Here is a 228,154-nt window from a genome sequence, read left to right as displayed (position 1 = left end):
TAGAGGCGCTGGATGAGGCGCTCCCGGGTGCGCTGGGAGGTCATGCCGATGCCGTGTCTTTGCATATGCTCTTGCCCCTGAGTCATGCCAGCAGCTCCGTCAGTGCCTGCAGGCCGGCGAAACCCTCGCGGAAGGTGCGATCGAACTGCAGTGGCGTCACCGAGACATAGCCTTCCAGCACGGCATGGAAGTCGGTGCCCGGTCCGCCATCCACCGCATCGCCGGAAACCGAGATCCAGTAGCCCGCCTTGCCACGCGGATTGACCTCGCGCACCGGCGGCTTGGCCTGGGCGCGATGACCCAGGCGGGTCAGCTGCAGCCCCTTGATCTGCGCAAGCGGCAGATCCGGGATGTTGACGTTGAGGACGGTGCGCGGCGGCAGATCGAAGCGCTCGTGCAAGGCCACGATGCGGGCGGCGATCTCGGCCGCGACCGCCATATTGTCGGCACTGCGCGACACCAGCGAAAAGGCCAGCGCCGGGCGGTTGAGAAAACGCCCTTCCATGGCCGCGGCCACGGTACCGGAGTAGAGGACGTCGTCGCCAAGATTGGCGCCCAGGTTGATCCCGGCCACCACCATGTCCGGCGTCTCTTCCAACAGACCATTGAGGCCGAGGTGAACGCAATCGGTAGGCGTGCCGTTGACGCCCAGGAAGCCGTTGGGCAGGCGCTGCGGATGCAGGGGGCGGTCCAGCGTCAGGGCACTGCTCACGCCGCTCATGTCATAGAGCGGCGCGACTACCTGGCACTCGTAGTCCGCACGGGCGGAGAGCGCGGCATGCAGCGCGGCGATACCGGGGGCCAGCACCCCATCGTCGTTGGCGATCAGAAGTCGCATGGATGTTCCGTCTGCCCTGCCTCGCCAAGCGTTACCAGCTCGCGAACCACTGCGGTGGCAAAACAGCCGGCCGGCAGGACGAATTCGAGTTGCAGAATGTCAGGAGCGGGATAATGCCACGTCAGGCCGCCGATGGGGAGGCGCAGGATGCGCCGTTCATGCGAGAGGCCGGCACCGGCCAGCCAGGCGGGCAGCTCTCCGGCGGCCCTGGCCACCTCCTGTTCCAGGGCCGCGGCCGGACCCTGCACCAGGGATTCACCGGCGCCCCACAGCGGGCCCGTGGGGTGCAGATCGAGCGCCGCCAGGCGCAGATCCGCCAGATCGGCGGCGGTCGCCGGAAAGTGGCTGCGGCTGTCGGTGAAGGCCAGCAGATCGCCCTCCTGCGCCTGATTCCAGGAGCCGTCGGCGATCCGTCCGGCCAGCACCTGATTGAACAGCCAGCTGCGCGCGGCGGACAGCGTCCGTGAACGCCGGTTGCGCTGTTCGGGCAGACGCTGCTCGCGAGCACACGCCTGGGCGTCGGCCAGATTGCCGCCCTGGTAGCCGAAGCGCTGCGGGCCGAAATAGTTGGGTACGCCGCCGGTGGCGATGGCCTGCAACCGCGCCTCCAGCAGCGCGGCATCGGCCTGAAGCCCGGTCAGGCGCAGGCGGAAGCCATTGGCGGCATGGGCGCCCCGCTGCAGCTTGCGCCGGTGCCGACCCTGCTGCAGGATCACCAGCGTCTCGTCGCAGGCGGCTGCCAGGTCCGGATCGACCTTGCCGGGCAGGTGCAGGCTGAACCACTGGCGGGTCAGGGCCTGGCGATCCTTGAGGCCGGCGTAGCTGATCGCCCGCTGCGGCACCCCGGCGGCACGCGCCAGGCGGCGCACGGCTTCCTCGGTGTTGAGGCCGCGCTTCTCGACCCACAGCCAGAGGTGCTCGCCATCACCGCTCAGCGGGATGTCCAGCACCTCGTCCACCTGGAAGTCCTCGGCACTGGCCTTGAGAATCGCCTGGCCGCAAGGCTCGCCATGGGCGCGCGGCCCGAGCAGCTGGTCTTCGGTCATAGTGGCAGCAGCAGGGCCACGGCGTGCACGGCGATGCCCTCTTCGCGCCCGACGAAACCCAGACGCTCGGTGGTGGTGGCCTTGACGTTGACCTGGCCCAGTTCGACCTGCAGGTCCTCGGCGATGGCCTGGCGCATGGCCTCGATGTACGGCGCCATCTTGGGCGCCTGGGCGGCGATGGTGCCGTCGACGTTGCCGACCTTCCAGCCCTGTTCACGGACCAGCCCGACCACATGGCGCAGGAGCACCCGACTGTCGGCGCCCTTGAAGCGCGGATCGGTATCGGGGAAATGCTTGCCGATGTCGCCCAGGGCGGCCGCCCCCAGCAGGGCATCGGCCAGGGCATGCAGCAGCACGTCGCCATCGGAGTGGGCGACCAGGCCGTGGTGGTGGGGAATACGAATGCCACCGAGGGTAATGAAGTCGCCCTCGCCAAAGGCGTGAACGTCGAAACCGTGACCTATGCGCATGAAGAGAGACGCCCTGGAAAATGACAGGGCGTCGATTCTACCGGCTGTGGACAGGCGCCGTCGCCCTTACGAGGTCGACAGGGCCGCCGCGTGATGCCGCAGGTGGTCGTCGATGAAGCTGGCGACGAAGAAATAGCTGTGGTCATAGCCTGGCTGCAGCCGCAGTTCCAGCGGATGACCCGTGGCTTCCGCCGCCCGCTGCAGGGCCTGGGGCTTGAGCTGTTCGGCGAGGAAGCTGTCCTGCTCACCCTGGTCGACCAGCAGCGGCAGGCGCTCCTCGGCCTTGGCCAGCAGCGCGCAGGCATCCCACTCCGCCCAGCTGCTGCGGTCGTCACCCAGGTAGTGGGAGAACGCCTTGTGCCCCCAGGGACAATCCAGCGGATTGACGATGGGCGAGAAGGCCGACACCGAACGATAGCGACCCGGATGCCGCAGGGCGCAGATCAGGGCCCCGTGGCCGCCCATGGAATGACCGCTGACGCCGCGGCGATCCGAGACCGGGAAGTTGGCCTCGATCAGCGCCGGCAGCTCCTCCACCACATAGTCGTGCATGCGGTAATGCTTGGCCCAGGGCTGCTGGGTGGCATTGATGTAGAAGCCGGCGCCCAGGCCGAAGTCCCAGGCCTTTTCGGGGTCGTCCGGTACGCCTTCGCCGCGCGGACTGGTGTCCGGCGCCACCAGCACCAGGCCCAGCTCGGCCGCCAGGCGCTGGGCGCCAGCTTTCTGCATGAAGTTCTCGTCGGTGCAGGTCAGCCCCGACAGCCAGTAGAGCACTGGCAGGTCGCTGCGGGCTTCCGCCTGCGGGGGCAGGTAGACGGCAAAGGTCATGTCGCAGTCGAGACTGCGCGCGCGATGGCGATAGCGCTTGTGCCAGCCGCCGAAACTCTTGTTGCTGGAGAGCAGTTCGAGACTCATGGTCATCTCCCGTGCAGAGGGCGCCCTAAGAAGCTGTTCACGATCTCGCGAGCTAGAGACAAACAAGGCGCAACGACCAACGGGAGTAACAGCCAATGGCTGGCCCGTAGGGTGAGCGCCAGCGAATCAAATGCCTGAGGAAGCGGATCGGACCCGCGCTCGGGTTTACGAGTGGTAAATGAGCATTCCGAAGGCATTTTCAACGCCGTTTGGCCGACGCGCAGCAGATCGTGAACAGCTTCTAAGGCGCCCTTCTGGTGATCAGTAGTGAACGACGGTGCGGATGCTCTTGCCTTCGTGCATCAGCTCGAAGGCCTCGTTGATCTGCTCCAGGCCCATGGTGTGGGTGATGAAGGTGTCCAGCGGGATCTCGCCGCTCTGCGCCTTGCGCACATAGCCGGGCAGCTCGCTGCGGCCCTTGACGCCACCGAAGGCGCTGCCGCGCCAGACGCGGCCGGTCACCAGCTGGAACGGCCGGGTGCTGATCTCCTGGCCGGCACCGGCCACGCCGATGATCACCGACTCGCCCCAGCCTTTGTGGCAGCACTCCAGTGCCGCACGCATCAGGTTGACGTTGCCGACGCACTCGAAGCTGTAGTCGACGCCGCCGTCGGTCAGCTCGACGATGACCTCCTGGATCGGCTTCTGGTGATCCTTGGGATTGACGAAGTCGGTGGCGCCCAGTTCGCGGGCGATGTCGAACTTCGAGGGATTGATGTCGATTGCGATGATGCGGCTGGCCTTGGCCATCTTGGCGCCGATGATGGCGGCCAGACCGATGCCGCCCAGACCGAAGACCGCAACTGTGGCGCCCTCTTCCACCTTGGCGGTGTTGAGCACGGCGCCGATGCCGGTGGTCACGCCACAGCCCAGCAGGCAGACCTTTTCCAAGGGTGCCTCGGCAGGGATCTTGGCCACCGAGACCTCCGGCAGCACCGTGTACTCGGAGAAGGTCGAGCAGCCCATGTAGTGGTAGATCGGCTCGCCGTTGTAGGAGAAGCGGGTGGTGCCGTCGGGCATCAGGCCCTTGCCCTGGGTCGCGCGCACCGAGCTGCAGAGGTTGGTCTTGCCGGATTTGCAGAATTTGCACTGGCCGCATTCGGCGGTGTACAGCGGAATGACGTGATCGCCCACGGCGACCGAGGTCACGCCCTCGCCCACCGCCTGGACGATGCCACCGCCTTCGTGACCGAGGATGCAGGGAAAGACCCCCTCGGAGTCCTGGCCAGACAGGGTGTAGGCGTCGGTGTGGCAGACGCCGGTGGCGACGATGCGGATCAGCACCTCGCCGGCCTTGGGCGGCTCGACGTCCACTTCGACGATCTTCAGGGGCTCATTGGGCGCGAAGGCTACGGCGGCGCGGGACTTGATCATGCTCGACTCCAGTAGGACGAAAAAACGAGGTGATCAGTTTAGACGCCAGAAATCCTGGAACAATCGGGCATACTGGAATTCATTTTTGCCACAGGGAAACAATGATGGGTTGGGAGGGTATCGATGAGTTCGTCGCGGTGGCGAACACCCTGCACTTTGGTCAAGCCGCCGATCGCCTGGGCACCTCCACGTCCCACGTCAGCCGTCAGGTGGCAAGGCTGGAGGAGCGTCTGCAGGCGCGTCTGCTCTATCGCAGCACCCGCAGCGTCGCCCTCACCGAAGCCGGTCACACCTTTCTCCAGCACTGCCGCCGCCTGCAGGAGGCACGCGACGAAGCCCTGCGCGAGGTCAGCGATCTCTCCAGCCAGCCCAAGGGGCTGATCCGCATGACCTGCGCCGTGACCTATGGCGAACGCTTCGTCGTGCCCCTGGTCAACGATTTTCTCGCCCGCCATCCCGAGGTGAGTCTGGAACTGGACCTGACCAACCGCACCGTCGACCTGTTGCACGAGGGCTACGATCTGGCCATCCGCCTGGGCCGCCTGGCCGACTCGCGTCTGGTAGCGACGCGCCTGGCACCACGGGAGCTCTATCTGTGCGCCGCGCCGAGCTATCTGGAGCGCTTCGGTGCGCCCCATACCCTATCCGAGCTGAGTCGCCATCGTTGCCTGGTGGGTACCAGCGATATCTGGAGCTTTCGCGAAAACGAGCGCGAGGTGCTGCACCGGGTCCAGGGCTCCTGGCGCTGCAACAGCGGCCAGGCGGTGCTCGACGCTGCCCTGCGTGGCTTCGGCCTCTGCCAGCTGCCGGATTACTACGTGCAGCCGCATCTGGCCCGCGGCGAGCTGCGCGCCCTGCTGGACAATCGTCAGCCGCCTAATAGCGCGGTCTGGGCGCTTTATCCGCAGCGGCGCTTTCTCTCGCCGAAGATTCGCCTGCTGGTGGAACACCTCAAGCAGGGCCTGGGCACCCCGCGCCCAGGGGCTCGCCACCCAGTGGATTGAGCGCAGCGAGCGAGTCTTAACAGTGATGGGCCACTGCGGGCCTGGGTCCTAGGCCTCGGCGAAGACCTGTTGCAGCCGCTGCAGGTCTTCGGGGGTGGTGACCTTGATGTTGTCCGCGCGGCCTTCGACCAGGCGCGGCGCATGACCGGCCCATTCCATCGCCGACGCCTCATCGGTGATGGCAGCGCCCGCAGCCAGGCCGGCGCTCAGGGCGTCACGCAGGGCACCGAGGCGAAACATCTGCGGCGTATAGGCCAGCCAGACCTGGCTACGATCCACGGTTTCGCTCACCCGGCCATCGCGGCCAACGCGCTTGAGGGTATCCCGTGCCGGCACGCCCAGGAGGCCACCCACCGGGTCCTGGGCCAGTTCGGCCAGCAGCCGGTCCAGATCCTCGCGACAGAGATTGGGTCGCGCGGCATCGTGCACCAGCACCCAGTCGCCGTCGGTGGCGCCCTGCTCGCTCAGCAGCAGCAGGCCACCGAGTACCGAGTCGGCGCGCTCGCGACCGCCCGGTGCGCGCAGGATGCGGGCATCGCGGGCGCAGGCCAGCGTCGGCCACCAGGGGTCTTCCGGCGCCAGGCTCACCGCCAGGCCACGCAGGCGCGGGTGGTCGAGAAAACAGTCGAGGGTGCGCTCCAGCAGACTGCGGCCGCACAGGTCGAGGTATTGCTTGGGTCGGTCGGCACGCATCCGCGCACCCACGCCCGCGGCGGGGATGACCGCCCAGAAGGAAGGCAGAAGGGACATTATTTGGATTGCAGGAAGAGGGTTTCGCCTTGTTTGACCATGCCGAGTTCGTGGCGGGCACGCTCCTCGACGGTCTCCATGCCTTTCTTGAGCTCGACGACCTCGGCTTCGAGGATCTCGTTGCGCTCCAGCAGGCGCTTGTTCTCACCATTCTGGTCGGCGATCTGCTGCTTGAGTTCGCGCACCTGGGCGAAGCTGCCGTCACCGACCCACAGGCGATACTGAAGACCGCCGAGCAGCAGGAGCAGGAAGGGGAACAGCCAGTAGGGACTTCGCATGGGAGATAACGGATTCGCGGACGGCGGATGCCGCAAAGGCGGCGGCAGAGACGAAAACAGGATAGAAGCCCAGCTCTACGCTTGTAAACTGGGCATCTATCCTGTGGTCCGTCGGACGTGGCGGGAGGCGCTGACCTGAGTCAGCACCTCCCCGGTCGCTCAGCCCTTAGCTGCGGAACTCGGCACGGCCGCGGTAAGGCGCCTTGGCACCCAGCTGCTCTTCGATGCGCAGCAGCTGGTTGTACTTGGAGACGCGATCGGAGCGGCACAGCGAACCGGTCTTGATCTGACCGGCGGCGGTGCCCACGGCCAGATCGGCGATGGTGGAGTCTTCGGTCTCGCCGCTGCGGTGGGAGATCACCGCGGTGTAGCCGGCGGCCTTGGCCATCTGGATGGCTTCCAGGGTCTCGGTCAAGGAGCCGATCTGATTGAACTTGATCAGGATCGAGTTACCGATGCCCTTCTCGATGCCTTCCTTGAGGATCTTGGTGTTGGTGACGAACAGGTCGTCGCCCACCAGCTGCACCTTGCTGCCGATCTTGTCGGTCAGCGCCTTCCAGCCGGCCCAGTCGGACTCGTCCATGCCATCTTCGATGGAGATGATCGGGAATTGCTCGGTCAGCCCGGCCAGGTAGTCGGCGAAACCGTTGGCGTCGAAGGCCTTGCCCTCGCCGGACAGGTCGTACTGGCCGTCCTTGTAGAATTCGCTGGAAGCGCAGTCCAGGGCCAGGGTCACGTCGGTGCCCAGCGCGTAGCCGGCGTTCTTCACCGCTTCGGCGATGGCGGCCAGGGCGTCGGCGTTGGAAGCCAGGTTCGGCGCGAAGCCGCCTTCGTCACCCACGGAGGTGCTCAGGCCCCGGGCCTTGAGCACGGCTTTGAGGTGATGGAAGATCTCGGCACCCACGCGCAGGGCGTCGGCAAAGCTCTTGGCGCCGACCGGCTGGACCATGAATTCCTGGATGTCGACGTTGTTGTCGGCATGCTCGCCGCCATTGATGATGTTCATCATCGGCACCGGCATGGAGTACTGACCGGGGGTACCGTTCAGGTTGGCGATGTGGGCGTAGAGCGGCAGGTCCTGGTCTTCGGCAGCGGCCTTGGCGGCCGCCAGGGACACGGCCAGGATGGCGTTGGCGCCCAGCTTGGCCTTGTTCTCGGTACCGTCCAGCTCGATCATGGCGCGGTCCAGGGCCTTCTGGTCGCTCGGATCCTTGCCCAGCAGTAGGTCACGGATCGGGCCGTTGATGTTGCCCACGGCCTTCAGCACGCCCTTGCCCAAATAACGGCTCTTGTCGCCGTCGCGCAGCTCCAGTGCCTCGCGCGAACCGGTGGACGCGCCGGACGGCGCGGTGGCGCGACCGACGATACCATTGTCCAGGATAACGTCCGCTTCAACGGTAGGGTTGCCGCGGGAATCCAGGACTTCACGTCCCTTGATGTCGACGATGTTAGCCATTTTTGTATCGATCTCCATGTTACCGGTCATTGACGGATCAGCCTTCGGCTGCGCCTGGGCCTTTTGGTTCAGCCGCCGCTTAGGCAGTTTCGATCGGCGTGAACGACTTCACCAGCTCGTCCAGCGCCTTGAGCTGGGCCAGGAAGGGCTCCAGCTTCTCCAGGCGCAGGGCACAGGGGCCGTCGCACTTGGCATGTTCGGGATCCGGATGGGCTTCGAGGAACAGACCGGCCAGGCCCTGGCTCATGCCGGCCTTGGCCAGGTCGGTGACCTGGGCGCGGCGGCCGCCGGCGGAATCGGCGCGACCGCCCGGCATCTGCAGGGCATGGGTCACGTCGAAGAACACCGGGTAGCCGAAGCTCTTCATGACGCCGAAGCCGAGCATGTCGACCACCAGGTTGTTGTAGCCGAAGGAGGAGCCCCGCTCGCAGAGGATCAGCTGGTCGTTGCCGGCTTCTTCGCACTTGGCGAGGATGTGCTTCATCTCCTGGGGCGCGAGGAACTGCGCCTTCTTGATGTTGATCACGGCGTCGGTCTTGGCCATGGCCACCACCAGGTCGGTCTGCCGCGAGAGAAAGGCCGGCAGCTGGATGATGTCGCACACCGCCGCCACCGGAGCCGCCTGGTAGGGCTCGTGGACGTCGGTGATCACCGGCATGCCGAAGGTGGCCTTGAGCTCTTCGAAGATGCGCAGGCCGGCTTCCATGCCCGGACCGCGATAGCTGGTCACCGAGGAGCGGTTGGCCTTGTCGAAGCTGGCCTTGAAGACATAGGGGATGTCCAGCTTCTCGGTCACCTTGACGTATTGCTCGCAGACCTGCATGGCCAGGTCACGGGATTCCAGCACGTTCATGCCGCCGAACAGCACGAAGGGCTTGTCGTTGGCGATCTCGATGTTGCCGACGCGGACGATCTTCTGCACGGTCATGCTCAATCCTTCTTGGCGTAACGCAGGGCGGCGTTGACGAAGCCGCTGAACAGCGGATGGCCATCACGCGGGGTGGAGGTGAACTCCGGGTGGAACTGGCAGGCGACGAACCAGGGATGGTCCGGGGCTTCCACCACCTCCACCAGGGCACCGTCGCCCGAGCGACCGGAGATCTTCAGGCCGGCGGCCTGGATCTGCGGCAGCAGGTTGTTGTTGACCTCGTAGCGGTGACGATGGCGCTCGACGATGACGTCCTGGCCGTAGCAGTCGTGCACCAGGGTGCCTTCGCTCAGCTGGCACTCCTGGGCGCCCAGACGCATGGTGCCACCCAGATCGGAGCCTTCGGTGCGGATCTCGGTGGCGCCAGTGGCGTCCTGCCACTCGGTGATCAGACCGACCACCGGGTGCCCGCTGGCCTTGTCGAATTCGGTGGAGTTGGCGTCTTTCCAGCCCAGCACGTTACGGGCGAATTCGATGACCGCCACCTGCATGCCCAGGCAGATGCCCAGGTAGGGAATCTTGTTCTCGCGAGCGTATTGCACGGTGGCGATCTTGCCTTCCACGCCGCGCAGGCCGAAGCCGCCGGGAACCAGGATGGCGTCCACGCCCTTGAGCAGATGGGTGCCCTGCTGCTCGATGTGCTCGGAATCGATATAGCGCAGGTTGACCTTCGTGCGGCTCTGGATGCCGGCGTGGGTCATGGCCTCGATCAACGACTTGTAGGCGTCGAGCAGTTCCATGTACTTGCCGACCATGGCGATGGTGACTTCCTGCGCGGGGTTGAGCTTGGCGTCCACCACGCGATCCCACTCGGACAGATCGGCCGGCTTGCACTCCAGTCCGAAGCGCTCGACGACGAACTCGTCGAGGCCCTGGGCGTGCAGCACGGAGGGAATGCGGTAGATGGTGTCGACGTCTTCCAGGGAGATGACCGCGCGCTCTTCGACGTTGGTGAAGAGCGCGATCTTGCGACGCGAGGAGCTGTCGACGGTGTGGTCGGAACGGCAGATCAGCACATCGGGCTGCAGGCCGATGGAGCGCAGCTCCTTGACCGAATGCTGGGTCGGCTTGGTCTTGGTCTCGCCGGCGGTGGCGATATAGGGCACCAGGGTCAGGTGCATCAGCATGGCGCGGCGCGCCCCGATCTCCACCCGCAACTGGCGGATGGCTTCGAGGAAGGGCTGCGACTCGATGTCGCCGACGGTACCGCCGATCTCCACCAGGGCCACATCGGCATCGCCGGCGCCCTTGATGATGCGTCTCTTGATCTCGTCGGTGATGTGCGGGATCACCTGCACGGTGGCGCCCAGGTAGTCGCCGCGGCGCTCCTTGCGCAGCACGTCCATGTAGATGCGACCGGTGGTGAAGTTGTTGTTCTGGGTCACGGTGGTGCGGATGAACCGCTCGTAGTGACCCAGGTCCAGGTCGGTCTCGGCGCCGTCATGGGTGACGAACACCTCGCCGTGCTGGAAGGGACTCATGGTGCCGGGATCCACGTTGATGTAGGGATCCAGCTTGAGCATGGTGACCTTCAGCCCTCTCGCTTCCAGAATGGCGCCCAGGGAAGCCGAGGCGATGCCTTTCCCCAAAGAAGAAACAACACCGCCCGTGACGAAAATAAAGCGCGTCATGAAAATTCCTAGAATCTGCGTTGAGGCGGAGAGCCGCCGATGAAAGCGAGAGCGGTCGGCCTGGCGCCGGACCAATGCACACCGTCCACTCGGAGCGAGCGGAAAATGCGGTATAAGACGGGAGCGTAGTCTAGCCTAAAGGTCATCCCAGCTCAAACCCACCCATGCCGTCTGCGGGCTGCCACTCAAGCCGCCCTCCCCCTGGCAGAGCACTCAGGCCGGGCAGATTGGCCACGGCCAGCAGTTCGTCGCCTCGCCAGAGCAGCGGCAAACGGCCGCGCAGGAAAGGCGGGACCTCCCGCTCGTTGAGCAGGCGCTTGAGATCGCGACTGCCGCGACCGGGTACGACCAGTCGCTCGCCGCCCTGGCGATAGCCGATTCGCCAGCCGGCTTCGACGGCCTGCCCGGTAAAGATCAGGCGGCCATTGCCCCTCAGTTCCAGGGTGCCGACCCGAGCGGCGACCGGCTGGGGAGAGGGCATGACCTGCCAGGCGTCCGGCACCCACCAGATCCGCCCGGCCCCACGGCGCACACTGCCGCCTTCGAGGCGCCAGACGGGATCGCTGGCCGTGCCCGCCTCGCGCACCGCCTGCCAGCCGGCCCAATGGGCGCTGTCGGGCTGGCGCGTCAGCGCAGCCAGCCAGGCGCGCAGGGCATTGCGCTGGCGGGCCTCGCTCAAGCGCTGCAAGGGCGCCAGGGCCAGACTGGGCAAGGGAATCCAGGGGAAGGGTTGGGCGACGAGCCGGGCCTGCTGCAGATCCAGACTGGCCAGTTCGCCGAGCAGTTCGTCGGCTTCGGCCAGGTGACGGGCGCTGCGCGCCATGACCTGATCGACCCCTGGCCAGCGCTGGCGCAACCGTGGCAGCACCTTGTGTCTCAGGTAATTGCGATCCAGTCCGGTATCGGCATTGCTGTGGTCTTCGATCCAGTCCAGCCCTTCGGCTTCGGCATAGGCCAGTAGTGCGGCGCGGGGCTCGTCCAGCAACGGGCGCCAGAGGCGACCGGCCGCCAGCGATCGGGTCTCCGGCATGCCGGCGAGGCCCTTCACACCCGCGCCACGTACCAGCCGCTGCAATAGGGTCTCCAGCTGATCGTCACGATGCTGGCCCAGCACCAGGCAGCCATCCTCCGGCAGCACCCGGGCGAAGGCGGCATAGCGCGCTTCGCGGGCGGCCCGTTCGAGACTGGCGGCGCCATCGGTGCGGACGTGCAGGACAGCGAGCGGAATGGCCAGCCCTTGGCAGATCCGGGTGCAATGCGCGACCCAGGCATCCGCCGCGGCCTGCAGGCCGTGGTGCACATGCACCGCCTGCAGGTCGATAAGCAGGCCGCGCGCGTGCAATCGCGCGCAGAGGTGCAGGAGAACGGTGGAGTCGAGTCCGCCGGAGAAGCCCACCCACCAGTGACGGGTAGGCGGCTGCCGCTCCAGGCGGGCGTGCAGCCGGTCCAGCAGACTCATGGCCGCGGTATCAGGAAATGCCGTAGCTCATCAGGCGCTTGTAACGACGATCCAGCAGCGCCGGCAGGTCGTAGCCCTTGAGTTCATCCAGCTGCTCCAGCAGTGCGCTGCGCAGGCTGTTGGCCATGGTCTGGGGATCGCGATGGGCACCGCCCAGAGGCTCGTCGATCACCTGGTCGACGATGTTCAGGCTTTTCAGCCGCTCGGCGGTGATGCCCATGGCCTCGGCGGCATCGGGGGCCTTCTCGGCGGTCTTCCACAGAATGGAGGCGCAGCCTTCCGGCGAGATCACCGAGTAGGTGGAGTGCTGCAGCATGTTCAGCTGGTCGCAGACGCCGATGGCCAGGGCGCCACCGGAACCACCCTCGCCGATCACGGTGGCGATGATGGGGGTCTTCAGGCGCGCCATGACCCGCAGGTTCCAGGCGATGGCCTCGCTCTGGCCGCGCTCTTCGGCGTCGATGCCCGGGTAGGCGCCGGGGGTGTCGATGAAGGTCAGGATCGGCATCTTGAAGCGTTCGGCCATTTCCATCAGGCGGCAGGCCTTGCGATAGCCTTCCGGACGTGGCATGCCGAAGTTGCGGCGGACCTTCTCGCGCACTTCACGGCCCTTCTGGTGACCGATGATCATCACCGGACGGCCTTCCAGGCGGGCGATGCCACCGACGATGGCGGGATCGTCGGCGAAGTGGCGATCACCGTGCAGCTCTTCGAAATCGCTGAACAGGTAGCTGATGTAGTCGAGGGTGTAGGGACGCAGCGGATGCCGGGCCAGACGGGCCACCTGCCAGCTGGACAGGTCGCTGAAGATGCTCTTGGTGAGCGCCTGACTCTTCTCCTGCAACCGGGCGATCTCGTCACTGATGTTCAGCGCATTGTCGTTACCGACCAGTCGAAGTTCTTCGATCTTGGCCTGGAGATCGGCGATAGGCTGTTCGAAATCGAGATAGTTCGGGTTCATGGGCATCCGTTAGTGCAATCTAGAGCCAGGGGCCGGGGCGCCTACCTTAAGGGATCGGACGGGACAGGTCGAGACTCCTGCCACGTCACCGGCACCCGCCGCTGGCGAGGGTTGGGACGGAGCGCACGAGGCGCTCGGACTTAACGATAGTTCAGAAAGACGTTCTCCCTGCCGAACTGGTCACGCAGGGTTTGAATCAGGCCATCGGCCGGGTCGATCCGGTAGTTCTCGCCAAACTGCAGCAGCGCCCGCGCGGTGGGCCCCTGGTAGTCGATGGTGACCGGACAGGCGCCACGATGGCGACCGCACAACTCGCCCAGCCAGCGCAGCCGATCGCCGGCCAGCGCCTCGCTGCGCACGGCGATCCTGAGGCTTTCCGCCAGGGCGGTACGGGCTTCCTCCAGCCCCAGCACCCGCTTGGCGCGCAGGCGCAGGCCACCGGAGAAGTCGTCCTGGCTGACCTCGCCCTCGACGATCACCAGGGCATCGGTCTGCAGCAGCGCCTGGGCGGCGTTGAAGGCTTCGGCGAACAGCGAGGCCTCGATGCGCCCGGAGCGATCGTCCAGGGTGACGAAGCCCATCTTGTCGCCGCGCTTGTTCTTCATCACCCGCAGGTTGACGATCAGCCCGGCCACGGTCTGGGTTTCGCGCGACGGCTTGAGGTCGACGATGCGCTGGCGCGCCAGGCGGCGCACCTCGCCTTCGTATTCCTCGATGGGGTGACCGGTCAGGTACAGCCCCAGGGTCTCCTTCTCGCCGCGCAGGCGCTCCTTGAGATTGAGCTCGCGGGCACGCCGGTGGTTGGCATAGACGTCGGCCTCGGGTTCGGCGAAGACGCCGCCGAAGAGGTCCACGTGACCACTGTTGTGGCTGCGGGCGGTCTGCTCGGCGGAGGCGATGGCCTCTTCCATGGCGGCCAGCAGCACGGCGCGATTCTGGTCGATGGTCGCCTGATAGGCCTTGATCTCGTCATGGTAGTGCGGACCCAGGCGGTCCAGGGCACCGGAGCGGATCAGGGCTTCCAGGGTGCGCTTGTTGATGCGCTTGAGATCCACCCGGGCGCAGAAGTCGAAGAGGTCCTTGAAGGGCCCTTCGGCACGCGCCTCGACGATGGCCTCCACCGGCCCCTCGCCCACGCCCTTGATGGCGCCCAGGCCATAGACGATGCGCCCGCCTTCGTTCACGGTGAACTTGAACTCGGAGATGTTCACGTCCGGCGTGTCGATGCGCAGCTTCATGTGGCGGCATTCCTCGATGAGGATCACCACCTTGTCGGTGTTGTGCATGTCCGCCGACAGCACCGCGGCCATGAAGGGCGCCGGGTAATGGGTCTTCAGCCAGGCGGTCTGGTAGGACACCAGGCCGTAGGCGGCCGAGTGCGACTTGTTGAAGCCGTAACCGGCGAATTTCTCCACCAGGTCGAAGATGTTGCCGGCCAGCTCGCCATCGATGCCGTTGTTGGCGCAGCCCTCGATGAAGCCACCGCGCTGCTTGGCCATCTCCTCGGGCTTCTTCTTGCCCATGGCCCGGCGCAGCATGTCCGCCTGGCCGAGGGTGTAGCCGCCCATGACCTGGGCGATCTGCATCACCTGTTCCTGGTAGAGGATGATGCCGTAGGTGGGCGCCAGCACCGGCTGCAGGCCGTCGTACTGGTAGTCCGGATGCGGATAGGCCAGCTCGGCGCGGCCGTGCTTACGGTTGATGAAGTCGTCCACCATGCCCGACTGCAGCGGACCGGGGCGGAACAGCGCCACCAGGGCGATGAGGTCTTCCAGGCAGTCCGGCTTGAGCTTCTTGATCAGCTCCTTCATGCCGCGGGATTCCAGCTGGAAGACGGCGGTGGTCTCGGCCTTCTGCAGCAGGGCGTAGGTCGGCTTGTCGTCCAGCGGGATGAAGTCGATGTTGATCGGCTCCAGGTCCTGCTTGGCTTGCTCGCGGTTGATCGTCTCCAGCGCCCACTTGATGATGGTCAGGGTACGCAGGCCGAGGAAGTCGAACTTGACCAGACCGGCCTGCTCGACGTCGTCCTTGTCGAACTGGGTCACCAGGCCGTTGCCGTCCTCGTCGCAGGCGATGGGCGAGAAGTCGGTCAGCTTGGTCGGCGCGATCACCACGCCCCCGGCGTGCTTGCCGGTGCCGCGGGTGATGCCCTCGAGCTTGAGGGCCATGTCCCAGATTTCCTTGGCGTCCTCGTCGGTCGCCAGGAAGTCGCGCAGCACCTCTTCCTGCTCGAAGGCCTTCTGCAGGGTCATGCCCACTTCGAAGGGGATCATCTTCGACAGGCGATCGGCCAGGCCATAGGACTTGCCCTGCACCCGCGCCACGTCGCGCACCACCGCCTTGGCGGCCATGGTGCCGAAGGTGATGATCTGGCTCACCGCCTCGCGACCATAGAGATCGGCCACGTATTCGATCACCCGGTCGCGCCCGTCCATGCAGAAGTCGACGTCGAAGTCGGGCATGGAGATCCGTTCGGGGTTGAGGAAGCGCTCGAACAGCAGGTCGTAGGCCAGCGGATCGAGGTCGGTGATCTTGAGTACGTAGGCGACCAGGGAGCCGGCACCCGAGCCCCGGCCGGGGCCGACCGGCACGCCGTTGTTCTTCGCCCACTTGATGAAGTCCATCACGATGAGGAAGTAACCGGGGAAGCCCATCTGGATGATGATGTCGAGTTCGAAGTTGAGTCGGTCGACGTACTCCTGGCGCTTCTCTTCGTAATTCGGCGTGGTCTCCCGCGGCCAGAGCACGGCCAGGCGCTCTTCCAGGCCCTCGAAGGACACATGGCGCAGGTAGTCGTTGATGGTCATCCCGTTGGGAATCGGGAAATTGGGCAGGAAGTACTTGCCCAGCTGGATCTCGATGTTGCAGCGCTTGGCGATCTCGACGGTGTTTTCCAGCGCCTCGGGCAGGTCGCTGAACAGTTCGGCCATCTCGGCCGCCGACTTCAGGTACTGCTGGTCGCTGTACTTGCGTTCGCGACGGGGATCGTCCAGCGGACGGCCCTCGCCGATGCAGACGCGGGTCTCGTGGGCCTCGAAGTCCTCGGCCTTGAGAAAGCGCACGTCGTTGGTCGCCACCAGGGCGCCCCCGCAGCGATCGGCCAGGGCCACGGCGGCATGCAGGTGCTCCTCGTCACCGACTCGCTCGGTGCGCTGCACCTCCAGATAGAAGCGATCCTGGAAGACCTGCTGCCATTCCTCGAACAGCTGATCGGCCAGGGCCAGGTCGCCTTCGAGCAGCGCCAGGCCGATCTCGCCTTCCTTGGAGCCGGACAGGGCGATCAGGCCTTCGCTGGCGGCCTTCACCCAGTCGCGCTGGATGACGATCTGGCCATCCTGCTGACCTTCCTGGAAGCCCCGCGACAGCAGCTCGGTGAGGTTGCGATAACCCTTGGCGTTCATGACCAGCAGGGTCATGCGGCTCAGCGGCGCATCGCCATCGCGACCGGCCAGCCAGATGTCGGCGCCGGCGATGGGCTTGATCCCGGCACCCATGGCGGCCTTGTAGAACTTGACCAGCGAGCAGAGGTTGCCCTGGTCGGTCACCGCCACGGCCGGCATCCCGGCCGCTTCGGCGGCCTTGACCAGCCCCTTCACCCGCACGATCCCGTCGACCAGGGAGTATTCCGTGTGCAGGCGCAGGTGGACGAAGGATGCGGACATGGCAGAGACCCCTTGATGCATGAGGCGCGAGATTGTACTGGATTGTCGACCCGGGGTCAGACCGCCGCGACGGCCGTCAGTAGGTCGCGATGATCTGGGTGGAGGCCTTGGTCTCGAGGGCGTGCCAGGCGTCACGCACCGGCGCGAAGGAACGCCGGTGGATGGGCGTGGGCCCCAGGCGCCTGAGCGCATCCAGGTGCTCGGCAGTGGGATAGCCCTTGTGCCCGGCCAGGCCATAGCCCGGATAGAGGGCATCCAGCACCTGCATCTCGCGATCGCGACTCACCTTGGCCAGGATGGAGGCCGCGGCGATCGCCGGGACCTGGCTGTCGCCCTTCACCACCGGCGAACTGGGCACCGCCAGCTTGGGACAACGATTGCCATCGATCAGGGCCAGCCGCGGCTGCACCTGCAGGCCTTCCACCGCGCGCTGCATGGCCAGCATGGTAGCGTGCAGGATGTTCAACTGGTCGATCTCGGCGACCTCGGCACGGGCCACGCACCAGGCCAGGGCCTTTTCCTGGATCTCGTCGAACAGGGCTTCGCGGCGCGCCAGCGACAGCTTCTTCGAATCGTTCAGCCCGAGGATGGGCTTGCCCGGATCGAGGATCACCGCGGCCGTGACCACGGCGCCGCACAGCGGACCGCGGCCGACTTCATCCACCCCGGCGACCAGTGCCTCGACCAGGTTGAAATCCAGACCCAGCTGCATCAGCTGCATCAGCTGCGCGACCGCAGGAGATCCAGCACGGCAGCGGCCGCCTCTACCGAGGCATCGCGCCTCAGGCTGTGATGGATGGCCGCGAAGCTATCGGTCTGCTGCTGTGGCTGTTCCAGCAACGGCAGGAGCTCGGCCACCAGCCGTTCCGGCGTCGCCTCGTGCTGGATCAGCTCGGGCACCAGCTTGCGCCCGGCCAGCAGGTTCGGCAGCGAAATGTAGGGACTCTTCACCAGCTGCTTGAGAATCAGATAGGTCAGGGGCGCCACTCGATAGGCGACCACCATGGGTCGCTTGAACAGCAGCGTCTCCAGAGTGGCTGTGCCCGAGGCGATCAGCACGCCATCGCAGGCGGCCAGCACCTCATGGGAACGGCCATCGGTCAGCAGCAGCGGCAAGGGCGGCCGCCCTTCCAGCAGCTGCTCCACCTGCGCCCGCCGCGCGGCATTGGCACAGGGCAACACGAAGCGCATGTCGGGTCGCACGGCCAGCAACTGAGCGGCGGCGTCGAGAAACAGCGCACCGAGGCGCCCTACTTCGCCACCGCGACTGCCGGGCAGCAGGGCGACGACCTGACCGTCTTGCGGCAGCCCCAGGGCCTGCCGGGCCGCCAGCCGGTCGCTGTCCAAGGGAATGGTATCGGCCAGCGGATGGCCGACGAAGCGCACCGGCACCTGCTGCTCTTCGTAGAAGCGCGCCTCGAAGGGGAACAGGGTCAGCATCAGGTCGCAGCCATCGCGGATCTTCAATACGCGCTTCTGCCGCCAGGCCCAGACCGAGGGACTGACGTAATGCACGGCGGGAATGCCCGCGCGATGCAGCTGGGCTTCGATCTCGAGGACGAAATCCGGGGCGTCGATACCGATGAAGATATCGGGACGGGCATCGAGCAACTGAGCGATCAGCGCCTTGCGCCGCCCGAGGAGTTCGCGCAGGCGGCCGAGCACCTCGACCAGCCCCATGACCGCCAGGCGTTCCATGGGAAATTCGGACACCAGGCCCTCGGCTTCCATCCGCGGACCGCCCACCCCCATGAAGGAGATATTCGGGTGTTGCTCGCGCAACGCCTGCATCAGGCCGGCGCCCAGCAGATCACCCGACGCCTCCCCGGCCACCAGCGCCACGCGCAGCGGGCGCTGGGCGAACTCAGCGGGTGATGCCACGCGTCGCACTCAGAATGGAATCGCGGAACACCGCCACCTCGGGAAACTGCTGAGCCACCGGCTCCAGCTCGCGCAGGGCGTCATCGACGGTCAGGCCCTGGCGGTAGACCACCTTGTAGGCGCGGCGCAATTCCTTGATGGCTTCGGCCGAGAAACCCCGCCGCCGCATGCCTTCGAAGTTCATGCTGCGGGCTTCGGCCGGATTGCCGAACACCGTGACATAGGCCGGAACATCCTTGCCGATGGCCGTGCCCATGCCGGAAAAGCTGTGGGCGCCGATGCGGCAGAACTGATGCACCAGGGTATAGCCGGACAGGATCGCCCAGTCATCGACGTGCACGTGCCCGGCAAGGGCCGTGTTGTTGACTAGGATGCAGTTATTACCGATCACGCTGTCATGCCCGATGTGCACATAGGCCATCAGCAGATTGTGATCGCCAATGGTCGTCTCTTCCCGATCCTGCACAGTACCGCGATGGATGGTGACCCCTTCGCGAATGGTGTTGTGATCGCCGATCCGCAGCCGGGTCGGTTCGCCCTGATACTTGAGGTCAGGGGTGTCCTCGCCGATCGACGAGAACTGGAAGATACGATTGTGACGCCCGATCACGGTCGGCCCCTTGAGGATGACGTGAGGGCCGACGACGGTCCCCTCGCCAATCTCGACATCGGGCCCGATGATCGACCAGGGGCCGACCTGGACATCGGCAGCGAGCCGTGCCTGGGGGTCGACGATAGCCCTGGGGTCGATCAACGTCATAGCTTGCGTTCCGCACAGATGATTTCAGCCGAGCAGACCGGCTTGTCGTCCACACTGGCGTGGCATTCGAATTTCCAGATACCGCGCTTGGTGCTGATGAAGCGAGCGTCGAGCATCAGCTGATCACCCGGCGTCACCGGCTGGCGAAAACGCAGCTTATCCGATCCGACGAAGTAGTACAGGGTGCCATCGGCCGGCGAGGAATTCATCATCTTGAAGCCGAGCACGCCAGCGGCCTGCGCCATGGCCTCGACGATCAGCACGCCCGGCATGATGGGGTGCTGGGGAAAATGGCCGGTGAAGAACGGTTCGTTGATGCTGACGTTCTTGTAGGCACGAATGCGCTTGGCTTCGATATCCAGCTCCAGCACGCGATCCACCAACAAAAAGGGATAGCGATGCGGGAGATATTCACGGATCTCGTTGATGTCCATCATGGTCGGGGAAGGCCTGTTAAGAAAGGGGGAACATCCGATGCAGAATCAAGCATCAGAAGCAGCGTCATCCCGCGAGGTCACGGTAGCAACGATTTTTTCCAGATGTTGCAGACGGCGGGCCATGTCGTCGAGGTGACGAATCCGCGCGGCACTCTTCTTCCATTCACCGGCCGGCTGCATGGCCGTACCGGAGGAATAGGCGCCGGGCTCGGTAATCGAGCGAGTCACCATGGTCATACCGGTGACGAACACGTGGTCGCACACCTCGATATGACCGACCATGCCCACGCCACCGGCGATGGTGCAGTGTTTGCCGATCTTGGTACTGCCAGAGATGCCGACGCAGGCGGCCATGGCGGTGTGCTCACCGACCTGGACGTTGTGCGCGATCATGATCTGGTTGTCGAGCTTGACGCCATTGCTGATGACCGTGTTCGCCAGCGCGCCGCGGTCGATGGTGGTGTTGGCACCGATCTCGACGTCGTCGCCGATCAGCACGCCACCCAGCTGGGCAATCTTCTGCCACTGGCCGCGCTCATTGGCGAAGCCGAAGCCTTCGGCGCCGATCACGGCACCGGATTGCACTACGGCGCGCGCGCCGATGGTCACGTCGTGATAGAGCGTGACCCGCGGTGCCAGCCAGCTGTCGGCGCCGATGACGCTGCGCGCACCCACCACGCAGTGAGCGCCGAGGCTGACGCCTGCGCCAATGCATGCCTGTGCTTCGATCACCACATAGGGACCGATGGCCGCAGTCGGATCGACCTGGGCATCCGCCGCGACCAGCGCCGTGGGATGGATGCCCGCCGCACTGCGCGGCTTGCGATCGAACAGGTGGGAAAGCCGCGCGTAGGCCAGATAGGGATTCGCCAGGATCAGGGCATCGCCGGCAAACCCGTCGGCGTCCTTTTCCGTCAGCAGCACGGCCCCGGCCTGGGTATCGGCCAGGTAGCGGCGGTACTGCGGATTGGCGAGAAAACTCAACTGGTCGGGGCCGGCCTCGGGCAAGGTAGCCAGACCGGTGACCAGGCGCTCGGGCGAACCGCGTAACTCCACGGTCAACTGGCGGCTGTCCAGCCACTGCGCCAGTTCGCCCAGCGTAAAGGTGCTATGACTCATCAACGACCCGCGTTCATGCGCTCGATGACCTGGCGCGTGATGTCGTATTGCGGCTTCACGTCAACCACGGCGCCACGCTCGAGCACCAGATCGTAATCACCCTTCTTCAGCACCTCTTCCACGGCCTTGTCCAGGCGCGGCTTGAGCAGCTTGAGCATGTCGCGATCCGATGCGGCCTTGGCGTCGTTGAGTTCCTTGGACTGGAACTGGAAGTCACGGGCCTTCTGGCGGAAGTCGTTCTCCAGGCGGGTGCGATCGGCCTGGGCCATCTTGTCACCGCCCTTGTTGAGCTTGTCCTGGATATCCTTGGCGGAGCTTTCCAGACCCTTGAGCTTGTTCAGCTGGGGACCGAACTTCTTCTCGGAATCCACCGCGTACTTCTTGGCGGCATCGGATTCCAGCAGGGCCATCTGGTAGTTCAGGACAGCGATCTTGGTATCGGCGAAAACCGGAGCGGCAACGAGAACGGCAGCGAACAGAGCGTAACGGGTGTACTTGTGCACAGTTGACTCCTGCGTAGAGCGCAAAGGTGTTGCCTGGGTCAGAACGTCTGACCCAGCGAGAACTGGAAGACCTGTGGATCGGAATTGCTCGGCTTCTTGACCGGGACGCCCAGGCTGAAGCTCAGCGGGCCCAGGGCGGTAACCCAGGTCACACCGACGCCGACGGAACTGGCCATGTTGGAGAAGCTGATGTCTCCGCAATTCTTGGTTCCATCCTGACCATCGGGCGTCTTGTAGCAATTGCCCGTCGAGAACACGTTACCCACGTCCCAGAACAACACGGTGCGCAGGGATTTCTGATCCTTCACGAAGGGTAGCGGGAAGAGATACTCCACACCGCCGGTGATGAGCACGTTGCCACCGAAAGCTTCGGACTTGTCACGATCGCGGTAGCCCTGACCCTTTCCACTAAATGTTGGCGGATCCCTAGGCGGGGTAGTACGCGGACCCAAGCTGCTGTCCTCGAAGCCCCGTACCGAGTTGAAACCACCGGCGTAGTAGTTCTCATAGAACGGCAGGCCGTCGGTGCTGCCATAGCTGTCGCCATAGCCCAGCTCGGTATGGAAGCGCAGTGCAGTATTGTCGGTCAGCGGGGTAAACAGCTGGCCGCGATAGTCGAGCTTGTAGAAGCTCAGGTCACTGCCCGGAATGGTGATCTGGCCGGTCATGCTCTGAGAGGCACCACGGGTCGGCAGCACACCACGGTTCAGCGTCGAGCTCGACCAGCCGATGCTGGCCTTGAAGTTGGTGAAATCCTTACCTTCGCGGTCTACGAAATCGTAAATCTCGTCGGCGCTGTAGGTACCGGGATTGATCTCGTCGTTCTGCACGCTCAGACCATAGGTCAAGCGCGAGGTCTCGCTGATCGGATAGCCCAGAGTGACACCGGTACCCAGGCTGTTGATCGAGTAGTAGGAGACATCGCTGTCGTACAGTTTGCTGTAGTCGGTGCTGCGATAGAAGATGTTGTAGCCCAGGCTCACACCATCCGGCGTGAAGTAGGGATCGGTGAAGCTGAAGTTGTAGCGACTCTGGTACTGGGAACGGGTCAGACCGATGCTGACCTGGTTGCCGGTGCCCAGGAAGTTGTTCTGGCTGATGGAACCACCGAGGATCAGACCGGCGCTCTGGGCGAAGCCGATGCTGGCGGTGATGGAGCCCGACGGCTGCTCTTCGACGTTGTAGTTGACGTCGACCATGTCGTCGGTACCAGGTACCTGGGGCGTCTCGACCTTGACTTCCTTGAAGTAGCCCAGGCGCTCGAGGCGGGTCTTGGACTGGTCGATGAGATAGGTGGAAGCCCAACCGCCTTCCATCTGGCGCATCTCGCGACGCAGCACCTCGTCCTCGGTCTTGGTGTTGCCGCGGAAGTTGATGCGATTGACGTAGGCACGCTTGCCCGGATCGACCACATAGGTCAGGGACACGCTGTGGTCGTCGTCATGGGGCTCGGGCAGGCCGTTGACGTTGGCGAAGGTATAGCCTTCGTTGCCCAGTCGGCGAGTGATCAGATCCGAGGTGCTGGTCATGACCTTGCGCGAGAAGACCTGGCCCGGCTGGACCAGCATCAGTTTGCGCAGCTCTTCCTCCGGCACCTTGAGGTCGCCGGACAGCTTGACTTCACGAACGGTGTACTTCTGCCCTTCGTTCACGTTGACCGTGATGTAGACGTGCTTCTTGTCGGGCGTGATGGACACCTGGGTCGAGGTGATGTCCATGTTGATGTAGCCACGATCCAGGTAATAGGAGCGCAGGCGCTCGAGGTCACCTGACAACTTTTCCCGGGAGTACTTGTCATCGTTACGGAAGAACGACAACCAGTTGCTCGGCTTGAGCTCGAACAGCGAAGTCAGGTCGTCCTCGGCGAAGACCGTGTTGCCCACCACGTTGACGTGGGAGATGGTCGCGACCTCGCCCTCGTTGATGGTGATCTTCAGCTGCACCCGGTTACGGGGCTGAGGGACCACTTCGGCATCGATGCTGGCGGAATAACGGCCCTGGGCGACGTACTGGCGCAGCAACTCGTTGCGCACGCCTTCCAGCGTCGCACGCTGGAAGATCTCGCCTTCGGCGAGACCGGCCTGCTTGAGACCCTTCATCAGGTCGTCGCTGGAGATCGCCTTGTTGCCTTCCAGGGTGATGCTGGAAATGGAGGGACGCTCGACCAGGTTCACGACCAGGACGTTACCGTCACGACCCAGCTGGATGTCCTGGAAGAATCCGGTACGGAAGAGCGAGCGCGAGGCTTCGGCCAGCTTGTTGTCGTCGACCGACTCGCCGACGTTGAGCGGCAGGGCACCGAAGACGCTGCCGGACGATACTCGTTGCAGTCCGTTGACGCGGATATCGGAGATGGTGAAGGACTCGGCGTGTACCTCGCCGATCATCAGCGCGGCTATTACCGCAGGTAGCAGCAGGCGTTTCATGAGTCCCTTTTATTCCAACTGGCAAATAAAGAATCTGCCGCACTGGGCGGCAGATTCGGCAATCAGCAGAGTGTCAGAGGCGACCGAGGTCATTGACCAAGGCCAGCAGCATCACACCCACGACGAGGCTAATACCGATCTGCATGCCCCATGTCTGTACACGCTCGGACAAGGGCCGCCCGCGAATCCACTCGACGAAGTAGAAGACCAGATGACCACCGTCGAGCACAGGGATAGGCAACAGATTCAGAACCCCCAGGCTTATGCTCAGGTACGCCAGAAAATTGAGGAAATCCCCCAGGCCTGACTGAGCTGAAGCGCCCGCCACTTTAGCAATGGTTATCGGCCCGCTCAAGTTTTTTACCGACAGCTCTCCCAAGAGCATCTTCTTCAGGGAAACCAGCGTCAGCACGCTCATCTGCCAGGTTCGGCTGATACCTTCGCCCACGGCAGCCACGGCTCCATAGCTGATTTCGCGAACCATTTCCGCTGGCCACTTGACCGGCGCCACACCCGCGCCAAGGTATCCGGTCTCGGTGGAGTCGACGCGCCGCGCGCCCAGGCGCAGGGTCAGGTCCCGCTGCTGGCCCGCGCGTTCATAGGCCAGCCTGACCTGCTGACCGGGGTGCGCCCGCACCCAGTCCACGGCCTGTTGCCAGTCGCCGATGGGGGTATCGTTCAAGGCGATCAGGCGGTCTCCCGCCTGCAGGCCGGCGGCTTTCGCCGGACCGGCCGGATCCAGCTCGGCGAAGATCGCCGGAATCTGCGGCCGCCAGGGCTTCAGGCCCAGAGCCTGGATCGGATCCGGATCTTCCGTGCCGCGCAGCCAGGCATCGAGCCGGATGACGGTGTTCTGCTCGGCGGTGGTGCCTGGCACCCGGTAGCTCAGGCGCAACGGACCGCTTTCACCCAGGCGATCGACCAGACGCAGATTGACCGCCGACCAGCTGTCCACCGCTGCATCATCGACCGCGGTCAACTCCGCGCCGACCGGAATGCCTGCGCTGGCAGCCGGGGTATCGGGCGTGATCGCCCCCACGACCGGGCGCGGCTGCTGGGAGCCAAGCATGGCCAGCAACCAGAAGAACAGGATGGCGAGCAAGAAGTTGGCGATCGGGCCGGCGGCGACGATGGCGATACGCTGGCGGACCGTCTTGCGATTGAAGGCCGCATGCTGCTCTTCGGGCGCCACCGGCGCTTCGCGCTCGTCCAGCATCTTCACATAGCCGCCCAACGGGATCGCGGCCACCACGAATTCGGTGCCGCGGCGATCGTGCCAGCGCAGCAGCGGCTTGCCGAAGCCTACGGAAAAGCGCAGGACCTTGACGCCGCAACGGCGCGCCGTCCAGAAATGGCCATACTCGTGGATGGTCACCAGGACGCCCAGGGCGATCAGGGTTCCCATAATCGTATAAAGGATGGACATTGGCTGCCTCCGCTACCTCAGTGTGCAGATTCTGCGGACTCGCAGGCCAGGTGTCGAGGCGCGGGATCAGCGTCTCGACAGCCACTCACGAGCCAGCTGCCGAGCGGTGCTGTCGGCCGCGAAGACCGCAGCGAGATCAGTGGCCGCACCGGGCTCGACACCCTGGAGTACCGACTCGATCAGCAGGGGTATTTCGGTGAAGCCCAGCCGGCCTTCGAGAAAGGCTTCGACGGCGACCTCGTTGGCCGCATTGAGCGTCGCCGGCATGCAACCACCCGCCTGAGCCGCCTCTCGCGCCAGGCGCAGACAGGGAAAGCGCTCTTCGTCGGGCCGCTCGAAATCGAGTCGGCCGACCTCGAACAGATCCAGCGCCGAAACACCGGAATCGATCCGCTCGGGCCAGGCCAGGGCATGGGCGATCGGGGTGCGCATATCGGGATTGCCCAACTGGGCCAGCACCGAACCATCCACGTAGTCCACCAGCGAATGGATCACGCTCTGCGGATGGATGACCACCTCGACCTGCTCTGGCGTCGCCTCGAACAGCCAGCAGGCCTCGATCAGCTCCAGTCCCTTGTTCATCAGGGTCGCGGAATCCACCGAAATCTTGCGCCCCATCGACCACTTGGGATGGGCACAGGCCTGGTCCGGTGTCACGCCGATCAGCTCTTCGGCCGGTGTCTCACGGAACGGACCGCCCGAGGCCGTGAGCAAGATTCGGCGCACACCCTTACGGGCCAACCCCGGCGTCGCCGGATCGGCCAGGCACTGGAAAATCGCATTGTGCTCGCTGTCGATGGGCAGCAGGGTCGCGCCACTGGCCTGCACCGCCTCGATGAAGAGCGCGCCGCTCATGACCAGGGCTTCCTTGTTGGCCAGCAGCACGCGCTTGCCGGCCTTGACCGCAGCCAACGTCGGCTTCAGACCCGCTGCGCCGACGATCGCCGCCATGACGGTATCGACCTCCGGATGAGCCGCGATAGCCTCCAGGCCACCCTCCCCCACCAGGATCTCGGGGCGCTGCTCGACATCCTGCAGCAGGCCAGCCAACTGCTCGGCGGAGGCCTGGTCAGGCACGGCCGCATAGATCGGCTGGAAACGCCGGCAAAGGTCAGCCAGCTCCTTCAGCCGACGATGTCCGCTGAGGGCGAAGATTCGATAGCGATCGGGATACCGGGCCACGACATCCAGGGTGCTGGCGCCGATGGAGCCGGTCGCACCCAGCACGCAAAGCTGCTGGAGACTCACTGAACACCCCAGCCAGCCCACCAGAGCAGCAGGGCAAACAACGGAACGGCAGCCGTGAGGCTGTCGATGCGATCCAGCACGCCACCGTGTCCGGGCAGCAGCTGACTGCTGTCCTTGAGTCCGGCCTGGCGCTTGAACATGCTCTCGGTGAGATCGCCGACCACGGAGATCAGCACCACGCAGGCGGCGCCGATGAGCGCCTGCAAGAGATCACCCAGCCCCCAGCCACGCACCAGGCCGAGCACCAGGGTCGCCACCAGCGCGGCGGCCAGGCCGCCGTAGAGGCCTTCCCAGCTTTTGCCCGGACTCACGGCCGGCGCCAGCTTGCGCTTGCCGAAGGCCCGCCCGGAGAAATAGGCGAAGATGTCGGCCAGCCACACCAGCATCATCACTTCGAGAATCAGCAGATTGCCACCCGGTGCCGCCTTGAGCAGCATCAGCCCCTGCCAGGCCGGAACCAGCACCACCAGACCGATCAGCAGACGCCGCCAGGAAGCCTGCCAGGCCCGGGCGCTGTCGGGATAGGTAAGCACCAGCACGGTCGCATAGAGCCACCAGGCCAGACTGATGAACAGCAGACCATGAGCACCGCCGGGCAACCACCAGCAGAGCAGCAGCGCCAGCGCGATCACGGCGGCATAGGCGCAACGCAGCGGCCGGGTTTCCAGCCCCGCCAGGCGCGCCCACTCCCAGGCACCCAGGACCACGACCGCACCGATGAACAGGGCGAAGGTCGCCCCTTCCAGCCAGAAAAATCCGGCCAGGGCGATGGGCAGGAGCACCATCGCCGTGATAACTCGCTGCTTCAACATTAGGCGCGTAGCTCCGCTTCCACCTGTTCGCAGGTCCGACCGAACCGCCGCTGGCGGGTGGCGAAGTCGGCCAGCGCGGCACGCATGGCCTCGTGCTTGAAGTCCGGCCAGAACAGGTCGGAGAAATACAGCTCGGCATAGGCGATCTGCCAGAGCAGGAAGTTGCTCACCCGCCGCTCGCCGCCGGTGCGGATGCACAGATCAGGCAGTGGCAGGTCGGCCGTCGCCAGACGGCCTTGCAACAGCTCGGAAGTGATCTCACCCGGCTGCAGCGTGCCCTGCTGAACCTGCAGCGCCAGCTGCTGGGCGGCCTGGGTGATGTCCCACTGCCCCCCGTAGTTCGCGGCAATCTGCAGCACGAACCGGGTGTGATGGGCAGTGAGTGCCTCGACTTCCGCCATGGCTGCCTGCAGTTCCGGATGGAACAGCGAGCGATCGCCGATGATGCGCAGCCGGATGCCGTTCTGGTGCAGCTTCTTGGCCTCCCGCCGCAGGGCGGAAAGGAAGAGCTCCATCAGAGCGCCGACCTCGTCGGCCGGACGCCGCCAGTTCTCGCTGGAGAAGGCGAACAGCGTCAGCACCTCGACGCCCGCATCGCCACACACCTCGATGACCGCGCGCACGGCGTCCACTCCGGCCTTGTGACCGGCGACGCCCGGCAGCAACCGTCGGCGCGCCCAGCGATTGTTCCCATCCATGATGATCGCCACGTGACGCGGCACCACCTTGCCTGGCTTGCTCATGCCCATGTTACATCCCAACCGTTGTCAAACAGCCATCAAGTCGGCTTCCTTGGCCTCCAGAGCCTTGTCCACCTCGGCGACGAATTTATCAGTCAGCTTCTGGACTTCATCCTGAGCGCGACGATCCTCGTCTTCACTGATTTCCTTTTCCTTGAGCAGATCCTTGAGCTGAGCCAGGGCATCGCGGCGGATGTTGCGCACGGAAACGCGCGCCTGCTCGGCCTCGGAGCGCGCCTGCTTGGTGAAGCCCTTGCGGGTCTCTTCGGTCAGCGCCGGCATCGGCACGCGAATGGTGGTACCGGCGGTGGCCGGGTTGAGGCCCAGGTCGGAGGTCATGATGGCCTTCTCGACCGCCTGGATCATGCTCTTGTCGAACACGCTCAGGGCCAGGGTCCGCGAATCCTCGACGGTGACGTTGGCCACCTGACGCAGCGGGGTATCGCTGCCGTAGTAGGACACCATGACGCTATCCAGAATGCTCGGATGAGCGCGTCCGGTACGGATCTTGGCAAAGGCGTGGCCCAGGGCTTCCAGGGTCTTGGTCATGCGCGTCTGCGCATCCTTCTTGATCTCGTTGATCATGCTGCTCCCTCCTCGATCAGGGTGCCCTCACCTCCGCCCACCACGATATTGAGCAGGGCGCCGGGCTTGTTCATGTTGAAAACCCGCAAGGGCATGTTGTGATCACGGCAGAGACAGATGGCCGTGAGATCCATGACACCCAGCTTGCGGTCGAGCACCTCGTCGTAGGTCAGACGCTCGAATTTTTCGGCGTTGGGATCCTTGAAGGGATCTGCCGTGTATACACCATCCACCTTCGTGGCCTTGAGCACCAGATCGGCTTCGACCTCGATGGCCCGCAGGCAGGCGGCGGAATCGGTGGTAAAGAACGGATTGCCGGTACCGGCGGAGAAGATGACGACTTCGCCATCCTTCAACTGACGCAGGGCCTTGCGGCGGTCGTACTGGTCGGTCACGCCGACCATGGAAATGGCGGACATCACCGTGGCAGGAATGTTGGAACGCTCCAAGGCGTCGCGCATGGCCAGGGCGTTCATCACGGTAGCCAGCATGCCCATGTGGTCGCCGGTCACCCGGTCCATACCCACGGCGGACAGCGCCGCACCGCGGAACAGGTTGCCACCGCCAATCACCAGACCGACCTGGACACCGATGCCCACCAGTTGGCCGATCTCCAGCGACATGCGATCCAGCACCTTCGGATCGATCCCGAAGTCTTCACTTCCCATCAGGGCTTCGCCACTGAGCTTCAGCAGAATACGCTTGTAACGGGGTTGGCGACCACTCATCTGCTGTGCCATTCACTCTCTCCTGTGGCGATGAACATGTGCGGGGGATTTTGATCCTGCGATAGGAAAGCGCAACCGCAGTTGCGTTCACTCGAATCGGCAAAAAACTCCTTGGAAGACCAGAAATCAGACCTGCCTTCCAATTTGACAAAGAGGCCGCGCGCTCGAAGCGGGCGGCCTCCTGATCAACGGCGGATGCCGGTCTTACTGCTTGCTGGCAGCCAGCTGGGCAGCGACTTCGGCAGCGAAGTCGACTTCAGCCTTCTCGATGCCTTCGCCTACTTCGTAACGCACGAAGGAAACGATTTCGGCGCCGGCCTTCTTGGCCAGCTCACCGACCTTGACTTCCGGATCCTTGATGAAAGGCTGCTCAACCAGGCTGGCTTCGGCCAGGAACTTGTTTATACGACCCTTGACCATGTTCTCCACGATGTTTTCCGGCTTGCCGGCGATCTTGTCGGCATTCAGCGCCAGGAAAATTTCCTTTTCCTTGGCGACAGCTTCTTCGGAAACCTGGGAGGGATTCAGGAACTGAGGATTGCTCGCCGCGACGTGCATGGCGATTTCCTTGGCCAGTTCGGCGGTGCCACCCTGCAGGGTAACGACCACACCGATGCGGTGACCATGGAGGTAGGCGCCAACGACATCGCCTTCGACACGGGTCAGGCGACGGATGTTGACGTTCTCGCCGCACTTGGCGACCAGCGCTTCACGGGCGCTTTCCTGAGCGGCGATCAGCGGAGCGGCATCGCTCATCTTCTCGGCGAAGGCCTTGTCCAGGCTGGCGGCGACGAAGCCCTTGAAGTCGTCCTGCAGAGCCAGGAAATCGGTCTGGGAATTGACTTCGATGATGACGGCAGCCCTGTGGTCGTCAGCGACCTTGACCGCGATGGAACCTTCGGCAGCCACGTTACCGGCTTTCTTGGCAGCCTTGATGGCGCCAGCGGCACGCATGTCGTCGATGGCTTTCTCGATGTCGCCACCGGCAGCGGTCAGGGCCTTCTTGCAATCCATCATGCCTTGGCCGGTGCGCTCGCGCAGTTCTTTGACCAGGGCTGCAGTGATTTCTGCCATGTTTGAAATCCTCTTGAATCGGTTTCGAGGTCACTCCGCACGCAGGCGGAGCCAATGAAACGCCAGTAGGCAAAAAGGGGGCTAGGCCCCCTTCTCGCACGTCGAACCGCTCGACCCTAGGGTCGAAATGCTCAGCCCTCGACGGCTTCGGCAGCGGGTTCTTCGACGAATTGCTCGTTGGCACCGCCATTGCTGCCGCCACGGATCACGGCATCGGCAACGCTGCTCAGGTACAGAGTAACGGCGCGGAAGGCGTCATCGTTGCCGGGGATGATGTAGTCAACACCTTCCGGGCTGCTGTTGGTATCGACGACGCCGATGACCGGGATGCCCAGCTTGTTGGCTTCGGTGATGGCGATGCGCTCGTGGTCAACGTCGACCACGAACAGGGCATCCGGCAGACCGCCCATGTCCTTGATACCGCCCAGGCTGCGCTCGAGCTTTTCGAGGTCGCGGGTACGCATCAGGGCTTCTTTCTTGGTCAGCTTGTCGAAAGTACCGTCCTGGGACTGGACTTCCAGATCACGCAGACGCTTGATCGAGGCACGGATGGTCTTGTAGTTGGTCAGCATGCCGCCCAACCAGCGATGATCAACGAAGGGCTGACCGCAACGCGCGGCTTCTTCGCGAACGATCTTGCCGGCGGCGCGCTTGGTGCCGACGAACAGGATCTTGTTCTTGCCGGACGCCAGGCGCTCAACGAAGGTCAGGGCCTCGTTGAACATCGGCAGGGTCTTTTCGAGGTTGATGATGTGGATCTTGTTACGTGCGCCGAAGATGTACTTGCCCATCTTCGGGTTCCAGTAACGGGTTTGGTGGCCGAAATGCACGCCGGCTTTCAGCATGTCACGCATGGAGACTTGAGACATTTAGATGTTCCTCGTAGTCGGGTTGGGCCTCCACGCATCCCAATGACCAACTTCCCATCGGGAAGCACCCAGGTCATCGTGTCGATGCGTGTGTGGGGTTAGGAGCGCTGAAGGGCATAGCCCCGAAAAAGCGCGCGACTTTATATCACGCCCTGCCGGATACCACCAGCGGCGATTGCCGCATGCCGGAGGTCCGGGGTACCGCCGGCAGCCACAGCGCGGGCGCCGGCTCTGATAGAATAGCGGATCGAAAGCTGACACCCGGCGTGATACCTAGAGATTTCCGATGACCGTCATCCTCAAGACCCCTGAAGACATCGCCAAGATGCGCATCGCCGGCCAGTTGGCCGCCGAAGTGCTCGAAATGCTGGACGAACACGTGCGTCCCGGCATCACCACCGAAGAACTGGATCGGCTGGCCCACGACTACATCGTCAACGTGCAGCAGGCCATCCCCGCCCCGCTGAACTACAAGGGCTATCCGAAATCCATCTGCACCTCGCTGAACCACGTGGTCTGCCACGGCATTCCCAATGACAAGCCGCTCAAGAGCGGCGACATCATGAACGTGGACATCACCGTCATCAAAGATGGCTACCACGGCGACACCAGCAAGATGTACCTGGTGGGCGACGTGCCCGAGTGGGCCGACCGGCTCTGCCAGGTCACCCAGGAATGCCTCTACAAGGGCATCGACCTGGTGCGCCCCGGCGCGCGGCTGGGCGATATCGGCGAAGTGATCCAGAAGCACGCCGAGAAGAACGGCTTCTCGGTGGTTCGCGAATACTGCGGCCACGGGATCGGCAAGGGCTTCCACGAGGAGCCGCAGGTGGTGCACTACGGCCGTGCCGGCACGGGCCTCGAACTGCAGGCCGGGATGATCTTCACCATCGAGCCGATGATCAACCAGGGCCGCTACGAGACCCGCCTGCTGGGCGATGGCTGGACCGCCATCACCAAGGACCGCAAGTTGTCCGCGCAGTGGGAACACACGGTGCTGGTCACCGAAGAGGGTTACGAGATCCTGACCCTGCGCAAGGACGAAACCTTTCCCCGCGTTTCTGCGTGAGTGAGCGCCCATGCCCCAGGTCGATTCGGAGTTGTTCGACGCCGGTCAGTTCCAGGCTGAGCTTTCGCTGAAAGCCAGCCCTCTCGCGGCCTTCAAGAAATTCATCCGGGCCGCGAACGCCACTCTCGATGCCCGCTTCATGGCGGGCCGCAGCGTGCGCCGGCTGGTCGAGGATCGCGCCTGGTTCATCGACCAGATGCTGATCGCCGCCTGGAATCGCTTCAGTTGGCCGGAGGATGGCATCGCCCTGCTCGCGGTGGGCGGCTATGGCCGCGGTGAGCTGCATCCGCACTCGGACATCGACCTGCTGATCCTGCTGGCCGAGGAGGAACAGGAACGCTTCCGCGAATCCATCGAGGGCTTCCTGACCCTGCTGTGGGACGTGGGCCTGGCCGTGGGGCAGAGCGTCAGATCCCTGCGCGAATGCACCACCGAAGCCCTGGCCGACCTGACGGTGATCACCAACCTGATGGAAAGCCGTACCCTCGCCGGCCCCGAGCACCTGCGCCAGGCGATGCTGGCGGCCACGAGTGTCGAACACCTCTGGCCGGGACGCGCCTTCTATCTGGCCAAGCGCGCCGAGCAGAGTGCGCGGCACGCCAAGTACAACGACACCGAATACAACCTCGAACCCAACGTGAAGGGTTCGCCCGGCGGCTTGCGCGACATCCAGACGCTGCTGTGGATCGCCCGGCGGCAGTTCGGCACCCTCAACCTGCAGGCGCTGGTAGGCCAGGGCTTCCTGACCGAAAGCGAATGCAGCCTGCTGATCTCGGCGCAGGAATACCTGTGGAAGGTCCGCTATGCCCTGCACATGCTGGCCGGGCGCGCCGAGGATCGGCTGCTGTTCGACCACCAGCGGCGCATCGCCAGCCTGCTCGGCTACGAGGACAACGACGCCAAGCTGGCGGTAGAGCGCTTCATGCAGAAGTACTACCGGGTGGTGATGGACGTGTCCCAGCTCAGCGATGTGGTCATGCAGCACTTCGAGGAAGTGAATCTGCGCGACGAGCAGGTACCGGTGGCGGTGACCCCGCTCAACAACAGATTCCAGATCCGCAACGGTTACCTGGAGGTGGTGCACCCCCAGGTATTCCTGCGCACCCCCTTCGCGCTGATGGAGCTGTTCGTGCTGCTGGCGCAGAATCCCGCGATCAAGGGACCTAGTGCCGGCACCATCCGTCTGCTGCGCGACAGCCGTCACCTCATCGACGATGCCTTTCGCCAGGACATCCGCAACACCAGCCTCTTCATCGAACTGCTCAAGAGCGAATCCGGCATCCATCGCAACCTGCGGCGGATGAATCGCTACGGGCTGCTGGGGCTCTACCTGCCCGAATTCGGCCAGATCGTCGGCCAGATGCAGCATGACCTCTTCCACATCTATACGGTGGACGCCCACACCCTCAATCTCATCAAGCATCTGCGCAAGATGAGTTACGACGTCCTGGCGGAGAAGTATCCGCTGGCGACGCGGGTGATCCACAAGCTGCCCAAGCCTGAGCTGATCTACATCGCCGGGCTCTACCACGACATCGCCAAGGGCCGGGGTGGCGATCACTCGGAACTGGGCGCGGCAGACGTCGAAGCCTTCGGCCGGCGTCACCAGCTGCCGGAATGGGATACCCGCCTGGTCAGCTGGCTGGTGCGCAATCACCTGGTGATGTCCACCACCGCCCAGCGCAAGGATCTTTCCGACCCCCAGGTGATCCACGATTTCGCCCTGACGGTCGGAGATCACACTCACCTGGACTATCTGTACGTCCTCACCGTGGCCGACATCACCGCGACCAATCCGTCGCTGTGGAATTCCTGGCGCGCGACCCTGCTGCGCCAGCTCTATACCGAGACCAAGCGCGCCCTGCGGCGCGGCCTGGAAAATCCGGTCAATCGCGAAGAGCAGATCCGCAGCACCCAGCAATCGGCGCTGGACACCCTGATGCGGCGCGGCATCGATGCCGATGACGCCGAGCAGCTCTGGTCGCAGCTGGGCGACACCTATTTCCTGCGGCATACCGCGCTGGACGTCGCCTGGCACACCGAGGCCATCCTCGGCCATGGCGATACCGCCGAGCCGCTGGTGCTGATCCGCGAGACCACCCAGCGCGATTCCGAAGGCGGCACCCAGATCTTCATCTATGCCGCGGACCAGCACGATTTCTTCGCGGTGACCGTGGCGGTGATGGACCAGCTCAACCTGAACATTCAGGACGCGCGCATCATCACCTCCAGCAGCCAGTTCACCCTGGACACCTACATCGTGCTGGATACCGATGGTGGCTCGATCGGCAACAATCCCGCGCGGATTGCCCAGATCCGCGGTGGCCTGATCGAGGCGCTCAAGCATCCCGAGGAATACCCGAGCATCATCAACCGCCGCGTGACCCGCCAGCTCAAGCATTTCGCCTTCTCGCCCCAGGTGAACATCTACACCGACACCACGCGCTCGGCGAGCCTGATCGAACTGACGGCACCGGATCGACCCGGACTGCTGGCGCGGGTGGGGCGGATCTTCCTCGACTTCGACCTGTCCGTGCTCAACGCCAAGATCGCCACCCTCGGCGAACGCGTGGAAGACGTCTTCTACGTCACCGACGCCGAGGGTCGTCCGCTGGCGGATCCCGGCCTCTGCAGCGCCCTGCAGCAGGCCCTGATCAAACAGCTGCGCGAGCCGGACAGCCAGACGCCGCCGCTCAGTCGTATCAGCATCTAGCTCCCTGATCTAACGCCTCGAACGAAGGACCACCCGACGATGAATCCCACCCTCGACCTGCTGCAGCCCTATCCGTTCGAGAAGCTGCGCGCCCTCCTCGCTGGCGTGACCCCGCCGGCGGCGCTCAAGCCGATTCCGTTGTCGATCGGGGAGCCCAAGCACCCGTCACCGGCCTTCGTCGCCGAGGCTCTGACCGCCAACCTGGATCAGCTGGCGGTCTACCCAACCACCCTTGGCATCGCCGAGTTGCGCGAGGCCATCGCCAGCTGGGCCGGCCAGCGCTTCGGCATACCCGCGGGCTGGCTGGATCCGGCGCGTCACGTGCTGCCGGTGACCGGTACCCGGGAGGCGCTGTTCTCCTTTACCCAGGCGGTGGTGGATCGCAGCCAGGCGGGTCTGGTGCTGAGTCCCAACCCCTTCTATCAGATCTACGAAGGCGCGGCCCTGCTCGCCGGCGCCGAGCCCCACTACCTGCCGTGCCTGGCGGACAAGGGCTTCAATCCCGATTTCGACAGTGTGCCGGACGCGGTCTGGCAGCGCTGCCAGCTGCTGTTCCTGTGCTCACCCGGCAATCCCACCGGTGCCCTGCTGCCGGTGGCGACGCTGAAAAAGCTCATCGCCCTCGCCGATCGTCACGACTTCGTGATCGCCGCCGACGAGTGCTACAGCGAACTCTATTTCGACGAAGCCAGCCCGCCGCCCGGCCTGCTTACCGCCTGCGCCGAACTGGGTCGCAGCGACTTCGCCCGCTGCGTGGTCTTCCACAGCCTGTCCAAGCGCTCCAATCTGCCGGGCATGAGATCGGGCTTCGTCGCGGGCGATGCCGCCATTCTCAAGCGCTTCCTGCTCTATCGCACCTACCACGGCTGCGCCATGCCGGTGCAGGTGCAGAAGGCCAGTGCCGTGGCCTGGCGCGACGAGGCCCATGTCCGTGAGAACCGCGAGCTCTATCGGCAGAAATTCGCCGCCGTGCTGGATATCCTGCAGGGCAGCCTGGAAGTGTCGCTGCCGGATGGCGGCTTCTATCTCTGGGCCCGGACACCGGGCGATGACGAAGCCTTCGCCCGCGATCTGTTCGCCCGCGAACACGTGACCGTGGTGCCGGGCTCCTACCTGTCGCGAGACGTCGCGGGCGTCAATCCGGGCGCCGGTCGGATCCGCATGGCGCTGGTCGCGCCCCTGGCCGAGTGCGTGGAGGCGGCGGAGCGCATCCGCCGCTTCTGCCAGGGCTAGCGGTTGCCCTGATCGCGCATCAGCGCGGTCTCCTGGATGTCCAGCTCACGCAGGAATTCGCTGACCACTAGGTCATCGATTACCCCGGCGATACGCAACCGATAGAGTTCGCGGCGCTGGGCGCGGATGGCGAGCAGGCGCAGCTCGCCATCCAGGGTATCCCTCAGCCGCGCCAGGGAACGGGCATCCTCGCTGTCATCGGCGGAACTCAGTTCGTCGCGGAATTCGGCGATGATGCCGGCCTTGATCTCCGCCTGCAGCGCGGCCCGCGCCGGCTCGTCGGCATCGCTCGATGCCACGTCTTCCAGCGCCGCTATGGCGGCTCGGGCGGCATTGATTCGCACCTCGCAACGCTCCCGCTCCAGCAGGTCATTGGACTGCTCCGGCAAGCGCGCCAGTAGCAACGGAATCCCGATGCTCGCCACCACCAGTGACAGCAGGATCACGCCCGCGGCGATGAACACCAGGATGTCACGCAGGGGAAAGGGCGTGCCATCCGAAAGCATCAGCGGCAGCGAGAGCACACCGGCCAGGGTCACGGCACCGCGGACCCCGCTGAGCGAGGCGATGGCGGCGATCAGGCGGGGGTCGCCCGCGATGGTGATGGGCCCGCTGCCAGGCTGGGTCAGGTGCCAGTAGCCGAGGATGACCCCGAAGCGAATGGCCATAATCACCCCGTAGGCACCCAGCACATAGAGCGTCAGCCAGCCCGCGGCCGGCCAGAGCGCCTGGGAGGCCGGCAGCGCGGCCGCCAGGATGTCGGGCAGCTGCAGACCCAGGATCAGGAACACCAGGCCGTTGAAGGCGAACTCCACCAGCCCCCAGACGCTGTGATTGAGCAGGCGGGTAGCGGTCTGGCGGGGCAGCATGTCGACCCGGCTCTGCATCATTCCGGCGGCCACGGCGGACAGGATGCCGGAAACGCCCAGTCGCTCCGCCAGCACATAGGCGGCGAAGGGCAGCAACAGCATGAAGACGACATGGGGCGCGGCGTCGCTCCAGCCGCGCTTCACCACCATCCAGGCGCGCGCTTGGCCGACCAGCCAGCTCAGCACCCCGCCGACCAGTACGCCGCCCACCGCGACGATGACGAATTCCAGACTGGCCTGGCTCAGCGAAAAGGCGCCGGTCAGGGCCGCCGCCACGGCGAACTTGAAGGTCACCAGACCCGAGGCGTCATTGAGCAGGGCCTCGCCCTGGATGACGTGCAGCAGGGCGCTGGGCAGCCGGCCGCGGACGATGCTGGAGACCGCCACGGCATCGGTGGGCGACAGTACCGCCGCCAGGGCGAAGGCCACCGCCCAGGGCAGGTGCAACATCCAGTGCAGGAACCAGCCGGCGCCCAGCACCGTGAGGAACACCAGGCCGAAGGCCAGGACGAAGATCGGTCGGCGCAGGCGCCAGAACTCCCGCTTGGGCATGCGCCAGCCATCGGAGAACAGCAATGCCGGGATGAACAGCAGCAGGAAGAGTTCGGGGTCCAGGGCGACATGCAGCCCCAGGGTGGGCCAGGCGAGCAAGGCGCCGACCACCACCTGGATCAGGGGCAGCGGTATGGGAATGAGATGGACGCTGAGACGGGTGGCACCCACCATCAGCAGGAGGATCAGAGCGGTATAGAGAATCTGCACGGTGGTCTCGTGGTCAGGGTACCGGTCGCGGTACCAGATACAGGAGATGCATCCCGCGGGAGTGGGGACACGTCGACCTCGAGTTGTTGGGACTGATGTCCCCGTATTTGGTTTTACCCAAACTTTACCCGTGTCGATCTAGGCGACTCGCCGCCCTTGCGGTCTGATAGACATACCCGGTTTGATATCCCCGGGTTGCAGGAGAATGATCATGCTACGTCGCATCACTCAAGTCGTGGTGCTTGCCGGTTGCCTCGCCATCGCCGGTCAGGCGTCCGCCCACGGTCGTGGCCCCGGTCCGGCCTTTCTCGGTGCCGTAGTGGGCGCCGTGGTTGGCGGAGCCATCGTCTCCCATTCCTACGCCCGCGAGCCAGTCTATGTCGAAGGGCCACCGCCGCCGCCTCCGCCGCGCGTGGTCTATTACGAACCGGCACCGGTCTACGAATATCGCGTGGTGGAGCCGCGCCCCGTGTACTACGGCCCGCCGCCCGGCGCCTACTATTACGGCCCACCCCCGCGCTGGTAGAGAGCCATGAAAAAACCCGCCGAGAGGCGGGTTTTTTCATGGCTGGACGCCCTAGATCACCTGGCGTCGACGCAGGACGTCGAGGATCTGCTGGACGCCCTCCTCCACCGACAGCTGCTCGGTGTCGAGCACCAGATCGGCGTCTTCCGGGGCATCGTAGGCGAAGGAGATGCCCGGGATATTGTCACCACCGGCCGCATAGAGCCCCTGGGGATCGCGCTCGGCACAGGCCTCGGGCGATGCCTTGACATGCACGGTCAGCAGCCGCTCGGCGCCGATCAGCGCCTGGGCCTGGGCCCGGCCCTCGGCATCGGGTGCAACGAAGGCAGCCAGGGCGATCAGGCCAGCCTCGTTGAACTGGCGGGCCACCTGGGCGGCGCGCAACCAGTTCTCGCGACGACCGGCGCGATCCTGCGGCAGCCCCTTGTTCAGGTCGTGGCGCAGGTTCTGGCCGTCCAGCACGAAGACCGCACGCCCGGCATCGAACAGCCGGCGCTCCAGGGCATAGGCCAGGGTGGTCTTGCCGGCACCGGAAAGACCGGTAAAGAGCACCGTGGTGGGCTGCTGACCGAAACGGGCCGACCGCTCGCTGGTGGCGACGTGCAACTGATGCGCGCCCTGGCCGTGACCCGTAGCGCCCACCGGTTCGGCGATGATCATGCCGGCACCCACGGTGCCGTTGGTCAGGCGGTCGATGACGATGAAGGCGCCGGTGGTGCGGTTGACGCCATAGCCGTCCAGGGCGATGGCGGTATCCAGGGCCACCCTGACCCGGCCGATCTCGTTGAGCTTGAGTTCGCTGGCCGCGCCGTGCTCCAGGGTGTTGACGTCCACCGTGTGCACGATGCTCGGCAGCGAACCCGGCACATAGCTGGTGGCGCGCTTGATGTCGTACTTCTTGCCCGGGCGCATGGGCTCCTCGGCCATCCACACCAGCATGGCCTCGAAGCTGTCGGTCACCTGCGGACGATTGTCGGCATGCACCAGGACATCGCCACGGGAGATGTCGATCTCATCTTCCATGGTCAGGGTAACCGCCTGGCCAGGACCCGCCTGCTCCAGCTCACCTTCGTAGGTAACGATGGACTTGACCCGGCTGCCCTTGCCCGATGGCAGGACCACCACGGCATCGCCCTTGGTGACCACGCCCGAGGCCAGGGTCCCGGCGAACCCGCGGAAGTTGAGGTTGGGCCGGTTGACGTACTGCACCGGGAAGCGCAGGTCGTCGAGGTTGCGATCCGCAGCGATCTCGACGCTTTCGAGGATCTCCATCAGCGGCTTGCCGCTGTACCAAGGCGTCTGCTCGCTGCGATTGACCACGTTGTCGCCCTTGAGCGCCGACATGGGCACGAAATGGATGTCCTTGGCGTTCAGCTCGATGCGCTGGGCGAAGGCCAGGTAGTCGTCCTTGATACGCTCGAACACCGCTTCGTCGAAGCCCAGCAGGTCCATCTTGTTGATGGCGACCACGATGTGCTTGATACCCAGCAGCGAGGCGATGTAGCTGTGCCGGCGGGTCTGGGTCTGGATGCCGTAGCGGGCGTCGACCAGGATAATCGCCAGGTCGCAGGTGGAGGCACCGGTGGCCATGTTGCGGGTGTACTGCTCATGGCCGGGGGTGTCGGCGATGATGAACTTGCGCTTGGCGGTGGAGAAATAGCGATAGGCCACATCGATGGTGATGCCCTGTTCGCGCTCGGCCTGCAGGCCGTCCACCAGCAGCGCCAGGTCGACCTCCTCGCCGGTGGTCCCCACCTTCTTGGAATCGCGGGTGATGGCTTCCAGGTGATCCTCGTAGATCATCTTGGAGTCGTGCAGCAGGCGCCCGATCAGGGTGCTCTTGCCGTCGTCGACATTGCCGCAGGTGAGGAAGCGCAGCAGCTCCTTGCGTTCGTGCTGCGCGAGGTAGGCCAGGATGTCTTGGCCGATCAGATCGGATTGGTGCGACATCTTAGAAATACCCCTGACGTTTCTTCTCTTCCATGGATCCGGCGCCATCGTGGTCGATGACCCGGCCCTGGCGTTCGGAGGTGCGGGTGAGCAGCATCTCCTGGATGATGTCCGTCAGCGTGGTCGCCTGGGACTCCACCGCGCCGGTCAGGGGGTAGCAGCCGAGGGTACGGAAGCGCACCTGGCGCTTGTGGATGCGTGCCTTCTCCTCGGGCGAGAGGTGTTCGAGGATGCGGTCGTCGTCGATCATGAGCAGGGTGCCGTTCTTCTCGATCACCTCGCGCTCGGCGGCGAAGTACAGCGGCACGATCGGGATGCCTTCGAGATAGATGTACTGCCAGATGTCCAGCTCGGTCCAGTTGGACAGCGGAAAGACGCGGATCGACTCGCCCTTGTTGGTCTTGCCGTTGTAGATGTTCCACAGCTCGGGACGCTGGTTCTTGGGATCCCAGCGGTGCTTGCTGTCGCGGAAGGAATAGACGCGCTCCTTGGCGCGAGACTTCTCCTCGTCGCGGCGCGCGCCGCCGAAGGCCGCGTCGAAGCCGTACTTGTCCAGCGCCTGCTTGAGGCCCTGGGTCTTCATGATGTCGGTGTGCTTGGCGCTGCCATGGGTGAAGGGATTGATGCCCTGAGCGACCCCTTCCGGATTCTTATGCACCAGCAGATCGAGACCCATGTCGGCGACCATGCGATCGCGGAATTCGTACATGGCCCGGAATTTCCAGCCGGTGTCCACGTGGAGTACCGGGAACGGCAGCTTGCCGGGAAAGAAGGCCTTGCGGGCCAGGTGCAGCATCACGGCCGAATCCTTGCCGATGGAATACAGCATGACCGGGTTGTCGAACTCGGCGGCCACTTCACGGATGATGTGGATGCTTTCCGCCTCAAGCTGTTTGAGGTGCGTCTGTTTGTCGAGCATGGCTACTCACGATTGCAGAAAGGTGGCCTAGGAGATGTCCGTTGCGGCATCCAGTCGACTGGACACACCGGACAGAGCGGGCCGTGGACGAACCTCAACCTTACCATAGGCAACGGTTATGGCCCGCCAGGCCATCTAGATCCAGAAGTTATATGCTTATGACGCTCAGGCGGGATTGTCGCAGTCGATGAAGCGATGCTCGATGCCCAGCTGCGCGGCCAGAAAGTCGCCCAGCGCCTGCACGCCATAGCGCTCGGTGGCATGGTGGCCGGCGGCAAAGAAACTCACCCCGTTCTCGCGGGCACTGTGCACCGTCTGCTCGGATACCTCACCGGTGAGATAGGCATCCATCCCCGCGGCAATGGCCTGATCGATGTAGCCCTGGGCACCGCCGGTGCACCAGGCCAGGTGCCGGATCGACCGCCCGCCGTCGACTACCAGCGGCTCGCGTTGCAGCACAAGCGCCACCTGCCGAGCGAAGTCCGCGGCGGACCGTGGCTGCGGCAATTCGCCTTGCCAGATCAGCCCCTTGGCATCACCCGGCAGCGGCCGGATATCCTGCAGACCCAGGCGGCGACCCAGCTGGACGTTGTTGCCCACCTCGGGATGGACGTCCAGCGGCAGGTGGTAGGCCAGCAGGCTGATGTCGTGGCTCAGCAGCGTCTTGATCCGCCGATGCTTCATGCCGGTGAGGCGGGCATCCTCGTTTTTCCAGAAATAGCCATGGTGCACCAGGATGGCATCGGCCCCGGCCGCCACGGCGGCGTCCAGCAGCTGCTGGGAGGCGGTGACGCCACTGACCAGCAGACGCACCTGCTCGCGGCCCTGGACCTGCAGGCCATTGGGGCAATAATCCTGGATCCGGGCCGACTCCAGGTAGCGGTCGGCGGTCTCCACCAGTTGATCAAGGGACAGGGTCACGGACGGCTTACCTCCTCGCTGGCGGCGCCACAGCGTGTCTTCGGGTGGCGCCGCTCCTTATAATGCCCACCAGCTTATCCGGCGCACCCCGGGTGGACAAATTCAAGGATGTGATCGATGTACAAGGCTTTGCGTTATCTCGGCTGGCCCGTGCTGTGCGGTCTGCTCGTTGCAGCCCTGATCATGCAGCGCTATCCGCAATGGCTCGGCCTGCCCGCACAGCCGCCGCTGTTCGAGGCGGCCCAGGCGCCCGCGCATTCGCGCCAGCAGGGACCGGTCTCCTATGCCGACGCGGCGAGTCGCGCCGCGCCAGCGGTGGTGTCGCTGCGTTCGACCAAGGCGGCCAAGCCGGGCAAGGCCGGTGACACGGCCAGTGACCGCAAGGGTGTGACCAAACCGGTGGAGGAGCTCAGCCTGGGCTCGGCCGTGCTGATGAGCCATGACGGTTATCTGCTGACCAACAACCACGTGACCCTCGATGCCGAATCCATCGTGGTGGCGCTCGCTGACGGGCGTCAGACCCTGGCCAAGCTGATCGGCAACGATCCGGCCACGGACCTCGCCGTGCTCAAGATCGACCTGCCCAACCTGCCGGCCATTTCGGTGGGCGATTCGACCGCCATCCGCATCGGCGACGTGGTGCTGGCCATCGGCAATCCCTTCGGCGTCGGCCAGACGGTGACCATGGGTATCATCAGCGCCACCGGCCGCAACCAGCTGGGTCTCAATACCTACGAGGACTTCATCCAGACCGATGCGGCGATCAACCTGGGCAATTCGGGCGGAGCGCTGGTGGATGCCAACGGCAATCTGATCGGCATCAACACCGCCATCCTTTCCGGCGGCTCCCAGGGCATCGGCTTCGCCATCCCGATCAAGCTGGCCATGGAGGTCATGCGCTCGATCATCCAGCATGGCCAGGTTATCCGCGGCTGGCTGGGGGTGGCAGTGGAAGTCATCACGCCAGAGCTGGTCAAGACCTACGGCCTCAAGGTCGACCAGGGCATCGTGGTGACCGATATCGATCCGGAAGGACCGGCGCACAAGGGCGGTCTGCGTGCCGGCGACGTGCTGGTCAAGCTGGCCGGCCAACCGATCAGGGACGGCCGGCTGGCGATGAACCAGATCGCCCGCAAGCAACCCGGCGACAGCATCCCCATCGAGGTGCTGCGCCAGGACAAGACCGTGCAGGTCAAGGTTACCGTCGGGCTGCGTCCCCTGATGGAGAAGGCACGCTAGGCTCTATACGTAAAGTGCCTACGCTCGGTGATGCTTCGTTGAAAAGCGCTTCGGAATGCTCATTTACCATTCGTAAACTCCGCTTCCTCAGCGCTTTTCGCCTCGCCTGACCATCGCTCGGCAACTTTTCGAACAGAGCCTAAGCTCAGAGGGTATCGAGGGCCGTGATCAACGCCTGATTCTGCACGGGCGTACCAATGGTGATGCGCAGGAAGTCGGCGATGCGTTCGGGACGGCTGAAGTGGCGCACGATGACGCCATGCTCGCGCAAGCCCGCGGCCAGCACCGCCCCGCCCTTCTGCACATGACGGGCGAAGATGAAGTTGGCGGCCGAGGGCAGGACTTCGAAGCCGCGCTCCAGCAACTGGCCGACCAGGGCTTCGCGACTTTCGACCACCTGCCGGCAGGTCTCGTCGAAATAGGCGCGATCCTCGAAGGCAGCGGTCGCGCCGGCCAGGGCCAGGCGATCCAGCGGATAGGAGTTGAAGCTGTTCTTGATCCGCTCCAGGGCCTCCATCAGCGGCGCCTGACCCATGGCCAGGCCTACCCGCAGACCGGCCAGGGAACGGGACTTGGACAGCGTCTGGGTCACCACCAGATTGGCATGGCGCTCGATCAGGGCAACCGCCGACTCCGCCCCGAAGTCGACATAGGCTTCGTCCACCACCACCACCGAGGTCGGATTGCCGGCGACGATGCGCTCGATGGCGTCCAGCGCCAGGGCGCTGCCGGTAGGCGCATTGGGGTTGGGGAAGATGATGCCGCCATTGGGGCGCAGATAGTCCTCAGGGACGATCTGGAAATCCTCGTCCAGCGCCGGGGTCTCGAAGGCGATGTCGTAGAGGCCGCAATAGACCGGATAGAAGCTGTAGCTGATGTCCGGGAACAGCACGGGTCGGCCATGGCCGAACAGCCCCAGGAAGATGTGCGCCAGCACCTCGTCCGAGCCGTTGCCGACAAACACCTGGTCGCTCTGGATGCCGTAGTAGCGGGCGACGGCGTCCTTCAGCGCCTGGCCGTTGGGGTCGGGATAGAGGCGCAGGTCGTCGGTGGCCGCGGCGCGGATGGCGTCCAGCGCTCGCGGCGACGGACCGTAGGGATTCTCGTTGGTGTTGAGCTTGACCAGGTTGGTCAGCTTGGGCTGCTCACCGGGTACATAGGGCACCAGATTCTTGACGAAGGGACTCCAGAGTTCGCTCATGCCTGCTCCTCCTGAATGCGGTATTCGGCGCTGCGGGCGTGGGCGGTCAGGGACTCGCCACGCGCCAGGACCGAGGCGACCCGGCCCAGCGCGGAAGCGCCAGCGGCCGAACAGTGGATGATCGAGGAACGCTTCTGGAAGTCGTATACGCCCAGGGGCGAGGAGAAGCGCGCGGTGCCCGACGTCGGCAGCACATGGTTGGGACCGGCGCAGTAGTCGCCCAGGGCCTCGGCGGTGTAGCGCCCCATGAAGATGGCGCCGGCGTGGCGGATCTTGGGCAGCCATTGCTCGGGCTCGGCGACGGACAGTTCCAGGTGTTCGGGGGCGATGCGGTTGGCCACCTCGATGGCCTGGGCCATGTCGGTAACCTGGATCAGGGCACCCCGCCCTTCCAGGGAGGCGCGGATGATGTCGGCGCGCTCCATCTCCGGCAACAGGCGGGCAATGCTGGCCGCCACGGCGTCGAGGAAGGCGGCGTCCGGACTGACCAGGATGGCCTGGGCGTCCTCGTCGTGCTCGGCCTGGGAGAACAGGTCCATGGCGATCCAGTCGGGATCGGTCTGGCCGTCGCAGACCACCAGAATCTCCGACGGGCCGGCGATCATGTCGATGCCGACCTTGCCGAACACGTGGCGCTTGGCGGTGGCGACATAGATGTTGCCGGGACCGACGATCTTGTCCACCGGCGGCACGCTTTCGGTGCCATAGGCCAGGGCGGCCACGGCCTGGGCGCCGCCAATGGTGAAGACGCGATCGACACCGGCCAGGGCCGCAGCGGCCAGCACCAGTTCGTTGACCTCGCCGCGGGGCGTCGGCACCACCATGACCACCTCGCGCACGCCGGCGACCTTGGCGGGAATGGCGTTCATCAGCACCGAGGACGGATAGGAGGCCTTGCCCCCCGGCACATAGAGACCGGCACGGTCCAGCGGGGTGACCTGCTGGCCAAGCACGGTGCCATCGGCCTCCTGGTACTGCCAGGAATCCTGGCGCTGCTTTTCATGATAACGACGGACGCGCTCGGCGGCGGCTTCCAGGGCGGTGCGCTGCTCCGGCGTGATCCGGGTCAGGGCTTCTTCCAGACGCGCACGCGGCAGGATGAGATCGCTCATCGAGGTCGTTTCGACACCGTCGAAGCGCCGGGTGTATTCCAGCAGGGCCTGATCGCCCTGATGACGGACGTCGGCGATGATCGCCAGGACCCGCTGGTTGATGTCGGCGTCGGACACCCCTTCCCAGCTCAGCAGATGATCCAGATGCTCGGCGAAATCCGGAGCGGCAGCGGCGAGTCGGCGGATGGCGAGCGGAGCGGTCATGGCGGATCCTCTTCAGGAGAGCGAAAGGGGCGCCCGAGAGTAACAGCCGGCTCCGTGTGGGCGCCCGACAATTTGGCTATGGCACGGATAGGCGAAGCTGGAGGGATGGAAGCGGTCCGGGCCGGCATTAACCTGCCGGCCCGGACCCAGAGCCTGTTCAAAGTCTCGCGAGCTAGAGACAAACAAGGCGAAAATGGCTGAGGAAGCGGAGTTTACGAGTGGTCAATGAGCATTCCGAAGCCATTTTCAACGCAGTTTGGCCAACGCGCAGCAGGCTTTGAACAGGTTCTCAGGCGCCGCGCGCCTCGACGGCGTGGCGCAGGGTCTCGATGAGCGCCTGGATACGACCGTGCTGCATCTTCATCGAGGCCTTGTTGACGATCAAGCGCGAGCTGATGTGGGCGATCAGCTCCTGGGGTTCGAGACCGTTGGCCTTGAGGGTATTGCCGGTGTCGACCACGTCGATGATCTTGTCGGCCAACCCCACCAGCGGTGCCAGCTCCATGGAGCCGTACAGCTTGATGATGTCGACCTGGCGGCCCTGCTCGGCATAGTAGCGCTTGGCGACATTGACGAACTTGGTCGCCACCCGCAGCCGGCCACGCGGCGCCGGAGCGCCCACGGCGCCCACGGCGCCCGCGGTCATCAGCTTGCAGCGGGCGATGCGCAGGTCCAGCGGCTCATAGAGGCCATCGCCGCCGTATTCCATCAGCACGTCCTTGCCGGCCACGCCCAGGTCCGCGGCGCCATGCTCCACGTAGGTGGGCACGTCGGTGGCGCGGACGATGAGCAGGCGCACATCGTCCTGGGTGGTCGGGATGATGAGCTTGCGGCTCTTGTCCGGATTCTCGGTCGGCGCGATCCCCGCCGCTGCCAGCAGCGGCAGGGTGTCGTCGAGGATACGGCCCTTGGACAGGGCGATGGTCAGCATCGGAGGTCCTTACTTGGGCGTACGACGGATCTTGGCACCGAGCAGCTGGAATTTCTCCTCGATGCATTCGTAGCCGCGGTCGATGTGGTAGATGCGATCGATCAGGGTATCGCCTTCGGCCACCAGGGCCGCGATGACCAGGCTCGCCGAGGCGCGCAGGTCGGTCGCCATGACCGGGGCGGCCTTGAGGCGCTGGACGCCGGTGACGATGGCGGCATTGCCTTCGATGGCGATGTTGGCGCCCATGCGCACCATCTCGTGAACGTGCATGAAGCGGTTCTCGAAGATGGTCTCGACCACGGTACCGGTGCCTTCGGCGACGGCGTTCATGGAGATGAACTGGGCCTGCATGTCGGTGGGGAACGCCGGGTAGGGCGCCGTGCGGATGTTGACCGCGCGGGGGCGATTGCCCTTCATGTCCAGTTCGATCCAGTTGCTGCCGGTCGAGATGTGAGCACCGGCCTCTTCCAGCTTGGCCAGCACGGCCTCGAGGATGGTCGGATCGGTGTCCTTGAGCTTGACACAGCCGCGGGTGGCAGCGGCGGCGACCAGATAGCTGCCGGTCTCGATGCGGTCCGGCAGCACCGAATAGGTGGCGCCCCCGAGGCGCTCGACGCCTTCCACGGTGATGGTGTCGGTACCGGCGCCCTGGATGTTGGCACCCATGGCGATCAGGCAGTTGGCCAGATCGACGACCTCGGGCTCGCGAGCGGCGTTCTGGATGACGCTGCGACCCTTGGCCAGGGTGGCGGCCATCAGCACGTTCTCGGTACCGGTCACGCTGACGGTATCGAAATAGTAGTGGGCACCGCGCAGGCCACCGGCCGGCGCCTTGGCCTTGATGTAGCCGCCCTCGACGGTGATCTTGGCACCCATGGCCTCCAGGCCGCGCAGGTGCAGATCGACCGGACGCGAGCCGATGGCGCAACCGCCGGGCAGGGCGACTTCCGCTTCGCCGAAGCGCGCGACCATCGGACCCAGCACCAGGATCGAGGCGCGCATGGTCTTGACCAGTTCATAGGGCGCGACCAGGGTCTTGATGCTGGACGCATCCACCTCGACATTGAGCTTTTCACCGATCACCGGCTGGACGCCCATTCGGCCGAACAGCTCGATCATGGTGGTAATGTCGTGCAGGTGCGGCAGGTTGGCGATGGTCACCGGGGTGTCGGCGAGCAGGGTCGCGGCGAGGATCGGCAGGGCGGAGTTCTTGGCCCCGGAAATGCGAATTTCACCGTTCAGGCAGTTGCCGCCGGTAATGATCAGTTTGTCCATAGCGAGTTCTCGGCGCTGCGAATCAGGCGCGTTCGGCCCAGGCAGCACGGGTGAAGAATTTCATGGTGACAGCATGGATGCTGCCATCGGCGATCTGCGGCTGGAGATGGGAGTAGACCTGCTGCTGACGCTTGACCGGGCTGAGTGCCTGGAGCTCGTCGCTGATCAGGTAGAGCTGGAAATTGCAGCCCTCACCTTCCACTTCGACCTGGGTATCGACCAGTTTTGCCTCAAGGAGGCTTTTGACTTCTTGGGCCTGCATGGCGGCACCTCGGCAATCTAGTTCAGCCGGCGATCATACAAAAAAACCGGCTGTACGGCGACTGTGATGACCGTTACCCGTGAGCGTCGTCCGCCAGGGGCAGCAGTTCGAGGGCATCCGAGACCTCGGCGATCTGCCGCAACTCGGAGGGCAGGCCAGCGATGGCCAGCGAACACCCTGCGGCCTGGGCATCGCGCGACCAGGCCAGCAACAGCGCCAGTCCGGCGCTGTTGGAGTGTTCAACGCCAGCGCAGTCCAGCACCAGCGGACCGCTGCCCTGGGCGATCAGGGTACGACCTTGTTCGCGCAGGGACGGCACACTGGCGTGATCGAGTACGCCCGACAGCTGCAGCCGGGCGCCCTCGCGGGTGATGGCGGCGCGACTCACGAACCGACCTTGGCCTTCTGGGCCTCGGGAGAATCCTTGGCCTTGGCCACGGTGCCCGCCCAGTTGTTGATGGTCTTGTCCAGGTCGTTGCCGTTTTCCTGCATCGCCTGGGCGAACTGGTCGCGGAACAGCTTGCCGAGGTTCAGACCATTGATGATGACGTTGCGCACCTTCCAGTCATTGCCCTGCTTGACCATGCTGTACTGCACCGGGTAGACGGCACCGTTGTTGCCCTTGACCTCCATGCCCACGCTGGTGCGATCGGGACCATCGGACGGACCTTCGGGCAGTACCCGGATACCCTGGTTGTTGTACTCCAGCAGCGCGTTGCCATAGAACTGCATCAGGCTGCGCTTGAAGTTTTCCTGGAAGCGCGTCATCTGCTCGGGCGAGGCGCTGCGGCTATAGCGCACGGTCATGATGCTGCGCGAGATGCCTTCGGCATCCACCACCGGGCCGAGGATGTTGTTGAGCGACTCGTAGAAGGCTTCCGGACTGCTGCGATACTTGTCGCGATTGGCCTCGAGATCGCTGAGCAGCGTGCTGGTGGTCTGCTGGATCACGTCGTGGGCCGAGGGTGCCGCCTGGGACACCAGGGGCAGCAGGGCCAGGATCGCGATCACTCCGTGACGAAGTAGCTTGAGCATGGAGAAGCCTCTCATCATTTATTGGCGGAAGAGTCTTTATTGACCGAATTGAGCAGGAATTTGCCGATCAGGTCTTCGAGAACCAGGGAGGATTGTGTATCTCGAATGGTCGAGCCTTCCTTGAGCACCTGTTCGTCCCCGCCCACGCTGATGCCGATGTATTTCTCGCCGAGCAGGCCGGCAGTCAGGATCGAGGCGATGGAGTCGGTCGGCAGGTTGTCCACCTGCTTGTCGATCTGCATGGTGACCCGACCACGGTAGCTGTTGCGGTCGAGATCGATGGCGGTGACCTTGCCGATGGTCACGCCCGACATGGTCACCCGCGATCTCACTGTGAGACCGGCGATGTTGTCGAAGTAGGCATAGACCTTGTAGGTATCGTGATGGTCGCTCATCGTCAGACCGCTTACCCGCAGCGCCAGCAGCAGCAATGCGAGCACGCCGGCCAGCAGGAAGAGTCCGACACCGATTTCCTGGGTGCGGGTTTGCATCAGAGATCTCCAAACATCAGGGCGGTAAGAATGAAGTCGAGGCCGAGCACGGCAAGCGACGCATAGACGACGGTACGGGTGGTGGCGCGACCGATGCCTTCGGAGGTCGGCTCGCAGTCATACCCCTGGAAGACGGCGACCCAGGTCACCACGAAGGCGAACACCAGGCTCTTGATCACGCCATTGAGCACGTCACTGAGCATCACGCTGTTCTGCATGGTGGCCCAGAAGGAACCGTCGTAGACGCCGAGCCAGTCGATGGCGACCATGGCCGCGCCCCAGATACCCACCACATTGAACATGGCGGCCAGCAAGGGCATGGAAATGAAGCCGGCCCAGAAACGCGGCGCGACGATGTACTTGAGCGGATCCACGCCGATCATTTCCAGGCTGGACAGCTGCTCGGTGGATTTCATGTTGCCGATTTCGGCGGTCAGGGCGGAACCGGCCCGACCGGCGAACAGCAAGGCCGTCACCACCGGGCCCAATTCGCGCAGCAGCGTCAGGGCGACCATCTGCCCCACGGCCTGCTCGGAGCCATACTTGACCAGGATGTTGTAGCCCTGCAGGGCGATCACCATGCCAATGAAGAAGCCCGACACCACGATGATGGGCAGTGACATCACGCCCACCGAATAGAGTTGCTTGCCCAGCAGCTGCAGGCCGCTGCCCACGCCACCACGACCGAACACAGCCAGGAGCAGGACGATGACGGAGCGGCCAATGGCCGCCACGACGTCCAGCCCGGCCTTGCCCAGCCGACGAATCCGCTCCACGGCGGAGACCTTACGCATCAGTGTTTCCCCAGCAAGGCATCGCGCAGATCAGGCGCGGCGTAGTGGAAGGGTACCGGGCCATCGGGGATGCCCTGCATGAACTGGCGAACCCGCGGATCGGGCGATTCGCGCAGCTCCTTCGGCGTGCCCTGCCCGAGCACCTTGGTATCGCCGACCACATAGAGGTAGTCGGCGATGCTGGCCGTCTCGGCCAGGTCGTGGGAGACCACGATGCTGGTCAGCCCGAGCGCCTGGTTGAGCAGGCGGATGAGCCGTACCAGCACGCCCATGGCAATGGGGTCCTGGCCGACGAAGGGCTCGTCGTACATGAGGATCTGCGGATCCAGGGCGATGGCCCGCGCCAGGGCGACCCGGCGCTTCATGCCGCCGGACAGCTCGTCCGGCATCAGCTCGACGGCACCGCGCAGGCCCACCGCCTGCAGCTTGAGCAGGACGATGTCGCGGATCATCTCTTCGGGCAGCTTGGTGTGCACCCGCAGTGGAAAGGCCACGTTCTCGAACACATCGAGATCGGTGAACAGCGCGCCGCTCTGGAACAGCACGCCCATCTGCCGGCGCATGTCGAACAGCTCACCCCGGGACAACTGCGGCAGGTTGGCGCCATTGACCCAGATCTCGCCACTGCTCGGTCGCAACTGGGCGGCGATGAGGCGCAACAGGGTGGTCTTGCCACTGCCGGACGGTCCCATGATCCCGGTGACCTTGCCCCGCGGGATGCGGATATCGACCCGGTCGTAGATGAGACGCGTGCCGCGCTTGAAGGAAACGCCCTTTAGCTCCACGGCGTACGGGCTATCGACGGTCATCGAGACTCCTAAGGTTCAACTCTGTGCAGGGAGACGCCGCTCCGCCGCTTCAGGGCACGCGGCTCTCGCGTTCGGCGACCCCGGCAAAAGGGCGGCACTATAGCATTCGTTGCCGATGTGACTCCTGAACTGCGGGCGGCGTTGCTGAGTGTCGCGGCTTTGCGCATATAATTTCCGATTGTCCCGTCACCTGCCTTCTGACCCATGCCCGACTCAATAGATTTCATCGCTTCCGCCAAGCGCACCATAGATGTAGAGCGAGCGGCCGTGGCCGCCCTGGGCGAACGCATCGACGAAAGCTTTGCCGCCGCCTGTCGCCACCTGCTCGCCTGCCGTGGGCGCATCGTGGTCCTGGGCATGGGCAAATCCGGGCATGTCGGCAACAAGATCGCCGCGACCCTGGCCAGCACCGGCAGTCCGGCCTTCTTCGTACACCCGGCCGAAGCCAGCCATGGCGACATGGGCATGATCACCCGCGATGACGTCATCATCGCCATCTCCCAGTCGGGCACCTCCAGCGAGATCCTGACCCTGCTGCCGCTGATCAAGCGCCTCGGCGTCCCGCTGATCAGCTTCGCCGGCAATCCCGCCTCGCCGCTGGCAAAAGCTGCGGACGTCAACCTGGATACCAGCGTCGCCACCGAGGCCTGCCCGCTCAATCTGGCACCCACCTCCTCCACCACCGTAGCCCTGGTGCTGGGCGACGCCCTGGCCATCGCCCTGCTCGAGGCCCGTGGCTTCACCGCCGAGGATTTCGCCTTTTCCCATCCGGGCGGCGCCCTGGGTCGGCGCCTGCTGCTGAAGGTGGAAAACGTCATGCATGCCGGCGTCGACCTGCCGCAGGTCAGCGAAGACACCCTGGTTTCCGATGCCCTGCTGGAGATGTCGCGCAAGGGACTGGGCATGACCAGCGTGCTCGGCACCGATGGTCGTCTGGCCGGCATCTTCACCGACGGCGATCTGCGTCGCGCCCTGGATCGCGGCATCGACGTGCGCACCACGGCGATCGCAACCGTGATGACCCGCGGAGGTCGAACCGCCAGGGCGCAGATGCTCGCCGCCGAGGCGCTGAAGATCATGGAAGAGCACAAGATCAACGCGCTGGTGGTGATCGATGACGAGCACCGGCCGATCGGCGCCCTCAACATGGGTGACCTGCTACGCGCCGGGGTGCTGTAGGCCGGGTTATACTGCCCGACTAATACGCCGCAATCTCGTGTTCAACCCGCCGCCCCTGGTGCGGCCCACCACAGGTACCCTCATGTTTCGCAGCTTGCGCCGCCCCGTGCTGTTGGTCCTGATCGCCGCCGCGCTCATCGCGATCGGCTACTGGAACATCCTGCCGCAGCGCTTCGTCGATGCTCCGGCCTCGTCGACCCCGCAAGACAGCGCCATCGACGGCTATGCCCTCAATACCCGGACGATCCAGTATCGCCTGGACGGCAAGATCCAGTACGAACTCAAGGCGGAGCGCAGCGAACACGTCAAGGCGACCGACGTCACCCTGGTGACCCGGCCCGACATGCTGGCCTTTCGCGGCACCGACTATCCCTGGCACATTCGCAGTGCCCGCGCCGAGGTCGCCCCCGGTGGCAGTCAGGCGGAGCTGATCGATGACGTGCGCGTCGAGCGTACCGATGAAAAAGGCCGCCCGGTGGTGTTGACCACCACCCGCATGACCGTCTTTCCTGACAAACAATATGCGCAAACCGAGCAAGCCGTTAGAATCGAGGCCGCCAATGGGGTGACCACGGCCAATGGCATGAAAGCGTATCTAGAAGACGGCAGAATGCTCCTGCTGTCCAACGTAAGAGGCCAGCATGAGGTTCGTTAAAACCCTCCCCTTCCTGTTCACCCTCGGCGCCACCTTTGGCAGTGCCGCGGCTTGGGCCCTGCCGACCGATCGCACCCAGCCGATCCGCGTGCAGGCCGACAGCGCCGAGCTCGACGACAAGCAGGGCGTGGCCGTGTACCGCGGAGACGTGGTCATCACCCAGGGCAGCATGAAGATCACCGGCAACACGGTGACCTTGACCCAGGACAATCAGGGCAACATCAAGGTCGCCACCGCAGTGGGCAAACCGGCCTACTACGAGCAGAAGCCTTCGGCGGACAAGGACATCGTCAAGGCCTATGGTCTGACGATCCAGTATTTCGCCCAGGAAAATCGCATCATCCTGATCGACCAGGCCAAGGTGGTCCAACAGGGCAACACCTTCGAAGGCGAGAAGATCGTCTATGATACCCAGCGCCAGATCGTCAACGCCGGGCGCGCCAACGGTAGCAAGGTCACCACGCCGCGGCCGCGCATCGACATGGTCATCCAGCCCAAGGATCAGCAGCAGTCGGGGCAGGGACAATGACGGTCACGCTCAAAGCCCAGCATCTGGCCAAGAGCTACAAGGGTCGTCAGGTCGTTCGCGACGTCAGCGTCAGCATCGACAGCGGCCAGATCGTCGGCCTGCTCGGTCCGAACGGCGCCGGCAAGACCACCTGTTTCTACATGATCGTCGGCCTGGTCAAGGCCGATCAGGGTCGCGTGCTGATCGACGATCAGGATGTCACCGCCCTGCCCATGCATGGCCGGGCCCGCGCCGGGATCGGCTACCTGCCGCAGGAAGCCTCGATCTTTCGCAAGCTGACCGTGGCCGACAACATCCTCGGCATCCTGGAAACCCGCAAGGATCTGGACAAGGCCGGTCGCCTGCGCGAACTGGAAAGCCTGCTGCAGGAATTCCACATCACCCATATCCGCGACAATCGCGGCATGAGCCTGTCGGGTGGCGAAAGACGTCGCGTCGAGATCGCTCGCGCCCTGGCCACCGCACCCAAGTTCATCCTGCTGGACGAACCCTTCGCTGGCGTGGACCCCATCTCGGTGGGCGACATCAAGCAGATCATTCGCCACCTCAAGGCCAAGGGCATCGGTGTGCTCATCACCGACCACAATGTCCGGGAAACCCTGACCATCTGCGAAACGGCCTACATCGTCAACGACGGCCAGCTCATCGCCGAGGGTACCGCCGAGGAAGTCCTCGCCAACGATCTGGTCAAGGAAGTCTATCTGGGCCACGAATTCCGCCTCTAGGCAAACCCGGGGAAACAAGGCATATAATTTGCTAACGCTCGCAGGGTTCGCGAGGTTCGGTGGCGCTGTTCGCGTCGGTAGACAAGGTGTATTTCCGCAGCCATGAAACCATCGCTAGTCCTCAAGATGGGCCAGCAGCTGACGATGACGCCGCAGCTGCAACAAGCCATACGTCTGCTTCAGCTCTCGACGCTCGACTTGCAGCAGGAAATCCAGGAAGCCCTGGAATCCAATCCGATGCTGGAACGCCAGGAAGAAGGTGAAGACTTCGACCAGAGCGAAGCCTCGAGCGAAGGCGATGAGAGCTCGGGCGCGGGCAACCTGGAAACCACCTTCAAGGAAACCTCGGTCGCCGTCAACGAGATGGCCGACGACTCCGAATGGAGCGAGCGTATTCCCAGCGACAGCGAGCTGCCGGTCGATACCGCCTGGGAAGACATCTACCAGACCAGCGCCAGCAGCCTGCCCAGCAATGACGACGACGAGTGGGACTTCACCACCCGCACCTCGGCGGGCGAGAGCCTGCAGACCCACCTGCTCTGGCAACTCAACCTGGCGCCCATGTCGGATCTCGATCGCCTGATCGCCGTGGCGATCATCGACGGCATCGACACCGACGGCTATCTGCAGGAAAGCCTCGAAGACATCCATGCCTCGCTGGATCCCGAGCTGGAAGTCGATCTCGATGAAGTCGAGGTGGTGCTCAGACGCGTCCAGCAATTCGAGCCGGCCGGCGTCGCCGCCCGCAATCTGCGCGAATGCCTGCTGATCCAGCTGGCCCAGCTACCGGCCAATCTCCCCCTGCTCGGCGAGGCCAGGCGCCTGGTCAGTGACTATCTCGATCTGCTCGGCAGCCGCGACTATGCGCAGCTGATGCGGCGCATGAAGATCAAGGAAGACGAGCTCAAGCCCGTCATCGAACTGATCCAGACCCTGCATCCGCGCCCCGGCTCGCAGATCGAATCCGGCGAAGCCGAATACGTGGTGCCGGACGTCATCGTCCGCAAGCACAACGAGCGCTGGCTGGTGGAGCTCAATCAGGAAGCCGTGCCGCGTCTGCGGGTCAATCCCCAGTACGCCGGCTTCGTCAAGCGCGCCGACAGCAGCGCCGACAACACCTACATGCGCAACCAGCTGCAGGAAGCGCGCTGGTTCATCAAGAGCCTGCAGAGCCGCAACGAGACCCTGATGAAGGTGGCGACCCAGATCGTCGAGCACCAGCGCGGTTTTCTCGAATACGGTGAAGAGGCGATGAAGCCGCTGGTCCTGCATGACATCGCCGAGGCGGTGGGCATGCATGAGTCGACCATCTCCCGGGTGACCACCCAGAAGTTCATGCACACCCCGCGTGGCATCTACGAACTCAAGTATTTCTTCTCCAGCCACGTCAGCACCGCCGAGGGGGGCGAATGCTCCTCCACCGCGATCCGCGCGATCATCAAGAAATTGGTGGCGGCGGAAAACGCGAAAAAGCCGTTGAGTGACAGCAAGATCGCTGGTTTACTGGAATCGCAAGGTATACAAGTCGCTCGTCGCACGGTGGCTAAGTATCGGGAATCCCTGGGTATCGCTCCGTCCAGCGAACGCAAGCGTCTCATCTGACGCGTCCTGATGTGTGACCGTGCTTCGTTCGATCCTTGTCATGTCGGCGAGCAGCTTCGCCGATCGCAGCCCGGCAATAAGGAGAAGCGGTATGCAAGTCAACATCAGTGGCCATCAGCTTGAAGTGACAGAAGCCCTGCGTGACTACATCGGCGAGAAACTCGCCCGCCTCGAACGGCACTTCGACCGTATCACCAACGTCCAGGTCATCCTGGAAGTGGACAAGCTCAAGCAGAAAGCCGAAGCCACCCTGCACGTCGCCGGCGCCGCGGTGGTTGCCAATGCCGAGCACGACGACATGTATGCCGCCATCGATCTCCTGGCCGACAAGCTCGACCGTCAACTGATTAAACACAAGGAAAAATCGATCGAACGCCAGCAGGGCGTCGGCGTCCGCTGAGGTTTCGATCGCCGCTTTATGATCAGACTCGAAAACATCCTGACCCCCGGCCGCACCCAGACGGGTGCGCCGGGTGGCAGCAAAGCCGCTGTACTGGAACGCATTGCCGAACTGGCCGCGCAGGAACTGCCCGGCCACGACGCGGCGCACATCCATGAATGCCTGATGGCGCGCGAGCGCCTGGGCTCGACCGGTTTCGGCAATGGCATTGCCATTCCCCACTGCCGCCTGGCGGGTCTGCAACAACCGCTGTGCGTGCTCTTCCACCTGCAGCAACCGGTGGACTTCGATTCCCTGGACGGCGCTCCGGTAGACCTGGTGTTCGTCCTGCTGGTCCCAGAAGCCGCCACCGAGCAGCACCTCACCCTGCTGCGCCAGATCGCCGGCATCCTCGATCGCGCCGACATCCGCGAGCGGCTGCGCAAGGCCAGGGATAGCCAGGCGCTCTATCAGATCGTCGTCGAGGCCCAGAGCGGACACTGACATGCACCTCATCATCGTGAGCGGACGTTCCGGGTCGGGCAAGAGTACGGCGCTCAACGTGCTTGAGGACAATGGCTTCTATTGCATCGACAACCTGCCGGCCAGTCTGCTGCCCGATCTGGCCCAGCATGCGCTGACCGACATGGAGCGCCCCCAGCCCAAGGTCGCCCTATCCATCGATGCGCGCAACCTGCCCAGTCAGTTGCAACGCTTTCCCGAATTGCTCGAACAGGTGCGCAGTCGCAACATCCGATGCGACGTCCTCTACCTGGATGCCGATGACCAGGCGCTGCTCAAGCGCTTTTCCGAGACGCGCCGCCGGCATCCGCTGTCGAACCAGGAAAGGTCCCTGGCCGAAGCTATCCATGACGAGCAGGTGCTGCTGTCGCCCATCGCCGACCTGTCCGACCTGAAGATCGACACCACCCACCTGAATCTCTATCAGCTGCGTGACATCCTCAAGTTGCGCCTGCTGAACGCGCCGGAGCCCGGTACCGCCTACCTGGTGGAATCCTTTGGCTTCAAGCGCGGGCTGCCGGTGGACGCGGACATGGTGTTCGATGTGCGCTTCCTGCCCAATCCCTACTGGAAACCGGACCTGCGCGACTTTTCCGGACTGGATGCGCCGGTACGCGACTATCTCGAGCAACAGCCCGAGGTAGAGACCCTGTACAATGACATCCGCGATTACCTGGTGAAGTGGCTGCCGCGTTTTGCCGCCAACAACAGGTCCTATGTGACCGTGGCCATTGGCTGTACCGGTGGTCACCACCGTTCGGTCTATCTGGCCGATCGCCTGGGTCGCGAACTCAAAGACCTGCTCAAGAACGTCCAGATTCGTCACCGCGATCTCTGACGCCCGTTTTGTTTCGACAAGGACAGACTCAATGCCTGCCCAACAGATCACCATCATCAACAAGCTGGGCCTGCACGCCCGTGCGGCTGCCAAGTTCGTCGGCGTGGCCGGCCGCTATCCTGCCAGCATTCGTGTCGGCCGCAGTGGCGAGCCGCCCGTGGATGGCAAGAGCATCATGGCGGTCATGATGCTGGCCGCTGGCAAGGGCACGGTGCTGCAACTGGAAACCGAGGGTGAACAGAGCGACGAGGCCATGCGCGCCCTGGTCGAGCTGATCAACAACTACTTCGACGAAGGTGAGTGATCGGCCCTCCTCCAGCATCGCCCAATAAAAAAGCCGCCCGAGGGCGGCTTTTTTATTGGGCGTCGACTCAGGCGTTCAGCGCCGCTTCGTAGCGACGGGTCACTTCCGGCCAGTTGATGACGTTGAAGAAGGCGCCAATGTACTCGGGACGGCGGTTCTGGTAGCGCAGGTAGTAGGCGTGCTCCCAGACGTCCAGGCCGAGGATCGGGGTGTTGCCGGTCATCAGCGGGCTGTCCTGGTTACCGGTGCTCTCGACCACCAGCTTCTTCTCGGGGGTGACGCTCAGCCAGGCCCAGCCACTGCCGAAGCGGGTCAGGGCAGCCTTGGTGAAGGCTTCCTTGAAGGCATCGAAGCCGCCCAGCTGGGACTCGATGGCTTCGGCCAGGGCGCCTTCGGGCTTGCCACCGGCGTTGGGGGCCATCACGGTCCAGAACAGGCTGTGGTTGGCATGGCCGCCACCGTTGTTCTGCACGGCGCCGCGCTTGTCCTGGGGCAGCTTGTCCAGCTGGCGAACCACGTCTTCGGCCGACAGGTTGGCGAACTCGGTGCCTTCCAGCGCCGCGTTCAGGTTGTTGATGTAGGTCTGGTGATGCTTGGTATGGTGGATTTCCATGGTCTGGGCATCGACGTGCGGTTCCAGCGCGTCGTAGGCGTAGGGCAGCTGAGGCAGAGTATGCGGCATGCGGATTGTCTCCATGGTGGCTTTGGTAAGGACCCATTGCCCTTGGGCGATGGGGTGTACGGCTGGTGCGCCACGGCGCACCGTCTGAAGCCTGGGCCGTCCGGTCAGCAGATTCGACCGCACGGCTATGTCCTAGTGCATTGCTAGGATACTAACGAGTAACGGGGTAGGCTGTCTCCCGTTCGACAGGATTTTCCTTTCCACGACGTCTGCGGTGACCTGCACTAGCTGCCCGCCAGGGTCATGCCATCGATCAACACCGAGCCGGTGCGCAGACTGCCGCGGCGTTCCACGTCGCTGCCCACCGCCAGGATCTGGCGGAACATGTCGCCCAGCCGCCCGGCGATGGTGACCTCCTGGACCGGAAACTGGATCTCGCCATTCTCGACCCAGAAGCCGCCTGCGCCACGGGAATAGTCGCCGGTGACCAGGTTGGTGCCCTGCCCCATCATTTCCGTGACCAGGAAGCCGGTGCCCATCTGCCGGATCAGTTCGGCCTGGTCCGCCGTGCCGTGGCTGACATGGAGGTTGTGCACGCCGCCGGCATTGGCCGTGCTCTGCATGCCCAGCTTGCGCGCGGAATAGCTGCCGAGCACATAGGAGACCAGGCGGCCATTCTCGACGAAGGGCTTGGCGTAGGTGGCCAGGCCCTCGCCGTCGAAGGCGGCACTGCCCAGGGCGCGCGGCAGGTGCGGCCGCTCGTCCAGGGTCAGCCAGTCGGGAAACACCTGCTGGCCCAGGGCGCCTTCGAGGAAGGACGACTTGCGATAGAGATTGCCGCCGGAGATGGCGGCGAGAAAGGTGCCGAACAGACCGGCCGCCATTTCCGGGGAAAACAGCACCGGGACCTTGGCGGTGGGCACCGGCCGCGCGCCCAGGCGGCTCACGGCGCGCTCGGCAGCGCGGCGGCCGATTTCCTCGGCACTCATCAACTCGCTGCCGATCCGGTTGACGTCGTAGTAGTAGTCGCGCTGCATGGCCTCGCCACTGCCGGCGATCATCACGCAGCTCAGGCTGTGGCGGGTGCTGGCATAGCCGCCGACGAAGCCGTGGCTGTTGCCGTACACCCGACAGCCCTGGTGGGTATTGAGGGTGGTGCCGTCGGCGTTGCCGATGCGACTGTCGGCGGCATAGGCCGCCGCCTCACAGGCCAGGGCCTGCTCGATGGCCTGCTCGGGGGTGATGTCCCAGGGATGATAGAGATCGAGATCGGGCAACTCGCCGCGCGCCATCAGCTCGGCGTCGGCCAGGCCCGCACAGGGATCCTCGGAGGTGTGCTTGGCGATGGCCAGGGCCGCAGCCACGGTTTCGCGGATCGCCTCGGGACCGGTAGCGGAGGTACTGGCCGAGCCCTTCCGCTGACCGGCATAGAGGGTGATGCCAAAGCCCTGGTCGCGATTGAATTCGACCGTTTCCACCTCGCCCTTGCGGACCGAGGTGGACAGGCCCTGGTCGACCGATACGGCCACTTCACCGGCACTGGCGCCCTGGCGCCGGGCCTCGGCCAGGATGGCCTCGACCTGTTCGCGCAATTCGGGGAGCGCAGCGGGACCCACGGCGGCGTTGCGATTCATGACGTTCTCCTTACGGACGGCGCCGGCCAGGCCGGACAACCGTGCGGCAACTCGTTATGATGGCGCCCATTCTTAGCTGGACCCCATAGTTCATGGTTGATTCTTACGACGACGACGCGCCGCTGGGCGAAAAGAGCAAGACACAGGTCAAGCGCGAGCTGCATGCGCTGCAGGATCTGGGCGAACGCCTGGCCGGTCTGCCGGCCGAGCAGCTGGACCGCCTGCCGCTGACCGATCCGTTGCGCAAGGCCCTGGCCGAGGCGCCCAAGCACAAGACGCACATCGCGCGCAAAAGGCATGTCCAGTACCTGGGCAAGCTGATGCGCGACCAGGACCTGGAAGCCATCCTGGCACTGGCCGACCAGATGGACACCTCGACGCGGCAGTACAACGAGCGCTTCCATGCCCTGGAGCGCTGGCGCGACCGCCTGATCGCCGAGGGCGACCAGGCCCTGGAAGCCTTCGTGGCGCTCTATCCGGAAACCGACCGCCAGCACCTGCGCGGCCTGGTGCGGCATGCCCAGCACGAGGCCGCGCACAACAAGCCGCCCGCGGCGGCGCGCAAGGTGTTCAAGTACATCCGCACCCTCGACGAGAGCCAGCGCGGTCTGCGCTAGGTCTCTGTCCGCGATGGCCACGGCCGGCGCCCGCATCAGGCGCCGGTGCCGCCCACGGTGATGGCATCGATCTTCAGGGTCGGCTGGCCCACGCCCACCGGCAGTGACTGGCCGTCCTTGCCGCAGGTCCCTACCCCCGCATCCAGCGCCAGGTCGTTGCCGACCATGGACACCCGGTTCATGACCTCGGGGCCGTTGCCGATCAGGGTGGCGCCCTTCACCGGGCGACCGAGCTTGCCGTTCTCGATCAGATAGGCCTCGTTGGTGGTGAAGACGAACTTGCCGCTGGTGATGTCCACCTGACCGCCACCCAGGCTGGCGCAATAGATGCCCTTCTCCACCGAGGCGATGATCTCGGCCGGATCGCTCTGGCCGGCCAGCATGTAGGTGTTGGTCATGCGCGGCATGGGCAGGTGCGCATAGGATTCGCGGCGACCGTTGCCGGTGGGCGCCACGCCCATCAGCCGGGCGTTGAGCTTGTCCTGCATGTAGCCCTTAAGGATGCCGTTCTCGATCAGCACGTTGTAGCCGCTGGGCGTGCCCTCGTCGTCGATGGACAGGGAGCCGCGACGATCCGGCAGGGTACCGTCGTCGACGATGGTGCACAGCGAGGACGCCACCTGGCGACCGAGCTGGCCGCTGTAGTTGGAGCTGCCCTTGCGATTGAAGTCGCCTTCCAGGCCATGGCCGACCGCCTCGTGCAGCAGCACGCCGGACCAGCCGGCCCCCAGCACCACCGGCAGGGTGCCCGCCGGGGCCGCGGTGGCTTCGAGATTGACCAGCGCCTGGCGCACCGCTTCGCGGGCATAGCCCAGGGCGCGGTCGTCACGCTGGAAATAGCGGTAGTCGCAGCGACCGCCGCCGCCGCTGTTGCCGCGCTCGCGGCGGCCGTTCTGCTCGACGATGACACTGACGCCCAGGCGGACCAGCGGGCGTACGTCGGCCGCCAGGGTGCCGTCGACCGCGGCCACTAGGGTGCGCTCCCAGACCCCGGCCAGGCTGATGGTGACCTGCTGGATGCGCGGATCCAGGGCGCGGGTCGTCTCGTCCAGCTGCTTCAGGAAGGTGACCTTGGTGGCGCGATCCAGCACTTCGAGGGGATTGTCCTGGCCATAGAGCCGCTGCGCCGGCTCTACCGCGCGAAACGCCTGGACCTGGCCTTCGGCACCGCTGCGGGAGATGGAACGCGCGGCCTGGGCGGCCAGATCCAGGGCCTCGCCGGTAATGGCGTTGCTGTAGGCGAAACCGGTCTTCTCGCCGGACAGCGCCCGCACCCCGACGCCCTGGTCGAGGTGGAAGCCGCCTTCCTTGACGATGCCGTCTTCCAGCAGCCAGGACTCGGAGACGATGCTCTGGAAATACAGGTCGGCGGCGTCGATGCCGGGTCCGGCCAGACGCTGCAGCACGGGTTGCAGATCGTCCACCGCGAGTCCGCCGGGGCCCAGCAGGGCCGAGCCGACGCTATTCAGGTAATCACTCATGGAAACTCCAGACGACGCCACCGGGGGCGTCGGAACGATGAAAGGGTCGCGAGGTGACCTTTAGCCTACTCGCGGAAGTGACTGATCCCTGATGCAAAAGACCAATGGCCGTCATTGCCGTTCGGCCAGGCGCGCCGGCAGGAAGCGGCGGTGCTGGGTCACGGGCATCCGCTGCCGCAACGCCGCCTGGCGCTCGGCATCGCGCTCGATGAGCAGCACGGCCTCGCCGCTGGCCTGGACGGCAAGCACCTCGCCCCAGGGATCCACGGCCATGGCGTGGCCCCAAGTCGTGCGGCCATTGGCGTGGACACCGCCCTGGGCAGCGCCCAGCAGGTAGCTCTGGGTCTCCACCGCCCGGGCGCGCAGCAGCAGCTCCCAGTGGGCCTGGCCGGTGGGCACGGTAAAGGCCGAGGGGGCGCTGATCAGCTCCGCACCGGCAGCGCGCAGGGCGCTGTAGAGTTCGGGAAAGCGCAGGTCGTAGCAGACGGTCAGGCCCAGGCGGCCGACCGGGGTATCCACCACCGTGAGGGTCTCACCGGCGGCATAGTGGTCGGATTCCCGATAGCTGCCCTGGCTGTCGCTGACGTCGGCATCGAAGAGGTGCAGCTTGTCATAGCGGGCGACGCGGCGACCTTGGTCGTCGAACAGCAGCGAACAGGCACAGGGCTTGCCCTCGGTGGCACCGTCGGGCAGCAGCGGCAGGGTACCGGCGAGCAACCAGAGCCCCAGTTCGCGCGCCCGACTGGAGAACCAGGGCAGGATCTCGCCCTGCCCCAGCGCCTCGGCCCGCGCCAGTTCGGCAGGGGCTGGATGGCCAATGGCGACGAAGTTTTCCGGCAGCACCGCCAGGCGCGCGCCCGCTCCGGCAGCGCGTTCGAGCAGTCGCTCGGCGGCGCGCAGATTGGCCGCCACCGCGGGGCCGCTGACCATCTGCAGGATGGCTATGGACATGCAGGCACTCCAGAAGGGAGCGTCCATCCTAAGCAGCGGTGCGGCCGCAGGGCAATGCTCAATCGCGCTTGCCCGTGGTCATGGTCGGATTCTGCCAGGGGCCTTCGATGTGGTAGTTGATGCTGGCCATGCGCGTGATGCGATCGCCGATCAGTCGATCGACGATGAACAGCGCGCCACCGATGGCCGGTGCCCCGGCGATCAGCGCGGCCAGCGGCAGGGAGTTGCTGACCGGCAGCCCTACCTTGAGGTTGGCATCGACCCGGTTGCTGGCCATGTCCAGCAGGCCCTGCAGACTCATCTCGGCACCCGGCCCGCTGAGGCTGATGGGCTTGCGGGTGCGGAAGGCCCCCTGCTGGGCGTCGAGCACCCCGGTGATGCTGTCGTAGCTCAGGCCCTTGCCGAACAGATCGGAGAAATCCAGCCGCAGGCGGCGGCGGATGGATTCGAAATTGAGCAGACCGAAGATGCGCAGCGCCGAGGCCGTGCCTTCCACCTGGCGCAACTGGCCGTCATTGAAGCGGGCATCGAGGCTGCCATTGAGGCGGGCCAGGGCGACATAGGCTGGCGAGCCGGGCCAGTCGACCCGGGCATCCAGGCGGAAATCGCGACTGGTGACGCTGGAGGCGAAATTCCAGCCCAGCAGGATATCGGCGATGTTGCCGCCGGCGAGGCGGCCCTGATAGTAGCTGTGGGTCGCGCCCGGCGCACCTTCCCAGCGTAGCGCGCCCTGCACCTTGAGGCCCCGCAGGTCGAGATCCAGGGCGTTGAAATTGGCGCCTGAGGGCGAAGGCCTGAGCTGCAGGCGCTGGGCACCCACCAGACGGCCGCCCAGCTCCAGGCGATCGATGACCAGATTCAGCGCCGGCAGGCTGCGCGGATCGACGTCGGCCAGCGGATCGGGGCGCGGCGCCTCGCTTTCCACCGAGGGGTCCGCCGGCGTCTGGGGGATGCGCAGGTGCTGCAGGTTGATGTCGATCGGCTGGCCGGTCTGGCGCGGGATGCGCACCTGGCCGGCGATGGTCTGGCTGGCCAGGCCGAGTTGCCAGGCGCTGCCCTGGGGTTCATAGGTGAGGCGCAGGTTGTCGATCTGTTGCCCGAAGGCCAGGAAGCGCCCGAAGTTGAGATCGCCCCGCCCGAGGCTGGAGACGTCCAGGGTGTTGCCACCGCCCTGCCCTGCACTGCCGCCGCTCCCCGCCTTGCCATAGCGCTGGTAGATGTCCTGCCAGGCGGCCAGGTCGAATTCCGCCAGTTGCCCGCGCAGGTCGTAGCCGGCGGCGGTGGGCAGATTGGCGGTGCCGCCGCCCAGCACGATCTCGCCGCGGCCCTTGGCGATAGCCTTGGGATCGAGCAGCAGCACGGCATCGGCGAGGCCCTTGTAGGTCGCCTCCACCCGCCGCTCGCCGTCGTTGAGCGCCAGGCTGAAGAAGCCGTCACGCGCCTCGTCGGCGTTCTTGCCGAAGGGCGCCGGCAGATCGATGGCCACCCCGCGCAGATCCGAGGTGACCGCCAGTTCGCTGTGCTCGGCCAGGGTCAGGCCGAGGCGATAGCCGAGCAGGCCACGCGCCGGGATGGGTCGTCCTTCGCTGCCCAGCCAGCGCGCCAGCTGGTCGACGTCGACCCGGCCGTCCACCACCAGCCGGGTGCGCGGATCGTCGGGTTTGCCCTCGGCCAGCGCCTGACCGCGAATGGGCTGGTCGAAGACCCGCGCCTGGATGTCGGGGGCACTGAGGCCGCTGCGGGTGTCGTAGCGGAAGGTGCCGCGCAGCTCGGTGAGGGTCAGCGGGGGATCGGCCAGTTCCAGGCGCGCCTTGTCCGGCGTCAGCTCGACCACCACCACCGGTGGCTGCCCCTTGGCCAGGGGGATATCCAGGTTCAGGCTGCTGTTGGCGAGCGCGCCCTCGCCCTTCCAGCCGGCAAAGACCTTGGCGGTCGGCAGCGGCGTTTCCTGGAGGATCTTCAGTCCATCGCGCACGCTGCTGTCGAGTCGCGCGCTGAGCCGCAGGTGCGGCGCGCTGCCATCGTGCAGCAGCGGAATGCGCGCCTCGACGTCCCTGACCCGGGTGTCGAGGATGCGTCCTTCGGGGACCTGCACCTTGACCCCATCGCTTTCGATGAAGACATCGCCGCGCGCCTCGCGCAGGGCGGGCCAGCCAGGCTGATAGGCCAACTGGGCGTCGTGCACCCGGAAGAACAGACTCATGGTGCGCGAGTGCGCCGGCGAGCCGTGGCGCAGCGATCCCTGGTACTGGTAGATGCCTTCGTCGATGCGGCCGCCGACGATGGCGGTGCTCAGCCACTGGGCCAGCTCCGGGCTGAAATCCGTGGCCGGCAGTTTGGTCGGCAGGTACTTGCGGGTGTAGCTGGCGTCGCCATCCTTGAGGCCGACGCGCAGGTCCATGTAGCTGTCCACCTCGGGATGCAAGCCGAGCTGGATATGCATGTCGCCACTGGCAGCGCCTTCCGGGCCGGTGACCTGCATCAGGGCACTGCCCAGGGTGAAGCGCTGGTCGTCGAGACTCCAGGTCAGCCGCGCCCTGGCGGTGCGATAGCGCCAGGGTTCGGGAAAGAGATCGCTCAGGTGCAGCATGAAGTCGGTGGTATCCAGACGCAATTCGCCACCGCCCAGGCTACCGCTCAGGCTGCCGGTGACGCCCTCGGCGGCCGGGGCACCGTGATAAGCGGCAAAGCCCACGCGATCCAGGTTGGCTGCATAGGAAAGGCGCTCGCGCAGCGGCTTCTGCGGATAGAAGTCGGCATTGAGGTTGCGCAGCTGGCCATGGGGCGCCAGGGCCTGGAGCGCCTGGGCAACCGGTGCCGGCAGGGGCGCCAGGTCCCGCGCCAGCCTGGCGGCCTGCCTGAGATCCAGCTGGTCGCCGCGCACCTGCAGGTGCTGGGCGGTGCTGTCATAGCCAAGGCCATAGCGGGCCTCCAGCGGCTTGCCGTCGAGCTGGGCCTTGAACGCCAGGGCCCCACGGTACTGGCTGGCGTCGCCGGCCTGCTGGTCGGCGTCCAGGGTCAGGGCCTGCAGGCGCACCGGCGGATGATCGGCGTAGGCGAGCGTCAATTCATCCGCTTTCAGCCGCAGGTGGGAGCGCTCCAGTCGACCTTCGGCCCAGGCGAACCAGAGCTCGCCTGCCGCCTGGGCACGCCGCAGCTGCCACTGCCGGGTCAGGGCCGCCGGCACCCAGCGGGACCAGTCGCTGGCGGGCAGGCTGAGATAGCCTTCGACGGTGCTGGCACGCCAGTCTTCGGGACGCGGCATGGCGGTGAAGTGCGCCGCTACCGTGCCACCGTCGGGCAGCCGGAAACGGGTCGCCAGTTCCAGGGCGCCACTGAGCTGCCGGGACAGACTGGCCTCGGCGTACCTCAGGGTCACCGGCGAACCCTGCTGGGGAATCAGGCTGAGCTGGCTGTCCAGCAGACTGGCATGCCCCAGACGTGCCAGGCCATCGAGCAGCGGACCCGGATCGAAGGGCTTGGCATCCGGCGCTCGCGGCGGCAGGCCGCGCAATTGCCAGTGCCCCTGGGCGTCCTCCTGCAGGACCAGATGGACGCCATCGACCTGTACGGACTTGAGTCGTAGTTGGCGATGCCAGAGGCTGCCGAAGACATCCGGCACCACCTGGAGATGATCCAGCTGCACCATGCCCTCGCCGCGTCCCAGGGACAGATCGCGCAGGATCAGCACCGGATTCCAGCGGGCCCAGCGTCCTTCGAGTCGGCCCAGGCGCACCGGCTCGCCGAGCGCCGCCGCAGCGCGCGACTCGACTTCGTTGCGGTATTCGCCGACCCAGGGCATGAGCAACCGCCCCAGGCCGAGGTAGAGCGTCAACAGGACGAGCACCAGCAGCGCCAGACCCAGCGCGCCGCGTTTGAGCAGGGACATCAAGACCCGGACCTAGAGCAGCACGACATCGTACTGCTCCTGGGAATACATGGTCTCGACCTGGAATTTGACGGTGCGGCCGATGAAGGCCTCGAGATCGGCGACGTTGCCCGATTCCTCGTCCAGCAGCCGATCCACCACCTTCTGGTTGGCCAGCACTAGGTAGGAATTGGCCTGGTAGGCCCGCGCCTCGCGCAGGATCTCGCGGAAGATCTCGTAGCAGATCGTCTCGGCGGTGCGCAGGATGCCGCGCCCCTGGCAGTTGGCGCAGGGCTCGCAGAGCACCTGGGACAGGCTCTCGCGGGTGCGCTTGCGGGTCATCTGCAAGAGGCCCAGTTCGGTGATGCCGATGATGTTGGTCTTGGCATGGTCGCGTTCGAGCTGCTTTTCCAGGGTACGGATCACCTGGCGCTGGTGCTCTTCGTCTTCCATGTCGATGAAGTCGATGATGATGATGCCGCCGAGATTGCGCAGCCGCAGCTGGCGGGCGATGGCGGTGGCCGCCTCCAGGTTGGTCTTGAAGATGGTCTCTTCCAGATTGCGATGGCCGACGAAGGCGCCGGTGTTGACGTCGATGGTGGTCATGGCCTCGGTGGGGTCGATCACCAGATAGCCACCGGACTTGAGCAGCACCTTGCGCTCCAGGGCCTTCTGGATCTCGTCTTCCACGCCATAGAGGTCGAAGATCGGCCGCTCGCCCGGATAGTGCTCCAGCCGCGTCGCCACCTCGGGCATCAGCTCCTCGACGAACTGGCCGATGCGCTGGAAATTCTCGCGACTGTCGACGCGGATCTTTTCCGTGCGCGGCCCGACCAGATCGCGCAGGGCGCGCAGGGCCAGGGTCAGGTCTTCGTAGATGGGCACCGGCGTCGGTCCCTGGAGGTTGCCGGAGATCTGCTGCCAGAGCCGTCGCAGGTAGCGGATGTCGGCGAGGATGTCTTCTTCGCGCGCCGCCTCGGCGGCGGTGCGCAGGATGAAGCCGCCCTCGTGCTCGATGCCCTCGCTCTCCACGCAGCGCGCCATGATCGCCTTGAGCCGCTCGCGCTCGGCTTCGTCCTCGATCTTCAGCGAGATGCCGACGTGGGAGGTACGCGGCATGTAGACCAGGTAGCGTGAGGGAATCGACAGGTGGGTGGTGAGGCGGGCGCCCTTGGTGCCTATGGGGTCCTTGGTGACCTGCACCACCAGCGTCTGGCCCTCGCGTACCAAGGCGTTGATGCTTTCCACCGCCGCCCCCTCGCGTTGGGAGATCTCGGCGGCATGGATGAAGGCCGCCCGCGCCAGGCCGATGTCGATGAAGGCCGCCTGCATGCCCGGCAGCACCCGCACCACCCGCCCGCGATAGATGTTGCCGACGATGCCGCGTCTCAGGGTGCGCTCGACGTGCACCTCCTGCAGCACACCGTTTTCCACGACGGCGACACGGGACTCCATGGGAGTGATGTTGATGAGGATCTCTTCGCTCATGGAGGACTCTTGGACAACGTGGAAGGGCAGAAAGGGGACCGTGGCGCCAGGCGCCTCAGCACGGGATATTCGGCCGTCAGACAGACCGCCAACAAGGGATGGCGAAAGCGCTCAGCAGTTCCGCGGTCTCGCACAGCGGCAGCCCTACCACGGCGCTGTAACTACCCGTCAGGCCGCGCACGAAGACCGCGCCGGCGCCCTGGATGGCGTAGCTGCCGGCCTTGTCGGCCGGCTCGCCGGTGTCCCAGTAGCGTTCGGCCTCGCCGGGCGCCAGGGGGCGGAATTCCACCTCGGCGGACACCACGCGACTCAGGCAGCGCTCGCCATCGAAGACGGCGACGCCGGTCACCACCCGGTGCCGGCGTCCGCTGAGGGCGGCGAGCATGGCCAGGGCGTCGGCGCGATCCCGGGGTTTGCCGAGCAGCTGGTCATCGAGCACCACACAGGTATCGGCGCCCAGCACGCAGCCGGCGGAGGCACTGCCCAGCACCTGTCGGCCCATGGCTGCCTTGGCCCGCGCCAGGCGTTCGACATAGGCGTCCGCCGCCTCCCCCGGATGCGGGGTTTCGTCCACCGTTGCGACGACCTTCTGGAAGGCCACGCCGATCTGTTCGAGCAGTTCGGCGCGGCGGGGCGAAGCGGAGGCGAGGTAGAGCTGGGACATCGACAACAACCAGACGGCAGGGGGATGACGGGAGAATGCCAGCCTGTTGCAGGTGAAACCAGCTTAGTTGACGCCGAATCTGAGGCGCAGCCCGCGGAGCAGCAGGTAGATCCACGGCCAGAGCAGCGCGCTGACCAGCGAGGGGGTGAGAAACACCAGGGTCGGTGGCCGGCTGCCAGCCAGGGCGTTGAGCCACAGCGCCAGCAACTGGGCGATGCCGTAGACCACCAGCAGCACGAAGCTCTGCTGCCAGATGGGAAAGGCCCGCAGTCGCTGCGCCAGGGAGCGCACCAGAAAGACCACCAGGCTCAGCACCAGGGCGGTCTGGCCCAGCAGGTTGCCGTAGAGCACGTCTTCGGCGATGCCCATCGTCCAGGCGGTGAACAGGCCGACACGGTGCGGCAGGGTCAGGGTCCAGAAGGTCAGCAGCATCGCCAGCCACAGCGGCCGGCCGATCTCCATGAACTCGGGCATGGGCACGACGGACAGCAGCAACCCGACCAACAGGGTGAGCCAGATCACCCACCCGTTGTGGCCGATGCGCAGCGCCATCAACGATCACCCTCGTCCGGCAGTTCCGGCGCGGGTTGCTGGACCCGGCGCTGCGGTTGAGCGGCGTTAGCGGCCGGATGGCTCGGCGTGGCGGTCGCGCCCTGCGCCGGCGGCTTGGCCGGTGTCGCCGGATGCGCCGCGCTGCCGCTCGCGTTCGCGGGTGGCTTGGTCGGCGTGGCGGGATGGGCCGAGCTGCTGCCCTGGCCCGCGGGCGGCTTGGACGGCGTCGCGCTGCGACTACCGGTGCCGGTGCCGGGCGCCGGCGTGACATTGGCGGCCGCCGGCTGCGCAGCCGAGGCGCCGGCCGGCGGCGGATTCGCCGGCGCGGCCGGGCGCTGGGCCGCGTGGCGATCGGCGGCCTCCTGGGCCTCGGCGGCGTCGTTGGCGCGCTGCTCGGGCGTGCGGGTATCGCTGAACACCAGCAGCATGTAACGACTGCGATTGAGCTTGGCGGTGGGAATGGCGCGCACCACGGCGAAGGGTTGCCCCGAGTCGTGGATCACCTTGGAGACGGTGGCCACCGGATAGCCCGCCGGGAAGCGCTGGCCCAGGCCGGAACTCACCAGCAGGTCGCCTTCCTTAATGTCGGCGGTGTCGGCCACATAGCGCAGTTCCAGCCGCTCGGGATTGCCGGTGCCGACGGCGATGGCGCGCAGGCCGTTGCGATTGACCTGCACCGGAATGCTGTGGGTCACGTCGGTGAGCAGCAGCACCCGCGCCGAATAGGGCATCACCTCCACCACCTGGCCCATCAGGCCGCTGGCGTCGAGCACCGGCTGGCCGACGAAGACGCCGTCCTTCGCGCCCTTGTCGATGATGATGCGGTGGGTATAGGGATTGGGGTCGACGCCGATCAGTTCGCCGACCAGAACCTTGTCGTCCACCAGGGCGGCGGAATTGAGCAGCTCGCGCAGGCGCACGTTCTGCTCGGTGAGGGCGGCGAGTTTCTGCAGGCGGCGCTGCAGCAGTAGTTGCTCGGCCTTGAGCCGCTCGTTTTCCGCCATCAGTTCGGTGCGGCTGGAAAACTGGTCGCTGACGCCTTCCCAGGCGCGCAGAGGAAAGCCCGCCACCTCATAGAGGGGCGAGAGGACCAGCGCCAGTTCGCTGCGTACCGGTTTCAGGTAGTCGAAGCGCGCGTCGGTGACCATGACACCCACCGAAAGGGCGGCCAGGATCAGCAGACGAATGCCCAGCGCCGGGCTTTTGCTGAAAATCGGCTTGATGGTGAGTTCCTCGCAGAACGCGCCCGGCGCTCCGGCCGCCAGGGGCGGCCGGAGCGGGGCCTGTAGCCTGGAACTGCCTTATTCGGTGGACAGCAGGTCCATGGCGTGGCGATCCATCATGTCCAGCGCCTTGCCGCCGCCACGGGCCACGCAGGTCAGCGGGTCTTCGGCGACGATCACCGGCAGGCCGGTTTCCAGCGACAGCAGCTTGTCCAGGTCGCGCAGCAGGGCGCCACCACCGGTCAGCACCAGGCCACGCTCGGCGATGTCGGAGGCCAGCTCCGGCGGCGACTGCTCCAGGCAGCTCTTGACCGCCTGGACGATGGTCGCCAGGGATTCCTGCATGGCTTCGAGCACCTCGGTGGAATTGAGGGTGAAGCTGCGCGGTACGCCTTCGGCCAGGTTGCGGCCACGGACGTCGATCTCGCGGACCTCGCCGCCCGGGTAGGCGGTACCGATTTCCTGCTTGATGCGCTCGGCGGTGGATTCGCCGATCAGGCTGCCGTAGTTGCGACGCACGTAGGTGACGATGGCTTCGTCGAAGCGATCGCCGCCGACGCGGACGGATTCGGCATAGACCACGCCGTTCAGCGAGATCAGGGCGATCTCGGTGGTGCCGCCACCGATGTCGACGACCATGGAGCCATGGGCTTCCTCGACCGGCAGACCGGCGCCAATGGCCGCGGCCATCGGCTCCTCGATCAGGAACACCTCACGGGCACCCGCGCCCAGCGCGGATTCGCGAATGGCGCGGCGCTCGACCTGGGTCGACTTGCAGGGCACGCAGATCAGCACCCGCGGACTGGGCTGCAGGAAGCTGTTCTCGTGCACCTTGTTGATGAAGTATTGCAACATCTTTTCGCAGACGCTGAAGTCGGCGATGACGCCGTCCTTCATCGGGCGGATGGCGGCAATGTTGCCCGGCGTCCGACCGAGCATGCGCTTGGCGTCGGTACCGACGGCGACGACGCTCTTCTGGTTGCCATGGGTACGGATGGCGACGACCGACGGCTCGTTGAGCACGATGCCACGCTCGCGGACATAAATCAGGGTGTTGGCGGTTCCCAGGTCGATCGACAGATCGCTGGAGAACATGCCACGCAATTTCTTGAACATGAGGTGACCCTAGGCGGTGACAAGCAGGCACGCGACAGGACAAACGTGCGGGTAAAAAAGTGCGGCAGACTCTAACAATCGCAGGGATTTAGGGCAAGGCGCCGATATGCTAGATTGAGAGCTTTTCCGGGCCGTTAAGCCCCTGTTCAACGCGGCGCCCGACCCGCCTAGCCCGTCTCCAGCATACGCGGCCGCCAACCGGGTCACGCCGCCTTCCTGCTTGGAGAAGCCGATGGCGCTCGAACGCACCGACGTCGAAAAGATCGCTCACCTGGCCCGCCTGGGTCTCGATGAGGCGGATCTCGCCGCTACCACCGCCACCCTCAACGACATCCTCGGCCTCGTCGACCAGATGCAGGCCGTGGATACCACGGGTATCGCCCCCCTCGCCCACCCGCTGGAAGCCACCCAGCGCCTGCGACCCGACCAGGCCACCGAAGGCGACCGGCGCGAGGCCTACCAGGCCATCGCCCCGGCCGTGGAAGCCGGCCTGTACCTGGTTCCCAAGGTGATCGAGTGAGACACGACATGCATCAGCTGACCCTGACCGAAATCGCTGCCGCCCTGGCCGCCAAGGATTTTTCCGCCGAGGAGCTGACCCGCAGCCTGCTGCAGCGGATCGAGCAGCTCGACCCCCGGCTCAACAGCTTCATCACCGTGACCACCGACCAGGCGCTGGCCCAGGCGCGGGCTGCCGACGCGCGGCGCGCCGCCGGCGAAAACGGCGCCCTGCTCGGTGCACCTCTCGCCCACAAGGATCTGTTCTGCACCCAGGGGGTGCTGACCAGCTGCGGCTCGAAGATCCTCACCGGCTTCAAGGCGCCCTATGACGCCACCGTGGTGGAGCGACTGGCCGCAGCGGGCGCCGTCTCCCTCGGCAAGCTGAACATGGACGAATTCGCCATGGGTTCGGCCAACGAGTCCAGTCACTACGGCCCGGTGAAGAATCCCTGGGACGTCACCCGGGTACCGGGCGGCTCTTCCGGTGGCTCGGCCGCGGCCGTGGCCGCGCGCCTGCTGCCGGCCGCCACCGGCACCGACACCGGTGGCTCGATTCGCCAGCCGGCGGCCCTCACCAACCTCACCGGCATCAAGCCCACCTACGGCCGCGTCTCGCGCTGGGGCATGATCGCCTACGCCTCCAGCCTCGATCAGGGCGGCCCGCTGGCGCGCACTGCCGAGGATTGCGCCCTGCTGCTGCAGGCCATGGCCGGTTTCGACCCCAAGGACTCCACCAGCGTCGACCAGCCGGTGGACGACTACCAGGCGGCCCTGCAGCAGCCGCTGAGCGGCCTGCGCATCGGTCTGCCGCGGGAATACTTCGGTGCCGGCTTGGACGCCCGCATCGGCGAGAAGGTGCTGGCCGTGGTCGAGGCGCTCAAGAAGCTCGGCGCCACCATCAAGGACATCTCGCTGCCCACCCTGCAGCACGCGATTCCGGCCTACTACGTCATCGCCCCGGCCGAAGCCAGTTCCAACCTGTCACGCTTCGACGGAGTGCGCTTTGGCTATCGCTGCGAGAATCCGGTCAATCTGGAAGATCTCTACAAGAGATCCCGTGGCGAAGGCTTCGGCGCCGAGGTGAAGCGCCGCATCATGGTCGGTACCTATGCCCTGTCGGCCGGTTATTACGACGCCTACTACCTCAAGGCCCAGCGCATCCGCCGGCTGATCAAGAACGACTTCGTCGCGGCCTTCGCCGAGGTCGACGTCATCCTCGGCCCGACCACGCCGAACCTGGCCTGGAAACTCGGCGAGAAGAGCAACGACCCGGTCTCCGCCTATCTCGAAGACCTCTACACCATCGCCGCCAACCTCGCCGGCATTCCCGGCCTGTCGATGCCGGCCGGCTTCGTCGACGGCCTGCCGGTGGGCGTGCAACTGCTCGGCAACTATTTCCAGGAAGGCCGTCTGCTCAACGTCGCCCACCAGTACCAGCAGGTCAGCGACTGGCATCGCCAGGCGCCGAGCGGCTTCTGAGGAAGGATAGAGACATGCAATGGGAAACCGTGATCGGGCTTGAGATCCACGCTCAGCTCAGCACTCAATCGAAGATTTTCTCCGGCAGCGCCACCAGCTTCGGCGCCGAGCCCAACGCCCACGCCAGCCTGGTCGACCTCGGCATGCCCGGCACCCTGCCGGTGCTCAACGCCGAGGCCGTGCGCATGGCCTGCAAGTTCGGCCTGGCCATCGATGCCGAGATCGCCGAGCGCAACGTCTTCGCGCGCAAGAACTACTTCTACCCGGACCTGCCCAAGGGCTACCAGACCAGCCAGATGGATCATCCCATCGTCGGCAAGGGGCACCTGGACATCACCCTGGAAGACGGCACCGTCAAGCGCATCGGCATCACCCGCGCGCACTTGGAAGAAGACGCCGGCAAGAGCCTGCACGAAGACTTCCACGGCATGAGCGGCATCGACCTGAACCGCGCCGGCACGCCGCTGCTGGAGATCGTCTCCGAGCCGGACATCCGCAGCGCCAAGGAAGCCGTGGCCTACGTCAAGGCCATCCATGCCCTGGTGCGCTACCTGGGCATCTGCGACGGCAACATGGCCGAGGGTTCGCTGCGTTGCGACTGCAACGTCTCGGTGCGCCCCAAGGGCCAGGAGGCCTTCGGTACCCGCGCCGAGATCAAGAACGTCAACTCCTTCCGCTTCATCGAGAAGGCCATCAACCACGAGGTTCAGCGCCAGATCGAACTCCTCGAGGACGGCGGCAAGGTGGTGCAGGAAACCCGCCTGTACGATCCCAACAAGGACGAGACCCGCTCCATGCGGAGCAAGGAAGAAGCCAACGACTACCGCTACTTCCCCTGCCCCGACCTCTTGCCGGTGGTGATCGAGCCGGCCTTCCTGGCCGAGGTGCGCAGTCAGCTGCCCGAGCTGCCGACCGAGAAGCGCGATCGCTTCCAGAGCGAGTACGGCCTGTCGGTCTATGACGCCAGCGTGCTGTCCGCCAGCCGCGAACTGGCCGACTACTTCGAGGAAGTCCAGCAGGTCAGCGGTGATGCCAAGCTGGCGGCCAACTGGGTGATGGGCGAATTGTCGAGCCTGCTCAACAAGCAGGACCTGGACATCGCCCAGGCGCCGGTGAGCGCGGCCCAGCTGGGCGGCCTGATCCTGCGCATCAAGGACGACACCATCTCCGGCAAGATCGCCAAGATGGTGTTCGAGGCGCTGGCCGCCGGCGAAGGCGCGAGCGCCGATGCCATCATCGAAGCCAAGGGTCTCAAGCAGGTCACCGACAGCGGTGCCATCGAGGCGATGCTGGACGAGGTCCTGGCGGCCAATGCCGCCCAAGTCGAGCAATACCGCGCCAGCGACGAAGCCAAGCGCGGCAAGATGTTCGGCTTCTTTGTCGGCCAGGCGATGAAGGCTTCCAAGGGCAAGGCCAACCCCGGCCAGGTCAACCAGCTGCTCAAGCAGAAACTGGAAGGCTGACGGCAGTCGTACGGGGTTACGGACCGGGGCTGACAGCCTCGGTGCGAGCCCTTAAGCTGCTGCCGGTCGTTTTGCCAGGAGGCATCGAGATGCATAGGATCCACCGTGCCGGACTGCTGTCGCTGGTCCTGCTGTTCGCCGGGTGCGCCAGTCAGGAAAGCTTCCCGCCCACGCTGTCCCCTACCGCTCCCCATGACTATCAGGACACCGGCATGGCGTCCTTCTACTCCAAGTGGCACGCCGGTCGCCGTACCGCCAGCGGTGAAAAATACGACCCTGGCGCCCTGACCGCCGCCCACCGCACCCTGCCCTTCGGCACCCGCGTCCAGGTCACCAACCTGGCCAACGGCCGCAGCGTGGTGGTGCGCATCAACGATCGCGGCCCGACGGTTCGTCGACGCCTGATCGACCTGTCGCGCAGCGCGGCCGATCGGCTCGACATGGTGGCCGACGGCACCTCCCGGGTCAGCATCCGCAGCCTGGACTGATAGGGGCGCTAGCCCTGACAGGCCGGGGCATAGGCCCACAGCATCCGCGGCGGTGCCGCAGCGAGCTGGCGGGCGATGGACGCATAGCGCGGATCGAGCAGACTGGCCGACCAGTACAGGTTTCTGGCGCCCTGGGGCTGCCAGGTGCCTGCATAGCCGGGCAGCCCGGCCTGGGCACGCTGCACATCGAAGCGTACCGTCGTATTGCGGAACTCCTCGTGGCTGCGCTGACCTTGCGCATAGGGCAGCAGCCAGTCGAGCGCCCTGGCCAGGGTCTGGCCTTCAGCGCCCGGCACGTGCAGCCAGTCCTCGCCGCGCCCCTGGGCCACCGCCGCCGCCAGCACCAGGGGTTCGAGGTCGTAGACGACATAGTGCAGGGCATCGCGCTCGCCGAAGTCCAGCACCTCGCCATCGGGCTTGAGATTGACCGACAGCTGCGCCACGAAGGCCGCCCGCGCCCGGGCGAACAGCGCCGGATCGTCCAGCGCGCCGGCGGCCAGGGTCGCCAGCTTGATCCTGTGACTCTGCCAGTTGTTGCTCCAGACTCCGTGGGCATCCCCCCGATGCGCCGCCATCTGCTGCAGATAACCCTCGGCCAGGGTCTTGATGAAGGCGCGGGAACGCCGGGCCGTCGCGGCGGGCAGGTCTGCCGCGGTCAGCTGATAGGCGACGATGAGATTGCTCAGATTGGTCTCGTCGATGGGCTGGAAGCTGGGCCGATACCCTGGCAGCCAGGCATCGAGATAGCTGGCCAGGCGCGCCAGGGCCGCGGCATCGCGACTGTCCCGCCAGGCCAGCGCCAGATCGAGCATGTAGCCGAAATCCCGTACCGCCGCGGCGGACTGGTCGTGCATGCCGGTATGCGGCAGCGTCCCTGCGGTGTGGATGACCGGCAGCGCCTGGGGTCCGGCCGCGGGAGGATGACTGACCGCCTGCGCCAGCGCCGCGGCCGAGGGCGGTCTTGCCGCCAGGCAGGTCGTGTGTCCGGGGGCTGCAGCCAGGGCGAGATACAGCAGGGCGGCGCTCATGGCGGGGACCTCCAAGCGAAGCGTTGCTCAGGAAAGGGCTGGAGCGCCACCCTGCCCGGCTTCACGCTCAGGCGCGCTGGTCTGCTCAGACTCGCACCCGGTCCTTAGCAATAGCTTAAGCCGATCGCCTTTCGCCGCGTGCTGCCGAAGGTCTGCCAACCCCGGCGAGCGGGCAAAAAAAAGCCCGCGACCAAGCGACTGGCCGCGGGTTGTGCAACGGGAGGAGAGATGCCGGAGCACCTCCCGGGTAGCAAACCTTACTGCGGACCGAGCTTGTCCATCAGCGCGGCCAGCTGCTCGTATTCGTCCCGCTTGAGATCGGTCAGCGGGGTCCGCACGGGACCGGCGTCGTAGCCGGCGATCTTGGCGCCCGCCTTGACGATGCTGACGGCGTAGCCGGCGCAACGGTTGCGGATTTCCAGGTACGGCAGGAAGAAGTCGTCAATCAGCTTGCCGACCGCCTCGTGATCGTCACGGGCGATGGCCTCGTAGAATTGCACGGCGGTCTTGGGCACGAAGTTGAACACGGCCGAGGAATAGACCGGTACGCCCAGCGCCTTGTAGGCGGCGGCATAGACTTCGGCGGTGGGCAGGCCGCCCAGGTAGCTGAAGCGATCGCCCAGGCGACGGCGGATGGCGACCATCAGCTCGATGTCACCCAGGCCGTCCTTGTAGCCGATCAGGTTCGGGCAGCGCTCGGCCAGTTGCTCCAGGTGATGGGGCTGCAGGCGGCAGACGTTGCGATTGTAGACCACCACGCCGATCTTGACCGACTTGCAGACGGCTTCGACATGGGCGGCCACGCCGTCCTGGCTGGCTTCGGTCAGGTAGTGCGGCAGCAGCAGCAGGCCCTTGGCGCCCAGCCGTTCGGCTTCCTGGGCATAGGCGATGGCCTGGCGGGTAGAGCCACCGACACCGGCGAGGATCGGCACGCTGCCCTGGCAGGTGTCCACCGCGGTCTTGATGACGCCGCTGTATTCGCTGGCTTCCAGCGAGAAGAATTCACCGGTGCCGCCGGCGGCGAACAGCGCGGTCGCGCCATAGGGAGCCAGCCACTCCAGGCGCTTGGCATAGGTATCGGGGCGGAAGTCGCCGTTGGCATCGAAGTCGGTCAGCGGGAAGGACAGCAGACCGGAAGAGAGGACGTGTTTGAGTTCTTGTGGAGTCATCTTGAGTGCCTCGGCATAGGTTGGACTGAGGTGCGGCAGGTCCGCTACCTGTTGTAAGTCATCGTACAACCTCTTTTATGGAAGGGGCAAGCCCCAACCAGAAAAATGCTCTTCAGCGCGCTGGAGCCCCGTTTCAGACCTCTTCCGCCTGGCGCTCCATTTCTTCGTGAGCGCGTCTCAGGCGCTCGCGGCTGTTGCTCAGGTGCAGACGCATGGCGGCGCGAGCCGCTTCTAGGTTGCCGTCTTCGATGGCCTGGAGGATGGCTTCGTGCTCGGCATCCAGACGACGCTGATAGAGCTGCTGGTCATCGTGGGCGAGATAGGCGGAATTGAGGCGGGTCCGGGGAATCAGCACCGTGCCCAGGTAGCTCATGATGTCGCTGAAATAGCGATTGCCGGTCGAGCTGGCGATCAGCAGATGCAGCTCCAGGTCGGCGCTCACCGCACGATCGGGCTGCTCGACGCCGGTACGCATGGCTTCCAGCAACGCCCACATGGCCTGCAGTTGCTCGGCCGAGCGGCGCTGGGCTGCCAGGCCGGCGGCCTCGACTTCCAGGCTGATACGCAACTCGAGCATCGCCAGCACGTCCTTGAGGGTGGTGATGGTGGCCGGATCGATCGGCAGCGGCGACTCGGGGCGCCGCTCCAGCACGAAGGTGCCGATGCCGTGGCGAGTCTCCACATAGCCACCGGCCTGCAGTCGGGAAATGGCCTCGCGCACCACGGTGCGGCTCACGCCCTGGGCCTGCATGATGGCCGACTCGGTGGGAAGCTTGTCGCCGGGCTGGAACTGGCCGTCGCCGATCTGCTGAATCAGCACCCCGACGACCTCTTCTGCCAGGCTACGGGGTCTTTTTCGGGGGCGGGATACGGTGGGTGCTGACATGGATTCTCGTACCGATTGAAGGGACTCTGGAATCATAGCACCCCCCTCTTCCCAAACGCCCGATTTAGACCGCTTAGTCCATATCAGGATGCCTCGCCGACCGCTCTAGGACGCAACTCTTGCCCCTCCAGCAGCAGGTGGCGACGGTGGTAGGCGCGCAGACTCGGACGATGGCCGACGCTGACCAGGGTCAGGCCGGGGTTCTCTGCCAGCAGGCGCTCATAGAGCGCGCGCTCGTCCGCTTCGCTCAGCGCCGAACTGGCTTCGTCGAGAAACAGCCAGTCGGGGGCATAGAGCAGCGCCCGGGCCAGGGCGACGCGCTGCTGCTCGCCCGGCGACAGGGTACGTTCCCAATGACGGCTTTCGTCGAGGTGCTCCACCAGCTGGTCCAGACGACAGTGCCGCAGGACTTCGGTCAGGCGCTCGTCGCTGTAGGCCGCCACGGGTTGCGGATAGGCCAGGGCTTCGCGCAGGGTGCCAATGGGCAGATAGGGTTGCTGCGGCAGGAACAGCTGGCGACCCGGCGGTACGGCGATACCACCCTGCCCTTGCCGCCAGAGTCCGGCGAGGGCGCGCAACAGGGTGCTCTTGCCACTGCCCGAGGCACCTTCGATCAGCAGGTGTTCGCCACGGGCGATGCGCAGATCGGTGGGATGCAGCAGCAAGCGACCGGCGGCACCCAGGGAAAGCCCTTCCAGGATCAGGTCGTTGTCGCTGGCATGGGGCACCAGGATATCGGTCTCCTGGCTGAATTCGGCCATGGTCTCGCGAAAGGTCAGCAGACGGTCGGAGACGGCGCGCCAGCCGGCCAGGCTGACATAGGCGTCGACGAACCAGCTGAGACTCTCCTGGACGTTGCCGAAGGCCGAGTTGATCTGCATCAGGTCGCCCAGCTGGATCTTGCCGGAGAAATAGCGCGGCGCCGCCAGCACGAAGCCGGCGATGATGGCGATCTGGCTGTAGCCGGCGGTGAAGAAGGTCAGCCGCTTGGTGTAGTTCATCACCAGGTGATAATTGCCCCAGACGTAGCCGAAGCGGTCCAGCAGGCGCCGGTGCTCGTTGGCTTCGCCGCGGAACAGCGCCACGCTCTCGGCCTTCTCGCGCACACGGATCAGGCCGAAGCGCAGGTCGGCCTCATAGCGTTGCTGCTGGTTGTAGAGACCGATCAGCCGCCGGCCGATCAGATGGGTCAGCCAGGTGCCGATGGTGGCGTAGATCAGCGCCGCCCAGAACATATAGGCCGGGATGGTGATGCCGAACAGCGTGATGTCGCCGGAGATACCGAACAGGATGACGCTGAAGGACACCAGGCTGACCACCGTACGGATGAAGCCCAGCCCCAGGCTCAGGGTGGTGTCGGCGAAGTCGCGGATGTCTTCGGTGAGGCGCTGGTCGGGGTTGTCGGCGCCGCCTTCGCGTTCCAGCTGGTAGTAGTTGCGATCGGACAGCCAGAGGCCGAAGTGCTTTTCGGTCAGCCAGCGCCGCCAGTTGATGGTCAGCGCCTGGGTCAGATAGAGGCGGTACACCGCCAGCAGGATGGCGGTGGCGGCCAGCCCGCAGAAATACAGCATCAGCCGGATGAAGGCGGCCAGATCGCGATTCTGCAGGGCATCGTAGAAGTAGCGGTACCAGGTGTTCAGGGCCACCGACAGGCCGACCCCGGCCAGGGACAGGGCGATGACCACGGACAGCAGGAGCCAGGCCTTGCCTTTCTCTTCGCTGCGCCAGTAGGGGGTGATCAGGGCCCAGACGCGGGCCAGGAAATGTCCACGGGAAGCCCCGTAGACGGAGGGCACGGGTACGGCGGATTCGGACATGCTCGGACTCTCAGGGACTGCTCAAGGAGACGCCTGCACAGCCTATGCCGGAAAGCCTGAACGAATTCTGACTGAAACAATGTAACAGTTTGTCGCCCACGAAGGTCGTGGGCGATGGCGAGCAGAAAGAGCCTGTTCAAAGTTGCGCGAGCTAAAGCGAAACAAGGCAAAAAGACCTGAGGAAGCGGATCGGACCCGCGCTCGGGTTTACGAGTGGTAAATGAGCATTCCGAAGGTCTTTTCAACGCTGATTGGCCGATGCGCAGCCGACTTTGAATAGGTTCTCAGCGGCGGACCGGACGCTTCTGCAACTTGCGCTGCAGGGTGCGGCGATGCATGCCCAGGGCGCGTGCGGTCGCCGAGATGTTGCCTTCGTGCTCGGACAGCACCCGCTGGATGTGCTCCCACTGCAGGCGGTCCACCGACATGGGATTGTCCGGCACCAGGGTATCCAGATCGGCGTGCTGGGCGAGCAGGCCGGCCAGGACGTCGTCGGCATCGGCCGGCTTGCACAGGTAGTTGGTGGCGCCGCGCTTGATGGCTTCCACCGCGGTGGCGATGCTGGAATAGCCGGTGAGGATCACCACGCGCATCTCCGGATGCAGCTCCAGCAGCTGGGGCAGCAGCACCAGCCCCGAATCGCCTTCCATCTTCAGGTCGAGCACGGCGTAGTCCGGCAGGTCTTCCTTGGCCAGTTGCAGGCCTTCCTCGGCGCTGTCGGCGATGGACACGCGCAGACCGCGGCGGTCCATGGCGCGGGCCATCACCCGGGTAAAGGTGGGATCGTCGTCGACCAGCAGGATGTGGGGCTGGTCGTCGAAACCGCTGTTGAGGTCGTCAGTCATAGAATTCTCCAGGCATTCACGCCAGGGCGTAGTGCCGCGGCAGGCGCAGTTCGGTCAGGGTGCCGCCTTCTTCGTGATTGTAGAGCTTCACCGTGCCGCCGGCGCGGGTGACGCTGGCCTGGCTGAGAAACAGGCCCAGGCCGAAGCCCTTGCCCTTGGTGGTGAAGAAGGGCTTGCCGAGCTGCTCGGCGATGGCCAGGGGCACTCCGGCGCCATGATCGCGGATCGACAGGCACAGTTCGCGAGCATCCCAGTGCAGACGGATGGCCAGGTTTTCCGGGCAGGCGTCGGCGGCGTTGTTGAGTAGATTCAGCAGTGCCTGGGTAAGTTCTACCGGCGGCGTCAGGCGCGGCGGTGTGCCCAGACTGACCACCTCGAAGCTGTAGGTGGCTTCCGGGCGCATCAGGTGCCAGCGATCCATGGTCGCTTCCAGCCACTCCACGGCGGTCTGCTCCTGCACCGTCTGGCGGCGGTCGGCTTCGGCGGCGCGCACCAGTTGCTGCAGGGTCTGCTTGCACTGGCCGACCTGGGCCTGCAACAGCGCGAGGTCTTCGCTCAAGGTCGCCTGATTACCGTATTCCTGCTGCAGCTCCTTGAGCAGCACGCTCATGGTGGACAGCGGCGTGCTCAATTCGTGGGCGGCACCGGCGGCCTGGGTGGCCACGGCCAGCAGTTGCTGGTCGCGCATGGCCTGTTCGCGGCGCTGGGCCTGCAGATTCTCCTGTTCGCGCAGGGCGGTGGCCATGCGCGCGACGAACAGGGTGATGACGGCGGCGGACAGGGCGAAGCTCAGCCACATGCCGTAGCTGAGCACCGCGCCATCGTTGGCCACCAGCAGGTGCAGCGGCTCGTAGGACAGCAGCATCAGCGAGAAGACCGCCAGGGTCAGGGCCGCCAGCACCAGGGTATAGAGCCAGGGCAGCGTGGCCGCGGCGATGGTCAGGGGCACCAGGTAATAGGAGGCGAAGGGGTTGGTGGGTCCGCCGGCGAAATACAGCAGCGCGCTGTGAATGGCCAGGTCGCAACCCAGGTGCGCGGCGTACTCCTGCTCGGTGACCGGCCAGGGGCGGGTCAGCCGCAGGGCGGCGAACAGGCAGAGCACCGCCGAGACGCCCAGGGTGATGGCCAGGGCCGTCCAGGGCAGCTGGACGATGCCCGACAGCCGGGCGATACCCACCGAGCCGGCCTGGGCGGCCAGCACCAGCACGCGGATAAGGACCAGGCGCCCGAGATTCTGGCGATTGGCAGACAACCATTGAACGGGCAAGGAGAACATGCGAGGTTCCAGGCGCAAGAAACGATCGAGACGGCAGCCCCGAGGGACCTGCCGGTCAGAGCAGACTTGGCATTATAGCGATGGGTATCCGCCCGCAGCCGCCGACGCGGCAAAGCGACGCACCATCCGCCAGGTCCGCGGTCACACCGCTGTCGTACTGCCAATCAGGAGAACACCATGACCCCTTCCCTACGCCCGCTCGTGCTGGGCGCCGCCCTGTTCAGCGCCCTGCTCGCCACCGGCGCCCAGGCTGACGAAGCGCGCTACAACCAGATCAGCCTGAGGGCCGAGGTCAGTCGTGAGGTGCCGCGCGACCGCATGCAGGTCATGCTCTACACCGAAAGCCAGGGCCAGGATCCGGCGGCCCTGGCCAGCGACACCACCAAGACCCTCAACGCCGCCCTGGAACAGGCGCGCAAGGTCGCCGGCGTGGACGTTTCCCTGGGCAATCGCAACACCTACCCGGTCTACGAAGACCAGGGCCGCGCCATCAATGCCTGGCGCGAGCGCGGCGAACTGCGTCTGGAAAGCGCCGACTTCGCTGCCCTGTCCAAGCTGACCGGCGAGTTGCTGGGCAACCTGAAGATGGGCAACCTGCAATTCACCATTGCCGATGGCACCCGCAAGCAGCAGGAGGATGCCCTGTTCAAGGACGCCGTGGCCGCCTTCAAGGCGCGTGCCCAGCTGGCCACCGAAGCCCTGGGTGGCTCGGGCTATCGCATCGTCAACCTGGACCTGGGCACCAGTGGCGTACCCCAGCCGCTGCCGATGCTGCGCATGTCGGCGATGAAAGCCGCCAGCGATGCCGTGACTCCGGACGTTGCCCCCGGTACCACCACCGTCGAAGTGACTGCGGGCGGTACCATCGAGGTACAGATGCCCTGATCTAGGGCAGAAAAGTAACAACGCTGTTTCGGTGCGCACTTTTGGTGCGCACTGCCTTCCCGTCGTGATACCTCGTCTTACATCTTTGCGACATCTGTTTCCTGTTTGGGTCGCTCAGGGTCAATAGCTCGCCTGAGCTATGGACATGGGCATAAGCTGTGCATGTGGGCTCATCTGTCCACAAGACATCGGCATTCTGTTTCGCAACGCCACATCGTGTTGCGCCGTCCCCGACATGAGGTCTCCATGCACAAGAACGTACTCGCTGCCCTCTTCGCTTCCGGTCTGCTGGCCGGCGCACCCCTGGCCCAGGCAACCAACCTGGTGTTCTGCTCCGAAGGCAGCCCGGCCGGTTTCGATCCGGCGCAATACACCACTGGCACCGATTTCGATGCGTCGGCGGAAACCATCTTCAACAAGCTGACCCAGTTCGAGCGCGGCGGTACCCAGGTCAAGCCGGGTCTGGCAGAGAGCTGGGACATCAGCGAAGACGGCAAGGTGTACACCTTCCACCTACGCAAGGGCGTGAAATTCCACACCACGGACTACTTCAAGCCGACCCGCGACTTCGATGCCGATGACGTCCTCTTCACCTTCCAGCGCATGCTGGACAAGGACAATCCGTTCCGTAAGGCCTACCCCACCGAATTCCCCTACTTCACCGACATGGGCCTCGACCAGAACATCGCCAAGGTGGAAAAGGTCGACGACTACACGGTGCGCATGACCCTCAACGAAGTGGACGCCGCCTTCCTGCAGAACCTGGCGATGCCCTTCCCGTCGATCCAGTCGGCCGAATACGCCGACAAGCTGCTCAAGGCCGGCAAGGCTGCCGAGATCAACCAGAAGCCGATCGGCACCGGTCCCTTCGTCTTCAGCCGCTACCAGAAGGATGCGGTGATCCGCTACAAGGCCAACCCGGACTACTGGGACAAGGTCGATGGGCCCAAGGTGGACAACCTGATCTTCTCCATCAACACCGATCCTTCGGTACGGATGCAGAAGCTCAAGGCCAACGAGTGCCAGATCACCGTCTATCCGCGTCCGGCGGACCTGGACGGCCTGAAGAAGGACCCGAATCTCAAGCTGCCGTCGCAGCCGGGCTTCAACCTGGGCTACATCTCCTACAACGTCGAACATGGCGATCTGGCGAAGCTCAAGGTGCGCCAGGCGATGGACATGGCCGTCAACAAGGAGGCCATCATCAACGCCGTCTACCAAGGCGCCGGCCAGGTGGCGGTCAACGCCATGCCGCCGACCCAGTGGTCCTACGACAAGTCCATCAAGGACGCGCCCTACGATCCGGAAAAGGCCAAGGCCCTGCTCAAGGAAGCCGGCTTCAAGGAAGGCACCGAACTTACCCTCTGGGCCATGCCGGTGCAGCGTCCCTATAATCCCAATGCGCGCCTGATGGCAGAGATGCTGCAGCAGGACTGGGCCAAGATTGGCGTCAAGACCAAGATCGTCAGCTACGAATGGGGCGAGTACATCAAGCGCTCCAAGAGCGGCGAGCAGGACATCATGCTGATCGGCTGGAGCGGAGACAACGGCGACCCGGACAACTGGCTGGCGACCCTCTTCGGCTGCAAGGCCATCGGTGGCAACAACTTCTCCCGCTGGTGCTACCAGCCGTTCGAGGACCTGGTGGTCAAGGCCAAGCGCGTGACCGACCAGGGCGAGCGCACCAAGCTCTACGAACAGGCCCAGCAGGTGCTCAAGCAGCAGGTACCCATGACGCCCATCGCGCATTCCACGGTCTACATGCCGATGCGCAAGGAAGTCCAGGACTACAAGATCAGCCCCTTCGGGTTGAACGAGTTCTACGGCGTCAGCGTCAGCAAGTGAAGCCTCTTGGCCAGGGTCGGGAGCCAGACTCCCGGCCCTGGCCGTTCATTTGACTGATGGAGTGAGACCCATGCGCCTTCCCTACGCCTACTCGTTGCTGGCGGCGAGCCTGCTCGCCTGTGCTCCGCTCGCCCAGGCGGCGAGCAATCTCGTCTATTGCTCGGAAGCCAGCCCGGCCGGTTTCGATCCGGCGCAATACACCTCGGGCACCGAATTCGATGCCTCGGCCGAAACGGTCTTCAACCGCTTGGTGCAGTTCCAGCGTGGCGGTACCACCCTGGAGCCGGGCCTGGCTACCAAATGGGACGTGAGCGCGGATGGCAAGACCTATACCTTCCACCTGCGCCAGGGCGTGAAATTCCATACCACCGACTACTTCAAGCCCACCCGCGACTTCACTGCCGACGACGTGGTCTTCACCTTCCAGCGCATGCTCGACAAGGAGCAGCCGTTCCGTAAGGCCTACCCCACGGAATTCCCCTACTTCACCGACATGGGGCTGGACCAGAACATCGCCAAGGTGGCCAAGGTCGACGACCACACCGTGGTCTTCACCCTGAACAAGGTCGATGCCGCCTTCGCCGCCGACCTGGCCATGAGCTTCGCCTCCATCCAGTCGGCGGAGTACGCCGCGCAGTTGCTCAAGGAGGGTAAGCCCGAACTGCTCAACCAGCAGCCCATCGGCACCGGCCCCTTCGTCTTCAGCCGCTACCAGAAGGATGCGGTGATCCGCTTCAAGGGCAATCCGGACTACTGGAAGCCCGAGGACGTCAAGCTCGACAACCTGATCTTCGCCATCACCCCCGACGCCGCCACCCGCCTGCAGAAGCTCAAGGCCAACGAGTGCCAGGTCAGCGGCTATGCGCGTCCGGCGGACCTAGTGGAGATGAAGCAGGATGCCAACCTCAAGGTCCTGCAGCAGCCGGGCTTCAACGTCGGCTTTCTCGCCTACAACGTCCAGCACCCGCCGCTGGACAAGCCCGAGGTGCGGCGTGCCCTGGACATGGCCATCAACAAGCAGGCCATCGTCGACACCGTGTTCCAGGGCGCCGGTCAGGTCGCGCAGAACGTGATCCCGCCGAACCAGTGGTCCTACGACAAGAATATCAAGGGCGCGCCCTATGATCCGACCAAGGCCCGCGCGCTGCTCAAGCAGGCGGGAATCAAGGACGGCACCGAGATCGCGCTCTGGGCCATGACGGTGCAGCGCGCCTCCAATCCCAACGCCCGCCAGTCGGCGCAGATGATCCAGCAGGATTGGGCCAAGGTCGGCATCAAGGCCAAGATCGTCAGCTACGAATGGGGCGAGTACATCAAGCGCGCCAAGGCGGGCGAACACGATGTGCTGACCTATGGCTGGACCGGCGACAACGGCGATCCGGACAACTGGCTGGGCGTGCTCTACGGCTGCAGCGCCATCGGCGGCAGCAACTATGCGCGCTGGTGCGACAAGGACTACGACGCCCTTATCCAGAAGGCCAAGACCAGCAACGATCGCGCCGAACGCACCCGGCTCTACGAGGAGGCGCAGCAGCTCATCCGTCAACAGATGCCGGTGAGCCCCATGGCCCACTCGGTGGTGTCCCAGCCCATGCGCAAAGAAGTGCAGGGCTTCAAGATCAATCCCTTTGGCGTCACCGGTTTCTATGGCGTAAGCCTCGACCGCTGATTCTGTCCGGCCCGCCCTGCGGGCCTTCACGAGGAGCCTTCCGTGTCCAAACCGCTATTCTCGCTGTCTCTCGCCGCCCTCCTCTGCCTGACGGCCAATGCCGCCCTGGCCCGGCCCCTGGTGGTCTGCACCGAGGCCAATCCGGAAGGCTTCGATCCGGGTCGCTACACCTCCGGCTATACCTTCAACGCCTCGGCCACGCCGCTGTACAACCGCCTGGTGGAATTCAAACAGGGCACCGCCGAGCTGGAGCCGGGCCTGGCCGAAAGCTGGGAGGTCTCCCCCGATGGCCTGCAGTACACCTTCACCCTGCGCCAGGGGGTGAAATTCCACACCACCGACTACTTCAAGCCGACGCGTGATTTCAACGCCGACGACGTGGTGTTCAGCTTCGAGCGCATGCTCGACAAGAACAATCCCTGGTACAACCTCTCCCCCAGCGGCTATCCCTATGCGGCGGCCATGGAGATGGGCACCCTGATCAAGTCCATTGACAAGGTGGACGACAGCCACGTGCGCTTCACCCTCAACCAGCCCGAGGCGCCCTTCCTCGCCGACCTGGCGATGGCCTTCGGTTCGATCCTGTCCAAGGAATACGCCGACAGCCTGCTGGCCAGCAAGAAGACCGACGACATCAACCAGAAGCCCATCGGCACCGGTCCCTTCGTCTTCCAGCGCTATGCCAAGGATTCCAACACCCGCTACAAGGTCAATCCGGACTACTTCGGCAAGAAGCCGCAGATGGATGGCCTGGTGCTGGCGGTGACCCTGGACCCCAATGTGCGCATCCAGCGGGTACGCAACAACGAATGCCAGATCGGCCTGACGGTGAAACCGCAGGACGTGCCGATGCTCAAGCAGGACAAGAGCCTCAAGCTGGCCCAGGTGGAAAGCCAGACCACCTCCTACCTGGCGATGAACACCAAGCACAAGGCGCTGAGCGACGTGCGGGTGCGCCAGGCCATCGCCATGGCCTTCGATCAGCAGAACTACCTGAAGACGGTGTTCGGCGAAGGCGGCGCCAAGGCGGCGATCAATCCCTATCCCTCTTCGCTGCTGGGCTACGCCAAGGACATCAAGCCCTGGCCCCATGACTTGGAAAAGGCCAAGGCGCTGCTCAAGGAAGCCGGCTACGCCGATGGCTTCACCCTCAAGTACTACATCAGCACCGGTACCGGCCCCGGCGGCAGTCCGGCCCTGGTGGCCCAGCTGATCCAGGGCGACCTGGCCAAGATCGGCATCAAGGCCGAGATCACCCAGTTCGAGTGGGGCGAGTTCGTCAAGCGCACCAAGGCCGGCGAGCACGACCTGATGATGATGAGCTGGACCGGCGACAACGGGGATCCGGACAACTTCCTCACCAACAACCTGAGCTGCGCCGCGGTACAGGGCGGCGAGAACCGCGCCTTCTGGTGCGACAAGGCCTTCAACGACGCCATCGAAAAGGCCAAGCGCATCAACGACCCGGCCCAGCGTACCGCGCTCTATGAGCAGGCCCAGCAGATCTTCCACCAGCAGATGCCCTGGATTCCGCTGGCGCACCCGCTGTTCACCGATGTCCTGCAACCCAAGGTGCAGGGCTATGTGCAGAGTCCGCTGGGGGTCTACGACTTCTCCACGGTGACCCTCGACTGATCGGCAACTGATGCCGTAAGCGACCGGGCCCGGGCGGCCCGTCCCCTCGACCTTTCCCGCCTCGCGCCGTGTTTCGGCGCGACGGGTTCGGCCGTGCCGGAAAACGCCCAGATAACAGAAAAAACGACCGCTTTGGAGCACACCTGATGACCAACGTCCACCGGGGAGGCCTCGCCCTCTCCCTGCTCACCCTGGCCCTGACCGCCCACGCCCAGTCCCCGGCGCCGGAAGATCCCAGCTACGCCAACGAGGTCCAGACCCTGCCCAACGTGCAGAAGCCGGTGAAGGGCCAGGCAGGCGCCAAGGGCTTTTTCGCCGATGACAGCCTGACCCTGACCACGCGCAACTTCTTTGCCCGCGAGACCAGCTCCGATCCGATCTTCAGCTACAGCAAGAACGGCACCCGGGTGCGCACCCACTCGCGCAATACCTGGGTCCAGGCCACGGCGCTCAAGTACAGCTCCGGCTACACCCAGGGCCCGGTGGGCTTCGGTATCGACGTGGCCGGCTATCAGGCCACCAACCTGGAGCGGGGCAAGGGTCAGATCGGTGGCGGCGGCAACCGCACCCTGGCCAACGCCGAGGGCGAGGGCCATGCCGAGTGGTCCAAGCTGGGCATCGCCGATGCGCGCTTCCGCGTCTCCAACACCGAGCTCAAGATCGGCCGCTTCATGCTCGACACCCCGGTGATCAGCTACAACGACAACCGGCCCTTCCCCTCCGGTTTCGACGGCTTCGCCCTGACCAGCGACGAATGGGACAACCTCTCGCTGCAGGGTGGCAGCTTCACCCGCGTCAGTCCGCGGACCGGTGCCGGCGACGAGAAGTGGACCACCGAGTACGGTACCCGCGAGGTCACCGCCGACCGCCTGAGCTTTCTCGGCGGCAACTACAAGCTGCCCCAGGGCTGGGAAGTCAGCGTCTATGGCGCCAACTTCGAGGACGTCTGGAATCAGTACTTCCTGAGCGTCACCCAGGCCGGCGGTTCTCTTGATACCTTCGCCTGGAAGGCGGTGGCCAACGCCTATCGCACCGTTGACGCCGGCAGCGCCAAGGCTGGTGACATCGACAACACCGCCTGGAGCCTGGCGTTCACCGGCAGCCACCAGGCCCACAGCCTGACCCTGGCCTACCAGCAGATCGACGGCAACGAGTACTTCGACTACGCCCACGAGACCGCGGCCATCTACCTGGCCAACTCCCTGGTCTCGGACTACAACGGCCCCAACGAGAAGTCGCTGCAGATCCGCTACGAGACCGACTGGAGCTACTTCGGCGTGCCCGGCCTGAGCACCGGCGTCTGGTACGCCAAGGGCTGGGACATCGACGGCACCCACTACGATGCCGGCTCCGGCAAGTACGCCAACTATGCCGAGGTCCTGCAGCAGGATGGCGAGAAGCACCATGAGATCGGCCTGGTCACCACCTACAAGGTGCAGCAGGGCGCGTTCAAGGACAGTCGCTTCCGCCTGCTGCTGACCGATCACCGCGCCAGCCAGAACCAGGTCGACGGCAACGTCAAGGAATTGCGCCTGGTCTCCACCCTGCCGTTCAACCTGCTGTAATGGCGGGACTCGGCGGCTTCCACGCAGTGTCGGGCATCTGGCCGGGATCGCGCTGCGAACACCGGCGAAGCCCGGGCCGTGTCGAGGATATCGACGCCCGTGGCAACGTGGTAGTCTGCCGGGTTTGGAGCCTTGCTCCAGAGCGCTCTTCGAACCTATTCGTAGGACCGAACGAGCCTGCTGTCCGCAGGTGTCGTTCGTTACGGACCAGGATGGTCTCGTCAGGGATGAATCCGGACCCACAAGGTCTGAGAGTCAGATCAAAAGCTCATTAGCTTTTGAGCAGGCTCTCACTTAAAAACGCGGCCGGGCATGTACTCGCGCCGTCTTGATCAGCCTCAAGAGGAGATACCCCCTCCGATGCTCGCCTTCATCGCCCGTCGCTTCGGGCTGCTGATACCGACGTTCTTTGGCGTCACCCTGCTGACCTTCGCCCTGATCCGCCTCATCCCCGGCGATCCGGTGGAGGTCATGATGGGCGAACGCCGCGTCGATCCGCAGATGCACGCCGAAGCCATGCACCGCCTGGGCCTCGACAAGCCCCTGTACCAGCAGTATTTCGACTACATCGGCAACCTTGCCCAGGGCAACCTCGGCGAATCCCTGCGCAGTCGCGTCGGGGTCTGGGACGAATTCCTGACCCTGTTCCCGGCCACCCTGGAACTCTCGGTGGCGGCCATGCTGTTCGCCACGGTCTTCGGTGTGCTGGCCGGCATCATCGCCGCCCTCAGGCGCGGCACCACGGTGGACCACGGGGTGATGGGCGTGGCCCTGACCGGCTATTCCATGCCGATCTTCTGGTGGGGCCTGCTGCTGATCATGCTGTTCTCCGTGCAGCTCGGCTGGACCCCGGTTTCCGGTCGCCTGGACCTGCTCTACGACATCCCGCCGCGCACCGGCTTCATGCTCATCGACACCCTGCTCTCCGACGAGCCCGGCGCCTTCGTCGATGCCCTCAAGCACCTGATCCTGCCGGCCATCGTGGTGGGCACCATCCCCCTGGCGGTGATCGCCCGCATGACCCGCTCGGCCATGCTCGAGGTGCTGCGCGAGGACTATGTGCGCACCGCTCGCGCCAAGGGCCTGTCGCCGGGGCGGGTGGTCTTCGTCCACGCCCTGCGCAACGCCCTGATCCCGGTGCTGACGGTGCTCGGCCTGCAGGTCGGCAGCCTGCTCTCCGGTGCGGTGCTCACCGAGACCATCTTTTCCTGGCCCGGCATCGGCAAGTGGCTGATCGAGGCCATCGGCGCCCGGGACTATCCGGTGGTGCAGAACGGCATCCTGCTGATCGCCACCCTGGTCATCCTGGTCAATTTCGTCGTGGACATCCTCTACGGCCTGGTCAATCCGCGCATCCGCCACCAGCGTTGATGCGCCCATACGGACAGAGCCTATGACAACGGCAAACACCCCGGCCGCTCAAGACCCGAGCGCCCTCTATCCCTCTCCCTTCAAGGAGTTCTGGCAAGCCTTCGCCCGCAACAAGGGCGCCCTCGGCGGGCTGATCTTCATGGTCATCGTGGTGTTCTGCGCGCTCTTCGCGCCCTGGGTCGCACCCCATGCGCCCAGCGAGCAGTTCCGCGACTTCATGCTCACCCCGCCGCTGTGGCTGGACGGTGGCAACAGCCAGTTCCCCCTGGGCACCGACGAGCTGGGACGTGACCTCCTCAGCCGGCTGATCCATGGCGCCCGGCTGTCGCTGCTGATCGGCCTGGCCTCGGTGGTCTTCTCGCTGATCCCCGGCATCCTGCTCGGGCTGGTCGCCGGCTTCTCGCCCAACCGCGCCGGTCCGGTGATCATGCGCCTGATGGACATCATGCTGGCGCTGCCCTCGCTGCTGCTGGCCGTGGCCATCGTCGCCATTCTCGGCCCAGGCCTGATCAACACCGTGGTGGCCATCGCCATCGTCTCGCTGCCCTCCTATGTCCGCCTGACCCGCGCCGCGGTGATGGGCGAACTGCATCGCGACTACGTCACCGCCTCGCGGCTGGCCGGCGCCGGTACCCTGCGGCTGATGTTCGTCAGCGTGCTGCCCAACTGCATGGCGCCGCTGATCGTCCAGGCCACCCTGAGCTTTTCCTCGGCGATCCTCGATGCCGCCGCCCTGGGCTTCCTCGGCCTCGGCGTGCAGCCGCCCACCCCCGAGTGGGGCACCATGCTGGCCTCGGCCCGCGACTACATCGAGCGCGCCTGGTGGGTGGTGACCCTGCCGGGTCTCGCCATCCTCTTCACCGTGCTGGCCATCAACCTGATGGGCGACGGCCTGCGCGATGCCCTCGATCCGCGTCTGAAGGTGCAGTCATGAGCCTCCTCGAAATCCAGAACCTCTCGGTGCGCTTCGGTGGCACCGACGCCCCGCCGGTGGTGGAAGGCCTCGATCTCACCGTGGATCAGGGCGAGATCGTCGCCATCGTCGGCGAATCCGGCTCCGGCAAGTCGGTGACCATGATGGCCGTGATGGGCCTGATCGATCACCCCGGCCGCATCACCGCCGACCGCCTGGCCTTCGACGGCCAGGACCTGCTCAGCCTCAAGGGCCGCCGCCGGCGGCACCTGATCGGCAAGGAGCTGTCGATGGTCTTCCAGGACCCGATGACGGCGCTCAACCCCAGCTACACCGTGGGCTTCCAGCTGGAAGAGGTGATCCGCCAGCACCTGGGCCTCAAGGGTCGCGCCGCTCGCCAGCGCGCCCTGGAATTGCTGGAAAAGGTCGAGATCCCGGCCGCGGCCAGTCGCCTCGGCGCCTATCCGCACCAGCTGTCCGGGGGCATGAGCCAGCGCGTCGCCATCGCCATGGCCATCGCCGCCGAACCGCGCCTGCTGATCGCCGACGAACCCACCACCGCCCTGGACGTGACCATCCAGGCGCAGATCATGGAGCTGCTGGTCAATCTGCAGCGCGACGAGGGCATGGGCCTGATCCTCATCACCCACGACCTCGCCGTGGTGGCCGAGACCGCCCAGCGCGTGGTGGTGATGTACGCCGGCCAGGCGGTGGAGAAAGGCGTGGTGCCGACCCTGTTCGACGCCCCCGCCCACCCCTATACCGAAGCCCTGCTGGCGGCCATTCCCGAGCACAGCCAGACGGACCGCCTGCACACCCTGCCCGGCATCGTTCCCGGTCGCTACGACCGGCCCGCCGGCTGCCTGCTGAGCCCGCGCTGCCCCTATGTGCAGCCGCGCTGCCAGGAGCGCCCGGCGCTGGAGCCCTACGACCGTGGTGCGGTGCGCTGCTTCTTCCCGCGCAACGTCGCCCCGGGCGAGGCGCCTGCGGTGCTGCCCGAACATCAACGTCCCAGCCAGTTGCCGGAGGATCGCCATGGCGCCGTCTGAAGCCACCGTCCTCGCCCGCTCCACCACCCCGGAGCAGGCGCCCGAGCACCTCGTGCTCGAAGCCAAGGGCCTGACCCAGCACTATCAAATCTCCCGCGGCCTGTTCAAGGACAACGCCACGGTCAAGGCGCTCAACGGCGTCTCCTTCGACCTTCAGGCCGGGCGCACCCTAGCCGTGGTGGGTGAGTCCGGTTGTGGCAAGTCGACCTGGCCCGCGCCCTGACCCTGATCGAGCAGCCCACCGCCGGCAGCCTGGTCATCGGCGGTCAGGACGTGGCCAACGCCGACGCCGCCCGCCGCAAGGAACTGCGCCGCGAGGTGCAGATGGTGTTCCAGAATCCCTATGCTTCGCTCAATCCACGGCGCAAGATCGGCGACCAGCTGGCCGAGCCGCTGCAGATCAACACCAGCCTCTCCCGCACCGAAAGGCGCGAGAAGGTACAGGCGATGATGCAACAGGTGGGTTTGCGGCCGGAGCACTACCAGCGCTATCCGCACATGTTCTCCGGTGGCCAGCGCCAGCGCATCGCCGTGGCCCGCGCCATGATGCTGCAGCCCAAGGTGCTGGTGGCGGACGAGCCGACCTCGGCGCTGGACGTGTCCATCCAGGCGCAGGTGCTCAACCTGTTCATGGATCTGCAGCAGCAGTACCGGACCGCCTATGTGTTCATCTCCCACAATCTCTCGGTGGTGCGCCACATCGCCGATGAAGTGATGGTGATGTACCTGGGTTGCATCGTTGAAAAGACCAGCCGCGACCTGCTGTTCGAGCGGCCCCTGCATCCCTATACCCAGATGCTGCTGTCGGCCACCCCGAGTCTGCACCCGGACCCGAGCAAGCCGCGCATCCGCATCCAGGGCGAACTGCCCAACCCGCTGGATCCGCCACCCGGTTGCGTCTTCCACCGTCGCTGCCCCTATGCGACGGAGAAGTGCAAGACCGAGGTCCCGGCGTTGCGCAACGTGGAAGCCCGCCAGGTGGCCTGCCACTATGCGGAGAACTTTCTCTAGCTGGAAAAGCTGATCGCGGCCATGGGCCGCTCCTACAGGGTGTACCGTAACCTGTAGGAGCGGTCGCTACGGCGCACCGCCATGGCCGCGATGGAGATCCCGCCCCATGCACATCCGCCCCTTCCAGTCCGCTGACACCGAGGCCGTGATCAATCTGTGGCAGGCCTGCGGACTGACTCGCCCCTGGAACGATCCCTACCGCGACATCCAGCGCAAGCTCGCCGAACAACCCGAGTTGTTCCTGGTGGGCGAAGTGGACGGCACCCTCATGGCCAGCGCCATGGTCGGCACCGACGGTCATCGCGGCTGGCTCTACTACCTCGCAGTGGCCCCGGAGCATCAGCGCCGCGGCCATGCCCGGCGGCTGGTGGCGACCGCCGAACAGCTTCTGAGCGATCGCGGCTGCCCCAAGCTGCAGCTGATGGTGCGCCGGGACAATGCGGCGATCCTCGGCTTCTATGCGGCCCTGGGCTATGCCGAGGCCGAGGTCATCACCCTGGGCAAGCGGCTGATCGCCGACGACTAGGGTGGAAGGCGGCGAAGCCCTGTCCGCTGCCGATACTCAACGTCCAATGGAGAACCCCCTGCGGTTTTCCACGCTACGGGCTCACGGCTGATCGTAGGGTGGGTAACGGCGCAGCCTTACCCCGCGGAGCCGAACCTGCTGTGGAAATCCCTGGACGGTTTTCACCGCGTGTAGCCGGTGTAGAGTGGATGGACAGGGAAGACCCTGTGAGGAGACGGGCTTCCGCTCTTCCCTGTCAGCGAGGCCGTCAGGTCCCTGTCACCTCGCTGTCAGGCTGCTGTCGGGTTGTCGTCGTGTCGGACAGAGGGCCTTGCGGCTAGGCTTTTGCTCGTCCACCACCGCTGGAGAAACCGAGATGCAACTGCCCAACAAAATCAAGGAACACCGCCTGGCCCGAGCGTGGTCGCAAGAGCAGCTCGCTGAACTCGCGGGCATCAGCACCCGTACGGTGCAACGCATCGAAAATGGCGAGCAGGCCAGTCTGGAGACCCTGAGCGCCCTGGCTGCCGTTCTGGAAATCAGCGTTGCCGACCTGACAGGTCAAGCCACTCAAGCAGTGGGATCCGCTGCAGACGAGCGAATCGCGAATGCCCGTGAACAGGTCGCCGCCGAGATCGGCTTCTATTGGCAGGTGCTGCGCGGCATGGTCATCTGTGTCTTTCTCTATGTGCTCAATCGCGCGACCTCGCCTGAGAGCCACTGGTCCCTGTGGGTCGCCGCCATCTGGGGAATCCTGTTGCTGGGTCGTGGCATCCAGACCTTCTTCCTGCGCGACAGGATCGCCCTCTGGCAGCACGCCCGGCTGCAAAAGCTCTTGCGGAAGTAGGAAAAGCCACCGATCGGCACCAGCGTTAGGCGCAGCTGAACCGCCTAGCTGGTCATGGCGCTGCTACTGGGCAGCCAGACCTTCGAGGCAGGCGGCGCTGTTGGGCTTCGCTGCGCTCAGCGCCAACCTACGTCAGCGGGGCAGGAGGTCCACCAGCGGCCCCGGATGCTTGCGGACTTCGGCGTAGGGCACCAGGGTGCCGCCGGGTTCGTCGCAGCTGCGGGCGGCGCGGAAGAAGGTCGGGCCGAGATAGAGGCCCTTGGGCGTCAGGTACCAGGGCGCGAATTGCCAGACGTCGGCGCTACGATAGTCGCAGCCGTCGCCGTCGGCGGGCGCCTGCATCAGTTGCGGATACAGGCGGGTGAACAGCCGGATCACCCAGGGCGCCAGGGTCTGTTGCCTATAGTCTGCCAGGGCCTGGGAATAGCGATCCTCCGGCTGCGGACGAATCGGCTGGCCGTGGCCCAACCAGAGAAAATCCTCCAGCGCCAGCTCCTCGCCGGTCTGCAGATCCAGGGTCAGGGGCGCGCTGCCGAAATCCGGGTGAGCCGCGCCGCTGCAGCTGTACTGGCTGAACAGATTGACGCTGAGCACCCGCTCGCTGAGCAGCTGCGGGGTCACCTCCAGGCTGTGCTCGCCGTCAGCGCCGATGCAGCTCAGGTGGGCATCGACCTCCGCCCAGAGGCGTTCGCGCAGTACGGCATTGGCTGCCTCGCTGGCACCCTCCACGGTGAACAGCCGCATGCCCGAGACCGGCTCGCGCCACCAGCGCAGGCCCCGGCCCATGAAGGTCTGGCGCTCGCCCTGTTCCAGCCTGAGTCCCTGCAGGCGGCGATACTCATAGGGATCGTCCTGGCGCAATTTCTGCCGATAGCGATCCGCTGCCGCGGAATGCCCCGGTTGCAGCGGCGCCAGGGCGAGCGGCAGGGTCTTGCCGGCACCGCTCCAGGTGCCGGTCCAGGAACCATCCTTGCCGCGCGTCAGTGACCAGCTGGCCTTGGGACCGTCCTGCCAGGGCGCACCCTCCTCCAGCTTGAGCCGGTCGCCCGATTGCGCCGGACCGCTCAGGCGCAGGTCGCGGCGATAGCGGTCGTAGAAGTAGCGGCCATAGGCTTCGTCGTTGGCGGTGGAATCGACCTCCACCACCACTCGGGCCTGGCCCAGGGTGCCCTCCAAGAGCAGCTTTTCGGCATGGGCGACGCCAGTGGTCAACAGCAGGGCCAAGCCCAGTCCGGTCAGGCAAGATTTCATCAGGGCTCCAGCAACCAGGGTGTCGGTGATGGGCCCCAGGGTAGAACAGCGGCGTCAGGCTGTCGCGCAGGCCGGCGGACGACAGCCGTCTCGCCATGGGAGAATGGCGTTTTGTCGACCCTCGGACACCCATGGACCTCCCTGCCCTGCTCACCCGCCTGCACGCGATCCGCGATGCCAACGCCTGGCGCCGCTATCACAATCCCAAGAACCTGGCGATGGCCGCCAGCGTCGAGATGGCCGAGCTGGTGGAGATCTTCCAGTGGAAGAGCGATGCCGAGGCCCGCGCCTTGAGCACCGCCGAGCGCGAGCACGCCGGCCAGGAAATCGCCGACGTGCTGCTCTATCTGCTGCAACTGGGCAGCGAGCTGGAGCTGGACGTGGAGCAGGCGGTGCTGGCCAAGCTGGCCGACAACGAAAGGCGCTTCCTGCCGTGAGCGATACCTTTTTCGACGACCGCGCCACCCGTTTCGCCGCCAACATCTATGGCGGCACCAAGGGCGCCATCCGCCTGGCGGTGCTGCAGGCGGATCTCGCCGAAGTGCTGCCGCAACGCCCGCTGCGGGTGCTGGACATCGGCGCCGGGCTCGGCCACATGAGTCTCTGGCTGGCGCAGCAGGGCCATGCCGTGACCCTGGCCGAGCCCTCGGCGCCCATGCTGGCCGGGGCCCAGGAGGCGTTCGCCGCCGCCGGACTCGACGCCGACTGGCTGGCGCTGCCCTGGCAGGAGTTGCCCGCCTTCGCCGAGCCCTTCGACCTGGTGCTCTGCCACGCGGTGCTGGAATGGCTGGAGACGCCCCCGGCGATCCTGCCTACGCTGCAACGCTGCCTGGCCCCGGACGGCTGGCTGTCGCTGGCCTTCTACAACCGCGACGCCCTGATCTATCGCAACCTGCTCAAGGGGCATTTTCGCAAACTCCGGCAGGGTGACTACGCTGGCGCGGGCCAACGCGGCCTGACGCCGCAACGGCCGCTCGATCCGCGCGAGGTCGAGGCCTGGCTGGCGGCAGACTGGCAGGTTCGGGCGCGCAGTGGCGTCCGGGTCTTTCACGACTACATGCCGCCGGAATTCCAGACCCGTGCCGACGGCGAGGAGCTGGTGGCCATGGAACTGGCCCACCGACGGCACCCGGCTTTCGCGGGCCTGGGGCGCTATCTGCATTGGCTCTGCCAAGCTAAGGCAGGATGACGTAGGGCGCGGTATGCTCTGGCCAGCATTCCTCCGAGGAACCGGTCATGCGTCGCCCCCTGCTCTGCCTGTCGCTCGCGCTGCTCGCCCTGGCCGGTTGCCAGACGCCCAATCCCTATGTCGCCAGCAGCCTGCCAGAGGCGTCGCTCCCGGTATTGCCGCAGCAGGATCCGGCGGCCTATCCGCCGGCACCTCGTGACTGGAGTCGCTATCGCACCTGGAGCTGGGCACCGGGCGCCGCGGTGGTCAGCGGCGGCCTGGATGGCCAGACCGTGCAGCAGGCGGTGGCCGATGGTCTCGACCAGCGCGGCTTGCGGCCCGCCATCGGCGGTGCCCGCGCCGATCTGCAGGTACGCGCCCGCCTGACCCAGCAGCAGCGCAGCGAGCAATACACCGACTACTACGACACCAGCTACGGCTACGGCGGCTACGGGCCCTATGGCTACGGTCCCGGCTATGGCGCCACGGTCGGCCAGGCGCGGACCCGCACCCGGACCTTCCTGGTCGACGTGCTGGAGGTGGAATTGCTCGATCCCGCCACCGGCCAGGTGCTCTGGCACTCGGCCGCCGAGCAGGCCAGCAACGGCAACAGCGGCGAACGCGCGCGCACCCTGCGCGAGACCACCCGCCGCCTGCTGGCCAACTATCCGCCGAGCTGAAGGGATAAGTGGCCCTTAAGCCAGTCCAAGCAGACTAGCGCGCTCACCTCAGAGGATCGCCCATGAAACGTTGTCTCCTGCTGCTTGCGGTCCTCTTGCTGGCAGCCTGCGCAGAGCGCGGCCCGCGCAATCTGGACTATGACGCCAGCCGTGATTTCGCCGCCTATCGCAGCTGGGGCTGGGCGGACCCGGCCATCGAGTACCGCCCCAACGATCCGCGGGTGCGCAGCGATCTCACCGAGCAGCGCCTGCGCGATTCGGTGAGCAGCGGCCTCGACCAGCGCGGGCTGCGCCCCGCGGCGGCGGGCACGCGCCCGGATCTGAAGCTCAAGCTCTATGTGATCCTCGACCAGCGCCAGCAGAGCTACAGCTATGCCGATCCCTACTGGGGTCCGGGCTGGGGCGGTCCCTGGGGCTCCGCCTGGGGTCCCGGCCCCTGGGGACCGAGCTATGTGCGCACCCAGACCGTCACCTACCCGGTGATGACGGTCCAGCTCGACATGCTCGATGGCCGTGACGGCAAGCTGGTCTGGCGCGCCAGCGAAGAGCGCCTGCTGGACGACCAGAACGCCACGCCCAGCCAACGCAGCGCCGCCTTCAGCCGTCTGATCAACGAGCTGCTGGTCAGCTATCCACCGCGGCCTTGAACGGTCGACCGTCCGGGCAGCTCAGCGCTGCCCCTGGTCAGGCCGCGAGCAGACGGCTGGGTGATGGTGGCGGATAATGGCCGCTGGCCAGGCACCCCTCGCGCCGTCCTTGGCCACCTCGCAGGAATCCTGACCGTCGTCCAGCACCGCCCAGGTTCACCATGCCGTCCACGCCCATCGCCACCCGCCGCAGCCACAACCTGCTGCTGCGCCTCTTTCCGGTCATCTGCGCCCTGCCGATCCTGCTCGGCCTCGGCTGCTACCTGCTGATCAGGACCGCCACCAGCCAGGACGCCGACGTCCAGCAACGCGCCCGCACCTACATCGACCGCACCCTGGTGCAGGTCGAAAACGAGATCGGCCACAACATCATCAACTACGCCAAGTGGGGCGAGGCCTACAAGCACCTGCACCTGGCGGTCGACCTCTTCTGGGCCAACGACGAGCGCAACGTCGGCGACATCCCCTATGAACTCTATGGCTACAACGGGGTCTTCGTGCTGGATCCGCAGGATCGTACCGTCTATGCGGTGATCGATGGCCGGCCGACGGAGCGCGCGGCGGCGCAATGGCTCGAAGGCGATCTGGCCGGCCTGCTGGCGGCCACCCGCCAGCGCCCTGGCGAGACCGAGAGTCTGGTACGGGTGCTGAGCGTGGGTGGTGTCCCGGCGCTGGTCGCCGCGGCCACCATCACGCCCGGCGCGAGCTACAGCGTGGCACCAGGTCCCGGGGCCCCCTCGGTGATGCTGTTCGTCAACGTGCTCGATCCGGACACCCTGGCCCATCTCAGCGATACCTATGGCTTGCCGCGACTCGAGGCGTCGCGGGTGCCCCTGGTCGATCATGAAACGCTGCGCTTGCTGGATTCACCGCTGCTGCTCAACTGGCAACCGCCGCAACCCGGCGCCCAGCTCCTGCACCGCACCCTGCCGGTCTTTCTGGCCGGGGTGCTGCTGCTCGGGCTGGTGCTGGCCCTGCTGATCCGCCATGCGCTGAATTCGGCGCGGCAGCTCGACCAACAGTTCGATGCCCTGATCGCCAGCCAGGCCGAACTGAGTCGCAGCGAAAGGCGCTTTCGCGAACTCGCCGAGGCCGCCTCCGACTGGCTGTGGGAAAGCGATGCCGCGGGCCGCATCACCTATCTGTCCGAACGCTTCGCCCGCATCACCGGGCATACGCCCGGCAGTTGGCTCGGGCGGCCGCTGGCGGAGCTGTTCAGCAGCGAGACGACCCCGCTGGCTGCCTGGCTCCAGGGCAATGCTCGCCAGCTCGACGAGCGCCAGGTGCTGCGCTGCCATTATCGCGACCGCCTGGGTCACTCCCGGGTCTGCGAGATCACCGCTCGACCGCTGCCCAAGGACGCTGGCTTTCGCGGCACCGCCAGTGACATCACCGCCGCGGTCAATGCCCAGGCGAAAATCGAACACCTGTCGCAACACGACAGCCTGACCGGCCTGGCCAATCGCCTGCAATTGCAGCACTACCTGGCGCGCAAGTTGACGCAAGCCAGGACCCCGCTGACGCTGCTCAGCCTGGACCTGGATCGTTTCAAGCCGGTCAACGACAGCCTCGGCCACGCCGCCGGCGATCGGGTGCTGCAGGAAATCGCCCGGCGTCTGCAGGCCAGTCTGAGACCTGGCGGCCTGGTGGCGCGCCTGGGCGGCGACGAATTCATCGTGGTGCTGCTCGGTCACCTGGATGTGGCAACCGTCGACCAGATCTGTGCGCGGCTGGTGAATGCCATCGGCCGACCCATCCTGCTGGAGGAACAGTCGGTCAGCGTTGGCACCAGCATCGGCATCGCCCAGGCGCCGGAGCAGGCCAGCCAGGTCGAGGACCTGCTGCGCCTGGCGGATATCGCGCTGTACCAGGCCAAGGCCGCGGGCCGCAACGGCTGGTGCTTCCATGCCCCGGCGATGGACGCCCAGCTCAGCCAGCGGCGTGACCTGGAACAGGAGCTGCGCCAGGCGCTGGCGCTCGACCAGCTGCGCCTAGGGTACCTGCCCCGGCGGAGCGCCGCCGAGGGCCGGCTGAGCGCCATCGAGGTCCGGCTGCACTGGGCCCACCCGCAGCGCGGCCTGCTACCGCCGGAGGTCCTCCTGCCCCTGGCCGAAGAGACCGGACTCAGCGTTCCCCTGGAATTCTGGTTGCTGGACAACGCCTGTCACGCTGCCGCGACCTGGCCCGCGCCACTGCGGCTGATCATCAATCTGTCCGCGCGTCCGTGCGCCGATGGCGAGGCCCTGGTGGCGGCGGTCGCCCGCGCCTTGCAGACGAGCGGCCTGGCAGCGGAACGCCTGGAGCTGCAACTGCCCGAGGCGCTGTTGCAGGCAGACAGCGCCCCGATGTTGATGCCGCTCAAGGCGCTGGGCGTGCGCCTGAGTCTGGCCGACTTCGGCCGAGGTTCAAGCGCCCTGGAGGCGCTGCGCCACCCCGTACTGGATGGCATCAGCCTGGATAACCGACTGGTCGCGCACCTGGAAGATCAGCAGGTCGATGCCGCCATCGTCCAGGCTCTGACTGGCCTGGGACGAACCCTGGGCCTCAGGGTGACGGCGACGGGCGTGGAGACGCCCGGCCAGTTGGCCTGGCTGCGGGCGCAGCACTGCGATGAGGTCCAGGGGGCCCTGTTCGGTCCCTCTTTGACTGACCGCGAGCTGGCAGCGCTGCTGGCAACCGACCTGCAGGCGGGTTGACGACCTAGAGACGCTCTAGCCACCCCAGATCGCCGCCTCGGGCCGGAACCGGATAGCAGCCATAGGGTGCATATCCGTGGGTACAGACCGGATCGGCGCGCAGGGTGAGTTCGCCCACCGGTTGCGCGCGCCAGCCCTCCAACAGGGCGATAGCGGCCAGGGCCGAGAGCAGGGCGATGAACAGCGCGGAGCGAATTGTTCTTGTCAGGCGCATGGTGACCTCCGGCGGGACGATGACCAGGATCGGCAGACAGCGTCCCCGTTCCTTGAGTATCGTCCCCAGGCAGTCATTTCGCCGCCCGGCGCAGGTCCCGATTGCGCAAAGCTGCACTGCGGCAGCTGCAACAATGGGGATAGCGGTATTCGGCGGGGAACCCGGACAAGGCGGCGCCGTTGTCCAGGCTAGGCGCTGTACGGGTTACGCACGAAGCCCCGCCCCACTCCGGACCGCTCCCCTCTCCCTCCGGAGGGTTGGGGTGAGGGCCAAGCCGCCTCAGGCGATCTCCACTCGCTCGCCATTCAACCGCACCGTCCAGGTGGGCAGGACCTGCTCGGGATACTCCAGGCAGCCGCCGTCCGCCAGCCGGAAGTGCTGCTTGTACAGCGGCGAGGCGATCACCAGATCCGCGCCCAGTTGGCCGACGATGCCGCGGCCGATGACGTTGGCGCCGGACTTGGGATCGCGATTGCCCACGGCAAAGACCTTCTGCGCGGTCTCCGGCAGGTAGAACAGCGCTACCTGCTCACCCTCGTGCAGGGCCACCACACCGGACTGGGGCACCAGGTCGGCCAGGCTGCACAGGGGTTGCCAGCGGGGCTCCAGGGCGCGGGCGGTATTGGTCTGGGTCATGGTCAAGCCTCCTCGGTAACGGCGATGAGCTGAAGTTCGTGGTGACGCGCCGGCCGGCGCTGGCCGCGTTCCTTGACGAAGTGGATGTCCGGGTCGTTGCCGCGCTGGTTGACGAAGGTACGGAAGCGCTTGAGCTTGTCGGGATCGTTCAGGGCGTTGGCCCATTCGCATTCGTAGCGATCCACCACCAGCTGCATCTGGGCTTCCAGTTCGGCGCCCAGGCCCAGGCTGTCCTCGATGATCACCTGCTTGAGGTAGTCCAGCCCGCCCTCCAGCGACTCGCGCCACACCGAGGTGCGCTGCAGACGGTCGGCGGTGCGGATGTAGAACATCAGCAGGCGGTCGATGTAGCGGATCAGGGTCTCGTCATCCAGGTCGGTGGCGAACAGCTCGGCATGGCGCGGGCGCATGCCGCCGTTGCCGCAGACATAGAGATTCCAGCCGTTCTCGGTGGCGATCACGCCAATGTCCTTGCTTTGCGCCTCGGCGCACTCGCGAGTGCAGCCGCTGACGGCGAACTTGAGCTTGTGGGGCGCGCGCAGGCCCTTGTAGCGGTGCTCGATGTCCAGCGCCATCTTGACGCTGTCCTGCACTCCATAGCGGCACCAGGTACTGCCCACGCAGCTCTTCACCGTGCGGGTGGACTTGCCGTAGGCATGACCGGTCTCGAAGCCGGCGGCGATCAGCTCGCCCCAGATGTCCGGCAGCTCGTGCAACTGGGCGCCAAAGAGGTCGATGCGCTGGCCGCCGGTGATCTTGGTGTAGAGATCGTATTTCTTCGCCACCTGGCCGATGGCGATCAGGCCTTCCGGGCTGATCTCGCCGCCCGGGATGCGCGGTACCACCGAATAGGTACCGTTCTTCTGCATGTTGGCCATGAAGGTGTCGTTGGTGTCCTGCAGCGGCACCAGGTGCGGATCGGTAATGGGGGCGTTCCAGCAGGAAGCCAGGACGTTGGCTACCGCCGGCTTGCAGATGTCGCAACCATGCTGGCCGCGGCCGTGGCGCGCCAGGAGCTCGTCGAAACTCTGGATGCCTGCCACCCGCACCAGGTGATAGAGCTCCTGGCGGGTGTGGGCGAAGTGTTCGCAGAGACTCTTGTCGACCTCGACGCCGCGGGCGATCAGCTCGTGCTCGAACACCTGCTTGACCAGTGCCGCGCAGCCGCCGCAACCGGTGGCGGCCTTGGTGCAGCTCTTGATGCCGGCGAGGTCGGTGCAGCCGGCGTCGATGGCGGCGCAGACCGCGCCCTTGGTGACGTTGTGGCAGGAGCAGAGGGTCGCTGTGGCCGGCAGGGCATCGGCGCCCAGGGTCGGGGCGCCCTCGCCCACCGGCATGATCAGGCTGGCCGGATCCTGGGGCAGCGGGATGCCGTTCTGGGCGTATTGCAGCAGGGTGTCGTAGTAGCTGTTGTCGCCCACCAGCACGGCGCCGAGGACGTGCTTGCCGTCGGCGGAGACCACCAGGCGGCGGTAGCTGGCGCTGGCTTCGTCGATGTAGCGATAGCTGCGCGCGCCGGGGGTGGCGCCGTGGGCATCGCCGATGGAGCCCACGTCCACGCCCAGCAGCTTGAGCTTGGTGGACATGTCGGCGCCGGTGAAGGGCGTGGCCTGGCCATGGCAGAGGGTGGCGGCCACCAGGCGCGCCATCTGGTAGCCCGGGGCGACCAAGCCGAAGATGCTGCCGTTCCAGGCGGCGCATTCGCCGATGGCATGGATGAAGGGATCGCTGGTCAGGCAGCCGTTGTCCACCGCCACCCCGCCGCGGGCGCCGAGTTCCAGGCCGCAGTTGCGGGCCAGGGCGTCCTGGGGCCGGATGCCGGCGGAAAACAGGATCAGGTCGGTCTCGAGGAAATCCTCCCCGGCGAAGTTCATGCGGTAGCGATACTCGCTGCCGGCGGTGATGTTCTGGGTGGCCTTGGACAGATGCACGCCCACGCCCAGGTCCTCGATGCGCTGCCTGAGCGCGGCGCCACCGAGGTCATCCAGCTGCACCGGCATCAGCCGCGGGGCGAATTCCACCACATGGGCCTCCAGACCCAGGGATTTCAGCGCATTGGCCGCTTCCAGGCCGAGCAGGCCGCCGCCCACCACCACGCCGCGGCGCGCCCTGGCGGCGGCCAGGCGGATGGTGTCCAGGTCGTCCAGGGTGCGATAGACCAGGCGCGAGTCGCCTTCGGCGCCCTCGATGGGCGGCACGAAGGGATAGGAGCCGGTGGCCAGTACCAGGCGGTCGTAGCCAAAGGCACCCTCGGGCGTCAGTACCTCGCGCTGCTCGCGGTCGATGGCGGTCACCGCGCAGCCCAGGTGCAGCACCAGGCCGGGCACGGCATAGAGGCCGGCTTCGCTCATGGCCAGGGATTCGGCGTCGCGACCGGCGAAGTACTCGGAGAGATGGACCCGGTCATAGGCGCGCTGACGCTCTTCGCCGAAGACATGGATCTCGTAGTGGTCCAGGGCGCCGGCCGCCAGCAGCTGCTCGACGAGGTGATGACCGACCATGCCGTTGCCGACGACGATCAGGCGTTCTTTGCGGGTCACGATGCTGTTCATGGAGGCTATCCCCCGGCCGAGGCCAATCAGGTTGATTCGCGGCAAATAAAAAGGCGCCTGAAACCTTGCGGTCTCAGGCGCCTTTGCCTGTTCTGGTAGGGAGGAGCCCTTGGCTCTGCTCCGTGCCCGTCGCCTGCGGTGGCTGTCGATCGCCGTTGATCGACCGGGCGACCCGAGTGTGCGGGTCTGTCAGGGCTTTTGCATCGGCTGTGCCAGTTCCGCCTGATCGCCCGAAGATCCGCCGCTGGCGCGGGCTGCGGCCTGCCGAGTGGCTTGCCGGAGGCTGTCCGAACGCCCGCCGAGCAGAACCACAACGGTGCAAGACCGGGCCGGCCTGCCCCGTCACGGCGCATCGCGACCCCCACCGCCGTGGCCTCGGCCAGCGCCACCGGCACCCCGCCAGAGCAGTAGGAATGCGCCCCCCGCGCGCGCCGGGCCAAGCTGGCGCGAGCCTTGCTAAATCCTCAGCATGGAGCGGTCAACGCCGATCGCTTCCTTTCACGACAAAGGCGCCGTGTTCGCCTCCCTCCGGGGAGCGCGACCGGCGCCTTTTCGCTTTCTGGTTCTCGAAGGATCCTTGCCATGGCCACTACCCACATCAAGAGCGTCTGCCCCTACTGCGGCGTCGGCTGCGGGATCGTCATGCAGGTGGAAGACGGCCGGATCACCAAGGTCAGCGGCGATCGCGACCACCCCGCCAATCGCGGTCGGCTCTGCACCAAGGGCAGCACCAGCCACCAGGCGCTGGTGGACAGCGGACGCATGGAGCAGGCCTATGTCCGCCACGACCGTTCCCACGAACCGGTGCAGACCGGGCTGGACCAGGCCATCGCCGCCACCGCCGAACGCCTGCGCGCCATCCTCGACCGCGACGGACCCGACGCCATCGCCTTCTATGTGTCCGGGCAGCTGTCGCTGGAAGCCCAGTACCTGGCGAGCAAGCTGGCGCGGGGTTTCATCGGCACCAACCAGCTCGAATCCAATTCCCGCCTGTGCATGGCCAGTGCCGGCACCGGTTACAAGCTGTCCCTCGGCGCCGACGGTCCGCCCGGCTCCTATGACGACCTCGATCACGCCGACCTCTTCCTGGTCAGCGGCGCCAACATGGCCGACTGTCATCCCATTCTCTTTCTGCGGCTGCTGGATCGGGTCAAGCGCGGCGCCAAGCTGGTCGTGATAGATCCGCGGCGCACCGCCACCGCCGAGAAGGCCGATCTCTTCCTGCAACTGCGTCCGGGCACCGATCTGCTGCTGCTCAACGGCCTGCTGCATCTGCTGCACGCCGAAGGCCATGTAGACGAAGCCTTTATCGCCGCCCATACCGAAGGTTGGGCGGCCATGCCCGAGTTTCTTGCCGACTACACCCCGGCACGGGTGGCCGCGGGGACCGGGCTGACCGAGGCGGACATCCGCACCGCCGCGCGCTGGATCGGCGAGGCCGGCGAATGGACCAGCCTCTGGACCATGGGCCTGAACCAGAGCACCCACGGCACCTGGAGCACCAATGCCCTGTGCAACCTGCACCTGGCCACCGGCAAGATCTGCCGCCCCGGCAGCGGTCCCTTTTCCCTGACCGGCCAGCCCAATGCCATGGGCGGGCGCGAGATGGGCTACATGGGGCCCGGCCTGCCCGGCCAGCGCAGCCTGCTGTCCGCCGCCGACCGCACCTTCGTCGAGCGGGCCTGGGGCATCCCCGAAGGCACCCTGCATACCCGCCTGGGCCAGGGCACCGTCGCCCTGTTCGAGGACCTGGCCGCCGGCACCGTCAAGGCCTGCTGGATCATCTGCACCAACCCGGTGGCCAGCGTGGCCAATCGCGAAACGGTCATCCGCGGGTTGCAGGCCGCCGAACTGGTGATCACCCAGGACGCCTTTCTCGACACCGAGACCAACAGCTACGCCGACATCCTCCTGCCCGCCGCGCTCTGGGCGGAGGCCGACGGGGTCATGATCAATTCCGAGCGCAACCTGACCCTGGCACCCCAGGCCGTCACCCCGCCCGGCGCGGCCCGCGCCGACTGGCGGATCATCGCCGACGTGGCCTGCGCCCTGGGCTATGGCGAACACTTCAGCTACGCCTCGGCCGCCGAGGTGTTCGACGAGATCCGGCAATTCCACAACCCCCAGACCGGCTACGACATCCGCGGCGCCAGCCATGCCCGGCTGCGCGAGACGCCGCTGCAATGGCCCTGCCCCGGCGCAGAGAGCGATCCGCGCCAGCCGATCCGCTATCGCAACGACGGCCGCAGCCAGACCCTGCGCCTGGACGAAACCGGCGAACCGACCGCGCTCAACTTCGCCACACCCAGCGGCAAGGCGCAATTCTTCGCCCGCCCGCACCTGGACCCGGCCGAGCTGCCCGATGCCGACTACCCCTTCGTGCTCAACACCGGGCGTCTGCAGCACCAGTGGCATACGCTCACCAAGACCGGCAAGATCGCCGCCCTGAACCGCCTCAATCCGGCGCCCTTCGTAGAAGTGCATCCCCAGGACGCCCAGGCCCTGGGCCTGGCGGAGGGCGACCGCCTGGAGATCACCTCACGCCGCGGCCGCGCGGTGCTGCCGGTGACCGTCAGCGACCGGGTCCAGCCCGGCAACTGCTTCGCGCCCTTTCACTGGGCCGACGTCCAGGGCAGCGACCTGGCCATCAACGCCGTCACCAGCGACGCCGTCGATCCGCTCTCGCTGCAACCGGAACTCAAGGTCTGCGCGGTGCGCCTGACCCGCGTCGCCACCATTCCCCATCGCCAGCTGCCGGCCGACGAGCCTTTCACGGGGAGCGCCCGGCTGCCTGCCCTGGCGCGGCTGGCCGAGCTCACCGGGGTCGCGACTGCGGTACGGCCCCAGCTCAGCGCGGCCGAACGCACCTACCTGGCCGGCTTCATGGACGGTCTGCGCGACGGCGCGACCCAGGGCGTGCCCTGCCTGCCGGCCCAGGCGCCGCTGGCCGCCGACACCCGCCTCTGGCTCGACGGCCTGCTCGCCGGGTTGTTCAGCCGCCTGCCGGAAAGCCAGCCCGCCGGCCTGGCCATGGCCCCCACCGCGCCGGCCGATCTGGTGGTGCTCTGGGCCTCCCAGACCGGTAACGCCGAAGCCCTGGCCGAGCACTGCGTCGCCCGCCTGTGCCAGGCAGGTCTCAGCGTGGAACTGCACGACATGGCCGCCTATGCCGTGGAACGCCTGACCGGTGCCCGCCGCGTCCTGCTGGTGAGCAGCACCTTTGGCGATGGCGAAGCGCCGGACAATGGCCAGGCCTTCTGGCAGGGCCTCAATCGCCTCGACGCCTCCCTGGCCGAACTGGACTACGCCGTGCTGGCCCTGGGCGATTCCACCTACGAGCAATTCTGCGGCCATGGCCAGCGCCTCGACGCCCGCCTGGCCGACCTCGGCGCCCGGCGCCTCTGCCCGCGCCTGGACTGCGACGCCGATGGCCTCGACGGCGCCGACGCCTGGCTGACCGCCCTGCAAGGGCAGCTGGCACCTCAGGCCGAGCACGTGCCCATCGCCAGTTCTGCCACGACCAGCCGCCCGACGGCGGTGCCCGCGCGGCTGGTCATCAACCAGAGACTCAACAGTGCCGGGTCCAACAAGGAGGTGCGTCTATTCGGTTTCGAGTCCGAGCAACCACTGGCCTACCAGGCTGGCGACGCCCTGAGCGTGAGGGCGCGCAACTGCCCGGAGCTGGTCGAGGAGGTCCTCGTCCTCGCCGGGCTGGACGGCGAACAGCCGGTCGCCGTGGCCAAGGTCGGCGAGCTGTCGCTGCGCCAGGCGCTGAGCGAACACTACGAGATCGCCCGCCCCAACCCCGAGACCCTGGCGCTGATCGCCGAGCGCAGCGGCAGTGCCGATTGCCGCGCCCTGCTGGGCGACCGCGACGAACTCAAGCGCTGGCTCTGGGGCCGGCAACTGGCCGATGTGCTGGCCCGCTTTCCCGCCCGCCACGACGCCCGCGAGTTGCTCGGCAGCCTCAAGCGCCTGCAGCCGCGCCTCTACTCCATCGCCTCCAGCCCCCTGGCCCATGCCGGCCAGGTGCACCTCACCGTCTCGGCGGTGCGCTACGGTAAGCGCAAGGGCGTGGCCTCCAGCTTTCTCGCCGACCGCCTGGGCGAGGCCGCCACCGAGGTGCATATCCAGCCTTCGCGCCATTTCCGCCTGCCGGACCAGGGCGACGTCCCGCTGATCATGATCGGCCCCGGCACCGGCATCGCGCCCTTCCGCGGCTTTCTCCATGAGCGTCGCGCCCGGGGCGACGGGGGCCGCAACTGGCTGTTCTTCGGCGAGCAGCACGCCGCCCATGACTTCTACTACCGCGACGAACTGGAAGCCTTCCAGCGCGATGGCCTGCTAAACGAACTGAGCCTGGCCTTCTCCCGCGACCAGGCCGAAAAGATCTATGTGCAGGATCGGCTGCGTGAACGCGGTGCCGACGTCTGGCGCTGGCTGCAGGACGGCGCCCGCGTCTATGTCTGCGGCGACGCCAGCCGCATGGCCAAGGACGTCGACCAGGCCCTGCGCCAGGTGGTGGCGACCCATGGCCACCTCAGCGACGAGGCCGCCAGCGAGTACCTGCGCGGGATGAGCGAACAGAAGCGCTATCTGAAGGACGTCTACTAGCGCCGCCGGCTACAGCACCGCGCGCACCAGGCGGGTGAAGGCCTCGATGGCCTCGCGCTCGCCCAGCGCCCCGCGCACCACGGCCGCGGCCAGGGCCTCGCCGGCGCCGACCAGACCAATGCAGCACACCTGCAACTCCGCGGCGGGTCTTTTGCTGTGCGGCGTGAGCACCGCCGCCACCATCTGGGTGCCATGTTCCAGCAACTCCTGGTACACCGCGGTCTTTTCCTCACTCCCCGCCAGCGCCGCCGCCACTAGGCCGACTTCACCCTGCATGTCGGTCACGCAGCGGATGTAGCCCTCGGCCAGCGCCGCGGTGGCTTCTTCGGCGCCCTGCTGCCGGGCGGTCATGGCCTGGCGAAAGGCATCCATCTGCGCCAGATCGAGCCAGCGATAGAGCTCGATGAGCAGCCCCGAGCGAGTACCGAAATGCTCGTAGACGACCGGTTTGGAGACGCCCGCCTGCACGGCGAGATAGCCCAGGGTCAGGCGATCCGCGCCTTCTTCCCGAACGATGACCCGCGCCGTGTCCAGCAATTGCTGACGCCGGGCTGCCTTTGAGAGACGCCGTCCGGTCCCTTCGGAGACCGGTTTTTCAGGGATGGATCGCGCTGCCATTGGTCACGTCTTCTTGCAAACCTACTAAAGGTAGGTTAATCCTGAACTGGAACCTACTCCTGGTAGGTTAATGCGGAGAACAGCCCGTGGCAATCGGCTGTGCGGTCTCCGGAACCTCAGCACTGCAACGAAGAGGACAGCATCATGCCATTGCAACCCATACTCTTTGCCGGCGGTTCGGGCACGGTAGGCCGCCAGGCCGTCCACTGGTTCCGCCAGCGCCAGCCTGACTGGCCGCTGCTGGTCGGCGGCCGCAACCTCGCCACGGCCGAGGACGTCGCCCAGGCCGCCGGCCAGGCCCGGGCGGTGCGCCTGGATCTCGACCAGCCGGGGCTGGGACTGGATCCCGCGCACACCCCGGCAGCCATGATCATGCTGGCACCGGATCAGGCCCTGCATGGCTTGCGCCTCGCCCAGCACCTGGGCATCCCCTATCTCAATGCCAACACCGGTGTCACCGAACTGGGGCCGGAGGTCGCCCAGTTCATGCACCGCCCCGGCGCCCATGCCCTGGTGCTGTCCAGCCACTGGGCTTCGGGTGCCGCCCTGGCGCTGGCACTCGATCTCGCCCGTCGCTTCACCCGGGTCGCGGCCATCGGTATAGAGGTCTTGCTGGATGAGGCGGACCCGGCCGGTCCCCTGGCCTGGGAGGACATGGAGCGGGTGCACAGCACGGCGCCCGCTGCCCTGGCATTCCATCATGGACGCCGTGCCTGGCTGAGCGGTGCCGACCTGCAGGGCAGCGTCACGGTGCTGGACGGTCGCACGCTGGCCGCCACGGCCTTCGGCTCCATCGATCTGCTCAGTCTCCGGGCCGCCACCGCCGCCCCGGAGCTCCGCTTCGACATCGCCATGGGCGAGTCCTCCAGCCGGCGGCGGGGCGCGGAAACGGCGGCCGAGATCGCGGTCAGGGTGAGCGGTGAAAGGGACGGCCAGACCACCGGCGCACGCGCCGTGCTGGAATTCAACCAGGGGCAGGCCTCGCTGACCGCCCTCGGGCTGGTGCTGTCGCTGGAGCGGGTGCTGGGCCTGGCGGGCGGTGAACCCCTGCCGGCGGGTCTCTATATGCCCGAACACCTCTGGGCGGCCGAGTGGTTTCTGCAGGAGTTGCAACGGGAGGGCGCGGTGATCCATCACCAGACGGATGGGCACTGACGGCGGGAAATGGCGGAAGGCAGTGGGAGTCGAACCCACCCGGGAACGGCTGCCGTCCCCAACCGGGTTTGAAGCCCGGCCACGCCACCGGGCGTGATTGCCTTCCTCTGTTGCGCTAGCCCTCGGCCGCGCGGGCCCAGGCGCTGTCCGGGCGGACCCGGCGCTCGTCGCCAAAGCGACGGGTGAAACCGATGCGATCCAGGCATTCGAGGATCTGGATGCTGCGCTTGCGACCGATGCCGAGGGCATCGCGAAAGGCCGCGGCGCGAATGATCCCCGCTTCGCGCTCCAGGCGCAATGCCTCGCCGGCCGCGGCTTCCAGACTCGCCTGGGGATAGAAGAGATCCCTGACCACCTGGGTCAGTTCCCCCAGCCGGGCCAGCTTGCGCAGCAGCAGCCGCACCTCGGCCTCGGGCTGATCCAGACTCCTGGCCAGATCACGAGTCCAGGGCGGATCGAAGCGTTGGGCCTCCAGCAGCGGCCAGAGGCGGGTCTTGAGCCCCTCCTCCGCCTCGGTGAGGCGAACCCGGTGATCGGGCAGGTGCAGCCAGGGACCGCTGCTCTGCAATCGCCCCTCGGCCAGGGCCGTCTCCAGCAGGGCCAAATAGACCGCCCGCTCCAGTTCCGGCGCGGCGATGCGGCGGAGGCGATCCCGATCGGGACCCAGCTCGTCGGGTTGTTCCTGGTGAAAGGTCGCCAGCGCCGCGCCCAGGCGCTCGAGCGCCGCCTGCCACAGCGCCGCCGCGAACAGCCGCGGGCCGACCCGCGTCTCCACCCTCAGGGTGTCGGCGGGCAATTGCCAGTCGCCTTCGGGCCGGTTGAACTGCCGCGCCAGCAGCCGTGGATCGAGACCGCCGTCGGCCTGGGCCAGGAGTTCAGGCAGCGCTTCTTCCAGACCGCCCCGACGCAGGGCCTGGAGTTGGGCCAGGCGCCGGGGCGTGCGGCGATGGCGCGCCGGGGCGAAGGGATCGAGCAATCGGGCGCCGCCCAGGGTGCGCTGGGCGGACTGGTCGCGCAGCACCAGGCGATCGCCATGCACCCCGTGCAGCGGCGCATTGAGCACCAGCTGCGCCAGGGTCGTGGCGCCCGGGGCGAGGCTGTCGCCTTCCAGCAGGGCGACGCGACCGGTGAGATCCTGGGCGCCCAGGTGCACGTGCACCGGCGTCCAGTGCGCCAGGTTGCGCGCCTCGCCGGGCAGCAGTCGTAGCTCCACGTCGATACGGGTGGTGGGCGCATGCAGCGCCTCGGCCACCAGCCAGTCACCGCGGGCGAGGCTGTCGGTGCTCAGCCGCTCACCGGCGAGATTGAGAGACACCCGCTGGCCGGCCTGGGCGGTTTCCGCCGCGCGGTTCTGGGCATGCAGCCCCCGCACCCGCAGGCGCTGGCCGCGCGGGGTGAGAATGAGTTCGTCGCCGACGGCCACCTGGCCGGCAAAGGCGGTACCGGTGACCACTACCCCGGCCCCGGCGACGCTGAACACCCGGTCCACCGCCAGGCGAAAGCCGCCGCGGGCGTTGCGCTGGCGCACCTGGCCCAGGGCCGCGAGCAAGGCGGCGCGCAATTCGGGGATGCCCACGCCGCTGGGGCTGGCCACCGGATACAGCGGCGCTCCGGCAAAGGGGCCGGCGGCCAGCAGCGCACTGACGTCCTGACGCACCTGGGCCAGTCGCTCGGCATCCACCCGATCGGCCTTGGTCAGGGCCACCTGCAGCCGGAGAATGCCGAGCAATTCGAGGATCGCCAGGTGCTCGCGGGTCTGCGGCATGACGCCGTCGTCGGCCGCCACCACCAGCAGGGCCAGATCCAGGCCGCTGGCGCCCGCCAGCATGTTGTGCACGAAGCGCTCGTGACCGGGGACGTCGATGAAACCGGTGAGACCGCCGTCGCCCAGATCGGCATAGACATAGCCCAGGTCGATGGTGATGCCGCGCGCCTGCTCCTCGCGGCGGCGGTCACCGGCGACCCCGGTGAGGGCCTGGATCAGGGCGGTCTTGCCATGGTCGATGTGACCGGCGGTGCCGATGATCATGGGCACGGTACCAGGCGGATGAACAGGGACGTCATGGCGGCTCCAGGCGGCGGACTGGCGCTCAGGGTAGCGGCGCCCCGCGCGCTCGCCTAGCCGTGACGCTCGCGCAAGAAGGCCACGAAGGCCCGCAGCGGGGCCGGCAGCTGGCGGCGATCCGCATAGTAGAGCCGCGGACCGGGAAAGGACGTGGACCAGTCCGCCAGCACTTCCACCAGGCGACCGTCGGCCAGGGGCTCGGCCAGATAGTCGGCGAAGGAATAGATCAGGCCGACGCCGTCGAGGGCGGCTTGCAGCTCCAGGTCGAGCGCAGAGGCCAGCAGGCGACTGCCCGGCGTGACGTTGCTGACCTCGCTGCCGCGCTCGAAGCTCCACTGCGCCACCAGGCCGCTGGCGAAGCGATGCCCGATGCAGGAATGCCGGACCAGGTCGGCGGGGTGTGTTGGTACGCCGTGCCGTTCCAGGTAGGCAGGGGTTCCGGCCACGGCGAATCTCTGGGTGACTGGGCCCAGTCGCACGCTGATCATGTCCGCCTCCAGGTGCTCGTCGTAGCGCACCCCGGCATCGAAACCCGCGGCGAGTACGTCGATCAGCCGATCCTCGGCCACCACCTCCAGGCGAATGCCCGGATGCAGGGCCAGGAAGGGGCCGATCAGCGGCGGCAGCAGCACGCGGGCGACGATGGTGGGGACATTGAGTCTCAGGCTCCCCACCGGACTCTCGCCCTCGGCATTGATGGCGTCCAGCGCGCCGCGCACCTCGCGCAGCGCGGGGGTGAGGCGTTCCAGCAGACGCTGGCCGGCCGCGGTGGGCGTCACGCTGCGGGTGGTGCGGTGCAGCAGCCGGACATCCAGTTCCCGCTCCAGCCGCCGCACGGCATCACTCAGGGAAGAGGCCGCCACGCCGCGCACATAGGCGGCGCCACGAAAGCTGCGGGCCTCGGCCACGGCGGCGAAGGCCGCCAGGTCATCCAGATTCAAGGCGCCTCCATTGTACGGCTGAGCGAACAGGTCGTTGTGTCGAGACCGGATTATCGCACAGCGTCATCCTGGCTAGAGTGAAGCCTCATCTACCTGACGAGGAATCCCTCATGCAACAGCGTCGCTTGGGCCAGCAGGGCCCCCTGGTATCGAGCCTTGGTCTGGGCTGCATGGGCATGTCCGATCTCTATGGCAGCGCCGACCGTGGCGAGGCCATCGCCACCGTCCAGGCCGCCCTCGAACGCGGCGTCACCCTGTTCGACACCGGTGATTTCTATGGCATGGGCCACAACGAACTGCTCTTGGGCGAAGCCCTGCGCGGTCGGCGCGACCAGGCGCTGATCAGCGTCAAGTTCGGCGCCCTGCGCGGTCCGGGCGGCGATTGGCTGGGCTACGACACCCGGCCGGCGGCGATCAAGAATTTCGTCGCCTACAGCCTCAAGCGCCTGGGTGTGGACCACATCGACATCTATCGCCCGGCACGGCTGGATCGCCAGGTGCCCATCGAGGACACCATGGGCGCCCTCGCCGAGCTGGTGCAGGCCGGCTACATACGCCATATCGGCCTTTCGGAGGTGGGCGCCCAGACCCTGCGGCGGGCCGCCGCGGTGCATCCGGTCTGCGACCTGCAGATCGAGTATTCGCTGGTCTCGCGCGGCATCGAGGCGGAGATCCTGCCAACCTGCCGCGACCTGGGCATCGGCATCACCGCCTATGGCGTGCTCTCCCGTGGCCTGCTCAGCGGTCACTGGCGCCAACCCACGGGCAGCGGCGACTTCCGCGCTCATAGTCCGCGCTTCCAGCCGGGCAACGTGGAGAAAAACCTGGCGCTGGTGGAAGGCCTGAAGCAGTTCGCCGAACACCGGGGCACCACCCCGGCCCGGCTGGCGGTGGCCTGGGTCGCCGCCCAGGGCGACGACATCGTGCCGCTGGTCGGTGCCCGCCGCCGCGGTCAGCTCGACGAATCCCTCGGGGCGCTGGAGGTGACGCTGAGCGCTGCGGATCGCGCCGAACTGGAACGCTTGCTGCCACCGGACGCCGTGGCTGGCGATCGCTACGGCGAACACCAGCTGCGCGATCTCGACAGCGAACACTGAGCCACCCCGTCAACAACGGCCCGCCTTGCGCGGGCCCTTGCGTTTCAGCGTTCGGCCGGACGCTCCTGCATCAGCACCCAGGGCGCCACTACCACCGCCCACAGCGCCACCTCGGGCGCCTCCAGCCGGCGCCGCGCGCGGTCTTCGTCGACCTTGGCCAGCTGGCCCTGCTGCAGCCACAGACCCACCCGGGCGGCATCGTCCTGGGTCACGGCGATGGCCGCTTCGATCAGGTCCAGCTCGGGCGCCACTTCCAGCAGCACGCCCCGCGCAAAATGCGGTTGCAATTCTTCCCAGCCGATGGCGGCGGTCTGCCCGAGCAGGGTGGCGTAGCGCGTTGCGTGATCGGTCATGGTGCGGGCCTCGCGAAAAGGGCGGATTCTACCGTTGCCCTCCCCGCTTGCCGAGCGCCCGGACGCACGGGCCACAGATCCGACAACTTGTCGTCGCCAGCTTTCCAAGACGAACAGACGGTGATTAAACTGCGCGGCGCGTCATAAAGAACAAAATCGGCACATTTTCGCTTCCAACTGCCTCATTAATAAAAGCATTCCGAGTGGAGCACTCATGAAAAAGGCAACTCTGCGTTTCTCCCGCCTGGTCGCGGCCCTGGCCCTGGCCGGCATGGCCAGCCACACCCTGGCAGCCGACACCCTGAAGATCGGTCTGGCCGGCCCCAAGACCGGTCCGGTCGCCCAGTACGGTGACATGGAGTTCATTGGTGCCCAGATGGCCATCGAGCAGATCAACAAGGCCGGCGGCGTCAAGGGCAAGCAGCTCGAAGGCGTGATCTACGACGACGCCTGCGATCCCAAGCAGGCCGTGGCGGTTGCCAACAAGATCGTCAACGATGGCGTCAAGTTCGTCGTCGGCCACCTCTGCTCCAGCTCCACCCAGCCCGCCTCCGACATCTATGAGGACGAAGGCATCCTGATGGTGACCCCGGCGGCCACCAGCCCCGACATCACCAACCGTGGCTACAAGCTGATCTTCCGCACCATCGGCCTGGACAACATGCAGGGCCCGACCGCCGGCAAGTTCATCGTCGAGCACGTCAAGCCGAAGATCGTCGCGGTCATCCACGACAAGCAGCAGTACGGCGAAGGTATCGCCACCGCGGTCAAGCAGACCCTGGACAAGGCCGGCGTCAAGGTCGCCGTGTTCGAGGGCATCAACTCCGGCGACAAGGATTTCTCCTCGCTGATCGCCAAGCTCAAGCAGGCCAACGTGGACTTCGTCTACTACGGCGGCTACCACCCCGAGCTGGGCCTGATCCTGCGTCAGGCGGCCGAGAAGGGCCTGACCGCCAAGTTCATGGGTCCGGAAGGCGTGGGCAACAGCTCCATCTCCGCCATCGCCGGCAAGGCCTCCGAAGGCCTGCTGGTCACCCTGCCGCGCTCCTTCGACCAGGATCCCAAGAACCAGGCCCTGGTGCAGGCGTTCAAGGACAAGAAGCAGGATGCGAGCGGTCCCTTCGTGTTCCCCTCCTACGCCGCCGTGCAGGTCATCGCCGAAGGCATCGAGAAGGCGGGCGACGAGAAGCCCGAGGACGTGGCCAAGGCACTGCGCAGCAACACCTTCAACACCCCCACCGGTGAGTTGGCGTTCGACGAGAAAGGCGACCTGAAGAACTTCGAGTTCGTGGTCTACGAATGGCACGCCGACGGCACCAAGACTGAAGCCAAGTAAGCCCTGCCTGTAACACCGGAGCCCACCGCCAACGGCGGTGGGCTTCGTTTATCCGCCTCCATCCGAGGCCTGGGACCCGCACCAGAAGTGCACCAAGGTCCCCTGGAGACACCCATGCCCGAGTTCTACCACTACCTGCAACAGCTGGTGAACGGCCTCACGGTCGGCAGCACCTATGCGCTGATCGCCATCGGCTACACCATGGTCTACGGCATCATCGGCATGATCAACTTCGCCCATGGCGAGGTGTACATGATCGGCTCCTACGTGGCCTTCATCGCCATCGCCGGCCTGGCCATGCTGGGTATCCACAGCCTGCCCATCGTCATGCTCGCCGCCTTTGGCGCCAGCATCATCATCGCCAGTGCCTACGGCTACAGCATCGAACGCATCGCCTATCGCCCCTTGCGTGGCGGTAACCGGCTGATCCCGCTGATCTCGGCGATCGGCATGTCAATCTTCCTGCAGAACTGGGTACTGCTGGCCCAGGATTCCAAGGACAAGTCGATCCCCAACCTGCTGCCGGGCAACTTCATCATCGGCACCGACGCCATGAACGGCGTGGTGATCTCCTATGTGCAGGTGCTGATCTTCATCGTCACCCTGCTCACCATGTTCGGCCTCACCTGGTTCATCTCCCGCTCCCGCCTGGGCCGCGCCTGCCGCGCCTGCGCCGAGGACATCAAGATGGCCAACCTGCTGGGCATCAACACCAACGGCATCATCGCCCTGACCTTCGTCATCGGTGCCACCCTCGCCGCCGTGGCCGCGGTGCTGCTGGGCATCCAGTACGGCGTGATCAATCCGAGTCTGGGTTTCCTGGCCGGTATCAAGGCCTTCACCGCCGCCGTGCTCGGCGGCATCGGCAGCATCCCCGGCGCCATGCTCGGCGGCCTGGTGCTGGGCGTGGCCGAGGCCTTTGGCGCCGACGTCTTCGGTGACCAGTACAAGGACGTGGTGGCCTTCAGTCTGCTGGTGCTGGTGCTGCTGTTCCGCCCCACCGGCATCCTCGGTCGCCCGGAGGTGGAAAAGGTATGAGTGCCCGTCTGCGAACCGCCTTCTTCAGCGCCCTGCTGGTGCTGGCCGTCGCCTATCCCATCCTCGGCCTCAAGCTGGAGACGGTAGGCGTCAACCTGGAAGTGCACGGCGCCCCGCCGCGCACCCTCTGGATCGTGGCCCTGGCCGCGGTGCTGATGTTCGTCTGGCAACTGGTGCGTGACCCGCTCACCGCCGGCTGGCACCGCAATGGCGGCCTGCAGCTGCCGGCCACCGGCCTGGGCACCAAGCTCACCGAACCCAAGACCCAGCGCTGGGTGATCCTCGGCCTGGTGCTGATCGCCCTGGTGTGGCCCTTCTACGGCTCGCGTGGCGCGGTGGATATCGCCACCCTGATCCTCATCTACGTGATGCTCGGCCTCGGCCTGAACATCGTGGTGGGGTTGGCCGGTCTGCTCGACCTGGGCTACGTCGGCTTCTATGCCGTCGGCGCCTACACCTACGCCATGCTCTCCCACTACTACGGCCTGGGCTTCTGGGTCTGCCTGCCGCTGGCGGGGCTGATGGCGGCGCTGTTCGGCTTCCTGCTCGGTTTCCCGGTGCTGCGCCTGCGCGGCGACTACCTGGCCATCGTCACCCTGGGCTTCGGCGAGATCATCCGCATCCTCTTGCGCAACCTCACCCAGTGGACCGGCGGCCCCAACGGCATCAGCGGCATCGAAAAACCGACCCTGTTCGGCCTGACCTTCGAACGCCGGGCCCCGGAGGGCATGACGCCCTTCCACGAGTATTTCGGCATTCCCTACAACTCCGAATACAAGGTGATCTTCCTCTACCTGATCGCCCTGTTGCTGGTGCTGCTGACCCTGTTCGTGATCAACCGCCTCCTGCGCATGCCCATCGGCCGCGCCTGGGAAGCCCTGCGCGAAGACGAGATCGCCTGCCGCGCCCTGGGCCTGAACCCCACGCTGATCAAGCTCTCGGCCTTTACGCTGGGCGCCTGCTTCGCCGGTTTCGCCGGCAGCTTCTTCGCCGCGCGCCAGGGCCTGGTGTCGCCGGAATCCTTCACCTTCATCGAATCGGCCATCATCCTGGCCATCGTGGTGCTGGGCGGCATGGGCTCCCAGCTCGGCGTGATCCTCGCGGCCATCGTGATGATCCTGCTGCCGGAGCTGATGCGCGAATTCAGCGAATACCGCATGTTGATGTTCGGCCTGCTGATGGTCGTGATGATGATCTGGCGTCCGCAAGGCCTGCTCCCGATGCAACGCCCGCACCTGGAGTTGCGCAAATGAGCCAAGCCCTTCTCGATGTCTCCGGCCTGTCCATGAGGTTCGGCGGTCTGCTGGCCGTCAACGGCGTCAACATCCGCGTGGAACAGGGCCAGGTGGTCTCGCTGATCGGCCCCAATGGCGCCGGTAAGACCACGGTGTTCAACTGCCTGACCGGCTTCTATCGGCCCAGCGGCGGCGAGATCCTGCTCAATGGCGAAGCCATCCAGGGACTGCCCGGGCACAAGATCGCCCGCAAGGGCGTGGTGCGCACCTTCCAGAACGTCCGCTTGTTCAAGGAAATGACCGCGGTGGAGAACCTGCTGGTGGCCCAGCACCGCCACCTCAACACCGGCTTCCTGGCCGGGCTGTTCAAGACCCCGGCCTTTCGCAAGAGCGAAGCCGAGGCCATGGACTATGCGCGCTTCTGGCTGGAGCAGGTCAACCTCACCGAATTCGCCAACCGCAACGCCGGCAACCTCGCCTACGGCCAGCAGCGCCGCCTGGAAATCGCCCGCTGCATGATGACCCGCCCGCAGATCCTCATGCTCGACGAGCCGGCCGCCGGTCTCAACCCGCGCGAAACCGAGGACCTCAAGGCGCTCATCGCCCTGCTGCGCGCCGAGCACGGCGTGACCGTGCTCCTGATCGAGCACGACATGCACCTGGTGATGAGCATTTCCGACCACATCGTGGTGATCAACCAGGGCACCCCCCTGGCCGACGGGACGCCGGAGCAGATCCGCAACAATCCCGACGTGATCAAGGCCTACCTGGGCGAATCCTGATGGAGACCACCATGCTGCAGTTCGACAACGTCTCCACCTTCTACGGCAAGATCCAGGCGCTGCATGGCGTCAGCGTGCAGGTGAACCGGGGCGAGATCGTCACCCTGATCGGTGCCAACGGGGCCGGCAAGTCCACCCTGCTGATGACCCTCTGCGGTACCCCGCGGGCCCACGGCGGCAGCATCCGCTACGAAGGCGAGGAGCTGGTCGGTCAGGAAACCGCGCAGATCATGCGCAAGGGCATCGCCGTGGTGCCCGAGGGTCGCCGGGTATTCGCCCGCCTGACCGTGGAGGAGAACCTGGCCATGGGCGGCTTCTTCACCGACAAGCACGCCTACGACCGCCAGCTGGAGAAGGTCCTCGGCCTCTTCCCGCGCCTCAAGGAGCGCTATGCCCAGCGCGCCGGCACCATGTCCGGCGGCGAGCAGCAGATGCTCGCCATCGGCCGGGCGATGATGAGCGAGCCGCGCCTGCTGCTGCTCGACGAGCCGTCGCTGGGCCTGGCGCCCATCATCATCCAGCAGATCTTCGAGATCATCGAACAGCTTCGCCAGGATGGGGTGACGGTGTTCCTGGTCGAGCAGAACGCCAACCAGGCGCTCAAGCTGGCCGACCGCGGCTACGTGCTGGAGAACGGCCGCATCGTCATGCAGGACAGCGGCGCCGAACTGCTGGCCAACCCGGACGTGCGCAAGGCCTATCTGGGCGGTTGAGTCACCCCGTCGCCACCCCACATGCCTCGACCAACAGCACCGTAGCGTGGAAAACGGCGCAGCCTTTTCCACCGGGGCTTCCTGACGAAGGGTGCCCTCACCCCAGCCCTTTCCCGCAGGGAGAGGGGGCTATCTGTGCGCCACGTAGGTTGGCTCCATCGTCGAAGCCCAACAGCACCGTAGCGTGGAAAACGGCGCAGCCTTTGCCACCGAGGCTTCCTGGCGAAGGGTGCCCTCACCCCAGCCCTCTCCCGCAGGGAGAGGGGGTTATCTGTGCGCCACGTAGGTTGGCTCCATCGTCGAAGCCCAACAGCACCGTAGCGTGGAAAACGGCGCAGCCTTTTCCACCGGGGCTTCCTGGCGAAGAGTGCCCTCACCCAAGCCCTCTCCCGCGGGGAGAGGGAGCTATCCGCACCAGCGTTCAGCTCATCGGCTCCGCTACCCCAAGGCCTCCAGGCGCTGCCGACTGCGCTCGAACCAGTCGCTCAGGGCCTCCGCCACCACCCGTGTTCGCTTGGGCAGGCCACCCTGGTAGGGATGCACCAGAAACAGCGGCTGGCTGGGGGTGCGCCAGTCCCTGAGCAGCCAGACCAGGGCGCCGCTGGCCAGCTCTTCGTGCACCATGAATGAGGGCAGCCGGGCGATACCCTGCCCGGCCAGGGCGGCCTGCTTGAGCAGGCTGTAGTGATTGCAGGCCAGGCTGGGGATTACCTGCACGCGGTCGAGTCGGTGCTCGCGGTGATAGAGCCAGACCTCTCCCTTGGCATAGTGGCTGTTGACCAGGCAGCGGTGGCCGAGCAGCTCCTCGGGCGCCTGGGGGACCTCGCGCCCGGCCAGATAGGCGGGTGCCGCGCAGGTCACCTCCTGCATGGCGAACAGCGGTCGCGCGACCAGACGTTCGTCCGGGTCCAGCCGGGCGCGAATCGCAAGGTCGAAACCCTCGGCCACCAGGTCGCGATAGCCGTTGTCCAGCACCAGGTCCAGCTGGATGGCGGGATGGGTGGCGCGACAGGCCAGCAGCACCTCGAAAAAGGTGTAGCCCAGGGACACCGGAACGGTCAGGCGTACCGGCCCGGCTGCCTCCTCCTGCAGGCGGGCCACGCTCTGCAGGGCCCGCTCGCGCTGGCGCACCAGGGCCTGCGCCTCGGGCAGCAGGGCGCGTCCGGCAGGGGTGGGATCGAGACGTCGGGTGGTACGGTGCAGCAGGCGGGTCTCCAGGCGTACCTCCAGCGCCCGGATGCGCTTCGACAGTTGCCCCTTGCTGCAGCCCAGGCGCTCGGCGGCGCAGGTGAAGCTGCCGCTTTCACAGAGGATGGCGAAGGCGGCGAGATCGGCGAAATCGTCCTGCATCGTTTCCTCCGGGAAACACTGGATTGCCATTCAGGTGATTTATCAGAGCAATGCGCCATTCTAGGCTGGAGACTCCTTCCCTTCACGGAGTCGCCTTATGAAAATCATCCTCGTCGGTGCCAGCGGTACCCTGGGCAGCGCCATCTCCGAACGCCTGGGCAGCCGCCACGAGCTGATCCGCGTTGGCCGCCAATCCGGCGATCTGCAGGTCGACATCACCCAAGCGGATTCCATCCGCGCCCTGTTCGCCCAGGTCGGGCGCTTCGACGCCCTGGTCAGCGCGGTGGGGTCGGTGACCTTCGCCCCCTTCACCGAGATGACGCCCGAGGCCTATCAGAAGGGCCTGCAGGACAAGCTGATGGGCCAGGTCAATCTGGTGCTGCTGGGCCAGACCCAGGCGGCCGAGGGTGCCTCCTTTACCCTGACCACCGGCATCCTCAGCGAACAGCCCATCGCTCAGGGCAGCTCGGCGGCCATGGTCAATGCCGCCCTGGAGGGCTTCGTCCGCGGCGCGGCCATCGAGCTGCCGCGGGGTCAGCGGATCAATGCCGTGAGTCCGACGGTGTTGGAGGAATCGCTGGGGCACTACGGCGATTTCTTCCGCGGCTTCAAGGCGGTATCGGGGGCCGCGGCGGCCCTGGCCTACGAACGCAGCGTGGAAGGGCGGGAAACCGGCAAGACTTATCGCGTCTGGTAAGTCCTTGAGCTCGCGGCGCTGTCTGAGTAACGTGTGCCCACCTCAGTCGGAGTCCTGCGATGCCTGCGCCGCGTGCCATCTTTCCCCTTGCCCTGCTCGGCCTCCTCGGCGGCTGCAGCCTGTTCCAGAGCGACGACACCCCGCGTGCACCGGGCGGCGAGCGCCTGCAGGGCGATCTGCGCTGGAACGGTGACCAGCTGCTGTTCCGCCCCTGCCAGGAACAGCGCTTCTTCGACGTCACCGACGCCAACAACACCGCCATCCTGCGCGATGCCCACGAACTGGCCGCCGACAGCGGTGCCGCTTCGCTGTTCGCCGATCTGCGCGGCAAGCTCAAGTCCGGCGGTCGCGATGGCGCCCAGGGCGTGTTCGCCGTCACCGACGTCTACCGCGTGCAGTACAGCGGTCCGGGCTGCAGCGATCCCAACTTCAAGCGTACCGCCATGAATGCCGGTGGCCATGGACCGGACTGGAGCGTCCAGGTCAGCAACCAGGGCATGCTGGTCAGTACCGCCGGCCAACAGCGCCGCGCCCTGCCCTTCGTGCAGGAAGAATTGCCCGGCGGCATGCGCGCCCTGTCCACCGAGGCCAATGGCGAGAAGGTCGAGCTGTGGATCAATCCCCGGCGCTGCGTGGATGGCCGGACCGGCACCGTGCAGTCACTGCAGGCCGAATTGCGCATCAATGGCCAGACCTGGCAGGGCTGTGCCTTCTACGGTGGTGCCGGCAACCCCACCTAAGTCGGGCGTTCGCGCGATGCTTAGCGCGATCCCCTTGGCATCTTCCGCTTTACGTTTAGCGTCGTGCGCCCCCAGGGGCTAGTCTAGCGACGGCAAGGCTTCATCCGCTTCGCTTGGCCACCTCCGGGTCGCGCCGGGCGAAGCCACAGGAACGCTCATCCAGCCAGGGTCCAGGCATGCCAACATCTCCCGCGTCCCGCAGCGCCTTACCGCGTCGGCGGGGCCATACCGTCCTCCTGCGGCTGTTCCCGGCGCTCTGCGTACTGCTCCTCGGCCTTATCGGCCTGGGTTGCTATCTGCTGGTCGACAATGCCGTGCGCCAGGATGCCACCGTCGCCCAGCACACCGAGCGCGCGATCGGTCGCACCTTTACCCGCCTCGACGAAGAGGTCGCCCGCAACCTGATCGACTACAGCAAATGGGACGAGGCCTATCGCCGCCTGCATCAGGAACTGGACCCCGACTGGGCCTACGACCAGGGCAACCTTGGCGAATCGCTGTACCGCGTCTATGGCTACGAAGGGGTGCTGGTATTCGACGGCCAGGACCGCCCCCGCTATCGCCTGCTCGATGGCCAACTGGCCGATCCCGCTACGCCCTGGCTGCAGGGCGACATCGCCGGCCTGCTGGCAGCGGCACGTAGCGCCGACGCCCGCGCCGGCAGCGTGTCCGGTGTGCTGACCGTGGCCGGGATGCCGGCGCTGGTGGCCGCCGCCGCCATCACCCCGGGCGATCATGCCGGCGTCCGCCCCCAGGAGGCGCCGGCCTCGGTACTGGTCTTCGTCAATGTGCTGAGTCCCGCCCGGCTGGCCGCCCTGAGCGAAGCCAACAACCTGCCGCCGCTGAGCATCACCACCGACCCGGCTGGCGGCCGTGCCGGCTGGCAACTGCCCGGCTCCGGCTATCAGCTGACCTGGCGCCCGCCGCGACCGGGATTGTGGCTGATGCAGCAGACCCTGCCGCTGTTCGGCGGTGGGGTGCTGATCCTGCTGCTGGGGCTGATCTGGCTGTTTCGCCAGGCGCTGCTGTCGATGCGCCAGCTGGATGCCCAGTACGATGACCTGCTGGCCAGTCGTAGCGAACTGGCCATCGGTGAGCGGCGCTTCCGCGACATCGCCGAGGCCACCTCGGACTGGCTGTGGGAGGTCGACGCCACCCTGCGCCTGGTCTATGTCTCGGATCGCTTCGCCGAAGTCACCGGGGAAGCCACCAATCGCTGGCTGGGGCGGCCGCTCAACGAACTCCTGACGCCCCATGCCGATACCCTGGCGCACTGGCTCGCCGGCCAGGCGCACGACCGCAAGCCGCGACCGCCGCTGGTCTGTCACTACCTGGACGGCAACGGCCGCGAACGCACCTGTCGGGTCGCCGCCCGGGCCATTCCCGAGGGTGGCTATCGCGGCACCGTCACCGATCTCACCGACGAGATCGAGGCCCTGGCCCAGGTCCAGCACCTGTCCTGGCACGACCCCCTGACCGGCCTGCCCAACCGCCATCGCCTGCACCAGTTTCTCGCCACACACCTGGAAGGACCGGAGCCGCGGCCCCTGGCGCTGATCAGCCTGGATCTGGATAGATTCAAGACGGTCAACGACGCCCTCGGCCATGCCGCCGGCGATCAGGTCCTGCAGGAAGCGGCGCAGCGTCTGCGGCAGAACGTGACCGCCACCGATCTGGTGGCGCGCCTGGGCGGCGATGAATTCTGCGTGGTGCTCAGCGGCGATCGCGACCCGGGCGCCATCGCCGACCTCTGTCGACGGCTGGTGGAGCAGTTGCGCCAACCCTTCCGCCTCGGCCAGCAGCGGGTCTTCATCGGCAGCAGCCTGGGCGTGGCCCTGGCGCCGCGGGATACCGGCATCCCGGCGGAACTGCTGCGCCTGGCCGATATCGCCCTCTACCAGGCCAAGGCCGCTGGCCGCGGCACCTGGCGCTTCCACGAGCCGGCCATGAACGAGCAGGTGCTGTTGCGCCGGCAGCTGGAGCAGGACCTGCGCCAGGCCCTGCGCGATGACCGCCTCAGCCTCTACTACCAGCCGCGGCGTTGTCTGGCCGATGGCAGCCTGCGTGGCTTCGAGGCGCTGGTGCGCTGGGAGCATCCTACCCAGGGGCTGCTGGAGCCGCTGGACTTCCTGACCCTGGCCGAGGACGCCGGCCTCGGCCAGCGCCTGGGACGCTGGGTGCTGGAGACCGCCTGCCACGATGCCCAGGGCTGGCCGGAACGACTTTCGGTGTCGGTCAATCTGTCGCCGCAGCAATTCCACGCCAACGAAGATCCGGTGCAGACCGTGGCCGAGGCGCTCTACCAGAGCGGCCTGGCGGCGTCGCGCCTGGAGCTGGAACTCACCGAACGCACCCTGCTGGATCCGGCCGCAGACGTGGCCAACACCCTGGGCGCGCTCAAGGGCCTGGGCGTACGCCTGTGCCTGGACGACTTCGGTTCCGGCCTCTGCTCCCTGGCCTATCTGCGCCGCTATCCGCTGGACGGCATCCGCCTGGATCGCAGCCTCATCGCCCGCCACCATCAGGCGCCGGAAGACAGCGCCCTGGTGCGGGCCATGATCGATCTCGGCCGCTCGCTGGGGCTAAGGGTGACCCTCAAGGGGGTGGAAGACGCCGAGCACCTGCGCCAGCTGCAGCACCTGCCGGCGGACGAGATCCAGGGCTTCCATTGCGGCGCGCCCCTGCCGGCCGACCAGCTGGGCGCCTGGCTGGACGAACTGGCGACCGAGTCGCTGAGCTGAATCGGCAGGGGCTCGGCGCCTAGCGCTCGGCCACCATGCTGCCCTCGCCCGCCGCGCCACGCCGCTGGTTGCGGTCGTCGCGGGGGGTGACGCCAAAGAAGTTGCGATAGGCGCTGGAGAAATGCGGCCCCGACGAGAAGCCGCAGGACAGGCCGATCTGGATGATCGACTTGCTGGTCTGGGTGAGCATCTTGCGCGCCCGGTTCAGCCGCAACTCCAGGTAGTACTGGCTGGGTACACGGGCCAGGTATTGCTTGAAGATCCGCTCCAGCTGCCGGCGGGAGACGCAGACGTGCTGGGCGATCTCGTCGGTGGTGAGGGGCTCTTCGATGTTGGCCTCCATCAGCATCACCGCCTGGGTCAGCTTGGGATGACTCGACCCCAGCCGATTCTTCAGCGGAATGCGCTGTCGCTCGCTGCCTTCGCGCAGCCGCTCGACGATCAGCTCCTCGGCGATGGTGCCGGCCTGCTCGGCGTCGCGGTCACGGCCGATCATGGCCAGCAGCAGATCGAGGATGGCCAGGCCGCCACAGGCGGTCAGGCGATCGCGGTCCCACTCGTAGAGGTGGTGGGTGGCGATGACCTTGGGAAATTGCTCGCTGAATTCCTCCAGCCAGCGCCAATGCACGGCGGCGCGATGACCGTCGAGCAGCCCGAGCTGGGCGAGGATGTGCACGCCAGCGGAAAAACCGCCCATCACCACACCGGCCCGGGCGGTCTGGCGCAGGGCCGCGACCAGCGGTGGCGGCAGCGGCGGCGAGGGTTCGTCGGCCAGCACGAAGAGCCGATCCAGGCGTTCCAGCTGCCCTTCCCAGTGGCCACCCGGCAGTCGCGGCTGCAACTCGCTGCCGGCCTGCAGAAAGCGCACCTCGTAGGGCGTATCGCTCGAATGGCGCGAGGCGAGTTCCAGCGCTTCCTCGACCAGGCCCACGGTCAGCGGACGAACGTCGGGCCACAGCAGAAAGGCGATGCGGATGGTCATCTAACGTCTGGCTTCCTGTCGAGAGCGGCGGGGGCGACCGATCCGGGGCCCGCGCGCCATGAAACCCTTGTGGGGTGGCACGCATGGTACGCCGGAGCGCCGCCCCTGTCCCCGCCTTTGCCCCGGGTAGCGGACCGGAGTGCCCTGCGGCCCGCCGGCTGGCGCGATTCTAGCGCCAGCGCAACGGCGGCGGCTTCTACCCTGGCGACACGTCCTTACAGGACCGCCAAAAAAGAAACCGCCCGCTACCTGGACGATAGCGGGCGGTCGCTGAGGCCGCTGGATCAGGCGACGGCCTGGCTCATCTGCTGGTGGGTCCCGACCAGATGCTGCACCACGCCCGGGTCGGCCAGGGTGGAGATGTCGCCGAGCGAGTCGTATTCACCCACGGCGATCTTGCGCAGGATCCGCCGCATGATCTTGCCGGAGCGGGTCTTGGGCAGACCCGGCGCCCATTGGATGACATCGGGGGTGGCGATGGGGCCGATTTCCTTGCGCACCCACTGCTTGAGTTCCTGGCGCAGGGCTTCGTTGCCCTCCTCGCCCTGGTTGAGGGTGACGTAGACATAGATACCCTGGCCCTTGAGGTCGTGGGGCATGCCCACCACCGCGGCCTCGGCCACCTTGGGATGGGCCACCAGGGCGCTCTCGATTTCGGCGGTGCCCATGCGGTGGCCGGAGACGTTGAGCACGTCGTCGACGCGACCGGTGATCCAGTAGTAGCCGTCCTCGTCGCGGCGGGCGCCGTCTCCGGTGAAGTACATGCCCTTGAAGGTCTTGAAGTAGGTGTCGACGAAGCGGTCGTGATCGCCATAGATGGAGCGCGACTGGCCCGGCCAGGAATCGAGAATCACCAGGTTGCCTTCCACGGCGCCGTCGAGCAGGTTGCCTTCGTTGTCCACCAGCGCCGGCTGGATGCCGAAGAAGGGACGGGTCGCCGAACCGGGCTTCTGGCCGATGGCGCCCGGCAGCGGGCTGATGAGGATGCCGCCGGTCTCGGTCTGCCACCAGGTGTCGACGATGGGGCAGCGCTCCTGGCCCACGGTCTTGTAGTACCAGTGCCAGGCCTCGGGGTTGATGGGCTCGCCCACCGAACCGAGCAGGCGCAGGCTGCTGCCGTCGACGCCGCGCATGGCCGCATCGCCCTGGGCCATCATGGCGCGGATGGCGGTGGGGGCGGTGTAGAGGACGTTGACCTGGTGCTTGTCCACCACCTGGCCCATGCGGGTGACGTCCGGGTAATTGGGCACGCCCTCGAACAGCAGGGTGGTGGCGCCATTGGCCAGCGGGCCGTAGACGATGTAGCTGTGGCCGGTGATCCAGCCGACGTCGGCGGTGCACCAGTAGACCTCGCCGGGGCGATAGTCGAAGACCCGCTCGTGGGTCAGGGCGGCATAGGTCAGGTAGCCGCCGGTGGTGTGCAGGATGCCCTTGGGCTTGCCGGTGGAACCGGAGGTATAGAGGATGAACAGCGGCGCCTCGGCGGACATCTCCTTGGGCTCGCAATGTTCCGGCGCCACCGAGGTGATGTCCTCGTACCAGACGTCGCGGTGGCGGTGCCAGGCGATGTCGGCGCCGGTGCGCTTGCAGACGATCACCTTGCGCACCGAATAGGTGGCCGGATTGGTCAGGGCCTCGTCGACGTTGGCCTTGAGCGGGATCTTGCGACCGCCGCGCACGCCTTCGTCGGCGGTGATGACCAGCTTGGACTGGCAGTCGCTGATGCGGCCGGCCAGGGATTCGGGGGAGAAGCCGCCGAATACCACCGAGTGCACCGCGCCGATGCGGGCGCAGGCCAGCATGGCCACCACGGCCTCGGGAATCATCGGCATGTAGATGGTCACCACGTCGCCGCGATGGATGTCCTGGCCGCGCAGGGCGTTGGCCAGCTGGCAGACCTCTCGATGCAGTTCGCGGTAGGTGATGTGGCGGCTGTCGGCGGGATCGTCGCCTTCCCAGATGATGGCGGTCTGGTCACCGCGGGTTTCCAGGTGGCGATCCAGGCAATTGTAGGAGGCGTTCAGGGTGCCATCGGCGAACCACTGGATGTCGACGCGATGATCGTCGAAGGAGGTCTGCTTGACCCGGCTGAAGGGCTTGATCCAGTCCAGGCGCTGGGCCTGCTCGCGCCAGAAGCCATCGGGGTTGAGGATGGACTGCTGGTACAGCCGGCGATAGGTGACTTCATCGGTCAGGGTCCGGGAAGCGACTTCCGCGCGGACCGGGTAGAAGGCGGCACTCATGGGACGATCTCCTCGGCGGGAAACTGTTGTTCTTGTTGCCTTCCGTTGTACGGCGCGCACCGGCTTCGGACCATTCGACCATGGTCGGACGGGGCGCCGGGAGCTGACCGGCGGGTCTGTTACCCTTGCCCTTTCGTGACTTTCTTTCCCCAAGGAGCGCCCCATGGCCGATCTCGCCCACTCCCATTGCGTCCCCTGCCGCTCCAGCGAGCCGGCCCTGAGCGCGGCCGCCAGCAGCGAATTGCTCAAGGCCGTCCCCGGCTGGACGCTGGTGGAACGCGCGGGGATTGCGCGGCTGGAACGCCGCTATGCCTTCGGCAACTTCCTCGAGGCCCTGGACTTCACCAACCGCGTCGGCCGCGAGGCCCAGGACGAGGACCATCACCCGGCCCTGCTCACCGAATGGGGCGCGGTGACGGTGAGCTGGTGGACGCACAACATCGGCGGCCTGCACCGCAACGACTTCATCATGGCCGCCCGTACCGACGCAGTCGCCCTGGCGGCCAACGTCTGACCATCGGATCGCCGGACCACACGCTAGTCGCAGGCGGCGGCCAATCCCTCGGCGTGGACGAAACACAGCTTGTTGCCCTCCGGGTCCCGGCAATAGGCGGCATAGAAGTCCGGTCCGTAGCCCGGTCGGATGCCCGGCGCACCCTCGTCGCTGCCGCCCAGTTGCAGGGCGCGATGCCAGGCCGCCTCCACGGCCGCGGGACTAGGCGCGGCAAAGCTCACCTGGACGCCATTGCCCCAGGAGGCCGGCAGGCCGTTGAACGGCAGCTGCACATAGAATTGCGGCCACTCCCGCCCCGGCCGCTGCCAGCCACACCCGGGCGGGCCACCGTCGTCTTCCGCCGGCATGCGCACCAGCCCGAGTTCGTGCAAGACGCTGTCGTAGAATTCGATCAGGCGCTCCAGATCGCGCGCACCTAGCTGTACATGGCTGAACATGGACGCTCTCCCGCTGCAGGGGTCATCAAGCCACGTTAGACCAGTCCGTCGCGCCTGCCTATCGGCTCGACAAGCCCGGCGCGGACGGTTAGCGTGGCGGCCTTCGCCTCTGACGATATGCCCATGAATCTGCGCAACCTCCCCCGCCTGACCAAGATCGGCCTGGTCTTCTTCATCCTTGGCCTGCTGGGCGTGGCCTTCTCCCTCTATGGCCTCTACCAGGGTCCGCGTCCCACCAAACCCGGTGCCATGCGCAGCCTGCTGTTCGCAGCGGGATTGCAGCTGACCGGCTACGTGCTGCTCAACCGCAACCGCTTCCGGATGCTGTCCGGCCGCCGCAAGGACTGACCATGACCATCCAGTGGAGCTGCCGCGCCGCGCCAGCGCTGACCACCGCCGAGCTCTATGCCGCCCTGGTGCTGCGCGCCCGGGTGTTCGTGGTGGAGCAGCAGTGCATCTATCCCGACGCCGATGGCCTGGATCTGGCAGCGGATGTCTGGCACCTGTTCGGCTGGCGTGACGACCAGTTGCACGCCTACCTGCGCCTGCTCGGGGCAGTACGCGAGGACGTGGTGATCGGCCGGGTGATCGTCGCCCCCGAGGGCCGCGGCAGCGGGCTGGGGCACCTGCTGCTGGCGGAAGCCCTGCGCGTCTGTGCCGAGCGCTGGCCCGGGCGCTCGCTGTTTCTCTCCGCCCAGGCTCATCTGCAGGCCTACTATGGCCGCTATGGCTTCACGCCCTGCTCAGCGGTGTACGACGAGGACGGAATTCCCCATATCGACATGCGTCGCCTGGCGGACTAGCGCCGGCGGCGCAGCGGATCGAGCAGCGGCTTGAGGCCGTTGTGGTTGATCTCCTGCATCAGCGCCAATAACCGGCCCAGCTCGCCAGGTGGAAAGCCGCTGCGGGCGAACCAGTTGAGGTAGTGGCCCGGCAGGTCGGCCAGCAGGCGGCCGGCGTACTTGCCATAGGGCATGGTCCAAGTCACCAGGGCGTCCAGATCCGCGGGTTGCATCGCTTGTCTCCTCTACACGGCCTGGCGATTATGCCATGCCGTCAGGGGTCAACCGTCGGCCGCGGGGAGCACCAGCTCTCCGCGACGATCCCAGCTACACCAGGTCTGCAGAGGATTTCAGCATGAGCAATGTTACCCGGCCACTGGCCGCCGTTACCGGTGCCTCCAGCGGCATCGGCTTCGAACTGGCCAAGCAGCTGGCCCGCCATGGCCATGATCTGCTGCTGGTTTCCCGCGGCGACGGCCTTGACGCCGCCGAGCGTGAATTGCGCGCCCTGGGAGTCAAGGTCTGGAGTCATGCGGCTGACCTGCGCACCGCCGTGGGCGTGGAAGAGACCTATAGATTCCTGCGCCGCCAGGGGCGGCCGCTGGACGTCGTGGTACTCAACGCCGGGGTCGGCCTGGGCGGCGCCTTCGTCGGCCAGACGCGGCTGGAGGACGAGATGGCGCTGATCCAGCTCAATGTCATGTCCACCGTGCACCTGGCCAAGCTGGTGTTGCCGGAGATGGTCGCCGTCGGCCGTGGCCGGGTGCTCTTCACGTCGTCCATCTCGGCCACGGCGCCGATTCCCTTCGAGGCCGTCTACGGTGCCTCCAAGGCCTTCATCAACTCCTTCGCCTTCGCCCTGCGCAACGAACTCAAGGACAGTGGCGTGACCCTCACGGTACTCATGCCCGGCCAGACCGACACCAACTTCTTCCACCGCGCCGGCGAAGACGACACCAGCGTCGGCGCCGGGCCCAAGAACGATCCGGTGCAGGTGGCCGCGCAAGGCTACGCCGCGCTGATGCAGGGCCTCGACCATGTCTATGGCGGCGGCCCCGAAGTCCAGCACGAGGGCGAAGTGCTCAATCGGGTGGAAAGCGAAGCGCAGAAGGCCGAGCGCCATCGCGCCTGGTCGGAGCCGGGGTCGGCGGAAAAGGACTAGCGGCCCTTGCGCCGGGGCGCTGGCAGGCGCAGGTGGCGACGTCAGGCGAGGCGTCATGACCAAGACCCTGCCTGACGTCCGGCTGGCCGCCTCTAGTTGACCGGTGTGGCCCCGGGCGTACCGCACTTGGCGAACTTGCCCTTGGCATCCTTGCATTGCGCGGCCTTGGTCTTGGTGGTGTCGCATTTGACGAACTTGCCGTGGGCATCCCGGCAGGGTGCCGCCTGGACGCTGGCGGCTGCGAAGAGGGTCAGGGCTACCGCGGCGAACAGAGCTTTGAGCATGACGATCACCTCCAAGGGCCGGGAGTGGCCTCTCGAAGCGTAGCTTGCGCACGTGGGGTGTGCCATGGGCACTGATGACATCAGGGCTCGTATCCAGGCGCTGGAGCGGACGATGTCAGCCATGTTCGACGGCTGTCGAGGCCACCTCCTCCAGGCTCGTCGACGTCAGCGGCAGACCGCCTCACCTACCGTGGGATCCGCTGTACAAGGACGTCTTGCCGGCCTTAATTAATGTACATACAATAAATCATGGACATAAGCTTCGATCCGGCCAAGAACATCGCCGACATCGCCGCTCGTGGACTGAGCTTCGAAGGGGTTGCCAACTTCGACTTCGAAACGGCGCTGATCTGGGTCGATGACCGGAGGATCTATCCGGAAGTACGGTATTCGGCCCTGGGCCTGATTGCGCGCCGGGTGCACGCCGTGGTGTTCACCGAAACCGCCACTGGCATCCGGGTCATCAGCTTCCGCAAGGCAAACAATCGCGAGGTAAAACGCTATGAGCAAGCCACTCAATCCTGAATTGATCGACGTGGAAAACCCGGAGTGGACCGACGAAAAAGTCGAGCAATCGGTGCGCATCGGTGCATTGCCGGTGACCTTGCAAGCCAAGCTGCGTCGTGGCCGACCCCAAGCCAGCGTCACCAAGGAGCGCATCACCATTCGGCTTTCCCCGCACGTTGTCGACGCCTTCCGCGCGACGGGTTCAGGCTGGCAGACCCGCATGGATGCCGCGCTCAAGGATTGGCTGAAAACACATTCGCCATCCTGAGCGCGCGCCACCTTGCCATGACCCTGGGCGTTCATCCTCTGCCTGGACGAACCAGGAGTCGGGCGCTCCCTATCTGCTTTTCCTGACCTGCCGTTCAAGGCCTCGGGTCAGCATCCGCCACAGCTCCATCGGGAAACCACCCGCCGATCCCCTCGACTTTTTTGCGGCTTACCAGGCCGCTCACTGTACTGCTCGATCTCCGGCCTACTGATCCTCACGCACCGCTTAAACAGACGCCAAGATGCCTGTTCGCCAATCACCATGAGAACGACCATGCGCACCCTGGGCCTGCTGGGCGGCATGAGCTGGGAAAGCTCGGCGCACTACTATCGCATCCTCAACGAAGAGGTCCGGCGCCGGCTGGGCGGCAGTCATTCGGCAGCCTGCCTGCTGCTGTCGGTGGATTTCACCGAGATCGCCGCGCTGCAGCATGCCGGCGACTGGACGGCGCTGGGTCAGCGCCTGCAGGGCCATGCGCGGCAACTGGCCGCCGGTGGTGCCGAGGCGCTGGTGCTCTGTACCAACACCATGCACTGCCTGGCGGCGGAGATCGAGGCGGCCACGACCTTGCCGCTGCTGCACATCGCCGACCCCACGGGTGCGGCGATCCGCGCCCGGGGCCTGCGGACCGTCGGCCTGCTGGGCACCGCCTTCACCATGGAGCAGGCTTTCTATCGCGAGCGGCTGACCGAGCGCTTCGGCCTGGAAGTGGTGGTGCCTGACGCGGCCGCGCGCCAGATCGTGCACCGCATCATCTATGACGAGCTGGTACGTGGCGAGGTGCGCCCCGAATCGCGGGCAGCCTATCGCGCGATCATCGCCGAGCTGGTCGCCCAGGGTGCCGAGGGCATCGTGCTCGGCTGCACCGAGATCATGCTGCTGGTGGACCAGGGCGACAGCGCGGTGCCGCTGTTCGACACCACGCGACTGCACGCCCTGGCCGCCGTGGACTGGGCGCTGGACGAGACCCAGGGCTAGCCGTGCAGCCGCTGCGCCACCTCGGCCAGCAGCGGACGCGCATCGAGCGGGGGCTGCTGGCACTGCGCGGCCAGGGCCGCCAGCGCCGGATCCACGGGCTCGCTGCAACGCGTCAGCCACTCCTCCAGCAGGATACCGAAGGCGCGACTTTCGAAGCGTTGCAGCCGCGCGGCCTGCGTCCGGTCCTCGGGCAGCAGCGAGGCGCCGCCGAAGTCGCCCAGCAGGCAGCGCGCGCCACCGTCCCAGAGGATGTTGTGGGCATAGAAGTCGCCGTGGACCAGGCCATGCCCGTGCAGGTGCGCCAGGGCGCTGGCCATGCCGCCCGCCATGCTGCGCACGGCGCGGGCGGTGAAGCGGGTGTCTTCCGGATAGACGTCACGGCTGCAGGTGGTGAAGCTGGGCGGACCGGCCAGGTTGCCGAAGGCCGGCTCCACCAGCTCCAGCACCAGGCCACTGCGCTGCTCGGGATGCTCGGCCAGATCACCGAGGGCGCCGATCAGCCAGGGATGGGTGCCGGCACTGAGGCTGGCGGCGCTTTCGCTTTCCGGGGTTCCATCGCTGGTCATGCTGCCCTTGAACAGCTTGACGGCGACCTCGCGCGGCCCCGTGGGCGACTGCCAGCGCGCCTGATGGATGATGCCGGAGGCGCCCTCCCCCAGCCGCTCGCCCAGCACCAGGTCGCTCCAGGCGATGCGTTGTTGCCGCGCCGCCTGGGTGCGCACCGCGCGCTCGCGCTCGGCCCCCAGGGGATTGTCGCCATAGGCCAGCCAGGTCAGCCGCGGCAGGTCGAGGATGGCCGGAGGCAGCGCCGCGAAGCGATTCGCCGACAGCCGCAGCAGTTCCAGCTGGTGCAGGTCGGCCATGGACGGCGGCAGGCTCTGCAGATGGTTGCCGGCCAGCATCAGCTTTTGCAGGGCGGGCCGCTCGCCCAGGGCGGCAGGCAATTCGGCGATGCGGTTGTCGGTGAGGATCAGCCAGCGCAGGCGCGGCGGCAGGGCCGCAGCGTTCACCCGCTCCAGCTGGCAGGCCTTGAAGCCGATCATTTCCAGCCTGGGTAGCGTGCCGAGCACCTCGGGCAATTCGGTGAATGGATTGCTCGAGCAGAAGAGGATGCGTAAGCGGTGCAACCGGCCCAGGTCGGCGGGCAGGCGGGTCAGCCGATTGCCCGACAGGTCGAGGATTTCCAGGCTGTCGGCCAGGCTGAAGATCTCTTCGGGGAATTCGGTCAGGTCGGCACGCAGGGTCAGGCGCGTGGCCCCGGCCAGTTCGCCGGCGCGCAGCCGGGCAAGGGTATCCGTCATGGGAAAGCGACTCTCACTGTCTTGAAAACCCGGCACCCGCCGGTGATGGCGCGGACGTTAGCACGCCGGGCCGCTAGCTGCGGCCCTCGTGCGCCAGAATGCGCGCCACTGCCTCTTGCAGCGTGCCGCCGGTCACCGCGGGCGGCGCCAGGGGGTTGGCCACCTGCTCGGCCTGCCGCTGCAGCAGGGCACCTTTGAAACCGGCCGCCTGGGCGCCGGCGATGTCCCAGGCATGGACGGCGACCAGCCACAGCTGTTCGGCCGGCTGATCCAGGCTGGCGGCGGCCTGGCGATAGGCCGCCGTGGCGGGCTTGCTGGCACCGGCGTCCTCGGCCGAGAGGATGCCGGCAAAGGCATCGCTCAGGCCGGCGTAGGCCAGTTGCGCCTGGGTGGCGGCGCGCGCGTTGTTGGAAAAGGCGATGCAACGCACCCCCTGCGCCCGGGCGAAATCGAGCCCGGCTCGGACATCGACGTGGGCGGGCAGCGCCTGCAGGGCCTTGGCCACACGCTGTCTGTCAGCGGCCGTCAGCGTCCGTCCGAGTCGTGCGCCGATCATCTCCAGCGCCGCCTGGCCCTGGGCCTCGAAGGGCGCGTGCCGGCCACAGAGCTCGGCGGTCATGGCGTTCTGCAGGGTCTGGGCGAACCACAGCGTGCGACTCTGGGGGTCACCGAACAGCTCGGTGAACAGGCCATCCAGCGCGGACAGGTCGAGCACGGTTTCGTTGATGTCGAACAGGCAGGTCAGGGTCATGGTCGCTACTCGGCAGGGATACCTCTTCGACCAGGGCTCGCACCCGACGTGCAGCCGCGCTAAGGTTCCAGACTGGCAGGCGAGACGAAACGGCTAAAGTCTTACGATTTCTTGCCGATACCTCCACAGACCTGCCTCTCGTTTGCTGCACCCGCCTGGCTCGGGTGGCAGCAGTTCTTCCAGGATGTGCTTGTTGCTCGCACAAGGCTCATCGACATTCCCGAGATAGCCTGATGGCCGATTCACTGAAGTACGAAGATGACCGCCTCAACGCCCTGCACGCCCTGGAGCTGCTGGATTCGGCGCCGGCGGAGGAATTTGATCGACTCTGCGAGCTGGTCGCCAGCAGCTTCAATGTGCCGACCGCGCTGATCAGTCTGGTGGACCGCGACCGTCAGTGGTTCAAGGCCCGCGTTGGCTTCGACCTGGCGCAGATGCCCATCGAGGATGCCTTCTGCGCCCACACCATCCGGGCCGAGAATGGCCGGATGGAGATCAACGATGCCTGCTGCGATACCCGCTTCAGCCATAACCCCCTGGTGGTCCGCGCACCCCATGTGCGCTTCTATGCCGGCTCGACCCTGGTCACCGAGGGCGGTTATGCCATCGGCAGTCTGTGCATCCTCGACAGCCAGCCGCGCGAACTGACGGTCGCGGAACGCAAGCGCCTGGACGATTTCGCCGCCCAGGTGATGAGGCTCATCGCCCTGCGCCAGCACCTGCGCCGTCGCGATCCGGTCAGCGGCCTGCCCAATCGTCAGCAGTTCCAGGCCGATGTCGCTCAGTTGGCCGAATTCCAGCCCGACGAGGGGCGCCTGCTGGTGCTGGTGGATCCGCTGGAGACCCACTGGAAGGAGCAGCTGATCCTGGCCCAGGGCATGTGGCCCTTCGAGACCTTCCTGCGCAGCCTGGCCCTGCGGCTGTGCGACGCCCTGAAGGACCGGGCCAAGGTCTATCACGTGGACACCAAGAGATTCGCCTTCCTGTTGCCGGAGGACTGCGATTACCCGCCGCTGCTCGATGCGCTCATCGCCCAGCTACGGATGCCGGTCCAGGCCGACCGCATTCCCATCGACCCGCCGGTCAAGGCCGGTGTGGTGCCCTTCCTGCTCGACTCGGGCGAAGTCCGTGACCTGTTGCGCAAGGCCATGGTGGCGGTAAATCAGGCGACGCTGAGCAGTCGTCACTGGGTCGTCTACGAGCGTCCGCAGGACGAGGCCTTCCAGCGCATCTTCCAGCTGGTCCGGCAGATTCCCGAAGCCTTGGAGCGCGGCGACTTCAGCCTGGCCTTCCAGCCACGCCTGGCCCTGCCCGGACGCCGACTGCGCAGCGCCGAAGCCCTGTTACGCTGGACCCATCCGCAACTCGGCCCCATCGCGCCCGGCGACTTCATTCCGGCGATCGAGAAGACCGCCCTGATCCACAGCGTCACCCGCTGGGTGATCCGTACCGCCGTCAGCCAGCTGGCGCACTGGGACAATCGCTATCAGGGGCGACTGTCGCTCAACCTGTCGCCACGGGATTTCGACGAGGGCGACTTGGTCGAACTGCTGCGCGAGACCTGCCGGCGCGAGGGCGTCGATCCCCGCCGGCTGGAGGTGGAGATCACCGAAGGCGAATGGCTCAGACGCAATCCGGAGGCCATCGCCCAGCTGCATGCCCTGCGCGAGCTGGGTGTGGAGATCGCCATCGACGACTTCGGCAGTGGCTACAGCAACTTCGCCTATCTCTACGAATTGCCGGTCACCAGCGTCAAGCTCGACCGCTCGCTGATCCACGACCTGCCCCAGGATCCGCGCAAGCAGGAGGTGGTCAGGGCGCTGCTGGCGCTGATCGGCAAACTCGGCTATCGCAGCGTTGCCGAGGGGATAGAGACGCCAGAGGTATTGGCCTTCCTGCAGGAAGCCGGCTGCGACGAGGTTCAGGGCTACCTGCTGGCCCGCCCCATGGCCCTGCCCGTCTTCGAGGCCTGGTACGCCGAACAGGGTTGAGCCGAACGGATGAGGTCATTTGACTGACAAATTCATTCCAGGCTCTACACTGGTTCAGGTCGTAGTTTCCCGGGAGTGAGGACATGAGGGAATCAGGTACCGAGTTGTTGGACGTGGTTGGCCTGGATACCGGCAACCTGAGCAGCCAGGGCTGTATCGACAAGGTGCTGCACGCGCTGCGTACCCATCTGGACATGGACGTGGCCTTCCTGGCCGAATTTCGCCAGCAGGACCGGGTCTTTCGCAATGTCGATGCCGTGCCCGATGCGCCGATCAAGGCCGGCGATGCCCTGCCGCTCAGCCAGGGCTATTGCCAGCAGGTGGTCACCGGCCATCTCCCCGAACTCATCCCCGACACCCGGGCCGTCGGCGCCACCCGGCTGATTCCGGAGACCCGCGCCGTGCCCATCGGCGCGCACCTGAGCGTGCCCGTGCGACTCAACGACGGCGAGCTCTATGGCACCTTCTGCTGCTTCAAGTACCAGCCCGATCCAACCCTCAGTCCCCGAGACCTGGAACTGGTGCGGACCTTCGCCGAGCTGGTGGCCGATCGCCTCAGCCTGGACGTCTCCAGCCGCCGCGGCCAGGTGGAGATGCGCGAGCGCATCCAGGGGGCGGTGGCCGCCCACCAACCTAGCATCGTCTACCAGCCGATCTATCATCTCGCCGATCTGCGTATCGCTGGCTGGGAATCCCTGTCGCGCTTCCATTGCCCGCCGCAGCGCAGCCCGGATCTATGGTTTTCCGAGGCCACGGCGGTCGGCCTGGGCGACGAACTCGAAGAAAGCGCCATGCGCTATGCACTGCAAGGGTTGCAGAGCCTGCCGGACGATACCTACCTGACCATGAACTGTTCACCGCAGACCATCCTGGCCGGCCGCCTGCCCGCGCTGCTGGCTGGCAATCCGCCGGGCCGGCTGGTGCTGGAAATCACCGAGCACGCCGAGGTCGACGACTACGCCGCCCTCCATGCCCAGCTGCAACCGCTACGGGCCCAGGGCGTGCGCCTGGCCATCGACGATGCCGGCGCCGGCTATTCGAGCCTGAGGCACATCCTCAGGCTGCGGCCGGACATGATCAAGCTGGACATGAGTCTCGTCCGTGACATCGACAGCGACGCCGAACGCCGGGCGCTGGCTTCGGCGATCATTGCCTTCGCCCGCGAGACACGCAAGGAGGTGATCGCCGAGGGCGTGGAAACCCTCGCCGAACTGGCGACGCTCAAGGCACTGCAGGTGGACAAGGTACAGGGCAACCTGCTGAGCCGTCCGCTGCCGCGCGACGACGCCCTGCGCCTGCCCCGGCAGCGCCCCCAGGAAGGCCTGCCGGACAGCTGAAACGCAAAGGATCGGCGACCATTCAAGTCGCCGATCCTTTGGCCGATACGCCTAGGCGAATGATCGCTTCATCTGACGCCAGGCCGGCTCTCGGCCGATCCTTGTCCTGCAGGAGTTACCGGTGCGCTCCATCCTGGTCATCGAAGACAGCCCCATGGTCCTCAAGATTCTGGCGCACCTCTTTCGTCAGCAGCGCGACTTCGAGCCGGTATTCTGTGCCACCCTGGCCGAAGCCGAGCTGATGCTGGAAACCTCGGCCAATCTGTTCTTTGCCGCCCTGGTGGACCTCAACCTGCCCGATGCGCCCAATGGCGAAAGCGTCGATCTGGTGCTGCGCTATCGCCTGCCCTGCATCGTCCTCAGCGGCTCCTACGACGAACGCCGGCGCGATGACCTGCTGACCAAGGGCGTGGTCGACTATGTGCTCAAGGAAAGCCAGTACTCCTACGAATTCGCCTTCCGGCTGCTGCGCCGGCTGGACAGCAATACCGCGGTCAAGATCCTCATCGCCGAGGACTCCGACGCCACCCGCAACTACATCCGCCACGTGCTGACGCCCCACCGCTACCAGTTGCTGGACGCCTGCGACGGCAACGAGGCGCTGCGCCTGCTGCAGGAGCAGCCGGACATCGACCTGCTGGTGGTGGACCACAGCATGCCTGGTCTCAGCGGCTTCGAACTGGTGCAGTTGCTGCGGCAGAAGCTGCGCCGCCACGACCTCAGCATCATCGGCCTGTCGGCCGACGAAAAGGGCTCGCTCAGCGCCAAGTTCATCAAGCAGGGCGCCGACGACTTCCTGCGCAAGCCCTTCTGCCCCGAGGAGCTCAACTGCCGGGTGGTCTCGACCCTGGAGCGGCGGGACCTCATGCGCGCCCTCACCCACGCCGCCCAGTACGATTCCCTCACCGGACTGCGCAATCGCCGCGCCTTCCAGGACCAGGCCCAGGAGTGGTTTCGCCAGGCCGAACGCGAAGGTCACTCGCTGAGCGTGGCCATGCTCGACCTGGATCACTTCAAGCGCATCAACGACGAGCACGGCCATGCCAGCGGTGACAGCGCCCTGGTGGTCTTCGCCCAGGCGCTGGCCCGCACCCTGCCCCAGGACCTCACCGGCCGCCTCGGCGGCGAGGAATTCGCCCTGGTCAGCCGCATGCCCCCGGAGCAGTTGCTGCAGGCGCTGGACCTGCTGCGGCGCTACTGCCACGCCCAGACCTATGCCCCGGGCGCCCCGCCACTGTCGTTCAGCGCCGGGGTCTTCAGCGGCGTCGCCAATGACCTCGAAGGCTTCCTCCACGAAGCCGATCGCCGCCTCTATCAGGCCAAGCGCCAGGGCCGTGCCCGCACCTGCCTGGTCCTGGACGCCGAGTAGCGCGGATCCCGGGTTGGCGCCCTGCGTCACAAGACATATGATGTCAGACGATTGGCCTGCTGCCGCAGGTCCATCCGCATAGCCTCGTCTGAACAATAACAATCAAGGACCTGCACCATGCATGACTCTTCCCCGGGGCTCGCCCGGCCGCTGTCGCGTCGTCGTCTGCTTCAGGGCGGCCTCATCTGCAGCGCGGCCCTCGCGCTACCCACCCTCGCCCGCGCCGCCGAACCCCTGAGCCAACGCTATCCCGATCCGCTGATCGAGATCCTCGACGACCGCTTCCTGGAATTGCGCCTGTTCAACGCCAGCGTCGAGCGCCTGGCCACCGGTCTGCGCTGGGCCGAAGGGCCGGTATGGATCGGCGACGGCAACTACCTGCTGATGAGCGACATCCCCAACAACCGCATCGTGCGCTGGGATGAGGTCAGCGGCCGGCTGGACACCTATCGCGCCCAGTCGAATTTCGCCAACGGCCTGACCCGCGACCGTCAGGGTCGGCTGATCGCCTGTGAAGGCTCGACCACCCACGGTCTCGGCCGGCGGGTCACCCGCACCGAGCACGACGGGCGCCTGACGGTGCTGGCCGATAACTTCGAAGGCAAGCCCTTCAACTCACCCAACGACGTGGTGGTCAAGGGTGACGGGGCCATCTGGTTCAGCGATCCGCCGTTCCAGGCCAACAGCGACTACGAGGGCCATCGGGTCAAGACCGAGCAGCCCGACGGGGTCTATCGCATCGACGGCGAGAGTCTGGCGGTGACCCGGGTGATCGGCGATCTCAACGGTCCCAATGGCCTGGCCTTCTCGCAGGACGAGAAGCTGCTCTATGTGGTCGAGGGCCGCGCCAAGCCCAATCGCCTGGTGTGGGCCTATACGGTCAAGGACGACGGCAGCCTGGGCGAGCGCCGCAAGCACATCGAGGCGCTGGAATACGGCGCCCTGGATGGCATCAAGTGCGACGTGGCGGGCAATCTCTGGTGCGGCTGGGGCAGCAGTGGCGCGCCAGCGGCCAAGCCCGAAGCCCTCGATGGCGTGCGGGTGTTCGATCCCAGCGGCAAGGCGCTGGGTCACATCCACCTGCCGGAACGCTGCCCCAACCTGTGCTTTGGCGGCCCGGAAGGCAACCGGCTGTTCATGGCCGGCTCCCACTCGCTCTATAGCCTCTACGTCAACATCCGCGGTGCCGGCCTCTAGCGGCTAGCGGGACTCCGGCGGCGATTGCTCGACCAGGACGTTCAGGGAGTCGAGCACGCTGTCCAGGGCGTAGGCCGCTTCGAAGCGCGCCAGATTCTGAGTGAGATCGGCCAGGCTGGTGGTGATCCCCAGCCAGTTGCCCAGGCCGATCTGGCGCGCCGCTTCCGGCAGCGAGCAGCCGCCATCGCGGCGCTCCAGCCAGGCCAGCACCAGTTCCGGCGGGGTATCGGCTTCGAGGCCCAGGGTGCGCAGCAGGCGCAGGGCCTTGGCCTGTTCGCGGGGCGGCAGCCGATGGCGGGCCGTGGGGGTGGACTGGTCGACGATCAGCGTCAACCGGGAGCCGGGGATATCGGTCATCTGGACCTCTAGGGACTACACCAGAACCGCACGGCGCGAGGCCGCTTCATCTCCCCATGGTAGGCGAATAGTCTGGCCAATTGCCATCCCCGGGCCCGACCCTCGTCACCTGGAAAACGCCGTTCGGCCCCCTGCCCGCTCAGCGCGAGGCACGGCCCCGGCAGCGCTGCCACCGTTCCTCCACCCGCTGGGCAAACCAGGCGGTGGTCAGGGTCCGGGTGATCTTGGGGCTTTCCAGGGTGATGCCCGGCAGCATGGCGCGCGGCAGGCTGCGACCGGCCTTGCGCTCGGCCAGGGCATAGACCTTGGCATAGAGATCGGTCTTGGCGAAGTCCTCGGACTCACCCGCCTCCAGGTCATGGCGGATGGCGATGTCGCTCATGCCCAGGGCCGGCGCCAGGCGATTGACCGCGCGCTCGGTCTCGCCCTGGGTGCGCGAGCCGGGCACCACCAGATCGCCATCCAGCGCCAGCGTCAGCCCCGTAGCCCGGCTCACCGCGCTCTGGAAGGCGGCATTGCGACTGGCGTACCAGCCGGCGTTGAAATCGGCGAAGCGATACAGCGGCGTGGAATAGTCCGCCGGATAGCCGAGCAGGTGCGCGGTGCCAAAATAGAGACCACCCCGGCGGCTGAACACCTCGTGGCGGATGGACCCGTCGCGGTCATAGGGATAGCCGCGGGCATGGGCCTCGGCGAAGTCGATGCTGACCTGCATGGGTCCGCCGGTGCGTACCGGATTGAAGCGCCCGAACAGCTGGCCGCCCTGGGGCACCATGGCGATGAAGTCCTCGAAGATCAGACTCAGCTCGCGCTCGGTACGGGCACTGTCTAGGCGCTGGGCGTAGGTCTTGCCGCTGGGCGACTTGAGGTTGAGCGCGGTGCGCACCAGCAGTTGGGGGACATAGGCCCGCGCCGCGCGTCTATCGATCTCCTCCTGGGCGATCCGCCCCAGCCCCGGCACCGGCGGATCGACCTGGTAGGTGGATTCCTGCTCCGCCACCGCCAGCACCGCGCAGAGGTTGTCCGTCGAGGGCTCGAGACCCTGGGAGCTGAAGGCGGTCTGGATATCGCTGGCCCAGCCCTGCCGATCCGCCACGCTGGCGGGCAACAACCGCAGCAACTCGGCGCGCACCTCGGCCGGCGAGCGCGTGGGCCCCTGGGAGGTCGGCGTCAGGCTGCAACCGGCCAGGACCAGTGCAGCGACGAGGGCAGTCCAGCCGCGCAGCCGCGACAGGGTGGGCAAAGCGGAAGCGGACAGGGCGACAGCAGCGGACACGGTAACTCCGGAAGATTCCTTTGGCCGCTTTGACCACAACGCCGAGCAAATGGCTGTACTGCCCGGCCAATAACTTCTGGTTATATCGATGTAACCTTTTCATTCAACCAGCAGCGGATGTCCGCTGGGATTCCCGAACAAGTCCCACTAAAATAGTCGGACTTTAGTTCGAAGCTACCGGAACCATGATGCAGCAGACCTCTACGCTCTCCTCTCCTCGCCTGCCCTGGGCGGCCCTGTGGGCGACCTGCCTGCTGGCCGTGGGCATGGTCTTTCTCAACCAGGCCGTGGGCGGTCGTCAGGCCCTGCTGCTACTGCTCGGCGGCGCCCTGGGCCTGACCCTCTACCACGCCGCCTTCGGCTTCACTTCGGCCTGGCGGGTGTTCATCCTCGACCGTCGCGGTGCCGGCCTGCGCGCTCAGATGGTGATGCTGGCCCTGGCGGTGCTGCTGTTCTTTCCCGCCCTCGGCGCCGGCAGTCTGTTCGGCGAGGCGGTGCGCGGCAATGTCTCGCCGCTGTCCACCTCGGTGATGATCGGCGCCTTCCTGTTCGGCATCGGCATGCAACTGGGCGGTGGCTGCGCCTCCGGCACCCTGTTCACCGCCGGCGGCGGCAATGCGCGGATGCTGGTGACCCTGCTGTTCTTCGTCATCGGTTCGCTGATCGCCACCCAGCACCTGGGCTGGTGGTTCGCCCTGCCCAGCCTGCCGCCCACCTCCCTGGTGACCAGCCTGGGCGTGCTGCCCGGCATCCTGGTCAGCCTGGCGGCCTTCGCCCTGATCGCCTGGATCTCGGTGGTGCTGGAGCGCCGTCGCCACGGCAGACTGGAAGCCACAGTCCCCGGCGAACACCAGGGCGCGGCGCGCCTGCTGCGCGGCAACTGGCCGCTGGTCTGGGGCGCCATCGCCCTGGCGATACTGAACTTCGTCACCCTGGCCCTGGCCGGTCGCCCCTGGGGCGTCACTTCGGCCTTCGCCCTCTGGGGCGCCAAGGGTGCCGGTCTGCTCGGGCTGGACGTCTCCGCCTGGGCCTTCTGGCAACAACCGGCCAATGCGCGGGCGCTGGCCGAGCCCTTCTGGTTCGACGTCACCAGCGTGATGAACCTTGGCATCATGCTGGGCGCCCTGGCCGCCGCGGGTCTTGCCGGGCGCTTCGCCCCCAGCCTGCGCATCCCCGCGCGGTCACTGGTGGCGGCGGTGCTCGGCGGCCTGCTGCTGGGCTACGGCGCGCGGCTGGCCTATGGCTGCAACATCGGCGCCTACTTCAGCGGCATCGCCTCGGGCAGCCTGCATGGCTGGCTGTGGCTGGTGGCCGCCTTCTTCGGCAACAGCCTGGGCGTGCGCCTGCGCCCCTTCTTCTTTCCCGGCGAACGCCGCGTCGAACGCCTGACCGGCTGCTAGACCGGCAAGACCTGGCGACCGGGCGGCAGCGCCCCCGGTCGCTCCGGCAGGGTCACCACCCCGTACTGGGGCGCGCCGTGGTAGGTCTTCAGCGCCTGCATGACAAAGAGCAGGGCCGCGGTGCCCTGGTATTCGAACAGTCCCTGCAGCGGCCAGATGGTCATGAAGGCGAGAAACACCGCCAGGGTGAATTCAAGGTCGCGGCTCAGCTTGCGCGCCACCAGGTAGTGGACCGCCAGGCCGATGGGAATCACCAGGATCGACAGGAAGCCGAAGCGGAACACGGTGCCGAAGATGCCGACATCGGAGAGGAAGAAATAGTCGCCGAAGATCGGCTTGAAGCCGTCGTTCCACATCAGGCTGAGGCTGCCGCTGGGCAGGCCGTTGTACAGCTGCAGGTGGTTGATGATCTGGGAAATGGTGGTTTCCCGGACGTTGTCGGTGGGGCCTTCCTGCACCGAGCGCGCATAGAAATCCAGGTTGAAGCCGAGGGTTTCCAGCAGGTGTGGATAGAGGATCAGCGGCGCGATGATGATGGCGCCGAACAGCGCCGGTCCGACCAGGCGCGCGCGCAGGGCGAGGATGGTGAACACCAGGCAGACCACGATCAGCTGGCGGGTCTGCAACACCACCACGATGGTCGCCAGGAAGAACAGCGCCAGCAGGCCGTGCCTCAGCTTGGGCCGCAACTGCCCGTCGATGAAGGAACGCCCGCGACCGGCGAAGTAGATGCAGATGAAGTAGCCGAAGAAGATGGCGCCCGCCCCCGTGGAGGCCCGTCCGGGGCGGCTGAGGTCCTTCACCTCGTCGCGCAGGTCCGGCAGCATCTTGAAGTAGGACAGCCAGCACAGCAGTGCCGAGAGCAGTCCGACCAGGATGATCAGATTCTCGAACTGCACGGCATTCAGTCGCTTGGCCAGGTACAGGACCAGGAAGGCGCTGAAGCAGTAGAGCACGCGCCGCTCCTCGATGAGGCCGTAGACCAGCGGCTGGCCCCAGAACAGCTGGGCGAACACCGCCGGCAGGCCGACGAACATCGCCGTGGAAAACAGGCAGAAGCCCATCAGCAGCCGGTAGTCGCGCTGCGGCCGATGCCAGGTGCTCAGGGTGAAGAGCGCGAAGAAACCCAGGCAGATCGCCAGGTACAGCTCGCCCACGTAGCGGATGCCCACCGGGTTGGTCGGGCTCTGTTCGAAGACGCCGAACTGCAGGACCATCAGGCCACCCAGGGCCAGAAAACTCAGTCGATTGATCAGCGTACCCGGCATGCCCGGTTTCCTCGCAGCGTGTTCATGGATAAGGCGTTCATTGCAGGCGCCAGTCACCCTCGACCTTGGCGTAGGTCAGCTGGCGGCCGTCCGCCAGACTCAGGCGGGCGCGGGTGTATTCCGGCAGGTCGACGCGGAATTCCCGGCCTTCCAGATAGAGCCCGCCACAGGCCCCCGGCTCGCCGTGGTAGTCCAGCGGCTGGCGCTGCAATTCGTGGATGCTGCGGTGGAACAGCAGGTTGGCGTAGCCGCGCACCGTCATGTCGGTGGAGATGAGGGTGCAGTCCAGCGCGACCTGGCCTTTCACCAGCCCCACCAGCGCGTGGTTCTGCCGGTCGATGGCGCCCCAGCCGGCATAGCCGGCGAGGTCCTGGCGATAGGTTTGGCCGTTCTGCAGGGCCGCGGCCACCAGCACCACGGCGAGCACCGCACGCCCTGGGGTCTTCAGCGCCAGGAAGGCCAGGCCGAGCAGCAGCGCGGCGGGAAAGATGAACTTGAGGCGATCGAAGGAAAATTGGGTGGCGTGCTGCAGCAGCAGCAAATTCTCCAGCAGCGGCACGCTGGCGGCGACCAGCAGCAGCGCGGTGCTGCGCGGCCAGTTCAGCGACTTGCGCTTCCAGAGCAGCACCCCCAGGGCGATGGCCACCGCGGCCAGGAACAGGCCGAAGGACAGCCCGTAGCCGGTGAAGAAGTCGGTCAGGTGGGCATTGTTCGGGCTGCGGGCGAGAAAGCGTCGGGCAAAGGCCTTGAGCGTCGGCAACAGACCCGCCGCCAGGCTGTAGTGCAACAGCACCAGCAGGCCAGCCAGCGCCGTGGCGAAGGCCAGGCGCCAGGCCATCCGCCGGCCTTCCGGCAGGTGCCGGTGCTGCAGCCAGAACAGCGCGACCAGTCCACCGCCAAAGACGTAGCCGGTCCATTCGGTCAGGGCGCCGAAGCAGACCAGGCCGGCCAGCAGCCAGCCCAGGCGGTTGCGCTGGCCAGCCGGCGCCCGCAGGTAGTGGAAGAAGGTCAGCAGACTGGCCAGCAGCAGCACCTGGTAGAAACTCTGCACCCAGTAGAGCAGGCCCTGGGAGAGCAGCGCCTCGCGGCTGAAGATCGCGATCAGGCAGCCCAGCACCGCGCTCGTGGCGGCCAGGCCGCGGCTGGCGCCATGGCTGCGCAGCACCAGGTAGAGCAGGCGAAACAACAATAGCGCGGTCAGGGCGCCAAGGGCGGCGTTGAACAGCGCGAGGCTGTGCAGCGAAGGCGTCAGACCCGCGGCCTTGAGACCGAAATAGGGCGCGAGGAAGCCGTAGCTGCTGAAGCTGGTGTAGACATAGTCGCCGCTGTGGGTGGGAATGGTCGCGCCCCAGGACACCGGCTTGTCGTGACTGCCACCCAGGGTCACGGTGGGCAACCACCAGTGCCGGGCCACGCCGGACTCGTCCAGGGCATTGAGGCTGAGCAGGACGTGATAGCTGGCTTCGAGATTCTGCGCCCCGGTGCCGTCGCGGAAATCCGGCAGGCGCCACAGCAGGGCCAGCAATAACAGCAGGCCGACCGCCAGACCGCCCAGCCAGAACGGCCACCGTCCCACCCGGACCCCGGGATGGGTAACGTCAGATACCACGCTCATTGTCCTGTCTCCTGACAGCCATGCAGTCGAGAACGCCGTCCAGGGCAGTGAAGAACCAGGCGCCATCTTCCGCAGGCCTGGTACAGCCGGTGCAAGACCGCCCACGCAGGCCAAGCGGCGCATGGGCCGGTAACCGGGCTTCAACCGCTGACTACATTCAAGAAGCCGTCAGGAACACGCCGTTGCCGGGAGGCAGCGGCGTTTGCATCTGATACCCGGGTGCGCCCGCCAGCCTCGGCAGGGCACCAGCGGCTCCGGAAAACCCGGCGCGAGCCAGGGCTTGTCGTCCGGAGACACGACAGGTCGCGAAGAAGACTGCCTTAGCACCTTGAGACTGCCAAGCGGGCATCTGTCACGTTCTGCATGGAGTGTCACATTTTTGGCTTTTGCTTTCGCTTAGAGTCGACGCAGCACTCCAGCCGACAAGGTGCGGATCCCTGATCCAGCGCCTGGTGTTCCAAGCTGTGCCCTGCCTGGCGTGACGATTTCGCCCCCGGTTCGCCGCGCGGTGTCTCCTCGACAGCGCGCGGCCGCGACGGCTGTCCTCCTCCGTACCTGCCCAAGGCCCGCTCCTGCATGGACCAGTCGCATCACTCGCTACCCGCTGCCACCCAGGCGGCGGACATCGGCTTCGCCCGCTACTGCGCCGCACTCTGGCGCCATCGCCGCAGCCTGCTCGTCTGCATCGCCCTCTGCACCCTGCTGGGCGTGGCCTATACCCAGCTGGCCGCGCCGCGCTATCAGGCGGTGGCGACGGTGCAGATCGAATACCAGCGCGGCATCGTGCGTCTGGACGAATCCGACAATGGCCGGCCCATGCCACCGCCGGAAGCCATCACCGAAATGCAGCTGCTCACCTCGCGGCGGGTGGTCGGCGAGGTCGTGGACGCCGAGGGCCTGGACCTGAGCGTCACCCCGCGGCGCCTGCCGCTGCTGGGCGACTGGCTGGCCCGGCGTCACGAGCGAGCCGGTGAGGCCGTCGCCCCGCCGCTGTTCGGCCTCAAGCAGTTCGGCTGGGGCGGCGAGCAGCTGACCATCGCCAGCCTGAGCGTGCCCGATGCCCTCTATGGCCAGCCACTCACCCTCACCGCCGAGGCCCCGGATCGCTTCCTGCTGAGCGATGCCCAGGGCAAGCGGCTGCTGGAGGGTCGGCTGGGCGAGCCGGCCAGCGCCGGCGAGCTGCGCCTGGACATCGCCCAGCTGCACGCCTATCCGGGCACCGAATTCATCCTGGTCAAGCAGCGTCGTGGCGTGACCATCCAGGCGCTGCAGGAACGACTCATGGTCAGCGAGCGCGGCAAGCGCTCGGGCATCCTCTCGATCCAGCTGCAGGACACCGATCCGCTCAGGGCGCAACGCATCCTGCGCGGCATCACCGAGGCCTATGTGCGCCAGGACGTGACCCGCAACGCCGATGAATCCACCCAGCAGCTGGCCTTCCTGCGCCAGGAATTGCCGCAGGTGAACCAGCGCCTGACTGCAGGTCGCCAGGCCCTGGACCGCTACCAGCGGCAACGGGGTTCCATCGCCATCGGCGCGGAGGGACGCAGCCTGCTGAGCCAGGCGGTGGAGCTCGACGCCCAGCTATCGGCGCTGGAAATGGAGCGCCTGGGCCTGGCCCTGCGCTTCACTCCCACCCATCCGCTCTACCAGGGCCTGCTGGCGCGCCGCCAGGTGCTCAACGGCGAGCGTCAGGCCCTGCAGCAGCGCCTGGCCAAGTTGCCGCAGACCCAGCAGGAGGTGCTGCGCCTGCAGCGCGACGTGGAGGCGGCGGACAAGGTCTATGCGCTGATCAGCAAGCGCATCCAGGAATTGTCGGTGGTGCGCGCCGGCACGGTGAGCGATGTGCGCATCATCGACAGCGCCTACACCCAGATCGCTCCGGTCTATCCCAAGAAGCCCCTGCTGATCCTCAGCGCCCTGCTCTTCGGCTGCCTGGCCGGCGCCGCCTGGGTCTATCTGCGCGCCAGTCTCGAGCGCGGTATCGAAGACGCCGAGGGCCTGGAAGACCTCGGCCTGCCGGTGCTGGCGCAACTGCCGCTGGCACCGAGTCGCCAGGTCGGCGGGCCGCTGCAGACCTCGCTCGACAGCGGCTACCAGGAAGCCCTGCGGATTCTGCGGACCAGCCTGGCCTTCGCCCGCACCGAGGCGCGCAACGATCTGCTGCTGATCACCAGTGCCAGCCCTGCCGCCGGCAAGTCGTCGGTGGCCGTGCAACTGGCGCGGGTATTGGCCGAAGGCGGAATGCGGGTGCTGCTGGTGGATGCCGACCTGCGGCGCGGGCGCCTGCACCGGCGCCTGCAGCTGGCCCGCCGCCCGGGCCTCGCCGAGGTGCTGGCGGGACTGGCGACGCCCGAGCAGGCGATCCAGCCCTCGGCGATACCCGGTCTGGACTGCCTGGTGGGGGGCATCCGTCCGCCGAATCCGGCCGAATTGCTGATGAGTGCGCGCTGTACCGAACTGCTGCGCGGTCTGCAGCAGGACTACGAGTTGGTCATCCTCGACACCCCGCCGGTGCTGGCGGTGACCGATGCCGTACTGCTGGCCGCCCAGGCCGGCACCTGCCTGCTGGTGTCGCGCTACGGTTGCAACACCGCCAAGGAAATCGAGGCGACCCAGCGCCAGTTCGCCCACAGCGGTCTGCTGCTGCAAGGGGCGGTGCTCAACGCCGTGCCACCCCCGCCCTTCACCCGCGCCGCTCTGGGCATCCTGACCGGCTGACGCAGCCCCCCTGCCCAGACGCCACTCCGTGCTGGCGCCTGGCCAGCTTCTGTCATCAAAGCTCAATACGGAGCCCCTAGGCTGCATCGACCTTCCGATAACGGATTCGTATCGATGTCGTCCGCTCCCCTGTCCTCCTCGCGTACCTCCTCCCGTCCCAGCCAGGGCTGCGCCCTCGACCTCTGCACCCAGTGGCCCGCGGTCGAGGCCGAGCACACCAACGCCATGGTCATGGACCTGTTCAACGCACGCCGCGAGATCACCAGTCTCGCGGTGATCGAGCACGACCGTCCGATCGGGCTGGTCAACCGCGACATCTTTCTCTCGCAGATGAGCAAGCCGTATCACCGCGAAGTCTACGATCGCAAGAGCTGCATCGCCTTCATGGACAAGGAGCCGCTGGTGGTGGACGCCGCCCTGTCCATCGAGGAGCTGACCCGGCGCACCGTCGAGGTGGGCGAAAAGGCCCTGGCCGACGGCTTTATCGTCACCCGCGAGGGTCGCTTCGTCGGACTCGGCCTGGGTGTGCAGCTGATGCGCATGGTCGCGGACCTGCAGGCCGAGAAGAATCGCCAGATCATGCACAGCATCGAATACGCCAGCGTCATCCAGCGCGCCATGCTGCGCAGCTCGCGCGAGGCCCTGGCGGTGATGGAGCAGGACGCCACCCTGGTCTGGCAGCCGCGCGACGTGGTCGGCGGCGACTTCTATCACTTCGCCCAGCACGAGGACGGCTGGTTCGGCGCCATCGCCGACTGCACCGGCCACGGCGTGCCCGGCGCCTTCATGACCCTGATCGCCTCGGCGTCCCTGACCCAGGCCCTGCAACAGCTGGGACCGCGCGATCCCTCGGCGCTGCTGGCGGCGATCAACGGCAGCGTCAAGGCGATGCTGGGGCAGTCCGGCGGCATCTCCGAATCCAACGACGGCCTGGACCTGGCCTGTTTCTGGGTGGATAGACACAGCCACAGCCTGACCTACGCCGGCGCCCGCATGCCCCTCCACCTCCTGGCGCCCGACGCCGCGGAGGTCCTGACCCTGGCGCCGCTGCGCCTGGGCATCGGCTACGCCGACAGCCCGCTCGACCAGTGCTGGCCGGCCACCACCCTGCCGCTGCAACCGGGCAGCCTGCTGTTCGCCACCACCGATGGGCTGATCGACCAGATCGGCGGCCCGCGGCGCACCTCCTTCGGCAAGCGCCGCGCCCTGGCCCGGCTGAGCGAGTCGCGCACGGCGCCCACCGCGGCCTTCTGCGCACAGCTCAGCGCGGACCTCGCCCGCTGGCAGGGCGACGAACTGCGTCGCGATGACCTCACCTTTCTCTGCATCCGCGTGGCCTGACCAACATGACCGCTTCCTTTCCCACGAACGGCGCCTTTCTCGAAATCGCCCAGCAGCAGCACGTGATCTTCTATCACCGCGGCTATTTCTCCCATGACATCGTCGCCGCCATGGCCGAGGTGGTGAAGCTGCAACTGGAATTCGAAGGGATCAGCAGCGCCACCCGGCGCAAGCTGTTTTCCTCCTTCATCGAACTGTCACAGAACGTCCTGCACTATTCCGCCGATGCCCTGCCCCCGGACGCCCTGGCGGACGCCAAGCTGGGTCAGGGTTCGGTCTGTATCACCCGTCAGGACGGCAACTACCAGATGCTCTGTGCCAACCCCATCGTCAGCGACAAGGTCGACGCCCTGCGCGCACGGCTCGAGCCGCTGTGCAGCATGTCCCTGGAGCAGATCAAGCAGGCCTATCGCGAATCCCTGCGCGCCGAGACCCCGGCTGACAGCAAGGGCGCCGGCCTCGGCTTCCTGACCATGGCGCGCGATGCCAGCGCACCCCTGGAATTCGCCTTCCACCCCTCCACGCAGACGCCGGGCACCACCCTGTTCTGCCTGAAAGCCATCATCTGACATGGGACTCCGACCTCGTATGGACACCGTGTTCATCGCGCCCACCGCCACCTCTCCGGAAGTGGACTTCCGTTTCGCCGAGGCCGAGCTCTGGCTCAAGGGCGAATCCTTTCCGGAAAACGCCGCGGCCTTCTACCTGCCGGTGATCGAGTCGCTACGGGCCTATCTCGACCAGTGCCAGGACGCCAACATCCGGGTGCACGTAGCCCTGGCCTACTTCAACAGCTCCAGCACCAAGATGCTGTTCACCCTGTTCGACGCCCTGGACCAGGCGGCCCAGGCCGGCAACCAGGTGGAGTTGCACTGGTACTACGATGCCGAGGACGAGACCATCCAGGAATTCGGCGAAGAGCTGCGACTGGACTTCCAGGCGCTGACGTTCGTCGAGCATCCCGAGCTGCCGGCATGACCGCCAGCGTCAGGCGCTGCAGCCCGGTCGAAGCGGGCCCCGACCTGTTCGAACAGGAAGCCGGGGTGCTGCAGGCGGCGCGCGCCCTCTATGTGGCCGACGACGCCGATGCCGAACGCTACCGCGCCGCCCTGGGCGACCTGACGCTGCATTTCGAACGCCTGATGCGCGAGACCCGCCGGCTGATTGCCCGCAGCGATCGCGCCGAACGCGAGATGAACGCCCTCAACCAGCAGTTGCAGACCCTCAGCCAGCAGCTGGAATACCGCGCCACCCACGACGCCCTCACCGGGATGCTCAATCGCGGCGCGGTGATCGACCAGGCCGGCCAGGCGCTGCGACAGCGGGGCGGCGCCATGATCGTGCTGGACATCGATCACTTCAAACGCATCAACGACGACTTCGGCCATCCCGCCGGCGATCGAGTGATCCAGGCCATCGCCCGCTGCCTGCAGGAGCTGGTCCAGGCGCCGGCCATCGTCGGTCGGGTGGGCGGCGAGGAATTCACCGTGCTGCTGCCGACCCTGGCACGGGACGAGGCCCTGGCCATGACCGAATGCCTGCGCCTGCGCATCGCCCGGGAGGCGACCGGCACGGCGCCGGTGACGGCCAGCTTCGGCCTCAGCATCAACCAGCCGGGCACCGACTTCGAGCTCGCCTACGGCCTGGCCGATGCGGCCCTCTACCGGGCCAAGCGCGCAGGGCGCAACCAGGTGGTACTGGCCGACTGATCACCGCGACCTGTCAGGCTCTGCGCCCTTGCTCCGGGCATAAAAAAGCCGCTGTGCCGGAGAGGCACAGCGGCTTTTTCCCAGCCGTCGCTTAGGACTGCTTCCAGTCCGGATAACGGCGCTGGTCGGCGGCCGGCGGGAAGTACTGGTACAGCCAGGTTTCGCTCAGGGCGCGGTCCTGGGTGCGGATGAAGGCGCGCATCTGCACCGGATCGGCCTTGTCGCTGGTGGGGTACCAGTCGAAGATCACCCGGTAGCCGCCGATCTCGTCGATCTTGAGCACGTGGAAATCCTGCACCTTGCCGTCGGTGACGGTCACCACCGGCTCGATGCCGGTACCCTCGGGCAGGAACGACAGGCCGCCGCCGTTGAAATCGATGGCGAAGCGCCGCGCCCAGACCTTGGGCCAGTGCTCACCGGGCGCCCAGCCCTCGGGGAAGCCGCCGATCCCGGAGCGGGTGGCATTGACCCGCGCCAGCGGCGTGCTTACCGGCGGCAGCGCACTCCAGTGCAGCTTGTAGCCATAGTGCAGCGACTTGCCGGCGGTGATGGTTTCGGCCGGCGCCCAGAAGGCCACGATGTTGTCCAGGGTCTCGCCGGTGGTGGGGATCTCCAGCAGCTGGATGGCACCCTCGCCCCAGGCGGAGGTGGGCTCGACCCACAGACTCGGCCGGCGATCGTAGCGGACCATGACGTCCTGGTAGCTTTCGAATTCGTGATCGGTCTGCACCAGGCCGAAGCCCTTGGGACTGTCGTCCTTGAAGGCGTTGAATTGCAGCTTGGGCGGATTGTTAAGCGGGCGGCAGATCCACTCGCCGTTGCCCTTCCACATGGCCAGGCGGTCGGAGTCGTGGATCTGCGGATGGTAGGTATTGCAGGTCTGGCGCTCGTGGGTGCCGCAGCCGAACATGCTGGTCATGGGCGCGATGCCCAGCTGCTTGATGTCGCGGCGGGCGTTGACGTTGGCGTCCACGTCCATCACCACCCGGTCGTTCAGGCAGTCGATGTCGAAGCGATAGGCCCCGGTGGCGCTGGGCGAATCCAGCAGCGCATAGACCACGAAACGGGTGCTGTTCTTGTTCGGGGTGACGAACCAGAACTTGGTGAAGTCGGGGAATTCCTCGGGCCGATCGGCATAGGTGTCGATGGCCAGGCCGCGGGCCGAGAGGCCGTACTGGCGGGTCTTGTCCACGGCGCGGAAGTAGCTGGCGCCGAGAAAGGAGACGATGTCGTACTGGGCCAGGTGCGGCGCCTTGAACAGCTTGAAGCCGGCAAAGCCCAGGTCGCCCTTGAGCTGGCTCTTGTCGACGCCGCTGTCGTTGTAGTTGAACAACTCGGGGCGGAAGTGGACTTCCTTGGCCTCGCTGGTCTTGGGGTCCACCGAATACATCCGTACCGGCGTCTTGAAGCCCATGCCGACATGGAAGAACTGTATGTCCAGCTGGCCCTTGAGGTCGTGCCAGAGCGAATGCTGGGCATCGTAGCCGATGGCATTGAACTGCTGGGGCGTCATGTTCGCCAGGGTGTCGGGCAGTTTCTGGGCGGTGGGCTGGTAGGCCTGGCCGGCCAGCTCCTTGGCGTGCTGCTTGAGCCAGTCGAAATCGAAGGCCTGGCCATCGCCATTGGCCGGATTGGCAAAGGCCTGGAGGGCGAACAGCCCGGTGGAGGGAATGCCGGTGTAGGCCGCCAGGGCCAGGGACGCTTTGAGCAGGTGTCTACGCTGCATGGATCAACCTTGGTCACAAAGGATGAAAGATTCGGTCCAGCCGAACCGCCAGAAAGGAAAAGAATGCACGATACCCGGATAGGTTCGCCATCGCACCGGTGAACTGCCGCCTAGCGCACGCTCTGGCCTGCCAGAGCGGTTACCAAAGCTTTCCGGATCACACTTCGGGTTGCCGGACGCGGTGGAATGGGCATCATCGACATTCCTCTCGCGCCCCTGGAGACCGCTCATGGCCAATGCCGCCATCACCTTCGGGCAACCCAGCCCCATCCTGCGCATCTTCGATGACGAAAAGGCGCGTGAATTCTACTGCCACTTCCTGGGTTTCCGCCTGGTCTGGGAGCATCGCTTCGAGCCGGGATTGCCGCTCTACGCCGAAGTCGAGCGCGCCGGCCTGCGCCTGCACCTGTCCGGTCACCACGGCGACGCCTGCCCGGGCTCGACGGTCTTCGTCCGAATGACCGGCATCCGCGCCTTCCAGGCCGAGTTGCTGGCCAGGAACTATGGCTTCGCCCGCCCGGGCATCGAGGCCTTGCCCTGGGGCCTGGTGATGGAGATCGCCGATCCCTTTGGCAACAGATTGAGGTTTTGCGAGGAGACGCCGGAGGCCTAAGCAACGGCTGTACGGTGATCGCGGCCATGGGCCGCTCCTACAGGCCCGATGATGGAGATGACCGCCTGCGTGGATGGCTCCCTCTCCCCTCGGGAGAGGGTTGGGGTGAGGGCGCCCTCGCCACGAAGTCCCCAGTGGAAAAGGCTGCGCCGGTTTCCACGCTACGGCTCTACAACTTGTGCACCCCTATAACGGCTAAGGCAGTTGCTCCTACAGGCTCGATGTAATCGTAGGAGCGGCCCATGGCCGCGATCAACAAAACACCGGAGTGCCATAGGATCAGTTGCATCGGCGGGCGGCCATGACCACGGTAGCCTTCAAGCGGGCGCAGGTTCGCCCGTGGGCACCGCGCCCTCCTCCACCTGCCACCAGGTCGGCAGCAGCGCCCTGACCTCGGGCTGGGTGAATCGGTCGTCGATGAGGTAGAGGCAGCCGCGGTCCTGCACGGTGCGGATCACCCGGCCGGCGGCCTGGATGACCTTTTGCAGGCCCGGATAGAGGTAGGCGTAGCGATAGCCGTCGCCGAAGCGCCACTGCAGGCGCTGGCGCAGCTGTTCGTTGACCGGATTGAGCTGGGGCAGGCCCAGGGTGGCGACGAAGGCGCCGATCAGGCGGTCGCCGGGCAGGTCGATACCCTCGCCAAAGCTGCCACCGAGCACGGCGAAGCCGATGCCGCGGCCGTCGGCCTGGAAACGCTCGAGAAAGGCCTGGCGGGCGGCCTCGTCCATGCCGCGGGACTGGCGCCACTGGGGCACGTCGGGCGCCAGTTCGGCGAGGGCCTCGGCCACCTGGTCGAGGTAGTCGAAGCTGCTGAAGAAGGCCAGGTAGTTGCCCGGTCGCTGGCGATAGCGACTGGCGATCAGGGCGGCGATGGGTGCGCGGGAGGCGGCGCGGTCGGCGTAGCGGGTGGAGAGCCGCACCAGGCGCACCTCCAGCTGCTCGGCGGCGAAGGGAGAGGCGACATCGACCCAGGCACTGCCGGCCGGGACCCCGAGCAGGTCGCGGTGAAAATGCTGGGGAATCAGGGTGGCCGAGAACAGGGTGCAGCTGTGCGCCGCCGCCAGCCGCGGACCGACGAAGGGCGCCGGCACCAGGTTGCGCAGATTGAGTTGCGACTGCGCCTTGCCGCGGCCCTTGAGCAGGGTGACGTCGAACAGCGAGTGATCGCCAAAGGTCTCGCCCAGGCGCATGAACTGCAGCAGGTCGAAGAACAGCGTCTGCAGCTCCGGCGCCGGTGGCTGCCCGGATTCGCCGAAATGCTCGGTGAGCAGACCCACCACCCGTTGCAGGGCGGTCAGGAAGGCAGCGGGCAATTCCGCCTGCACCTGGTAGTCGACCTGCTGTTCCTTGTGCAGGCGATTCCATTCGCGATTGAGCGTCTGCAGGCCCTTGGCGATGGCCGGCGGCGCCACCGCCTTGCCAGACGCCAGGCGACGCTGGTCGAGACTGGCGCTGTACATGCCACGGGCGCGGTCGAGCAGGTTGTGGGCTTCGTCCACCAGCACCCCGACCCGCCACTCCTGGGTCTGGGCCAGGGCATGAAGCATGGCGCTGCCGTCGAAATAGTAGTTGTAGTCGCCCACCACCACGTCGCTCCAGCGCGCCAGTTCCTGGGCCAGGTAGTAGGGGCAGACCTGATGGGCCAGGGCCGTCTCCCGCACCCGTGCCCGGGTCAGTTGCGTGGGTTCGGCCAGGGCCGCGGCGCGCGCGGCCGGCAGCCGGTCATAGAAGCCACGGGCCAGCGGACAGGACTCGCCATGACAGGCCAGCTCCGGGTGCTCGCAGGCCTTGTCCCGCGCCACCAGCTCCAGCACCCGCACCGGCGCGTCCAGGGTATCGAGACCGTGCAGGGCCAGGGCGCGGCCAGGGGTCTTGGCGGCCAGGAAGAACAGCCGGTCCAGGTTCTGCCGCGGCATGGCCTTGAGCAGCGGGAACAGGGTGCCCACCGTCTTGCCGATGCCGGTGGGCGCCTGGGCCAGTAGGCAGCAGCCAACGCTGGCGGCCTTGTAGACGGCCTCCGCCAGGGGCCGCTGGCCGTGGCGAAAGTCGGGATGGGGAAAGGCCAGGGTCGCCAGCGCCGTGTCGCGCGCGGCGCGATGGGCCAGTTCCTGGCGCGCCCAGGCGAGAAAGCGCGAACACTGCAGCTCGAAATGCGCGGCCAGGTCCGCGGCCGTCCACTGCTCGGTGAAGACGGTCTCGGCGCCCGTGCCGATATCGAAATAGACCAGCGCCAGGGTCAGCTCCGCCAGCGCGCGGCTCTGGCAGAGCAGATGCCCATAGACCTTGGCCTGGGCCAAGTGCAGGTGGCGATGGTTGCCCGGCTGGCGTTCCAGGCTGCCCCTGTGGGTCTTGATCTCTTCCAGGCGATTGGCGGCGGCATCGAAGCCGTCGGCGCGACCACGCACCTGCAGATCCTCGAAATCGCCCTGCAGGCTGACCTCGCACTCATAGCCGGGACCGCGCCGCGCCGCCACCCGCTGGTGGCCCTCGATGCCTTCCAGGGCGGTGGGCGACGGGGTGAACCTGAGATCCAGGTCGCCGGCCTTGGCGGTGAATTCGCAGAGGGCGCGAACGGCGATGCGATAGCTCATGCGGAGGTCGCGGCCACCTGCCACTGCACGTGGCAGACGCTGACCGGGATGTCATGGGCGGCGAAGAAGTCCAGCCAGCGGCGCTGGTTGTCCTGCAGGCGATCGCCGGGGCCCTTGACCTCGATCATCCGGTAGCGGCCGTCCGCCGGCCAGAACTGGATCAGGTCGGGCAAGCCGGTACGATTGTTTTCCGGATCCTCCAGCAGCCGTTCGAAGCACAGCCGCAGGTGTCGCGCCGGCAGGCAGGCCAGGGCCTGGTCGAGCAGTTCGCTGCCGAGGATGCCCCAGGCGACGAAGGGCGAGGCCAGGCCGCGCTTGCTGGCGAAGCGCTCGCGGATCACCGCTGGATAGGAGCCGTCGTCCAGCCGCGCCAGGCAGGCGGCGAAGGCCTCGGCCCGTCGCTCGCGAAAGCCCGGCAGGCGCAGATCGGCGGGCTCGCGCTGATAGGGGTGGAAGAAGGCGCCGGGGATGGCGAGGAAGATGGCGTCCCAGCACAGCAGCCCGAACAGGCTGGTGAGCAGGGTGTTTTCCACATAGTGCACCGGCGCCTCGTCGCGGCCCAGGTGCTCGCGCACCAGCCACTCGACCCGGCGCAGGCCGTCGTTGACCAGTTCGAAATCGAGCCGCTCCACCGGACTGGCCGGGCGGCGCCTGTTGGGCGGCCCACCCTGCTTGCGCACCAGCCGCGGCAGGATGCGCGCCACCTGCTGGCGCTCGGCGTCATGGGCCGGCGCGGCGACGATGGCTTCCGCCAGCGCCTGGGCGGCGGACCAGTCCTCCAGCCGTTCGAGCATGCGCAGGGCGCGGATGCGCGACTCGGGATGCGCCGAGGCGGCGTAGAGCGCCTGCGCCTGGGCCAGTTCGCCGAGGCGTTCGTGGTGCTGCGCCAGTTCGTGGAGCAGCTTGCCGCGACGCAACTCCAGCCAGGTGTTGGCGAAGCGCTCGGCGGGCAGCAACGGCAGCAGCTCGGCGGCCGGCAGCCCGTCGCGTAGCGCCTGCCGGCAGCGCTGGATGTGCAGATAGGCATCCACCTCCTGGCGCTGGCCGAAGGCGCGGGATTCGGCGCTGAAGGCCACCGTCTCGTACTGGAAGATCCCCAGGTCGGCCAGCACGAAGTCGGTCCAGTCCTGGTGCAGGTTGCCAAAGAACAGCAGACGCAAGCGATCGCAGAGATCCATCAGCGTCAGCCGCCAGACGCCCTCCTCCACCAGCTCGGGCACGGTGCCGGCCCAGCCGCTGAAGGCCAGGGGCGTGGCCTGCTCGGCTTCCAGGCGCGCCAGCCAGTCTTCCTTGCGGCCGGCCTTGGGCAGGCGGGCGCCGAAACAGCCGAGCAGTTCTTCCTTGCGCAGCAGGGCGAAGAGTTCGATCAGGTGCAATTCCGGATCGGCCAGCAGCCAGCCGAGCCCCACCAGGGGGGTCGCCGCGGCGCGGGGGCAGCCGATCTCGCCATAGACCAGCTTGCTGGCGCGGAACACCTCGCCCTTGCGCATCACCAGCCGCACCAGCAGGGCCCGCGAAGGCTGCGGCAGGTCGGCGAAGGCGGCGATGAAGGCCTGCTCGCGGTCGTCGAGCAGGTCGGGATAGCGCAGGGCGACCCAGTCCAGTACCCGCTGGAAGTTGTGCAGATAGTAGAAGGGATCTTCGAGCGGAGCTTTCATGCGAAACGGACGAATGAGGTGGCGGCTGGCTATTTATCCAGCCCCGACCGGAGCGGGCAACCCCGATGCGATATGCGGTCATGCCATCAGGACCTTGGCACTTCTTTCGGTTGAAGATCCCGACCGCTAGTCATACGATGACTGACAAAGACCACCACAATGACAAGTCCAGGAGTCTGAGCGTGAAGATCAAACGGATCACCGTCACCCCCATCGCCTTTCGCGATGCCCCGCTGCTCAACGCCAGCGGCATCCACGAACCCTATGCGCTGAGATCCATCATTGAGGTGGAGAGCGACAACGGCCACATCGGTCTCGGCGAGAGCTATGGCGACGCCCCGGTGCTGGCGGTACTCAAGGCCATGGAAAGCAGCCTGGTCGGCCTCTCCGCCTGGGACCTCAATGGTCTGCGTGCGCGGGTGGTGACGACCGCCGCCAGCCTCGCCGGTGGCGTGGTGGCCGGTGCCGAGCTGGCACCCGGCTCCCATCCGAGCAAGCAGGTGGCCAACGCCTATTCCGCCTTCGAAGTGGCCTTCCTCGATCTGCAGGCACGCTCCCTGGGCATTCCCCTGGTCGAGCTGCTGGGCGGTGCGGTCCGCCGCGAGGTACCCTTCAGCGCCTACCTGTTCCTCAAGTACGCCGAGCATATCGATGCGCCCTACAAGCCCGATCGCTGGGGCGAAGCCATCAGCCCCGAGCAGGTGGTGGCCCAGGCGGCGCGGGTGATCGAGGAGAACGGCTTCCAGAGCATCAAGCTCAAGGCCGGCACTCTGCTTGGCCCGGATCACGAAGCGGCCTGCATCAAGGCGCTGCGCCAGGCCTTTCCCGAGGCACCGTTGCGTATCGACCCCAACGGCAACTGGTCGCTGGAAACGTCCCTGCGCATCGCCGAGGTGCTGAAGGACGACCTGCAGTACTACGAGGATCCGACCCCGGGCCTCGACGGCATGGCCGAATTGCACCGGCGCACCGGCATCCCCCTGGCCACCAACATGGTGGTCACCGACTTCGACGAATTCCGCCGCAGCGTGGCCCAGAACAGCGTGCAGATCGTGCTCGCCGACCACCACTACTGGGGCGGCCTCAGGGACACCCAGATCCTCGCGCGGATGTGCGACACCTTCGGCCTGGGCGTCTCCATGCACTCCAACTCGCACCTGGGCATCAGCCTCATGGCCATGACCCACGTGGCCGCCGCGGTACCCAACCTGGCCTATGCCTGCGACACCCACTATCCCTGGCAGGAAGAGGACGAAGAGGTCATCCAGGGCGGCAAGCTGCCGATCCGCAATGGCTGCGTGGCGATCAGCGACGCCCCCGGCCTGGGTGTGGAGCTGGATCAGGACCAACTCGCCAAGCTGCACGAGCAATTCCTCGCCATCGACATCCGCAGCCGCGACGACGTGCGCCAGATGCGCAAGTACCAGCCGGACTGGGAAACCCGCAAGCCGCGTTTCTAGCTCTTCGCCCCCCGCTCCCACGCCCCTGACGACCGGCCTTGCCGCCGGCCGTCAACGGCTCCGCTTCCCGGCGTCGCGGCTGTACAATCCCCTCGGCACAAGGGTGCTCAAGAACAACGAGAAAGTACGCACAGGGAATTGGGGACGATGTTGAACGCACCACGCCTCACCGCACTCATGCTCGGCCTGGGACTGGCGGTCAGCGCCACCCTCGCCCCGGCGCAGAACCAGGATCCGGCGCGCGCCTATGTCGACGCCCTGCTGGCGAAGATGACCCTGGAGGAAAAGATCGGCCAGCTCAACCTGGTGAGCGTCGGGCCGGACTATCCCAAGGAAGCCATCATGGCGGACATCCGCGCCGGCAAGGTGGGCGCCATGTTCAACACCGTGACCCGCCCCGACATCCGCCAGATGCAGGACCAGGTCGTGCACAGCCGGCTGAAGATTCCGCTGTTCTATGCCTATGACGTCATCCACGGCATGCGCACCATCTTCCCCATCAACCTGGGCCTGGCCAGCACCTGGAATCTCGACGCCATCGCCACCAGCGGGCGCATCTCCGCCCTGGAAGCGGCAGCCGATGGCCTCGACCTGACCTTTTCCCCCACCGTCGACGTCACCCGCGAACCGCGCTGGGGCCGTGCCTCGGAAACCTTCGGCGAAGACACCTGGCTGACCTCGCGCATCGGCGCCACCCTGGTGCACGCCTACCAGGGCGACGACCTGCGCGCCCCCGACAGCCTGATGGCCAGCATCAAGCACTTCGGCGGCTATGGCGCCGTGGAAGCCGGACGTGACTACAGCAACGTCGACATGAGTCCGCAGCGGCTCATGCAGGACTACCTGCCGCCCTATCGCGCCGCCGCCGAGGCCGGAGCCGGCGCGGTGATGGTGGCGCTGAACAGCATCAATGGCGTGCCGGCCACGGCCAATCGCTGGCTGCTGCAGGACCTCTTGCGCAAGGACTGGAACTACCAGGGCCTGTTGATCAGCGATCACGGCGCCATCAACGAACTGGTGCTGCACGGCGTGGCCAGGGATACCCGCGACGCCGCCGAACAGGCGCTCAAGGCCGGCGTCGAGCTGAACATGCACGACGACGTCTATGGCAAGCAGCTGCCCGCCCTGCTGGCCGCCGGCAAGGTGACCCAGGCCGAGATCGATCAGGCCGTGCGCGACATGCTGCTGACCAAGTACCGCCTGGGCCTGTTCGACGATCCCTATCGCCGCCTGCAGGGCCAGGATCCGGTCGACACCAACGCCGAATCGCGCCTGCACCGCGCCGAGGCGCGCCAGGTGGCCCGCGAGAGCCTGGTGCTGCTGAAGAACGAAAAGGCCGTGCTGCCGCTGCGCAAGGGCGCCACCCTGGCGGTGGTCGGTCCGCTGGCCGACAGTCCACGCGACGTCATGGGCAACTGGTCCGCCGCCGGCGTGGCCGCCCAGGCCGTCTCCATCCGCCGCGGCCTGGAAAACGCCGTGGCCGGTCAGGGCAAGGTGCTCTATGCCAAGGGCGCCAACCTGCTGGACGACCGCGATGTGCTGGCCTATCTGAACTCCTATGAACCGGCGGTCGCGGTGGATCCGCGTAGCGCCAGCGAGCTGATCGCCGAAGCCGTGGCCACCGCGCGCCAGGCCGAGGTGGTGGTGGCCGTGGTCGGCGAATCCCAGGGCATGGCCCACGAGGCCTCCAGCCGCGCCCGCATCAGCGTGCCCGACACCCAGCGCGAGCTGATCAAGGCGCTCAAGGCCACCGGCAAGCCGCTGGTGCTGGTGCTGATGAACGGCCGCCCGCTGGCGCTGGAATGGGAACAGGAGCAGGCCAGTGCGCTGCTGGAAGCCTGGTTCCCCGGCACCGAGGGCGGCAACGCCGTGGCCGATGTGCTGTTTGGCGACCACAACCCCTCCGGCAAGCTGACCATGACCTTTCCCCGCGAGGTGGGCCAGGTGCCGCTGTACTACAACCACCTGAGCAGCGGTCGGCCCTTCGACGCGGCCAAGCCGAACAAGTACACCTCGCGCTACTTCGACATCGTCAACGGTCCGCTCTACCCCTTCGGTTACGGCCTGAGCTACACCACCTTCGACGTCTCGGCGCCGCAGCTGTCCAGCGCCACCCTGAAGAAGGGCGATACCCTGACCGCCAAGGTCACGGTCGAGAACACCGGCACCCGCGCCGGCGCCACCGTCGTGCAGCTCTACCTGCACGACGTGACCGCCTCCCTGGCGCGACCGGTCAAGGAGCTCAAGGGCTTTCAGAAGGTGATGCTGCAACCGGGCGAAAGCCGCGAGCTGGACTTCCCCATCACCGAGGCGGACCTGCGCTTCTACAACAACGACCTCAAGCTGGTCTCGGAACCGGGCGAATTCAAGGTGATGGTCGGCCTGGATTCGGAGCGGGTGCGCGAGGGGAGTTTTACACTGCTCTAATGGGGATCATCCCTCACCCCAACCCTCTCCCAAAGGGAGAGGGGGTAGAAGCGTGCCCCCTGATACCGTCCTGCCTCCCTGCGCTCCTTGAACGCTAACCTCTCCCTTCGGGAGGGTAAAAGCGTGCCTCTCAGTGTCGCTGCCTCTCTTCGCACCTTTGCCGCCCCCTCTCCCTCCGGGAGAGGGTTGGGGTGAGGGACCGGATGCGTGCCTTGACGCCGGTCCGTTGGGCTTCGCTGGCGCTCAACCCAACCTACACAGCCCCGTAGGTTGGGTTGAGGCGGTTCTATCGCCGAAGCCCAACGAATCGAGCCAGGCCTCGTACCCGCTGTTTATTGTTGAGGATGTGATCGCAGCCACTGCGGTATAACGTTCAGTCAATGAAAAATCTCGCCAGCCTCAACACCATCATGTCGCGCCTGCACGCCAAGCAGCTGCGCCTGCTCATCGCCCTGGCGGAAAAGGGTTCACTGCTCAACGCCGCGGAAGGCCTGGGGCTCACGCAGCCAGGCGCCAGCAAGGCGCTCAAGGAGCTGGAATCCACCCTGGGAGTGGAATTGTTCCTGCGCACCAACCGCGGCCTGCTGCCGACCCCGGCGGGTACCTGCGCCATTCGCTTCGCCCGGCTGATCCAGGCCGACCTGGACAATCTGCGCCATGAGCTGCACGCCATCGCCAGCGGCTCGGGCGGCAAGCTGGCCATCGGCACCATCATGGGCGCCGTGCCCCTGCTCACCCATGCCATCTCGCGGCTGCTGGAATTGCAGCCGCGGCTGTCGATCGAGGTGGTGGAGGACACCAGCACGACCCTGCTCGGTCTGATCGACCAGGGACGGCTGGACGCGGCCATCTGTCGCCTGTCGGTGAGCGAGCGGCCGGAAAGCTACGATACCCTGGTCATCAAGGACGAGTCCCTCGCGGTCATCGCCCACGCCTCCCATCCGGCCGCCCGGCGCGAGCGGGTCGAGCTGCAGGATCTATCGGACAGTCGCTGGGTGGTCTATCGGGCCAACATGCCCATGCGCCGCACCTTGGAGCACGAGTTCTTCGAAGCCCAGCTGCCGTTTCCGCTGCACCTGATCGAGACCACCTCGGCGCTGACCACCCTGTCGCTGCTGAGCCGCAATCCTCGGCTGGTGGCCCTGGTCTCGGTCGAGGTGGCGGACTATGTCTGCCAGCATGGCCTGGTCAGTCGCCTGCCGCTGCAGCTCAGGTCCCCTAGCGAACCCTATGAGCTGGTCTCGCGGCGCAGCGCTCAGCAGAACCCGGCGTTCGCGCTGCTGGTGGAATCGCTCTACGCGATCCAGCAGGAAAACTGAGCCGCCCGGCACTCCCGTTCAGGACGTGCGACTCGTCTCCGCAGGCGCCGCTCGGGCCGCCTTCGCCGCCGCGGCGATGGCGTCGCTGGAGTGCTCCGCGCAGCAGTCCTCCTGCCAGCGATGGCGCCGCGTCAGCTGCCCGATGCCGGGATTGAAGGCGTTGGTCGGATCGAGCTGGCGATAGTGCCGCTCCAGTTCCGGCGCCGCGGCGTAGAGGTGGCCGACATTGTGCTCGGCCGGATAGCGGGCGCCGCGGGCATCCAGCAGGGCCAGCAGGCGCCGCTTGAGCGCCGCGCAGTCGTGCCCCTTCTTCACCAGGTACTCCTGGTGCAGCACGTGGCAGAAGAAGTGCCCGCAATACATGGTCACCTCGATCTGCTCCGCCAGCTCCGGCGGCAGGGTCTCGAACCAGTCCTGGGTGTTGCGCGGCAGGGCGATATCCAGGGCGAGGATGTCTTCCACGCTGTCCCGGTGCACCGCGCGGTAGCGGTTGATGGCATTGCCGACCGCGAAGCGATTGAGGAAGGCGGCGTTGCCCTCCTCCGCATCGCACTCGATGAAGTCCGCGTCCGCGCTGGGCAGCCAGGCCTGCAGATAGGCGCGCGCCTCGTCGATGCCCTCTTCGCCCATCTTGAGCAGCAGGTGATGCTCGAAGCGCTCGGCGAACGCGTTGAGCCGCGCTGGCAGATGCTCGGGCAGCGGCGCGGCGAGGCGTTGCAGAAGTCGGTCGCCGAGCTGGGCGCCCAGGCCCAGGCGTTCGCTCAGGGCATCGAAGCGGGTCTTCCAGGCAAAGGCCTGGGGTACCCGCTGCGCACCGCAACGCTGGATGAACAGGAACAGATCCTTGCCGTAGGTGCGACTGAGCTCATAGGCCGTGCGGTGCATGTACTCGCCGGCAATCGGCAGAGAGGCGAAATTGACCAGGATGTGCCGGCGGATGGCTTCCAGGTCAGCCGCTCGATTGGAACCGATGTAGAACACCCGGGTATTGCGATCGGCGGCAAAGGTATCCAGGCGCAGGGCGAACACGGCGAGCTTGCCCGCCGAGCCCGAGGCCTCGTACAGCCGCCGCGGATCGGCGTTGTAGCGGGCCGGGGTGGCCGAGGTCACGTCGCGGACATGGCGGGCGTATTCGCGATCGGAGGCCATGGCCCCGACCGGGTCCTGCACGGCGCTGTCGTCGAAGCGGCCCTCGTCGAGCCGGGTAAGGATCTCCTCGGGGGTGTCGCCCAGCGCCAGGCCCAGATGGTTGACCAGTTGCAGTTGCCCGGCCTCGTCGATGCGGGCGAACAGCGACAGCTGGGTAAAGGCCGGTCCGCGACGGATCAGCGAGCCGCCGGAATTGTTGCAGACGCCACCGGTGACGGAGGCGCCGATGCAGGTCGAGCCGATCACCGAATGGGGCTCGCGCCCCAGGGGTTTCAGCGTCGTCTCCAACTGGCTCAGGGTCACGCCTGGCTGGGACAGCACCTGCTCGCCCTGGCGCAGCAGAGCCAGGCGGGTCAGGCGCAGGGTGTTGATCAGCACCACCGGCCGGTCGTAGCCCTCGGCCACCGGAGTGGAGCCGCCGGTCAGACCGGTGTTGGCCGCCTGACAGATGATGATGGTCCCGGCGCCGTGGCAACGCTGCAGCACCTGCCACATCTCCAGCAGGGTGCCGGGCTGGACCACGGTGAGCACCGCTCCGCCGCCATAGCGGATTCCCAGGCGGAAGCGCCGGGTCGCGGCGTCGCCCTGCAGGACATGGCGCCGCCCGACGATGGTTTGCAACTCGCTGACCAGATCCATGACGTCCTCTTCACTGACAAGGAAAGCGGAAGCGAACGGCGGTCGCTTCCGCTCGAAAACGCGCGGCTATCCCGGCGTGGCTACTCGGCCAGCAGCCCGGTGGTCGACTGACCGGGGCGTCGGGTCACCCACAGCATCAGCGCCGCGCACACCAGCAGGCAACCCCCGAGCAGCATCAGCCCCCCTTGCGCCGAGCCGAACAGGGTGGTCAGCAGGCCCAGCAGATAGGGGCCAGCGAAGCCGCACAGGTTGCCGAAGGAGTTGATGACGGCGATGCCGGCCGCGGCCGCGGCGCCCTGCAGGAAGGCGCCGGGCAGCCCCCAGAACAGCGCGATGGCGCTCAGGCTGCCACCCACGGCGAAGGCGACCCCCAGGATCATCAGCAGGAGGTGCTGGGGAAAGGCCGCGCAGAGGATCAGGCCGATACCGGCCAGCACCGACATCAGGGCGCCATAGGCGCGCTGGTTACCCGTGCGCTGGGCCTGACGGGTGATCCAGACCATGGTCAGCGCGCCGAACACATAGGGGATGGCGGTGATGAGGCCGATGTCCAGGACCGAGGCCACCCCGGCGTTCCTGATGATGGTCGGCACCCAGAAATTGATGCCGTAGTTGCCGAGCATCAGCAGGACGTAGATGCCGGTCAGCAGCCAGATGATGGGCAGGGCATACAGGCGCTTCAGGGCGATGCGGGGCTTTTCCGCGGCCTCTACGGCGAGGCGCCGGGTGAGCTCGGCCTTTTCCTGCACGTTCAGCCACTTGGCATCCTGGATGCCGTTGTCCAGCAGGCAGAGCACCACCACCCCGACCACCACGGCCGGTACGGCCTCGATGACGAACATCCACTGCCAGCCGGCCAGCAGGCTGCTGCCGCCCATGTAGTACATGATGGCGCCGCTGAGCGGACCACCGAAGATGAAGGACACCGGGTTGCCGAGGATGACGATGGCCATCATGCGGCTGTGCAGCGCCGAGGGAAACCAGTAGGTCAGGTAGAGGATGACCCCGGGGAAGAAGCCCGCCTCGCAGACGCCGAGCAGGAACCTCAGGCCGTAGAAGGTCAGCTCATGGCTGATGCCCAGCCACTGGGCGATGGGCCCGGTGAAGGCCATCAGCGACGAGACCAGGCCCCAGGTGATCATGATGCGCGCGATCCACAGCTTGGCGCCGACGCGATGCAGCATCAGGTTGCTGGGGACTTCGAAGATGAAGTAGCCGATGAAGAAGATGCCGGCGCCCAGGCCATAGGCCGCGTCGGACAGGCCGAGGTCGCTGAGCATGGCGAGCTTGGCGAAGCCGACATTGACCCGATCGAGATAGGCGATGATGTAGCCGAGCAGCAGCAGGGGCAACACGCGCCAGGCGACCTTGCGATAGAGCGGATCGAACGGCACCGGGGATGCGCTGGTACTGGGATGGGCCATGATGTTTCGCGTCCTTTAATTGTTGTGATTGTCGCGAGGGTGTTGCAGGGCAGTCGTCGGTCATCCGCAGCCCATTGCCCGCCCGGCACGAGTCGGGGCGCAAGGCAGGACGGCGGACGACGCTGCAGCGGAAGGGCTTTCCGCTACGGACGACAGGGCTTCAGAGCGAGGCCCTGATCAGTTGGGCATAGTCCTCCGCCGAGGCTTCCCGGGGATTGGTCTTGTGGCTGTGATCGGCCAGGGCGCCGCTGACGATGCGCGGGATGAGTCCCGGGTCGACGCCCATCTGCGCCAGACCCGTCGGCAGCCGCAGGGCTTCGGCCTTGTGCGCCAGCGCCTGCTCCACCGACAGCTGCGCCGGCAGTTGCATGGCCTGGGCCAGGCGTTCGAGTTTCTCGTCGCGGATCACCGATTCCGCGCTCCGGTTGAAGGCCACCACGGCCGGCAGCAGGACCGCGTTGAGGGTGCCATGGTGCAGCCGCGGATCGATGCCACCCAGCGAGTGACTCAGGCTGTGCACGCAGCCCAGCCCCTTCTGGAAGGCCAGCGCCCCCTGCAGCGAGGCGCTGAGCATCTGGGTACGGGCTTCCAGATTGTCTGGTTCGTTGAACGCCAGTTCCAGATGGCGCCAGGCCCGCCGCAGGCCGTCCAAGGCGATGCCCTCGGCCGGCGGATTGAAGCCGGGCGCGAGAAAGGTCTCGATACAGTGGGCCACCGCGTCCATGCCCGTGGCGGCGGTCAGGTGCGGCGGCAGGCTGAGCGTCAGCAGGGGGTCGCAGATGGCCACCCGCGGGATGACATGGGGCGAGAGGATGCCGACCTTGCGGCCATCATCGAGAATGATGATGGCCCCACGTCCCACCTCGCTGCCGGTGCCGGCGGTGGTCGGAATGGCCACGATGGGCACCGTCGCCGCGGTAATGCGCGCCAGGCCGCCCTCGATGACGGCGAACTGTTTCAGCGGTCCCGGATGACGCGCGGACACGGCGATGGCCTTGGCCAGGTCGATGGGCGACCCGCCGCCGACGGCGATGATGCCGTCGCATTCCGCGTCGCGGAAACAGGCGACGCCCTCGCGGGTGGCGGCCTCGGTGGGATTGGCCGGGGTGGCGTCGAACACCTGGTAGGCGGCCAGGGGGTTGAGCGCCATCAGCTGCTCGATGAGACCGGCTGCCACCACGCCCCGATCGGTGACGATCAGCGGTCGCTGGAAGCCCAGCCGCGCGTTGACCTCGGCCAGTTCGGCCGCACAGCCGGCGCCGAAGCGGATCTCCGTTACATAGTTGATTATCGCCATGACCCGTCCTGTTATTCTTGAAATTGATAGACGGCCCGACTATAGCGAGGCGCTTCCGCGCCAAATACTGAGAGGTAGCGATAGCGGTATAACCGGGAGGCAACCCAGCGTATTCAGGTAGCGCGGAGGTATCGTGCCCCCTAGCTGGACGCCCCAACACCCGCGGTGGACGGGCCCGGATCGCCCGGTCGCTGCCGCTTGCTCTGGAGTCTCGATGCCCACCCTTACCCTGGCCGCCGCCCAGTCCGTTTCGATCGCCGGCGATCTCGCCGCCAATCTGCGCTGCCATCTCGACTTCATCGCCGCGGCGGCCGACGCCGGGGTGGAGCTCCTGCTGTTTCCGGAACTGTCCCTGACCGGCTATGAACCGACCCTGGCAGCGGCGCTGACGCTGGACGGTGCCGATGCGCGCCTGCGGCCCCTGCGCGAGGCCTGCCGCGTGGCCGGGCTCACGGCCGTGGTCGGGGCGCCGATCCAGGGTCCGACGGGGCTGCAGATCGGTGCGCTGATCCTCGGCGCCGATGGCCGCTGTCGCGTCCACACCAAGCAATACCTGCATCCGGGCGAGACACCGCCCTTCGTCCCCGGTAACGGCGGGGACTTGCTGGAGGTGCGGGACGTAAAGGCCGCCCTGGCCATCTGCGCCGACAGCAATCACCCGGCCCATGCCGATGCCGCCCGCGCCCGTGGCGCCGATCTCTACCTGGCCTCGGCGGTGATAGGTCCGACCGGCTATCCCGCCGACAGCGCCCAACTGGCCGACCATGCCCGGCGGCTGAACATGGCCGTGCTCATGGCCAACCACGGCGCGCCCACCGGCGGCTATGCCTGCGTGGGTCGCAGTGCCTTCTGGCAGGCCGATGGCCAGTGCCTGGTCGCGGCGCCAGGAGACGGCCCCTGCCTGGTGATCGTCCGCCGGCACGCAGGCGTCTGGCAGGGCGAAATACGCTTTTGCGATCCTGATCGCTGCACGGCGCAATCCTCTGACTAAAAAGCGGCTAGCAGGTCACGCCACGACCGGAATGGCGATTTGATATCTCGACCCCTCTGCGACTAAAGGTCACACATCGCACGCCGATAAGGCTCTGACATCCCTGTTCAGAACACCGCCAAGGATGCCTTTCGCAGCGTGAAAGACGCTGTAACCGCAGGAGCGACACCATGGCCTTGAACACCATTCGGACCCGCTACACCCTGATCTTCCTGGGCTTCATCGGCGCGACCCTCGCGGCCACCGTCATCGGCATCCGCCTGTGGGTGACCCCGGACCTGGTCGCCGCCGGTGAATCCGCCGTGCTGACCCGCGTCAACGAGGTGGGCACCCGCATCTATCGCGAACTCAACCAGATCCAGGCGCAGCAGCGCTCCATCACCCAGACCGTGCCGCTGCTGGACAGCGCCGCCATCGACCGGGTACTGCCCGGCCTGGTGGACCAGTACGGCGATGCCAAGGTGTTCGGCGGCGGCATCTGGCCGCTGCCCAACCAGCGCGAGCAGGGGCGCGACAAGTTCAGCACCTTCTATCACCGCGATGCCGGCGGCAAGCTGATCGTCAACACCCACTGGAACTCCCCCGAGTCGCTCAACTACTGGGAGCAGCCCTGGTTCCAGGCCGGCCTCAAGGGGCCCGCCGGCCAGTGCGTCTGGGCCGCCGCCTACAAGGACGCCGCCAGCGCCGAGCCGCGCACCAACTGCGCCATGGCCATCCAGCGCGACGGCAAGGCCTTTGGCGTCTCGACCATCGACCTCACCCTGGGCTTCTTCAATCCCCTGGTGGACAGCCTGCGCAAGGAACTCGACGACACCGACATGATGATCGTCGAGGCCGACGGCAAGATCCTCAGCAACCTCAGCGAACTCGGCGATTCGCAGATCCTGAACAACGTCTCGGCCTATGCCGCCCGTTCGCCCTTCGTCGCCGCCATCCAGCAGAACCTCGGCAAGCTCAAGGGTGAGGCCGTGGTGCGCGACACCTATGTCGACGAGCACGGCACGCCGCACACCTTCTTCCTGCGCCCGCTGGCCGGCACGCCCTGGCTGCTGGCCACGGCGCTGCCCACCTCGCTCATCGCGGCGACCAACACCGGCATCCTCAAGACCCTGGCGGCGATCCAGCTGCCGCTGGTCCTGCTGCTGGTGAGCATCATGGTGCTGGCGCTCGGCAAGCTGATGGGTCGCCTGGGTCTGCTGCAACGCAACATCGAATCGCTCTCGGCAGGCGATGCCGACCTGACCCGACGCATCCCGGTGCACGGCAAGGACGAGGTGGATGCAGTGGCCGGCGCGGTCAACGGCTTCATCGGCTATCTGCAGCGTCTGATCGGCGAGGTGGGCGACGCCACCGACCGCATCGACACCGGCCTCAAGCAACTGCACGGCCAGGCCCAGCAGAACGGTGCCATTCTGGCCCGCCATGCCAGCGAAACCGACCAGGCGGTGACGGCCATCACCGAGATGAGTGCCACCTCCGACTCCGTGGCCCGCAGTGCCAGCGATACCGCCTCCCTCACCCAGGCCGCCAACGGCCAGGCCGAGCGCTCGCGCGCCGTGGTTCAACAGGCCTCCGCCAGCGTGTTCGCCCTGGTCGACCAGGTGGAAGACGCCACCCTCAAGGTGCAGGCCATGCAGAGCGATGCCCAGCGCATCAACGATGTCCTTGGGGTGATCGGCGAGATCGCCGGCCAGACCAACCTGCTGGCGCTCAACGCCGCCATCGAGGCGGCCCGGGCCGGCGAGCAAGGGCGTGGCTTCGCGGTAGTGGCTGACGAGGTGCGCGCCCTGGCCGGACGCACCCAGCAGAGCACCGCCGAGATCAACGAGATGCTCAGCCGCTTGCAGCAGGGCGTGAGTTCCGCGGTCGCGGCCATGGAAGTGACCAAGACCAGTTGCCAGAGCACCGCCGAGAAGACCCGTGAGGTCACCGACGGCCTGGACGAGATGAGCGGTTCAGTGGTGCGCATCAGCGACCTGTCGACCCAGATCGCCGCGGCCGCCGAGGAGCAGAGCGCGGTGGCCGGTGAGATCAACCAGAACATGGTCGCCGTACGCCATATCGTCGACGATCTGGTCACCAGCGGGCAGCGCACCGCCGAGAGCACCGCGGCGGTGCAGTCGTCCAACGAGCAGCTGATCGCGGTGGTCCGGCGCTTCCGGGTGAAGTGACCCAAACGCCGCACCATGAAAAAGCCGGGCACTGCGCCCGGCTTTTTCGTTTCAGAACCTGTTCACGATCTCGCGAGCTAGAGACAAACAAGGCGAAAATGCCTGAGGAAGCGGAGTTTACGAGTGGTAAATGAGCATTCCGAAGGCATTTTCAACGCAGTTTGGCCGACGCGCAGCAGATTGTGGACAGGTTCTCAGCCCACCAGATGCAGGAAATGCATGTGGCGTTCGTACTGGTCGAGGATGTCGCCGATGACGTCCTCGCGCGACCAGCCCATGACGTCATGGTCTTGCCCCCCCTCGCGCAGATAGACCTGGGCGCGGAAGTACTTGCGCTCCTCCCCCGGCTCGCTGCCCATGACGAAACTGGGCATGGCGTAGGCGTGGGGTCTTACCTGGTAGACGAACTGGGGCTGCTCGGCCGGACCGACATACAGCCGCACCCCGCCATCCTCGCGGTCTTCCACGCCGCAGACATAGCCCTGCTTGCGCCATTCCTCGGCCACCGCCAAGCAGGCCGGCTTGGCCACCTCGCCGATGAAGCGCACCACGTGACTACGCCGCGGAAACATCGCCAGGCCGCGCAGCCGGCGCTGCCAACCCCCCGGCGTGCGACTGGTCGGTGGGGTGAGGCTCAGCGACTGATGGCGCAGGCCGCGTTTGGTGGCGTCCAGCTTCAAGGCCTTGAGCAGGCCATGCATGCTGAACAGCAGGGCGATGGTGAACGGCAGGGCACTGGCGATGGTGGCGGTCTGCAGCGCCTTGAGGCCGTCCGCGAGAAGCAGCGCGATGGCCACCAGGCCCATGCTGGCGCCCCAGAACACCCGTTGCCAGACCGGCGTCTGGTCCTGGCCGCCGGAGGCCAGCATGTCCACCACCATGGCGCCCGAGTCGGCCGAGGTGACGAAGAACACCACCACCATGACGATGGCGATCAGCGAGATCACGCTGGCGAAGGGGAAGTGCTCCAGGAAGGCGAACAGCGCCAGGGAGCTGTCCTGGGATACGGCGGCGGCCAGGTCGGTGATGCCCTCGGTGAGGATCATGTGAATGGCGGTGTTGCCGAACACGGTCATCCACAGCAGGGTGAAGCCGGCCGGCACCAGCAGCACGCCGGAGACGAATTCGCGGATGGTCCGGCCGCGCGAGATGCGCGCGATGAACAGCCCGACGAAGGGCGACCAGGCCAGCCACCAACCCCAGTAGAACAGCGTCCAACCGCCGATCCAGTCGGTGGGTCGATAGGCGTTGAGATTGAGGGTGCGGCTGACGATCTCGCTGAGATAGCCGCCGGTGTTCTCGACGAAGGTCTGCAGGATCAGCACGGTGGGGCCGAGGATGATCACGGTGAGCATCAACAGCACCGCCAGGCCCAGGTTGAGCTCCGACAGCCGCCGCACGCCCTTGTCCAGCCCCGAGACCACCGAGAGGGTGGCCAGCGCCGTGGTGATGACGATCAGGCCGATCTGCACCGGGGTGGACACCGGCACGCCGAACAGCACATTGAGCCCGGTGTTGATCTGCGACACGCCGAAACCCAGGGAGGTGGCGACGCCCAGCACCGTGCCGATGATGGCGAAGATGTCCACCGCATGGCCGATGGGTCCGTAGATGCGCTCGCCGATCAGCGGATAGAGTGCCGATCTCAGGGTCAGCGGCAGGCCGTGGCGGTAGCTGAAATAGGCCAGGATCAGAGCGACGATGGCATAGATCGACCAGGCGTGCAGGCCCCAGTGGAAGAAGGTGATGCGCATGGCCTGGCGCGCGGCGTCCACCGTCTGGCCATCGGCATAGGGCGGATTGAGAAAGTGCATCACCGGCTCGGCGACGCCGAAGAACATCAGGCCGATGCCCATGCCAGCGGAAAACAGCATGGCGAACCAGGTGGTGTTGGCATAGTCCGGTTCGCTGTGGTCCGGGCCGAGCTTGATGTCGCCATAGCGACTCATGCCGAGAAACACCACGGTGCCGAGGATGATGGCCACGGCGAGGATGTAGAACCAGCTCAGGTTGGTGATGATCCAGCCCTGAATGGCGGCGAACAGCCACTGGGCATTCGCCTGGAACAGGCTGGCATAGAGCACCAGCGCGAGTAGCAGCAGGGTCGAGGTCCAGAAGACCGGAGGACTGAAGGTGGGACGAGCGGCAGATTCTCCCTGGCCGGTCATAAAAGGGCTCCTGTTTATGAAGTGCGCACAGGTTGACTGCCCTCGCCGGGGATCGTTTCGCTGGCGGCGCTCATTGAACGACGCATGCCGCAGGGCGAAACCCGCCTGACCGTTGCGGCGCTAAGGGCCGGGTGCGCTAGCCGTGGCAGACACGGCGGGCGGTCTGGCCAGCCCACGAAACCAGCGGGCTGGAGCCATGCCGAAGGCCTGGCGGAAATGTTTCGTCATGTGACTCTGGTCGTAGAAGCCCGCCGCCACGGCCGCGTCGGCCAGCCCCAGCCCCAGGCGCACGTGCAGCCGTACCTGGTCGAGGCGGCGCAGGGTCAGGTAGCGATGCGGACTGGTACCGAAGTAGGCACGAAAATCCCGGGTCAGACTCCAGCGATCACGGCCGGCGCAACGGGCCAGGTCGTCCAGGGTGACGGCCTGGTCGAGGTTGTCCTCCAGGTATTCGCGGGCGCGCAGCGCCGCGGCGAAATCGACCCGACCGCGACTTGGCCAGGTCTGGCAAACCTCGGCCAGGGTAGCGACCAGGCCATAGAGGGCATCGTCGCGCCCCAGGGCATCGGGGTGCTCGTCAAGGGTGGCGAACACCGCATCGGTGGCCCGTGCCAGGCGTGGATCCAGCGAAACACCCTCCCGATGGAAGGGCAAGGGCCGCCCGCCAAGGATGTCCTGCACCAGGGCCGGCGGCACATAGAGCATCCGATAGCGAAAGCCGCAGGCGGCGCCGGCGCGACCGTCGTGGACCTCGTCCGGGTGGAAGACCATGGTCTCGCCCGGCAGGCTGCTGGCCTTGGCGCCACGATAGGAAAAGCTCTGCACCCCGGCCAGGGTACGACCGATGGCATAGGTCGCATGACGATGGGGATCGAAGGCATGGCCGCTGAAAAAGGCCTCGATGGATTCCAGCCGGTCATCCAGCGGAGCATGGCGTACCCAGTCGGCGGGGTTGGGCAGCTCGGTCGTGGTGCGCATGGCGTCTCCTGTCGTCCTTCAGCCTAGCAGACCGTGCCAGGCGTCGTGGAACAGCAGCAGGGCACACGCGATCAGACTCAGCCCCAGCACCCGATTCACCGCGCGCAAGCCGCGTCCCCGGACTAGGTAACGCCCGAGCAGCGCGCCAAGCAAGGCGTAGCTGGCCGGGGCGCCGCCCGCCGACAGGGCTAGCGGCAGCGACCAGAGGGCGATCTTGCTACCGGTCACCTGAGCCGCCGGGAACATCACCGTGGTGATGGGCAGCACCGCCAGCCAGCCCTTGGGATTGAGCCCCTGGATCAGGAAGCCGCGGGCGAAGGTCAGCCGCGTTGCGGCGCACTCCTCCTTTCCCGCCGCCGTCGGCGGCGCGGCTCGGGCAATGAGATAGCCGAGGTACAGGCAATAGCCACCGCCCAGGAGCGCCAGCCACGGCAGCAGCGCCCCCGAGACCAGGACCGCACCGGCATAGCCCAGGGCCAGAAACAGGATCAGCATGGCGCAGCCCACCCCGGCATAGAAACCCAGCGCCCGCCGGGCCTGGCCGCGCAGACCGGCGTTCAGCCCCAGGGCGTTGACCGGGCCGGGGCTGTACATGACGCTCAGGGCATAGAGGACGATTTCCAAGAGACACCTGTCAGGCTTCGAGAAGGAGACCCAGGCTAGCCAGCACGTCCGGTGCTGGCTTGTACGTCTGTGGCTCGTTCACCTTGAGAGTCATCGTATGACTCGGCAGAATCGGGCATTCCCTCTCCTGTCGCGGAGTCGCTCTTGTCCGGTGATCGCAACGCCCCGTCCTGGCCTGGTCGTTCCACTGGCAAGCCACCGACCCTAAAGGACGTGGCCCGCCTGGCCGGGGTCTCGCCGATCACCGTTTCGCGCACCCTCAACCAGCCGGAGATCGTCCGGCCGGCGCTGCGCGAAAAGGTCTTTCGCGCGGTGCGCGAGAGCGGCTACCAGCCGGCCATGCTTACCACCGGCAGCGCGCCCCTGGAGAGTCGGCTGATCGCCATCCTGGTGCCCACCATCGTCAATTCCATCTTCGCCGACACCGTGCAGGCGCTCATGCAGACCCTGACCGAGGCCGGCCACCAGACCCTGCTGGGCCTGACCGACTATTCCGCCGAACGCGAGGAGCGGCTGCTGGACGCCTTGCTGCGCCGCCGCCCCGACGCCATGGTGCTGACCGGCACCTTGCATACGGCCGCCAGCCGACTGCGCCTGTCACAGGCCGGCATTCCGCTGGTGGAGTGCTGGGACCAGGGTGAGCGACCGCTGGACATGCTGGTGGGCTTTTCCCATGTCGCGGTGGGCCAGGCCGTCGCCCGGGAGCTGCTGGCGCGCGGCTATCGCCACTTCGCCAGCCTGACCCTGGACGATCCCCGCGGACGGCTGCGCCGCGATGCCTTCCGTGACGAACTGGCCATCCACGGACTGGCCGCGCCAGCCGATGTCAGCCTGCCGCCGCCGGCCACCCCGGCACTGGGTCGCCAGGGCCTGGCCCGCCTGCTCGAGGCTGGAATTCGTCCTGAGGTGGTGGTCTGCAGCTCCGACACCCTCGCCCACGGGGTGCTGGCCGAAGCCCATGCCCGCGGCTTGCAAATACCGGAAAAGCTGGCCGTGATGGGCTTCGGCAACCTGGCCAGCGCCGCCCATCTGATCCCGGCACTGAGCACCGTGGACGTGCGCGGCGCCGCGATGGGCACCCATGCCGCCACGGCCCTGCTCGCCCGTCTGGCGGGCGCCGAGGCGCCGCGGCAACGGGATACCGGCTTCGAACTGGTCATGCGCGAGAGTACGCGCTGACGATTGAATGATTGCGTAATCAGCTTAGCGTCCTCCTGCAGGTGCCGGCCTCGCCGCCGGCTTTGCCCGCTGAAAAGGACAATAACAATGCGCACTTCCCCTGAGCCGTCGCGGCGCACTCGCGTCCGCTATCTCGTCCTGGCGATGATCTTTCTGGTGACGGTATTCAACTACGTCGACCGCGCCACCCTCTCCATCGCCGCACCGGCCCTGCGTCACGACCTCGGTTTCGACGCCGTGGCCATGGGGCTCGCCTTCTCGGCCTTCGGCTGGGCCTACACCGCCATGCAGATTCCCGGCGGCATCGTGCTCGATCGCTTCGGCTCGCGGCTGGTGCTGGGCGCCAGCCTGATTCTCTGGTCGGTACTGACCTTCCTGCAGGGCTACGTCGAATTCTTCTCCTCGGCGCTGCTGGCGCTGTTCGTGCTGCGCTTTCTCATGGGCGTGGCCGAGTCGCCGGCCTTTCCGGCCAACAACCGCCTCACGGTGATGTGGTTCCCGCGCCAGGAACGCGGCCTGGCCACCGCCATCTTCCAGTCGGCGCAGTACTTCGCCCTGGCGGTGTTCACGCCACTGATGGTGATCCTGCTCAACCAGTTCGGCTGGGAGCACGTGTTCTTCTGGACCGGCGGCGCCGGCATCCTCATCGGCCTGCTGTGGTTCGCCACCGTGCAGGAGCCCCGGCACGACAGGCGCGTCAGCCAGAGCGAGCTGGACCATATCGAAGCCGGTGGCGGCCTGCCCGATCTGGGCGACACCCGGGCGCCCGTCAGCTGGCGCACCTTCAAGGCCATCAGCGGCAATCGCATGATGCTGGGCATCTACCTGGGACAATTCTGCCTGACCACCATCACCTGGTTCTTTCTCACCTGGTTTCCCACCTACCTGGTCGAGGCCAAGGGGCTGACGATGCTCAAGGTCGGCCTGATCGCCACCATCCCGCCGGTGGCCGGCTGCCTGGGCGGCGTTCTCGGCGGACTCTGGTCGGACGGCATGCTGCGCCGCGGCTACAGCCTCACCGCCGCGCGCAAGACGCCGATCATCGTCGGCCTGCTGCTTTCCAGCAGCATCGTGGTGGCCAACTACACCCAGTCCATCGTCCTGGTCACCCTGGTGATGTCCATCGCCTTCTTCGCCAAGGGCGTGGGCAACCTCGGCTGGTGCATCGTCGGTGATGTCTCGCCCAAGCGCGCCATGGGCGTGAGCGGCGCCCTTTTCAACTTCTGCGGCAACATCGCCAGCATCATCACCCCGCTGGCCATCGGCCTGATGATCAACCAGCTCGGCTCCTTCGACGTGGCCCTTACCTACGTCGCCGCCATGGGCCTGCTCGGCGCCTTCTCCTACCTGGTCATCGTCGGCCCGCTCAGGCGCCTGGACCTCGGCGAACTCAATGACGAGCCAGCCGCCACCGCCGACGCCCTGCCTGCCACCCGTCCCTGATTCCTCACCCTGGAGCATCCCCATGTCCGATAACGCCTACAGCGCCGACCAGGACCGCATCGTCTGGGTCCGCCTGGCTTCCGTGTTCCTGCCGCTGGCCACCCCCATCAGCGACGCCAAGGTGCTCACCGGCCGGCAGAAGCCGATGACCGAGATCGCCATCCTCTTCGTCGAGATCGAAACCCGCGACGGCCAGCGCGGCCTGGGCTTCAGCTATTCCAAGCGCGCCGGTGGCCCCGGCCAGTTCGCCCACGCCCATGAAATTGCCCCGGTGCTGCTCGACGAGAATCCCAGCGACATCCAGAAGCTCTGGACCAAGCTCTGCTGGGCCGGCGCCTCGGTAGGTCGCAGCGGCCTCGCTACCCAGGCCATCGGCGCCTTCGACGTGGCCCTCTGGGACCTCAAGGCCCGTCGCGCCAACCTCTCCCTGGCACGCCTGCTGGGTGCCCAGCGCGACTCGGTGCGCTGCTACAACACCTCCGGCGGCTTCCTGCATACGCCGCTGGAGCAGTTGTTGGTGAACACGGACCTCTCCCGGGAAAAAGGCATCGGCGGCATCAAGCTCAAGGTCGGCCAGCCCGACTGCGCCCTGGACCTTGAGCGCGTCGCCCGCGTGCGCCGCCACCTGGGCGACAGCTTCCCGCTGATGGTCGACGCCAACCAGCAATGGGACCGACCCACCGCCCAGCGTATGTGCCGGCGCTTCGAGGAATTCAACCTGATCTGGATCGAAGAGCCGCTGGACTGCTACGACGCCGAGGGCCACGCCGCCCTGGCCGCGGCCTTCGACACCCCCATCGCCACTGGCGAGATGCTGACCAGCATCGCCGAGCACCAGGAATTCATCCGCCTGCGCGGTGCCGACTTCCTGATGCCCGACGCGCCACGGGTTGGCGGCATCACGCCCTTCCTCAAGGTGGCCGCCCTGGCCGAGCAGGCTGGCGTGATGCTGGCACCGCACTTCGCCATGGAATTGCACGTGCACCTGGCCGCCACCTATCCCACCGAGCCCTGGGTGGAACACTTCGAATGGCTGGAGCCGCTGTTCAACGAACGCCTGGAAACCCGTGACGGGCGGATGCAGGTACCGACCCGTCCGGGTCTCGGGCTGTCCCTGAGCGAGCGGGTACCCGGCTGGACGGCGCAGGAAGCGGAATTCGGCCGGCGCGCCTGACCCCCGCGCTGGCACTCGAACTCCGCCGGGGTGTGGCACTCTATCCAGGCCAAGGCCTGGAAGAGAACGCCCATGTTCGGATCGCTGCGCAGTCGTCTGATTGCCCTGCTGCTGATGCTCGGCGGCATGGCCGTCGGGGTCGGCTGGCTGATGATCCTGCTGCTGCGCCAATCGGAAAGCGCCCAGCTCGGCCAGGCCACGGTGGAAGCCGAGCAGGCCTGCCAGGCCATCGCCAGCAGCTATCGTTTCTACAGCAACGGCTGGTCCGGCCCTACCGCTGGCCTCGCCGATCCGGCCCTGCAGCGCAGTCTCGCCGGCGTGGCCAGTGTCGCCTTGCTGCGTTATCGCGGCATGGCCGGCGGTCTCTGGCAGGAGCAGGCGGGGCTCCTGGCCGATGCCAGTCCCTTCTCCCTGACCGCCGCCGAACGCCAGCACCTGGCCGATCTCTCCGCCGCGACCCTGGCCGAGGCGCGCAGCCTGAGCGACAGCTTCAGCGCGGACGGCGCCACGGTGCTGGTCGCCGCCTGCCCGCTGTCCGGCCCCATCCCCGATCTCGCCGCCTGGACCCTGACCCGCCTGACCTTCGCCGAGGGCAGCGGTCAGCGCCAGCTGAAACTGGGCCTGGGCCTGCTGCTGCTGGCCATGCTCGCCGCTACCCTGCTGCTCGGTCGACTCACCTGGCAGTGGTCGCGGCATGTGGCGCGGGTCGAGCGCGATCTGGGCGCCAGCGCCAGCCACGACCTGCCCACCCTCGCCCTCACCGGCGAACGCGAGCTGGATCGGGTGCTGGCGGCGCTCAACCAGGCCGGGCAGCGCCTGACCCAGGCACGGGACGAGGCCCAGCGGCTGACCACCCAGGTCCACGCAAGTGAACGGCTGGCCGCCCTTGGTCGGGTGGCCGCCGGGGTCGCCCACGAGATCCGCAATCCGCTGGCCGCCATGCGCCTCAAGGCCGAGAACGCCCTGGCCGGCGACAGCGGCCGTCAGCAGCGCGCGCTGGACGCCATCCTGCTGCAGGTCACCCGCCTCGACCGCCTGCTGCGCCGCCTGCTCGACCTCACCCAGCCGCTGCACCTGCAACCGACCGCCATCGAACTGCCGGTCTTCTGCCGCGAGGTGCTGGCCGGTCACGAAGACCAGGCCGCCCAGCGCGGCATCCGCCTGACCGCCAGGGTGGCCGTCGAGCAGGGCTATTTCGATCGCGACGCCCTGGCCCGCGCCCTGGACAACCTGCTGCTCAACGCCCTGCAGGCCGCCCCGGCCGCCAGCGAGATCCGTCTCGACGCCAGCCGCCGTGGCGACTGGCTGGTGCTGGCGGTGGAAGACGCAGGCCAGGGACCACCTGCCGAGTTGCGCGGCCAGCTCTTCGAGCCCTTCGTCACCGGTCGCCCCGAAGGCACCGGCCTGGGCCTGGCCCTGGTCCGCGAGACCGCCCGCGCCCACGGCGGCGAGGCGCGCCTGATCGAACCCTCCATCCCCACTCGCTTCGAGATCCTCCTGCCATGCCAACCCTGCTGATCATCGATGACGACGCCGGTCTGCGCGACGCCCTGGCGGAAACCGCCGCGGACCAGGGCTACCGGGTGCTGCAGGCCGACGGGGGCGAAGCGGGCCTGCAGCGCCTGGCGCAGGAATCGGTGGACGCCGTGCTGCTCGACCTGCGCATGCCCGGGCTGGATGGCCTGGAGGTGCTGGCGCGCATTCGCGCCCGCCCCGAGCCGCCGGCGGTCACGGTGCTGACCGCCTTCGCCAGCGCCGGCAACACCATCGAGGCCATGCGCCTGGGCGCCTTCGACCACCTCACCAAACCCATCGGCCGCGAAGAACTGATCCGGGTGCTGGCCGGGATGACCGCCCAGCGCGGCCCGGCCAGCGCGCCGCCGGCTGCGGTCGAAGGCCATACGCTGGTGGGCGGCAGCGACGCCCTGCGCCAGGTGCAGAAGACCATCGGCCGCCTGGTGGACAGCGAGGCCACGGTGCTGGTCACCGGCGAGACCGGCACCGGCAAGGAACTGGTGGCCCGCGCCATCCACGAGCACGGCAAGCGACGCGGGGCGCCCTTCGTGGCGGTCAACTGCGCGGCCATCCCGCCGGACCTGCTGGAAAGCGAACTCTTCGGCCATGTGCGCGGCGCCTTCAGCGGGGCCACCACCAATCGCCTCGGTGCCTTTCGCAAAGCCCAGGGCGGCACCCTCTTTCTCGACGAGATCGGCGACATGCCGCTGCCGATGCAGGCCAAGATCCTCCGCGCCCTGCAGGAACGCGAGGTGACGCCGGTGGGTGGCGCACCGGTACGGCTGGACGTACGGCTGGTAGCGGCCACCCACCGCGACCTGGCCCAGCGCGTCGCCAGTGGCGACTTCCGCGAGGACCTCTTCTATCGCCTGCACGTGGTGCCCATCCACCTGCCGGCCCTGCGCGAGCGGCGGGCCGACATCCTGCCGCTGGCCGAGCACTTCCTCGCCGCCAGCGGTCGCGTGCTGGCGGACGATGCCGCCGCCCTTCTGCTGCGCCACTCCTGGCCCGGCAACGTGCGGGAATTGCGCAACGCCATCCAGCGCGCCGCGACCCTGGCCCAGGGCGAGCGCATCGTCGCCGCCGACCTTGCCTTCCTGCAGGGCGAGACGCCGGATGAGTTAGCCATCGACGCCAGCTGGCCGGAGGAGACCCTGGCCGAGGCCACCGCACGCCTGGAACGCCTGCTGATCGAGCGCGCCCTGCAGCGCAGCAATGGCAATCGCGCCGAAGCGGCCCGCCGCCTGGGTATCCATCGCCAGCTGCTCTATACCAAGCTGAGTCGGCTGGGCCTGGGTGTCGGTGCAGACGACAGCACGGCCTAGGCTGTCCGCTTTGCCGACAGGTATGTCCGCCAGCCGGACGCAATGCCTGGCCCGGATGGCCACTGAAATTAGCAAGCTATTGATTTTTATACAAAATAAAAGTTGGCACAGGCCCTGCAATAGCCTGATCGTCAACCACCGCAGGAGTCATCCATGCCTACCAAGACCCAAACCCTCGTGATCGGGACCTTCGCCCTGCTGTCCGTCAGCGGCCTCGTCCTGGCACAGACCGCACCCGCCGGCAGCACCGCCACCACCACCGCGGCCAGCGCCCAGATTCCCACCCAGCAGGGCCAGCTCAAGCAGTTCCTGCTCAATCCCCGGGGCGATATCGATGGCCTGATCCTGGCCGACGGTACCGAGGTCAACACCCCGCCGCACCTGTCCGAGCAACTGGCCGCCACCTTCAAGCCGGGTGACAGCATCAACGTCGCCGGCCTGCGCGCCGCCAGCCTGCCACTGATCCAGGCGGTCTCCCTGACCAATGTCCAGACCGGCAAGACGGTCACCGATGAAGGCCCGGATCGCGTGGGCGGTCGCCGTCCGCCGGCACCCCCGGCACCTGGCGCCGAGCGCGATGGTGACAGCCTCCAGGGCCAGATCGTCCAGCTGCTGCACGGTCCCCGTGGCGACGTGAACGGCGCCCTGCTGCAGGACGGTACCGCCCTGCGCCTGCCGCCCCATGAGGCCCTGCGCCTGCAGGCGCTGCTCAAGCCGGGTCAGAACGTGGCGGTGCGCGGCGAGCTGGTGGCCAACGCCCAGGGGCGTGCCTTCCGGGTCAGCGCCCTGGGCGCCGACGCCAACTCGCTGCAGACCCTGGACACCCCGCCGGCACCCCGCGGTCCCGGTCGTCTGCCGCCACCCCCGCCCCCCGGCGTCCAGCCGGTAGCCCCGGGTGCCCAACCGCCGGCCGGCTGATCAGGCCAGCAGCCGCCGGGTCGCTTCGGCGATCCGGCGGCAGGCTTCCTCCAGCACCTCGTGCGAGGTGGCGTAGGAAACCCGGAAGTAAGGCGCCAGGCCAAAGGCCGAGCCTGGAACCACCGCCACCCCGCCCTCATCCATGAGGTAGCGGGCAAAGGCCGTATCGCTGTCGATCACCTCCCCGCCCGGCGTCCGCCGACCCAATATCCCCGCGCAACTGGCATAGACATAGAAGGCCCCCTCGGGCCGCCGCGCCGACAGACCCGGCACCGCATTCAAGGCATCCACCACCAGATCCCGCCGCTCGCGGAACAGCTCGCAGCGCTCGCGCACGATGTCCTGCGGCCCATCCAGGGCGGCGATGGCCGCGGCCTGGCTGACCGAGCAGGGGCAGGAGGTCACCTGGCTCTGCACACTGGCCATGGCCTGGATCAGCGCCTTAGGTCCACCGGCATAGCCCAGGCGCCAACCGGTCATGGCATAGGCCTTGGAGACGCCGTTGATGGTCAGGGTCCGCTCGCGCAGCCGTGGCTCCAGCGCCGCCGGGGTGACGAAGCGAAAGCCGTCGTAGAGGATGTGCTCGTACATGTCGTCGACCATCAGCCAGACCTGCGGATGGCGCAGCAGCACCTCCAGCAGCGGGCGATAGTGTTCCTCGCCATAGGCCGCCCCCGAGGGGTTGGACGGCGAGTTGAGCATCACCCAGCGGGTGCGCGGGGTGATGGCCGCCTCCAGGGCCGCGGCAGTCAGGCGGAAGCCATCCTCCTCACGGCACGGCAGCACCACCGGCGTGCCGCCGAGAATGGTGACGATGTCGGCATAGGTCACCCAGAAGGGCGCGGGGATGATCACCTCGTCACCCGCGTCCAGGGTCGCCATCATGGCGTTGAAGATCACCTGCTTGGCACCGGCCGAGGCGGTCACCTCGTCCTGAGCGAACACCAGGTCGTTCTCCCGCGCGAATTTGCGGCGGATGGCCTCCTTGAGCGCCGGGCTGCCGTCGAGCACCGTGTACTTGGTCTGGCCGGCGCGGATGGCCTGGATCGCCGCTTCCTTGATGTGCTCCGGGGTATCGAAATCCGGTTCGCCCGCACCCAGCACCAGCAGATCGGCGCCCTGGCGGCGCAGGGCGTTGGCCCGCTCGGTGATCTTGAGGATCTCGGAGACGCCCACGGAGGCGAGGCAGTGGGCGAGGTGCAGGGTGGAATCGGCGGCCATGACGGGGCTCCAGGCAGAGATGAAAGCGGGTGCCGGCGGCGTCCGGCAGGGTCGTCTCGCACTATCGAACCGCCGCGGCCGGCCTTCAAACGCTATAAAGGACTCACGTCATTCCGCCGGGGCATGGTCTGCTGCCAGCACGGGCGCTAGAGTGGCGGCCATGTCCAATGCCTTTCCCCCCCTCGCCGCCTACCGCCGGGCCCTGGCCCAGGGCGACCGCCTGCCCGATGTCGCCCAGGAAGCCGCTGCGCGCCAGCTGGAAGCCTGTCACGCCGACCTGCTGGCCGGGCGTCCGGCACGCGGTCTCTATCTCTGGGGCCCGGTCGGGCGTGGCAAGACCTGGCTGCTGGACCTGTTCCACGCCAGCCTGCCGGTGCCCGCCCGCCGCCAGCACTTCCATCACTTCATGCGCTGGGTGCACCAGCGGCAGTTCCAGCTCAGCGGCACCCGCGATCCCCTGCAGGTGCTGGCCCGCGAACTGGCTGCCGAGGTGCGGGTGCTGTGCTTCGACGAACTCTTCGTCAGCGACATCGGCGACGCCATCCTGGTGGGCGGCCTGTTGCGCGCCCTGCTGGACCAGGGCCTGGTGCTGGTGGTCACCTCCAACCAGCCGCCCGAGCAGCTCTATGCCGGCGGCTTCAATCGCGAGCGCCTCCTGCCCGCCATCGCCGCGCTGCAGGCGCGACTGGAGGTGCTGGAGGTGGACGGCGGCCAGGACCACCGCCTGCACGAAGGCCAAGCCGAACCGCGCTTCTGGGTGGACGATCCCACCGCCCTCGCCACGACCTTTGCCCGCCTCACCCCGGGGGAAGCCGTGACGACCGCGCCCCTGATCCTCGGCGAGCGCCCCCTGCCCGTGGTGCAGCGGGCCTCCAGCGCGATCTGGCTGGACTTCGCCGTGCTCTGCCAGGGCGCCTGGGCCACCACCGACTACATCGATCTCTGTACCCGCTTCCCTGCCCTGTTGCTGGGCAACGTCCCCTGCCTGTCCGGCGATCCCCGCGCGAGCCGGATCGCCCGCGGCACCGAAGACGGCGCGACGCGGGTCCTCGCCGGCGACCGCGAACTGCCCCGCCTGGCCCCCCAGGATGACGCCGTGCGCCGCTTCATCGCCCTGGTCGACGAAGCCTACGACCGCCGCCGCCCGCTCTATCTCGATGCCGCCGTACCCCTGGAACAGCTGTACACCCGCGGCTTTCTGGAATTCCCCTTCCGCCGCACCCTGAGTCGCCTGAGGGAGATGCAGCAGGCGCGCTACTAGACCGGATCGGTCCTGCGGCGACGAGGCACGCCGCGGAGCGGCGGAGCCCCGTGTTAAGGTGGGACATCCCATCTCTTCACGAGGCCCGGTCATGACTCCGCGCATCGAACCCTTCTTCGACGCCACCACGTCCACCTTCACCTATGTGATCTACGAGGCACCCGGCAGCCGCTGCGCCATCGTCGACTCGGTGCTGGACTACGATCCGCATTCGGGCCGCACCGCCACCCTGTCGGCGGATCGCGTCGCCCGCTTCGTGCGCGACCAGGGGCTGACCGTAGAGTGGCTGCTGGAGACCCATGCCCACGCCGACCACCTCTCCGCCGCGCCCTATCTGCGCCGGCAGCTGGGTGGCCGCATCGCCATCGGCGAAGGCATCCGCCGCGTCCAGGGCGCCTTCAAGGACGTCTTCAACCTGGAAGCGGAATTCCGCCTCGACGGCTCCCAGTTCGATCACCTGTTCCAGCCCGACGAGGTCTTCCACATCGGTGCCCTGAGCGCCCGCGCCCTGCACGTGCCCGGCCACACCCCGGCCGACATGGCCTACCAGGTGGAGGAAGACCATGTCTTCGTCGGCGACACCCTGTTCATGCCCGATGTCGGCTCGGCGCGTTGCGACTTCCCCGGTGGCAGCGCCCGCGATCTCTATCGTTCGATCCGCCGGCTGCTGACCCTGCCCGAGGCCACGCGCCTCTATCTGTGCCACGACTATCCGCCCGCCGGCCGCGAAGCGCGCCATGAGACCACCGTGGGTGAAGAGCGCGCCCTCAATGTCCACGTCCGCGATGGCGTGGACGAAGACGCCTTCGTCGCCCTGCGTACCCGCCGCGACGCCACCCTGTCCATGCCGACGCTGATCCTGCCGGCGATCCAGGTGAATATCCGCGCCGGCACCCTGCCGCCGGCCGAGGCCAATGGCCGCCGTTACCTGAAGATTCCCATCGACGGTTTCTAGGCAGTGGGCGGCAGGGCCACCCTCGCCCAGCCCTCGTCGTCCGGTCCAGCGATCATCCCTGAATCCGCGCTGACACGGCCCCTGCTGGGGCCTTCGGCTGAGTACAGGCGTCAGGGACAGCTACCGAAAATCGTCCCCACGACTGTTTCGCCCTACCCTGGGGCATACTGCGCGCCCCCTTTCACCTGGAGTCCTGTCGATGCCCGTCTGGTGGCTGCTCGTCCTGCCCTTCATCGCCGGTGCCTGCCTGCCGCTACAGGCCGGCATCAACGGCCAACTGGCCCGGCACCTCGGCAGCGTCTTCGCCGCGGCGTCCATTTCCTTCATGGTCGGCCTGCTCGCCCTGCTGGGCCTGACCCTCTGGCAGCGTGGCGTCCCCACCCTGGGTGCCCTGCGCGAATTGCACTGGTGGCACTGGTGCGGCGGCCTGCTGGGGATGTTCTTTATCGCCATGGCCGCCTTCGCCGGTCCGCGCATCGGCGCCACCCTGTTCATGGCGCTGGTGATCGCCGGGCAGCTGGCCATGTCGCTGAGCCTGGATCACTTCGGCTGGGCCGGCTTTCGCCAGGACCCGGTGACCCTCGGCAAGCTGGCCGGCGTGGTGCTGATCGGTGCCGGCGTCTGGTGCATCGCCCGCGCCTAGGTCCAGGCCTAATAGAGATCGCGGCGGTAGCGGTCTTCATCGATCAGGCGCTGGACCTCGGCCTCGCCAAGCAGCGCCTGCAGCGTGGCCTGGACGCCGCGCCCCAGGCCCGGCAGGCTGCCGCAGACCATGATCACGGCATCGGCCGCCAACCAGTCCAGTAGCAGCTCGCGCTGCGCCCGCAGGCGGTCCTGCACATAGCCGTCGCCGTCCCGCGAGAACACCCGGTCCAGCCGGGCCAGTTCGCCCCGTGCCTGCCAGGCCTGCAATTCAGTGCCGTAGAAATCATCGTGCGCTGCCGTGCGTTCGCCAAACAGCAGCCAGTTGCGCCTGTGCCCGGCGGCGATACGTGCCGCCAGCAGCGGGCGCACCCCGGCCAGCCCGGTACCGGCGGCGATCAGGATCAGCGGCCGTTCGTCCAGCGGTGGTCGGAAGCCGGGATGGACGCGGAGCCGCGCCTCCACGACGTCACCCGGCTGCAGCGCCGTGGTCAGCCAACCGGAGGCGATGCCCAGGCGGCCATCCGCCTTGCGCGCCTGGCGCACCAGCAGCCGCAACGGCCCTTCGCCGGGCAGCGAGGCGATCGAGTAATGGCGCACGGCGAGGGGCTTCAGGGCGTCGAGCAGGGCCTGGGCGTCCAGACCCCGCAGCGCGGTCTGGTCTTCCGGCAGCAGCAGGGTTTCCAGGGCCACGGCCAGGGTCTGGGTGATGCCGTCGCGCGCCACCACGCTGTCCGCGGCCAGCCCCAGGGACGACAGCCAGGCCGCCACCCGTTCGGCACGCTGGCGTGGCGCGATCTCGAGGATATCGCCGGGTGCCCAGCTGCTCCCGGGCGGTGGCAACAGCCGCAGCTCGAAGACCGCTCCACCGGGGCTGCCGGCATTGAGCCGCTGCACCGACGCCAGTTGCCAGGACTGCAGCGGACGCTCGGGCGGTGCCTCGGCACGCGCGGCGCCCAGGGCCTGGAGCTGAGCCTGCCAAAGCGCAAGCGCCTGGGCGTCGCCATTGTCCACCTCCACCGGGGCGAACAGCGGCCGGGCGCCCTGCCCACCCAGCCAGGCATCCAGCCGTTGGGCGAAGGCGCAGTAGGCCGGATAGCGCCGGTCGCCCAGGGCCAGCAGCCCATAGTTCAGGCTTGGCAGCGCGGCTGCCCGGGTCAGCAGGCGTCGCTCGAAGCCGCGCGCGGCATCCGGGGCCTCGCCGTCGCCGTGGGTGGCGACCACGAACAGCGCCCGGGTGGCCCGCTGCAGTCGCTCGACCGAGAGCCGCCCCAGCGCGACCACCTCGGCGCTCAGTCCCGCCGCCTGCAACTGGCTGGCGGCCTGCCAGGCCAGCGCCTCGCCCTGGCCACTCTGGCTGGCGTAGCCGATCAGCCAGTCGGCGGCGCCCGCCGCGGCGGGTGTCAGCCCGCTTTGCGCCTGGCGCGCCTGCCGGCGTTTGCGCCGGCGATCCAGATAGAGCCAGAGCCCGGTCACCATGAACAGCGGCATGGCCAGGCTGGCGAGCAGCAGGGCCACCCGCCCCGCCAGGCCGGAGTATTCGCCCGAATGCAGGGCATAGACACTGAGCAGCAACCGAGCGCCCAGCGGCTGCTCGCGGTAGCGGCGATGATCGAGCACCCGCCCCGCGCCGTCGAAGACGATGCGATTGAGGGCACGGACATGCTCGGCATCGTCGGGCAGATACCAGAGAGTGGGATGGCTGACCTCGCGCGCCGGATTGGGCAGCAGCAGGCCGTAGCCTTCCACCCGTCCGCCGGTCTCCTGCCGAAAGCTCCGCCAGAGCGCGTCCAGGTCCACGTCCTGGCGCGCCACCACCCCCGAGATCCGGGGCTCCGGGACGGCGCCCAGCAGGCGCTCGCCGGCCTCACGGTACCAGCCGTACGACCAGTAGAGGCCGGTCAGCGCCGCCAGCAGATAGAGCAGCAGGCACCAGGTGCCGGCCACGGCGTGCAGGTCCCAATGGAAACTGCGCCCCTGACGGCCCCAGTCCAGGGTCAGCCAGGTGCGCCAGCGCCGAACCTGCCGCGGCCAGCGCAGGTAGAGGCCAGACAGGCAGAGCACCAGCAGGATCAGGGTGGCGGCGCCGGTCAGAGCCTTGCCCACCGGTCCCAGGGCCAGGGAGCGGTGCAGGTCCAGGATCAGGCGAAAGAACCCCTGGCCGCGGGGCGCCGTCAGTACCTCGCCCGTGTAGCGATCGAACAGCTGCACCTCGGGACGCCCCTGACCCTTCGCCGGTGCCAGGCCGAGCAGACCGTAGCCTTCCCCCGCCATGCTGGAAACGAAGCTCAACTCCCGGTCCGGCGGCACGAGGCGCTGCCGCACTTCCGGCAGCGTCAGCGGACGCCGATCCGGCGTCGCGGCGGTCGGCGGCGGATTGAGCAGCTCCAGCAATTCCAGCTGGAAGCTGTAGAGCGCCCCCGTCACGCCCAGCACCACCAGCACCAGACCTGCGGCCAGGCCCAGCAGGCTGTGCAGCTGGAAGAGGCCCCTGCGGATCAGGGCTGAGCCCATTGGCGCAGGAGGTTGTGATAGACGCCGGTCAGCTGCAGGCAGGCCTCATGGCCCTGCCCCAGCTCGGCGGCCGCCCGCTGGATACCCTGGTCGAGTTCGAACAGCTGGCTGCGCTGACCGGCATCGCGCACCAGGCTCTGGATCCAGAAGAAGGAACACAGCCGCGCGCCTCGGGTGACCGGCAGCACCCGGTGCAGGCTGCTGGCCGGATAGAGGATCAGATCGCCGGCCGCCAGCTTGACGCTGTGGGCGCCATAGGTGTCTTCCACCACCAGTTCGCCCCCGTCGTATTCGTCCGGCTCGCAGAAGAACAGCGTGGCCGACAGATCGGTGCGCAGGTAGCCGCTGCCATCCGGCAGCGGCCGCAGGGCATTGTCCACGTGCAGGCCAAAGGACTGGCCGCCCTGGTAGCGATTGAACAGCGGCGGAAACACCCGCGCCGGCAGCGCCGCGGCGACGAACAGCGGATGCCGCGCCAGCGCCTGCTGGATCAGCTCGCCCACTGCGCGCGCCGCCGGCTCGTCCGCCGGCAGCTGCAGATTGTCCTTGGCCATGGCCGACTGGAAACCGGCCGTGTGCCGGCCATCGGCCCAGGCCGCCGCGTCCAGCCGCTGGCGGCACTCCCCTACCTGCTCGGGCGTCAGCACGCCCGGAACGCTGATCATCATGGTGATTCCCTCTAACGCCGAAAGCCCTGCGCAGGCAGGGCTTCGGTTGCTGCAGGCGACCTCAGAAGCTGTAGGTCGCGGTCAGGATGGCGGAACGGGCATCGCCGTATTCGATGGCCGACGATCTCGTGCTCACGCCCAGTTGCGAGCGCACCCGCTCCACATAGTCCTTGTCGAAGACGTTGTTGACGTTGAGTTGCAGGTCGACGTTGCGATTGACGCGATAGCCGACCATGGCGTTGTGCAGCCAGTAGTCGTCGAGCTTGGCGCCGTCGTTGCTGGAGGTGACGTTGCGCACGCTGACATAGCGGGCGCCATAGCCCACCCGCCAACCGGCCGGCAGCTCATAGGTGGTCCAGAGATTGAGCGAACGCGGCGGGGTGTTGGCCAGGGCCTGGCCTTCGCGATTGCGCCCGTCCAGGGTGTCGGCGGCCTTGAGCGTCTCGCTGTCGAGGAAGGTGAAGTTGGCGTAGACATTCCACTGCGGGGTGATCCGCCCGGTGGCGCCCAGTTCGATGCCCTGCACGCGCTGCTTGCCGGCCAGGGCGGTGCTGCCATCGGCCAGGGTCTCCCGGGCATTGCTCTTCTCGACGCGGAACAGGGCGCCGTCCAGCTCCAGGCGCTTGTCGAGGAATTCCCACTTGGTGCCCAGTTCCCAGGTCTTGTTCTTTTCCGGACCCAGATCCTGGTTGGCCGCGCTCAGGCCGGCGCCGGTGGAGGTCAGGCTTTCCGCCGAGGGATTGAAGGAGGTGCCATAGGCCACGTAGACCCGGCCGTTCGGCGCCGGCTTGAACACCAGGCCGGCGCGCCCGCTCAGCTTGGCGTCATCGGCACTCAGGCGGGTCTTGCTGCCGCGCACGCCGTTGGCGACCGGGGTGGTATCGCTGTCGCCGTCGAACCAGTCGTAGCGCAGACCCAGGTTCACGTCCCAGTAGTCGTTGAGGGCGATGGTGTCGAAGGCATAGAGCGCCTTGTCGATCAGCACGTTGTTGGCGATGGCCGAGGTCTGCTTGTCGGTGGCGCCGTCATAGCGCTCCGGCGGCGCGGCCAGGGAGTAGCCGGCAGCGGGGAAGGTCAGGCCATAGCTGTAGGTGTCGCGGTCGTAGTCCTCGCGGGAGAACTCGGCGCCCAGCACGAAGGAATGCCCCAGGCCGAAGGTGTCGACGTTACCGGTCAGGTTGGTCTGGTTGATCCACATCTCCGAGGTCACGTCGCGGCCATAGCCCTGGGGACCGGCCGGGCGATAGCGGCCCGCGGCGACGCCACCCAGGTTGACGTGGGACGCCGAGATCACCACGTCGCGCTCGATGCGGCTGTAGCGGGTCAGGTTCTGCAGACTCAGGTTGTCGTTGAAGCGATGCTCCAGCTCCACGGTGAAGACATTGTTGTTGATGTCTTCCTTGTCGATGTTCTTGAAGCCGAAATAGGCATCGCGATCCACCCCGCCCAGGCGCTTGCCGTTGAGCGCCGGCACCCCGTAGTCGGGCTGGTTGTTGTCGGTCTGGTGGAAGTAGCTCAGGGTCAGGCGGGTATCGTCCGACAGGCCCAGGGCCAGCGACGGCGCGATGCCCCAGCGCTCGCGATCGATCTGGTCGCGGCCGGGCACATCGTTCTCGTGGGCCATCAGGTTCAGCCGGAAGGCGCTGTCGGTGCCCACGCCCTGGAGCGGCTGGTTGGTGTCCAGGGTCAGGCGGCGATAGCTGTCGGTGCCGAGGCCCGCACCGATGCGGGTGAACTGGCGCTCCTGGGGCTTCTTGCTGATCAGGTTGATGGAGCCACCGGTGGTGCCGGCGCCGCCGAACACTGAATTGGGGCCCTTGATGACCTCGACCGATTCCAGGTTGAAGGTGTCGGTGCGGTTGGTCTGGGTGCTGTCGCGCAGGCCATCGATCTGGATGTTCGAGTTGGCGCTGAAGCCGCGGATATTGATGCTGTCGCCGGAGCCGCCACCGCCCTCGCCGGCGTTGAAGGTGATGCCGGACACGTTGGACAGCACCGATCTCAGACTCAGGGCCTGCTGATCCTGGATGACCTGCGCCGGCACCACCGTCACGGTCTGCGGGGTGTCCAGCAGGGGCGCGGTGTACTTGCGCGAGGCGGACTGCTCGGCCTTGAAGCCTTCCTGCTGCGCCTGACCTTCGATGGTCAGACTTTCCAGGCGGGTCACCGGCTCCTTGGCGTCCTGGGCCTGCGCCCCGAGGGACAGCGAAGCGACGGCGACACTGAAGGTAGAAACCAGCAGACGACGCTGGGACAGCGAGGACATTTCCTTGGACATGATGGCGAGCCGCCTCCTTATGTGAATGCGGCGCGATTCTATTTGCAAACGATTATCAAATCCATAGCGAATGTAAATTATTCTTAACAATTCGGAAAAGCGCCTGACACAGCGCTTTTCACCAGGCATGAAAAAGCCCGCGTCCCTGGCGGGACGCGGGCTCGATCGACGCGGAAAGCCCTTAGAGGTAGAAGGCCTTCAGCGGCGGGAAGCCGTTGAATTCCACCGCGCTGTAGCTGGTGGTGTAGGCGCCGGTGGACAGCCAGTACAGGCGGTCACCGCTGGCCAGGTTCAGCGGCAGGCCGTACTTGTAGTGCTCGTACATGATGTCGGCGCTGTCGCAGGTCGGCCCGGCGATGACGACTTCTTCCATCTCGCCCTTCTTCTCGGTCCAGATCGGAAACTTGATGGATTCGTCCATGGTTTCGATCAGGCCGGAGAACTTGCCCACGTCGGTATAGACCCAGCGCTCGACGGCGGTACGCGACTTGCGCGCCACCAGCACCACTTCGCTGACCAGGATGCCGGCGTTGGAGATCAGCGAGCGGCCCGGTTCCAGGATGATTTCCGGCAGCTCGTCGCCGAAGTCTTCCTTGAGGAAGCGGATGATCTCCTCGGCATAAGTCTCCAGGCTGTTGGTGCGATGGATGTAGTTGGCCGGGAAGCCACCGCCCATGTTGATCATCTTCAGGGTGATGCCGTCTTCTTCCTTGAGGCGCTCGAAGATCACCTTGACCTTGGCGATGGCGGCGTCCCAGACGTCGATGTCGCGCTGCTGGCTGCCGACGTGGAAGGAGATGCCATAGGGCTCCAGGCCCAGCTGACGGGCCAGGATCAGCAGATCCAGGGCCATGTCGGGCTGGCAGCCGAACTTGCGCGACAGCGGCCAGTCGGCCGAGTTGGAGCCTTCGGTGAGGATCCGCACATAGATGCGCGAGCCCGGGGCGGCCTTGGCGATGTTGCGCAGGTCGGCCTCGGAGTCGGTGGCGAACATGCGCACGCCCTTCTCGTAGAAGTAGCGGATGTCCTTGGATTTCTTGATGGTGTTGCCGTAGCTGATGCGCTCCGGCTCGACCCCGGTGGACAGCACCTTGTCCAGCTCGTAGATGGAGGCGATGTCGAAGTTCGAGCCCTTGTCGCGCAGCAACTCGGTGATCTCGATGGCCGGGTTGGCCTTGACCGCGTAATAGATCTTGGCGAACGGGAAGTTGCGAACGAGATCGTCATAGGCCCGGCCGATGGTGGCGGTGTCGATGACGACGAAGGGGGTTTCCTGCTGGTCGGCGAAGGCCTTCATCTTCTGGAAGGTTTCGCGAGAATAGTAATCTTCGACCTTGATGGACATGCGTCGGACTCCCGATGGGCAGAACAAATTGAAGGAGGGGGTGTTCTGAACGCCTAATCCGTTTCCCCACTTTGGTTCGCCTACTTCCCAAGGCACATCGCCGAAAGCAAAAAGGTCAACGCGTACTGGCGTTGACCTCGCTGTCTCGTCGTCGGTACTTGAGCCGGATGGATCGTTTCCAGCATGGACGTTCGGGCGCGAACTTTAGGGCCAGACGCCCTGAAGATCAATGTTAAATCCATGATCTTTACCGAACGGTGACGCGTGCGGACTCACCCCTCTCCTGCAACCGACCGGAGCGGGCGCCGAGATGTTCCTGGAGGGCGATGACAGGGGGTTGCCGAGCGGTCTACGCGCGGTCTCGCCCCTCTTCATTACCCTGGCCGGAAACGGCCGGTCTCGCCGCCGCTGTTCTCCCATACTCGCCGCAGGTATTCAGCGAACGGGAGCAAGAGAAATGGGCAAAGGAGATGGACTGCGGCTTGCACTGCTGGCGGCGATCTGGGGCGCGAGTTTTCTCTTCATGCGGATCGCGGTACCGGCCTTCGGTGCCTTGAATACAGCCTTCCTGCGTGTGCTGCTCGGCGCCCTGGGGCTGGCCGCTCTATCACTGCTGCTGAAATCCGCCTGGCGCTTCGATGGCAAATTCCGGCGGGTGGCTCTGCTCGGCATCGTCAATTCAGGGCTGCCGTTCCTGCTGTACTGCCTCGCGGCACGTCATCTTCCCGCTGGCTATTCGGCACTGCTCAACGCCACCACGCCGCTGATGGGCGCCCTGATCGGCTTCGCCTGCTTCGGCGAGGCCCTGAGTAGACGCCAATGGCTGGGCGTAACCATCGGGTTCCTGGGCGTGGCGCTGATCCTGCCCCGAGGCGAGCTGGATACGAGCGCGGCCATGTTGGTCGGCATCGGCGCCTGCCTGGTGGCAACGGCCTGCTACGGCATGGCTGGCTACCTGGCGCGCCGCTGGATCAGCGAGCGTGGAGGCCTCGATGCCACCCTGGTCGTCCTTGGCAGCCAGCTGGGCGCGACCCTGTTCCTCTTGCCGTTTAGTCTGGCGGCCTTGGTCATGAACCCTCTCCCCGCCATGCCTCCCGTAAGTGCCTGGCTCAGCGTCCTGGCGGTGGGCCTGCTGTGTACGGCGCTGGCCTACATCCTGTACTTCCGGCTGTTGGCCGATCTGGGGCCGCTACGCACCCTCAGCGTGACCTTCCTGGTTCCTCCGTTCGGCGTGCTCTGGGGCTATCTGGTACTGGGAGAAACCCTGGCACCCAACGCCTTGCTGGGCGCCGTTGTGATAGGTCTGGCGGTCTGGCTGGTGTTACGCGGCGAAGTGAAGACGCGGGCCTAGGCCATCGCGACCGCTGTTATGGAATTGCGGTGTTCTGCTGATCGCGGCCATGGGCCGCTCCTACACAAAGACCTTAGTTGAGGACTGCCCTTGTAGGAGCAGCCAATGGCCGCGATCGGCTCCTTGGCACCCTGGCGTACAAAACGGCGCAGCCTTTTCCACTGGGGCGTTCGGTGCCTAAGTACGCCCTCACCCCAACCCTCTCCCAGGGGGAGAGGGAGTCATCCGAGCGATGCCAGGCCACCTTCGATTCAGGCGCCTCGCCGTAGGTTGGGTTGAGCGCAACGAAGCCCAACACGCCCAACCCCAACCCCAGCGCCTTAGCGGAACGGCGGCTCGTCGAAGCTGCGCAGCTTGCGCGAGTGCAGGGAGTCGAGCTGGGTGCGCAGCTGGTCCAGGGCAGCGATGCCGATGGCCAGGTGCTGGCTCACCGCGCGGGCATAGAAGGCGTTGGCCGAGCCCGGCAGCTTGATCTCGCTGTGCAGGGGCTTGTCGGACACGCACAGCAGGGTGCCGTAGGGTACCCGCAGGCGATAGCCCTGGGCGGCGATGGTGCCGCTTTCCATGTCCACCGCCACCGCGCGCGCCAGGTTGATCAGCGGGCGTTCCTGGGCCCAGCGCAGCTCCCAGTTGCGGTCGTCGTAGGTCAGTACCGTACCGGTGCGCAGGCGACGCTTGAGCGCCTCCCCGCGTTCGCCGGTGACGCTGGCGGCGGCTTCCTGCAGCGCCACCTGCACCTCGGCCAGCGCCGGGATGGGGATGTGCGGTGGCACCACACGGTCGAGGATGCCGTCGCGTCTCATGTAGGCGTGGGCCAGCACGTAGTCGCCGATGGTCTGCGACTGCCGCAGGCCGCCACAGTGGCCGATCATCAGCCAGCAGTGCGGACGCAGCACCGCCAGGTGATCGGTGATGTTCTTGGCGTTGGACGGGCCGACGCCGATGTTGACCAGGGTGACGCCATGGCCGTCACCGGCGATCAGGTGGTAGGCCGGCATCTGGAAGCGGTGCCAGGCGATGGCGGCGATGACCGCCTGGGCCTCGGTGGGGTCCATGTCGCGTTCGATGATGACGTTGCCCGGCAGCACCAGGCGCTCGAAGCGCGGATCGCTGCGCAGTTGCTCCAGGCCGTGCTGGATGAACTGGTCGACGTAGCGATGGTAGTTGGTCAGCAGGATCCAGGGCTGCACGTGGCGCCAGTCGCTGCCGGTGTAGTGGACGATGCGTCTCAGCGAGAAGTCGGTGCGGGCGGCATCGAACAGGGCCAGCGGCAGCGGATCGATGCGCTCCCAGTCGTAGTGGCCGTCGGCGATGTCGTCGTGGGCGGCGGAGAGATCGGTGCTGGGAAAGACCCGCGCCAGCTCAGCGGCGGTCACGCCGCTGCCGGCCAGTTCGTCGCCCTGCTCCACCACATAGGGGTAGGGAATGTCCTGGCGACTGCGACCGATCTCGACCTGGAGGTCGTAGTCGCGCATCAGCGGCTCGAGCTGCTCCAGCAGATAGCCGCGAAAGGCCGCCGGATGGGTCACGGTGGCCACATAGGTGCCGGGCAGCTGGATCTTGGCGTAGGCGCGGGTGGTGGCCGGCGGCACGCCGGGAGCACGATAGCGAATGCGGATCTCGGGATAGCGGAACAGCTCGCGCTCGGCGGCGCTGGGTTCGAAGCGATCCTTGAGATAGCGCTTGAGGGCGGCACCCAGGGCCTGGGTGGCCTCGTCGTGCAGAGCCGCAAGACGGTCGACCGCCTCGCTGGCGGTGGCAACGGCGGTGAAATCCTCGGATACGGAGGTCATGCAGGTTTCCTTGTTGGGGCGCTGGCTATAGCTGACACCCTAACACCCCTGGTTGACAACGGCTGTGACGGCTCATAGGGGTTTGTCACCCTGGGCATGCTGTTCCCACAGCCGGCGATAATGGCCGTCGGGCCGCTGCAGCAAGGCCTCGTGACTGCCCTCCTCCACCTTGCGGCCATCACGCAGCACCAGGATGCGATCGGCATGGCGGATGGTGGACAACCGGTGCGCCACCACGATCAGGGTGACCTGGCCACGCAACTCGTCCAGCGCCCCCTGCAGCCGCGCCTCGGTGGCGCTGTCGATGCTGGCGGTGGCCTCGTCGAGCAAGAGCACCTTGGGTTCGCGCAGCAGCGCCCGGGCCAGCGCCAGCAGTTGCCGCTCGCCGGTGGACAGGGTGAAGCCACGCTCGCCCAGCAGGGTATCCAGGCCTTCCGGCAACCGCGCCACCAGGTCGTCCATATGGGCGGCAGCCAGGGCCTCGCGCAGCCGCGCATCCGACACCTGGCTGCCCAGCAGCAGGTTGTCCCTGAGACTGGTGGAACGGATGAAGGGCTCCTGGGGCACGCTGGCCAGGGCGGCGCCCAGCACTTCCGGGGTCAGCGTGCCCAGTTCGCGACCGTCCAGGCAGAGGTGGCCGCCGGTGACCGGTTGCAGTCCGGCGAGCAGGTCGAGCAGCGTCGACTTGCCGCTGCCGGTGGGGCCGACGATACCGAGAAAGGTGCCCGGAGCGATGTCCAGGTCGATGCCGTGCAGGGTGTCGTGACCCGCGCCGGCATGGCGAAAACGCACCGCGTCGAGGTGGAAGTGCGCGGTCGCGATGGGCCGGTCATCTTCGCCACTCAATGCCGGCTTCTCTTCCAGCAGGTGCAGCAGCCGGGTGCCGGCCACCGTGGCCTGCTGGAACAGGTTGAATCTCTGGGTGATGTCCATCAGCGGCTCGGTCACCCGCCCCAGGTAGGTGACGAAGGCATAGAGCACACCGATCTCGGCGCCGCCCTGCAGATGGCCCATCCCGTAGACCAGCAGCAGCACCGCCAGCACCGCCACGCTGACCAGATCCAGCGCCGAGCGCAGCAGCAACCCGGAGACGCGGATGGTGCGCATGCGGGCACCGTACTGGGCCTGGTTGAGGCGCTGGAAATCCTGGCGGAAGCGCTCGGTCTGGTTGAAGGCCTGCAGAAGACCCATGCCGCCGATGGCCTCGCCCAGGCGGGCGCTCTGCTCGGCGCGCAGCATCCGCACCTCCATGGCCGCCGCGCCGCTGTATCGCTGGTAGGCCCAGACGATCAGCACCGCGGCCGGGATCAGCAGCACGGCGATGGCCATCAGGCGTACGTCGAGCAGCGCCATAGCCACCAGGATGCCGATCAGCAGCACGATGTTGCCGACCATGTTGCCGAGGAAGGCCACATAGAGTTCGCGCAGGGCATCGGTGTCGTTGGTGACCCGCGCCACCAGTTCGCCGGTGGCGGTACGATCGTGGAAGCTCTGCGGCAGGCTCAGCACATGGCGGAACAGCCGGCGCCGCTGCAGGAGCACCACGTCCATGGCGATCTCGGCGAATCTCAGCGATTGCAGATAGCGGCCATAAGCGGCCAGGCCCTGGGAAACCACATAGGCGGCGACCAGGCCCAACAGCGGCCAGAGGCGCAGGTCGTGGGGCACCAGGTAGTTGTCCAGGTAGTGCTTGGTCAGCCAGGGCCCCAGCACGTCGAACAGCGTGGCCACGACCAGGATCGCCAGGGTGCCGGCCAGCTTGCGCGGATTGGCCAGTACCGGCTTGAGCAGCAGCGAGAGCACGCGCGTCCTGGTCATTGGCTGGCCTCCTCCGCCTGCTGCAGATTCCACAGTCGGGCATAGAGCCCCCCGGCGGCGAGCAGCTCGCCATGGCGACCCCGCTCGACCAGGCTGCCCTGGTCGAGCACGATGATCTCGTCGGCGTGCTGCACGGCCGAGAGACGGTGGCTGACGATCAGGGTGGTACGTCCCTGCAGCCCGGCCAGCGTCTTGAGCAAGCGGGCTTCGGTGGCCGTATCCACCGCCGAGAGGGTGTCGTCCAGCAGCAGGATGGGCGCGGGCGAGAGCAGCGCCCGCGCCAGGGCCACCCGCTGGCGTTGGCCGCCGGAGAGGGTCAGGCCGCGCTCGCCCACCGGCGTATCCAGCCCGTGCGGCAGCGCCGCCAGATCGGTGGCGAAGGCGGCGGCGTCCAGGGCTTCGCGGATCTCCCCGGCGGTGGCATCGGGCCGACTGAGGGCGACGTTCTCACCCAGGGTGCGAGCGAACAGGAAGGGATCCTGGGGCACATAGGCGAACTGGGCGCGCAGGTCGCCCAGCCGATACTCCTCCAGCGGCACCCCGCCCAGGCGGATGCTGCCCTGCTCCAGCGGAAACTGGCGCAGCAGCAGGCGCAGCAGGGTGCTCTTGCCGCTGCCGGTGGCACCGACGATGCCCAGGGTATCGCCGGCGGGCAGGTCGATGACCACGTCCTGCAAGGCCGGCTGACGCGCCTGGGGATAGGTGAAGGCCGGAATATAGACCGACAAATCGGCCTGGTCCGGCGGCGTCCGGGTGCCCTCGTCGCGAATGCGCTCGGTGACGGCGAACACCTCTTCCAGCCGGCGGGCCCCGGCCTCGCCGCGCTGCAGCAGGTTGAAGCACCAGCCGATGGCGAACATCGGCCAGATCAGCTGCACCAGATAGAGGCTGAAGCTGGTCAGCTGGCCAAGGGTGATGTGGCCGTCGAGATAGCGCCAGCTGCCCATGACCAGGGTCAGCAGGGTGGCAAGACTCAGGGCGACGAAGATGATCGGCTCGTAGCGCGCCTCGGTGCGCTGCACCTGGTAGTCGGCCTTGGCCACGCTGCGGGCGCGGGCGTCGAAGTCGTCCAGCTCGGCTTCGATCAAGGCATGCTGGCGCAGCATGCGCAGGCCGCTCAAGGCTTCCTGGGTGCGGTCGTTGAGGGCGGAAAAGCCGGCCAGCGCCAGGCCGAAGCGCTGCTGCACCCGCCGCGCCACGCGATAGAAACCCCAGGCCATGAAGGGAAAGGGCAACAGCGCCAGGGCGGCCAGGGGCGCGTCGATGCCGATGAACATGGCCAGCAGCACCAGCAGCAGGGTCAGCATGCCATCGAAACTGGCCAGCACCCCTTCGCCGGCCGCGGTCTCCACGGCGTCGATGTCCTGGGTGGCGCGGGCCAGCAGGTCACCGGTGCGACTGGACTGGAAGAAGCCGGGGTCCAGCCGCGCCAGCTTGGCGAAGAAGGCGTCGCGCAGCTCCACGCCGACCTGGTAGGAGGTGCCGAACAGGCGCACCCGCCACTGATAGCGGAGCACATAGAGGCCACAGCCGACCGCCACGATCAGGGCGACGCGCCAGAGCAGGCCGGTCTGATCCAGCTCGCCGGCGCGCAGGGCGTCGATGGCCTTGCCGATCCACCAGGGCAGCGTCAGGTTGAGCAGGCCGACGCCCAGCAGGCAGAGGATGGCAGTCCCGTAGGCACGCCGTTGGCGCAGGAAGAAATCACGCAACAACCGCCACAACGCCATAGAACCGCCTTACCCGAGCAAAGGTGCAGTATATCGGCTACCCAACCGGCCGCGGAGTTCCTTCGTCCCGACCCGGGTCCCATGTCAACGGGTGGCGCAGGGCGCAAGGTCGTTGTAGGGTGCCACTCCCTGCGGCACCCGGCCGCTGCGCCCCTTTTTCCCTTTGCTAGGCTGACGCCCATGACCCTCGAACCCCAACGTCCTGTCGTCCTCTGCCTGTCCGGCCACGATCCGAGTGGCGGCGCCGGGCTGCAGGCCGACATCGAAGCCCTGCTCGCCCAGGGCTGCCATGCCGCCCCGGCGGTCACTGCCCTGACCGTGCAGGACACCGTCGACGTGCATGACTTCCGGGTGCTGGATCGCGAGTGGGTGCTGGCCCAGGCCCGGGCGATCATCGCCGACCTGCCGGTGGCGGCGGTCAAGCTGGGCATGCTCGGTTCGGTGGAGATGGTCGAGACGGTGCTGGAGATCATGGAGTCCCTGCCCGGCGTTCCCCTGGTCTGCGATCCGGTGCTGCGCGCCGGTGGCGGCGGCGCCCTGGGCAAGGACGAGGTCGGCTACGCCATCCGCGAGCGGCTGCTGCCGCGCGCCACCATCGCCACCCCCAACCTGCCCGAGGCGCGCATCCTCGCCGAGTTGCCCGAAGGCACCCCGGAGCAGTGCGCCGAGCGCCTGCTGCCCTTCTGCGGCCACCTGCTGATCACCGGCGGTCATGGCGAGGAACACGAGGTGCACAACCGCCTCTATGACCGTGCCGGTGGCTGCGAGACCCACGTCTGCCAGCGCCTGCCCGGCAGCTACCACGGCTCCGGCTGCACCCTGGCCAGCACCCTGGCCGGGCGCCTGGCGCTGGGCGAAGCCCTGCCCAGCGCGGTGCGCAGCGCCCTGGACTACACCTGGCGCACCCTGAGAGACGCCGAGCGCCCCGGGCGCGGCCAGTACGTGCCACGCCGCCTGCCGCTGGATTTCTGCTCATGAGCCCACTGCGCGGCCTCTATGCCATCACCGACAGCGCCCTGCTCGCCGAGGGTCGCCTGCTGCCCTATGTCGAAGCCGCGCTGCAGGGCGGAGCCCGGCTGGTGCAGTACCGCGACAAGTCAGGCGACGCCAGCCGCCGCCAGGACGAAGCCGCCGCCCTGGCCGAGCTCTGCCAGCAGCATGGCGCCAACCTGATCATCAATGACGATCTACCCCTGGCCCGCCAGCTGGGCGTCGGCCTGCACCTGGGCCAGCAAGACGGCTCCCTGGTCGCGGCCCGCGCCGAACTGGGGGCGGAGGCGATTCTCGGCGGCACCTGTCACGCCAGCCTGCAACTGGCCGAGGCTGCAGTCCAGGCCGGTGTCAGCTACCTGGCCTTCGGCCGATTCTTCGCCTCCAGCACCAAGCCGGATGCCCCGCCGGCGCCCCTGGAATTGCTCGACCAGGCCCGCCGCCACTTCGCCCTGCCCGTCTGCGCCATCGGCGGTGTCACCCTGGACAACGCCCCGCACCTGCTCGCCCACGGCGTCGATCTGCTCGCCGTCGTCCACAGTTTGTTTGCCGCCGCCAACACGGGCGAGGTGGAGCGCCGCGCGCGCGCCTTCGCCCGGCTGTTCGCGGCCTGATCCCGTTCAAGGAGACCTCTATGTCCCGCTCCGCGCAACTCTTCGACCAAGCCCAGCGCCACATCCCCGGTGGCGTCAACTCGCCGGTCCGCGCCTTCAAGAGCGTCGGCGGCACGCCGCTGTTCTTCAAGCACGCCCAGGGCGCCTACATCGTCGACGAGGATGACAAGCGCTATGTCGACTACGTCGGTTCCTGGGGTCCGATGATCCTCGGCCACAGCCATCCGGACGTGCTCGACGCCGTGCGCCGCCAGCTGGAACACGGCCTCTCCTATGGCGCGCCGACCGCCCTGGAAACCACCATGGCCGACCTCATCTGCGAGATCGTGCCGTCCATGGAAATGGTGCGCATGGTCAGCTCCGGCACCGAGGCCACCATGAGCGCCATCCGCCTGGCGCGCGGCTACACCGGGCGCGACACCATCATCAAGTTCGAGGGCTGCTACCACGGCCACTCCGACAGCCTGCTGGTCAAGGCCGGCTCCGGCGCCCTGACCCTGGGCGTGCCCAGCTCCCCCGGCGTCCCGGCGGCCTTCGCGCAGCACACCCTGACCCTGGCCTACAACGACCTGGGCGAAGTGGAAGAAACCCTGGCGAACGTCGGCGACCAGATCGCCTGCATCATCGTCGAGCCGGTGGCCGGCAACATGAACTGCGTACCGCCCGCGCCAGGCTTCCTGGAAGGGCTGCGCCACCTCTGCGACCGCTACGGCGTGGTGCTGATCTTCGACGAGGTCATGACCGGCTTCCGCGTCGCGCTGGGCGGCGCCCAGGCGCACTACGGCATCCGTCCGGACCTGACCACCTTCGGCAAGATCGTCGGCGGCGGCATGCCGGTGGGCTGCTTTGGCGGCAAACGCGAGATCATGGAAAAGATCGCCCCGCTCGGCCCGGTCTACCAGGCCGGCACCCTGTCGGGCAATCCGCTGGCGATGGCCGCCGGCCTCACCACCCTGCAACTGATCCGCCGTCCCGGCTTCCACGCCGAGCTGACCGACTACACCACGCGGATGCTGCAGGGCCTGCAGGACCGCGCCGATGCCGCCGGTGTGCCCTTCGTCACCACCCAGGCGGGCGGGATGTTCGGCCTCTACTTCAGCGGCGCCGAAGACATCGTCACCTTCAGCGATGTCATGGCCAGCGACAGCGAGAGGTTCAAGCGCTTCTTCCACCTGATGCTGGACGGTGGCGTCTACCTGGCGCCCAGCGCCTTCGAAGCCGGCTTCACCTCCATCGCCCACGGCGACGAGGAATTGCGCATCACCCTGGACGCCGCCGAGCGCGCCTTCGCCACCTTCAAGGACTAGGGCTTTGGCTGAAAAGTCGCCGAGCGAAGGTCAGGCAAGGCAAAAATTCGTGAGGAAGCGGAGTTTACGAGTGGTAAATGAGCATTCCGAACGAATTTTAACGAAGCCTGGGCGAGCACAGGCCTTTTCAGGCAAAGCCTAGGTGTCATTCGTCCCGCTTGCGGAACCTCTCTGCCCTGCCGGCCTCACACCTAGTTGAGTGGCCGGCGTCACAGGTAAGAAAGTTCCGCCGTTGCGCGTAAAGGTTTTGAAAGCGTGCGTCGGCTTGACCCATAATGAGATGTCGGCGCGTTTCGCCGACCGGGTTCTCCGAACCTGCCTCGCTTGTGGAGGCGCTTCATGCACCGCGCTGGTCGTACCCTGTGCGCAGCCCTGATTCTGATGCCCCTGGTCGCCCTGGCCGGAGGCAATTCGCTGCTCGTCCCCAGCACCAGCCGTTGCAACCTGAATCTGGCCAACGAAGCCCTGGCGCAGGCGATCGCCCGCTGCCAGCAGATCGCCCACGACGGCGATTCCCAGGCGCAGTACGAACTCGGCGACTTCTACTACGAAGGCAAGCAGACGCCCAAGGATCTCAACCAGGCGCGCCAGTGGTTCGAGCAGGCCTCGCTCAAGGGCAATGCCGATGCGCAGAATCGCCTCGGCAACATGTTCTTTCGCGGCGAGGGCGTACCGCCCAACAACATCCAGGCCTACATCGTGCTGAAGATGGCCGCCATCAATGGCAACGACGAAGCCATGGACACCGCCGACCTGGTCAGCGCCCAGATGCGCCGGGACGAGCTGGAGATGGCCACCCAGGTGCTGGGCCAGATCTTTCGCGACTATCTACAGGACATGCAGACCGCGGGCAACCTCAATCCCTTCCAGCCGCCGCAGAACTGACGGCGAGCCCGGTCAGGGCTTGTCGGGCATGGGCATGGGAAACGGCATGACGTTGGTGCCGCCCTTGGCTTCGCTGATCTTGGGCTGGCCCAGGCGCTCCACCTCGTCGATGCGGATGATCGAGTGCATGGGCACGAAGCTGCGCACCACGCCTTCGAATTGCGCCTTGAGCTTTTCCTCGCTCGGATCCACCACCACCTGGGTGCGCTCGCCGAACACCAGTTCCTCGATTTCCAGGAAGCCCCAGAGATCGCTCTGGAAGATCTGCTTGGCGTAGATCTCGAAGACCTGGCCCTGGTTGACGAAGATGACCTTGTAGATGGCCGGCTTGCTGGGGGATGAGCTCATGGTGGACGCGGGTTTCGCCGAGGAAAAAGGGGGCAGCGAGCATAGCACGCTGGCCCCGGCAGCCGTCAGCGTTCGCCAGGGGTTTCCAGCCAGGCCCGCTCGGCGACCAGCGCGCTCACCCAGTCGATGAAGACCCGCAACTTGGCGCTGACGTGACGGTTGGGCGCGAAGGCCAGATACAGCGGCATGGGCGCCACCTGCCAGTCCGCGAACAGCCTGACCAGTTCGCCACGGGCGATGGCCGCCGCCGCCAGGTAGTGCGGCAGGCAGACCACCCCGAGGCCGGCCTGCGCCGCCGCCAGGCAGGCATTGCCGTCGTCCACCTCCAAGCTGTGCCGGCTCTGCAGCTCCAGACGCTCGGCACCTCGTTGCAGGGCATAGGGAAAGCCCTTGCCCGCCCCCCAGAGAAACCGCACCACCCGGTGTGGCGCCTCGGCCAGCTCGGCGGGATGAACCAGCGTGCCCTGGGTGGCAAGGTAGGCCGGCGCGGCATAGCAACCCAGCCGCAGCGCGCCGAGCGGCCGGGCCACCAGATACTGCTCGCGGATGCGCCCGCCGCGGACCACGCAATCGACGTTGTCGCCGATCAGATCCACCTGGCGATCGCTGACGCCCAGCTCCAGCTGGATGTCCGGATAGCGCTGGAAGAAGTCCGGCAGGGCCGGGATCAGGATCAGCCGCGCCAGCGGACTGGGCACGTCCACCCGCAGGCGGCCACGGGGCGTGCGGGTGGCCACCGAAAGCCCCGTCTCGGCATCGTCCACCGCCGCCAGCACGCCCAGGCAGCGGTCGTAATAGGCCGCTCCGTCGGCGGTGACCTGCACCTGCCGGGTGGTGCGATTGAGCAGGCGCACCTGCAGGTGCGCCTCCAGCTGCTGCACCTGCTGGGTGACGCGGGTGCGACTATGGCCGAGGGTCTCGGCCGCGCGGGTGAAGCTGCCGGCTTCCACCACCCGCACGAAGGTCTGCATCGCGGCGAACAGATCCATGCCGATTCCTGAACAGGGGATTGTTTGGATTGTACAAACAATGCTGACCGCCTGGCCGGGTTTATCCCCTGGCGGACGCCGCCTAAGGTGGCTCCAGCGATCCCTACCGGAGCCCCATCATGACCCGCGACGTCGTCTTTCCCGCCCAGCGCCACGCCCTCTACGAACAGCACCGCTATTCGCCGGCCATCCGTTCCAACGGCTTTCTCTTCGTCTCGGGGCAGGTCGGCAGCCGCGCCGACGGTTCGCCCGAGCCGGAGCTGGAAGAGCAGGTCCGCCTGGCCTTCGCCAACCTCGACGCCGTCCTTGCCGCGGCCGGCGCCGCCTTTGCCGACGTGGTGGACGTCACCCTGTTCATGGTCGATGCCGAAGCCAGCTTCGCACGGATCTGGCCGGTGCTGCTGGAGCACTGGGGCACGGCGCCCTACCCGACGGTGACCGCGGTCGGCGCCACCTGGCTGGCCGGCTTTCGCTTCGAGATCAAGGTCATCGCCCGGCTGCCGGAGGGCGCTGCCCAGGCCTAAGCCGACCGCCTTCCGGGCGGCTCTTCCCCGTGCGGAAGGCCATCATTATAATGCGCGGTCCACTCGCCACCGACTCCCTGCCGCGCATGTCCAAGAAGCTCTATATCGAAACCCATGGCTGCCAGATGAACGAATACGATTCGTCGCGCATGGTCGACCTGCTCGGCGAACGGGAGCCGCTGGAAGTCACCCAGAATCCGGCCGAGGCCGATGTCATCCTGCTCAACACCTGCTCGATCCGCGAGAAGGCGCAGGAAAAGGTGTTTTCCCAGCTCGGTCGCTGGCGCGAACTCAAGCTGGAGAATCCCGACCTGGTGATTGGCGTCGGCGGCTGCGTGGCCAGCCAGGAAGGCGCTGCCATCCGTGACCGCGCCCCCTATGTCGACGTGGTCTTCGGGCCCCAGACCCTGCATCGCCTGCCGGAGATGATCGACGCCGCGCGCACCACCCGGGCGCCCCAGGTGGACATCTCCTTCCCCGAGATCGAGAAGTTCGACCGCCTGCCCGAGCCGCGCATCGACGGACCCAGCGCCTTCGTCTCCATCATGGAAGGCTGCAGCAAGTACTGCACCTTCTGCGTGGTGCCCTATACCCGCGGCGAAGAGGTCAGCCGGCCGCTGGACGACGTCCTCGCCGAGATCATCCACCTCGCCGAGCACGGCGTGCGCGAGGTGACCCTGCTGGGCCAGAACGTCAACGGCTATCGTGGCGCCACTGGCGACGGGCGCATCGCCGACTTCGCCGAGCTGCTCTATGTGGTGGCGGCGGTGGACGGCATCGACCGCATCCGCTACACCACCTCGCACCCGCTGGAATTCTCCGACGCTCTGATCCAGGCCCACGCCGAGATCCCGGAGCTGGTGAAATTCGTCCACCTGCCGGTGCAGGCCGGTTCGGATCGCATCCTGGCGGCCATGAAGCGCAACCACACGGCGCTGGAATACAAGTCGCGCATCCGCCGGCTCAAGGCGGCGGTACCCGACATCTGCATCAGCTCGGACTTCATCGTCGGCTTCCCCGGCGAGACCGAGAAGGACTTCGAACAGACCATGAAGCTGATCGAGGACGTCGGTTTCGACTTCTCCTTCTCCTTCATCTACAGCGCCCGCCCCGGCACCCCGGCGGCCGATCTGGTCGACGACACCCCCGACGAGCTCAAGAAGCAGCGCCTGCAGATCCTGCAGACGCGCATCCACCAGCAGGGCTTCGAGATCAGCCGGCGCATGGCCGGCAGCGTCCAGACGATCCTGGTCAGCGATTTCTCCAAGCGCGATCCCGGCATGCTGCAGGGCCGCACCGAGAACAACCGCATCGTCAACTTCCGCTGCAGCGATGCCAGCCTGATCGGCCAGTTCGTCCAGGTGCACATCGACGAGGCCCTGCCGCACTCCCTGCGCGGCACCCTGCTGGCCCCCGTCGCCAGCGGTGCGCGCCCGCCCGTCGCCGTCGCGCTGGCCTGATGGATGGTCGCACGCGCCCTTTGCCAAGGGCGCGACGCAGGTTACTCTCAAGCTACGTCAAGATTTCGTAAAGCCAATCCAAAGGGTTTCCCAGCACACCTTGAATACCCCCCAGACGCTCCAGCATTTCACCCTCGAACCCTTCGATGCCGACCGTTTCGCCAACCTGTGCGGCCAGCTCGATGAAAATCTGCGCCAGCTCGAACGCCGCCTCGGCATCGAGATCCGCAATCGCGGCAACCAGTTCGAACTGGTCGGCGATCCCGAGCGCACCCGCGCGGCCCAGAACCTCCTGCAGCGCCTCTATCGCGAGACCGCCAGCGGCACCGCGGTGGCCCCGGAACTGGTCCACCTCTATCTGCAGGAATCCGGCCTGGAAGCCCTCCAGGAAGAGCACCGCAGCGGTGGCGACACCAGTGTGGCCCTGCGCACCAAGAAGGGCATGATCCGCCCGCGTGGCGCCAACCAGCAGCGCTACGTCAAGTCGATCCTCGATCACGACATCAATTTCGGCATAGGCCCGGCCGGTACCGGCAAGACCTATCTGGCCGTGGCCTGCGCCGTGGACGCCCTGGAGCGCGAGCAGATCCGTCGCATCCTGCTGGTGCGCCCGGCGGTAGAAGCCGGCGAGAAGCTCGGCTTCCTGCCCGGCGACCTGGCGCAGAAGATCGACCCCTACCTGCGCCCGCTGTACGACGCCCTCTACGAGATGCTCGGCTTCGAGCAGGTGGCCAAGCTCATCGAGCGCCAGGTCATCGAGGTCGCGCCGCTGGCCTACATGCGCGGCCGCACCCTCAACAATAGCTTCATCATTCTCGACGAAAGTCAGAACACCACCCTCGAGCAGATGAAGATGTTCCTGACCCGGATCGGTTTCGGCTCCACCGCGGTGATCACCGGTGACGTCACCCAGGTCGACCTGCCGCGTGGTACCAAGTCGGGCCTCAAGCACGTCATCGAGGTCCTCCGCGACGTGCCCGGCATCGGCTTCACCCACTTCGAATCCAAGGACGTGGTGCGCCACCCGCTGGTGCAGCGTATCGTCGAGGCCTACGACCGCTTCGAGGCGCTGCAGGACAAGCCGCGTGCTCAGGGAGAGGATCGCCATGGCGATTGAGCTGGACGTCCAGGTCGCCAGCGAGGCGGCCGACCTCCCCGAGGAGCCGGACTTACGCCGCTGGTGTGAACTGGCCCTGCGCGCCGGCCAGGGCGACTCGGAACTCACCATCCGCCTGGTGGACGAAGACGAAGGCCGCGAGCTGAATCGCACCTGGCGGCACAAGGACTACGCCACCAACGTGCTGTCCTTTCCGGCCGACGTGCCGGACGAATTCCTCGATATCCCCCTGCTCGGCGATCTGGTGATCTGCGCCCCCGTGGTTGCGCGCGAGGCCGCCGAGCAAGGTAAGCCCGCCGCGGCGCACTGGGCGCACCTGGTCATCCACGGCTGCCTGCACCTGCTCGGCTACGATCATCTGGACGATGACGAAGCCGAGGAGATGGAAGAACTGGAACGCCAATTGCTCGCTGAACTGGGCTACCCCGATCCCTACGGTGAATGACAGACACATGAACGAAGATCGATCAGGCACTGGGCATCGTTCCTGGCTGGAACGCATCGTCCAGGCCTTTGCCCATGAACCCAAGAGTCGCCAGGAACTGCTGGAACTGCTGCGCGAGGCGCATGAGAACAAGGTGCTCGACAGCGAAGTGCTGTCCATCGTCGAGGGCGCCATCTCGGTGGCCGACCTGCAGGTGCGCGACATCATGGTGCCGCGCTCGCAGATCATCAGCATCCGCGCCCAGCAGACCCCGGCGGAATTCCTGCCGGCGGTGATCGAGGCGGCGCATTCCCGCTATCCGGTGATCGGCGACGGCCCCGACGACGTGCTCGGCCTGCTGCTGGCCAAGGACCTGCTGCCGCTGCTGCTGGACCAGGCGCGGGTCTTCGACTTCAAGACGGCCTTGCGCCCGGCCACCTTCGTGCCCGAATCCAAGCGCCTCAACGTGCTGCTGCGGGAATTTCGCTCGACCCACAGCCACATGGCCATCGTTGTGGACGAATACGGCGGCGTCGCCGGCCTGGTGACCATCGAGGACGTGCTGGAACAGATCGTCGGCGAGATCGAGGACGAGCACGACGTGGAGGAAGAGAGCTTCATCAAGTCGTTGCCCAACGGCGACTTCGTGGTCAAGGCGCTCACCCCCATAGAGACGCTCAACGAGACCCTGGAGACCCGTTTCGCCGATGCCGAGGCCGACACCGCCGGTGGCTTGGTGATGAATCGCCTGGGTCACCTGCCCAAGCGCAACGAGGAAACGGTGATCGACGACTTCCGCTTCCGCGTGCTCAACGCCGACGGCCGCCGCATCCACCTGCTGCGCGTCACCCCGGTCAACCGCTAGCCGCTCTTGCCCCCTCTCCCTCCGGAAGAGAGCTGGGGTGAGGGTCGGTCTCAACCTACGGCCCTCCGTAGGTTGGGTTGAGCGCAGCGAAGCCCAACAGGCCTTGCTTCGAGGTCGATACTGTTGGGCTTCGACGAGGGAGCCGTCTCAACCCAACCTACGGGACGCTCGCGCCGCGACAAGCTCCACCCCTCTCTCCAACTGCGATCCAGCTCGCTCCCCCGCACGCGCCTTTGGCACTCCCTCGCGGCGACGAGTAAGCTTGCGCAGCCTCGATCGGACCAAGGATTTTCGATGCGCTGGATCTCTCAACCCGGCTGGAAGGGCAACCTTCTGGCGCTCTTCGCCGGTGCCCTTACGCCCCTGGCGCTGGCCCCCTTCAACATCTGGCCGCTGGCACTGCTGTCCGCCGGCCTCTTCTACCTGGGCCTCAAGGGGCTCGGTGCCTGGCGCGCCCTGCTGCGCGGCTGGTGCTACGGCTTCGGCGCCTTTCTCGCCGGCACCAGCTGGATCTACGTCAGCATCCACACCTACGGTGCCGCGCCGGTGCCCCTGGCGCTGTTTCTCACCGTGGGCTTCTGCGCCGGCATCGCCCTGTTCTTCGCCCTGCCCGCGGGACTCTGGGCACTGTGCCTGAGACGCAACCAGGCGCCCCTGGGCGACGCCCTGACCTTTGCCGGCCTGTGGTTCGCCCTGGAGCTGTTCCGCAGCTGGGCGCTCACCGGCTTTCCCTGGCTGCTGCTGGGTTACAGCCAGCTCAGCGGCCCCCTGCAGGGCCTGGCACCGCTGGGCGGCGTCTGGCTGATCTCGGCCGCGCTGGCCTTTACCGCGGCGCTGCTGGTCAACGCCCCACGCCTGATCATGCGGCCGCTCGCCCTGGTCGCGAGCCTGGTGCTGGTGGCCCTGCCCTGGGTCGCCGGCGATGTCTTCAAGGGCCAGGTCTGGACCCAACCCGCGGGTGCGCCGCTCAAGGTCGCCGGGGTCCAGGGCAACATCGCCCAGGAACTCAAGTGGAATCCCGACCACGCCCGCGCCACCCTGGCGCTCTATCGCGACCGCACCGCCGAGCAGACCGACGCCGACCTGGTGGTCTGGCCGGAAAACGCCATTCCCGTGCTGCGCGAATACGTCAGTGACTTCCTTGCCGCCGAAGGTGCCCAGGTGGCGGCCCATGGCGGCGCCCTGGTGACCGGCCTGCCCGCCCGCGAACGCGACGCCGACGGCGATTCGCGTTACTTCAACAGCATCACCGCGGTCGGCAACGGCTCGGGCACCTACTACAAGCAGAAGCTGGTGCCCTTCGGCGAATACGTACCGCTGCAGGAATACCTGCGCGGGCTGATCGGCTTCTTCGATCTGCCCATGTCCGACTTCGTCCGCGGTCCCGAGCAGCAGGAACCGCTGCTGGTGAAGGGCTACCGCGTGGCGCCCTACATCTGCTACGAGGTGGTCTATCCGGAATTCGTCGCCAGCATGGCGGCCCAGAGTCAGCTGCTGCTCACCATCAGCAACGACACCTGGTTCGGCAAGTCCATCGGTCCGCAGCAGCACCTGCAGATGGCGCAGATGCGCGCGTTGGAAAGCGGTCGCTGGCTGGTGCGGGTCACCAACGATGGCATCACCGCCCTGGTCGACCCCTTCGGTCGCATCAGCCGGCAGATCCCGGCCTTCCAGGTCGGCGTGCTACAGGGCAGCGTGGTACCCATGGATGGCCTGACGCCCTATCTGCACTACCGCCTCTGGCCGCTGGCGATCTTTTCTGCCCTGGTGCTGCTGTGGGGCCTGCTGCTGCGTCGGCAGGATCGTCCGGAAGAGGCGCCGCTGGTGGTGACTCAGCGATAGGCGAGCGGATAGAGCAGCAGCCCGGCGGCCTCGTTGAGCAACTGGGCGGTCTGCTCGACCGCCTTGGCTTCCGGCAGCCAGCCACCGAAGGGCCGGGCATTGGCGACACCGATGAAGCCCATGGGCGCGGCCACCACCTGCAGGCCCTGCCGTTCGAAACACCAGCGCGAACGGGCCATGTGATAGGCCTGGGTCACCAGCACCACCCGTTTCACCCCGGCCTCGCGCAGCAGCGGCGCACTCAGGGTGGCGTTTTCCCAGGTGGTGCGACTGGCGCCTTCCTGCCAGCGCACCGGCACCCCCAGGTCGCGCTCCATCACCTCGGTCATCAGCGCCGCCTCGCTCAGTGGGCGGTCATGGGGCGAGCCCCCGGTGATCAGCACCGGCAGGCCGCTGGCCTTGGCCAGCCGCGCCGCATAGCGCAGTCGTTCCACGGCCAGATGGCTGGCGGTATCGCCCGCCCAGCCCGGATCGTCCACTTCGCGACCGGCACCCAGCACCACGATGGCGTCGGCCTGCTGGGCAAGCGTCGCCCAGCGCGCCTCGGGCAGCGCGGCATCGCGCTCCAGCAGGCGCCCACCCGTCTCCACCACGACCGGCAGGGTGCTGGCCCAGAGGCCCAGCAGGCCACCCAGGAAACAGGCCAGGCCCAGGCGCGGATAACGCCGGCGCAACCACCAGCCCAGTAGCAGGAGCAGCAGCAGGCCGCCCGGTGGCAGCAGCAGTTGCTTGAAGAAATAGCGCAGACCCATGGTCCCTCCGGTCGGGGGCGACCTCCGGGTCGCGGCGGCGCCTAGTGTAGGGGAGCGCCAACCGGGGCAGAAGAACCCTCGACCAACAGTTGTCGACCCTGACACTGGGTACAGAAGGCCCCCGCCGGCTGGACCCGGCCACAGCCCAGGCAACAGGCCAGGGCGGCATCGGCTGCCTGATGGCGCGCCAGCCAGCGCTTGACCAGGGCATATTCGGCCGGACTCAGGCCCTGCACCTCGACTTCCCCGTTGGCACTGTCATAGAGGCGTTCCTGGGTCACCGCCTCATCCAGCGCCAGCGCCAGGCGCCGTTGCAGGCGCACGTCGACGGGCAGCTTTTCGGACTCGCGTCGAAACTTTCCCATGATGGCGATCATCCTCCCGGGTAATTGAACGGACGTTTGAACAGCCTAGTACGGCCCTTCCAACCCTGCCTCCCCCAGAGTGCGAAACAAGCGGCGGACCGGGACATTTCCCCGCGCTCGGGGGGTCATGTATGCTTGGCGGCTCGATCAAACGCCTCTGCAGCCCTCGACACGCCCATGCACGAACACTATCAGCCCCGCGAAATAGAAGCCGCCGCCCAGTCCTTCTGGGACCAGAATCTGTCCTTCAAGGCCACCATGCGCCCGGGCCAGGAGAAGTTCTACTGCCTGTCGATGTTCCCCTACCCCAGCGGCAAGCTGCACATGGGGCACGTGCGCAACTACACCATCGGTGACGTCATCGCCCGCTACCAGCGGATGCTGGGCAAGAACGTCCTGCAGCCCATGGGCTGGGACGCCTTCGGCATGCCCGCGGAAAACGCCGCCATGAAGAACGGCGTGGCCCCGGCCAAGTGGACCTACGAGAACATCGCCTACATGAAGTCCCAGCTGCAGAGCCTGGGCCTGGCGATCGACTGGTCCCGCGAGGTCACCACCTGCAAGCCCGACTACTATCGCTGGGAGCAGTGGCTGTTCATCCAGCTGTTCGAGAAGGGCATCATCTACCGCAAGAACGGTACGGTGAACTGGGACCCGGTGGACCAGACCGTACTGGCCAACGAGCAGGTCATCGACGGCCGCGGCTGGCGCAGCGGTGCGCTGATCGAAAAGCGCGAGATCCCCATGTACTACTTCCGCATCACCGACTATGCGGAAGAGTTGCTGACCTCCCTCGACGGCCTGCCTGGCTGGCCCGAGCAGGTCAAGACCATGCAGCGCAACTGGATCGGCAAGTCCCGCGGCATGGAGGTGCAATTCCCCTATGACCAGGACAGCATCGGCGCCGAAGGCACCCTGAAGGTCTTCACCACCCGCCCCGACACCCTGCTCGGCGCCACCTATGTCGCCGTGGCCGCCGAACACCCGCTGGCCACTCAGGCCGCCCAGGGCAACGCCGAGCTGCTGGCCTTCATCGACGAGTGCAAGCGCGGCGGCGTCGCCGAAGCCGACATCGCCACCCAGGAGAAGAAGGGCCTGGATACCGGCCTGTTCGTCCGCCATCCGCTGACCAACGTGCGCCTGCCGGTGTGGGTCGCCAACTATGTGCTGATGCACTACGGCGACGGCGCGGTCATGGCCGTGCCCGGTCACGATGAGCGTGACTTCGAATTCGCCAACAAGTACCAGTTGCCCATCGTCCAGGTGGTGGATACCGCAGAGGCCATCCGCGTGCTGGCCAATCCGGACGACTTCAGCCCCGCGGAATACGAGCGCTACCAGTTCGACCCGGTGCAGTGGAAGGACTGGTACGGCAGCAAGGAAGGCTTCCTGATCAATTCCGGCGCCTATGACAACCTCGCCTACGACGCCGCCTTCGACGCCATCGGCGCCGATCTGCAGGCCAAGGGCCTGGGTCAGCCGCGCACCCAGTTCCGCCTGCGCGACTGGGGCATCAGCCGCCAGCGCTACTGGGGCTGCCCGATCCCGATCATCCATGGTGACGACGGCATCGACATTCCGGTCCCGGCCGACCTGCTGCCGGTGGTGCTGCCCGAGGACGTGGTGCCGGACGGCGCCGGCTCGCCCCTGGCGCGCATGCCGGAATTCTACGAGACCGTCGATCCGCGCAACGGCCAGCCGGCCCGTCGCGAGACCGACACCATGGACACCTTCGTCGAAAGCTCCTGGTACTTCGCCCGCTATGCCTCGCCGAATTTCACCGGCGGCATGCTGGACAAGGAAGAGGCCAACTACTGGCTGCCCGTCGACCAGTACATCGGCGGCATCGAGCACGCCATCCTGCACCTGCTCTATTCGCGCTTCTTCCACAAGCTGATGCGCGACCAGGGCCTGATCGATTCCGACGAACCCTTCGAGAATCTGCTGACCCAGGGCATGGTGGTGGCCGAGACCTACTACCGCACCCTGCCCAACGGCAGCAAGGACTGGTTCAACCCGGCCGATGTCGAGGTGGAGCGCGATGCCAAGGCCAAGGTGATCGGCGCGCGCCTGAAGAGCGACGGCCAGCCGGTGGAAATCGGCGGCGTCGAGAAGATGTCCAAGTCGAAGAACAACGGCGTCGATCCCCAGGCGATGATCGACCAGTACGGCGCCGACACCTGCCGGCTGTTCATGATGTTCGCCTCGCCGCCGGACATGAGTCTGGAATGGTCCGATTCCGGCGTCGAGGGCGCGAGCCGCTTCCTACGCCGCGTCTGGCGTCTGGCCCAGGCCCACGTCACCCAGGGCCTGCCGAGCGCCGGCGCCCTCGGCGAGCTGTCGCCGGCCCAGAAGGAGGTGCGTCGCGCCATCCACCTGGCCATCCGCCAGGCCAGCCAGGATATCGGTCAGCACCACAAGTTCAACACCGCCATCGCCGCGGTCATGACCCTGATGAACGTGCTGGAAAAGGCCGCCCAGGACAGCGACACCGATCGCCGTCTGCTGCAGGAGGGCCTGGAGGCCGTCACCCTGCTGCTGGCCCCCATCACCCCGCACATCGCCCACGGTCTCTGGCAGCAGCTGGGCCACAGCGATGCGGTCATCGACGCCCGCTGGCCGCAGGTGGACGAAAGCGCCCTGGTGCAGGACAGTCTGCAGATCGTCATCCAGGTGAACGGCAAGCTGCGCGGCCAGATCGAAGTACCGGCCGATGCCAGCCGCGAGGCCATCGAGGCCGCCGCCCGCGCCAACGAGAACGTGGCACGTTTCACCGAGGGCCTGACCATCCGCAAGGTGGTCGTGGTCCCGGGTAAACTGGTCAACATCGTCGCCAACTAAGACACGCGAACGGAGCAGACAACAGATGAAGAAACGGATTCTCCCCGGCCTTGCGGTAGTTGGCCTGGCGACCCTGCTGACCGCCTGCGGCTTCCAGCTGCGTGGCACCGGCGAAACCCGCCTGACCGTGAACGAGCTGAACCTGACGGCGCGCGACGCCTATGGCCAGACCGTCAAGGACGTGCGCGACATGCTCGAGGACGCCCATGTGCGGATCAGCTCGGGCGCGCCCTACACCCTGGATCTGGGCGGCGAAGCCCAGAGCGAGCGCACCGCCAGCTACACCAGCGGCGCCCGCAGTGCCGAGGTCGAGCTGACCACCCGTCAGCCCTATACCATCGTCGGCAAGAACCAGGCGGTGCTGGTCAGCGACTACCTGGAAACCCAGCGCTACTATGTGACCGACCAGAACAACATCGTCGGTTCCGAGCAGCAGAAGGACCAGCTGCGTCGCGAGATGCGCCGCGAACTGGTGCAGCAGCTGGCCGCCCGCCTGCAGGCCCTGACACCGGAGCGCCTGGAGAAGCTGCAGCGCGACGCCGATGCCCGTGCCGCCGCCAAGGCCGACGCCGACCGCCGTGCCCGCGAGTCCGCCCCGCCGCAGCAGTCGCCGATCGACATCCCCACCCCCGCGCGCTAAGCGCCGCACCCGGAGCCGCAAGGCTCCGGTTTGCCATTCCGGTTCAGCATGAAACTCAACGCCAATCAGCTGGGCAAGCAGCTCCAGGGCTCGCTGTCCGCCGTCTATGCGGTCAGTGGCGATGAGCCCCTGCTCTGCCAGGAAGCCAGCGACGCCATTCGCGGCGCGGCTCGCGCCCAGGCTTTCGACGAGCGCGAGGTCTTCGACGTCGATGCCGGCTTCGACTGGGGCCGCCTCTACGAGGCCGGCGCCAGCCTTTCCCTATTTGCCCAGAAACGCATCCTCGAATTGCGCCTGCCCACCGGCAAGCCCGGCGACAAGGGCTCCGCCGCCCTGCTCGACTACCTCGCCCGCCCGGCCGAGGACACCCTGCTGCTGATCAGCCTGCCGCGCCTCGATGCCGCCGCGCAGAAGACCAAATGGGCCAAGGCCCTGCTGGAGCACCCGCAGGTGCAATTCGTGCAGATCTGGCCGGTGGAACTGGCGCAACTGCCACAGTGGATCAACCAGCGCCTGTCGCGCCTGGGGCTGGCCGCCACCCCCGAAGCCGTCGAGCTGATCGCCGAGCGGGTGGAAGGCAACCTGCTGGCCGCCGCCCAGGAGATCGAAAAGCTCCGCCTGCTCATCGAAGGCTCCCAGGTGGACGCCGAGACCGTGCGTGCCTCGGTGGCCGACAGCGCCCGCTACGACGTCTTCGGCCTGCTGGATGCCGCCCTGGCCGGCGATGCGGAGCACGCCCTGCGCATCCTCGAAGGCCTGCGCGGCGAAGGCGTGGAAGCGGCCGTGGTGCTCTGGGCGCTGGCCCGGGAACTGCGCCTGCTGGCCAACCTGGCCCATCTGCAGGAAAGCGGTACGCCGCTGGACCGTGCCTTCACCCAGGTCAAGCCGCCGGTATGGGACAAGCGGCGCCCGCTGGTCGGCCGCGCCCTGCAGCGCCAGGGTGCCCGCCGGCTGGAAGCCCTGCTGCGCGAGGCCCAGGTCGCCGACGAACAGATCAAGGGCCAGGCGCCCGGCGAGGTCTGGCTGACCCTGGCCAGCCTGGCGCTGACGCTCGCCGGGAAGCGACTGACCCTGCCCAGGTCCTAGCGCTGGCGGGCCTGGTAATTCACGGCCCTTGCAATAGACTGGCGCGTCCCCATCAAGGGGGAACCCCCATCACTCGGAGCCCGCACCATGGCCAAGAAATACAGCCGCGGCCCCAACAAGGCCAAGGTCCTCGTCAGCGATCCCCGTTATCGCGCCCGCCAGGAAAAGCCCGCCAAGGGCAAAGGCAGCTACCGCCGCGAAGCCTTCTCGTTGCAAGACGAGAAGGCTTCGGTCTTTCTGGCCGCCTGAAAGCCGCGTGCAGACGCCTGACAGACGTCGGGACCCGGGCCGTGCTAAGGTGAGCCTTCCTGCCTAGACGTCCGGTGGAGACAGATGCAATTCGGGAAAACCCGCGGATTCAAGACCGGCGGCCTCCTCGCCGGAACCCTGGTCACCCTGCTGACCGCCGCCCTGGCCGCCTGCGCCCAGACTCCGACGACGCCCACCGCGGCGCCCTCTTCGCCCTCCTCGTCCAAACCCGCACCCGCGGCGAACGCCCCCGCTTCGGCGGCCGAGGCTATGCCGCAACCGGAGGAAAGCTTCGATCAGTGGCGTAGCCGTTTCCGCGCCCTGGCCCTAGGCCGGGGCATATCCGCCGCCACCTTCGACCAGGCCTTCATTGGCGTGCAACCCGACCCGGCGGTGATCGCCGCCGATCGCAGCCAGCCAGAATTCACCAAGCCGGTCTGGGAATACCTGGAATCCGCCGTCTCGCCTCTGCGGGTGCGCAATGGCAAGAGTCTGCTGATCCAGCAGGCCGGGCTGCTGGCCTCCCTGGAAGCCCGCTACGGCATCGAGCCGGCGCGCCTGGTCGCCTTCTGGGGCATGGAGAGCAACTACGGCAACAACATGGGCAACAAGGGCGTCATCCGCTCCCTGGCCACCCTCGCCTACGAAGGTCGCCGCCCGGACTTCGCCCAGGACCAGCTCATCGCCGCCCTCGGCATCCTGCAGCACGGTGACGTCACCGCCGACCGCATGATCGGCTCCTGGGCCGGCGCCATGGGCCAGACCCAGTTCATCCCCACCACCTACGACCAGTACGCGGTGGACTTCGACGGCGACGGTCGCCGCGACATCTGGGGCTCCACCGCCGATGCCCTGGCCTCCACCGCCAATTACCTCAAGGCCTCCGGCTGGCAGGACGGCAAGCCCTGGGGCTACGAGGTCCGGGTGCCAGCCAACTTCGACTACAGTCTGGCCGACATGGGCGTACGCAAGAGCCTGGCCGAGTGGAACGCCCTGGGCATCCAGGGCCTCGGCCTGCCGCAACCGGCCGCCCAGCCGAGCGACAGCGCTTCGCTGCTGCTGCCCGCCGGCCATCGCGGCCCGGCCTTCCTAGTGTTCAACAATTTCCGCACCATCCTCAAGTACAACAACTCCAGCTCCTATGCCCTGGGCGTGGCGCTACTCTCGGAGCGCTATCGCGACGCCGGCCAGATCGCCGGCAGCTGGCCCACCGACGATCTGCCGCTGAGCCGCAGCGAGCGCGTCGAACTGCAGCAGCGCCTGGCCGCGCTGGGCCTGGATCCGGGCAGCGCCGACGGCATCATCGGCGCCAATACCCGCAAGGCCATCCGCGCCTACCAGCAGTCCCAGGGCTGGCCGGCCGACGGCTATCCCAATCATCAGCTGCTGGACAAACTGCGCGGCTGACGCCTGCCGGCGATCCGTGTCTCAACCGAGACCGGGTCGCTGATCAGCCTGCGTCGACACCCTCCCTTCCGGTCTCCACCAGCACCTCCAGCAAGGCTGCCGCCGCCGGCGACAGCTCGTTGCAGTCCCGGCAGCCCACCACCAGTTCGCGACGCGCCCAGGCATCGCGCAGCGGGTGGCTGGCCAGCGCCACGCCCGGTCCTGCCCGGACCAGACTGGCGGCCGGCAGGATCGCCAGGCCCAGGCCGCGGGCGACCAGAGCGCAGGCCTGGATCGGACTCGGTACCCGAATGCGGATCGCCAGCTCCCGGCCCCACTGCGCCGCCTGGGCTTCCACATGGAGCTGCAGGGCATTGCCGCGAGACAGGCCGACGAAGGGCTGCTCGAGCAGTCGCGCGAAATCGACCGACGCGCCATCCGGCAAAGGCAGGCTACCCGGCGCAGCGACCAGCACCAGGGGATCATCGCGAAAGGGTTGGATCTGCAGATCCTCCAAACCCGGCGCCGCCACGAAGATTCCCAGGTCGGCGCGACCTTCGCGGAGCGCCAGCACTATGCGTGAGCTGGGCAGCTCCTCGACTTCCACGTCCACCCTGGGCTGCGCCTGGAGGAAAGCGGCCAGGGGTTCATCCAGATGCTCCATCACCGCGGCGCCGTTGCCCAACAGCCGCACCCGTGTACGGCTGTCCGCCACCGCGCCAGCAAGGTCCTGGTCCATTTCCTCCAGCCGCAACAGGATCGCCCGGGCATGGCGCTCCAGGGTCACGCCAGCCGGCGTGGGGCGTACGCCACGCGCGTGGCGGATCAGCAGCGGCGTTCCCAGGCTGTCTTCCAGGGTCTTGATGCGGGCACTGGCGGAAGGCAGTGCCAGGTGGCTCCGTTCGGCGCCCAGGGTGATGCTGCGCGCTGCCACGACGTGGAGAAACAGGCGCAGGTCGAGCAGGTCGTAGCGCATCGCCGAAGAGTCTCTGTGCCGACCGTAGGCAGCCTTCGCCAATCCCGGCTTCTCACCTGCGGTCCTGAAATCCATGGTAACGCCTCCATCCGAGGAGGCGACCATGACCCTGCTGTTCTGTACCCTGATTTTCGTGCTCGCCGGTCTGACCAAGGGCGTACTGGGCCTGGGCCTGCCCACCGTCGCCATGAGTCTGCTGGCACTGCTGATGACGCCAGCCGAAGCCGCCGCCCTGCTGCTGATCCCCTCTCTGCTCACCAATGTCTGGTAATTCTGCGCCGGTCCCTCGCCCCGGCAGACGTTCAAACGCCTGTTGCCGCTGCAACTGGCCCTGGTGCCGGGCACCCTGCTCAGCATCCCGCTGCTGACCGGGAGCGATGGCGCCAGACTCGCCGCCGCGCTCGGTGCGGTGCTGGTCGCCTACGGCCTGATCGGCTGGACGGGCTGGCGCCTGCCCGCGCCCGGTCGTCATGAAGGGAAGGTCGCTCCGCTGGTGGGTTTCGTCACGGGTCTGATCACCGGCATGACCGGCGTCTTCGTGCTGCCGGCGGTGCCCTATCTGCAGAGTCTGGCGCTGGACAAGGAACAGCTGATCGAGGCCCTGGGGCTGAGCTTTACCGTCGCCACCCTGGCCCTGCTGGTGGGCCTCTGGTGGCAGAACGGACTGGCGGTCGAGCGCCTGGGTACTTCCAGCCTGTTGCTGCTCCCGGCCCTCCTGGGCATGGGACTGGGCCAGCGCGTGCGTCAGCGTCTCGATGAGCGCCTGTTCCGCCGGCTGTTCTTTGCTGGATTGCTGCTACTGGGAGCCTACGCCGTCCTGCATTATCTGCTGCGCCTGGGCTATCTTGGCTGAGTCCGTCACAGTGCTGTCAGGTCCAGCCGGTGTAGGCTGCACCTTCGACGGGCAGCAGGGTCTATGGGCGTAATTGAAGGGTCGCCGTGCCACAGCGCCTCTTCGACCCGGCCTTGTGCCTGACCGCTGCCTCTTTCCGACGTATACAGGACGCTTTCATGACGCTCGCTCCCAACGCAGGACGCCTCCCCGACGAGAATACCCTGACCCACCTGCCGCGCCTGGTGGCACGCTACTACAGCGATCGCCCCGATCCCAGCGATCCGGGTCAGCAGGTCGCCTTTGGCACCTCCGGGCACCGCGGTTCCTCGCTCAAGGGCAGCTTCAACGAATGGCACATCCTCGCCATCACCCAGGCCATCTGCGAATACCGTAAGGCCCAGGGCGTCGACGGCCCGCTGTTCATGGGCATGGACACCCATGCCCTGTCCGAGCCGGCCTTCATCTCCGCCCTGGAAGTGCTCGCCGCCAACGGCGTGGAAGTGCGCATCGACGCCGGCTGCGCCGAGACCAACGGCGAGCCGGGCTATACGCCCACCCCGGCGCTGTCCAACGCCATCCTCGAATACAACGCCGGCCGCAGCTCGGGCCTGGCCGATGGCATCGTCATCACCCCGTCGCACAATCCGCCGGCCGACGGCGGCTTCAAGTACAACCCCACCAATGGCGGCCCGGCCGACACCAACGTCACCAAGAGTATTCAGGACCGCGCCAATGCCCTGCTGGTGGCCGGTCTCGACGGCGTCAGGCGGATGGATTACCGCCAGGCACTCAAGGCGGCCACCACCCATAAGTTCGACTTCCTCGACAGCTATGTCGGCGGCCTGGGCCAGGTCATCGACCTGGATGCCATCCGCGGCTCCGGGCTGACCTTTGGCGTCGATCCCCTCGGCGGCGCCGGGGTGCACTACTGGCCGCGCATCGCCGAGCGCTATGGCCTGCCGCTGGAGGTGCTGTCCACCCGCGTCGACCAGACCTTCCGCTTCATGCGCCTGGACTGGGACGGCAAGATCCGCATGGACTGCAGCTCGCCCCACGCCATGGCCGGCCTGATCGAGAACAAGGACAGATTCGACGTCTCCTTCGCCTGCGACACCGACCATGACCGTCACGGCATCGTCGCCCGCTCGGTGGGCCTGCTCAATCCCAACCACTACCTGGCGGTGGCCATCGAATACCTCTTCACCCACCGTCCGCAGTGGAGCCCGCAGGCCGGCATCGGCAAGACCCTGGTGTCCTCCTCGATGATCGACCGCGTCGCCCAGGGCATCGGCCGCCAGGTGGTGGAAGTGCCGGTAGGCTTCAAGTGGTTCGTCGATGGCCTGCTGGACGGCAGCCTGGGCTTCGGTGGCGAGGAATCCGCCGGCGCGTCCTTCCTGCGCAAGGCCGGCGGCGCCTGGTCCACCGACAAGGACGGCCTCATCCTCGGCCTGCTGGCCGCGGAAATCACCGCCGTGACCGGCAAGGACCCGGGCGAGCGCTACCAGGCGCTGACCGAGCGCTTCGGCGCCCCGGTCTACCAGCGCATCGACGCCGCCGCCGACCGCGAGCAGAAGGCCCGCCTCGGCAAGCTGTCCGCCGCCCAGGTCACCGCCAAGGAGCTGGCCGGCCAGCCGATCACCGCCATCCTTACCGAGGCACCCGGCAACGGCGCCGCCATCGGTGGCCTCAAGGTGGTCACCGAGAACGGCTGGTTCGCCGCCCGTCCTTCGGGTACCGAGGACGTCTACAAGATCTACGCCGAGAGCTTCGAGGGCGAAGCCCATCTGGGTCGCATCCAGGAAGAAGCCAAGGCGCTGGTGGATGGCGTGCTACGCGGCTGATGGCGCGCGCCCTCACCCCAACCCTCTCCTCAGGGAAAGGGCGCTGAAAGCGGATCGGCGGGGGTGAAGGTGTCTATCCACAAAAAAGGGCAGCCTGTGGCTGCCCTTTTTCATTGCGACGCGAGGATCAGCTGATCTTCTTGGCGCCGTGCGCCTGCTGGTCGGCATGGTACGAGGAACGCACCAGCGGACCCGAGGCCACGTTCTTGAAGCCCATCCTGGCGCCTTCCTCGGCAAACCAGGCGAAGGTATCCGGATGGACGAAACGCTGCACCGGCAGGTGGTTGCGCGAAGGCTGCAGGTACTGGCCGAGGGTCAGCATGTCGATCTCGTGCTCGCGCATGCGCTGCATGACCTCGATGACTTCCTCGTCGGTCTCGCCCAGGCCCAGCATCAGGCCGGACTTGGTCGGCACGTGGGGCACGCGCTTCTTGAAGTTCTGCAGCAGGTCCAGCGACCACTCGAAGTCCGAACCCGGGCGCGCCGCCTTGTACAGGCGCGGCACGGTCTCCAGGTTGTGGTTGAAGACATCCGGCGGCTCCTGCTCGGTGATCGCCAGGGCGACGTCCATGCGACCGCGATAGTCCGGCACCAGGGTCTCCAGCTGGATGCCGGGGGTCAGCTTGCGGATCTCGCGCAGGCAGTCGACGAAGTGCTGGGCACCGCCGTCGCGCAGGTCGTCGCGGTCCACCGAGGTGATGACCACGTACTTCAGACCCAGGTCGGCGATGGCCACCGCCAGATTCTTCGGCTCGTCCACGTCCAGCGGCTTCGGTCGGCCGTGGCCCACGTCGCAGAAAGGGCAGCGACGGGTGCAGATGTCACCCATGATCATGAAGGTGGCGGTGCCACCGGAGAAGCACTCGCCCAGGTTCGGGCAGGAGGCCTCTTCGCAGACACTGTGCAGCTTGTGCTTGCGCAGCAGCTGCTTGATGCGCTCGACCTCGGGGGTGACCGGGATGCGCACGCGGATCCAGTCCGGCTTGCGCGGCAGCTCCTCGGTGGGAATGATCTTTACCGGGATGCGTGCGACCTTTTCGGCGCCGCGCAGCTTGACGCCGGCTTCCACCTTGCTGGGGCGGGCGGGCAGGGTAAGGGTCTGGACGCTGTCTTGTACTGTAGTGGTCATGTCAATCCGATTCCAGGGTGATCGGTTCGGGGTAGCCCAGGCGCAGACTCAGGTGACGGACCAGAGACTCGCGGACCTCGTCGAAAGCTAGTGGCCCGGTCACCAGATCGCGGAGCTGGGTCATGGCCAGGCCGGCATAACCGCAGGGGTTGATCCGGCGGAAGGGTGCCAGATCCATGTCAACGTTGAGCGCCAGGCCGTGGAAGGACCGGCCATTGCGGATGCGCAGGCCCAGGGAGGCGATCTTGGCGCCATCCACATAGACACCCGGCGCATCGGCCCGGGCCGCGGCCTGCACGCCCCAGTCGGCGAGCAGTGCGATCA

Annotated in this window: 198 protein-coding genes, 1 tRNA gene and 2 pseudogenes (2 of these 201 only partly in view); 97 read left to right on the top strand and 104 right to left on the bottom strand. The window is 66.6% G+C overall.

Features of this window, described 5'->3' with window-relative positions; all coding sequences use genetic code 11:
* The 6 genes from AABM56_RS06495 to AABM56_RS06470 all read right to left on the bottom strand — a co-directional run.
* Positions 1–44 carry the 5' end (the start) of a protein-L-isoaspartate(D-aspartate) O-methyltransferase gene (locus AABM56_RS06495; RefSeq protein WP_007159462.1) on the bottom strand. It extends 595 nt beyond the left edge of the window, so the window shows 44 of its 639 coding nt (coding positions 1–44); it begins with the start codon at positions 42–44; the stop codon falls past the left edge of the window.
* Between the two features lie 38 nt (positions 45–82).
* Positions 83–838 carry a 5'/3'-nucleotidase SurE gene (surE, locus tag AABM56_RS06490; RefSeq protein WP_133859800.1) on the bottom strand — a complete coding sequence of 252 codons (756 nt, stop codon included), beginning with the start codon at positions 836–838 and terminating at the stop codon, positions 83–85.
* Positions 826–1,884, bottom strand: a complete 1,059-nt coding sequence (gene truD, locus AABM56_RS06485; RefSeq protein ID WP_133859801.1) for a tRNA pseudouridine(13) synthase TruD — start codon at positions 1,882–1,884, stop codon at positions 826–828. The genes surE and truD overlap by 13 nt, the downstream gene beginning before the upstream one ends.
* On the bottom strand, positions 1,881–2,354 hold the full coding sequence (ispF, locus tag AABM56_RS06480) for a 2-C-methyl-D-erythritol 2,4-cyclodiphosphate synthase (protein ID WP_263259182.1): 474 nt from the start codon (positions 2,352–2,354) through the stop codon (positions 1,881–1,883). The genes truD and ispF overlap by 4 nt, the downstream gene beginning before the upstream one ends.
* Before the next feature lie 66 nt (positions 2,355–2,420).
* Complete coding sequence (fghA, locus tag AABM56_RS06475) at positions 2,421–3,275, bottom strand: S-formylglutathione hydrolase (protein WP_166655863.1); 855 nt, start codon at positions 3,273–3,275, stop codon at positions 2,421–2,423.
* Positions 3,276–3,530: 255 nt separating this feature from the next.
* A complete protein-coding gene (locus tag AABM56_RS06470; RefSeq protein ID WP_133859803.1) occupies positions 3,531–4,643 on the bottom strand; it encodes an S-(hydroxymethyl)glutathione dehydrogenase/class III alcohol dehydrogenase in 1,113 nt (370 codons plus the stop codon).
* A 101-nt stretch (positions 4,644–4,744) separates the two neighbouring features.
* Between AABM56_RS06470 and AABM56_RS06465 the strand changes: the two genes are divergently transcribed.
* Positions 4,745–5,647 (top strand): LysR substrate-binding domain-containing protein, encoded by a 903-nt coding sequence (locus tag AABM56_RS06465; protein ID WP_133859804.1) that lies wholly within the window; start codon positions 4,745–4,747, stop codon positions 5,645–5,647.
* Between the two features lie 48 nt (positions 5,648–5,695).
* Here AABM56_RS06465 and ispD read toward each other — a convergent pair whose 3' ends face one another.
* From ispD to rpsB, 23 genes are all read right to left on the bottom strand, one after another.
* On the bottom strand, positions 5,696–6,397 hold the full coding sequence (gene ispD / locus AABM56_RS06460) for a 2-C-methyl-D-erythritol 4-phosphate cytidylyltransferase (RefSeq protein WP_133859805.1): 702 nt from the start codon (positions 6,395–6,397) through the stop codon (positions 5,696–5,698).
* On the bottom strand, positions 6,397–6,675 hold the full coding sequence (locus AABM56_RS06455; RefSeq protein WP_007159473.1) for a septum formation initiator family protein: 279 nt from the start codon (positions 6,673–6,675) through the stop codon (positions 6,397–6,399). Before AABM56_RS06455 ends, ispD begins: the two co-directional genes overlap by 1 nt.
* 166 nt (positions 6,676–6,841) lie before the next feature.
* Positions 6,842–8,131 (bottom strand): phosphopyruvate hydratase, encoded by a 1,290-nt coding sequence (gene eno / locus AABM56_RS06450; RefSeq protein ID WP_133859806.1) that lies wholly within the window; start codon positions 8,129–8,131, stop codon positions 6,842–6,844.
* A gap of 79 nt (positions 8,132–8,210) precedes the next feature.
* Positions 8,211–9,059 (bottom strand): 3-deoxy-8-phosphooctulonate synthase, encoded by an 849-nt coding sequence (gene kdsA / locus AABM56_RS06445; RefSeq protein WP_133859807.1) that lies wholly within the window; start codon positions 9,057–9,059, stop codon positions 8,211–8,213.
* A gap of 2 nt (positions 9,060–9,061) precedes the next feature.
* Complete coding sequence (locus AABM56_RS06440) at positions 9,062–10,690, bottom strand: CTP synthase (protein ID WP_133859808.1); 1,629 nt, start codon at positions 10,688–10,690, stop codon at positions 9,062–9,064.
* A gap of 142 nt (positions 10,691–10,832) precedes the next feature.
* Positions 10,833–12,149 carry a tRNA lysidine(34) synthetase TilS gene (gene tilS / locus AABM56_RS06435; protein WP_133859809.1) on the bottom strand — a complete coding sequence of 439 codons (1,317 nt, stop codon included), beginning with the start codon at positions 12,147–12,149 and terminating at the stop codon, positions 10,833–10,835.
* 10 nt (positions 12,150–12,159) lie between these two features.
* Positions 12,160–13,110, bottom strand: a complete 951-nt coding sequence (locus tag AABM56_RS06430) for an acetyl-CoA carboxylase carboxyltransferase subunit alpha (protein WP_133859810.1) — start codon at positions 13,108–13,110, stop codon at positions 12,160–12,162.
* A gap of 140 nt (positions 13,111–13,250) precedes the next feature.
* The gene (gene dnaE / locus AABM56_RS06425) at positions 13,251–16,772 is read right to left on the bottom strand and encodes a DNA polymerase III subunit alpha (protein ID WP_133859811.1); all 3,522 of its coding nucleotides are present in this window, start codon (positions 16,770–16,772) and stop codon (positions 13,251–13,253) included.
* Between the two features lie 76 nt (positions 16,773–16,848).
* Positions 16,849–17,484 carry a ribonuclease HII gene (rnhB, locus tag AABM56_RS06420; RefSeq protein ID WP_133859995.1) on the bottom strand — a complete coding sequence of 212 codons (636 nt, stop codon included), beginning with the start codon at positions 17,482–17,484 and terminating at the stop codon, positions 16,849–16,851.
* 8 nt (positions 17,485–17,492) lie between these two features.
* Positions 17,493–18,620: a lipid-A-disaccharide synthase gene (lpxB, locus tag AABM56_RS06415; protein WP_133859996.1), complete on the bottom strand. Its 1,128-nt coding sequence runs from the start codon at positions 18,618–18,620 to the stop codon at positions 17,493–17,495.
* A gap of 16 nt (positions 18,621–18,636) precedes the next feature.
* On the bottom strand, positions 18,637–19,413 hold the full coding sequence (lpxA, locus tag AABM56_RS06410; protein ID WP_133859812.1) for an acyl-ACP--UDP-N-acetylglucosamine O-acyltransferase: 777 nt from the start codon (positions 19,411–19,413) through the stop codon (positions 18,637–18,639).
* Positions 19,410–19,850: a 3-hydroxyacyl-ACP dehydratase FabZ gene (fabZ, locus tag AABM56_RS06405; RefSeq protein WP_007159483.1), complete on the bottom strand. Its 441-nt coding sequence runs from the start codon at positions 19,848–19,850 to the stop codon at positions 19,410–19,412. Before fabZ ends, lpxA begins: the two co-directional genes overlap by 4 nt.
* A 45-nt stretch (positions 19,851–19,895) precedes the next feature.
* Positions 19,896–20,972 carry a UDP-3-O-(3-hydroxymyristoyl)glucosamine N-acyltransferase gene (lpxD, locus tag AABM56_RS06400; protein ID WP_133859813.1) on the bottom strand — a complete coding sequence of 359 codons (1,077 nt, stop codon included), beginning with the start codon at positions 20,970–20,972 and terminating at the stop codon, positions 19,896–19,898.
* On the bottom strand, positions 20,969–21,472 hold the full coding sequence (locus tag AABM56_RS06395; protein ID WP_133859814.1) for an OmpH family outer membrane protein: 504 nt from the start codon (positions 21,470–21,472) through the stop codon (positions 20,969–20,971). Before AABM56_RS06395 ends, lpxD begins: the two co-directional genes overlap by 4 nt.
* A gap of 38 nt (positions 21,473–21,510) precedes the next feature.
* A complete protein-coding gene (gene bamA / locus AABM56_RS06390; protein WP_183631055.1) occupies positions 21,511–23,898 on the bottom strand; it encodes an outer membrane protein assembly factor BamA in 2,388 nt (795 codons plus the stop codon).
* A 73-nt stretch (positions 23,899–23,971) separates the two neighbouring features.
* Positions 23,972–25,324 carry a sigma E protease regulator RseP gene (gene rseP, locus AABM56_RS06385; protein WP_347883915.1) on the bottom strand — a complete coding sequence of 451 codons (1,353 nt, stop codon included), beginning with the start codon at positions 25,322–25,324 and terminating at the stop codon, positions 23,972–23,974.
* Between the two features lie 66 nt (positions 25,325–25,390).
* Positions 25,391–26,572: a 1-deoxy-D-xylulose-5-phosphate reductoisomerase gene (gene ispC, locus AABM56_RS06380; RefSeq protein ID WP_178083872.1), complete on the bottom strand. Its 1,182-nt coding sequence runs from the start codon at positions 26,570–26,572 to the stop codon at positions 25,391–25,393.
* Positions 26,569–27,384, bottom strand: a complete 816-nt coding sequence (locus AABM56_RS06375; protein WP_133859817.1) for a phosphatidate cytidylyltransferase — start codon at positions 27,382–27,384, stop codon at positions 26,569–26,571. Before AABM56_RS06375 ends, ispC begins: the two co-directional genes overlap by 4 nt.
* On the bottom strand, positions 27,384–28,133 hold the full coding sequence (uppS, locus tag AABM56_RS06370; RefSeq protein ID WP_166655864.1) for a polyprenyl diphosphate synthase: 750 nt from the start codon (positions 28,131–28,133) through the stop codon (positions 27,384–27,386). The genes AABM56_RS06375 and uppS overlap by 1 nt, the downstream gene beginning before the upstream one ends.
* An 18-nt stretch (positions 28,134–28,151) precedes the next feature.
* Positions 28,152–28,709 carry a ribosome recycling factor gene (gene frr / locus AABM56_RS06365; protein WP_133859819.1) on the bottom strand — a complete coding sequence of 186 codons (558 nt, stop codon included), beginning with the start codon at positions 28,707–28,709 and terminating at the stop codon, positions 28,152–28,154.
* The gene (pyrH, locus tag AABM56_RS06360) at positions 28,706–29,449 is read right to left on the bottom strand and encodes a UMP kinase (protein WP_017639054.1); all 744 of its coding nucleotides are present in this window, start codon (positions 29,447–29,449) and stop codon (positions 28,706–28,708) included. Before pyrH ends, frr begins: the two co-directional genes overlap by 4 nt.
* 192 nt (positions 29,450–29,641) lie before the next feature.
* The gene (gene tsf / locus AABM56_RS06355) at positions 29,642–30,511 is read right to left on the bottom strand and encodes a translation elongation factor Ts (RefSeq protein ID WP_133859820.1); all 870 of its coding nucleotides are present in this window, start codon (positions 30,509–30,511) and stop codon (positions 29,642–29,644) included.
* A 131-nt stretch (positions 30,512–30,642) separates the two neighbouring features.
* Positions 30,643–31,380: a 30S ribosomal protein S2 gene (gene rpsB, locus AABM56_RS06350; protein WP_133859821.1), complete on the bottom strand. Its 738-nt coding sequence runs from the start codon at positions 31,378–31,380 to the stop codon at positions 30,643–30,645.
* A gap of 286 nt (positions 31,381–31,666) precedes the next feature.
* Here rpsB and map point away from each other — a divergent pair, with 286 nt between their 5' ends.
* Genes map through dapC form a run of 3 tightly spaced genes read left to right on the top strand, consistent with a single transcriptional unit; the run spans position 31,667 to position 36,395 of the window.
* On the top strand, positions 31,667–32,449 hold the full coding sequence (gene map, locus AABM56_RS06345; protein WP_133859822.1) for a type I methionyl aminopeptidase: 783 nt from the start codon (positions 31,667–31,669) through the stop codon (positions 32,447–32,449).
* Positions 32,450–32,459: 10 nt separating this feature from the next.
* Positions 32,460–35,162, top strand: coding sequence for a [protein-PII] uridylyltransferase (locus tag AABM56_RS06340; protein WP_133859823.1), 2,703 nt, complete (start codon positions 32,460–32,462; stop codon positions 35,160–35,162).
* 39 nt (positions 35,163–35,201) lie between these two features.
* Entirely contained in the window at positions 35,202–36,395 is a 1,194-nt protein-coding gene (dapC, locus tag AABM56_RS06335; RefSeq protein ID WP_133859824.1) for a succinyldiaminopimelate transaminase, read from the top strand.
* On the opposite strand, the gene AABM56_RS06330 is transcribed toward dapC, so the two are convergent.
* The gene (locus AABM56_RS06330; RefSeq protein WP_133859825.1) at positions 36,392–38,026 is read right to left on the bottom strand and encodes a Na+/H+ antiporter; all 1,635 of its coding nucleotides are present in this window, start codon (positions 38,024–38,026) and stop codon (positions 36,392–36,394) included. The genes dapC and AABM56_RS06330 overlap by 4 nt on opposite strands.
* 211 nt (positions 38,027–38,237) lie before the next feature.
* Here AABM56_RS06330 and AABM56_RS06325 point away from each other — a divergent pair, with 211 nt between their 5' ends.
* The gene (locus tag AABM56_RS06325; RefSeq protein WP_007159499.1) at positions 38,238–38,552 is read left to right on the top strand and encodes a hypothetical protein; all 315 of its coding nucleotides are present in this window, start codon (positions 38,238–38,240) and stop codon (positions 38,550–38,552) included.
* A gap of 51 nt (positions 38,553–38,603) precedes the next feature.
* On the opposite strand, the gene cysN is transcribed toward AABM56_RS06325, so the two are convergent.
* The 3 genes from cysN to AABM56_RS06310 all read right to left on the bottom strand — a co-directional run bounded on the left by cysN (position 38,604) and on the right by AABM56_RS06310 (position 42,342).
* Entirely contained in the window at positions 38,604–40,502 is a 1,899-nt protein-coding gene (cysN, locus tag AABM56_RS06320) for a sulfate adenylyltransferase subunit CysN (RefSeq protein WP_133859826.1), read from the bottom strand.
* 1 nt (position 40,503) lies between these two features.
* On the bottom strand, positions 40,504–41,421 hold the full coding sequence (cysD, locus tag AABM56_RS06315; RefSeq protein ID WP_133859827.1) for a sulfate adenylyltransferase subunit CysD: 918 nt from the start codon (positions 41,419–41,421) through the stop codon (positions 40,504–40,506).
* Between the two features lie 165 nt (positions 41,422–41,586).
* A complete protein-coding gene (locus AABM56_RS06310) occupies positions 41,587–42,342 on the bottom strand; it encodes a Nif3-like dinuclear metal center hexameric protein (protein WP_133859828.1) in 756 nt (251 codons plus the stop codon).
* A gap of 117 nt (positions 42,343–42,459) precedes the next feature.
* Between AABM56_RS06310 and AABM56_RS06305 the strand changes: the two genes are divergently transcribed.
* Positions 42,460–43,581, top strand: a complete 1,122-nt coding sequence (locus AABM56_RS06305; RefSeq protein ID WP_133859829.1) for a S1C family serine protease — start codon at positions 42,460–42,462, stop codon at positions 43,579–43,581.
* A 145-nt stretch (positions 43,582–43,726) separates the two neighbouring features.
* On the opposite strand, the gene hisC is transcribed toward AABM56_RS06305, so the two are convergent.
* The 10 genes from hisC to AABM56_RS06255 form a co-directional block, all read right to left on the bottom strand.
* On the bottom strand, positions 43,727–44,782 hold the full coding sequence (gene hisC / locus AABM56_RS06300; protein ID WP_133859830.1) for a histidinol-phosphate transaminase: 1,056 nt from the start codon (positions 44,780–44,782) through the stop codon (positions 43,727–43,729).
* Positions 44,779–46,098: a histidinol dehydrogenase gene (gene hisD / locus AABM56_RS06295; protein WP_263259186.1), complete on the bottom strand. Its 1,320-nt coding sequence runs from the start codon at positions 46,096–46,098 to the stop codon at positions 44,779–44,781. The genes hisC and hisD overlap by 4 nt, the downstream gene beginning before the upstream one ends.
* 289 nt (positions 46,099–46,387) lie before the next feature.
* Positions 46,388–47,029, bottom strand: coding sequence for an ATP phosphoribosyltransferase (gene hisG / locus AABM56_RS06290; protein ID WP_133859832.1), 642 nt, complete (start codon positions 47,027–47,029; stop codon positions 46,388–46,390).
* 9 nt (positions 47,030–47,038) lie between these two features.
* On the bottom strand, positions 47,039–48,304 hold the full coding sequence (murA, locus tag AABM56_RS06285) for a UDP-N-acetylglucosamine 1-carboxyvinyltransferase (RefSeq protein ID WP_133859833.1): 1,266 nt from the start codon (positions 48,302–48,304) through the stop codon (positions 47,039–47,041).
* Positions 48,305–48,326: 22 nt separating this feature from the next.
* Positions 48,327–48,566 (bottom strand): BolA family protein, encoded by a 240-nt coding sequence (locus AABM56_RS06280; RefSeq protein ID WP_133859834.1) that lies wholly within the window; start codon positions 48,564–48,566, stop codon positions 48,327–48,329.
* Between the two features lie 73 nt (positions 48,567–48,639).
* The gene (locus AABM56_RS06275; protein WP_347883914.1) at positions 48,640–48,954 is read right to left on the bottom strand and encodes an STAS domain-containing protein; all 315 of its coding nucleotides are present in this window, start codon (positions 48,952–48,954) and stop codon (positions 48,640–48,642) included.
* The gene (locus tag AABM56_RS06270; protein ID WP_187978686.1) at positions 48,951–49,601 is read right to left on the bottom strand and encodes a phospholipid-binding protein MlaC; all 651 of its coding nucleotides are present in this window, start codon (positions 49,599–49,601) and stop codon (positions 48,951–48,953) included. The genes AABM56_RS06275 and AABM56_RS06270 overlap by 4 nt, the downstream gene beginning before the upstream one ends.
* Before the next feature lie 14 nt (positions 49,602–49,615).
* The gene (gene mlaD, locus AABM56_RS06265; RefSeq protein WP_007159511.1) at positions 49,616–50,092 is read right to left on the bottom strand and encodes an outer membrane lipid asymmetry maintenance protein MlaD; all 477 of its coding nucleotides are present in this window, start codon (positions 50,090–50,092) and stop codon (positions 49,616–49,618) included.
* On the bottom strand, positions 50,092–50,886 hold the full coding sequence (gene mlaE, locus AABM56_RS06260; RefSeq protein ID WP_059314028.1) for a lipid asymmetry maintenance ABC transporter permease subunit MlaE: 795 nt from the start codon (positions 50,884–50,886) through the stop codon (positions 50,092–50,094). Before mlaE ends, mlaD begins: the two co-directional genes overlap by 1 nt.
* The gene (locus AABM56_RS06255) at positions 50,886–51,695 is read right to left on the bottom strand and encodes an ATP-binding cassette domain-containing protein (protein ID WP_187978685.1); all 810 of its coding nucleotides are present in this window, start codon (positions 51,693–51,695) and stop codon (positions 50,886–50,888) included. The genes mlaE and AABM56_RS06255 overlap by 1 nt, the downstream gene beginning before the upstream one ends.
* Positions 51,696–51,899: 204 nt before the next feature.
* Here AABM56_RS06255 and AABM56_RS06250 point away from each other — a divergent pair, with 204 nt between their 5' ends.
* The 9 genes from AABM56_RS06250 to AABM56_RS06210 all read left to right on the top strand — a co-directional run bounded on the left by AABM56_RS06250 (position 51,900) and on the right by AABM56_RS06210 (position 58,428).
* On the top strand, positions 51,900–52,874 hold the full coding sequence (locus AABM56_RS06250) for a KpsF/GutQ family sugar-phosphate isomerase (RefSeq protein WP_133859838.1): 975 nt from the start codon (positions 51,900–51,902) through the stop codon (positions 52,872–52,874).
* An 82-nt stretch (positions 52,875–52,956) separates the two neighbouring features.
* Entirely contained in the window at positions 52,957–53,529 is a 573-nt protein-coding gene (gene lptC, locus AABM56_RS06245) for an LPS export ABC transporter periplasmic protein LptC (protein WP_007159515.1), read from the top strand.
* Positions 53,516–54,058 (top strand): lipopolysaccharide transport periplasmic protein LptA, encoded by a 543-nt coding sequence (gene lptA / locus AABM56_RS06240; RefSeq protein ID WP_007159516.1) that lies wholly within the window; start codon positions 53,516–53,518, stop codon positions 54,056–54,058. Before lptC ends, lptA begins: the two co-directional genes overlap by 14 nt.
* Positions 54,055–54,783, top strand: a complete 729-nt coding sequence (gene lptB / locus AABM56_RS06235) for an LPS export ABC transporter ATP-binding protein (protein WP_017640054.1) — start codon at positions 54,055–54,057, stop codon at positions 54,781–54,783. Before lptA ends, lptB begins: the two co-directional genes overlap by 4 nt.
* 102 nt (positions 54,784–54,885) lie before the next feature.
* On the top strand, positions 54,886–56,385 hold the full coding sequence (locus AABM56_RS06230; protein WP_133859839.1) for an RNA polymerase factor sigma-54: 1,500 nt from the start codon (positions 54,886–54,888) through the stop codon (positions 56,383–56,385).
* A gap of 91 nt (positions 56,386–56,476) precedes the next feature.
* Positions 56,477–56,785: a ribosome-associated translation inhibitor RaiA gene (raiA, locus tag AABM56_RS06225; RefSeq protein ID WP_007159519.1), complete on the top strand. Its 309-nt coding sequence runs from the start codon at positions 56,477–56,479 to the stop codon at positions 56,783–56,785.
* A gap of 18 nt (positions 56,786–56,803) precedes the next feature.
* Positions 56,804–57,268 carry a PTS IIA-like nitrogen regulatory protein PtsN gene (gene ptsN / locus AABM56_RS06220; protein WP_133859840.1) on the top strand — a complete coding sequence of 155 codons (465 nt, stop codon included), beginning with the start codon at positions 56,804–56,806 and terminating at the stop codon, positions 57,266–57,268.
* Between the two features lies 1 nt (position 57,269).
* Positions 57,270–58,124 carry an RNase adapter RapZ gene (gene rapZ, locus AABM56_RS06215; protein WP_133859841.1) on the top strand — a complete coding sequence of 285 codons (855 nt, stop codon included), beginning with the start codon at positions 57,270–57,272 and terminating at the stop codon, positions 58,122–58,124.
* 31 nt (positions 58,125–58,155) lie between these two features.
* Positions 58,156–58,428 carry an HPr family phosphocarrier protein gene (locus AABM56_RS06210; protein WP_133859842.1) on the top strand — a complete coding sequence of 91 codons (273 nt, stop codon included), beginning with the start codon at positions 58,156–58,158 and terminating at the stop codon, positions 58,426–58,428.
* Between the two features lie 67 nt (positions 58,429–58,495).
* Here AABM56_RS06210 and AABM56_RS06205 read toward each other — a convergent pair whose 3' ends face one another.
* Positions 58,496–59,110: a superoxide dismutase gene (locus tag AABM56_RS06205; protein WP_133859843.1), complete on the bottom strand. Its 615-nt coding sequence runs from the start codon at positions 59,108–59,110 to the stop codon at positions 58,496–58,498.
* A 224-nt stretch (positions 59,111–59,334) separates the two neighbouring features.
* Positions 59,335–60,684 (bottom strand): metalloprotease PmbA, encoded by a 1,350-nt coding sequence (gene pmbA / locus AABM56_RS06200; protein ID WP_133859844.1) that lies wholly within the window; start codon positions 60,682–60,684, stop codon positions 59,335–59,337.
* A 92-nt stretch (positions 60,685–60,776) separates the two neighbouring features.
* Here pmbA and yjgA point away from each other — a divergent pair, with 92 nt between their 5' ends.
* Positions 60,777–61,301, top strand: coding sequence for a ribosome biogenesis factor YjgA (yjgA, locus tag AABM56_RS06195; RefSeq protein WP_133859845.1), 525 nt, complete (start codon positions 60,777–60,779; stop codon positions 61,299–61,301).
* A gap of 35 nt (positions 61,302–61,336) precedes the next feature.
* Here the strand turns inward: yjgA and tldD are convergent, their stop codons facing one another.
* The 8 genes from tldD to mreB form a co-directional block, all read right to left on the bottom strand.
* On the bottom strand, positions 61,337–62,782 hold the full coding sequence (gene tldD, locus AABM56_RS06190; protein ID WP_133859846.1) for a metalloprotease TldD: 1,446 nt from the start codon (positions 62,780–62,782) through the stop codon (positions 61,337–61,339).
* A gap of 111 nt (positions 62,783–62,893) precedes the next feature.
* Positions 62,894–63,733 carry a carbon-nitrogen hydrolase family protein gene (locus AABM56_RS06185; protein ID WP_133859847.1) on the bottom strand — a complete coding sequence of 280 codons (840 nt, stop codon included), beginning with the start codon at positions 63,731–63,733 and terminating at the stop codon, positions 62,894–62,896.
* Positions 63,734–63,791: 58 nt separating this feature from the next.
* Positions 63,792–67,622: a YhdP family protein gene (locus AABM56_RS06180; protein ID WP_347883913.1), complete on the bottom strand. Its 3,831-nt coding sequence runs from the start codon at positions 67,620–67,622 to the stop codon at positions 63,792–63,794.
* A gap of 12 nt (positions 67,623–67,634) precedes the next feature.
* Positions 67,635–69,089, bottom strand: coding sequence for a ribonuclease G (rng, locus tag AABM56_RS06175; RefSeq protein WP_133859849.1), 1,455 nt, complete (start codon positions 69,087–69,089; stop codon positions 67,635–67,637).
* Between the two features lie 76 nt (positions 69,090–69,165).
* Positions 69,166–69,753 carry a nucleoside triphosphate pyrophosphatase gene (locus AABM56_RS06170; protein WP_133859850.1) on the bottom strand — a complete coding sequence of 196 codons (588 nt, stop codon included), beginning with the start codon at positions 69,751–69,753 and terminating at the stop codon, positions 69,166–69,168.
* Positions 69,754–69,816: 63 nt separating this feature from the next.
* Positions 69,817–70,305: a rod shape-determining protein MreD gene (mreD, locus tag AABM56_RS06165; RefSeq protein WP_133859851.1), complete on the bottom strand. Its 489-nt coding sequence runs from the start codon at positions 70,303–70,305 to the stop codon at positions 69,817–69,819.
* Positions 70,305–71,519, bottom strand: coding sequence for a rod shape-determining protein MreC (mreC, locus tag AABM56_RS06160; protein ID WP_133859852.1), 1,215 nt, complete (start codon positions 71,517–71,519; stop codon positions 70,305–70,307). The genes mreD and mreC overlap by 1 nt, the downstream gene beginning before the upstream one ends.
* Positions 71,520–71,606: 87 nt before the next feature.
* Positions 71,607–72,644: a rod shape-determining protein MreB gene (gene mreB, locus AABM56_RS06155; RefSeq protein ID WP_133859853.1), complete on the bottom strand. Its 1,038-nt coding sequence runs from the start codon at positions 72,642–72,644 to the stop codon at positions 71,607–71,609.
* A gap of 232 nt (positions 72,645–72,876) precedes the next feature.
* Here mreB and gatC point away from each other — a divergent pair, with 232 nt between their 5' ends.
* The 4 genes from gatC to AABM56_RS06135 all read left to right on the top strand — a co-directional run bounded on the left by gatC (position 72,877) and on the right by AABM56_RS06135 (position 76,575).
* On the top strand, positions 72,877–73,164 hold the full coding sequence (gene gatC / locus AABM56_RS06150) for an Asp-tRNA(Asn)/Glu-tRNA(Gln) amidotransferase subunit GatC (RefSeq protein ID WP_133859854.1): 288 nt from the start codon (positions 72,877–72,879) through the stop codon (positions 73,162–73,164).
* An 8-nt stretch (positions 73,165–73,172) separates the two neighbouring features.
* The gene (gene gatA / locus AABM56_RS06145) at positions 73,173–74,624 is read left to right on the top strand and encodes an Asp-tRNA(Asn)/Glu-tRNA(Gln) amidotransferase subunit GatA (RefSeq protein WP_347883912.1); all 1,452 of its coding nucleotides are present in this window, start codon (positions 73,173–73,175) and stop codon (positions 74,622–74,624) included.
* A 14-nt stretch (positions 74,625–74,638) separates the two neighbouring features.
* Positions 74,639–76,087, top strand: coding sequence for an Asp-tRNA(Asn)/Glu-tRNA(Gln) amidotransferase subunit GatB (gene gatB / locus AABM56_RS06140; protein ID WP_133859856.1), 1,449 nt, complete (start codon positions 74,639–74,641; stop codon positions 76,085–76,087).
* Between the two features lie 89 nt (positions 76,088–76,176).
* Positions 76,177–76,575, top strand: a complete 399-nt coding sequence (locus AABM56_RS06135; RefSeq protein ID WP_347883911.1) for a septal ring lytic transglycosylase RlpA family protein — start codon at positions 76,177–76,179, stop codon at positions 76,573–76,575.
* Positions 76,576–76,583: 8 nt separating this feature from the next.
* On the opposite strand, the gene AABM56_RS06130 is transcribed toward AABM56_RS06135, so the two are convergent.
* The 6 genes from AABM56_RS06130 to AABM56_RS06105 all read right to left on the bottom strand — a co-directional run bounded on the left by AABM56_RS06130 (position 76,584) and on the right by AABM56_RS06105 (position 83,596).
* Positions 76,584–77,603: an alginate lyase family protein gene (locus AABM56_RS06130; protein WP_133859858.1), complete on the bottom strand. Its 1,020-nt coding sequence runs from the start codon at positions 77,601–77,603 to the stop codon at positions 76,584–76,586.
* 257 nt (positions 77,604–77,860) lie between these two features.
* Positions 77,861–78,772: a 5-dehydro-4-deoxyglucarate dehydratase gene (kdgD, locus tag AABM56_RS06125; protein ID WP_133859859.1), complete on the bottom strand. Its 912-nt coding sequence runs from the start codon at positions 78,770–78,772 to the stop codon at positions 77,861–77,863.
* 133 nt (positions 78,773–78,905) lie between these two features.
* Positions 78,906–79,658: a FadR/GntR family transcriptional regulator gene (locus tag AABM56_RS06120; protein ID WP_178083873.1), complete on the bottom strand. Its 753-nt coding sequence runs from the start codon at positions 79,656–79,658 to the stop codon at positions 78,906–78,908.
* Between the two features lie 83 nt (positions 79,659–79,741).
* Entirely contained in the window at positions 79,742–81,475 is a 1,734-nt protein-coding gene (locus tag AABM56_RS06115; protein WP_133859860.1) for an ABC transporter ATP-binding protein/permease, read from the bottom strand.
* Positions 81,476–81,759: 284 nt separating this feature from the next.
* On the bottom strand, positions 81,760–82,320 hold the full coding sequence (locus AABM56_RS06110) for a response regulator transcription factor (RefSeq protein ID WP_007159542.1): 561 nt from the start codon (positions 82,318–82,320) through the stop codon (positions 81,760–81,762).
* 16 nt (positions 82,321–82,336) lie between these two features.
* Positions 82,337–83,596 (bottom strand): ATP-binding protein, encoded by a 1,260-nt coding sequence (locus AABM56_RS06105; RefSeq protein ID WP_133859861.1) that lies wholly within the window; start codon positions 83,594–83,596, stop codon positions 82,337–82,339.
* A 177-nt stretch (positions 83,597–83,773) separates the two neighbouring features.
* Here AABM56_RS06105 and AABM56_RS06100 point away from each other — a divergent pair, with 177 nt between their 5' ends.
* The 11 genes and pseudogenes from AABM56_RS06100 (at position 83,774) to AABM56_RS06050 (ending at position 96,891) form a co-directional block, all read left to right on the top strand.
* A complete protein-coding gene (locus AABM56_RS06100; protein ID WP_133859862.1) occupies positions 83,774–84,481 on the top strand; it encodes an SIMPL domain-containing protein in 708 nt (235 codons plus the stop codon).
* A gap of 246 nt (positions 84,482–84,727) precedes the next feature.
* Positions 84,728–86,326: an ABC transporter substrate-binding protein gene (locus AABM56_RS06095; RefSeq protein WP_347883910.1), complete on the top strand. Its 1,599-nt coding sequence runs from the start codon at positions 84,728–84,730 to the stop codon at positions 86,324–86,326.
* Between the two features lie 70 nt (positions 86,327–86,396).
* The gene (locus AABM56_RS06090) at positions 86,397–87,995 is read left to right on the top strand and encodes an ABC transporter substrate-binding protein (RefSeq protein WP_133859863.1); all 1,599 of its coding nucleotides are present in this window, start codon (positions 86,397–86,399) and stop codon (positions 87,993–87,995) included.
* Between the two features lie 42 nt (positions 87,996–88,037).
* A complete protein-coding gene (locus tag AABM56_RS06085; protein ID WP_133859864.1) occupies positions 88,038–89,630 on the top strand; it encodes an ABC transporter substrate-binding protein in 1,593 nt (530 codons plus the stop codon).
* Between the two features lie 146 nt (positions 89,631–89,776).
* A complete protein-coding gene (locus AABM56_RS06080; RefSeq protein ID WP_133859865.1) occupies positions 89,777–91,195 on the top strand; it encodes an OprD family outer membrane porin in 1,419 nt (472 codons plus the stop codon).
* Positions 91,196–91,555: 360 nt separating this feature from the next.
* The gene (locus AABM56_RS06075) at positions 91,556–92,566 is read left to right on the top strand and encodes an ABC transporter permease subunit (RefSeq protein ID WP_133859866.1); all 1,011 of its coding nucleotides are present in this window, start codon (positions 91,556–91,558) and stop codon (positions 92,564–92,566) included.
* A gap of 22 nt (positions 92,567–92,588) precedes the next feature.
* Positions 92,589–93,500: an ABC transporter permease subunit gene (locus AABM56_RS06070; RefSeq protein ID WP_347883909.1), complete on the top strand. Its 912-nt coding sequence runs from the start codon at positions 92,589–92,591 to the stop codon at positions 93,498–93,500.
* Positions 93,497–94,528 (top strand): ABC transporter ATP-binding protein, encoded by a 1,032-nt coding sequence (locus AABM56_RS06065; RefSeq protein WP_133859868.1) that lies wholly within the window; start codon positions 93,497–93,499, stop codon positions 94,526–94,528. Before AABM56_RS06070 ends, AABM56_RS06065 begins: the two co-directional genes overlap by 4 nt.
* Positions 94,515–95,539 (top strand): annotated as a pseudogene (locus AABM56_RS06060) (peptide ABC transporter ATP-binding protein). The gene AABM56_RS06065 and the pseudogene AABM56_RS06060 overlap by 14 nt, the downstream one beginning before the upstream one ends.
* Positions 95,540–95,645: 106 nt before the next feature.
* A complete protein-coding gene (locus AABM56_RS06055; protein WP_133859870.1) occupies positions 95,646–96,065 on the top strand; it encodes a GNAT family acetyltransferase in 420 nt (139 codons plus the stop codon).
* Between the two features lie 355 nt (positions 96,066–96,420).
* Positions 96,421–96,891 (top strand): helix-turn-helix domain-containing protein, encoded by a 471-nt coding sequence (locus tag AABM56_RS06050; RefSeq protein ID WP_133859871.1) that lies wholly within the window; start codon positions 96,421–96,423, stop codon positions 96,889–96,891.
* Positions 96,892–97,023: 132 nt separating this feature from the next.
* Here the strand turns inward: AABM56_RS06050 and AABM56_RS06045 are convergent, their stop codons facing one another.
* On the bottom strand, positions 97,024–98,142 hold the full coding sequence (locus AABM56_RS06045) for a hypothetical protein (RefSeq protein ID WP_133859872.1): 1,119 nt from the start codon (positions 98,140–98,142) through the stop codon (positions 97,024–97,026).
* Between the two features lie 131 nt (positions 98,143–98,273).
* On the opposite strand from AABM56_RS06045, the gene AABM56_RS06040 reads away from it, so the two are divergent.
* The 5 genes from AABM56_RS06040 to AABM56_RS06020 all read left to right on the top strand — a co-directional run bounded on the left by AABM56_RS06040 (position 98,274) and on the right by AABM56_RS06020 (position 103,333).
* Positions 98,274–98,579 (top strand): nucleotide pyrophosphohydrolase, encoded by a 306-nt coding sequence (locus tag AABM56_RS06040; protein WP_133859873.1) that lies wholly within the window; start codon positions 98,274–98,276, stop codon positions 98,577–98,579.
* Entirely contained in the window at positions 98,576–99,331 is a 756-nt protein-coding gene (locus AABM56_RS06035) for a methyltransferase domain-containing protein (RefSeq protein WP_133859874.1), read from the top strand. Before AABM56_RS06040 ends, AABM56_RS06035 begins: the two co-directional genes overlap by 4 nt.
* 47 nt (positions 99,332–99,378) lie before the next feature.
* Positions 99,379–99,990, top strand: coding sequence for a DUF4136 domain-containing protein (locus AABM56_RS06030; protein WP_133859875.1), 612 nt, complete (start codon positions 99,379–99,381; stop codon positions 99,988–99,990).
* 62 nt (positions 99,991–100,052) lie between these two features.
* On the top strand, positions 100,053–100,637 hold the full coding sequence (locus tag AABM56_RS06025) for a DUF4136 domain-containing protein (protein WP_187978664.1): 585 nt from the start codon (positions 100,053–100,055) through the stop codon (positions 100,635–100,637).
* Positions 100,638–100,798: 161 nt separating this feature from the next.
* Positions 100,799–103,333, top strand: coding sequence for an EAL domain-containing protein (locus tag AABM56_RS06020; protein ID WP_347883908.1), 2,535 nt, complete (start codon positions 100,799–100,801; stop codon positions 103,331–103,333).
* 4 nt (positions 103,334–103,337) lie between these two features.
* On the opposite strand, the gene AABM56_RS06015 is transcribed toward AABM56_RS06020, so the two are convergent.
* The 3 genes from AABM56_RS06015 to nirB form a co-directional block, all read right to left on the bottom strand.
* A complete protein-coding gene (locus AABM56_RS06015) occupies positions 103,338–103,547 on the bottom strand; it encodes a hypothetical protein (protein ID WP_133859878.1) in 210 nt (69 codons plus the stop codon).
* A 279-nt stretch (positions 103,548–103,826) separates the two neighbouring features.
* Positions 103,827–104,183, bottom strand: coding sequence for a nitrite reductase small subunit NirD (gene nirD / locus AABM56_RS06010; RefSeq protein WP_133859879.1), 357 nt, complete (start codon positions 104,181–104,183; stop codon positions 103,827–103,829).
* Positions 104,184–104,185: 2 nt separating this feature from the next.
* A complete protein-coding gene (gene nirB / locus AABM56_RS06005; protein WP_133859880.1) occupies positions 104,186–106,735 on the bottom strand; it encodes a nitrite reductase large subunit NirB in 2,550 nt (849 codons plus the stop codon).
* Positions 106,736–107,317: 582 nt separating this feature from the next.
* Between nirB and AABM56_RS06000 the strand changes: the two genes are divergently transcribed.
* The gene (locus tag AABM56_RS06000) at positions 107,318–111,349 is read left to right on the top strand and encodes a bifunctional nitrate reductase/sulfite reductase flavoprotein subunit alpha (RefSeq protein WP_347883907.1); all 4,032 of its coding nucleotides are present in this window, start codon (positions 107,318–107,320) and stop codon (positions 111,347–111,349) included.
* Between the two features lie 9 nt (positions 111,350–111,358).
* Here AABM56_RS06000 and AABM56_RS05995 read toward each other — a convergent pair whose 3' ends face one another.
* The gene (locus AABM56_RS05995) at positions 111,359–111,886 is read right to left on the bottom strand and encodes a TetR/AcrR family transcriptional regulator (RefSeq protein WP_133859882.1); all 528 of its coding nucleotides are present in this window, start codon (positions 111,884–111,886) and stop codon (positions 111,359–111,361) included.
* Positions 111,887–112,111: 225 nt separating this feature from the next.
* Here AABM56_RS05995 and AABM56_RS05990 point away from each other — a divergent pair, with 225 nt between their 5' ends.
* On the top strand, positions 112,112–113,122 hold the full coding sequence (locus AABM56_RS05990; protein WP_133859883.1) for a hypothetical protein: 1,011 nt from the start codon (positions 112,112–112,114) through the stop codon (positions 113,120–113,122).
* A 10-nt stretch (positions 113,123–113,132) separates the two neighbouring features.
* On the opposite strand, the gene AABM56_RS05985 is transcribed toward AABM56_RS05990, so the two are convergent.
* From AABM56_RS05985 to AABM56_RS05975, 3 genes are all read right to left on the bottom strand, one after another.
* A tRNA-Sec gene (locus AABM56_RS05985) sits at positions 113,133–113,228 on the bottom strand.
* Between the two features lie 9 nt (positions 113,229–113,237).
* Entirely contained in the window at positions 113,238–115,151 is a 1,914-nt protein-coding gene (gene selB, locus AABM56_RS05980) for a selenocysteine-specific translation elongation factor (protein WP_347883906.1), read from the bottom strand.
* An 89-nt stretch (positions 115,152–115,240) separates the two neighbouring features.
* Positions 115,241–116,128, bottom strand: coding sequence for a LysR family transcriptional regulator (locus AABM56_RS05975; protein ID WP_133859885.1), 888 nt, complete (start codon positions 116,126–116,128; stop codon positions 115,241–115,243).
* A gap of 110 nt (positions 116,129–116,238) precedes the next feature.
* Between AABM56_RS05975 and AABM56_RS05970 the strand changes: the two genes are divergently transcribed.
* The gene (locus AABM56_RS05970) at positions 116,239–117,225 is read left to right on the top strand and encodes an aldo/keto reductase (RefSeq protein WP_133859886.1); all 987 of its coding nucleotides are present in this window, start codon (positions 116,239–116,241) and stop codon (positions 117,223–117,225) included.
* A 44-nt stretch (positions 117,226–117,269) separates the two neighbouring features.
* Here AABM56_RS05970 and AABM56_RS05965 read toward each other — a convergent pair whose 3' ends face one another.
* Positions 117,270–117,578 carry a DUF2288 domain-containing protein gene (locus AABM56_RS05965; protein WP_133859887.1) on the bottom strand — a complete coding sequence of 103 codons (309 nt, stop codon included), beginning with the start codon at positions 117,576–117,578 and terminating at the stop codon, positions 117,270–117,272.
* A 214-nt stretch (positions 117,579–117,792) separates the two neighbouring features.
* On the opposite strand from AABM56_RS05965, the gene AABM56_RS05960 reads away from it, so the two are divergent.
* The 5 genes from AABM56_RS05960 to AABM56_RS05940 all read left to right on the top strand — a co-directional run bounded on the left by AABM56_RS05960 (position 117,793) and on the right by AABM56_RS05940 (position 122,682).
* A complete protein-coding gene (locus tag AABM56_RS05960; RefSeq protein WP_133859888.1) occupies positions 117,793–118,914 on the top strand; it encodes a branched-chain amino acid ABC transporter substrate-binding protein in 1,122 nt (373 codons plus the stop codon).
* 114 nt (positions 118,915–119,028) lie between these two features.
* A complete protein-coding gene (livH, locus tag AABM56_RS05955) occupies positions 119,029–119,952 on the top strand; it encodes a high-affinity branched-chain amino acid ABC transporter permease LivH (RefSeq protein ID WP_007159571.1) in 924 nt (307 codons plus the stop codon).
* Entirely contained in the window at positions 119,949–121,205 is a 1,257-nt protein-coding gene (locus AABM56_RS05950) for a high-affinity branched-chain amino acid ABC transporter permease LivM (protein ID WP_133859889.1), read from the top strand. Before livH ends, AABM56_RS05950 begins: the two co-directional genes overlap by 4 nt.
* On the top strand, positions 121,202–121,969 hold the full coding sequence (gene livG / locus AABM56_RS05945; protein WP_133859890.1) for a high-affinity branched-chain amino acid ABC transporter ATP-binding protein LivG: 768 nt from the start codon (positions 121,202–121,204) through the stop codon (positions 121,967–121,969). The genes AABM56_RS05950 and livG overlap by 4 nt, the downstream gene beginning before the upstream one ends.
* 11 nt (positions 121,970–121,980) lie before the next feature.
* Positions 121,981–122,682 (top strand): ABC transporter ATP-binding protein, encoded by a 702-nt coding sequence (locus AABM56_RS05940; RefSeq protein WP_007159574.1) that lies wholly within the window; start codon positions 121,981–121,983, stop codon positions 122,680–122,682.
* A gap of 438 nt (positions 122,683–123,120) precedes the next feature.
* Here AABM56_RS05940 and AABM56_RS05935 read toward each other — a convergent pair whose 3' ends face one another.
* On the bottom strand, positions 123,121–124,032 hold the full coding sequence (locus tag AABM56_RS05935) for a LysR family transcriptional regulator (protein WP_133859891.1): 912 nt from the start codon (positions 124,030–124,032) through the stop codon (positions 123,121–123,123).
* Between the two features lie 97 nt (positions 124,033–124,129).
* On the opposite strand from AABM56_RS05935, the gene AABM56_RS05930 reads away from it, so the two are divergent.
* From AABM56_RS05930 to AABM56_RS05920, 3 genes are all read left to right on the top strand, one after another.
* Positions 124,130–124,729, top strand: a complete 600-nt coding sequence (locus tag AABM56_RS05930) for a short chain dehydrogenase (protein ID WP_347883905.1) — start codon at positions 124,130–124,132, stop codon at positions 124,727–124,729.
* A gap of 59 nt (positions 124,730–124,788) precedes the next feature.
* Positions 124,789–125,469 carry a hypothetical protein gene (locus tag AABM56_RS05925; protein ID WP_133859893.1) on the top strand — a complete coding sequence of 227 codons (681 nt, stop codon included), beginning with the start codon at positions 124,789–124,791 and terminating at the stop codon, positions 125,467–125,469.
* A 176-nt stretch (positions 125,470–125,645) separates the two neighbouring features.
* Positions 125,646–128,210 (top strand): EAL domain-containing protein, encoded by a 2,565-nt coding sequence (locus tag AABM56_RS05920; protein ID WP_133859894.1) that lies wholly within the window; start codon positions 125,646–125,648, stop codon positions 128,208–128,210.
* A gap of 19 nt (positions 128,211–128,229) precedes the next feature.
* Here the strand turns inward: AABM56_RS05920 and AABM56_RS05915 are convergent, their stop codons facing one another.
* Complete coding sequence (locus AABM56_RS05915; RefSeq protein ID WP_133859895.1) at positions 128,230–129,192, bottom strand: GlxA family transcriptional regulator; 963 nt, start codon at positions 129,190–129,192, stop codon at positions 128,230–128,232.
* Positions 129,193–129,476: 284 nt separating this feature from the next.
* Positions 129,477–131,435 (bottom strand): acetate--CoA ligase, encoded by a 1,959-nt coding sequence (acs, locus tag AABM56_RS05910; protein WP_133859896.1) that lies wholly within the window; start codon positions 131,433–131,435, stop codon positions 129,477–129,479.
* Between the two features lie 163 nt (positions 131,436–131,598).
* Between acs and AABM56_RS05905 the strand changes: the two genes are divergently transcribed.
* On the top strand, positions 131,599–131,949 hold the full coding sequence (locus AABM56_RS05905) for a 4a-hydroxytetrahydrobiopterin dehydratase (protein ID WP_133859897.1): 351 nt from the start codon (positions 131,599–131,601) through the stop codon (positions 131,947–131,949).
* A 23-nt stretch (positions 131,950–131,972) separates the two neighbouring features.
* Here the strand turns inward: AABM56_RS05905 and AABM56_RS05900 are convergent, their stop codons facing one another.
* Positions 131,973–132,386, bottom strand: a complete 414-nt coding sequence (locus AABM56_RS05900) for a VOC family protein (protein ID WP_133859898.1) — start codon at positions 132,384–132,386, stop codon at positions 131,973–131,975.
* A 123-nt stretch (positions 132,387–132,509) separates the two neighbouring features.
* Between AABM56_RS05900 and AABM56_RS05895 the strand changes: the two genes are divergently transcribed.
* The gene (locus AABM56_RS05895; protein ID WP_347883904.1) at positions 132,510–132,734 is read left to right on the top strand and encodes a hypothetical protein; all 225 of its coding nucleotides are present in this window, start codon (positions 132,510–132,512) and stop codon (positions 132,732–132,734) included.
* Positions 132,735–132,736: 2 nt separating this feature from the next.
* Positions 132,737–133,189, top strand: coding sequence for a GNAT family N-acetyltransferase (locus AABM56_RS05890; protein ID WP_133859900.1), 453 nt, complete (start codon positions 132,737–132,739; stop codon positions 133,187–133,189).
* Here the strand turns inward: AABM56_RS05890 and AABM56_RS05885 are convergent.
* A complete protein-coding gene (locus AABM56_RS05885) occupies positions 133,186–133,401 on the bottom strand; it encodes a DUF3820 family protein (RefSeq protein ID WP_133859901.1) in 216 nt (71 codons plus the stop codon). The genes AABM56_RS05890 and AABM56_RS05885 overlap by 4 nt on opposite strands.
* A 122-nt stretch (positions 133,402–133,523) precedes the next feature.
* On the opposite strand from AABM56_RS05885, the gene AABM56_RS05880 reads away from it, so the two are divergent.
* Positions 133,524–134,330: an SDR family oxidoreductase gene (locus AABM56_RS05880; protein ID WP_133859902.1), complete on the top strand. Its 807-nt coding sequence runs from the start codon at positions 133,524–133,526 to the stop codon at positions 134,328–134,330.
* 92 nt (positions 134,331–134,422) lie between these two features.
* On the opposite strand, the gene AABM56_RS05875 is transcribed toward AABM56_RS05880, so the two are convergent.
* Positions 134,423–134,614: a hypothetical protein gene (locus AABM56_RS05875; protein WP_133859903.1), complete on the bottom strand. Its 192-nt coding sequence runs from the start codon at positions 134,612–134,614 to the stop codon at positions 134,423–134,425.
* A gap of 249 nt (positions 134,615–134,863) precedes the next feature.
* On the opposite strand from AABM56_RS05875, the gene AABM56_RS05870 reads away from it, so the two are divergent.
* From AABM56_RS05870 to AABM56_RS05860, 3 genes are all read left to right on the top strand, one after another.
* Entirely contained in the window at positions 134,864–135,139 is a 276-nt protein-coding gene (locus AABM56_RS05870; protein WP_347883903.1) for a BrnT family toxin, read from the top strand.
* Positions 135,117–135,389 (top strand): BrnA antitoxin family protein, encoded by a 273-nt coding sequence (locus AABM56_RS05865; protein ID WP_133859905.1) that lies wholly within the window; start codon positions 135,117–135,119, stop codon positions 135,387–135,389. Before AABM56_RS05870 ends, AABM56_RS05865 begins: the two co-directional genes overlap by 23 nt.
* A gap of 273 nt (positions 135,390–135,662) precedes the next feature.
* The gene (locus AABM56_RS05860; RefSeq protein ID WP_133859906.1) at positions 135,663–136,367 is read left to right on the top strand and encodes an aspartate/glutamate racemase family protein; all 705 of its coding nucleotides are present in this window, start codon (positions 135,663–135,665) and stop codon (positions 136,365–136,367) included.
* Here AABM56_RS05860 and AABM56_RS05855 read toward each other — a convergent pair.
* Positions 136,364–137,668 (bottom strand): leucine-rich repeat-containing protein kinase family protein, encoded by a 1,305-nt coding sequence (locus AABM56_RS05855; RefSeq protein WP_133859907.1) that lies wholly within the window; start codon positions 137,666–137,668, stop codon positions 136,364–136,366. The two genes, AABM56_RS05860 and AABM56_RS05855, sit on opposite strands and share 4 nt — an antisense overlap.
* Positions 137,669–137,741: 73 nt before the next feature.
* Positions 137,742–138,419 (bottom strand): haloacid dehalogenase type II, encoded by a 678-nt coding sequence (locus AABM56_RS05850; protein ID WP_133859908.1) that lies wholly within the window; start codon positions 138,417–138,419, stop codon positions 137,742–137,744.
* A 233-nt stretch (positions 138,420–138,652) separates the two neighbouring features.
* On the opposite strand from AABM56_RS05850, the gene AABM56_RS05845 reads away from it, so the two are divergent.
* From AABM56_RS05845 to AABM56_RS05830, 4 genes are all read left to right on the top strand, one after another.
* Positions 138,653–140,410: a bifunctional diguanylate cyclase/phosphodiesterase gene (locus AABM56_RS05845; RefSeq protein ID WP_263259196.1), complete on the top strand. Its 1,758-nt coding sequence runs from the start codon at positions 138,653–138,655 to the stop codon at positions 140,408–140,410.
* Between the two features lie 83 nt (positions 140,411–140,493).
* Positions 140,494–141,747, top strand: coding sequence for an EAL domain-containing protein (locus AABM56_RS05840; RefSeq protein WP_133859909.1), 1,254 nt, complete (start codon positions 140,494–140,496; stop codon positions 141,745–141,747).
* Between the two features lie 121 nt (positions 141,748–141,868).
* Positions 141,869–143,116: a diguanylate cyclase gene (locus AABM56_RS05835; RefSeq protein ID WP_133859910.1), complete on the top strand. Its 1,248-nt coding sequence runs from the start codon at positions 141,869–141,871 to the stop codon at positions 143,114–143,116.
* Between the two features lie 117 nt (positions 143,117–143,233).
* On the top strand, positions 143,234–144,313 hold the full coding sequence (locus AABM56_RS05830; protein WP_347883902.1) for an SMP-30/gluconolactonase/LRE family protein: 1,080 nt from the start codon (positions 143,234–143,236) through the stop codon (positions 144,311–144,313).
* A 3-nt stretch (positions 144,314–144,316) separates the two neighbouring features.
* Here AABM56_RS05830 and AABM56_RS05825 read toward each other — a convergent pair whose 3' ends face one another.
* Both AABM56_RS05825 and AABM56_RS05820 read right to left on the bottom strand, forming a co-directional pair.
* Positions 144,317–144,670: a hypothetical protein gene (locus AABM56_RS05825; protein ID WP_347883901.1), complete on the bottom strand. Its 354-nt coding sequence runs from the start codon at positions 144,668–144,670 to the stop codon at positions 144,317–144,319.
* Positions 144,671–144,809: 139 nt separating this feature from the next.
* Positions 144,810–145,913 (bottom strand): DUF1615 domain-containing protein, encoded by a 1,104-nt coding sequence (locus AABM56_RS05820; RefSeq protein WP_347884115.1) that lies wholly within the window; start codon positions 145,911–145,913, stop codon positions 144,810–144,812.
* A 299-nt stretch (positions 145,914–146,212) separates the two neighbouring features.
* On the opposite strand from AABM56_RS05820, the gene AABM56_RS05815 reads away from it, so the two are divergent.
* Positions 146,213–147,346, top strand: coding sequence for a YeeE/YedE family protein (locus AABM56_RS05815; protein WP_347884114.1), 1,134 nt, complete (start codon positions 146,213–146,215; stop codon positions 147,344–147,346).
* Here the strand turns inward: AABM56_RS05815 and AABM56_RS05810 are convergent.
* A complete protein-coding gene (locus AABM56_RS05810; RefSeq protein WP_347883900.1) occupies positions 147,343–148,614 on the bottom strand; it encodes a hypothetical protein in 1,272 nt (423 codons plus the stop codon). The genes AABM56_RS05815 and AABM56_RS05810 overlap by 4 nt on opposite strands.
* Positions 148,615–148,651: 37 nt before the next feature.
* Positions 148,652–150,229, bottom strand: coding sequence for a hypothetical protein (locus tag AABM56_RS05805; RefSeq protein ID WP_133859915.1), 1,578 nt, complete (start codon positions 150,227–150,229; stop codon positions 148,652–148,654).
* Between the two features lie 576 nt (positions 150,230–150,805).
* On the opposite strand from AABM56_RS05805, the gene AABM56_RS05800 reads away from it, so the two are divergent.
* From AABM56_RS05800 to AABM56_RS05780, 5 genes are all read left to right on the top strand, one after another.
* Positions 150,806–152,950, top strand: a complete 2,145-nt coding sequence (locus tag AABM56_RS05800; protein WP_133859916.1) for a polysaccharide biosynthesis tyrosine autokinase — start codon at positions 150,806–150,808, stop codon at positions 152,948–152,950.
* 114 nt (positions 152,951–153,064) lie between these two features.
* Positions 153,065–154,291, top strand: coding sequence for a SpoIIE family protein phosphatase (locus AABM56_RS05795; RefSeq protein ID WP_133859917.1), 1,227 nt, complete (start codon positions 153,065–153,067; stop codon positions 154,289–154,291).
* A 5-nt stretch (positions 154,292–154,296) separates the two neighbouring features.
* Positions 154,297–154,860: a SiaB family protein kinase gene (locus AABM56_RS05790; protein ID WP_133859918.1), complete on the top strand. Its 564-nt coding sequence runs from the start codon at positions 154,297–154,299 to the stop codon at positions 154,858–154,860.
* A 19-nt stretch (positions 154,861–154,879) separates the two neighbouring features.
* On the top strand, positions 154,880–155,269 hold the full coding sequence (locus AABM56_RS05785) for a DUF1987 domain-containing protein (protein ID WP_133859919.1): 390 nt from the start codon (positions 154,880–154,882) through the stop codon (positions 155,267–155,269).
* Complete coding sequence (locus AABM56_RS05780) at positions 155,266–156,000, top strand: GGDEF domain-containing protein (RefSeq protein WP_133859920.1); 735 nt, start codon at positions 155,266–155,268, stop codon at positions 155,998–156,000. The genes AABM56_RS05785 and AABM56_RS05780 overlap by 4 nt, the downstream gene beginning before the upstream one ends.
* Before the next feature lie 91 nt (positions 156,001–156,091).
* Here the strand turns inward: AABM56_RS05780 and AABM56_RS05775 are convergent, their stop codons facing one another.
* Positions 156,092–157,726 (bottom strand): glucan biosynthesis protein D, encoded by a 1,635-nt coding sequence (locus AABM56_RS05775; RefSeq protein ID WP_133859921.1) that lies wholly within the window; start codon positions 157,724–157,726, stop codon positions 156,092–156,094.
* Positions 157,727–157,955: 229 nt separating this feature from the next.
* Between AABM56_RS05775 and AABM56_RS05770 the strand changes: the two genes are divergently transcribed.
* Complete coding sequence (locus AABM56_RS05770) at positions 157,956–158,339, top strand: glyoxalase superfamily protein (RefSeq protein ID WP_133859922.1); 384 nt, start codon at positions 157,956–157,958, stop codon at positions 158,337–158,339.
* Between the two features lie 317 nt (positions 158,340–158,656).
* Here the strand turns inward: AABM56_RS05770 and AABM56_RS05765 are convergent, their stop codons facing one another.
* Positions 158,657–160,930 (bottom strand): ATP-dependent DNA helicase, encoded by a 2,274-nt coding sequence (locus AABM56_RS05765; protein ID WP_133859923.1) that lies wholly within the window; start codon positions 160,928–160,930, stop codon positions 158,657–158,659.
* Positions 160,927–162,588, bottom strand: coding sequence for a VRR-NUC domain-containing protein (locus tag AABM56_RS05760; protein WP_187978631.1), 1,662 nt, complete (start codon positions 162,586–162,588; stop codon positions 160,927–160,929). Before AABM56_RS05760 ends, AABM56_RS05765 begins: the two co-directional genes overlap by 4 nt.
* A 182-nt stretch (positions 162,589–162,770) precedes the next feature.
* On the opposite strand from AABM56_RS05760, the gene AABM56_RS05755 reads away from it, so the two are divergent.
* The 3 genes from AABM56_RS05755 to AABM56_RS05745 all read left to right on the top strand — a co-directional run bounded on the left by AABM56_RS05755 (position 162,771) and on the right by AABM56_RS05745 (position 167,794).
* On the top strand, positions 162,771–164,048 hold the full coding sequence (locus AABM56_RS05755) for a glucarate dehydratase family protein (protein WP_133859925.1): 1,278 nt from the start codon (positions 162,771–162,773) through the stop codon (positions 164,046–164,048).
* A 147-nt stretch (positions 164,049–164,195) separates the two neighbouring features.
* Entirely contained in the window at positions 164,196–166,475 is a 2,280-nt protein-coding gene (bglX, locus tag AABM56_RS05750) for a beta-glucosidase BglX (protein WP_133859926.1), read from the top strand.
* 380 nt (positions 166,476–166,855) lie between these two features.
* Entirely contained in the window at positions 166,856–167,794 is a 939-nt protein-coding gene (locus AABM56_RS05745; protein ID WP_133859927.1) for a LysR family transcriptional regulator, read from the top strand.
* A gap of 18 nt (positions 167,795–167,812) precedes the next feature.
* Here the strand turns inward: AABM56_RS05745 and dld are convergent, their stop codons facing one another.
* From dld to AABM56_RS05730, 3 genes are all read right to left on the bottom strand, one after another.
* Positions 167,813–169,582 carry a D-lactate dehydrogenase gene (gene dld, locus AABM56_RS05740; protein WP_133859928.1) on the bottom strand — a complete coding sequence of 590 codons (1,770 nt, stop codon included), beginning with the start codon at positions 169,580–169,582 and terminating at the stop codon, positions 167,813–167,815.
* 80 nt (positions 169,583–169,662) lie between these two features.
* Entirely contained in the window at positions 169,663–171,006 is a 1,344-nt protein-coding gene (locus AABM56_RS05735; RefSeq protein ID WP_347883899.1) for an MFS transporter, read from the bottom strand.
* 160 nt (positions 171,007–171,166) lie between these two features.
* Positions 171,167–172,303, bottom strand: a complete 1,137-nt coding sequence (locus AABM56_RS05730) for an iron-containing alcohol dehydrogenase (protein WP_133859930.1) — start codon at positions 172,301–172,303, stop codon at positions 171,167–171,169.
* Positions 172,304–172,517: 214 nt separating this feature from the next.
* On the opposite strand from AABM56_RS05730, the gene AABM56_RS05725 reads away from it, so the two are divergent.
* Together AABM56_RS05725 and AABM56_RS05720 are read left to right on the top strand one after the other, a co-directional pair.
* Positions 172,518–173,294 carry a carbon-nitrogen hydrolase family protein gene (locus AABM56_RS05725; RefSeq protein ID WP_133859931.1) on the top strand — a complete coding sequence of 259 codons (777 nt, stop codon included), beginning with the start codon at positions 172,518–172,520 and terminating at the stop codon, positions 173,292–173,294.
* Positions 173,295–173,464: 170 nt separating this feature from the next.
* Positions 173,465–175,465, top strand: coding sequence for a methyl-accepting chemotaxis protein (locus tag AABM56_RS05720; RefSeq protein WP_133859932.1), 2,001 nt, complete (start codon positions 173,465–173,467; stop codon positions 175,463–175,465).
* A gap of 194 nt (positions 175,466–175,659) precedes the next feature.
* On the opposite strand, the gene AABM56_RS05715 is transcribed toward AABM56_RS05720, so the two are convergent.
* The 3 genes from AABM56_RS05715 to AABM56_RS05705 all read right to left on the bottom strand — a co-directional run bounded on the left by AABM56_RS05715 (position 175,660) and on the right by AABM56_RS05705 (position 179,235).
* The gene (locus AABM56_RS05715; RefSeq protein WP_133859933.1) at positions 175,660–177,633 is read right to left on the bottom strand and encodes a choline BCCT transporter BetT; all 1,974 of its coding nucleotides are present in this window, start codon (positions 177,631–177,633) and stop codon (positions 175,660–175,662) included.
* Positions 177,634–177,753: 120 nt separating this feature from the next.
* Positions 177,754–178,611 (bottom strand): AraC family transcriptional regulator, encoded by an 858-nt coding sequence (locus AABM56_RS05710; RefSeq protein ID WP_263259200.1) that lies wholly within the window; start codon positions 178,609–178,611, stop codon positions 177,754–177,756.
* 18 nt (positions 178,612–178,629) lie between these two features.
* Positions 178,630–179,235 carry a LysE family translocator gene (locus AABM56_RS05705; protein ID WP_133859935.1) on the bottom strand — a complete coding sequence of 202 codons (606 nt, stop codon included), beginning with the start codon at positions 179,233–179,235 and terminating at the stop codon, positions 178,630–178,632.
* Between the two features lie 144 nt (positions 179,236–179,379).
* Here AABM56_RS05705 and AABM56_RS05700 point away from each other — a divergent pair, with 144 nt between their 5' ends.
* From AABM56_RS05700 to AABM56_RS05675, 6 genes are all read left to right on the top strand, one after another.
* Positions 179,380–180,414 (top strand): LacI family DNA-binding transcriptional regulator, encoded by a 1,035-nt coding sequence (locus AABM56_RS05700; RefSeq protein ID WP_263259201.1) that lies wholly within the window; start codon positions 179,380–179,382, stop codon positions 180,412–180,414.
* An 87-nt stretch (positions 180,415–180,501) separates the two neighbouring features.
* Complete coding sequence (locus AABM56_RS05695; protein WP_263259202.1) at positions 180,502–181,857, top strand: MFS transporter; 1,356 nt, start codon at positions 180,502–180,504, stop codon at positions 181,855–181,857.
* A gap of 22 nt (positions 181,858–181,879) precedes the next feature.
* On the top strand, positions 181,880–183,031 hold the full coding sequence (locus AABM56_RS05690; protein ID WP_133859938.1) for a mandelate racemase/muconate lactonizing enzyme family protein: 1,152 nt from the start codon (positions 181,880–181,882) through the stop codon (positions 183,029–183,031).
* A 72-nt stretch (positions 183,032–183,103) separates the two neighbouring features.
* Positions 183,104–184,549, top strand: a complete 1,446-nt coding sequence (locus tag AABM56_RS05685; protein WP_133859939.1) for an ATP-binding protein — start codon at positions 183,104–183,106, stop codon at positions 184,547–184,549.
* The gene (locus tag AABM56_RS05680) at positions 184,534–185,871 is read left to right on the top strand and encodes a sigma-54 dependent transcriptional regulator (RefSeq protein WP_347883898.1); all 1,338 of its coding nucleotides are present in this window, start codon (positions 184,534–184,536) and stop codon (positions 185,869–185,871) included. The genes AABM56_RS05685 and AABM56_RS05680 overlap by 16 nt, the downstream gene beginning before the upstream one ends.
* Positions 185,872–186,024: 153 nt before the next feature.
* On the top strand, positions 186,025–186,789 hold the full coding sequence (locus tag AABM56_RS05675; RefSeq protein ID WP_133859941.1) for a hypothetical protein: 765 nt from the start codon (positions 186,025–186,027) through the stop codon (positions 186,787–186,789).
* Here AABM56_RS05675 and AABM56_RS05670 read toward each other — a convergent pair whose 3' ends face one another.
* Positions 186,790–188,010 carry a pyridoxal phosphate-dependent aminotransferase gene (locus tag AABM56_RS05670; RefSeq protein WP_133859942.1) on the bottom strand — a complete coding sequence of 407 codons (1,221 nt, stop codon included), beginning with the start codon at positions 188,008–188,010 and terminating at the stop codon, positions 186,790–186,792.
* A gap of 160 nt (positions 188,011–188,170) precedes the next feature.
* Here AABM56_RS05670 and zapE point away from each other — a divergent pair, with 160 nt between their 5' ends.
* From zapE to AABM56_RS05655, 3 genes are all read left to right on the top strand, one after another.
* The gene (gene zapE / locus AABM56_RS05665) at positions 188,171–189,271 is read left to right on the top strand and encodes a cell division protein ZapE (protein WP_133859943.1); all 1,101 of its coding nucleotides are present in this window, start codon (positions 188,171–188,173) and stop codon (positions 189,269–189,271) included.
* A gap of 91 nt (positions 189,272–189,362) precedes the next feature.
* The gene (locus AABM56_RS05660) at positions 189,363–190,226 is read left to right on the top strand and encodes an MBL fold metallo-hydrolase (protein ID WP_133859944.1); all 864 of its coding nucleotides are present in this window, start codon (positions 189,363–189,365) and stop codon (positions 190,224–190,226) included.
* A 193-nt stretch (positions 190,227–190,419) separates the two neighbouring features.
* Complete coding sequence (locus AABM56_RS05655; protein WP_241495391.1) at positions 190,420–190,869, top strand: DMT family transporter; 450 nt, start codon at positions 190,420–190,422, stop codon at positions 190,867–190,869.
* A gap of 8 nt (positions 190,870–190,877) precedes the next feature.
* On the opposite strand, the gene AABM56_RS05650 is transcribed toward AABM56_RS05655, so the two are convergent.
* From AABM56_RS05650 to AABM56_RS05635, 4 genes are all read right to left on the bottom strand, one after another.
* The gene (locus AABM56_RS05650; RefSeq protein WP_347883897.1) at positions 190,878–193,382 is read right to left on the bottom strand and encodes a sulfite reductase flavoprotein subunit alpha; all 2,505 of its coding nucleotides are present in this window, start codon (positions 193,380–193,382) and stop codon (positions 190,878–190,880) included.
* Positions 193,367–194,050: a Fe2+-dependent dioxygenase gene (locus AABM56_RS05645; protein ID WP_133859946.1), complete on the bottom strand. Its 684-nt coding sequence runs from the start codon at positions 194,048–194,050 to the stop codon at positions 193,367–193,369. The genes AABM56_RS05650 and AABM56_RS05645 overlap by 16 nt, the downstream gene beginning before the upstream one ends.
* Before the next feature lie 61 nt (positions 194,051–194,111).
* Positions 194,112–196,328, bottom strand: a complete 2,217-nt coding sequence (locus AABM56_RS05640; RefSeq protein ID WP_347883896.1) for a TonB-dependent siderophore receptor — start codon at positions 196,326–196,328, stop codon at positions 194,112–194,114.
* Between the two features lie 181 nt (positions 196,329–196,509).
* Positions 196,510–197,673, bottom strand: coding sequence for a type III PLP-dependent enzyme (locus tag AABM56_RS05635; protein WP_263259729.1), 1,164 nt, complete (start codon positions 197,671–197,673; stop codon positions 196,510–196,512).
* Positions 197,674–198,130: 457 nt separating this feature from the next.
* On the opposite strand from AABM56_RS05635, the gene AABM56_RS05630 reads away from it, so the two are divergent.
* Positions 198,131–199,024: a DMT family transporter gene (locus tag AABM56_RS05630; RefSeq protein WP_263259730.1), complete on the top strand. Its 894-nt coding sequence runs from the start codon at positions 198,131–198,133 to the stop codon at positions 199,022–199,024.
* Between the two features lie 320 nt (positions 199,025–199,344).
* On the opposite strand, the gene amn is transcribed toward AABM56_RS05630, so the two are convergent.
* The 3 genes from amn to AABM56_RS05615 form a co-directional block, all read right to left on the bottom strand.
* Positions 199,345–200,817, bottom strand: a complete 1,473-nt coding sequence (amn, locus tag AABM56_RS05625) for an AMP nucleosidase (protein WP_133859950.1) — start codon at positions 200,815–200,817, stop codon at positions 199,345–199,347.
* Between the two features lie 72 nt (positions 200,818–200,889).
* Positions 200,890–202,635, bottom strand: a complete 1,746-nt coding sequence (locus AABM56_RS05620) for an ABC transporter ATP-binding protein (protein ID WP_263259731.1) — start codon at positions 202,633–202,635, stop codon at positions 200,890–200,892.
* Entirely contained in the window at positions 202,632–204,365 is a 1,734-nt protein-coding gene (locus AABM56_RS05615) for an ABC transporter ATP-binding protein (protein WP_133859952.1), read from the bottom strand. The genes AABM56_RS05620 and AABM56_RS05615 overlap by 4 nt, the downstream gene beginning before the upstream one ends.
* 180 nt (positions 204,366–204,545) lie before the next feature.
* On the opposite strand from AABM56_RS05615, the gene AABM56_RS05610 reads away from it, so the two are divergent.
* From AABM56_RS05610 to AABM56_RS05595, 4 genes are all read left to right on the top strand, one after another.
* Positions 204,546–205,343, top strand: coding sequence for a hydroxymethylpyrimidine/phosphomethylpyrimidine kinase (locus tag AABM56_RS05610; protein WP_133859953.1), 798 nt, complete (start codon positions 204,546–204,548; stop codon positions 205,341–205,343).
* Positions 205,340–205,969: a thiamine phosphate synthase gene (gene thiE, locus AABM56_RS05605; protein ID WP_133859954.1), complete on the top strand. Its 630-nt coding sequence runs from the start codon at positions 205,340–205,342 to the stop codon at positions 205,967–205,969. The genes AABM56_RS05610 and thiE overlap by 4 nt, the downstream gene beginning before the upstream one ends.
* Before the next feature lie 20 nt (positions 205,970–205,989).
* Positions 205,990–207,276 (top strand): glutamate-1-semialdehyde 2,1-aminomutase, encoded by a 1,287-nt coding sequence (hemL, locus tag AABM56_RS05600; protein ID WP_263259734.1) that lies wholly within the window; start codon positions 205,990–205,992, stop codon positions 207,274–207,276.
* Between the two features lie 339 nt (positions 207,277–207,615).
* Positions 207,616–208,161 carry a tetratricopeptide repeat protein gene (locus AABM56_RS05595; protein WP_027597185.1) on the top strand — a complete coding sequence of 182 codons (546 nt, stop codon included), beginning with the start codon at positions 207,616–207,618 and terminating at the stop codon, positions 208,159–208,161.
* A gap of 12 nt (positions 208,162–208,173) precedes the next feature.
* Here the strand turns inward: AABM56_RS05595 and AABM56_RS05590 are convergent, their stop codons facing one another.
* Together AABM56_RS05590 and AABM56_RS05585 are read right to left on the bottom strand one after the other, a co-directional pair.
* On the bottom strand, positions 208,174–208,509 hold the full coding sequence (locus AABM56_RS05590) for a DUF1820 family protein (RefSeq protein ID WP_007159644.1): 336 nt from the start codon (positions 208,507–208,509) through the stop codon (positions 208,174–208,176).
* A 65-nt stretch (positions 208,510–208,574) separates the two neighbouring features.
* Positions 208,575–209,498 (bottom strand): LysR family transcriptional regulator, encoded by a 924-nt coding sequence (locus AABM56_RS05585; protein WP_133859956.1) that lies wholly within the window; start codon positions 209,496–209,498, stop codon positions 208,575–208,577.
* A 119-nt stretch (positions 209,499–209,617) separates the two neighbouring features.
* Between AABM56_RS05585 and AABM56_RS05580 the strand changes: the two genes are divergently transcribed.
* From AABM56_RS05580 to lnt, 6 genes are all read left to right on the top strand, one after another.
* Positions 209,618–210,022, top strand: a complete 405-nt coding sequence (locus AABM56_RS05580; protein WP_133859957.1) for a Rid family hydrolase — start codon at positions 209,618–209,620, stop codon at positions 210,020–210,022.
* 86 nt (positions 210,023–210,108) lie between these two features.
* Positions 210,109–211,482 carry a tRNA (N6-isopentenyl adenosine(37)-C2)-methylthiotransferase MiaB gene (gene miaB / locus AABM56_RS05575; RefSeq protein ID WP_093251001.1) on the top strand — a complete coding sequence of 458 codons (1,374 nt, stop codon included), beginning with the start codon at positions 210,109–210,111 and terminating at the stop codon, positions 211,480–211,482.
* Between the two features lie 100 nt (positions 211,483–211,582).
* Positions 211,583–212,599, top strand: coding sequence for a PhoH family protein (locus tag AABM56_RS05570; protein WP_133859958.1), 1,017 nt, complete (start codon positions 211,583–211,585; stop codon positions 212,597–212,599).
* The gene (gene ybeY / locus AABM56_RS05565; protein ID WP_133859959.1) at positions 212,589–213,044 is read left to right on the top strand and encodes an rRNA maturation RNase YbeY; all 456 of its coding nucleotides are present in this window, start codon (positions 212,589–212,591) and stop codon (positions 213,042–213,044) included. Before AABM56_RS05570 ends, ybeY begins: the two co-directional genes overlap by 11 nt.
* Positions 213,045–213,051: 7 nt before the next feature.
* Positions 213,052–213,888 carry an HlyC/CorC family transporter gene (locus AABM56_RS05560; RefSeq protein WP_133859960.1) on the top strand — a complete coding sequence of 279 codons (837 nt, stop codon included), beginning with the start codon at positions 213,052–213,054 and terminating at the stop codon, positions 213,886–213,888.
* A 294-nt stretch (positions 213,889–214,182) separates the two neighbouring features.
* Positions 214,183–215,730, top strand: coding sequence for an apolipoprotein N-acyltransferase (gene lnt / locus AABM56_RS05555; RefSeq protein ID WP_133859961.1), 1,548 nt, complete (start codon positions 214,183–214,185; stop codon positions 215,728–215,730).
* On the opposite strand, the gene AABM56_RS05550 is transcribed toward lnt, so the two are convergent.
* Positions 215,721–216,482 (bottom strand): YdcF family protein, encoded by a 762-nt coding sequence (locus AABM56_RS05550; protein ID WP_133859962.1) that lies wholly within the window; start codon positions 216,480–216,482, stop codon positions 215,721–215,723. The genes lnt and AABM56_RS05550 overlap by 10 nt on opposite strands.
* 41 nt (positions 216,483–216,523) lie before the next feature.
* Complete coding sequence (locus AABM56_RS05545; protein ID WP_263259742.1) at positions 216,524–216,847, bottom strand: hypothetical protein; 324 nt, start codon at positions 216,845–216,847, stop codon at positions 216,524–216,526.
* Between the two features lie 177 nt (positions 216,848–217,024).
* On the opposite strand from AABM56_RS05545, the gene leuS reads away from it, so the two are divergent.
* The 5 genes from leuS (at position 217,025) to AABM56_RS05520 (ending at position 223,070) form a co-directional block, all read left to right on the top strand.
* Complete coding sequence (leuS, locus tag AABM56_RS05540; RefSeq protein WP_347883895.1) at positions 217,025–219,688, top strand: leucine--tRNA ligase; 2,664 nt, start codon at positions 217,025–217,027, stop codon at positions 219,686–219,688.
* 25 nt (positions 219,689–219,713) lie between these two features.
* Entirely contained in the window at positions 219,714–220,328 is a 615-nt protein-coding gene (gene lptE / locus AABM56_RS05535; protein ID WP_133859965.1) for an LPS assembly lipoprotein LptE, read from the top strand.
* Positions 220,329–220,376: 48 nt separating this feature from the next.
* Positions 220,377–221,414, top strand: coding sequence for a DNA polymerase III subunit delta (holA, locus tag AABM56_RS05530; RefSeq protein ID WP_133859966.1), 1,038 nt, complete (start codon positions 220,377–220,379; stop codon positions 221,412–221,414).
* A gap of 87 nt (positions 221,415–221,501) precedes the next feature.
* Positions 221,502–221,663, top strand: coding sequence for an alternative ribosome rescue factor ArfA (gene arfA, locus AABM56_RS05525; protein ID WP_007159657.1), 162 nt, complete (start codon positions 221,502–221,504; stop codon positions 221,661–221,663).
* Positions 221,664–221,747: 84 nt separating this feature from the next.
* Positions 221,748–223,070: a lytic murein transglycosylase gene (locus tag AABM56_RS05520; RefSeq protein WP_347883894.1), complete on the top strand. Its 1,323-nt coding sequence runs from the start codon at positions 221,748–221,750 to the stop codon at positions 223,068–223,070.
* A 43-nt stretch (positions 223,071–223,113) separates the two neighbouring features.
* On the opposite strand, the gene AABM56_RS05515 is transcribed toward AABM56_RS05520, so the two are convergent.
* Entirely contained in the window at positions 223,114–224,100 is a 987-nt protein-coding gene (locus AABM56_RS05515) for a LysR family transcriptional regulator (RefSeq protein ID WP_263259750.1), read from the bottom strand.
* 28 nt (positions 224,101–224,128) lie between these two features.
* On the opposite strand from AABM56_RS05515, the pseudogene AABM56_RS05510 reads away from it, so the two are divergent.
* Together AABM56_RS05510 and pgm are read left to right on the top strand one after the other, a co-directional pair.
* Positions 224,129–224,878, top strand: a pseudogene (locus AABM56_RS05510) (sulfite exporter TauE/SafE family protein).
* Positions 224,879–225,036: 158 nt separating this feature from the next.
* Positions 225,037–226,701, top strand: a complete 1,665-nt coding sequence (gene pgm / locus AABM56_RS05505; RefSeq protein ID WP_133859970.1) for a phosphoglucomutase (alpha-D-glucose-1,6-bisphosphate-dependent) — start codon at positions 225,037–225,039, stop codon at positions 226,699–226,701.
* A gap of 127 nt (positions 226,702–226,828) precedes the next feature.
* On the opposite strand, the gene lipA is transcribed toward pgm, so the two are convergent.
* Both lipA and lipB read right to left on the bottom strand, forming a co-directional pair.
* Positions 226,829–227,830, bottom strand: coding sequence for a lipoyl synthase (lipA, locus tag AABM56_RS05500; RefSeq protein ID WP_133863159.1), 1,002 nt, complete (start codon positions 227,828–227,830; stop codon positions 226,829–226,831).
* A 1-nt stretch (position 227,831) separates the two neighbouring features.
* Positions 227,832–228,154 carry the 3' end of a lipoyl(octanoyl) transferase LipB gene (gene lipB / locus AABM56_RS05495; protein WP_133863158.1) on the bottom strand. 334 nt of this gene lie beyond the right edge of the window, so the window shows 323 of its 657 coding nt (coding positions 335–657); its start codon lies beyond the right edge, outside the window; the stop codon is at positions 227,832–227,834.

This window comes from Pseudomonas aestiva, from assembly GCF_039908605.1.
GTDB lineage: Bacteria > Pseudomonadota > Gammaproteobacteria > Pseudomonadales > Pseudomonadaceae > Chryseomonas > Chryseomonas aestiva.
This window is presented reverse-complemented; position numbering and strand designations above follow the sequence as displayed.

What these genes read in the sequence shown, in the direction of transcription:
- surE (WP_133859800.1), bottom strand. Translation starts at nt 838, where the DNA reads ATGCGACTTCTGATCGCCAACGACGATGGGGTGCTGGCCCCCGGTATC.
- truD (WP_133859801.1), bottom strand. Translation starts at nt 1,884, where the DNA reads ATGACCGAAGACCAGCTGCTCGGGCCGCGCGCCCATGGCGAGCCTTGC.
- ispF (WP_263259182.1), bottom strand. Translation starts at nt 2,354, where the DNA reads ATGCGCATAGGTCACGGTTTCGACGTTCACGCCTTTGGCGAGGGCGAC.
- fghA (WP_166655863.1), bottom strand. Translation starts at nt 3,275, where the DNA reads ATGACCATGAGTCTCGAACTGCTCTCCAGCAACAAGAGTTTCGGCGGC.
- AABM56_RS06470 (WP_133859803.1), bottom strand. Translation starts at nt 4,643, where the DNA reads ATGATCAAGTCCCGCGCCGCCGTAGCCTTCGCGCCCAATGAGCCCCTG.
- AABM56_RS06465 (WP_133859804.1), top strand. Translation starts at nt 4,745, where the DNA reads ATGATGGGTTGGGAGGGTATCGATGAGTTCGTCGCGGTGGCGAACACC.
- ispD (WP_133859805.1), bottom strand. Translation starts at nt 6,397, where the DNA reads ATGTCCCTTCTGCCTTCCTTCTGGGCGGTCATCCCCGCCGCGGGCGTG.
- AABM56_RS06455 (WP_007159473.1), bottom strand. Translation starts at nt 6,675, where the DNA reads ATGCGAAGTCCCTACTGGCTGTTCCCCTTCCTGCTCCTGCTGCTCGGC.
- eno (WP_133859806.1), bottom strand. Translation starts at nt 8,131, where the DNA reads ATGGCTAACATCGTCGACATCAAGGGACGTGAAGTCCTGGATTCCCGC.
- kdsA (WP_133859807.1), bottom strand. Translation starts at nt 9,059, where the DNA reads ATGACCGTGCAGAAGATCGTCCGCGTCGGCAACATCGAGATCGCCAAC.
- AABM56_RS06440 (WP_133859808.1), bottom strand. Translation starts at nt 10,690, where the DNA reads ATGACGCGCTTTATTTTCGTCACGGGCGGTGTTGTTTCTTCTTTGGGG.
- tilS (WP_133859809.1), bottom strand. Translation starts at nt 12,149, where the DNA reads ATGAGTCTGCTGGACCGGCTGCACGCCCGCCTGGAGCGGCAGCCGCCT.
- AABM56_RS06430 (WP_133859810.1), bottom strand. Translation starts at nt 13,110, where the DNA reads ATGAACCCGAACTATCTCGATTTCGAACAGCCTATCGCCGATCTCCAG.
- dnaE (WP_133859811.1), bottom strand. Translation starts at nt 16,772, where the DNA reads ATGTCCGCATCCTTCGTCCACCTGCGCCTGCACACGGAATACTCCCTG.
- rnhB (WP_133859995.1), bottom strand. Translation starts at nt 17,484, where the DNA reads ATGCAGCTGGGTCTGGATTTCAACCTGGTCGAGGCACTGGTCGCCGGG.
- lpxA (WP_133859812.1), bottom strand. Translation starts at nt 19,413, where the DNA reads ATGACGTTGATCGACCCCAGGGCTATCGTCGACCCCCAGGCACGGCTC.
- fabZ (WP_007159483.1), bottom strand. Translation starts at nt 19,850, where the DNA reads ATGATGGACATCAACGAGATCCGTGAATATCTCCCGCATCGCTATCCC.
- bamA (WP_183631055.1), bottom strand. Translation starts at nt 23,898, where the DNA reads ATGAAACGCCTGCTGCTACCTGCGGTAATAGCCGCGCTGATGATCGGC.
- rseP (WP_347883915.1), bottom strand. Translation starts at nt 25,324, where the DNA reads ATGTCCATCCTTTATACGATTATGGGAACCCTGATCGCCCTGGGCGTC.
- AABM56_RS06375 (WP_133859817.1), bottom strand. Translation starts at nt 27,384, where the DNA reads ATGTTGAAGCAGCGAGTTATCACGGCGATGGTGCTCCTGCCCATCGCC.
- uppS (WP_166655864.1), bottom strand. Translation starts at nt 28,133, where the DNA reads ATGGGCATGAGCAAGCCAGGCAAGGTGGTGCCGCGTCACGTGGCGATC.
- frr (WP_133859819.1), bottom strand. Translation starts at nt 28,709, where the DNA reads ATGATCAACGAGATCAAGAAGGATGCGCAGACGCGCATGACCAAGACC.
- pyrH (WP_017639054.1), bottom strand. Translation starts at nt 29,449, where the DNA reads ATGGCACAGCAGATGAGTGGTCGCCAACCCCGTTACAAGCGTATTCTG.
- tsf (WP_133859820.1), bottom strand. Translation starts at nt 30,511, where the DNA reads ATGGCAGAAATCACTGCAGCCCTGGTCAAAGAACTGCGCGAGCGCACC.
- rpsB (WP_133859821.1), bottom strand. Translation starts at nt 31,380, where the DNA reads ATGTCTCAAGTCTCCATGCGTGACATGCTGAAAGCCGGCGTGCATTTC.
- map (WP_133859822.1), top strand. Translation starts at nt 31,667, where the DNA reads ATGACCGTCATCCTCAAGACCCCTGAAGACATCGCCAAGATGCGCATC.
- AABM56_RS06340 (WP_133859823.1), top strand. Translation starts at nt 32,460, where the DNA reads ATGCCCCAGGTCGATTCGGAGTTGTTCGACGCCGGTCAGTTCCAGGCT.
- dapC (WP_133859824.1), top strand. Translation starts at nt 35,202, where the DNA reads ATGAATCCCACCCTCGACCTGCTGCAGCCCTATCCGTTCGAGAAGCTG.
- AABM56_RS06325 (WP_007159499.1), top strand. Translation starts at nt 38,238, where the DNA reads ATGCTACGTCGCATCACTCAAGTCGTGGTGCTTGCCGGTTGCCTCGCC.
- cysN (WP_133859826.1), bottom strand. Translation starts at nt 40,502, where the DNA reads ATGTCGCACCAATCCGATCTGATCGGCCAAGACATCCTGGCCTACCTC.
- cysD (WP_133859827.1), bottom strand. Translation starts at nt 41,421, where the DNA reads ATGCTCGACAAACAGACGCACCTCAAACAGCTTGAGGCGGAAAGCATC.
- AABM56_RS06305 (WP_133859829.1), top strand. Translation starts at nt 42,460, where the DNA reads ATGTACAAGGCTTTGCGTTATCTCGGCTGGCCCGTGCTGTGCGGTCTG.
- hisC (WP_133859830.1), bottom strand. Translation starts at nt 44,782, where the DNA reads ATGAGCGAACTCTGGAGTCCCTTCGTCAAGAATCTGGTGCCCTATGTA.
- hisD (WP_263259186.1), bottom strand. Translation starts at nt 46,098, where the DNA reads ATGACCGCTCCGCTCGCCATCCGCCGACTCGCCGCTGCCGCTCCGGAT.
- hisG (WP_133859832.1), bottom strand. Translation starts at nt 47,029, where the DNA reads ATGCTGACCATCGCCCTGTCCAAGGGCCGTATCCTCGACGACACCCTG.
- murA (WP_133859833.1), bottom strand. Translation starts at nt 48,304, where the DNA reads ATGGACAAACTGATCATTACCGGCGGCAACTGCCTGAACGGTGAAATT.
- AABM56_RS06280 (WP_133859834.1), bottom strand. Translation starts at nt 48,566, where the DNA reads ATGCAGGCCCAAGAAGTCAAAAGCCTCCTTGAGGCAAAACTGGTCGAT.
- AABM56_RS06270 (WP_187978686.1), bottom strand. Translation starts at nt 49,601, where the DNA reads ATGCTCAAGCTACTTCGTCACGGAGTGATCGCGATCCTGGCCCTGCTG.
- mlaD (WP_007159511.1), bottom strand. Translation starts at nt 50,092, where the DNA reads ATGCAAACCCGCACCCAGGAAATCGGTGTCGGACTCTTCCTGCTGGCC.
- mlaE (WP_059314028.1), bottom strand. Translation starts at nt 50,886, where the DNA reads ATGCGTAAGGTCTCCGCCGTGGAGCGGATTCGTCGGCTGGGCAAGGCC.
- AABM56_RS06255 (WP_187978685.1), bottom strand. Translation starts at nt 51,695, where the DNA reads ATGACCGTCGATAGCCCGTACGCCGTGGAGCTAAAGGGCGTTTCCTTC.
- AABM56_RS06250 (WP_133859838.1), top strand. Translation starts at nt 51,900, where the DNA reads ATGCCCGACTCAATAGATTTCATCGCTTCCGCCAAGCGCACCATAGAT.
- lptC (WP_007159515.1), top strand. Translation starts at nt 52,957, where the DNA reads ATGTTTCGCAGCTTGCGCCGCCCCGTGCTGTTGGTCCTGATCGCCGCC.
- lptA (WP_007159516.1), top strand. Translation starts at nt 53,516, where the DNA reads ATGAGGTTCGTTAAAACCCTCCCCTTCCTGTTCACCCTCGGCGCCACC.
- lptB (WP_017640054.1), top strand. Translation starts at nt 54,055, where the DNA reads ATGACGGTCACGCTCAAAGCCCAGCATCTGGCCAAGAGCTACAAGGGT.
- AABM56_RS06230 (WP_133859839.1), top strand. Translation starts at nt 54,886, where the DNA reads ATGAAACCATCGCTAGTCCTCAAGATGGGCCAGCAGCTGACGATGACG.
- raiA (WP_007159519.1), top strand. Translation starts at nt 56,477, where the DNA reads ATGCAAGTCAACATCAGTGGCCATCAGCTTGAAGTGACAGAAGCCCTG.
- ptsN (WP_133859840.1), top strand. Translation starts at nt 56,804, where the DNA reads ATGATCAGACTCGAAAACATCCTGACCCCCGGCCGCACCCAGACGGGT.
- rapZ (WP_133859841.1), top strand. Translation starts at nt 57,270, where the DNA reads ATGCACCTCATCATCGTGAGCGGACGTTCCGGGTCGGGCAAGAGTACG.
- AABM56_RS06210 (WP_133859842.1), top strand. Translation starts at nt 58,156, where the DNA reads ATGCCTGCCCAACAGATCACCATCATCAACAAGCTGGGCCTGCACGCC.
- AABM56_RS06205 (WP_133859843.1), bottom strand. Translation starts at nt 59,110, where the DNA reads ATGCCGCATACTCTGCCTCAGCTGCCCTACGCCTACGACGCGCTGGAA.
- pmbA (WP_133859844.1), bottom strand. Translation starts at nt 60,684, where the DNA reads ATGAATCGCAACGCCGCCGTGGGTCCCGCTGCGCTCCCCGAATTGCGC.
- yjgA (WP_133859845.1), top strand. Translation starts at nt 60,777, where the DNA reads ATGGTTGATTCTTACGACGACGACGCGCCGCTGGGCGAAAAGAGCAAG.
- tldD (WP_133859846.1), bottom strand. Translation starts at nt 62,782, where the DNA reads ATGAGTGATTACCTGAATAGCGTCGGCTCGGCCCTGCTGGGCCCCGGC.
- AABM56_RS06185 (WP_133859847.1), bottom strand. Translation starts at nt 63,733, where the DNA reads ATGTCCATAGCCATCCTGCAGATGGTCAGCGGCCCCGCGGTGGCGGCC.
- AABM56_RS06180 (WP_347883913.1), bottom strand. Translation starts at nt 67,622, where the DNA reads ATGTCCCTGCTCAAACGCGGCGCGCTGGGTCTGGCGCTGCTGGTGCTC.
- rng (WP_133859849.1), bottom strand. Translation starts at nt 69,089, where the DNA reads ATGAGCGAAGAGATCCTCATCAACATCACTCCCATGGAGTCCCGTGTC.
- AABM56_RS06170 (WP_133859850.1), bottom strand. Translation starts at nt 69,753, where the DNA reads ATGTCCCAGCTCTACCTCGCCTCCGCTTCGCCCCGCCGCGCCGAACTG.
- mreD (WP_133859851.1), bottom strand. Translation starts at nt 70,305, where the DNA reads ATGGCGCTGCGCATCGGCCACAACGGGTGGGTGATCTGGCTCACCCTG.
- mreB (WP_133859853.1), bottom strand. Translation starts at nt 72,644, where the DNA reads ATGTTCAAGAAATTGCGTGGCATGTTCTCCAGCGATCTGTCGATCGAC.
- gatC (WP_133859854.1), top strand. Translation starts at nt 72,877, where the DNA reads ATGGCGCTCGAACGCACCGACGTCGAAAAGATCGCTCACCTGGCCCGC.
- gatA (WP_347883912.1), top strand. Translation starts at nt 73,173, where the DNA reads ATGCATCAGCTGACCCTGACCGAAATCGCTGCCGCCCTGGCCGCCAAG.
- gatB (WP_133859856.1), top strand. Translation starts at nt 74,639, where the DNA reads ATGCAATGGGAAACCGTGATCGGGCTTGAGATCCACGCTCAGCTCAGC.
- AABM56_RS06135 (WP_347883911.1), top strand. Translation starts at nt 76,177, where the DNA reads ATGCATAGGATCCACCGTGCCGGACTGCTGTCGCTGGTCCTGCTGTTC.
- AABM56_RS06130 (WP_133859858.1), bottom strand. Translation starts at nt 77,603, where the DNA reads ATGAGCGCCGCCCTGCTGTATCTCGCCCTGGCTGCAGCCCCCGGACAC.
- kdgD (WP_133859859.1), bottom strand. Translation starts at nt 78,772, where the DNA reads ATGACTCCACAAGAACTCAAACACGTCCTCTCTTCCGGTCTGCTGTCC.
- AABM56_RS06120 (WP_178083873.1), bottom strand. Translation starts at nt 79,658, where the DNA reads ATGTCAGCACCCACCGTATCCCGCCCCCGAAAAAGACCCCGTAGCCTG.
- AABM56_RS06115 (WP_133859860.1), bottom strand. Translation starts at nt 81,475, where the DNA reads ATGTCCGAATCCGCCGTACCCGTGCCCTCCGTCTACGGGGCTTCCCGT.
- AABM56_RS06110 (WP_007159542.1), bottom strand. Translation starts at nt 82,320, where the DNA reads ATGACTGACGACCTCAACAGCGGTTTCGACGACCAGCCCCACATCCTG.
- AABM56_RS06105 (WP_133859861.1), bottom strand. Translation starts at nt 83,596, where the DNA reads ATGTTCTCCTTGCCCGTTCAATGGTTGTCTGCCAATCGCCAGAATCTC.
- AABM56_RS06100 (WP_133859862.1), top strand. Translation starts at nt 83,774, where the DNA reads ATGACCCCTTCCCTACGCCCGCTCGTGCTGGGCGCCGCCCTGTTCAGC.
- AABM56_RS06095 (WP_347883910.1), top strand. Translation starts at nt 84,728, where the DNA reads ATGCACAAGAACGTACTCGCTGCCCTCTTCGCTTCCGGTCTGCTGGCC.
- AABM56_RS06090 (WP_133859863.1), top strand. Translation starts at nt 86,397, where the DNA reads ATGCGCCTTCCCTACGCCTACTCGTTGCTGGCGGCGAGCCTGCTCGCC.
- AABM56_RS06080 (WP_133859865.1), top strand. Translation starts at nt 89,777, where the DNA reads ATGACCAACGTCCACCGGGGAGGCCTCGCCCTCTCCCTGCTCACCCTG.
- AABM56_RS06075 (WP_133859866.1), top strand. Translation starts at nt 91,556, where the DNA reads ATGCTCGCCTTCATCGCCCGTCGCTTCGGGCTGCTGATACCGACGTTC.
- AABM56_RS06070 (WP_347883909.1), top strand. Translation starts at nt 92,589, where the DNA reads ATGACAACGGCAAACACCCCGGCCGCTCAAGACCCGAGCGCCCTCTAT.
- AABM56_RS06065 (WP_133859868.1), top strand. Translation starts at nt 93,497, where the DNA reads ATGAGCCTCCTCGAAATCCAGAACCTCTCGGTGCGCTTCGGTGGCACC.
- AABM56_RS06055 (WP_133859870.1), top strand. Translation starts at nt 95,646, where the DNA reads ATGCACATCCGCCCCTTCCAGTCCGCTGACACCGAGGCCGTGATCAAT.
- AABM56_RS06050 (WP_133859871.1), top strand. Translation starts at nt 96,421, where the DNA reads ATGCAACTGCCCAACAAAATCAAGGAACACCGCCTGGCCCGAGCGTGG.
- AABM56_RS06045 (WP_133859872.1), bottom strand. Translation starts at nt 98,142, where the DNA reads ATGAAATCTTGCCTGACCGGACTGGGCTTGGCCCTGCTGTTGACCACT.
- AABM56_RS06040 (WP_133859873.1), top strand. Translation starts at nt 98,274, where the DNA reads ATGGACCTCCCTGCCCTGCTCACCCGCCTGCACGCGATCCGCGATGCC.
- AABM56_RS06030 (WP_133859875.1), top strand. Translation starts at nt 99,379, where the DNA reads ATGCGTCGCCCCCTGCTCTGCCTGTCGCTCGCGCTGCTCGCCCTGGCC.
- AABM56_RS06025 (WP_187978664.1), top strand. Translation starts at nt 100,053, where the DNA reads ATGAAACGTTGTCTCCTGCTGCTTGCGGTCCTCTTGCTGGCAGCCTGC.
- AABM56_RS06020 (WP_347883908.1), top strand. Translation starts at nt 100,799, where the DNA reads ATGCCGTCCACGCCCATCGCCACCCGCCGCAGCCACAACCTGCTGCTG.
- AABM56_RS06015 (WP_133859878.1), bottom strand. Translation starts at nt 103,547, where the DNA reads ATGCGCCTGACAAGAACAATTCGCTCCGCGCTGTTCATCGCCCTGCTC.
- nirD (WP_133859879.1), bottom strand. Translation starts at nt 104,183, where the DNA reads ATGACCCAGACCAATACCGCCCGCGCCCTGGAGCCCCGCTGGCAACCC.
- nirB (WP_133859880.1), bottom strand. Translation starts at nt 106,735, where the DNA reads ATGAACAGCATCGTGACCCGCAAAGAACGCCTGATCGTCGTCGGCAAC.
- AABM56_RS06000 (WP_347883907.1), top strand. Translation starts at nt 107,318, where the DNA reads ATGGCCACTACCCACATCAAGAGCGTCTGCCCCTACTGCGGCGTCGGC.
- AABM56_RS05990 (WP_133859883.1), top strand. Translation starts at nt 112,112, where the DNA reads ATGCCATTGCAACCCATACTCTTTGCCGGCGGTTCGGGCACGGTAGGC.
- selB (WP_347883906.1), bottom strand. Translation starts at nt 115,151, where the DNA reads ATGATCATCGGCACCGCCGGTCACATCGACCATGGCAAGACCGCCCTG.
- AABM56_RS05970 (WP_133859886.1), top strand. Translation starts at nt 116,239, where the DNA reads ATGCAACAGCGTCGCTTGGGCCAGCAGGGCCCCCTGGTATCGAGCCTT.
- AABM56_RS05965 (WP_133859887.1), bottom strand. Translation starts at nt 117,578, where the DNA reads ATGACCGATCACGCAACGCGCTACGCCACCCTGCTCGGGCAGACCGCC.
- AABM56_RS05960 (WP_133859888.1), top strand. Translation starts at nt 117,793, where the DNA reads ATGAAAAAGGCAACTCTGCGTTTCTCCCGCCTGGTCGCGGCCCTGGCC.
- livH (WP_007159571.1), top strand. Translation starts at nt 119,029, where the DNA reads ATGCCCGAGTTCTACCACTACCTGCAACAGCTGGTGAACGGCCTCACG.
- AABM56_RS05950 (WP_133859889.1), top strand. Translation starts at nt 119,949, where the DNA reads ATGAGTGCCCGTCTGCGAACCGCCTTCTTCAGCGCCCTGCTGGTGCTG.
- livG (WP_133859890.1), top strand. Translation starts at nt 121,202, where the DNA reads ATGAGCCAAGCCCTTCTCGATGTCTCCGGCCTGTCCATGAGGTTCGGC.
- AABM56_RS05940 (WP_007159574.1), top strand. Translation starts at nt 121,981, where the DNA reads ATGCTGCAGTTCGACAACGTCTCCACCTTCTACGGCAAGATCCAGGCG.
- AABM56_RS05935 (WP_133859891.1), bottom strand. Translation starts at nt 124,032, where the DNA reads ATGCAGGACGATTTCGCCGATCTCGCCGCCTTCGCCATCCTCTGTGAA.
- AABM56_RS05930 (WP_347883905.1), top strand. Translation starts at nt 124,130, where the DNA reads ATGAAAATCATCCTCGTCGGTGCCAGCGGTACCCTGGGCAGCGCCATC.
- AABM56_RS05925 (WP_133859893.1), top strand. Translation starts at nt 124,789, where the DNA reads ATGCCTGCGCCGCGTGCCATCTTTCCCCTTGCCCTGCTCGGCCTCCTC.
- AABM56_RS05920 (WP_133859894.1), top strand. Translation starts at nt 125,646, where the DNA reads ATGCCAACATCTCCCGCGTCCCGCAGCGCCTTACCGCGTCGGCGGGGC.
- AABM56_RS05915 (WP_133859895.1), bottom strand. Translation starts at nt 129,192, where the DNA reads ATGACCATCCGCATCGCCTTTCTGCTGTGGCCCGACGTTCGTCCGCTG.
- acs (WP_133859896.1), bottom strand. Translation starts at nt 131,435, where the DNA reads ATGAGTGCCGCCTTCTACCCGGTCCGCGCGGAAGTCGCTTCCCGGACC.
- AABM56_RS05905 (WP_133859897.1), top strand. Translation starts at nt 131,599, where the DNA reads ATGGCCGATCTCGCCCACTCCCATTGCGTCCCCTGCCGCTCCAGCGAG.
- AABM56_RS05900 (WP_133859898.1), bottom strand. Translation starts at nt 132,386, where the DNA reads ATGTTCAGCCATGTACAGCTAGGTGCGCGCGATCTGGAGCGCCTGATC.
- AABM56_RS05895 (WP_347883904.1), top strand. Translation starts at nt 132,510, where the DNA reads ATGAATCTGCGCAACCTCCCCCGCCTGACCAAGATCGGCCTGGTCTTC.
- AABM56_RS05890 (WP_133859900.1), top strand. Translation starts at nt 132,737, where the DNA reads ATGACCATCCAGTGGAGCTGCCGCGCCGCGCCAGCGCTGACCACCGCC.
- AABM56_RS05885 (WP_133859901.1), bottom strand. Translation starts at nt 133,401, where the DNA reads ATGCAACCCGCGGATCTGGACGCCCTGGTGACTTGGACCATGCCCTAT.
- AABM56_RS05880 (WP_133859902.1), top strand. Translation starts at nt 133,524, where the DNA reads ATGAGCAATGTTACCCGGCCACTGGCCGCCGTTACCGGTGCCTCCAGC.
- AABM56_RS05875 (WP_133859903.1), bottom strand. Translation starts at nt 134,614, where the DNA reads ATGCTCAAAGCTCTGTTCGCCGCGGTAGCCCTGACCCTCTTCGCAGCC.
- AABM56_RS05870 (WP_347883903.1), top strand. Translation starts at nt 134,864, where the DNA reads ATGGACATAAGCTTCGATCCGGCCAAGAACATCGCCGACATCGCCGCT.
- AABM56_RS05865 (WP_133859905.1), top strand. Translation starts at nt 135,117, where the DNA reads ATGAGCAAGCCACTCAATCCTGAATTGATCGACGTGGAAAACCCGGAG.
- AABM56_RS05860 (WP_133859906.1), top strand. Translation starts at nt 135,663, where the DNA reads ATGCGCACCCTGGGCCTGCTGGGCGGCATGAGCTGGGAAAGCTCGGCG.
- AABM56_RS05855 (WP_133859907.1), bottom strand. Translation starts at nt 137,668, where the DNA reads ATGACGGATACCCTTGCCCGGCTGCGCGCCGGCGAACTGGCCGGGGCC.
- AABM56_RS05850 (WP_133859908.1), bottom strand. Translation starts at nt 138,419, where the DNA reads ATGACCCTGACCTGCCTGTTCGACATCAACGAAACCGTGCTCGACCTG.
- AABM56_RS05845 (WP_263259196.1), top strand. Translation starts at nt 138,653, where the DNA reads ATGGCCGATTCACTGAAGTACGAAGATGACCGCCTCAACGCCCTGCAC.
- AABM56_RS05840 (WP_133859909.1), top strand. Translation starts at nt 140,494, where the DNA reads ATGAGGGAATCAGGTACCGAGTTGTTGGACGTGGTTGGCCTGGATACC.
- AABM56_RS05830 (WP_347883902.1), top strand. Translation starts at nt 143,234, where the DNA reads ATGCATGACTCTTCCCCGGGGCTCGCCCGGCCGCTGTCGCGTCGTCGT.
- AABM56_RS05825 (WP_347883901.1), bottom strand. Translation starts at nt 144,670, where the DNA reads ATGACCGATATCCCCGGCTCCCGGTTGACGCTGATCGTCGACCAGTCC.
- AABM56_RS05815 (WP_347884114.1), top strand. Translation starts at nt 146,213, where the DNA reads ATGGTCTTTCTCAACCAGGCCGTGGGCGGTCGTCAGGCCCTGCTGCTA.
- AABM56_RS05810 (WP_347883900.1), bottom strand. Translation starts at nt 148,614, where the DNA reads ATGCCGGGTACGCTGATCAATCGACTGAGTTTTCTGGCCCTGGGTGGC.
- AABM56_RS05805 (WP_133859915.1), bottom strand. Translation starts at nt 150,229, where the DNA reads ATGAGCGTGGTATCTGACGTTACCCATCCCGGGGTCCGGGTGGGACGG.
- AABM56_RS05800 (WP_133859916.1), top strand. Translation starts at nt 150,806, where the DNA reads ATGGACCAGTCGCATCACTCGCTACCCGCTGCCACCCAGGCGGCGGAC.
- AABM56_RS05795 (WP_133859917.1), top strand. Translation starts at nt 153,065, where the DNA reads ATGTCGTCCGCTCCCCTGTCCTCCTCGCGTACCTCCTCCCGTCCCAGC.
- AABM56_RS05790 (WP_133859918.1), top strand. Translation starts at nt 154,297, where the DNA reads ATGACCGCTTCCTTTCCCACGAACGGCGCCTTTCTCGAAATCGCCCAG.
- AABM56_RS05785 (WP_133859919.1), top strand. Translation starts at nt 154,880, where the DNA reads ATGGACACCGTGTTCATCGCGCCCACCGCCACCTCTCCGGAAGTGGAC.
- AABM56_RS05780 (WP_133859920.1), top strand. Translation starts at nt 155,266, where the DNA reads ATGACCGCCAGCGTCAGGCGCTGCAGCCCGGTCGAAGCGGGCCCCGAC.
- AABM56_RS05775 (WP_133859921.1), bottom strand. Translation starts at nt 157,726, where the DNA reads ATGCAGCGTAGACACCTGCTCAAAGCGTCCCTGGCCCTGGCGGCCTAC.
- AABM56_RS05770 (WP_133859922.1), top strand. Translation starts at nt 157,956, where the DNA reads ATGGCCAATGCCGCCATCACCTTCGGGCAACCCAGCCCCATCCTGCGC.
- AABM56_RS05765 (WP_133859923.1), bottom strand. Translation starts at nt 160,930, where the DNA reads ATGAGCTATCGCATCGCCGTTCGCGCCCTCTGCGAATTCACCGCCAAG.
- AABM56_RS05760 (WP_187978631.1), bottom strand. Translation starts at nt 162,588, where the DNA reads ATGAAAGCTCCGCTCGAAGATCCCTTCTACTATCTGCACAACTTCCAG.
- bglX (WP_133859926.1), top strand. Translation starts at nt 164,196, where the DNA reads ATGTTGAACGCACCACGCCTCACCGCACTCATGCTCGGCCTGGGACTG.
- AABM56_RS05745 (WP_133859927.1), top strand. Translation starts at nt 166,856, where the DNA reads ATGAAAAATCTCGCCAGCCTCAACACCATCATGTCGCGCCTGCACGCC.
- dld (WP_133859928.1), bottom strand. Translation starts at nt 169,582, where the DNA reads ATGGATCTGGTCAGCGAGTTGCAAACCATCGTCGGGCGGCGCCATGTC.
- AABM56_RS05735 (WP_347883899.1), bottom strand. Translation starts at nt 171,006, where the DNA reads ATGGCCCATCCCAGTACCAGCGCATCCCCGGTGCCGTTCGATCCGCTC.
- AABM56_RS05730 (WP_133859930.1), bottom strand. Translation starts at nt 172,303, where the DNA reads ATGGCGATAATCAACTATGTAACGGAGATCCGCTTCGGCGCCGGCTGT.
- AABM56_RS05725 (WP_133859931.1), top strand. Translation starts at nt 172,518, where the DNA reads ATGCCCACCCTTACCCTGGCCGCCGCCCAGTCCGTTTCGATCGCCGGC.
- AABM56_RS05720 (WP_133859932.1), top strand. Translation starts at nt 173,465, where the DNA reads ATGGCCTTGAACACCATTCGGACCCGCTACACCCTGATCTTCCTGGGC.
- AABM56_RS05715 (WP_133859933.1), bottom strand. Translation starts at nt 177,633, where the DNA reads ATGACCGGCCAGGGAGAATCTGCCGCTCGTCCCACCTTCAGTCCTCCG.
- AABM56_RS05710 (WP_263259200.1), bottom strand. Translation starts at nt 178,611, where the DNA reads ATGCGCACCACGACCGAGCTGCCCAACCCCGCCGACTGGGTACGCCAT.
- AABM56_RS05695 (WP_263259202.1), top strand. Translation starts at nt 180,502, where the DNA reads ATGCGCACTTCCCCTGAGCCGTCGCGGCGCACTCGCGTCCGCTATCTC.
- AABM56_RS05690 (WP_133859938.1), top strand. Translation starts at nt 181,880, where the DNA reads ATGTCCGATAACGCCTACAGCGCCGACCAGGACCGCATCGTCTGGGTC.
- AABM56_RS05685 (WP_133859939.1), top strand. Translation starts at nt 183,104, where the DNA reads ATGTTCGGATCGCTGCGCAGTCGTCTGATTGCCCTGCTGCTGATGCTC.
- AABM56_RS05680 (WP_347883898.1), top strand. Translation starts at nt 184,534, where the DNA reads ATGCCAACCCTGCTGATCATCGATGACGACGCCGGTCTGCGCGACGCC.
- AABM56_RS05675 (WP_133859941.1), top strand. Translation starts at nt 186,025, where the DNA reads ATGCCTACCAAGACCCAAACCCTCGTGATCGGGACCTTCGCCCTGCTG.
- AABM56_RS05670 (WP_133859942.1), bottom strand. Translation starts at nt 188,010, where the DNA reads ATGGCCGCCGATTCCACCCTGCACCTCGCCCACTGCCTCGCCTCCGTG.
- zapE (WP_133859943.1), top strand. Translation starts at nt 188,171, where the DNA reads ATGTCCAATGCCTTTCCCCCCCTCGCCGCCTACCGCCGGGCCCTGGCC.
- AABM56_RS05660 (WP_133859944.1), top strand. Translation starts at nt 189,363, where the DNA reads ATGACTCCGCGCATCGAACCCTTCTTCGACGCCACCACGTCCACCTTC.
- AABM56_RS05650 (WP_347883897.1), bottom strand. Translation starts at nt 193,382, where the DNA reads ATGGGCTCAGCCCTGATCCGCAGGGGCCTCTTCCAGCTGCACAGCCTG.
- AABM56_RS05645 (WP_133859946.1), bottom strand. Translation starts at nt 194,050, where the DNA reads ATGATGATCAGCGTTCCGGGCGTGCTGACGCCCGAGCAGGTAGGGGAG.
- AABM56_RS05640 (WP_347883896.1), bottom strand. Translation starts at nt 196,328, where the DNA reads ATGTCCAAGGAAATGTCCTCGCTGTCCCAGCGTCGTCTGCTGGTTTCT.
- AABM56_RS05635 (WP_263259729.1), bottom strand. Translation starts at nt 197,673, where the DNA reads ATGTCCATCAAGGTCGAAGATTACTATTCTCGCGAAACCTTCCAGAAG.
- AABM56_RS05630 (WP_263259730.1), top strand. Translation starts at nt 198,131, where the DNA reads ATGGGCAAAGGAGATGGACTGCGGCTTGCACTGCTGGCGGCGATCTGG.
- amn (WP_133859950.1), bottom strand. Translation starts at nt 200,817, where the DNA reads ATGACCTCCGTATCCGAGGATTTCACCGCCGTTGCCACCGCCAGCGAG.
- AABM56_RS05620 (WP_263259731.1), bottom strand. Translation starts at nt 202,635, where the DNA reads ATGACCAGGACGCGCGTGCTCTCGCTGCTGCTCAAGCCGGTACTGGCC.
- AABM56_RS05615 (WP_133859952.1), bottom strand. Translation starts at nt 204,365, where the DNA reads ATGGCGTTGTGGCGGTTGTTGCGTGATTTCTTCCTGCGCCAACGGCGT.
- AABM56_RS05610 (WP_133859953.1), top strand. Translation starts at nt 204,546, where the DNA reads ATGACCCTCGAACCCCAACGTCCTGTCGTCCTCTGCCTGTCCGGCCAC.
- thiE (WP_133859954.1), top strand. Translation starts at nt 205,340, where the DNA reads ATGAGCCCACTGCGCGGCCTCTATGCCATCACCGACAGCGCCCTGCTC.
- hemL (WP_263259734.1), top strand. Translation starts at nt 205,990, where the DNA reads ATGTCCCGCTCCGCGCAACTCTTCGACCAAGCCCAGCGCCACATCCCC.
- AABM56_RS05595 (WP_027597185.1), top strand. Translation starts at nt 207,616, where the DNA reads ATGCACCGCGCTGGTCGTACCCTGTGCGCAGCCCTGATTCTGATGCCC.
- AABM56_RS05590 (WP_007159644.1), bottom strand. Translation starts at nt 208,509, where the DNA reads ATGAGCTCATCCCCCAGCAAGCCGGCCATCTACAAGGTCATCTTCGTC.
- AABM56_RS05585 (WP_133859956.1), bottom strand. Translation starts at nt 209,498, where the DNA reads ATGGATCTGTTCGCCGCGATGCAGACCTTCGTGCGGGTGGTGGAAGCC.
- AABM56_RS05580 (WP_133859957.1), top strand. Translation starts at nt 209,618, where the DNA reads ATGACCCGCGACGTCGTCTTTCCCGCCCAGCGCCACGCCCTCTACGAA.
- miaB (WP_093251001.1), top strand. Translation starts at nt 210,109, where the DNA reads ATGTCCAAGAAGCTCTATATCGAAACCCATGGCTGCCAGATGAACGAA.
- ybeY (WP_133859959.1), top strand. Translation starts at nt 212,589, where the DNA reads ATGGCGATTGAGCTGGACGTCCAGGTCGCCAGCGAGGCGGCCGACCTC.
- AABM56_RS05560 (WP_133859960.1), top strand. Translation starts at nt 213,052, where the DNA reads ATGAACGAAGATCGATCAGGCACTGGGCATCGTTCCTGGCTGGAACGC.
- lnt (WP_133859961.1), top strand. Translation starts at nt 214,183, where the DNA reads ATGCGCTGGATCTCTCAACCCGGCTGGAAGGGCAACCTTCTGGCGCTC.
- AABM56_RS05550 (WP_133859962.1), bottom strand. Translation starts at nt 216,482, where the DNA reads ATGGGTCTGCGCTATTTCTTCAAGCAACTGCTGCTGCCACCGGGCGGC.
- AABM56_RS05545 (WP_263259742.1), bottom strand. Translation starts at nt 216,847, where the DNA reads ATGGGAAAGTTTCGACGCGAGTCCGAAAAGCTGCCCGTCGACGTGCGC.
- leuS (WP_347883895.1), top strand. Translation starts at nt 217,025, where the DNA reads ATGCACGAACACTATCAGCCCCGCGAAATAGAAGCCGCCGCCCAGTCC.
- lptE (WP_133859965.1), top strand. Translation starts at nt 219,714, where the DNA reads ATGAAGAAACGGATTCTCCCCGGCCTTGCGGTAGTTGGCCTGGCGACC.
- holA (WP_133859966.1), top strand. Translation starts at nt 220,377, where the DNA reads ATGAAACTCAACGCCAATCAGCTGGGCAAGCAGCTCCAGGGCTCGCTG.
- arfA (WP_007159657.1), top strand. Translation starts at nt 221,502, where the DNA reads ATGGCCAAGAAATACAGCCGCGGCCCCAACAAGGCCAAGGTCCTCGTC.
- AABM56_RS05520 (WP_347883894.1), top strand. Translation starts at nt 221,748, where the DNA reads ATGCAATTCGGGAAAACCCGCGGATTCAAGACCGGCGGCCTCCTCGCC.
- AABM56_RS05515 (WP_263259750.1), bottom strand. Translation starts at nt 224,100, where the DNA reads ATGGATTTCAGGACCGCAGGTGAGAAGCCGGGATTGGCGAAGGCTGCC.
- pgm (WP_133859970.1), top strand. Translation starts at nt 225,037, where the DNA reads ATGACGCTCGCTCCCAACGCAGGACGCCTCCCCGACGAGAATACCCTG.
- lipA (WP_133863159.1), bottom strand. Translation starts at nt 227,830, where the DNA reads ATGACCACTACAGTACAAGACAGCGTCCAGACCCTTACCCTGCCCGCC.